This window comes from Pseudomonas fluorescens (assembly GCF_000730425.1).
GTDB lineage: Bacteria > Pseudomonadota > Gammaproteobacteria > Pseudomonadales > Pseudomonadaceae > Aquipseudomonas > Aquipseudomonas fluorescens_X.
On the sequence record NZ_CP008896.1, the window covers coordinates 5,726,674 to 5,954,430 of the forward strand.

A 227,757-nucleotide genomic window follows, 5' to 3' on the forward strand; every position below is an offset into this window, starting at 1 on the left:
TTGCCTCGACTCAAGGCGAAGACGGCGAGCAGGTTGTGTCGCTGGCCGAGTACCTGGCGCGCGCCAAGGAAGGCCAGGACAAGATCTACTATCTGACTGGCGAAACCTACGCCCAGGTCAAGAACAGCCCGCATCTGGAAGTCTTTCGCAAGAAAGGCATCGAAGTGCTGCTGCTCACCGACCGGATTGACGAGTGGCTGATGAGCTATCTCAGCGAGTTCGACGGCAAATCCTTCGTTGATGTGGCTCGTGGGGACTTGGACCTGGGTAACCTGGACTCCGAAGAAGAGAAGAAAGAGGCCGAAGAAGTCGCCAAGGCCAAGGAAGGCCTGGTTGAGCGCATCAAGGCTGCTCTGGGCGATGCTGTCAGTGAAGTGCGGGTTTCCCACCGTCTGACCGACTCCCCGGCGATCCTGGCCATCGGCGAGCAGGACCTGGGCATGCAGATGCGCCAGATCCTCGAGGCCAGCGGTCAGAAGGTGCCGGATTCCAAGCCGATCTTCGAGTTCAACCCGGCTCACCCGCTGATCGAGAAGCTCGATGGCGAGCAGAGCGAAGAGCGCTTTGGCGACCTGTCGCACATCCTCTTCGACCAGGCCGCCCTTGCCGCAGGGGACAGCCTGAAAGACCCGGCTGCCTACGTGCGCCGACTGAACAAGTTGTTGGTTGAACTGTCGGTTTAACAACGTTGCAAGAAAACCCCGCTTCGGCGGGGTTTTTCGTTTTGGCTCCACTGTAGGAGCGAGCTCGCTCCTACAAGGAACCGCGTTAATCCATCTCTACTGGAGTAAATGATGAGCCAAGTCACCGTGCGTTCCGTGGTCTATCAGATTGATGGTCAGTCTTATGAAAGCCGCCTGGCCTTCGATGCCAGTCACAAGGGCCCTCTGCCGGGACTGCTGATGGCGCCGAACTGGATGGGCGTCAGTGCAGGCGCCGAAGAGATCGCCAAGGCCGTGGCTGGCAAGGGCTATGTGGTGTTGATTGCCGACGTGTACGGGCAAAAGGTGCGCCCGTCCAATGGCGATGAAGCCGGGGCGGCGATGATGCCGCTGAAGAACGACCGTGGGCTACTGAACAAGCGCATGCAGGCAGCCTTTGAACAACTGCAAGGCCAGGCCGATGCGGCTGTCGACATTTCGAAGCTGGCGACCTTTGGTTTCTGCTTTGGTGGTTGCTGTTCACTGGAGCTGGCACGTACCGGTGCGCCGCTGAAGGCTGCAGTGTCGTTCCATGGCACCCTCGACACACCAAACCCGGCGGACGCGAAGAGCATCAAGGGTTCGGTATTGGTGCTGCATGGCGCTTCTGACCCGTTTGTGCCCAAGGAACAGTTGCCTGCCTTTGAAGACGAGATGAACGCGGCCGGGGTGGATTGGCAATTGCTGAGCTACGGTGGCGCGGTGCATTCGTTCACTGATCCCCATGCCAATATGCCGGGCAAGATGATGTACGACGCCAGGACCGCTGGGCGGGCGTTCCAGGCCATGCATAACTTGTTGGATGAAGTGTTCAAGGGCTGATTTTTCCAGCGTCTGTCAGGGCCCCATCGCGGGCAAGCCCGCTCCCGACACCGTAAATGTGGGAGCGGGCTTGCCTGCGATAGCTATCTCAAAGGCAACTCAATTCTCCCGCTTTCCCCCGGCACCGTCGGCCAGTCCCCGGCGGCCCAGCGCTGGCGAGCCTGTTCGATCAATGCTGGATCACTGGCGACAAAGTTCCAGTTGATCCGCCGTGGCCCATCCAGCGGCGCGCCACCGAAAATCACCAGGTGGCATTCGGTCTCGGCAAACAGCGCCATGCTCTGGCCCGCCGGCAATACCACCAGGCTATGGGGCTCCACAGGCTCGCCGTCCAACTGCGCGTCGCCGCCCAGCACGTAGACCGCCCGCTCCACATGCTCATCAGGAATCAGCAGGGTGGTGGCGGTTTGCATATGGACCTCGGCATACAACGTCGGCGAGAGCACCGGCACCGGCGACTCCAGGCAAAAGCCACTGCCGGCAATCAGGCGGATCTTCACGCCGAGGTTGTCACTGACCGGCAAGCTCGCAGCAGGGTGATGGCTGTAGTGCGCCGGACCTTGCTCCTGTGCCTTGGGCGAGGCCAGCCATACCTGCAGGCCATGCAGGTTGAAACCCTTGGCCTTGAGCGCGTCGGGCGTGCGTTCGACGTGGGCAATCGCGCTGCCGGCGGTCATCCAACTGACGTCTCCGGCCTGTACCACCTGATCGGAGCCGAGGCTGTCCTTATGCAGGAGTTCGCCTTCAAACAGGTAGGTCAGTGTCGACAAGCCAATATGCGGATGCTGGCGGACATTCATGCCGCTGCCGGGGGCATAACGGGTCTGGAGCATATGGTCGAAAAACACGAAGGGCCCGACGCTACGGCACTCGCGCGAGGGCAGTGGGCGCAGGATCGGCTGGCCTTCGACATCTTCGGTGCGTGGGTGAATCACGGTCATGGTGGTCATGGAGCATCCCTGTCTGAGCGGGTTCGTAGGGCTTGAGCATAACCCGCCAGGCAGGGGATCGGGGTTATTGGCTGAAGGCACCTTCCGAAAGGCGTGTCTCGATGCTGATCTCGGCGGTGGTCATCAGCTTGTGTACGGGGCACTTGTCGGCCACACGATGCAGTTCATCACGCTGGGCATCCGTGAGCACGCCCTTGAGGGTCAGCTTGACGTTGAGCTTGTATTTGCCCTTTTGTTCCTCGGTGCTGTCGTGAGCCACTTCCACGGTCACGCCGGTCAGGGGGATGTCCTTTTTCTGTGCGTACAACTTGACGGTCAGTGCCTTGCACGAGGCCAGCGCGGCGTCGAAGTAATCGTGAGGGGAAGGCGCCGAGTCATCGCCACCCAGGCTCTTGGGCAGGTCGGTAAACAGCTCATGGTTATTGATGTTGACGCTATGGCGAAAGTTTTCGGTGTTCAGCGTATTGACGATAACGGGCATGGCAAGCCTCACAAGGTGGCGGGATGAAGGTCATGCAGTTATAGAGCATGCTGGCACCGCAGTGTTCCCGTTTTTTATCAGATGAACCCCGATGGGCCGTCGCAGGTCTACCTGACTTATCCCCTGTTGAGGTTTTATCGTGCCCTGGACCCGCCTGAGTCTTACCCTGTTGCTCGCCGCCAGCAGCTTTGCCGTACAGGCCCGTGACTACACCTACAGCGACGCGCACCTGCATTATGTCGACTTCTTCCAGGAGACGGCGGGCATGGACAAGTTGCTCAAGGCCATGGCCGACAATCGCGTCGAACATGTGATGATTTCTGGCGTCCCGGTGGCGAAAAAATGGCACGAAGATGAACCCAAGCGCCCGCGCTACTACGCCGGTGATGACGCCGATGCCTATTGGTACAGCGCCACTGATGTGATCGTCGCGGCAGCGGTCAACAAACTGACCCCCGAGCAGCGCCAGCATTTCCATCCGTTCCTCAGCGGCTTCAACCCCAACGACAAGAATTCAGAGGCCCATATCCAGCGCATGCTCGACCTCAATCCGGGCCTGTGGCAGGGCATCGGTGAAGTGTTCACTCGCCACGATGACCTGACGGCGCTGACCTCCGGTGACACGCCGCGGGCCAATAACGAGGCCATGACGCGGATCTATCACCTGGCTGCCGAGAATGACCTGCCGGTGCTGGTGCATTCCAATATCACCTCCAAGCGCGAGCGCAACCCCCTGTATCTGGCTGAGATCGAAGAACCGCTGCGCAATCATCCTCACACCCGCTTTATCTGGGCCCACGCCGGCACCAGCTTGGAAATCCACCGGCACCAGACGCAGCTGGACTTTTTGTTGCCGACCCTGAGTCGCATGCTGGAAGCGTATCCCAACCTGTATATCGACCTGTCCTGGAGCGTGCTCACCCCCTACTTGCTGGACGAGGCGGGAAAGCCCCGGCCCGAATGGCTGAAGCTGGTGGAGCGCTTTCCCGAGCGCTTTATGCTGGGGTCTGATGTCGTAGGGCGGTTCAATAAGATCGGTAAGGAAATGCGCAGCTTCAATCCCTTCCTCGATGCGTTGCCTGAAGATGTTGCGCGAAAAGTCGCACGTGACAATTTCCTCGCGATCTTGCCCAAGACGCGCTGATTGGGTTTGTCATCGTCCCGTCACACCGGTGTCATAAGCTCCCGCCATCTCACTCAAGGAGCCCACTATGCACCTCACCCGTTTAAGCGCCCTGGCGGCATTGATGATGATCAGCGGCTTTGCCTGCGCCGAAGTCCGTATCGAAGGCCCGGTAGAGTTCGGCGTGTTTGAAGGCCCGAAAGCCGAGCTGCAGTCGGGCGAGCGTGTGTTGCGGCGCAGCAACGAACAGATCCAGACCACCACCGTGGTGCCGGCCAAGCTGGGGACCAAGTTCGGCCTGCGTTACCAGTTGCTGGGCAAGGTCGCCGAAGATACGCCGTTGACCTTGCTCTACTTCACCCCAGGCATCCGGACGGCTGATGGCCAGCGGCATGACAAACTTGAAGTGACCCAGAAACTGGTGCCCGGTGCACCTCAGGACGTGATGGCCTACGAGTTCACCGAAAGCTACGAAGTGGTACCGGGCGAATGGCGATTCATGGTGTTTCAGGGGGATCGCCTGCTGACGCAGAAGAGCTTTACTGTGCGCTGAATCGCTACAGTCATGGGGTCGGTAGATAAAGGCGTTTTGATATCGCGTTTTCGTCTTACGCAAAAAGTCGAAGACGCCGATACCTTTCAAGAGCAACCCGCTGCAGGTGGATGCAGCGCTCTTGAAAGGAATCTGAGCAATGAGTATCCGAAGTCTCAATATCGCTCCCCGTGCAGGCCTGGGTTTTGGATTGTTGGCGTTGATGGTGTTTGTGCTGGGCGGGTTCGCCTTGATGCAAATGGCCAATATGCGCGAGCAGTCGGACCAGGTGGAAACCAACTGGCTGCCCAGCGTGATGGCCGTCGGCGAAATGAATCAGGACCTGCTGCGGGTACGGGCCTTGACCTTGCGTCTGTTGGTCAACCGCGATCCACAGGCGGTGGCGCAGAATGAACAGAAAATCCTTGATATCAAAAAGCAGTTGCACAACGCGCAGTCGCTGTACGACGCCCTGATTGTCTTGCCCCAGGAGCGGGTGCTGTTCGACCGTTTCAAGGTCGAGGAGCAGCAATACCTGCAACGCCAGGAGCAGGTCATGGCGTTCTCCCGGCAGAACCAGGTGGAAGAGGCGATCAAGGTGGTCAATGGTGAGATGAATCACCTGGCCGATGCCTTGGCCGGCACCCTGGGCGAGTTGGTCACCCTCAACAAGGTCAGCGCCAACCAGGCGGCCATGCTTGCCCAGCAAGTGTTCAGTCAATCCCGGATCTGGGTGATCGGCATGATCGGCGTGACCGCGCTGATCACCATCGGCCTGGCGGTGCTGTTGACCCGCAGCATCGTGCTGCCGCTGGCGCAGTCGGTGAGGGTCGCCCAGGGGGTGGCCAGTGGCGACTTGACCGGTGAGATTGCCGTCAGCGGCAAGGACGAGCCAGCACGCCTGCAGCAGGCGCTCAAGAGCATGCAGGAAAACCTGCGTGAAACAATCCGGCGCATTTCCGACTCATCCAACCAGCTGGCTTCCGCTTCCGAGGAGCTCAGTTGTGTCACCGAAGACGCCACCCGTGGCCTGCACCAGCAAAGCCAGGAAATCGAACAGGCCGCCACGGCAGTCAATCAGATGACTGTTGCGGTGGAGGAAGTGGCCAGTAATGCCGTGGCCACTTCCCAGGCTTCGCGCGAATCCGATCGAATTGCCCAACAAGGGCGCGAGCAGGTGCATCAGACGGTACTGTCGATTGAGTCACTGGCCGACGACGTGACCGCCAATGCCACCCAGGTCGAGGACCTGGCGCAGAAGGTGTACGGCATCAGCAAGGTATTGGATGTGATCCGTGCGATTGCCGAGCAGACCAATCTATTGGCGCTGAATGCCGCAATCGAGGCGGCGCGGGCCGGCGAGGCCGGGCGGGGTTTTGCGGTGGTCGCCGATGAGGTGCGGGCACTGGCCCACCGTACCCAGCAATCGACCCGGGAGATCGAGCAGATGATCGGCGGGATTCAGCAGGGTACCGATCAGGCGGTCAGTTCCATGCAACAGAGCAACGGCCGGGCGCGTGCGACCCTGGACATTGCCAAGTCAGCGGGCACCGCGCTGGAGGAGATTGCTTCGGCGTTCACCCTGATCAACGAGCGCAACCTGGTGATCGCCAGCGCTTCGGAACAGCAGGCGGCGGTGGCGCGGGAGGTGGATCGCAACTTGATGAATATTCGCGACCTGGCGATGCAGACATCGGCGGGAGCCAATCAGACCAGCGCCGCGAGCCAGGAGCTGTCGCGGTTGGCGGTGGATCTGAACACCATGGTGGCGCGGTTTTCGGTGTAGGGCTTTAAACCGGGTTGAGCCCATCGCAGGCAAGCCAGCTCCCACATTGATCGTATTCCAACGCGGTCAAATGTGGGAGCTGGCTTGCCTGCGATGAAGGCGACACGGTCTAGCGTTAACCCCGCCCAATAAAAAACGCCCCGAACCAGTCGGGGCGTTTTCACATGCACAACCTGCGGGGTATTACTTACCCTGCCAGCGTTTCAGCACCAAGGTGGCGTTGGTGCCACCAAAGCCAAAGCTGTTGCTCATGACCGTGTTGATGGTGGCATCTTCACGGGTCTTGGTCAGGATCGGCATATCAGCAACAGCAGGGTCCAGCTCTTCGATGTTGGCCGAACCCGCCATGAAGTTGCCTTCCATCATCAGCAGGCAGTAGATCGCCTCGTGAACGCCTGCGGCGCCCAGGGAGTGACCCGACAAGCTCTTGGTAGAGCTGATGGCCGGGGCCTTGTCGCCGAATACCGCGCGTACGCCTTCCATTTCCTTGGAATCGCCCACCGGAGTGGAGGTGCCGTGGGTGTTCAGGTAGTCGATTGGCGTATCAACGGTGGCCATGGCCATCTGCATGCAGCGGATGGCACCTTCGCCGCTTGGCGCGACCATGTCGTAGCCGTCGGACGTCGCGCCGTAGCCGACGATTTCCGCGTAGATCTTCGCACCACGGGCCAGGGCGTGCTCCAGTTCCTCGACTACTACCATGCCGCCACCGCCGGCGATGACGAAACCGTCACGCTTGGCGTCGTAGGCACGAGAGGCTTTTTCCGGGGTTTCGTTGTACTGGGTGGACAGTGCGCCCATGGCGTCGAACAGGAACGATTGGCTCCAATGTTCTTCTTCACCGCCACCGGCGAAGACGATGTCTTGCTTGCCCAACTGAATCTGCTCGACCGCAGTACCAATGCAGTGGGCACTGGTGGCGCAGGCAGAGGAGATCGAGTAGTTCACGCCCTTGATCTGGAACGGAGTGGCCAGGCACGCGGAAACGGTGCTGCCCATGGTCCGCGTGACGCGGTACGGGCCAACGCGCTTGACGCCTTTCTCGCGCAGGATGTCCAGCGCTTCCATCTGGTTCAAGGTCGACGCGCCGCCGGAACCGGCGATCAGGCCGGTGCGCACGTTGGACACCTGGTCTTCGCTCAGGCCTGAGTCGGCGATTGCGTCTTTCATGGCCAGGTAGGCATAAGCAGCTGCGTGGCCAACGAAGCGATAGATCTTGCGATCGATCAGTTCTTCGAGGGGGAGGTCGATGGAGCCGGAAACCTGGCTACGCAGACCCATTTCGGCATATTCCGGGTTGAAGCGGATGCCAGGGCGACTTGCACGCAGGTTAGCGGAGACGGTCTCTTTGTCATTGCCCAGGCACGAAACGATGCCCAGACCAGTGATAACGACGCGGCGCATGCGGATAACCCTTAAAAGTTGTCAGTGGAAGTGAACACGCCGACGCGAAGGCCTTCGGCGGTGTAGATCTCGCGACCGTCGACGCTCACCGAACCATCGGCGATGGCCAGGTTCAGCTTGCCCTTGAGGACGCGCTTGATCTGAATGTTGTAGGTGACTTTCTTGGCGGTCGGCAGGACCTGGCCAAAGAACTTCACTTCGCCCGAACCCAGGGCGCGACCGCGGCCAGGCAAGCCTTGCCAACCGAGGAAGAAACCGACCAGTTGCCACATGGCATCAAGGCCCAGGCAGCCCGGCATGACCGGGTCACCTTCGAAATGGCAGGCGAAGAACCAGAGGTCCGGGGTGATATCCAGCTCGGCGACCAATTCACCTTTGCCGTACTTGCCACCCTCTTCGCTGATATGGGTGATGCGATCCACCATCAGCATGTTCGGGGCGGGCAGTTGCGCGTTACCTGGGCCGAACAGCTCACCGCGACTGCAGCGCAGCAGGTCTTCCCGGGTAAAGGCGTTTTGTTTGGTCATGCGAGCTCCTCAATAATCCCATGCGGCAGGGCCGGGCAAATCTTCCCGACCGACTGAAGCGTGCTTGCCTCATGTCGGCAGCCTACAGGTAGACTATTGCGTTGTAGTGAAAGTCACAGCATCAAGGACATGAATGTACACTTGTGCACTGAAATTTTAAACCGGACTCTTTTACAGGCCCGCTCGGGTGCCTAAGACTGCCGCACTTTCGTCTTTCACGCCAGTCGCAGTTGGCTGATGGTGCCCATCTAATGCACCCAGCGCTGTAGGATTTTTTGCAAATCCGTGCGTTTGAACGGCTTGGCCAGGTAATCGTTCATTCCAGCGGTCAGGCATGCCTCGCGATCGCCCTGTAGTGCATTGGCCGTCAGGGCAATGATCGGCAGGTCAGCGCAGCCAGGCAGTTGGCGGATCTGGCGGGTGGCTTCATAGCCGTCGATCACCGGCAGCCGGCAATCCATCAGGATCGCCGTGAAAATCAGGCTTTCGGCACTGCGAATCGCTTCGGCGCCATCGGTGGCAATGCTCACCTCAAACCCCAGGCTGCGCAGCATGGCTTCGACCACGGTGCGGTTGACCGGGTTGTCCTCCACCAGCAACACATTGCGGCCTTCACCGGCACTGGCTTTGTGCTGGGTGGGGGCGGCGATCTGCGGCAGGCTCTGTTGGTAGATCGCCAGGGGGATTTCCAGGGTGAATACCGACCCCAGCCCTTCCTCGCTCTGGGCGCGCAAAGTGCCGCCCATGCGTTCGGCCAGGGTGCGGGCAATCGGCAGGCCCAGGCCGGTGCCGCCGTAACGCCTGGAGATCGAGCTGTCAGCCTGCTGAAAGGCATCGAACATCAGTTCCAGGCGTTCGGCCGTGATGCCAATCCCGGTGTCGCGTACGGTGCAGGTGAACCAGAGCAATTCATGGTCCAGGGCTTGCCAGTTGGGCTCGACGCTGACCGTACCCTGCTCGGTGAATTTCAGCGCATTGCCGATCAGGTTCACCAGGATCTGGCGGATCCGCGTCGGGTCTCCCTGGACACGCAACGCGTCCATTCCCGGCGGGATCGGCAACTCCAGGACCAGCCCGCGTTGTATGGCGCTGTGCTGGAAGGCCTGGGCGCAGCTGTTGATCAGGTCCACCAGGTTGAACGGAATATGTTCAAGCTCCAGGGCCGAGCGTTCGATACGCGAGAAGTCGAGGATATCGTTGATGACTTTGAGCAGGTGTTCGGTGGATTCCGAGGCCAGTGCGGCGTATTCGGTCTGCTCATCGGTCATGGACGTGGTTTCGAGCAGTTGCAGCATGCCCAGTACACCATTCATCGGTGTGCGCAGTTCGTGGCTCATCATCGCCAGGAAGTCAGACTTGGCGCTGTTGGCGCGCTCGGCCTCTTCCCGCGTCTGGATCAATTGGGCCATTGCCTGCTGCTGTTCGCGGCTGGCGTGGTGCAAGCCTTCGGCAAGGTTGTTGATATGCCGTGACAGGTCGCCCAGTTCGGAGTCGTCGACAATCGGCAGTGGGGTCTTGTAGTCACCCTGCTGGATTGCCTTGACCGCATGGCCCATGGCGCTGATCGGTTGCGACAGGCTGGCGGCCAGGCGCCGCGCCAGCAGGAAGGTAAAGAGCAAGGCAAACAGCGCGAGAATCGCGGCCTTGAACAGGATCTCCTGTTGGCGCTGGCTGAAGGCGTCATTGGACATGCCGACGATCACCCGCCCCAGATAGTCGGCCCGGGGTGCCTTGGGCTGGGCAGTACTGTCCTGGAAAAAGTCGTTGCCCAACTGGATATGCTGCAGGCGTATCGGTGCCTGGAAGATCTTTACCGACAGCGAGCGGTCATGCTTTTCCGACGGCTGCTCGACATACACCAGAATATTTTCCGCGCTGTCCTGGATTTCCAGGAAGCGTACATGGGGCGTGGCCAGGGTCGCCCGCAGCAGGCTGTCGAGCACGTCGTTGTTGCCGGAGATCACCCCGTACTCGGTGGCCGGGGCCAGTTGGTTGGCGATCAGTTGACCGGTGTGGTCCAGTTCCTGGCGCAGATCCTGGATCCGCACGAAGGTAAAGAAGCTGATCAGCAGCAACGTCAGTAACAGGGCCGGGCCCAGGGTGATGATCTGGGTGCGGGTGTTGATGTCCCAGCGGCGACGCAAGGTCATGGGTGTTTCTCCCCTTCGGCCAATCGGGTCGCGACAGCGGTCTCGTCCACCTGTTCGATCCCCAGCGAGCGCGCCACTTGCGGGTTGCCCACGACTTTGAAGTATTCCGGGTACAACGTGCGCGGCCAACTGGCCGGCGGGCGATCGAGCAGGCGGCCAAGCACATCCAGCCAGTCGGCCTGGTCACTGTAGGTACTTGCCAGGCTGCCGGCCCGTACGAAGCCGGCGTTGGGCCCGATCAGCGGCAATTGCCTGGCGTAGCTGCTCAACAGCAGGTTTTTCACGGTCTTGGGGTTGTACAGCTGGGGGTCATCCAACCCCAGCAACACGTCGCTGTTTTTAAACAAGCTGAGCAATGGGCGACTGTCGTTAATGTTGCTCCAGTGCTGGGCGACGATTTCCAGGCCCAGGGCCGCGGCATGCTCGCGCAGTTCCGGTAGCAGGAATTCGCTGGCGCTGGCGTACAGCACGCCAATGCGCTGGGCCTGGGGCAGGATATTGGCGATCAGGCGCAGTTGCCGGTCCAGCGGAGGGTCGCTCCACAGCAGGCTGATCCTGCCGGGCACATGGTTGCCCAGGCGTTCGCGGGCTTGCAGGCGGCTGATGCGCAGCACCAGCGTGGCCGGGCCCTGGGGCTCTTGCAGGCGCCAGTCGAGACTGGGCAGGTCCAGCAGGATCAGACGGGTACTGCTCGGCAGTTGGCCGGGCACGGGCATGGCTTCCAGCGCCTTGAAGGTGACGCTATCGGCGGGACGTTGCTCGCGCAGGGCCTGGACGAAGGCCTGCACGCCCGGGCCATCCTCGGCGGCAGTTAGCAGGATTTCGGCGCTCCAGGCGGGCAGGGGCAGTGCCAGGCTGGCGAGCAGCAGGCAACCGCGCCAGAACCTGGCACTGAAGAGGGCGGTCATCCTTGACTGGGCAGGGTTCATGTCAGAACTCTAACTCCGCACTGAAGTAGAGCACATGGCGCTGGTCGTAGTTATTGTCGATCTGGGTGGTGGGCTGGCTGTCGAGGCGTTGTTGCAGCATGCCGGCCAACTCCAGATTGGCCTTGCCCAGGGCGATGCGCTTGGCGACTCGCATGTCGACCCGTTCAAAGCGATATTGGTTGAGTGCATCGTTGCCATAGTAGAACAGCGCGCTGGACCAGCCTTGCCCCCATTCGCGCATCCAGCCGGCCGAGCCGCTGTTGCGCGCGGTCTGTTGCCGGTCCAGCTCGTTGCTGGCGTCGGCATCCACATAAGCATAGGTCAGGCGCAGGCGGTCGGCGTTGTTCAGGTGCCAGTCCAACTGGGTCTCGGTACCGGTAAACCGCGAACTGTTGCTGTTGCTGGCGATGTACTGGTTGTTGCGCAATGGCTCGCTGATCATGCCGGTGATTTCGTCATAGAACAGCTTGATGTCGAGGTTTAGCCCGATATCGGCGAAAAAGCCGTTGTAGCCCAGTTCCCTGGAGCGCATCAGCTCCTTGTCGAGATCACCTGGGCCGCGGGTCTTGACGAAATACTGGCCGGAGTTCTGCCCGTAGGTGGGGGAACTGAGGTTGGTGACCCGGTAACTCCAGTTCACATTGTTCTCGAACATGTCCGGCGAGCGGATGGCTTCGGAATACACCGCCCGCAGCCCGTGACGCGGATTGATCAGATAGTTGACCGCAACCCTGGGTGTGAGCGAATTGCCACTCAGGTCGGTGTTTTCGTACATCGCCCCGCCCTGCAGCAGCCAGTGTTCGCTGGCGCGCCATTCCAGATGGCCGAACAGGCGCCAGGTGGTGTCATCCAGCCGGCCATTGAAGTAGGTGTCGGAGTCGGCGCGGTCGTAGCGGTAATTCATACCGCTGACCAGGCGCAGGCTGTCGGACAGGCTCAGGGTGTCCTGCACTTCCAGGTCGTAGCGGCTTTCCTTGGTGCTTTGGTCGATGTTGCCGCAGACACTCTCTTTGCCGCCGCTGTTCCATTGTTTCAGGACTTCTTCAGCCAGTGCCTGTTCTGCGGCGGAGCCTTGTGGAGGGCTGCCGTTTTCATAGTCCTGCATGTGCCGCGCCAACTTTTCAGCGTAGTTGGGGTTCATTTGCCACAGTTGGGTCAATTGCGGGCTGAACGAGACCTTGGCGTCACAGGCTTTCCAGATCTGCCGACGATCCCATTGCTGAGCCGAACCCTGGATATACAGGCTGTGGTCGGGATTGAAATCGAAGTTCCAGCGCAGGGAGGCGGCGTAGTCCTTGGCGGTGACGTCTGAATCGGTTCCACCATCGGTAATCCCGGCAAATACCGGCTTGTAGGTATAAGGCCGCTGGTTGGTGCCTTCCTTGGCGTTCAGCTGCCAGTCGATGCTCTGCTGCTGGTTGAGCGTCTGGCTGACCGCCAGGCTGAAGCGGCTCAGGCGCCGGCTATCGCGGTAATCGGCGCCCACCCGGTCGCTGTCAAAACCATCATCCTGTTGCCCGGACAGCGACAGTCGCAGGTTGCCGGTATCCCAGCCCAGGCCATGGCTGGCATACCAATCGTTGATGCCGCGCTCGCCCCGGGTCATTTTCATCCGCGTGCCCTGGCTGTTGGCCGGCGAGCGGGTAAGGATATTGACCACTGCCATCAGCGCGTTGGCGCCGTAGCTGACCGTATTGGGGCCACGGAACACTTCGATCCGCTCGATATCCTCCATGGCTACCGGAATATCGCTCCAATCCACGGTGGCCAGGCCTGCGCGGTACACCGAGCGACCGTCGATCAGCACCTGCATGCGCCGCGCTTCGCTGGCGTTGGTGCCGTGATAGTTGACGGCGGCCTGGTTGCCTGAGGTGTAGCCCACCATCATCCCCGGTACCAGGCGCAGTAACTCGGCGATATCCCGCGCACCGCTGGCCTTGATCAATTCGCTGTCGATCACCGTCATGCTGCCAGGCACGGCGGCGGCCGACTGCTTGAGACGGGTCGCTGTGAGGACCTGAGGCAGCGGCTGGTTGTCGAGGAACAGATCGTCGGCCAGCAACGGCGTACTGACCAACAGCGCCAGAAACAGAGATGAACGAGGAGGAGGGCCCAAATACACGGCACGGCCTTGATAATTACGGATAGCCGCCCATGTTAACTGAGGCTGGGGCTTTTGCCAGTCGGCACCCTCGCAATTACTGTGGTCTATTCGGCCATTTTCCGACAATCGCGGGAAATGACAGAAGGGCTGGCCGCCGTCAGGCCGGCCCGTATAATGCCGCCATCGCCACTGGTATGGATTAACGGATTGCATATGACTGAACAGCGCCCAATTGCGGTCCTGGGAGGCGGAAGTTTTGGTACCGCCGTGGCTAATCTGCTGGCTGAAAACGGTCATCAGGTGCGTCAGTGGATGCGCGATCCCGAACAGGCCGAGGCCATCCGGGTCAACCGCGAAAATCCTCGCTACCTCAAGGGCATCAAGGTTCATGCGGCGGTCGCGCCGGTCACGGACCTGCAGGCCACCCTGGATGACTGCGACCTGTGCTTTGTCGCGTTGCCTTCCAGCGCCCTGCGTTCGGTGCTGGCGCCCCATGCCGAGCGGTTGGCGGGCAAGATGCTGGTCAGCCTGACCAAAGGCATCGAGGCCCAGACCTTCAAGCTGATGAGCGAAATTCTCGAAGAAATCGCGCCCCAAGCCCGGATCGGCGTGCTTTCCGGGCCGAACCTGGCGCGGGAAGTGGCCGAGCACGCCTTGACCGCGACCGTGGTTGCCAGTGAAGACGAGTCCTTGTGCGAGCACGTGCAAGCGGTACTGCATGGCCGGACCTTTCGCGTCTACGCCAGTGCCGACCGCTTTGGCGTGGAACTGGGCGGCGCGCTGAAAAACGTCTACGCCATCATCGCTGGCATGGCGGTGGCCCTGGGCATGGGGGAAAACACCAAGAGCATGTTGATCACCCGCGCGCTGGCGGAAATGACCCGCTTTGCTGTCAACCAGGGGGCCAACCCCATGACGTTCCTCGGCCTGGCCGGGGTGGGCGACCTGATCGTCACCTGTTCGTCACCGAAAAGCCGCAACTACCAGGTGGGCTTTGCCCTGGGCCAGGGTCTGAGCCTGGAGGAGGCCGTGACGCGCCTGGGTGAAGTGGCCGAAGGGGTCAATACCCTTAAAGTGCTGAAGGCCAAGGCCCAGGAAACCGGGGTCTATATGCCGTTGGTCGCCGGCCTGCATGCGATCCTGTTTGAAGGGCGCACCTTGAACCAGGTCATCGAGTTGCTGATGCGTGCCGAGCCCAAGACCGATGTCGATTTTATTTCCACCAGTGGTTTCAACTGAGGAACGCGCGATGAACGATCCGAAAACAGCACCCAAGTATGAATCCATTGTCCTGCGCATCCTGTGGATGCTGGTGTTTGCCCTGGTATGGCAAGTGGCGCAGTTCATCCTCGGGGCGTTGGTGGTGGTGCAGTTGATCTACCGCCTGATCTACGGTGCACCGAACCTGGGCCTGATGAACTTTGGCGACAGCCTCAGCCAGTTCCTCGCGCAGATTGGCCGTTTTGGCAGTTTCCACAGCGAGCAGAAGCCCTGGCCCTTCGCCGATTGGCCCACCCCGCGCGCGCCGGAGGGCGAGGCCGCCCACAGCGTGCCGCCAGCCCCGCACCCGGTGCGCGATGAAGAGCCCAAGCTATGAAGCTGTGGGTGTTGCGCCACGGTGAAGCCGAGTCCCATGCGCCCAGTGATGCCCAGCGCAACCTGACCGAGCGCGGCCGCGAAGAAGTGCTGCACAGCGCCGCACACCTGATCGGCCAGCCTATCAGCGCGATCATCGCCAGCCCTTACGTGCGGGCGCAACAGACGGCACAGTTGGTGAGCGAGGCATTGGGGTTCGTGCCAGAGGTCCGCACCGTGCCGTGGCTGACGCCGGACGGCAACCCCCTGCACGTGCTGGAAAAACTCGACACCGATGACAATGTGCTGCTGGTCAGCCATCAACCCCTGGTGGGTAACCTGATCAGTTTTCTGCAGCACGGGCACCAGCGCCAGCCGCAACCCATGCACACCGCCAGCCTGGCAGAGCTGGAAGGGGACTTTCCGCTGGCGGGTCTGATGAGCCTCAATAGCATCAAAAATCCCTGATTTTTCAGGCACAACACAATCAACGGTGGGAGCGGGCTTGCTCGCGAATACGGTGTATCAGTCAATGAATATATTGGCTGACACTGCGCATTCGCGAGCAAGCCCGCTCCCACACTTATTCGTGTTGTGTCAGCAAGGAACTTGCAGTGCTCCTTTGTGCATGGAATAGTCAACCAAGCAAGTGCTTGGTTGGCTACCGTCGAAACACACAGGAGCGCCCCCATGTCTGTCGCTTTTCGTTTGCCGCTGCAGGTCTTCTTTGAACGTGAGGCGCGCCACCCGCGCCAGCACTTCCTGGTCCAGCCCATGGGCGGCGGCGAGGTGCAGACCCTTACCTGGGGCGAGGTCGGTCACCAGGCCCGCTGCGCTGCCCGATGGCTGCGCGCGCGGGAGCTGCCCCAGGGCTCGCACATTGCCCTGATCTCGAAAAACTGCGCGCACTGGATCATCGCCGACCTGGCGATCTGGATGGCCGGGCATGTTTCGGTCCCGCTGTATCCCAACCTCACCGCCGACACCGTGGCCCATGTGCTGGAGCACTCCGAGGCAGCGCTGGTGTTTATCGGCAAACTCGACGACTGGCCGGCCATGGCCCCGGGCATCAAGGCTGGGCTATCGACGATCAGCCTGCCGCTATGCCCCGAGGGCGAGTTCGATTTCACCTGGGCCGATCTGCAAGCCTGCCCGTCGATCCAGGATGACCCCGCGCCGGCGCTCACGGACTTGGCCACCATCATCTACACCTCAGGTACCACCGGCTTGCCCAAAGGTGTGATGCACACCTTCGGCGGCCTGGGGTTTGCGGCGACCCGTGGCACCGAGCTGTTCGGCTTGGGCGAGGGCGATCGCCTGCTGTCCTACCTGCCACTGTGCCATGTGGCCGAGCGCATGTTTGTCGAGCTGGCCTCGATCTACACCGGGCAAACGGTGTTTTTTGCTGAAAGCCTCGATACCTTCCTCACCGACCTGCAGCGCGCCCGGCCCACGGCCTTGTTCGGCGTGCCGCGGATCTGGACCAAGTTCCAGATGGGGGTGTACGGCAAAATCCCGGAAAAACGCCTCGAGCTGTTGCTGCGCCTGCCATTCATCGGCAAGCGTGTTGGCCGCAAGGTCCTCGCGGGGCTCGGGCTGGACGCGGTGCGGGTGGCCCTGTCTGGTGCTGCGCCGGTGCCCGAGGCGCTACTGCGCTGGTACCTGCGCCTGGGCCTGGATGTGCTGGAGGTGTATGGCATGACTGAAAGTTGTGGCTACTCCCATGTCTGTCGTCCCGGCCAGCAGAAAATCGGCTGGATTGGCCTGCCATGTCCAGACGTGGAGGTGCGCATCGATCCGGCTGGCGAAGTCCAGGTGCGCAGCGGCGCGACCATGCTCGGTTACTTCAAGGACCCGCAGAAGACCGCCGAGACCCTCACCGAAGACGGCTTCCTGCGTACCGGTGACAAGGGCGAGCAGGATGCCGAAGGCCGCTTGCGCCTGACCGGGCGCCTCAAGGAAATCTTCAAGACCAGCAAGGGCAAGTACGTCGCCCCGGCGCCCATCGAAAACCGCCTGGCGGTACACGGGCGCATCGAACAGGTATGCGTGGTCGGCGATGGCCTCAGCGCGCCGATGGGCTTGTGCGTGCTGTCTGCGGTGGGCTTGCAGGAGGCTGCGGGCGAGGCCCGGCAATCATTGCACGGCAGCCTGGAACGCCTGCTGGAAGAGGTCAACCAGGTGCTGGATAAACATGAGCGCTTGCGCCAACTGGTGGTAGTGAAAGACAGTTGGGCCGTGGAAAACGGCTTTCTGACACCGACCCTGAAGATCAAGCGCAATGTCATCGAGTCAACCTACGGCCCACAGCTCCAGGCCTGGAGCGCGCGCTCCGAGGTGGTGTTGTGGCAGGATTGAGCATTCAATAAAACCAAGAAGGACACTGCAATGAGCCTGTGGCGCACCGTTCCCGACATCGAGCAAATCAATGCCAGACAGAAAAACACCATTGGTGAAGTGCTGGATATTCGCTTTGAGGGCTTCGACGACGAGTCCCTGACCGCCAGCATGGTGGTCGACCATCGCACCCATCAACCTTATGGGCTGCTGCACGGCGGCGCCTCAGTGGTACTGGCTGAGACGGTGGGCTCCGTGGCCAGCTACTTGTGCATCGACCCCAGCAAGTTCTATTGCGTGGGCCTGGAAATCAACGCCAACCACTTGCGCGGTGTGCGTTCCGGGCGGGTGACGGCGGTGGCCCGGGCAATCCATATCGGGCGCACCACCCATGTCTGGGACATCCGCCTGACCAGCGACGAGGGCAAGGCCAGTTGTGTATCGCGCCTGACCATGGCCGTGGTGCCCTTGGGCGAAAACCCGCCGGCGCGATAGGCGTGGCGTGAGTGTCATCATTCCTGGCAGTTACAGTCATTGCTGTAACGGCCGGGCATGGGGACAATCCCTTCCTGTTTTGAATGATGAGCTGGCTATGTCGCAACATGTGTTTTTCACTCATGCCAATGGCTTCCCTTCGGCGACCTACGGCAAGTTATTCGATGCCCTGGCGCCGGAGTACACGGTGGCGCATCTGTCGCAGCACGGCCACGACCCACGGTTTCCGGTGGATGACAATTGGCAGAACCTGGTGGATGAACTGATCCACCACCTGGAGCAGCAGCCGCAGCCCGTGTGGGGCGTCGGCCACTCACTGGGCGGGGTGTTGCATTTACACGCGGCCCTGCGTTGCCCGCAGTTGTATCGCGGGGTGGTGATGCTCGACTCGCCGGTGCTGACCCTTGCCGACCGCTGGGTGATCCGTGCGGCCAAGCGCTTTGGCCTGATCGACCGCCTGACCCCCGCCGGCCGCACCCTGGGCCGGCGCGAAGAATTTTCCGACCTGGACGCCGCCCGCCAGTACTTTTCCGGCAAGACGCTGTTTCGCGGGTTTGACCCGGAATGTCTGGAGGCGTACCTGCAACATGGTTTGCAGCAGGTCGGTGATCGCCTGCGCCTGCGGTTCGATCCGGCCACTGAAATCAGCATCTACCGGGGCGTGCCGCACACCAGCCCCGGCCAGACCCGCCAATTGAAAGTGCCACTGGCGGTGGTGCGCGGTCGGCAGAGCCGGGTAGTGATGCGCCATCATGCCAGTGGCGTCGCGCGCCTGCCCATGGGCGAGATGCTGACCATGCCCGGCGGCCACATGTTTCCCCTTGAGCGCCCGCAGGACACGGCGGCCCTGATCAAGAACCTGTTTACCCGCTGGGAAGCCCGTGAGCGCAGTTGCGCATGACCATGCCTGTCGAAGAAGTGCGTCTGAGCTTGCCGCATATCGAGCTGGCGGCCCACCTGTTCGGGCCGGAAGACGGCCTGCCGGTGATTGCCCTGCATGGCTGGCTGGATAACGCCAACAGCTTCGCGCGCCTGGCACCCAAGCTGCAGGGCTTGCGCATTGTTGCCCTGGACATGGCCGGTCACGGCCACTCGGCCCACCGCCCGGCTGGCGCAGGTTATGCGGTATGGGACTACGTGTTTGATGTGTTGCAAGTGGCCGAACAACTTGGCTGGAAACGTTTTGCATTACTTGGCCATTCCCTTGGTGCGATTGTCTCCACCGTGCTGGCCGGGGCCTTGCCGGAGCGTGTGACGCACCTGGGGTTGATCGACGGCGTGATCCCGCCGACCGCCACCGGCGAGAATGCCGCCGAGCGCCTGGGCATGGCCTTGCAGGCGCAAATCAGCCTGCAAGACAAGCGCAAGCCGGTGTACGGCACCCTCGACCGAGCGGTGGAAGCGCGGATGAAAGGCGTGGTGGCGGTCAGTCGTGAAGCGGCGCAGCTCCTGGCCCAGCGCGGCTTGATGCCGGTGCCGGGTGGCTACACCTGGCGCAGCGACAGTCGGCTGACCCTGGCTTCGCCGATGCGCCTGACGGAAGAGCAGGCCATGGCTTTCGTGCGCCGAGTGGCATGCCCTACACAGTTGGTGGTCGCGCAAGAGGGCATGTTGGCCAAGCATCCCGAGCTGCTTTCGCAGCTTCCTTTCACTGTAACCACCCTTGCAGGTGGCCATCATTTGCACCTGAATGACGAGTCGGGAGCGGCTCTTGTTGCAGACTGTTTCAATCGGTTCTTCACCGCGCCTTGACTTGGCGGGGGCAACTGTCGAGGCTGGGCGGATTGAAAGGGAGTCAACCATGAACAATCCGAATACCGCGAAGGCATCCACCGGCCAAGGCGCACCGATCCGATGAGCAGTGCCAAGGGAGTTATCCGTGTGCTTGGGCTGTGCTGCATCAGCCCGTTGGTTTTTGCTGCTGATCTGCCGGGAAGCCAGGACCTGCCCAGCGTGGCCCGTCAGGTGGATGCGCAGATTGTCGACTACCGTCCCGCCGAAGAAAAAGAACGCATCTACCCCATGGGCGCGATCCGCAAGATCAGCGGCCAGTTGCGCTACGAAGGCCAGGCCACGGCGCGTGGCCAAGTGACCGCCATCACCTATGAACTGCCCGCCGAGCACACTTCCAGCGCAGCCTTCAAGGCTACCCGCGAGGCGTTGCAAGAGCAGGGCGCGCAGTTGCTGTTCTGGTGCCAGGCCCGTGATTGCGGCGAAAGCAGTCTCTGGGCCAACGAAGTACTGGGCAACGCCAAGCTGGTCGGCGCCGATGGTCAGCAGGAGTTCCTGTTGTTGCGCCTGGCCGCTCCCCAGGACAACTCCCTGGTGGCGCTGTACGGCATCACCCGTGGCAATCGCCGGGCTTACCTGCATGTCGAGCAAATGGACGCCAGCGCACCACTGGGGCAATTGCTGCCGACTTCGGCCACGCTGCTGCGCGAATTGAAAAGCACCGGCGACCTGGATTTCCCCTTGTTGGGCGCTGAGCCTGACACAACGTGGTTGACCCTGATTTCCCGTGGGTTGAACCTCGATACCACCTTGCGGGTCAGTTTGAGCGGACCCAACGCTGAAGCCTGGCGCCAGGGCCTGATCGACAAGGGCGTGCGTGCGGCGCGTTTGGAAACCGTCACTGGCGAGGCCAAGGGCCTGCACCTGCAAGTGATCCGCTGATCGTTTCTGGGCGAACGGACCCGCGCCGTTCGCCTACGCTCTCCCTCAACAAGACTTCTTTTCGAGAAACCACATGCTTAACAATGATCGCCTGCTGGTGCAGATCCTGCTCCTGGTGCTGTTTGGTGCCAGTTTCTGGGTGATGGCGCCATTCTGGTCGGCGCTGTTCTGGGGCGCGGTGCTGGCGTTTGCCAGTTGGCCACTGATGCGCCTGTTGACCCGCGCCCTGGGTGGCCGCGAGTCCCTGGCGGCGGGAATCCTGACCTTGGGCTGGATGTTACTGGTGGCGGTGCCGCTGGTGTGGCTGGGCTTCAACCTGGCCGACCATGTGCGCGACGCCGTGACGCTGATCAAGGATATCCAGGTCGATGGCCTGCCCGAAGCGCCGGACTGGCTGGGTTCCATCCCGTTCGTGGGGGAGCGGCTGGTAGGCATGTGGGACAGTATCGACCAGCAGGGCGCGGCCTTGATGGTCACGCTAAAACCTTACCTGGGGCAGGTCGGCAACTGGTTGCTGGCCCGTAGTGCACAGATCGGCGGCGGCATCCTGGAACTGACCCTGAGCCTGGTGTTTGTGTTCTTTTTTTACCGCGACGGGCCGCGCCTGGCGATGTTCGTCCACCGCTTGCTGGAGCGCTTGATCGGTGAGCGTGCCGGGTACTACATCGACCTGGTGGCCGGTACCGTACAGCGGGTGGTCAACGGTGTGATTGGCACCGCCGCGGCCCAGGCACTGTTGGCACTGATTGGCTTCTTGATCGCCGGCGTGCCCGGGGCGCTGGTGCTGGGGATCGTTACCTTCCTGCTGAGCCTGATCCCCATGGGGCCGCCGCTGGTCTGGATCCCGGCCACAGCCTGGCTGGTCTGGAAGGGCGATTACACCTACGCGGTGTTTCTTGGTGTCTGGGGCACATTCATCATCAGCGGTGTGGACAACGTACTTAAACCCTACCTGATCAGCCGCGGCGGCAACCTGCCGCTGGTGATCGTGTTGCTGGGGGTGTTTGGCGGGTTGATTGCGTTTGGCTTTATCGGCTTGTTTATCGGGCCGACGTTGCTGGCAGTGGCGTATAGCCTGTTAACCGATTGGAGTGCGAGCCAGGCGCAGGTTCGCCGCGAAGACAGGACAGGCTAATTCGTTGTTGTAGGAGCCGGCTTTGAGCTTGCGGTGAACTTGAAGTCGCTATCGCCGGCAAGCCGGCTCCTACAAGGGGCTAATCCCTGGGCAGCCACATTTTCGCCGTTAACCCAGCACCTGCTGATTCCTCCAGATGTAATTGGCCGCCCAACCGCTTCACCGCCTCCTTGGCAATGGTCATTCCCAACCCCACGCCACCAGAGTTGCGGTTGCGCGAGCCTTCAAGGCGAAAAAACGGCTCGAACACCGCCTCACGCTGTTCGGCTGCAATCCCCGGCCCATGGCCGATCACCCGGATCACTAATGCCTGGGTGCTGTCCCGCAGTTCAAGGCGCGCCGTGCCGGCGTAGCGCAGGGCGTTGTCGATCAAGTTGTTCAGGCACGAACGCAAGGCCATGGGCTGCACTTGCAACGGAGCACTTTGGCCCAGGCACTCAGCAATTCGCGGATCGGTACATCATCGTCGACGATCAGTGCGCGGGTGTTCCAGCGCTTGTCCTCGGAGGCGAGTTCATGGGGCAGGGCGAAAGGGGGAGGTATGGTGCGATCATCTGCCTGGTTGGCCGCCAGGCCCTGGGGCGGCGGCGGGGTCATTGCGTTGAGCATAGGCACTGTGTGGGCGCGCAGGAGACGTTACGCCCGGAGCATGTTGCAGGCGTGTCGCAAATGTATCGGCTTTGAAATATTAGCCCGTTCTCCCCGTTAAATAAGCGCTTGCCGAGGATTTACCGATCATCGGATCCCGCAAAGCTGCTGCTTGCGCTACAATCCGCGCCGATTTCGACTTGCCTGAGAGCCCATTCCAATGTCCGTCTGCCAGACTCCTATCATCGTCGCCCTGGATTACCCCACCCGTGACGCCGCACTGAAGCTGGCTGACCAGTTGGACCCCAAGCTCTGCCGGGTCAAGGTCGGCAAGGAATTGTTCACCAGCTGTGCCGCAGAAATCGTCGGCACCCTGCGTGACAAAGGCTTCGAGGTGTTCCTCGACCTGAAATTCCATGACATCCCCAATACCACGGCGATGGCGGTCAAGGCTGCAGCCGAGATGGGCGTATGGATGGTCAATGTCCACTGTTCCGGCGGCCTGCGCATGATGGCTGCGTGCCGTGAGGTGTTGGAGCAACGCAGCGGTCCCAAGCCGTTGCTGATCGGTGTGACCGTGCTGACCAGCATGGAGCGCGAAGACCTGGCCGGCATTGGCCTGGATATCGAGCCCCAGGAGCAGGTGCTGCGTCTGGCGGCCCTGGCGCAGAAGGCTGGTCTCGATGGCCTGGTCTGCTCGGCGCTGGAAGCCCAGGCATTGAAGACCGCCCATCCGGCGCTGCAATTGGTGACTCCGGGGATTCGTCCGGCAGGCAGCGCCCAGGACGACCAGCGCCGTATCCTCACGCCGCGCCAGGCGCTGGATGCGGGTTCTGATTACCTGGTGATTGGTCGCCCGATCAGCCAGGCGGCCGATCCGGCCAAGGCCTTGGCGGCGGTAGTCGCCGAAATCGCCTGATGCCCTTGCGCTAACCCTGTAGGCGCTGGCTTGCCGGCGATAGCATCACCTCGCGATGCCTGTAGAACCGAGGTGTCTGTATCGCAGGCAAGCCAGCTCCTACATTGGTTTGTGCTGTGTCAGTTGACCTTCAGCACCAACTTGCCGAAGTTCTCGCCGTTGAACAGCTTCATCAGCGTCTCCGGGAACGTTTCCAGGCCTTCGACAATATCTTCCTTGCTCTTGAGCTTGCCCTGGGCCATCCAGCCGGCCATTTCCTGCCCGGCGGCGGCAAAATTCGCCGCATGATCCATCACCACAAACCCTTCCATGCGCGCCCGATTGACCAGCAGTGACAAGTAGTTGGCCGGGCCCTTCACGGCTTCCTTGTTGTTGTACTGACTGATAGCCCCGCAAATCACCACCCGCGCCTTCAACGCCAGGCGGCTAAGTACGGCGTCGAGGATGTCGCCGCCCACGTTATCGAAATAGACGTCCACGCCGGTCGGGCATTCGCGCTTGAGAGCGGCCGGCACGTCTTCGTTCTTGTAGTCAATGGCCGCATCGAACCCCAGCTCGTCTACCAGAAACTTGCACTTGTCGGCGCCGCCGGCAATTCCTACCACGCGGCAACCCTTGATCTTGGCAATCTGCCCGGCAATGCTGCCCACCGCACCGGCGGCGCCGGAAATCACCACGGTATCGCCGGCCTTGGGCGCGCCGGTGTCGAGCAGCGCGAAGTAGGCGGTCATGCCGGTCATGCCCAGCGCAGACAGATAACGCGGTAGCGGCGCCAGTTTCGGGTCGACCTTGTAGAACCCGCGCGGCTCGCCGAGGAAGTAGTCCTGCACGCCCAGGGCACCATTGACGTAATCGCCTACGGCGAATTTCGGGTTGCTTGAGGCGATGACTTGGCCTACGCCCAATGCACGCATGACTTCACCGATACCCACCGGCGGGATGTAGGACTTGCCTTCATTCATCCAGCCACGCATGGCCGGGTCGAGGGACAGGTATTCGTTGCGCACCAGCACCTGGCCGTCCGCCAGGTTGCCCACTGGTACTTGCTGATAGGTAAAGGTGTCCCGCGTGGCCGCACCGACCGGGCGTTTGGCAAGCAGGAATTGGCGGTTGGAATGGGCACTCATGGCAAGGACTCTGGGTAAATGAGCCTCAAGTGATAGACCCTCCAGGCGACTGGGGCAAGCTTGGCCGATCACTGCGAATGCCCGTCGATAGGTTGGCTTGATAGTGGGCATGGCAGCCTTATCACTGCCACGCATGGGTGTCCAACCGGCCCTCTGATAGTGCTGACGCGCGACGCCGGGCCCTGGCTATGCTGGGCCCACGGGCATTCATCCAAGGATATAAGCATGAGCATGACGTTTTCCGGCCAGGTCGCCCTGGTCACCGGTGCCGCCAACGGTATTGGCCGCGCTACGGCACTGGCATTCGCCGGTGAAGGCTTGAAGGTAGTGGTCGCCGACCTCGATGTGACGGGCGGTGAGGGCACGGTCGCGTTGATCCGCGAGGCAGGCGGCGAAGCTGTGTTCGTGGGCTGTAACGTGACCCTGGAGGCGGACGTACAACAACTGATGCAGCAGGTGTTGAAGCACTATGGTCGCCTGGACTATGCGTTCAACAATGCTGGCATCGAGATTGAACAGGGCAAGCTGGCCGACGGTACCCTGGATGAGTTCGACGCCATCATGGGTGTCAACGTCAAGGGCGTGTGGTTGTGCATGAAGTATCAGTTGCCGTTGCTGTTGGCCCAGGGCGGTGGGGCGATCGTCAATACGGCGTCGGTAGCCGGGCTGGGAGCCGCGCCGAAGATGAGTATTTATGCAGCGTCCAAGCATGCGGTGATTGGCCTGACCAAATCGGCGGCCATCGAGTACGCGAAAAAGAAAATCCGCGTCAACGCGGTGTGCCCGGCGGTGATCGATACGGACATGTTCCGCCGGGCCTATGAAGCGGACCCGCGCAAGGCTGAGTTTGCCGCTGCCATGCATCCGGTCGGGCGCATTGGCACGGTCGCGGAAATCGCCAGCGCGGTGCTGTATTTGTGCAGCGATGGTGCAGCATTCACCACTGGTCATGCATTGGCCGTGGATGGTGGTGCGACGGCTATCTAGGACCTGCTGCCGTCATTGCTGAGAAAGTGATTTCAAGCGCTGTGGGGCATTTCCGTAGGTGGCAAGATGCCCTGGATCATTGTGTTTCAATAGGTAAATAATTCAATAAAATCAATTATTTAATAAATTTATGATCGAGGTGATCCTGGCCTTCTGTGCTTAACTGTTTTGAGTTAAATGCCAAACAGTTGAAGGGGGTGGCTCATGGATTTAGGGATCAATCGACAAGCCCTTGTACCGGTGGTTCAGCAAATTGTCAGCGCGATTGCCGCATGGATTCGGGAGAGTGGGGTCAGCCCGGGAACGCGCTTGCCTTCCATTCGGCAACTGGCCCATGACAACCTGCTCAGTCAATCGAGTGTGGTCGAGGCCCTGGAGCGCATGGTGGCCGAAGGGCTGTTAGCCTCAAGGGCGGGCTCGGGTTTTGTGATCGCTGTCCAGCCTGTGGCCGGCAGCCTATTGGCTGAGTGCCAGTGGTACGAAGGCGCGGAGCGCAAATGGGGAGACTTTACCGACAACCAGTTGGGAGAGTTGAAGCTGGGGTGCGGTTGGCTGCCTGATACCTGGCGTGAAAGTGATGACATCAGCTACGCAATCCGCGAAATCAGCCGCACGGATACCGCTGGGGTCTTCAACTACAGCACGCCCTTGGGGTTGCCGGCGCTGCGTGAGCAATTGCACAAGCGCCTCATGCAGATCCAGGTGGCCAGCAGTGCCGAGCGGATCCTCACCACCCACGGGGCCAGCCATGCCCAGGATCTGCTGATCCGGAGCTTGCTCAAGGCCGGCGATACGGTGGTGGTTGAAACCCCTGGCTACGGCAACCTTTATCGTCAGTTGACCTTCCACGGCGTCACGTTGCTGGAGGTCCCGAGGACCCGCAGCGGCCCGGATATTCAAGCGCTGGAAACGCTGCTGGCCAGCCACCGGCCCAAGTGCCTGTTCATCAACAGCCTCTACCACAACCCGACGGGTAGCAGTCTCTCGCGGGAGGTGGCCGAACGGCTGTTGCATTTGGCTCGCACCCGAGACTTCCTGATTGTCGAGGAGGATGTCTACGGCGACCTGCAACACGCCTCTTGTGTCCGTCTGGCGGCGTTGGCCCATGATGACCGGGTGATCTATATCTCGAGCTTTTCCAAGACTCTGAGCAGTGCCCTGCGGGTGGGCTATCTCACCGCCAGCACGGCACTCGTCAGCCAGGTGCTCAAGCTCAAGATCTTGACCGGGATGGGGACCTCACGCTTTGCCGAAGCGATGGTGGCCTGCCTGCTGGCCAACGGCACCTACCGTAAATGGGTACAACGTCTGCGCCGACGGTTGGGTACGGAGATGGCGAAGACCTTGCAGGTGCTGGAGGACGAGGAGTGGGAGGTGTTTACGGTACCTGCAGGTGGCATGTTTGTTTGGGCGCGCCCGCGGACAGGGGATGGTTCAAGGCTGCACGCAAGAGCCCGACAGCTTGGGGTCTTGCTGTCTTCAGGGGAGCTGTTCAGCCCGACTGGCGAGCACGCCGACTGGCTACGGATCAATGTGGCGTATGCCTGCGATTATCGGGCCCTGGCGTTGTTCAAGGCCATGGGGCCTGCAGGATCGACCTCCACCATTCTGAAAACGACGGGTGTGTAGCTTTTTGCCATTATTGTGGCGCCAACGTCTTGTGTCACGGGGCCTGGGGTTGCGAATCTCGTTGCATGGGAACCCGGCTTGCTGGCATTCGCCACGCCACGAGGACTTTGCGCAATGATTTGGGCCGTGCAACGACGATTTGCCAACCTTGGGCTGGCCAGGAAGCTGGCGTTGGGGTTTGCCTTGGTATTGCTGTTGACCGCCTTGGTAGCGGCGATTGGCGTGTGGTCCCTGCAAACCGTTGGCCAGCGTTTTGCGGGGCTCAAGGGCACGTCCTCGCTCAATGAGGGGCTGCTGAACGTGCGCTTGATCGAGCAGGCGTATGCATTGCGCACCGATGCCAAATCGGTAGAGGCCCTGCATGAACGGGTGGATAGCCTGGTGGCCGAAGCCCTGGCGCTCAATATGACCGAGGTCGAGCAGGCGCTGAATGCCTATCGCAAGGCGTTTGATGAGTTTGTCGAGCTCACCCAGGCCAAGGACCTGGCGCTGGAAATGGCCAGTTGGTCGGTGTCCAGTGTCGCCAATAACCTTGATGTATTGCAGGCCGGCCTGGCCGACGACGGGGTTTATGGCCTCAAGGAAAGCCAGGGTAAGGAGGGGGCTGAATTTGTCGAGCAGGCCGGGCAGGTGGGGCAGGTCTCCCGGCTGATGTTGCAGGCCATGAACGAAGCGCGGGTACGCCTCGACCAGAGCCGCAAGGGCGATGAGGACAGTACCGGGCAAGGCCGCATCGAACAGGCTGACCAGGCACTGGCCCAGGCCGAACAACTGAAGACCCAGGTCAAGGATCCAGGCTATCAGACCGTGCTCAATGAAGTGGTCGGGCATATCGGCGCCTTCAGCGACAAGCTCACCGAATACACCGGCCTGCTGGCCCAGGAGAAGATTGTCTACCAGCAGTTGCATGAGCGGGCGGCGCAGGTGGTGTCGCAGGTTAACCAGGCCTATGCCGCGCAGGACCGGTCGATGCAGGTGCAGTTGGCCAAGAGCAGCCTGTTGATCATTGTTTCCTCGGCCCTGGCCTTGTTGGTCGGGGTGATTGCCGCGTGGCTGATTACCCGCTTGATCGTCATGCCGTTGCGCAGTGTGATTGCAGTGGCCCGGCAGATAGCCGCCGGCGATCTGCGTGGGCGGATGGACGTGAGTCGACAGGACGAAATGGGCCAATTGATGCAGGCGATGCAGCAGATGGGCAGCGGGCTGGGTAGCATGGTCAGCGGACTGCAGGCGGGGATAGAGCAATTGGCCAGCTCGGCCCAGTCGTTATCCAGCGTGACCGAGCAGACCAATATCGAAGTCAGCAGGCAGAAAGAAGAAACCGAGCAGGTCGCCACCGCCATGAATCAGATGGCGGCTACGGTGCATGACGTGGCGCGCAATGCCGAACAAGCAGCACACGCGGCGCAGACTGCCGATAGTAAGGTCGACAGCGGCCAGCAGGTGGTGCGCCAGAGCTTGCAGCGTATCGAACTGCTGGCCAGTTCGGCGACATCCGCCAGTACCAGCATCGAGAGCCTGAGCGCCGAAATCCAGAACATCGGCAGTGTGTTGGAAGTGATCAAAAGCGTTGCCGAGCAGACCAATCTGTTAGCGCTCAACGCGGCCATCGAAGCCGCACGGGCCGGCGAGCAAGGGCGCGGCTTTGCCGTGGTGGCCGATGAAGTGCGCGCCCTGGCCAGGCGCACCCAGCGATCGACGGAGGAAATCGAGCGCTTGGTCAGCACCCTGCATAGTGCTGCGCACTCTTCAGTGCGGGATATCCAGCACAGTGGTGAGTTAGTGAAGCTGGCGGTCAGTGATGCCCTGGAAACCGAAAGTGCCTTGGGCAGCATCGCTGAGGCTGTCTCGCTGATCCAGCAGATGAACCAACAGATTGCGGCGGCGGCCGAGGAGCAGAGCTCAGTGGCCGAGGAGATCAACCGTAGCGTCACCGGCATTCGTGCGAGCGCCGATCAATCGGCGCTCAGCATGCAGGGTAACGCCGCGTCGAGTATCGAGTTGGCGCAACTGGGCGCGCAGCTCAAGGGGATGGTGGGGCATTTTCGCCTGTGACCAACAGGTAGCGCCTACAGCCCGCCTGACGTGGCAGTGTTGGCAGATACATCGTCATCGCCCGCGAGCCGGCGATGACGGATTGGTATGAGGCGGTCAATCGTAAATGACTTTCTTTTTCCATTCGGCATCGGCGTCATCGGCTTTCAAGCCTTCGGTCAGTTCATTGACCTCTTCTGCGGTTTGCTGGCTATTGGTCAGCACCATGGAGTTGGCGCGTGCCAATTGTTTCTCCAGCAGTTGCAAGTGCTGGCTGTAGGTTGCTGGCTCCGGCTGCTTGCGCAGGTACTGAACGCCGCGTTCAAACGCCAGGCGCGCCTGGCCGGGTTGGGACTGCTGTAAAGCGTGCTGGCCCAGGTTGTTGAAGAACTCGATGTGCAGCAACACCAACAGGTGACGGATTTCGCGGATCCAGTGCTTGGCCTCATTGGTGGGCAAAAAGCCGTCCTGAGCCGCGCGGGTGACCTGACCGTGCAGGGCTTCCAACAAAAAGCGCACATCCTTGGCCTTGGCTTCGGTCTGGATCGGCCCCGGGGGATTGTTCACCGGGATCGATTCGCCCTGGCCCACCAGCGCTTCGAGCTCGGCAATACGTGCCTTGATGGTTGCACTGGATTTATTGAGGTGGAGCATGCGTTGGTTGACGTTCAGTTCCAGGCGGGTTAGCAGCAGCTTGAGCTGTGGCGTCATCAGCTGGCCGGGGAACGTCTCGGTGATCTCGCCACAGCGGCGCAGTCGATCATTGAGCTCAATCTGGGCCCGGGCTTTTTCCAGTTTGTTGTTTTCCACCACGTGGTTCATGTAGCCAATGGCGATCAGTATTACAATCCCGGCTATTACCAGCAGGGTGATCATGAGTGGTGTCACCGGTGTGACCTCTTTATGGGATGTGCGTTGAAGTGTAGTGATTGGCGCATGCGGCGGATAGGACTCTTCGACGAGATGAGTCAGTGCTTTCGCCTATATAATAGAGGCGTCACCTGAGTAGATGCACATTGCCATCATTTGCGGGCCGGAACTATAACGTCTTGTCGGGCGCCAGAATATAGGCGCCAAAGCCTGGACGCAGAGAAACCCGCGCAGGGCCTCTAAAGCGCTGCGAAGTCATTGATTTAAATAAATTTATCCTTGGGGGTTGACGACCTTTCAATCCATCCATAGAATGCGCGCCACTTACAGCGTAAAGCACACAGCGAAACGCGGTAGGGAGTGAATGTTGTACGTGTGTCCCCTTCGTCTAGTGGCCTAGGACACCGCCCTTTCACGGCGGTAACAGGGGTTCGAGTCCCCTAGGGGACGCCATTGCGGGAATAGCTCAGTTGGTAGAGCACGACCTTGCCAAGGTCGGGGTCGCGAGTTCGAGTCTCGTTTCCCGCTCCATTTTTAAACAGTGTGGCTTTCGGGCGGCACTGAGTGAAACCAGGACCAAGTCTTCGGATAAGGGTCTGGGCACTGGAATACACACCATGTGTTTCAGTTAGCGTGTCCCCTTCGTCTAGTGGCCTAGGACACCGCCCTTTCACGGCGGTAACAGGGGTTCGAGTCCCCTAGGGGACGCCATTTGCGGGAATAGCTCAGTTGGTAGAGCACGACCTTGCCAAGGTCGGGGTCGCGAGTTCGAGTCTCGTTTCCCGCTCCATATTCAATAAAAACGCCGCTCAGTGATGAGCGGCGTTTTTGTTTGTCTGCGATTTGTGGCTGGCGGGTCGAGACGCTTGTTCAGCCTTTCGGCAATGGTTTGATATCACCCATGCGCTTTCGCCCGGATAAGCCTCTGCCTTATGGGAGGCCGCGTCTCACTGGTGAGTATTCTCATGTAGCTGGTCGGGAGGGGATTATGGCCGGCCGTATGTGTGGCCACTTTGTTGTGGCGGCCTGCGGGCCTATCAAGTCATCACAGCCAATGGGAAGTATCATGAAAAATGTTAGCGAATTGATCGAAAGCCGAATTTCAGCTAATGCGTTCGATGCCAGTCGTGCGCTTTCGGATGAGCAAATCGAAAAGCTGGTTCGTCTAGCCACGTTGGCACCTTCATCATTCAATGCGCAAAACTGGAAAGTAATTGCCGTGCGCACGCCGGAGGCCAAGCAGCGCCTGAAAAAAGTTGCTTATGACCAGCCAAAAATCGCCGATGCCTCTGTCACTTTTATCATTTGCGGGACGTTGGCCCCCCATGAAGGCTTGCCAGAAGCCCTGCTGCCATCTCTTGAGAAAGGCATTATCGAACGCACGGTCTTCGATACCTGGGTTGCAATGGCCAATGGCATGTACGAAGGCAATGAAGTGTTCCAGCGAGATGAGGCCATTCGCTCGGCATCACTGTGTGCAATGACCTTGATGCTGGCTGCACAGGGGCAAGGATTGGCTTCGGGCCCGATGATTGGCTTTGATTCGGCCGGGGTTTCCCGTGAATTCCAACTGACCTCTTCTGAGGTGCCTGTGATGTTGGTGGCTGTCGGATATGCGCTGGCGCAAAACTGGCCACAAAAACCGCGCAAGGCACTCAAGCAGGTGCTGACGCTCGTTTAACAGCTGATACGCTCACGGGTTGTTGACTCCGCCTGTGGGCGTGTGACAAGTGATACGAGGGCCGAAGGGCGCCAATGCTGCAAATACTCCTGACAGAAGTCCAGATAGACGCGCACCAGACGAGAAGGATGGCGGTGTGATTGATAGAGCAAATGCACGGGGGTCTCCGGCATTGGGTAGTTGTCCAGCACTGCCCGCAGGCGGCCTTCTTCAATGGCCTGGACTGCCAGAAAGGGAGGGAGCTCGGTAATGCAGTCGCCATTCAGTGCGCAGTTGCGCAGGTGCAGGTAGTTATTTGTCGTAACGATGGCAGTAGGTTCGAGGGTCTGGTTACCCAGGGTCCACAGGCTGCGCGTATTGGAATCCTTTGACCAGGTTGCACAGGGGAACCTGAGCAGGTCGTCCGGTGTATGAGGCTCACCCAGTCGCTCAAGCAGCGTCGGGCTGGCAACGAGCTTATGTCGGAAGTTAATCATGTGGCGTGCGATCAAAGTGTCTTGTTCGATGGCGCCGACGCGAAGCGCGACATCAATACCTTCGGCAATAAGGTCCGTGCGCTGCTCTGTAAAGTAAACCGCAAGTTCTATTTGCGGATAACGCCGTTGAAAGTCGCACAGCAATTGCCCCCAGGGCTCGAATGCGACCGGAAGTGCCACTCTCAAGCGGCCCCTGAGTGCATCCTGGTCACTGATCAAGGCCGACTTTCCTTGTGCGAAGGCTTCTATGCCGCGGCTCGCATACTCATAGAGCTTTTCTCCGGCCAGGGTCAACTTGGTGCCTCGCATGGAGCGATGCAATAGCTGCACATTCAACTCATGTTCCAGCTCGCGAATACGCCGACTCAAGGTTTGCAGTGGAATGTCCATATGGAGGGCGGCAGCTGACAGGCTTCCCATCTGGGAGACAGCCACGAACATTTGTATCGCGTTGAGATCCATCGTCACCTCTTTTGTAGTTATCTGAGGTCTTGACCATGGCAGTGGGTGATCGTTGCATGGTGCTGGCTGAAAAACATCAACACTTTCAGGCTTTCCACTGTGCCCTGGCTTGGGAAACAAGTGGCTACATAAGGCGTTTTATATGCTGTTGGGCAAAGTCCAGATAAGTTCGCACAAGACTGGACGGGTGCCGGTGCGACGGGTAGAGCAGGTTGATCTCCATTTCCGGGAGTGGATGTTTCTCCAGGAGCGTGACCAATTGATTGTTCCCTATCGCCTCTAGGGCCATGAACGGCGGCAGCTCGGTGACCAGGTCCCCGGCCAATGCCCGGGTGCGTAAATGAGCGTAATCGTTGGTCGCTATTATGGGGTCGGGTTTGAAGGTCTCCTCGCCCAGATGCCACGTGGTGGAAGCCTCCTGGCTCCAGACTCCACAGGGATAGTTGCGTAAGTGCGCGACTTTGTTCGGTACACCTAAACGTGCCAGCAGGGTGGGAGATGCGACCAGAAGGTGGCGGTAGGTCAGCATGCGTCTAGCCACCATTGAATCGTGAGTAATAGGTCCGATCCGCATGACGACATCAATGCCATCCTCGATCAAGTCAATACGCCTGTCGCTCGTATAGACCTGTAGCTGTATGTCCGGATAGTGCCGCTGAAACGCCGACAGCACCTCCCACCACGGTTCGAATGAAGGGGGGAGCGAAAGCCGTAAACGCCCTCTGAGCTGCGTCTGGTCGCTGATCAGGGCGCGCTCGCCATCGACCAGCATTTCAAGTCCTCGGCTGGCATGTTCATACAGGCGTGTACCTGCGTCAGTGAGGCGCGTGCCGTGTACCGAGCGTTCCAGCAGTTGCACTTGCAGCACGCGCTCCAGTTCTCTGATTCGCCGGCTGAGTGTCGCGAGCGGAATTTCCAGGCGCTCGGCGGCGGCCGTGAAACTGCCACATTTGGCAGTGGCGACAAACATCCGTATGGCATTAAGGTCCATGGCGCTACTTCTATTCTCTGAGTGCAGTCTCGACCGTAAAGACGTTGTTTGCTGTGGGCACAGCTAAGGGCTGTGCCAGGAGGGCAGTTAAAAAGGGGGGATTTTCAAACGGGGTGTGATGGTCAAGTCATACCCCGGTATCGCGCTTGGGTGTTATGTACTAATCAACCTTCGCCCTGTACGGGATCAGTGTTGAATGTATACAAGACAATCTTCCAGCCCTGGCTGGTTTTATTGAGGATGAACACTTCGCGGTTCAGGTCAATGACGGGCTTGTCGTTCTCCATCACGGTTGCTCCTTTGTGGTGATGTGTGCGGATGACCGCGGCATCGCCATACAGATTAATTGCGTCGTAGGCGAACACTGTTTTGAATTTGGCTATTTTAAATAATGCATCATAGCCTTCGGTCTTTTGCTGGACGGTCGTGTAAGTACGCTTGTTATTCCACTCTGCAACGCTATCGGCCGCAAACAGACTAACTATTTTCTTGGTATTACCTTCGTTGAGTGCCTGTTCATATTGGCGCACGACGTTATAGGCTTCTTGTTGCACGCTCTTTATTTTGGGATCGCTGGAGAAGGGCGGCGCACCATTGTCTTCTGCTGCTGTCGCACTGGCGGCAGCAAAGAGGCTAAGGACGCCGGTCATGGCCAGTGTAAGGAGCGGTGTACGAATCAGGCTTGTTGTTTTCATGTTTCCCTCTGTTTGTCTCTCGTGCGATCTATGTCGTGAAAAAGTAATGTACGCCTTTGACCTGTTGCGCACGGGCCTGCTCAATACACTACTTGTTGCCGGCGACAGTCAGGATTTGCTGTGTCGCTGGTTGCGGTATCCTGCCTTACTTCTATCTTTTGATGAACTGTCAGGAATGATAGGGAGCCATCTATAAATGAGAGGCTGTTGTTTTCATGATGCCGAGGGTTTTCGGTATTAAGGTTGTTCGTCACGTTGAGGTTGTGTCGTCGTCATAACCTCCCATAGGTGAGAGTCGATATCTCATTTTGAGGGGTTAACACTGGTTGTTGATTGCTGGATATTGATTTCAACGCTGTTAGGCAAGCCACTATTAGCGTCGCCGATGTTCTAGGGGCGATAGAGGGTTGTTCTGCGCCGTGAGTACATGCGGTTTCTCATACAGGGGTGAAGTGATGAACGGTAAAATAGTTCTAGAAGAACATGTAAGTTCCGAACTGAATAACAGTGTGTGGGATTCAGCGGGAGAGACGGCGAGAAACGGTAAGGCTTATATGGACGACGTTGAGTGGCGCTTGCTCGACAGCGATCGTCGAGTAGAAGAGATGGAGCAGAACGGCATAGATATTTCCATCATTTCTCTGACGTCTCCCGGCGCCCAGGGCATTCTCGATACTAAAAAAGCCGTCGACTTTGCCCGACAGACCAATGACTACATTCGCGAACGCTTTGTGGATAAACATCCTTCGCGTTTAAAAGCGTTTGCCACTGTTGCGCTTCAGTCACCTGCTGACGCTGCGGACGAACTAGAGCGGGCAGTCAATGACTTGGGATTTGTCGGGGCATTGATCAACGGCTACACCAATATTGGGAATGCCGACAGCGCCCAGTACTTGGATGAGTCGCCGGTCTGGGAGTTCTGGGAGCGTGTCGCGGCATTGAATGTTCCTGTCTACCTGCACCCGCGAGAGCCATTGCCCAGCCAACGCCGCATTTATGATGGTTATCCGTCTCTCGTTGGTTCAGCCTGGGGGTTTGCCCATGAAACGGCTACCCATGCGATTCGCTTGATGCTCAGTGGGCTTTTCGATAAGTACCCTAATCTCACTATTATTCTGGGGCATTTGGGGGAAGGTTTACCGCTGATGCTGCCACGGTTGCAGCATCGCTTGAACATGCAGCGTGAAGGCGTGGGACTTGGCAGTGCCAAACAGACAGTCGGGCATTACTTGTCTAACAATTTTTATTTGACCACCGCCGGGCACTTTCACACCAAAGGCTTGTTGGACTCTATCAGTGAAGTGGGCGTAGACCGGATGCTGTTTTCCGCAGATTACCCCTATGAAAGCATGAAGACTGCCAGCACTTGGTTTGATAATGCGCTGATCAGCGATAACGACCGGATCAAGATCGGTCGTGAGAATGCGCTCAGATTGTTTGCGCTGTAAGAAATCATAAGTTTTGATACAGGCAGGGATACATCTCGGCCTGGCGGCGGAGGTGTTTTCGTGTTGAACGTATTAGCTTTTAAAAACATTCGTTTCTGGGTATTAGTGATTGGACTGGGGGGCGGCCTGGTGCCGCTGGCCAATGCGGATTCGCCCAGTGGTGACGGCCGTGCGGAAATAAATGGTGCACAACACTCGATCACGTTGCTGATCAATCAGTTTGTTGACGGCTGGAACAGGCATGACGCGAAAAAACTCAGTGAGCTTTTTGCCGAAGATGGCGACTTTATCGGTATTACGGGAAGTAAATGGGATAACCCGCAGAAGATCTATCAAGTACACAGTGAGTTATTCAAAGGGCGCTATGACAAAAGTGTCTATGCCGTCAGCGGCGTGCCGGAAATAAATCTTGTCAGCACGAATGTTGCAATTGTGCACTGGCGCTGGAGCATAAAAGATGTTCGAGATACCAAGGGGCAAGTGATGCCGCCCTATGAGGGGATATTTACTTGGGTCTTGGTAAAAAACAATTCCGGTTGGAAAGTACGCTCGGCGCAAAATAATACGATTACCCAGTCCTAATAACAGCACGGGAGAACTAACATGAGCACTACTCTTGGCACGCCAAATGTAATTATCGTTGGCGGTGGTTCGGCGGGTGCAGTACTTGCCCGTCGGTTGAGTGAAAACAGTCAGCGCCAGGTCGTCCTGCTGGAAGCCGGGCATAGCTACGCCCCTGGCCGCTATCCCGAGATCATCGCCAAAAGCGATATCGTCGGTGCCAACGGCAACCCTGAATTCGAGTGGGGTTACAAGACTCAGCCCGGCTACATCGACCATCCTATTGGTGCAGTGCGCGGCAAGGTGCTGGGTGGCAGTTCGGGAGTCAACGGCGCCGTGGCGCTTCGTGCCCGCGAGGCTGATTTCCAGCGCTGGAACCTGCCAGGCTGGAGCTTCGAGCAAATGCTGCCCTGGTTCAAAAAGCTGGAAACACACAGCGGCGGTGAGAGTGCCTTGCATGGTCATGACGGGCCGCTACCTGTGCATCAACTCAAGCGCTCAGATGTCAGCCCCATGCAACGCGCTTTTATTGACGCGACAGTGGCCAATGGCTTCAACGTTATCGATGACTTTGACGGGCCGCAGGCCGACGGGGTCGGCGCCTACTCGATGAACGTGGTCGACGGCGTGCGCGTCAATACGGGCATGGCCTATCTGACTGATCAGGTTCGCGCGCGCCGCAATCTGCATATCCGTCCGGACAGCCTGGTGGATAAGGTTTTGTTCACTGGCAAGCAGGCCACGGGGGTGCAACTGGCCAACGGCGAAAAACTGTTGGCCGATGAAGTTATCCTGTGTGCCGGTACCTACGGCAGCGCCGCGATCCTGTTGCGCTCAGGCATCGGTCCGGCAACTGATCTGCAGAACCTGCAGATTCCGTTGGTGGCGGATCTACCGGTGGGCCAGCATCTGGTGGATCACCCGTTCTACTACAATGCGTATGCCGCCAAGCCCGATCAGATCGGCGGCCAATCCCCGGCGATAGGCGCCAAGCTCTGGACTGGCAGCAGCACGGCCCGTGCCGGTGAGCTGGATTTGCATATCACCGCTACCCATCTGTTCCCGCATGACTCAAGCCCGACCAAGGTCGGTTTTGTACTTGCTGTGGCGCTCACTCGTCCTCTGTCCACCGGCAAGGTGACGCTGGCCAGCCGCGACCCCTCGGTCGCCCCGAACATCGACCTCAACTTTCTTGCCCAGGAACACGACCGCCAGCGCCTGCTGGAAGGGATTCGCCTGTCACGCAAGATCGGCGCGACTGCGCCACTCAACCGTCTCGTGCATTCAGAACTCAATCCGGGTGCAGGTGCCGATTCCGATGAGGCGCTGCTGGCCAGTGTCCGCGCGAGTCTCGATACCTATCATCACCCCACCTCCACTGCACCCATGGGGCGCGAAGGCGATCCGCAAGCTGTCGTCGATCTGCAAGGCCGGGTCCTGGGCCTGCAAGGCCTGCGGGTGGTGGATGCGTCGATTTTCCCTGATGTGCCCTCTGTCGCGATCAATATCACAGTGATTGCCACTGCCGAAAAAATCGCCCACCACTACCGCTGAGTGAGTTCACAAAATGAGTCCAACCACTGCGTTGAACTGGATTGATGGTCAATGGCTTGATTCCGGTGATTACAAAGAATCCTTCGATCCAGCCACCTCCACTGTCATTGGCCGCTATGCCAATGGCGGGTTGGATGAAGCACAGAAAGGCATTGAAGCGGCGCGCCGGGCGTTTGTTCAAACCCCCTGGAAAGACGACCGTCACCTGCGTGCCCAGGTCCTGTTAGAGCTGGCGGACGCGTTTGAGCGTAACGCGCAAGCGTTGATCGAAATCCTGGCGCTGGAGAATGGCAAGATCAAGCCAGAAGCGCAGTTTGAAGTGAGCATGGTGCCTTCCAAGTTGCGTTACTACGCAGCGCTCGCCAGGGCCGAATACGGGCGGGCTGGTGAGCCCAGGCCGGGCAAGATTTCCCTGGTTATCCGCCAGGCTGTGGGGGTGGCGGGCATCATCGCCCCGTGGAATTCACCGGTGGTGCTGATGATCCGTTCGCTGGCACCGGCCCTGGCGGCAGGCTGCACGGTGGTGATCAAAATGCCTGGGCAGACCGCCCAGACCAACACACTGGTTTCGCAGATCATGTCGCAAGCGGTCTCGCTGCCCCAAGGCGTCATCAACCTGTTCAGTGAGCTTGGACCACAAGGGTCCAAGCATCTGGTGGAGTCGCCCGACGTACCGGTGATCAGCTTTACGGGCAGCACCGGTACCGGTCGGAGTATTTCGGCCGTCGGCGCACAGCACCTCAAGCGCTTTGGCCTGGAGCTGGGTGGGAAGACACCTATGGTGGTTTTTGCCGATGCTGACCTCGATGCGGCCGTGCCGACATTGGAAAAGGCCCTGACGGTTTTCGCAGGACAGTTCTGCATGACCGGTTCGCGCCTGCTGGTACAACGCGAGATTGCGCCGGTCTTGATCGAGCGTCTGGCGGCGCGGCTCAAGGCGGTCCGGGTCGGCCCGGCAGCAGACCCAGCCAGTGAAATGGGACCCCTGATCGACAAGGCCAATGTACAGCGCGTGAACCAGGCGGTCGAAGAGGCCATTGCTGGCGGGGCGCAGGTCATTGTGCGCGGTGGCCCGATCACGACGGGAACGTTGGCCCAGGGGGCGTTTTACCGCCCGACGCTGCTGCAAGTGAACAATGCGGATATGCCCATCGTGCAACATGAAACCTTTGGTCCGGTGCTGACTGTGCAAATCTTCGACACTGAAGCCCAGGCTCTCGAACTGGCCAACAACAGCGAATACGGTCTGGCCGCGAGCATCTGGACCCGGGATATCGACCGCTCCCTGCGGGTGGCGCGCGAGCTTGAGGCCGGGACGGTATGGGTCAATGATTGGGCGGTGGTGTACGACGAGTTCGAAGAGGGAGGATTCAAACAATCGGGCCAAGGGCGTCTCAACGGGATGGCGGCCATGGACGACTTTGTCGAATACAAACACATTGCGCTCAACCCCGGTCCACGCCAGTGACTGTGCGGGGATAGGGGCATGGGAGGCTTGAGACCACTGGCCGCGGTGCTGCTGGGCGCGATGATTGCCGCCTCTGCGCCAGTGGTTGCAGGCCAGGATAAGTGGCAGGTCCAAAGGAGCGTGCCGATGTCACAGAGTCAGTTGTATGACGCCTTGCTTGACGCTCTCTACGCTACGTTTGGCAACCACCCCGGGTTTCGGATAGCACATGCCAGGGGCGTTTTGGTCAACGGTACATTTGTTGCGTCAAAAGCTGCACAAGGCCTGAGCCGGGCGGCTCACTTGCAGGGGAATATAGTACCCATCCTGGTGCGGTTCTCGAACTTCAGTGGTGTGCCGTCAACCCGTGACGGGGATCCCGATGCGAGTCCCCATGGCATGGCCATTCGGTTTGAACTGCCGGGGGGGCTGTCCACGGATATTGTCGCGCACTCTTACGATGGCTTCCCCGTGGCTACCCCTGAAGCCTTTCTGGTGTTTCTGCAGGGCATTGCTGCCAGTGTCGCCACGCCTGCCAACCCGGCACCGCTTCAGGCGTTCCTGGCGGATCATCCCAGAGCGCAGGCCTTTCTGGAGGCTGCCAAACCGGCACCACGCAGCTACAGTTCGAGCGAGTATTTTGGGGTCAATAGCCTGGTGTTTGTCGACGCGCAAGGGGGGCGTCATGTTGGCCGTTATCGCATCGAGCCCCAACTGAAGGAACCGCCGCTCGGCAGTGCGCAATTGGCCGCGATGCCTGACGATTATCTGCAACGGGCAATGGCTGGGCGCTTGGCTGTGGGGCCGGTGAATCTGCGTCTGATGCTACAACTGGCCGAGCCCGGTGATGCGATTGGCGATGGTTCCATCCCCTGGCCGCGCCAAGGGGCGCAGGCCCACGCTGAAGTCGAGCTGGGCATATTGACGTTGCGCGCCCTGGTCCCGTCATCCCAGCAAGCGACAGCCCAACAAACCGTGGCCTTTGATCCGGGAGGCCTGGTCGATGGAATAGAAACCAGCACCGACCCGATGATTGCCGCGCGTCATGAGATCTATCGACGAGCTGCTTTGCGTCGGCGTCAGCCCGGGTCTTGATGCCGACGAGAGACAGCACCCCGCCCTTGAGAAGGGAATGAGTTATGCGTGAGTCAGCAACGTTGACTGGGTATTGAGCTGGGCGGGGTGTTTTATGTGCTGCCGGGCAAAATCCAGAAAAGCCTGCACGATGGGGGAGGTCGTCGGGTGTGAAGGGTAATGCAGGGTGATCTCCAGTTCTGGGAGTGGGTGTTCCTTCAGCAAGGCGACCAACTGATTGTTTTTGATGTGCTCCATTGCCATGAACGGGGGCAGTTCGGTCAGCACGCCACCTGCCAGGGCGCGGCTGCATAAATGGGCGTAGTCGTTGGTGAGTATTGTCGGGTCAGGTTTGAATACTTCCTTTCCCAGGCGCCAACTGGCTGTCGAACCTTGGCTCCAGACGCCACAAGGGAACTTGTGCAGGTCGGTGATCTCGGCAGGCTCGCCCAGACGCTGGAGCAATGCGGGGGCTGCCACCAGCACGTGGTGGTAGGTGAACACCCGTTGATTGGCCAGGGAGTGCTGAGTACACCGGCCTATGCGAATGATCACATCAACGCCATCTTCGGCCAGGCGGTCGGACCTGTCGCTAGCCTGGACCTGCAGCATAATGTCTGGATAACGCTGCTGGAACCTTGAGAGCACTTCCCACCAGGGCTTGAGCGAAGACGGCAGTGAAAGCCGCAGGAGTCCCTTGAGCCTGGCTTGCTCGTTTTGCAAGGCGCGTTCACCACGGGTCAGTATGTCCAGGCCCCGGCTGGCGTGCTGGTACAAGCGCATGCCGGCGTCGGTGAGGTAGGTACCGTGCACCGAACGTTGCAGCAGTTGTACGTTGAGCTCCCGCTCCAGGTCCCGGACCCGGCGGCTGATGGTAGCAAGCGGGATACCCAGGTGTTCGGCAGCAGCAGTCATGCTGCCCGATTGCGCGATGGCCGCGAACATCCGTAGAGCATTCAGATCCATGTTGCAACTTCTATGGTTTTTGAGCCATAGGCGCAAAGACTCAGTGGGGTTGTCAGGGCGATGGCATCTGCCAGGCCCTCGAGCAGTAACCGCTCGTTAATCTCGCTATCGAAGTTGGCGCATACAATCAAAGGGTTCTTGAAGGCCGCTCGCAGCCATCGGCGAAAACCTTCGGGGTAGGCCGGCCCTGTACCTGGCATCCACTCAACCACGTGCAGGTAAGCAATGTGGCGGTGGTTGAGTTCCTCGGCCAGGTACAGGGCCATGGCATGGGGTTCACGATCCTCAATGTCATTGAGGCTGCCCCAGGGCGACAAGCGCACACCGACGCGCTCTGCTCCCAGGGTTGCGATCAGGCTATCCACGATTTCCAGCAGGAACCGGGCTCGGTTCTCCAGCGATCCCCCGTAGTCGTCCTGGCGCAAATTGGTGCCAGTGGCCAGGAATTGTTCAATCAGATAGCCGCTGGCGCCATGTAGCTCAACCAGATCAAACCCGGCGGTCATGGCATTCGCCGCTGCGTCGACAAACGCCTGTTGAGCCAGGCGAATGTCTGCCAGTGTCATCTCTCTGGGGCTTGCAGCCGGCGCCCAGATACCGGCGCCTTGGTCATCGCGGATGAAAACCTTGGATCGGGTCCTGATGCCCGAAGGCGCAAGCGGCGCACGGTTGCTAGGTTGCAGCGAGCAATGGGACACGCGGCCCACATGCCAGAGCTGGGCGACAACCAGGCTGCCAGTTTCATGAAGCGTGTGGGTAACGGCTTTCCAGGCGGCAACCTGCTCCGCCGAATAGAGACCTGTGGCATCGATATGGCCCAAGCCTTCAGGACAGACAGGTGCACCCTGCGCAATCACCAACCCGGCGCCCACGCATTGAACGTAGCAAGGCGGGCTGGGTTGGGGTGAAGACGGGATCAGGGGGGTTAAAATTATGCGGTTCTGCAGGGTCCGGGGACCAATATCCAGGGGGGAAAGTAAACGCGTTGTCACAGAAATCCATCCTCTGGAGCCGGCAGGGAAAACCGGGGCTATATACATAATGATCACTATGTAATAATTCACCGAGGTCAGATGTGTCAATATATTTGTAACGAACGTTAATTCCAGGGGGAAGCATGGCCGAGCGAGGAAGACCACGCGCCTTTGACCGCGCGCAAGTGCTGGACCGGGCAATGGATGTGTTCTGGTTGCGGGGATACGAAGGGGCATCGCTGAGCGCGCTGACCCAGGCCATGGGTCTCAATCCACCCAGCCTGTATGCGGCCTTCAAGAACAAGGAAGGTCTGTTTCGGGCCGCGTTGGATCACTACCTCACGCATCATGGCGCCTATCGCTACAGCGTCCTGGCAGACGCGTCGACGGCTCGCGAAGCGGTGGAGGTCCTGCTTAAGGAGACGGTCACGCGGTTTTATCGCGGCGACCCGGCCCGTGGTTGTCTGGTGGTGTTGGCGGCGTTGTCCGGAACCCCCGAGAGCCAGGTGATCCAGGACGAACTCACTGCCCAGCGCAGAGAAACCCATCGACTGATTGAAGATCGTATCCACCAAGGCCTGCTTGAGGGTGACGTGCCAGCGGATACGAATGTTCAAACGCTGTCGGGTTTCTATACCACCGTCATGTTTGGCTTGAGCGTGCAGGCCAAGGATCAGGTTCCGTATGAGCAAATGATTGCGTTTGTGGACACTGCGATGAGCGTTTGGCCGCCGCAACCTTTGTGACCCCGCAAAACTGTATGGCACAACCTTGTTTTTCTGTTCCTTCCATATATGAGAGTGTGATTGTCATTCTGGGTGGTTAATATCCAATCCTGATTGATAGATAGTGAAGTCACTGGCCCAACGCCGGAACCTTCCAATCAATCGGAGCTTCATCATGACGATCAAATCTGTTCTCGGCCTTTACGAAACCGCCCTCAACACCAACGACATCAAGACCATTCTCGACCTGTATGGCAGCGACCCGGTGTTCATGCCTCAGCACGCACCTGCCCTGGTCGGCCGTGACGCGGTGAAAGCCGGTTACGAGCAGGTTTTTGCCACCCTCAAGTTGAATGTCAAGTTCACCATCCATGAGATCGAAGAAGTCGGCAACTGGGCCTGGGTGCGTACCTCCTCGGCTGGGACCACGCGCATTCTGGCTGCCGGGATTGATGTGACCGAAGGCAACAATGAGTTGTTCGTGTTCCGTAACGAACAAGGTAACTGGAAGATTCACCGCTATCTGTTCGCTACCACTCAACCACGTGCCTGAGGCCATTAGCATGAAAGCTTTTGTCATTGAACAAGCAGGTGGCCCTGAGGCCTTGACGCTCAAAGACATTCCTTCTGTAGAACCCTCCAGCGAGGAGGTGAGGATTCGTGTGCGGGCATTGGGCCTCAACCGTGCGGAAGCCTATCTGCGTGCCGGGAAAATGGGCCCGATCACGGCTCCGCGGGTACCGGGCATCGAGGCTGTGGGGGAAGTGATTCATGATCCTTCGGGCACTCTGCGTACCGGCCAGCGCGTCGCCACCGCCATGGGCGGCATGCAGTTCGCCCGTAATGGGAGCTATGCCGAAGAGGTGACGGTATTGCGCAGCAATGTGATTTCTTTGGAGGGTTCGACACTTTCATGGGAAGAGCTTGCCGCGTTACCTGAAGCCTACCTCACGGTGTGGGGCGCGCTGGACAAGAGCCTGGCGATCCAGCCAGGCCAGACGCTGCTGGTTCGCGGCGCAACGTCTTCAGTCGGCCTGGCGGCGCTGACCTATGCCAAGGCCCGCGGCCTGAAAGTGATTGCCACGACCCGCTCGGCAGACAAGGTCCAGCGCTTGCGCGAGATGGGAGCCGATGACGTGGTGGTCGACAACGGATCGATCGCCGAGCAGGTTCGCCAGCGGGCTCCTCAAGGCGTTGATGCGGTGCTGGAGGTGGTCGGTGCCGCGACGTTGCGCGACAGCCTCAAGACGGTACGCCCGTTTGGTGCCGTCAGCGTTATCGGATTGCTGGGAGGGGCACCGGTGCTGGAGCAACTGCACCTGATGCAGGACCTGCCGGCGGCCGTAAAGCTGAACTTCTTCGGCAGTGGCCTGCTCGGCACGCCGGACATGCCCCTCAAGGACAGCCCGCTTTTGTGGATTGCCAAGGAAGTCGAAGCGGGGCGCATGCCGTCGATCCGCACGAAAACCTTTGAATTCGAGCAGATACCTGATGCCCATCGCCTGATGGAAAGCGACGGTGCCTTGGGCAAGCTGGTCGTAAAACTCTGACACTAAGGAGCACATCATGCGTACTTCATTACTGGCGCTGACCTTGGGCGCCTTGCTTCTCCCCGCTATTGCCATGGCGACTCAACCGGCTGGCGCAAAAGAAGCGGTGAAAGAGGCGGTCACTGCCCAGCTGCAGCAATATCAAACGGCGTTGAATGCTTCGGACCTGGACCAGGTGATGGCGTTGTACGCAGAGGACGCGGTGTTCATGCCGCAAAACAGTTTGCCTGCCGTTGGGCGTGATGCCGTGCGCGAGGCCTATCAACGGGTCTTCGCAGCGATCAAGCTCAACGTACGGTTTACGATTGATGAGATTCAGCCGCTGTCACCTGATTGGGCCTTTGCCCGCACTCGCTCCAACGGTATTGTCAAACCGCTGGCGGCCGCGCAATCGAGCAGCGCTGAAGGGAACCAGGAAGTATTTTTGCTGCACCGTGAAACCGATGGAAAATGGCGTTTTGCGCGCTACATTTTCTCTTCTACCAATGCTCCCAAGTGACAATCGTGTCCTGAATGTGTGGGGGCTGTTTGTAGCGCCGCCTCTAAAAAAAACGCCGCTGTGTCATGAGCGGCGTTTTTGTTTGCCCGGGATTCAAGGCTGGAGGAACGGACTTGCCTGCAAGGTTGGCCCAATCCTCTGATCACAGCTTGGGCAATTGCCCTATACGCCCCATCATCTCGGTCACGATCTGCAGGTCCAGCAGGAACTGTTCGGTTGTCTTGAACTCGTTGTCGGTATGGCCGGTGTACTTGGCTTCAGGCCGTGCCAGGCCAAATTGCACGCCGTTGGGCAGCTCATGCACCGATGTTGCGCCGGCTGAAGTGCCGAACTTGGATTCCATGCCCAGGTTTTCCGTGGCCACGGCCAGCAACGCCTTGACCCATTCGCCTTCGGGGTTGCGGTACATCGGCGCGGCAATCGAGTAATCGAACGTCGGTGCGATATGGGTCTTGGTGCTCCAGGCGTTCAGCTTGTCGGCGATTTCCTTTTTGAGGGTTTGCGGCGCTTTGCCTTTTGGCACCCGCAGGTTGACTGCCAGCTTGAAGGTTTTTTCATCGATGCCCACGAAGGTCAGGGAAGTGGTCAGCGGCCCCATGAACTCATCGGAAAACCCCACGCCCAATTTGCCACCCAGGTAGTCCAGGCCCCAGTTTTCGGCGGCGTAGCGCGCGGCGTCGGTAATCTCGTTGTGCTTGAGCGCCACCTTGCCACCCAGGCTGTTGATAAAGTCCAGCATCCGCGCCACCGGGTTGATGCCGGACTCGGGCTCGGAGGAGTGAGCCGATACCCCGGTAACCGTCAGCTTGACGTCTTTGCCGACAACCTTGGCATCTACCGTGAAATCACCACCATGGGCCTTGGCATAGGCAGCGCCGGCCTGTTGCAGGCTGGCAGCCAGTTCGGCGGGTTTGTCACTGCGCAAGGTTGCCACCGACGCCGAAGGGATCTGGTTGGTCGCCAGGCCGCCGGTCATCGCGACGATTTCGGCGCCGTTGCCTTGTGCCTTGCGCTTGGCAAAGGTTGCCATGACCGTGCCATAACCCTTCTCGGCGATCACTACCGGATAGCCGCCATCCAGTGCCAGGTTGTAGTTTGGTGTCGGGTTGCGTTCAAAGTAATAAGGAATGGCGTCGCCGGTGGTTTCCTCAGTGGTGTCTACCAGCAGCTTGAAATTGCGTGCCAGTGGCAGCTTTTCTTCCTTGATCACTTTCATGGCGTACAGCGTGACCACGATGCCGTTCTTGTCATCCTCGGTGCCGCGGCCGTACATGCGGTCGCCAATCAGCGTGACCTTGAATGGGTCGAGGCGCGTGCCGTCGGCCAGTACCCAGTTTTCCGGGGTCACCGGCACCACGTCGGCGTGGGCGTGGATGCCGACCACTTCATCGCCAGTGCCTTCCAGGGATATTTCATAGACGCGATTGTCGATGTTGCGAAAGCTCAGGTTAAAAGACTGGGCCAGGCTCTTGATCTTGTCGGCGATCTTGATGAATTCAGGGTTGTCGTGCTGGGCTACGCCTTCCACCTGGAAGGTCGGAATGGCCACCAGCTCGCGCAGAGTCTCGGTCGCCGCTGCGCCGTATTTCACCCGGGCGTAGAGGCCCAGCAGGCGGTGAATCTCGTTTTGCTGCTCGGCCGACAGGCTCTTGTTATCGAGAAAGGCACTGATTGCCGGGGCGAGATCGGCGGTTTTGCCCAGCTCACTCTTGGCCAGGCTACCCAGAAAGGTGCGGAAGTCCTTGATCGAGGCGTCATTGAACGTCTTGAGGATGGTCGCGCTCTGTTGTGGGGTGATATTGGCGAAGGCTGGCGTGGTAAAGGCCGACAGGCTGGCGACCATCAGGGTGGCGGCGGCCAGGTGCTTGAGGGAGAAGTCCATTGCTGGGGCATTCCTTTGCAGGTGGTGAGTAGGAAGTTTCTGTCGGTATCATCAGAAATATTTCCACACACTAGCATCACCCACCCGCCGGAGGGGAGCCTCTGGTGGGGGAGATGTCCTATCGCAGTACGAAAACGCCGCCTGCCACTCACAGGCTGGTGTCGTCAGTCGAGGCTATAGCGAACCGACAGCGTGCCCTTTTTCTCGGACAGTCCGAGAATCGTGACTGGACCGATCTGGGCGAGGGTTTGCACGTGAGTGCCGCCGCAGGCGTAGGACGGCAGCTCCCCAAAGCCGACCTCCCGGGTGCCGCCGTCCAATGTCATATGGCGTGGCAGGTCCGCAGCGATCCATTGGTTGACCTGATCCTGCAAGGCATCGGCTTCCATGTTTTGTGCCGATTCTCCACGGATAAAACTGATCTTGCCTTCACCTGGCCAGTGGTGGGCCTTGATCGGCATCCAGCCCAGGGTTTCACCGGCGTTGCCGATCAGATGCCCGGCCGAATGCAGGCGTGTGTGCAGGGCGCGGCGTTCGCCGTCGACCCGCGCTTGCTGGGGGCCAAGTGCGACGGGCTGGTCCACGTAATGCACGATACGCTGCTCTTCCTGCACCACTTTCAACACATTGCTGTGCCCCAGCCACCCGGTATCAAAGGGTTGGCCGCCACCCTGGGGATGGAAAATGGTGGACTGCAGGATTACCGCAAACTGCTGTTCATGAGGCGTGCACTCCAGTACATCAACATCGGCAACCAGGTGGTCATGGGTAAAAAACAGGCGTTGGGTCATCATCTACATCCACATCAGGGTTCTGCGCCGCAGTATAAGTAGTGCTTGAATGGGTGATAATCCGTTCAAATATCAATGGACCTGTGCGTCATGAGCATCAATCTTCCTTTGCCATTGCTGGGTGAAATGGCGATTTTCGTCAAAGTGGTGGAAACCGGCAGCTTTTCTGAGGCCGCGCGCCAGTTGGGGGCTTCGCCATCGGCGGTGAGCCGTAGCATCTCGCGCCTGGAAAAGGCCCTGGCCACTCGGTTATTGCAGCGCACCACGCGCAAGCTGCGCTTGAGCGAAGGGGGCGAGGCCGTGTTCAAGCGCTGTCAGGAAATGGTCAACGCGGCGCGCTCGGTCATGGAAATCAGCGGCCAGTACACCCACGAGGCGGAAGGGCTGGTGCGGGTCAGCGTGCCCAAGGCGGTCGGGCGGTTTGTGGTGCATCCGCATATGCCGCAATTTCTGCGGCGTTATCCCAAGGTCGATGTGCAGTTGATCCTGGAGGATCGACCGGTGGATTTGATTGATGACAATGTCGACCTGAGCATCCGTATCACCGACAGCCCACCGCCGGGCTTGGTGGGGCGCCAGTTACTGCCGATCGAGCATTTGCTGTGTGCCACGCCCCAGTATCTGGCCACCCACGGGATGCCGCTGCACCCCCATGACTTGCTGGAGCACAGTTGCATCTACCTGGGCGAAACCCCCGGGGATGCGCGCTGGAAATTCCGCCAGGCTGGCAAAACAGTGACGGTGGGTGTACATGGGCGCTATGCGGCCAATCACACGGGGGTGCGGTTGGATGCGGTGTTGCAGGACGTGGGGATTGGCAGCTTGCCGTATTTCACTGCGCGCCATGCATTGGAGGAGGGGCGGTTGGTGCAGGTCCTGGCGCAATGGGATTTCATTGCCTCGTACCATGGTGATGCCTGGTTGCTGCATTCCCCCACACGATACCTGCCGCCGAAGTTGCGGGTGTTTATCGATTATCTGGTGGAGTGCATGGCGCGGGAGCCGACATTGCATCGGCGGTAGGCGCGCGAGCGAAAATGTGGGAGCGGGCTTGCCCGCGATAGCGGTGTATCAGTCAACTCATGTATCGACTGGCACTCAGCCATCGCGGGCAAGCCCGCTCCTACACAAGCCCTCTCCACACCTGGATTTTCGGTGCGTTCGGGATCAGTGCTTGGACTGGTCTTGGGGCATAGCCAGCAACTGCTTTTCCTGGTTCCAGTCGAAAGGCTCGTCGTTCTGCTCGGCTTCGAAGCGGCGTTCTTCCAGGGCCTGGTACAGGTCCAGTTCATCGTCGGGCATGAAGTGCAGGCAGTCACCGCCGAAAAACCACAGCAGGTCACGTGGCACCAGATGGGCAATCTGCGGGTAGCGCAGGATGACCTGGCTCATGATGTCCTGGCCCAGGTATTGGCTTTCGATCGGGTCGATGGGCAGCATGGCCCGCAGTTCATCAAAGCGCTCCAGGAACAACGCGTGGCTTTCCTCGGGAACCTGTTCGGCTTCGCCGACGGCAACCAGGATACTGCGCAGGTGGTCGAGCAAGACGAGATGATCGGCAACGACGTTGGACACGGGAGTAAGTCCTCATAAAGCAAAAACGGGCGCGAGAGTATATAGCTCTCGCGCCCGCTTTTATATGACCGCCGGTATTAGCGGACTCTGCCTGGTGCCTGGGCCAACTCCTCTTTGCTGAAGTCATCCACATCGATCACCTTGCGCCGTGCAGCTTCTGCGTCGCGCAGGGTCTGCGCTTCAGCTGGTTGCAGCACGCCGGCTTCCAGTGCCGCTTCGATGGCATGCTCCCCTGCGCGGGGCTTGACCTGGCCACTCTTGAGGGCGCTGTGGAGTTTCTTTTGTAGGGGATGGCTGGCACCCAGCAGGTCGTAGGCATGTTGCAACGCGCCTACCGGGTCTTGCGCCGATTGCGGGCGATAGCAGCCAGCCAGCAGCTCTTCGAGGGTCGGATCCCCCTTGGCCCGGCCAATCACTGCCGCGACCTCGGCGTCCAGTGCGTCGGACGGGCCTGTGTGGCGGCGACCGAACGGGAACACGATGACCCGCATCAGGCAGCCCAGCACTTTGTTGGGGAAGTTGCCGAGCAGTTCATCCAGCGCGCGTTCCGACTGGCCCAGGCTTTCTTCCATGGCCCAGGCAAACAGCGGCTCCAGATGGTCCGGGGAGTCGAGATCGTGGTAGCGCTTGAGCGCCGCCGAGGCCAGGTACATATGGCTGAGCACATCCCCCAACCGCGCCGACAGGCGTTCGCGACGCTTCAACTCGCCCCCCAGCAGCATCATGCTCAGGTCCGCCAGTAGGGCGAATGCGGCAGCCTGGCGGTTGAGCGCGCGGAAATAGCCCTGGCTCAAGCGGTTGCCCGGAGTTTTTTCGAAGTGGCCCAGGCCCAGGTTCAGCACCAGGGTGCTGGCCGCGTTGCTCACGGCAAAGCCGATATGTTGCATCAGTAGCCCATCGAACTCCTTGAGGGCCTGATCGCGGTCTTCACGGCCAGCCAGGGCCATTTCCTTGAGCACGAACGGGTGGCAACGGATTGCCCCCTGGCCGAAGATCATCAGGTTGCGCGAGAGGATATTCGCGCCTTCGACAGTGATGAAGATCGGCGCCCCTTGCCAGCTGCGGCCCAGGTAATTGTTGGGCCCCATGATGATGCCCTTGCCACCGTGCACGTCCATGGCATGGCTGATGCATTCGCGGCCGCGCTCGGTCAGGTGGTACTTGAGGATTGCCGAGAGCACCGAGGGCTTTTCCCCCAGGTCGACGGCATTGGCGGTGAGCATCCGCGCGCTGTCCATCAGCCAGGCATTGCCGCCGATACGGGCCAGGGCTTCCTGGATGCCCTCGAAGGCCGAGAGTGGCACGTTGAACTGCTCGCGCACTTGGGCGTACTGGCCGGTCACCAGGCTGGTGAACTTGGCGGCGCCAGTGCCCACCGCCGGCAGGGAGATCGAACGGCCTACCGACAGGCAGTTCATCAGCATCATCCAGCCCTTGCCGAGCATTTCCTGGCCGCCGATCAGGAAGTCCAGGGGAATGAAAACGTCCTTGCCGGAGTTGGGGCCATTCATGAACGCGGCGCCCAGGGGCAGATGGCGACGGCCGATTTCCACGCCGGGGGTGTCGGTGGGGATCAGCGCCAGGCTGATGCCCAGGTCTTCTTCTTCACCCAGCAGGTGGTCCGGGTCATGGGCCTTGAAGGCCAGGCCGAGCAGGGTCGCGACCGGTCCCAGGGTGATATAGCGTTTTTCCCAGTTCAGGCGCAGGCCAAGGGTTTCCTTGCCTTCCCATTCGCCTTTGCAGATTACCCCGGTGTCGGGCATCGCACCGGCATCGGAACCGGCCAGCGGGCCAGTCAGGGCAAAGCACGGGATGTCATCGCCACGGGCCAGGCGTGGCAGGTAGTGGTTGCGTTGCTCATCGGTGCCGTAGTGCAGCAGCAGTTCTGCCGGGCCCAGGGAGTTGGGGACCATTACCGTGGAGGCAAGGTCGCCGCTGCGGGTTGCCAGTTTCATCGCCACCTGGGAATGGGCGTAGGCCGAAAAGCCCTTGCCACCGAACTCCTTGGGGATGATCAGGGCAAAGAAGCCATGTTGCTTGATATGGTCCCAGGCTGCCGGTGGCAGGTCCATGGCCTGGCCGATTTCCCAGTCGGTGACCATGGCGCACAGCTCTTCGGTGGGGCCGTCGATAAAGGCCTGTTCTTCTTCGGTCAGTTGCGCCTTGGGGTAGGCCAGCAGCTTGTCCCAGTCGGGGCGGCCGCTGAACAGTTCGCCGTCCCACCACACGGTACCGGCGTCAATGGCATCGCGCTCGGTCTCGGACATCGGCGGCAAGACTTTCTGGAACCAGTTGAACAGCGGTGCGGTGAAGTACTGGCGGCGCAGGTCGGGCAGCAGCAGCGGTGCAGCGACCGCCGCCAGCAGGGCCCAGAACACCAGCAGCAGCCAGCCCGGCGCATGGCTGAAGGCGCCCATCGCCAACAGGTAGACGGCGACCACGCCCAGGGCGGGCAGGGGGGCGGTACGACGGTGTGCCAGGTAGGCAATGCCGAGCACCAGAACCAGTATCCACAACAACAGCATATTCAATCCTCCGTGAAACCAGGGGCAGAAGCACCCTCAGAGCTTAGTCGGCATCCGAAAAAGCGGTGCCTGAGGGTGTTACGTGGTGTGGCGGGAAGTGCTCTTCAGTCACAGGCAGCAGGCCCCGACATTTGGCCGAATCGTCGTTATCCCTCGGTCGGGCCTGTGGTTAGACTCCAGGCTCGCCTCGGAGAAAATTCCCATGAATGCGTACTTGAGTCCCAGCCGCTTCATCGATAGTGACCACCCTGCGGTGGTGGAGTTCGCCGAAAAACATCGCGGTTCGAGCCAGGATCCCCGTGACCAGGCAGTCAGTCTCTACTACGCCGTGCGTGAAGCGGTGCGCTACAACCCTTACACCTTCAGTCGCGATCCGCAAACCTTGTGTGGCAGCTACGCCCTGGCGGCGGGCCAGAGCTATTGCGTGCCCAAGGCCACCCTGCTGGCGGCCTGCGCCCGGCATTGCGGCATACCGTCGCGTATTGGCCTGGCGGATGTGCGCAATCATTTATCGACGCCGCGCCTGATCGAGCTGCTCAAGAGTGATGTGTTCGCCATGCACGGCTACACCGAGTTGTATCTGGACGGGCGCTGGGTCAAGGCGACGCCGGCGTTCAACCAGCAACTGTGCGAACTGTTCGATGTCCCCCCCCTGGATTTCGACGGGGTCAATGACAGTGTTTTCCACCCATTCAACCGCCAGGGCCGGCGTTCCATGGAGTATGTGGTGGACCATGGGCAATTTGCCGAGGTGCCCGAAGAATTCTTCTTTGCGCACATAAAGAAATGTTACCCACACCTGTTTGGCGAGCAGTCGCCGCAATTGTTAGGTGATATGCAGAGCGATTTGAGTCAGGGCTGAACCGGCGTATGCTGCTGCGGCATTCATCCACTGGGAGGCGGTCATGCTGAAGATCTGGGGTCGTAAAAATTCGTCAAACGTCAGGAAGGCACTCTGGTGCGCCGAGGAACTCGGCCTGGACTATGAGGCAATTGATGCGGGCGGGGCCTTTGGTGTGGTCGATACGCCGCAGTATCGGGCGTTGAACCCTAATGGCCGGGTGCCGATGATCGAGGACGGCGAGTTTGTGTTGTGGGAGTCCAACACGATCGTGCGTTATCTGTGCGCCAAACAGGCGTCGAACTGGTACCCCACGGATCTGCAGGCGCGAGCCAACGCCGAGAAGTGGATGGACTGGACCACTTCGACCTTTGCCGAACCGTTCAAGATTGTGTTCTGGGGCATTCTGCGGACCCCGGCCGATCGGCAGAACTGGGACAACATCCATGCCGGGCGCAATGCCTGCATCGAGGTGTTGAAAACCGTGGACCAGGCACTGGCCGAGCAGCCCTACCTGTCCGGCAACGAGATCGGCATGGGTGATATTCCCCTGGGCAGCTTTATCTATGCCTGGTTCGAGATGCCTATCGAGCGTCCGTCCATGCCCCATCTGGAGGCGTGGTACCAGCGCTTGCAGCAACGCCCGGCCTATCAGAAAGCGGTGATGACCGCGTTGACTTAATACTGACTATTAATACAGGTGACTGTACTTGTACGGCGCCGGCAAGCACCATGCCTGCCGGCGCTGTGGTTGTATTTCGTATGGCACGCCCTTATCTATTCTTCCTATTCCCTTCCTTGGTGCGTAATCCGATATGAGTTCCGCTCTGTCCATCCGGCAGCTAACCAAAACCTACGGCAACGGTTTCCAGGCCCTGAGTGGTATCGATCTGGATGTCGCCGAAGGTGATTTCTTTGCCTTGCTTGGCCCCAACGGTGCCGGCAAGTCGACCACCATCGGCATTCTGTCGACCCTGGTCAACAAGACCAGTGGCACCGTGAATATCTTTGGCCATGACCTGGATAAATCCCCCGCCGCGCTCAAGCGCAGCATCGGCGTGGTGCCCCAGGAGTTCAACTTCAACCAGTTTGAAAAGACCTTTGATATCGTCGTGACCCAGGCCGGTTACTACGGCATCCCGCCGAAGATCGCCAAGGAGCGTGCCGAGCAGTACCTGACCCAATTGGGGCTGTGGGACAAGCGTGACGTGCCATCGCGCTCCCTGTCCGGCGGCATGAAGCGACGCCTGATGATCGCCCGCGCCCTGGTGCACGAGCCACGCTTGCTGATCCTCGACGAGCCGACGGCGGGGGTCGATATTGAGTTGCGTCGCTCGATGTGGACGTTCCTTACCGAACTGAACCAGAAAGGCATCACCATCATCCTCACCACCCATTACCTGGAGGAGGCTGAACAGTTATGCCGCAACATCGGCATCATCGACCACGGCACCATTGTCGAGAACACCAGCATGCGCAACCTGCTGGGCCAGTTGCATGTGGAGACGTTCGTGCTCGACTTGAAGAACAATCTGTCGGAGCCACCGCAGCTGATTGGCTACCCAACCCGCCTGGTAGACAGCCATACGCTGGAAGTCCAGGTCGATAAAGCCGTAGGCATCACCGCGCTGTTCAGCCAGTTGGCCCTGCAGAACATTGAAGTGTTGAGCCTGCGTAACAAAACCAATCGCCTTGAGGAGCTGTTCGTGTCCCTGGTGGAGAAAAATCTGGCGAAGGTGGCGGTATGAGTTCCGAGTTCCAACCCAACCTGGTAGCGCTCAATACCATCGTCTACCGCGAAGTGAAGCGCTTCATGCGCATCTGGCCGCAAACCTTGCTGCCGCCGGCGATCACCATGGTCCTGTATTTCGTGATCTTCGGGAACCTGATCGGTCGACAGATCGGCGATATGGGTGGCTTCACCTACATGGAGTACATTGTGCCGGGGCTGATCATGATGTCGGTGATCACCAACTCCTACGGCAACGTGGTGTCGAGTTTCTTTGGCAGCAAGTTCCAGCGTTCCATCGAAGAGCTGATGGTTTCGCCGGTGTCGCCGCACACCATCCTGATTGGCTACACCCTGGGCGGCGTACTGCGCGGCTTGATGGTCGGGGCGATTGTGACGGTGCTGTCGATGTTTTTCACCGACCTGCAGGTGCATCACCTGGGGGTGACGATCCTGGTGGTGGTGCTGACAGCGACGATCTTCTCGCTGCTGGGCTTTATCAACGCAGTGTTTGCGCGCAACTTCGATGACATTTCAATCATCCCGACCTTTGTGTTGACGCCGCTGACCTACCTGGGCGGGGTGTTTTATTCGATCACCTTGCTGCCGCCATTCTGGCAAACGGTGTCGATGGCCAACCCGGTGCTGCACATGGTCAACGCCTTCCGCTACGGGATCCTGGGTGTGTCGGATATCAAGATCAGCGTGGCGATCACCTTCATGATCGTGGCGACGGTGGTGTTGTACATCGGGTGCGCACGGTTGCTGGTGAGTGGGCGTGGGATGCGTACCTGAGCAAGGTCTAAAAATGTGAGAGCGGGTTTGTGTGGGAGCGGGCTTGCTCGCCAATGCGTTGGGTCAGCCAATACATGTACTGACTGGCACAGCGCATTCGCGAGCAAGCCCGCTCCCACATTTGGATTTGTGTGCTGCCCTGGCAACGCTCCAGAATCACCTGTAACTGCCCACCCAGAATCGTCACGCAGTACCCCGGCGTCTGGCTGCACTGCGCATCGCGCATCATATTGCGCCCCGGTTCCGAGTTCATCTCGTCCAGGTACTGTTCAGTCCAGGCGCGCGGGGCGTTTTGCCTGCCGTCTTTGTTGGCAGGCAATCTGACCCGCAGTTTTGGCCTGATCGCCGCCACTGATGGCTACGGTGTGGTGCTGATTGTATTGGCGCTTGGCGCTCTGTTTGGCTTGATGAAGCAAGTACCGATCAAGGCTTCATATAGGTAAAATAGATAACAGTTAGAGATATTACCCGTTATATAGATATTCGCTTGGCTTCTATCATGGGCTCAACCTCATACGAGGAAGAGGATTGAGCCATGACGTGCCCCAATAGCATCACCCCCAACTACAAATTGTTCAGCCACCTGGCCGCTCCCAGGGAAGTGATTCGCCAGTTCACCCCCAACTGGTTCGCCGCCACCATGGGGACCGGCGTGCTGGCGTTGGCCCTGGCGCAATTGCCGGTACAACTGCCGGGTGTCTATGCCATCGCCGAAGGGCTGTGGCTGCTGACGATCTTTCTGTTTGTGTTGTTCAGCGGTTTGTACGCGGCGCGTTGGGTGATGTTTTTTCACGAAGCGCGGCGAATTTTCGGGCATTCCACCGCCTCGATGTTCTTTGGCACCATCCCCATGGGCCTGGCGACCATCATCAATGGTCTGCTGTTGTTTGGCCTGCCGCGCTGGGGTGAGGGTGTGGTGCCACTGGCTGAGGCGCTATGGTGGCTGGACGTGGCCATGGCCCTGGCATGCGGGGTGTTGATCCCGTTCATGATGTTTACCCGCCAGGAACACAGCATTGATCAGATGACTGCGGTCTGGCTGCTGCCGGTAGTGGCTGCCGAAGTCGCGGCGGCCAGTGGTGGCCTGTTGGCGCCGCACTTGGCTGACGCCCATTCACAATGGGTAATGTTGGTGACCAGCTACGTGCTCTGGGCGTTTTCCCTACCGATAGCATTCAGCATTCTGACGATCCTGATGCTGCGCATGGCCCTGCATAAACTGCCCCACGCCAATATGGCCGCGTCGAGCTGGCTGGCCCTTGGCCCGATCGGCACGGGGGCTCTGGGCATGTTGTTGCTGGGCCAGGATTCGCCAGCGATTTTCGCCGCCAATGGCTTTGCCGGTATCGGTGAGATTGCTGCAGGCCTGGGGCTCGTTGCCGGCATCACCCTATGGGGGCTGGGCTTGTGGTGGATGTTGATAGCGGTGCTGATCACCCTGCGTTACCTGCGCGCCGGCATTCCGTTCAACCTGGGCTGGTGGGGCTTCACCTTCCCGCTGGGGGTCTATGCCCTGACTACCTTGAAACTGGGCAGCACCTTGCACCTGGCGTTTTTCAGCGTGACCGGCAGCGTACTGGTGGCCGCACTGGCCCTGATGTGGCTGGTGGTCAGCAAGCGCACCGTGCAGGGGGCGTACAAAGGTGAGCTGTTTGTTTCACCGTGCATTGCAGGAGTGGGGAATAAGTAAGCAGGATTAGGTAAAGTCGTGGCCTGAAAAATCAATAAAGCCTTCAGGCCACGCAGGAACACGGACGATGAGTCACCCCTCGCAATTCACCTTGCTGCGCAAACGGCGCTTTCTGCCGTTTTTCATCACCCAATCCTTGGGCGCGTTCAACGACAACATCTTCAAGCAGTCGTTGATCCTCGCCATTCTCTACAAGCTGGCCATCGAGGGCGACCGCTCTATCTGGGTCAATCTGTGCGCCTTGCTGTTTATCCTGCCCTTCTTCCTGTTCTCGGCCCTGGCCGGGCAGTTTGGCGAAAAATTCAACAAGGATGCGTTGATCCGTGCGATCAAGATCGGTGAAATCGTGATCATGGCCATCGGCGCCGTGGGCTTTATGACCAATCACCTGGAATTGATGCTGCTGGCGTTGTTTGCCATGGGCACCCACTCGGCGCTGTTTGGCCCGGTGAAGTACTCGATCATGCCGCAAGCGTTGCACGAAGAAGAGTTGGTCGGCGGCAACGGCCTGGTGGAGATGGGCACGTTCCTGGCGATTCTCGCCGGGACTATCGGCGCCGGGGTCATGATGTCCTCTGCGCACTACGCACCAGTGGTGTCCACGGCGATTGTCGCGATTGCGGTACTGGGCTACCTGGCCAGCCGGGGGATCCCGCGGGCAGCAGCGTCCAGCCCCGAGATGCGCCTGGACTGGAATATCTTCAGCCAATCCTGGGCCACCTTGCGCCTGGGCCTGGGGCAGACGCCCGCTGTGTCGCGTTCGATTGTCGGCAACTCGTGGTTCTGGTTTGTCGGGGCGATCTACCTCACGCAAATCCCCGCCTACGCCAAAGAGTGGCTGTATGGCGATGAGACCGTGGTGACCCTGATCCTCACGGTGTTCTCGGTGGGTATCGCCCTGGGTTCGATGCTCTGCGAAAAACTCTCCGGGCGTAAGGTGGAAATCGGCCTGGTGCCCTTTGGTTCGTTCGGCCTGACGGTATTTGGCCTGTTGCTGTGGTGGCATTCCGACGGCTTCCCGCAGAACGTCCAGGCCAACGACTGGTTGGCGGTGTTGGGTTATGGCCAGGCCTGGTGGGTGTTGTTCGATATCCTTGGGCTGGGAGTATTTGGTGGTTTCTACATCGTGCCACTGTACGCCTTGATCCAGTCGCGTACCGCCGAGAACGAGCGGGCGCGGGTGATTGCCGCGAACAATATACTCAATGCGCTGTTCATGGTGGTCTCGGCGATTTTCACCATCCTGCTTCTCAGCGTGGCCAAGCTATCGATCCCCGAGCTGTTCCTGGTGGTGTCGCTGCTTAATATCGCGGTCAACACCTACATCTTCAGGATTGTTCCCGAGTTCACCATGCGCTTCATGATCTGGCTGCTCGGCCACTCCATGTACCGCGTGCAGCATCGCGACCTGCAATACATCCCGGATGAAGGGGCGGCGTTGCTGGTGTGCAACCATGTGTCGTTTGTCGATGCACTGCTGATGGGTGGCGCGGTGCGTCGGCCGATTCGCTTTGTGATGTATTACAAGATCTACCGCTTGCCAGTGCTCAACTTTATCTTCCGGACAGCGGGCGCGATTCCGATTGCCGGGCGCCATGAGGATTTGGACACCTACGAAAAGGCCTTCCAGCGCATCAGCCAATACCTGAAGGCTGGCGAGCTGGTGTGCATCTTCCCGGAAGGAAAATTGACCGCCGACGGCGAGATGAATGAGTTCAAGAGTGGGGTGACGCGGATTCTTGAGGAGACGCCGGTACCGGTGATTCCCATGGCGTTGCAGGGGTTATGGGGGAGCTTCTTCAGCCGCGATCCGAACAAAGGGATCTTTCACCGGATCTGGTCGCGGGTGACGTTAGTGGCGGGGCCGCCGTTGGCGGTGGAGGCGGCTACGCCGCAGGCGTTGCAGGCGCAGGTGCTGGCACTGCGTGGCAGCACCCGGTAGGCGCCTGGCTTGCCAGCGATGGCGCCCGACAATCCAGCACAGGATTCAAGGGCTTCATCGCCGGCAAACCGGCACCTACGACGGCATCAGGCGCTGACTTTGAGGCCGATCAACCCGGCAATGATCAGGGCCACACTGGCCAACCGAAACAGCGCCATGGACTCCCCAAACAGGATAATCCCGGCAATCACCGTGCCCACTGCGCCGACGCCGGTCCAGATGGCATAGGCGGTACCCAGTGGCAACTCCTTCATGGCCAGCCCCAGCAGGCCAAGGCTGACGGCCATGGCGCCAATCGTCAGGGCGGTGGGCAGCGGCTTGCTGAAGCCGTCGGTGTACTTCAGGCCGATGGCCCAGCCAACTTCAAACAGCCCGGCGAAAAACAGAATGACCCAGGACATAAAGACCTTCCTTTTAGACGTGGGGCCGTCCCCGGATTGAATGCTCGAACGAGTCGTGGGGTCGTCCCCGCGAAGGCTCGTAGAGTGCCGAAAAGCGCGCGCCCGATCAAGTTTCGGCGAGGATCCTGCGATCTTCCTTTTCACTCATCCGGCGGAAATACGTCGACAGCAACGCCCCGGAAATATTGTGCCAGACGCTGAACAGCGCACTGGGTACCGCCGCCAGTGGCGAGAAGTGCGCACTGGCCAGTGCGGCGCCCAGCCCCGAGTTCTGCATGCCTACTTCCAGTGCCAACGACTTGCGTTGGGCCAGCGGCAGCTTGAACACGCGGCCGGTAAAGTAGCCCAGCAAGTAGCCGAAGCTGTTGTGCAGTATCACCACCGCCATGATCAGCAGGCCTGATTCGGCAATCTTCGCCTGGCTCGCCGCGACCACCGCCGCGACGATAATCACGATACTCACCACCGAGACCAATGGCAGCACATCGACGGCATGCCGCACGCGATCACCCAACAAGCGTTGCGCCAATACCCCGAGGACGATGGGTAGCAGCACCACTTGCAGGATCGACCAGAACAGCTCCATGAACGACACCGGCAGCCACGCCGAGGCCAGCAGCCAGATCAGTGCCGGGGTCAGCAACGGGGCGAGGAGGGTGGTAACGGCGGCGATGGCCACCGACAGCGCCAGGTCGCCCCGGGCCAGCCAGGTCATCACGTTGGATGAAGTGCCGCTTGGGCAGCAGCCGACCAGGATCACGCCGACGGCAATTTCCGGTGGCAGCTGGAAGGCCTGGCACAGCAACCAGGCCACGCCGGGCATGATCACGAAGTGCGCGACCACCCCCAGGGCCACACGCCACGGGTGGCGTGCGACCTCGGCGAAATCTTCAAGTTTGAGGGTCAGGCCCATGCCGAACATCACCAGGCCCAGCAGTGGCACGATGGCGCTTTTCAGGCCGATAAACCAACTGGGCTGGAGGAACGCGACCACGGCAAAGATCAGCACCCAGTAGGCGAAGGTATTGCCGACGAAACGGCTCAAGGCGGCGAGTGCGCGCATGGCGGTGTCCTTATTATTAGAAAGGTAACCAGGGTGGAAACCGGATCAAATGTGGGAGCGGGCTTGCTCGCGAAGGCGGAGGGTCAGTCAATTGTTCATCAACTGACCCTCCGCCTTCGCGAGCAAGCCCGCTCCCACATTTTGATCTTCACACGGCTTAGATACCTTGCGGGGTCTCTTCACCGCCCAATGCTTCCACCAACGCCGGCAGGAAGTCGCCAAAGGTCAGCATCATCAGGGTAAAGCTGGCATCCAGTTGGCCCAGGGCTTCGTCGCCGCCGTCCTGTTCGGCCTGGTCTTGCAGCAGGTCTTCGAACTTCAGGCGCTTGACCGTCATCTTGTCGTCGAGCATGAACGACAGCTTGTCCTGCCAGGCCAGGGACAGTTGGGTCACGACTTTGCCGGTGGTCAGGTGCAGTTGGATTTCTTCGCCGGTCAGGTCCTGGCGCTTGCAGCGCACGATGCCGCCGTCTTCGTGGGTGTCGCGCAGTTCGCACTCGTCGAGGACGAAGAAGTCATCAGCCGGTTTCTGGGTGGTGACCCAGTCGGTCATGATCGCGGTGGGTGCGGTTTTCACGGTCAGCGGGCGTACCGGCAGGGTGCCGATCACTTCACGCAGGGTCGACAGTAAATCTTCGGCGCGCTTGGGGCTGGCCGAGTTGACCAGGATCAGGCCCTGTTTCGGCGCGATGGCGGCGAAAGTCGACGAGCGCCGGATAAAGGCGCGGGGCAGGAAGGCCTGGATGATTTCATCCTTGATCTGGTCCCGCTCCTTTTTATAGACCTTGCGCATTTGCTCGGCTTCGATCTCTTCGACCTTTTCCTTCACCGCATCACGCACCACGCTACCCGGCAGGATGCGTTCTTCCTTGCGTGCGGCGATCATCAGGAAATCACCACTGACGTGCACCAGGGGCGCATCTTCACCTTTACCGAAAGGCGCGACGAAGCCGTAAGTGGTCAACTCCTGGCTTGCACAAGGGCGCGCCGGTTTGGTGGCCATTGCAGTTTCCAACGCCTCGGCATCAACAGGCAGATCTTGGGTCAGGCGATAGATAAGCAGGTTCTTGAACCACATGGGGTGAGTCTCTCCTTTATACAAAGTGGGGCATTATTCTCTTGATAACGCCTGAGGCCAACCCTGCCTAAGCCATTGGAAGGGCTGAAAAAAAAGATTTAAGAAAGTGCTTGCCAGACTTGGGGACGCTCCGTAGAATGCGCGCCACACCGAAACGAAGGGTGATTAGCTCAGCTGGGAGAGCATCTGCCTTACAAGCAGAGGGTCGGCGGTTCGATCCCGTCATCACCCACCATTCGCTTCATGTGTTACGCGCAGCGGTAGTTCAGTCGGTTAGAATACCGGCCTGTCACGCCGGGGGTCGCGGGTTCGAGTCCCGTCCGCTGCGCCATATTCGGTAACTTGGAACACTGAACGCCAGGTCACCACAGGAAGCCCGCTCATCGAGCGGGCTTTTTGCTGCCTGGGGTTTGCTAAAACCTTCGGCCAAAAAAACGCCCCCGGTCATTTCCGATGACCGGGGGCGTTTTTTATGGGGTTTTAGAAATCCCAGCGCGTGGTGACCATGAAATTACGCGGTTCACCGTAGGCGGCAGAGTTATAGAAGCCGATATTGGTGTAGTAGGACTTGTCGAAGATGTTATTGACGTTCAGTGTCGCTGACAGGTTCTTGGTGACCTGGTAGCGGGTCATCAGGTCCACCAGCCAGTAGGCCTCCTGGGAGAACTCTTCGTATCCGTTATGAGGCGTGTTGTAGATATCCTGCCAGCCCACGCTCTGCCAGCGCACGCCACCGCCGACGGTCAACTTGTCGAGGTTGCCCTTGAGCTTGTAGGTGGTGTACAGCTTGATCTGGTCTTCAGGCTCGAACGTGGAGATCTTCACGTCTTTGTCATCGCGCACAATCTTGTGGGTATAGCCGGCCTGAAGCTGCCAGCCGGGGGCAATCTCGCCGGACATTTCCACTTCATAGCCCTTGGTCACCGCCTTGCTGCTCTTGTAGGCGTAGTTGGACGGCTGGGGCTTCTGGTTGTTGTACGCGTCATCGGACAGCGCGCGATTGGATTCATGGATTTCAAAGTACGCCGCGCTGGCGTTCACCCGGCCGTCGAGGAAGTCGGCTTTCACGCCCAATTCCCAGTTCTGCCCTTCATCCGGCTCAAGCAGCTTGTTTTCCCGGTCGCGGTTGTAGTTTTCCTGGGGCATGAAGATATCGGTGTAGCTGGCATATACCGAGTAGGTGTCGTTCAAGTCGTAGACCGCGCCAACATATGGTACGAAGCGACCGGACTCGCGATAACTGGGGTTATAGCCGGTGACCTGATAGTTGACCAGGCGCCCGCCCAGCAGCAGCTTGAGGTCATCGGCCAGGTTCAGGCGCGTGGTCACATACGCGCCGGTCTGGCGGATGGTGTCGTCGATCAGCGATTGTGCATTGCCCCAGTCCGGCATCGCGCCGTGGCCATGCCAGTTATTGAAGTCGACCATGTTCGGGTCGAGGTTCCAGTAGCCTTTGCCTTTCCATTGTGAGGCGCTGATCGAGCCGCCCAATACCAGTTCGTGCTCACGCCCGCCGAAGCTGAACGGGCCACTGACATATAGGTCGGCCGAGTCGCTGACGGTTTCCCCGGTGTACTTGCCCGAGGTCAGGTGCGCGCTGCCGTCGGGTTGCGGCTGATCGCCCTGGATCGAACCCATCAGTGCGTGATAACCGTTGATCTTGTGGTCCAGTTGCAGCTTGGTCACCCAGCCATTGCCCAGGTCGTGTTCGAGCATGGCGAACACGGTACGGGTGTATTGCTCCCAACTGCTCCAGTCGGCGGCGTTGTTGAACGAGCGCTTGACCTTGTTGCGATCCCCCTTGGAGTTGATCAGCGGGAAGCTGCCTGACCAGGAGGAGCCCTTGGGCAGCGTGTCCTGGTAGTCACCGCCGACGGTCAGCAGGGTGTCCGGCGACAGGTCGAACTCCATGATGCCGTAGTACGTCGGACTCTTGCGCGAGTAATGGTCCATGAACGAGTGCTTGTCCTGGTAGGCGGCAACCGCCCGGCCACGCACATGGCCGCTCTCGGTCAGCGGGCCGCTGACGTCCAGTTCGCTGCGGTAATTGTCCCAGGAGCCGGCGCCGAGCGTGGCATGCCCCTGGAAGTCGGCGGTGGGTTTCTTGCGCACCAGGTTGATCGTCGCACCCAGTGAGCCGGCGCCGGTGAGCAGGCCGGTGGCCCCCTTGAGCACTTCGACGCGGTCGTAGATCGCCATGTCACTCAAGGTGTTGCCGGCGGAGTAGGCAACGTTGCGCGCCGTCGAAGGGATGCCGTCGTACTGGAAGTTATTGATCGAAAAACCGCGGGCGTAGTAGTTGCTGCGCTCGCTGTCGAAGGCCGACACGGTGATGCCCGGCGTATGGCGCATCACATCGTCGACGTTGTTCAGGCCGAAGTCATCCATGTGCTGGCGCGTAACAACGCTGACGGACTGCGGAGTTTCCTTGGGCGTCAATACCAGGCGCGTCGCGGTGGCGATGCTGCCAGGCGTGTAGGAGCCGCTGTCTTCGGTGACGTTACCCAACTGGTTGCCGCTGACCTGTGTCGGGCCCAACTCCAGGGTGCCGTTGCTGGCAGCAGGCGCGGGTTGCAGGGCATACACCTGATCGCCCTTTATCGCAACGTAGCCGCTGCCTTGCAGCAGCCGGTCGAAACCGTCCTGTATCCCGTAGTTGCCTTGCAGGCCAGGCCCTTTGAGGCCTTCCAGTTCCCGGGACTGGAACACAATGGCCACGCCGGCCTGCTGGGCGAAACGGTTGAGCGAGCTGCCCAGTGGTCCGGCGGGAATGTTGTAAGCCTGGGCGGCGGTGCTGGCCGTATCCGCCTGGGCCGGGTTGATTTGCAATGCGCCAACGGTGGCGGCGAGCAAAGCCAGGGAAAACGGCGCGCTTCTCAGCAGGCCAGAGCGCCCACGCGGGTAGGAAGGGGTGTGCATGGTAAAGGCAATCCTTTATGTGTCGAACTACCTTGCTTGACGGGCAACGGCGCAAAAACCGGAAGCAAATGCGAATAATTATTTATTGGGTGTTGGCGCGGGGGTTACGACGATCAGCCATGGCGTAAAGGTGCGCACGTTTATCGGCAGGGTTTTTGCCAGTAATTGCAAGGCGTGGTCGCTGTCATCCAGCGGGATCACGGCTGATACCCGCAGGCCCTGTAGCGCGGCACGATCAAATTGCAGGCGGCCTGCGCGGTGCCGCGAGATTTCGTCCAGGACCTCGGGCAATGGCCGGTTTTCCACCACCAGTTGATGCCGGCGCCAGGCTTCGTTGATGCTCGCCGGGTCGATGCTGCCGATCAGGCGGACGCTGTCGTTGCTGATCAGGGCCTGGGCGCCGGCGGCCACTTCCAGGGTCTGCCGGGCATCGGCGCTGTGTGCGGCCACGCGGGATTCGAGCAGGGTCAGTACGGTGCTATCGCCCTCGCGCTTGACCACAAACCGCGTGCCCAGTGCGCGCATGCTGCCTTGGGCGGTCTGTACGATGAACGGCCGCGCCTGATCGTGGGCCACGTCCACCAGGATCTCGCCTTGCAACAGTTCGATGCGCCGTTGTGTGGCGTCGAAATGCAGGTTGGCCGCGCTGATGCCGTTCAGGCTCAGTGCCGAACCGTCCGCCAGAGTCAGGGTTTGCCATTGGCCCGGGCCGTTGCGCACGTCAGCCATCCACTGCCGGGGATAAGGGCTAACGAGCAGTGCCGCTGTGGGAATTGCCAGGCTGCAAGCCAGCAGCAGGGCACGCAGTGCATTTGTGTTGCGACGCGTTTTTTTATCGGCGAAGGCCGCATTCAGTGCTGCCCGTGCCGGGGACTTTTTCCCGCGCAGGGCCTGCATCCGTGAAATCACCGCTTCCATGCGTGCGGCGGCCGCGGCGTAGTGCGGGCCTTGTTGTTTCCAGCACTCGAACGCCAGGCGCTGTGCCTCGGTCATCTCGCCGTCATGCAGGCGCAGCATCCACTCGGCAGCTTGTTCTTCGATCTGTTGGCGGGCGTCGGGCATGGGGGCGTCAGGTGTCCATGCTATGGCCGCAATGCATCAGGGCCTGGATCAGGTATTTGCGCACGGTACGTTCCGAGAGTTTGAGCTGACGGGCGATCTGTTGTTGGGTCAGTTCTTCCAGGTAATAGAGCACAAACGCCTGGCGCGAATACTCATGCATGCCTTCGAGGATAAACGCGATCTGTTCCAGGGCCTCAAGGGTGGTGTGGATCTGCTCCGGCGACTGGAATCCCTCCAGCGCGTCTACCGTCAGCGCCAGCTCCTGCAGGTAGGCCTGTTCGATCTGCCTGCGCCGGGCCTGGTCGATGATCAGTCGCCGGGCGGTGGTGCTCAGATAGGCCCTGGGTTCACGGATCGTCGCCACCGACTCACGGGTGTTCAGGATGCGTGCGAAAGTGTCCTGTGCCAGGTCGGCGGCGTTGTGCCGACAGCCCAACTTGCGCCGCAACCAGGTGAGCAGCCAGCCATGGTGCTCGCTGTAGAGCTGGGTTATTTCCCGTTGGAATGGCGGTTCACCCACAGACATAGGCGCGGCTCAGGTGTTATTGAGAATGGTTTCTAATTGTGGGGCCGGGGCCGGGTAAACACAAGAGACCCGCGTTTACACGCTACAAGCGCCGTTTTTCCGGGGTGTAGGTTGCCGACGGAAAGATATTTCAAATAAATTGCATTTAAATCAACACATTGCAGTTTTTTCGTATATGATGCGCCCCGCACCGAACGTAAAGGGTGATTAGCTCAGCTGGGAGAGCATCTGCCTTACAAGCAGAGGGTCGGCGGTTCGATCCCGTCATCACCCACCATTACGTCCAATGCTACGCGCAGCGGTAGTTCAGTCGGTTAGAATACCGGCCTGTCACGCCGGGGGTCGCGGGTTCGAGTCCCGTCCGCTGCGCCATATTCGGAAACCTGGAATACTGAACGCCAGGTCACCACACAAAGCCCGCTCACTGAGCGGGCTTTTTTGTGCCTGGAATTTTGCGACCAGGGACAAATCCTCCCATACACGTTGACCTACACCCACGCGAAGAGGCGCCAGCATGCCGGCGATGGCGTCCGATAAAACACCGTAGGGTGTCAGGTAACCAGCGTCATCGTTAACGAACATCGCGGGCAAGCCCGCGAGGCGTTCGCTTCAAAAGATCAGGGGGTGTTGCGGCTATGCCGATAGTCACTCACCGCCTCGTACACCGCCTTGCGCAGCCGGTTGATCCCCCCAATCGGCCGGTGTTCCTCTATGCCAAACCAGGGGTTGAATGACTGGTTGTCGCAGGCCAGGTTCAAGGCCTGGGTATCGAAGTCCTGCGCCGGAATGCGGATCTTTGCCACGCTCTCGTAGGGCGCGTCGCTTTCCTTCCATTCGATGCTGGTGTCTTCGATGGGCATGTATTTCTGTGGGTTCTGGCGTTGGATCTGCAACACAAAGCAGGCATCGACCCGGTCGGTGGACAGTTGCTGGCTCAAGGCGCTGCGCAAGAAGTTCGGCAAGTCCTGGTTCTGCTTGGGCAAGCTGTATTGCGGGCAGCTTTGCGGGTCTGGGGCGACGCGGAACTTGGCGTTGGCGGTGCCGAACTTGTAGGGCGATACCGAAAAATACGTTGCCTCGGTCGGGCTGGCCGGTGCCGGTGCGAGTGTGGCCAGGGCGATAAACAGATGCCGTACCTGCCAGCTGCGCGGGTCGAGGCTGGGGAAAAACGCCATGGCTTTCTTGCCATCGGCCTGGGCCCCGACGTTCTGCGCGTATTCCGCCACGTCGCTGACGAAGAAATTGGGGTGGCTGAACATCACAAAGTCCTGCTCGGCGCGGGCTTGCTGGTCGGCCAGCAGTTGCTTGCCCGGCACGTCCAGCAACTTGATCGCCATGCCGCGGGCGTCGCGGATGCTATCGAACTGAGGATAAGCGTTGCCGTTGGACAGGCGCATCATCGCCTGCCAGGTCTTGCCCGGCTCGGCGAACACCCCCTGGCGCAGCGCCGGGTCAAGGTCCGGCAGCACACTGACTTCGGCCTTCACGCAACCGTGGGCCTTGGCATGGGCATCACGCAGGTAACGGGTGCCTTCGCGATGCTGGTCGACGATGCGCACTGCCGTCTGAATGATGCCTTGGGTCATGGCGGCTTCCCCCGGTGGAATCTGTTCCTCTGCCGACACCGGGCCGCGGTGATGCCAGGTGAACCACAGGGTCGACAGCAACCAGCCGAGCAGGCCCAGGCCTACCAGCCATAACAGCGTCTTGCCGAGAAACGCGCCGAGGCGCAGCCACAGTCGAGCGAGCATGGAGCGGTCCTTGTGTCGAAATGGGGAAGTCATGGCAGTTGCTGCTCCAGCGGGCCGCCCAGTACTTTCAGGTATTCCAGCAGGGCCCAGCGCTCCTCAGGTTCCAATCCCCGGCCAATGACCCCGTTGCCGCGCTTGCCCGCGCGAAATTCGTGGCCGCTGTTGTGGTTGCCGGTGATGTTCGTATCGAACAGGAACGCGTTTTTAAAGGCCTCGGTGCGATAGCCCAGGTGACGCGGGTCGTAGTCGAAGGTGCCTTTATAGAAGGTGCGGCTGCGCTCGTACTGGGGTGAAAGCAACTGGTAGAGCGTGGGCACCGAGCCGTTGTGCAAGAACGGCGGCGTGGCCCACACCCCAGCCAGCGGCCGGGCCTTGTAGGCGCGCAGTTCGCGCACCCCGATGGGCAGGCCGTAGCCGTCCAGGCGCGGGCGTTCGGCCGGGGTGATGCCGGCGGCGCGGTAGGCGTGCTCTTCGACAAACGCGGTGACATAAGCCAGGCCCTTGGCCACGGACAGGCTGCGCAGGTTCAGCGGTTCAGTCGGCGTGGGATGCAGTTCGACGTTCAACTGTGCCAGCTCGGCCGGGTCCCATTGCAGGGCACTGAGGTCGTAGCGCTGGTCGGCAATGTTGCTGGCAGTGCCAGGGTCTGTGCCGATGTAGTCCACCGGCAGCATTTTCAGCTGCTGCACCGCACGCCCGTTGACCTCGGTTACGCTGGGTACATGGCAGGCTGCGCAGTTTTGCGCGAACAGCACGCGGCCACGGGCGGCCAGGGGCTTGTCGATGGCGCCGAACAGCGCTTCAGGCCAAACCGGCGGCTTGAGCCGTTGCAGGGTTTCTTCGATCAGGTTCAGGTCGCGCACCCGCACGCTGGAAGGGTAGCGTGCATCGCCCTTGAGGGGCTGGCCAGCGCTGTCGAAGAACGCCAGGGTCGCGCCTACGCCCAAGGCCTCACCGATGTTGCGCGCCATGGGTTGCTGGGCCGAGCCGTTCCATTGCACCCAGTCGAAGGTCCACATGTCCCACAGCTGCGGGTAGTCCACCGGCGCGTTGGCGATACGGTAGTTGTCCGGCGAAATGGCGTCGCCAAAGCTGGCGTTGGCAATGCGGCCGAAAGCGTCGGTGCGCCCCGGGCCTTCTTCGGTGGGGTAGAGGCCACGGTGGGTATCGTTCCAGGCCACCTTGAGGAAGTTGTCCAGGGATTTTTTGAAGTCCTGGCGCAACTGATCGTACTGGGCGTCGTATTGGTCCCCCAGCACACTGTGGGCAAAGCGCCGGAACTTCAGCGGGTTGTAGTAGGTGGAAGCGAGGCTGGCCACCAGGGCCTGGCCGAAGCTGCCGCCGCGCAGGGTCGGCACACTGGAGGGCAGTACATGCTGGGCTGAGCCACCGTCGATGCGCAGGGCCTGGCCATTGAAGTGCAACTCGCCGGTGTGGCAGGCGGCACAGGTGATATCGAGAAATTCATCATTGCTGCCGGCATTCTTGTGTCGGGTGAAGCCCACGGGCAGGTTGCCGGGGTTCTGGGCTGTGGCCTGTTGTCGCGGGTCTACGAGGAAACCGAAGCGCGCCAGGTTGGCCGGCTCGGCAAAGCGCTGCTCGGAAAACGGCAGCTCCAGCGCGGTGAACCAGTTGTAGCGCAGGCCCTTGACCTGGGTGCCCTGGGGGGTGAAGTAGTAGGCCTGGCGGTCGGCAGCGCTCCATTGGTCCTGGTAGTGCACCTGCTGTACCGGCACGTAATCCGGCAGCTTCGGGTTGGCCACGTAGTAAAGGATCACGGCCAGCGCGAGTCCCATAAGTGACAGGATCAGGAGTAAAACACGGGAAAAAATGCGCAAGATAACTATCCTTGTCGAGTTGTTGCGTCCTTATGCCACTGAGCGCGGCAGGCGGCAAGTAGCCATGATCCGTCTACGCAGGCGGCTTTTGGTACGCCGGCTGTCCTTCGCCGGGCTTTGGGGCAGATGAAAATGCTTTTAAACACGTGAACTTATCAGAAGTTTCCTGCTCACATGCCGGTAGCCATTGGTCGTGGCCGCCTGATAAGCTCGCGACTTTATTCGAATGCCCTTTTGGCGCATGAACAAGGAAATAGCATGAAACAGCATCGGTTGGCGGCGGCGGTGGCCCTGGTTAGCCTGGTACTTGCGGGTTGTGATTCGCAAACCAGCGTAGAGCTGAAAACCCCGGCGCAGAAAGCTTCCTACGGTATCGGCCTGAACATGGGCAAAAGCCTGGCTCAGGAAGGTATGGATGACCTGGACTCCAAGGCAGTTGCCCAAGGCATCGAAGATGCCGTCGGCAAGAAAGAACAGAAGCTGAAGGACGAAGAACTGGTCGAAGCGTTTTCCGCACTGCAAAAGCGTGCTGAAGAACGCATGACCAAGATGAGCGAAGAGTCGGCAGCTGCCGGCAAGAAATACCTCGAAGACAATGCCAAGAAAGACGGCGTAGTCACCACCGCTTCCGGCCTGCAATACAAGATCGTGAAGAAGGCCGAAGGCGCCCAGCCCAAGCCTACCGACGTCGTGACTGTGCACTACACCGGCAAGCTGACCAACGGCACCACCTTTGACAGCTCCGTGGAACGCGGTAGCCCGATTGACCTGCCGGTCAGCGGCGTGATCCCGGGTTGGGTCGAAGGCCTGCAACTGATGCACGTGGGCGAGAAGGTCGAGTTGTACATCCCGTCCGACCTGGCCTACGGCGCCCAGAGCCCGAGCCCGGCGATTCCAGCCAACTCCGTACTGGTCTTCGACCTGGAGCTGCTGGCAATCAAGGACCCGGCCAAGGCCGACGCTCCTGAGGCACCGGCTGCCAAGTAAGCCGCTGCTGAACACCCAACGCCCCGTTTATACGGGGCGTTGTTGTTTCTGGCGCCCGCAGAGTTTTTTAGGAGCCGGCTTGCCGGCGAAAAACGTCAACGACAACGCGGAGTGTCTGATACCCCGCGTCGTTCTCAGGTTTTCGCCGGCAAGCCGGCTCCTGCAGGAAATCAGAACGAACGCCCGCGACTTAGAGCAGTCTGATGCTATACATCGGCACGGCTAGCCGCAGATATCCCCCAAGTCAATGAAATCTTGGGATTTTTTTATGTGCGCAAAAAACGCCCGATCTGACTCTGGGCCTTGTATTACGTGGCTTTCAGCCGCGAAAATGGCCTCTGTTCACAAGGTTATCCACAAGTTGTGTGGATAACCTTTTCTCTCGCCTGGAACTGGAGTGACGATGAAAGCACCCTGGAATTTCACCCGCTTCCTGCCATTGGCCGCACGCCTGATTGGGCGTGGGCGCCTGCCGACCCTGTTGTTCGCGGTTGCTGCCAAAGGTTCAAGCCAGGGCAACCGCCTGGGCAAGCTCAAGGACGACCTCAAGCTGCTCCAGGCGCTGTGCCTGGCCTACTGGCGCGGCGAGTACCGGGCCATCAGCCCCAAGGCGCTGATATCGGTGGTTGCGGGCCTGATGTACTTCCTCAGCCCGATTGATGCGATTCCGGACTTCTTGCCGATGTTCGGCATGCTCGATGACATTGCGGTACTGGCCTGGGTCATGAAGTCCCTGGATGGCGAGTTGAATGCCTTCCGCGCCTGGCGTGAACGCCAGCGCCCGGAGAAGTTGGTGGTGGTCGAGCGCTTGCCCGCCACGCCACAGCTTCTGGAGCAGGAAAATCCGAAAAAAAACTGAACGTGCGGATTATCCCCATGCGCTCTTTGTGGCTGTTAGGATTACACTCCTAAGGAAAGTACTTACTTCGTAAGTGTTGTGATCCTACGGGGCAGTCATGGATATACAAATCATTTCACGGGATGGCGAGCCCGAATACGCGGTGCTGCCATGGGCTGACTACCAGGCGCTGTTAACAGCCGCCGGCCTGCAGCAACCAGCCACTCCTTCTGTACAGACCCCTCACGCCGCTGCCGAGCAGGATCTACGCCCCCTGGAACACTTGCGCAGCCTGCGCGAAGCCAAGGGCCTGGCTATCGAGGTATTGGCCCGCACGGTAGGCATCAGCCCGTCCTATCTGGGGTTGATTGAAAGGGGTGAGCGCCAGCCGGATGCTGCGATCCGTCGCAGCCTGGCCTGGGAGTTGGGGATTGCGGGTTGGAGGGATGAAATGTGAGTGTGCGCATCAGCCGTCAACATTGGGATGGATTGCTCAACGAACTTGATCAGGCCCGTCGCCAACGACATCTTTTGACCTATCGTGCATTGCTTGAGCGCCTGCAGTTTCCGACGCCGGCGATGCAGACCCTGACCGCTGCCCTGGAACACCTGGCTGCCCTGGATGCCAAGGCGGAGCAACCCTTGCGCAGTTCCCTGGTGATCAGCCAGGGCGCGAGCCGGTTGCCGCGTACCGGTTTTTTTGAATGTGTCGAGCGCCTTGGGCGTTTTTGCGGACCGTCCGATGGCGTCGCAGCGGCGTCCTGGCATGCCTCGGAAGTGGTCCGTGTGTTCGAGTACGAATATCCTGAGTCAGCGGAGGCCTGAGTGTTCTGGAAGCTCAAAGCGTATGCCAGCTATTGGCTGGCACGCAGATTGTTTCATTGGTCGTGGTTTGTGCGTCAGCCTCGGGGCTGGCACTGGCTGGAGGGTCAGTTTGCGCGCATGGCCAACCTGGGTAATGTCGAGGCACAAAGTTTTTATGGGCATATCCTGACCTTTCGTGGCCAAGGGCTTGGCGCGCGGGAAGAAGGCGTGCGCTTGCTGCGCCTGGCGGGGCAGGCGGGGGATGGCAAGGCGGCTTATCAAGTGGGGGTGCTGAGCCTGGCGGGGAGCCTGGGCAAGGCGCCGGACCCTGCAGAAGCCGCGCGCTGGTGGGCCATCGCCGCCAAGGCTGGGCATCCGCTTGCGCAAATACGCCTGGAACAACTGTAGGAGCCGGCTCCTATAGGAGTTCGCGGCTGTCGATTACGTGGATGCTGTAACCGGCAACATCCTTGGCGTGATGCTTGGCCTGGGAGGCCAGTTCCGCCAATTGGCTGGCATCCAGGAGCCCACAGCTCAACGGATGCAGATGCACCACGCCAATGGACAACGACAGCAAGGCAAACTCCTGGCGCAGCCCCTGGCGATTCAGGGCGATAAAACAGCCCGCGTCCAAATGCTCGCTACGGTAGAAGCGCCGGCACTGGGTCTGGAAGTCATCCACCAACTGATTGAGGCGCTTGCGCCAATCCTGGGCGCCCAACACCAGTAAAAAATCATCGCCGCCAATATGTCCGACAAAATCCCGGCTGGGGTCCACCCGGTCGTTCAGGCACTGCGCCAGGCACAGCAACACTTCATCCCCACGGCCATAGCCGTAGATATCGTTGAACGGCTTGAAGCTGTCGATATCCACATAACAAATCACCGATTCACGCTGTTGCTGCAACAGCCGTGTCAGGCATTGCTGGATCGGTACGTTGCCCGGCAGCAGGGTCAGCGGGTTGGCGTAGCGCGCCTGTTGGATTTTCAGTTCGGTAATCAGCTTGAGTACGTCAATCACCCGGCCCAATCCCAGGTAGTTGCCGTTCTGGGTGATGATGAAATCTTCTTCGATACGTTGCCGAGCCCGGCTGGTCAGCAGGCGGCTGACCTGTTGCAGCGACTGGCTCAACTCTACGGCCAGGAAGTCGTCGCTCATCAAGCGACTGATGGGCTTGCGCGCAAACAGGTCGGTGGCGAACGGCTTGAGCAGGGCGTCGGACAGCGAGTGCCGATGCACGATCCCGATAGGCTGGCCGCGTCCATCCAGCACCGCCAGGGAGTTGAGGTTGGCCTGGCTGCGAAAGGCTTCCAGCACTTTGGCGGTCGCGGTGTCCTGGGCCACGGCCGGTTGCTCGTTGAGCAGGGCGCTGAGGTCACTGGCTTCCTCGTTGAGCGAGACGCTGGTGCTGTCGGGCTTGGCCAACATCAATCGCGCTTCGGTCGGCGGATGCTCCTGGGGGCGGCACAGCAGGTAGCCCTGGATCAGGTCCACGCCCATTTCCGTGAGCACCGCCAGTTCTTCCGGTAATTCGATGCCTTCGGCAATCACCTGCGCGCGCGACGCCCTGGCGATCTGCAGGATCGAGCCGACAAACTCGCGCTTGAGCGCATCCTGATGAATGCCGTCGATAAAATGCCGGTCGATCTTCACGTAGTCCGGGCGCAACTCGGACCACAAGCGCAGGCTGGAGTAACCGGCGCCCAAGTCATCCAGTGCAATCGAAAAACCCATGTCACGGTAGTGGTGCAGGGCGGTTTGCAGCAGTTGGAAGTCGTCGGTCGGGGCTTGTTCCGTGAGTTCGATCACAATCTGGCTGGGGGCGATTCCGTGCTCGCGCAGCATATGCAGGGTGCGCCCCGGTTGATGGGTGGTCTCCAGCAGGGATTCTGGCGAGACGTTGAGAAACAGCTTGCCCGGCAGATTCTGCTCACTGAAGCGTTTGCAGGCGCTCTGCCGGCAGGCCATCTCCAGTTCATTCAGGCGCCCGGCCTGGCGTGCCACCGAAAACAACGCGAGAGGCGAGTGCAGTGGGCTGTTGGACGGGCCGCGGCTCAGGGCTTCGTAGCCAAGGATGCGGCGTTCGCAGAGGCTGATGATGGGTTGGAACAGACTGTGCAAACTGCCTTGAGCCAAGATGGAGCCCAAGGCATTCAGCTGTTCGGTCATGGTCATGATGATCTCGGTCGAAAAAAAAGGACCGGTGCCTGGGGCGCCGGTCCTTCATTTCACGACAGAATGATGTCTATTTGATGACGCTCAGTGGGGCGGCAACATTAAATCGCCATCACTTATTGCTTGGCCACCGTCTTACTGATTTTCAGGTAGTCCAGCAGAATCCGCCCGGTTTCGCTCAGGTAGGCATCATCTTCCGGCTTGGTCTTTTCAGGCTCAGTCGGCAGTGCGTCTTCGTCTTCTTTCTTCAGCTCCTTGAGCGGGTCTTCACCCTTGGCCTTGCGGCGGGTGTTTTCCAGGGCAAGTTGCTGGTTCTCGATATCGGTGTGCTGCGCACGGCGGTCCACTTCATTGAGGCTGACGGTTTTCTCAGCCATCAGCTTCTTGGCCAGGGCCAGCTTGTCGCGGATAAACACGAACTCGGGGTCCTTGGCGGAGCGCAGGTCATGTTCAGCCTTGAGTTGGGCCAGGTAGGGCTTGAAGGGGTCCGATGCGGGCTTGATGGCCGGGCGGATGGTGTCCCACGGCATGGCTTCGGGCAGGGCGCTTTCGCCGATTTCCTTGGTGTCGATGATCGACGGGAAATCGATGTCCGGCAGTACGCCCTGGTGCTGGGTGCTCTGCCCGGAAACCCGGTAGAACTTGGCCAGGGTCAGCTTCAGTTCGCCATGGTTGAGCGGCTGGATAGTCTGCACTGTGCCTTTGCCGAAGGTCTGGCCACCGATGATCAGCGCGCGATGGTAGTCCTGCATCGCGCCGGCAAAAATCTCCGAGGCCGAAGCCGAGAGACGGTTGACCAGCAACGCCATCGGGCCTTTGTAGAAGGCGCCCGGGTTTTCGTCTTCCAGTACATCCACACGGCCGTCAGCGTTGCGTACCAACACGGTCGGGCCCTTGTCGATAAACAGGCTGGTCAGCTCGGTGGCTTCCTGCAATGAGCCGCCACCGTTGTTGCGCAGGTCGATGACCACGCCGTCGACTTTCTCTTTGGTCAGCTCGGTGAGGATCTTCTTCACGTCGCGGGTGGTGCTCTTGTAGTCCGGATCGCCGGCACGGAAGGCCTTGAAGTCCAGGTAGAACGCCGGAATCTCAATGACGCCCAGCTTGTAGTCCTTGCCATCCTGCTTGAGGTTGAGGACTTTCTTCTGCACGGCCTGGTCTTCGAGCTTCACTGCTTCGCGGGTGATCGACACGACCTTGCTGGTCTGGTCGTTCGGCGCATTGGTGTGCGGAATCACTTCCAGGCGCACCACGCTGCCTTTGGGCCCACGGATCAGCTTGACCACTTCGTCCAGGCGCCAGCCGACCACGTCGACCATTTCCTTGTCAGCCTGGGCTACGCCAATGATCTTGTCGGCCGGGGCGACCTGCTTGGTCTTGTCCGCCGGGCCTGCTGGCACCAGGCGCACGATCTTGACCTGATCGTTGTCGCTCTGCAGCACGGCACCGATGCCTTCGAGGGACAGACTCATGTTGATATCAAAATTCTCCGCGTTATCTGGTGACAGATAATTGGTGTGCGGATCGTAGGACATCGCGAAGGTGTTGATATAGGCCTGGAAGATGTCTTCGGCGCGGGTCTGCTCCAGGCGGCTCAGCTGATTCTTGTAGCGCTTGGTCAGCAGTTCCTGGATTGCTTTTGGCTCTTTGCCAGCGATCTTCAGGCGCAGCACTTCATCCTTGACGCGCTTGCGCCACAGGTCATCCAGGGCGGCGGTGCTGGTCAGCCAAGGGGCCTCCTTGCGATCCACCAGCAGGGTTTCCTTCTGGGTGAAGTCGAGCTTGTCGACGCCTTTGTTCAGCTCACCCAGGGCGAAGTCCAGACGCGCTTTGACACGGTCCAGGTAACGCTTGTAGATGGTGAAGCCAGGCTGCAGGTCGCCGCTCTTGAGGAAGTCGTCGAACTGAGTCTTCCATTTGTCGAACTCGGCGATATCGCTGGCCAGGAAGTAGCTGCGCGAGGGATCCAGCAGCTTGAGGTAGCTGTCGTAGATGATCACCGAGCGCGCATCGTCCAGCGGCGGCTTGCTGTAATGGTGGCGCTTGAGCAACTCGACGACGTTAAGGCTGGCAATCACCTCGTCGCGATCAGGCTGAAGCTTGTCCCAGCTGTTGGCTGCGAACGTATTGGTCGACAACGGCAAAAGGCCGAGACCAATGAAGAGAGCGAGGGCGGTGCTGGGGAACAGATGCTTCATGCTGATTCGACGCGGGGGCAATTGATAACGCATATTAGGCCGTCTTTGAAGTCGCCGGTTCCATGTGGGCCGGTCGCATAATGCAAAAAGCCCGGCGCTACAGCAACGGGCTCAGTCCAGACTCACTATGGAGGCACTGTGAAAGCATTGCAAGGCGTTGAAGGTCATGTGGAGTGGGTTGAGGTCCCGAGTCCTACGTGCGATGTAGGGCAAGTTCGCATTCAAGTGGCGGCAGCCGGCCTGAATCGGGCGGATTTATTACAGTGTGCGGGGCTCTATCCGCCACCGCCCGGGGCCAGCGACGTGTTGGGCCTGGAGTGTTCCGGGGTGATCAGCGAGGTCGGTGCCGGCTCGTCCTGGCAAGTGGGGGATCGGGTCTGTGCGCTGCTGGCGGGCGGTGGCATGGCGCAGGAAGTGGTGGTGGATGCGCGCCACGTGCTGCCGGTGCCGGAGGGCCTGTCCCTGGCTGAAGCGGCTGCTTTGCCTGAGGTGTACAGCACTGCCTGGCTGAATCTGTTCCAACTGGCGGCACTCAAGCCGGGTGAAAAGGTGCTGTTGCACGCGGGCGCCAGTGGCGTCGGTTCGGCGGCGATCCAGTTGTGCAAGGCGTTTGGCAGCCCATGCTGGGTCAGTGTTGGTTCGGCGGATCGCCTGGACTATTGCGAAGACCTCGGCGCCCAGGGCGGTGTGGTGCGTACCGACGGTATCGAGAGCCTGAGTGATTTCGGCCCGTTCGATGTGATTCTCGACCCGGTAGGCGGCAACTACGCAGCCACCAATCTCAAGCTGCTGGCCCGTGACGGTCGGTGGGTACTGATTGGCTTGATGGGCGGTCGCGCGGCCCAGTTGGACCTGGCGCAGGTGCTGGCCAAGCGCGTGCAACTGCTGGGCTCGACCTTGCGCAGTCGTGATGAGCAGTTCAAGGCTGATCTGCTGAGTGACCTGGGCCAGCAGGTGTGGCCCTTGTTCGGTGAAGGGCGCTTGAGCCCGCAGTTGGCCAAGACCTTTGCGATCAAGGATGCGCAAATGGCGTTTGCGGAACTGGCGACCAACCAGATTTCCGGGAAGTTGGTGTTGGTGATCGACGACAGCCTGGCTTAAATGCCAATCCCGAATTGAACCGGGTCAAAAGTGTGGGAGCGGGCTTGCTCGCGAAAGCGGTGTATCAGTCAACAACTATGTCGACTGATACACCGCTTTCGCGAGCAAGCCCGCTCCCACATTTTGATTGGGTTTCAAGTCAGGAAACGCGCTGTCAGGCCCACTGGTGGATCGGCCAGCCGGCCTGTTCGGCATGGGCCCGCAGCACAGGATCCGGGTTGACCACCTGGGGGTGATCAACCTGGCTCAACAGCGGCAGGTCGTTGCGCGAATCCGAATAGAAGTACGCACCCTCCAGGCTTTCTCCTGCCTGCTCCAGCCACTGCATCAGCCGGGTGATCTTGCCTTCGCGGTAGGTCAGTACACCCACAGTCTTGCCGCTGTACACGCCGTGGGCCACGTCCAGTTCAATCCCCAACACCTCATCGATGCCAATGCGCGCCGCAATCGGCGTGACCAGATGGGTGCCCGACGCCGAGATCACCAGGATCCGGTCACCGTTCTGGCGGTGGCGGGCGATGGTCCGGGTGGCGTCGCTGTAGATCAGCGGTTCGATAACATCTTCCACCCACGGCTCGACCAGGTGCGCGACTTCTTCCGGGGTGCGCCCGATCATCGGTTCCAGGCTGAAGTCCATGAACGCTTCCATCTTCAACTCGCCGCGACTGTAGGCAGCCATCAGTTCGTGGTTCTTGCGCATGAACGATTCGGGGTCCACCCAGCCCAGGCGGCCCATTTGTTCGCTCCACAAGGTGGCGCAATCGCCGTGGATCAGGGTGTCGTCCAGATCAAAAATTACCAAAGCCATCAGTCATGCTTCCTCAATAAACGCTGCATCCTCAGGCTACCTCACACAGCGCACTGGGATCGATGGAAAGTGCCAGGCGTTGCCCGTCTGGGTGCAGATCCTGGGCCGAGCGGTTGAGCACGTCCACCACCAATTCGATGCCCCGGGCTTCGACATGGTAGCGAATCACGTTGCCCAGCAGGCTGTGGCTGCGTACCAGGGCGTCCAGTTCGCCACTGCGGTTCAGCACGATGGCTTCGGGACGGATGGCGATGCGCCCGCTGACCGGGCGTTGCAACAGCTTGCTGGCCTGCTCGGCGTCCAGCAGGTTGTAGTTGCCGATAAAGCCGGCGGCAAAGGCATCCACCGGCGTGGTGTAGAGGGTCTCGGCGTCGCCACTCTGCACGATCTTGCCCTGGTTCATCAGGAAGATGCGGTCGGACATGACCAGGGCTTCTTCCTGGTCGTGGGTCACGAAGATGGTCGTCAGCCCCAGTTCACGCTGGATCTGGCGGATCTGTTCGCGCAGGTGTTTGCGAATCCGCGCATCCAGGGCCGACAGGGGCTCATCGAGCAATAGCAGGCGCGGCCGGGTGACCAGGGAACGGGCGAGGGCCACACGCTGGCACTGGCCACCGGACATCTGGTGCGGATAGCGCCCGGCAAGGTCTTTGAGTTCCACCAGTTGCAGCACTTCCTGTACCCGCTTATGGCGGTCATCGGCATTGACCTTCTGCATGCGCAGGCCGAAGGCAACGTTTTGTTCCACGGTCATATTGGGGAACAGCGCGTAGCTCTGGAACACCATGCCGATATGACGCTTCTGCGGGCTCAGTGGAACGATATCCTGGCCGTCCAGCAGGATCTGCCCGCTGTCCACCGGTGTCAGGCCGGCGATGCAGCGCAGCAGCGTGGACTTACCGCAGCCGGACGGGCCGAGGAGGGTGACGAATTCGCCCTTGGCGATCTGGCAGTTGATATCGCTGAACACCGGGGTGGCGGCGTAGCTTTTTTGCAGGTGCTGGACGCTGACGAAGCTCATTGGCTTTTGTCCTTGTTCAAGAGGTTGGCGGCCCAGGTGAGCAGCAGCACAAAAAGGAAATAGGAAATGACCACGGCGCTGGTGAAGTGGCCGCTGCTGTTGCGCATATTGTTGAGGTACACCTGCAAGGTCTCGTAGCGCGTGCCGACGAGGATATTGGCGAACACAAACTCGCCGAACAGGAACGAGAACGACAACAGCAAGGCGACCATCAGGCCCTTGCGCAGGTTGGGCAGCACCACCAGGATCGCCGCCTGCCAGGTGCTGGCGCCGAGCAGTTGGGCGGCGTCCATCAGGTCACGCAGGTTGATCGCCTGCAGGTTGTTGGTGATCGCGCGGTACATGAAGGGCAGCGCCACGGTGAAGTAGCAGCCGATCAGGATCCACGGCGTGCCGACCATGGCCAGCGGCCCTGAGCCATACAGCTGCAAAAGCCCCACCGACGACACCACCGGCGGCACTGCGAAGGGCAGCAGGATCAGGATATTCATCAGCGCATCAAGCCGGGGGAAGTGGTAGTGCACCACGAACAGCAGCGGCAGGATCAGCACCACCGACAGGATCAGCGCACCGACGCATACCAGCAGCGATTGGCCAAAGGCATGCAGAAAGCGCGGGTCGCTCCACAGCTGCACATACCATTTGAAGGTAAAACCTGCGGGCAGGATGGTGGCCGACCAACTGCTGGCGAGTGAGTACACCAGGGTGCCAATCAGCGGCAGCACCAGGATCGCGAACAGCAGGTACACCACCACGCGATGATAGAGGGCAACGGGGCTGGCTTCAGCGCGAGACATGGTAGCTCCTCTTGAGCAGCAGTTGATGGACCACAGTGACCACGGTCATCAGCGCCACCAGGATCACGGCCAGGGCGCTGGCCATGTTCGGGTCCAGGGAAATATCACCGGAAACCATCGCCGCGATGCGGATCGGCAGCACGTTGAAGTTGCCGGTGGTCAACGCATACACCGTGGCATAGGCCCCCAGGGCGTTGGCCACCAGGATCACGAAAGTACCCAGCAGCGCCGGGGCCAGCACCGGCAGGCCGATATGCCGCCAGTACTGCCAGCCATTGGCGCCCAGGAGCGCTGCGGACTCGCGCCAGTCTTCGCGCAGGGCATCGAAGGCCGGGTACAGCAGCAACACGCCCAGGGGGATTTGGAAATAGGTGTACAGGATGATCAGGCCGGTCTTGGAGTACAGGTTGAAGTCCTGAATGATCCCGGCCTGCTTGAGCATGATGGTGATGCTGCCGTTGAACCCCAGCAGGATGATGAAGGCAAAGGCCAAGGGCACGCCGGAGAAGTTGCTGGTCATGTTGGCGAAGGCCGTGACGAAGTTGCGCAGCGGCGAATCCACCTTGCGCAGCGAATAGCTGCCCAGCACGGCGATGAGGATGCCGAAGACGCTGGAGTAGAAACTCAGCTCCAGGCTGTACTGGATCGCCTGCAGGTAGAACTTCGAGCTGAAGATCTTGCTGAAGTTGGCCAGGCCCCAGCCGAACTCTTCCGATTGCAGGCTGTTGACCATCACCCAGAACAACGGCGCGATCTGGAACACGATAAAAAACAGGGCGAAAGGTATCAGGCACAAGGCGGCCAGCCATTTGCCACGGATCACTGAACTCACTTCAACAGCTCCTGGCAGACAGGTTTGTCGTGGGCGACGCCCAGCAGGGCGCAGACGGTGCCGCAGATATCGGTTTGCTTGGGCCGGGCCTTGGGATCGAAGCTGAAGGCGTCACCAAGGACAAACAGCGGTACTTCGCGCTCTTGCGGCAACAGGCCGTTGTGGGAGCGGTCGTTGTTCATGCCGTGGTCGGCGGTTACCAGCACCTGATAACCGGCGTCGAGCCAACCTTGCAGGTAGTCGGCCAGGATGATGTCGGCGGAACGGGCAGTGTTGCGGTATTGCGGGGTGTCGAGGCCGTGCTTGTGGCCAGCGTCGTCGATGTTCATCGGGTGCACCACTAAAAAGTTCGGCGCATGTTTGAGGCGCAGGCTTTCGGCATCGGTAAACAGGTGGGCGTCCGGGTAATGGTCGCTCCAGTAGAAGTGCCCGTGCTGGATGGCCAGGGTCTTGTCATCGGTGTGCCGGTCACGGGCCGCGATGAAGGGCGAGCGGTTGTACAACTCGCTGACCCAGTGGTAAGCCGCCGCGGCGGTGGTCAGGCCAGCGTCGCGGGCGTAATGGAAAATGCTGCGCTGGTTGGACAGGCGCGAGACGTGGTTGTGCACGATGCCGCTGTCGATTGGCGGTACGCCGGTGAGGATGCATTCGTACAACGGCCGCGAAAGGGCGGGCAATTCGCACTCCAGCTTGTAGAGCGCCGCACGCCCTGCGCCGACGTAGGCCAGCAGATGCCCCATGGCATGCCGGGCGACCTCGTAGTTCAGGCCGTCGAGCACCACAAGGATGACGTTGTGCTTCATAGGGGGTGGGGCTCCGCTCGGTGGATCTGCTTGAACCGGATCAACTGTAGGAGCCGGCTTGCCGGCGATAGCGGTCTACCTGTCAACGGCATGGTTGAATATCAGGCCGCCATCGCCGGCAAGCCGGCTCCTGCATTGGTTGTGTTATTGCATGTTGATGATGACTTCTTCCTGCCACTTCTGCGGCAAGCTCTTGGAGGTCTTCTCCCAGGCATCGGCGTCCTTGATCGGAGTCACACCCTTGTACTGCTCGTTGGGCAGCAGCTTGGCCTGCACTTCGGCGGGCAGGGTCAGGTGCTCGGCACGAATCGGCCGTGCATTGCCCTTGGCCAGGTTGATCTGCCCGGCATCGCTGAAGATGTACTCGCGGGTCAGCTTGGCCGCGTTGGGGTGCTTGGCGTATTTGTTGATGATGGTGGTGTAGCCGGAAATCACCGAGCCATCCGACGGGATCAGCACCACGTAATCATCCGGGTTGGCCATCTTGGCCTTGTAGCTCAGGCCGTTGAAGTCCCAGACCACGCCCACTTCCACTTCGCCCTTTTCCATGGTGGCGATGGTCGGGTTGGCCAGGGAAATACGCCCCTGCTTGGCGATTTCGGCGAACATCAGCAGCGCCGGCTGGATGTTCTTCTCGTCGCCACCGTTGGCCAGGGCTGCGGCCAGCACACCGTTGGCGGCCTGGGCGGCGGTGCTCACATCACCAATCGAGACTTTGTACTTGCCGCTCTTCAGGTCAGACCACTTGGTCGGGACTTCGGAGCCGTGCAGCAGCTTCTTGTTGACGATAAACGCGATGGTGCCGGTATACGCCAGTGCCCAATTGCCGTCCTTGTCCTTGGCCCAGTCTGGGATCTGCTCCCAGGTGCTGGGTTTGTAGGGTTGGGTCACGCCCTGCTTGACCGCAATCGGCCCGAAGGCAGCACCCACGTCACCGATATCGGCACTGGCATTGTCTTTTTCGGCTGCGAACTTGGCGATTTCCTGGGCCGAGCTCATGTCGGTGTCGATGTGCTTGAGGCCGTACTTGGCCGCCAGGTCTTCCCAGGTGCCTCTCCAGTTGGCCCAGTCATTGGGCATGCCGACGCTGTTCACGGCGCCTTCTGCCTTGGCGGCAGCTTCCAGGGTTTTCAAATCGGTGTCAGCGGCCATGGCGGCGGTGCACATGGCAATGGTCGAGCCTAACAGTGATGCCAGGAAAAGCTGTTTCATCCGAAGCTCCTTTGGGCGTTTTCAACGCTGCGTTTTTTTGATGGCGCGGTTGGTTTGGTCTAGGTCAGCAATACACGAGCCAATTTAGGCGCGCTGGATGACAGTTTCATGTCGATGCCGTTTTTCAAGTGCCTGGGCAGGCGCCCGCCGGGTAAGCGTAGACCAAGGCCAGAACCCCGTAATCCCTGGACTTGGCCGGGGTATTGCAGGGTGGGTGAGGCGGCGGCGCAAGGCGCTGTCATCTGTCGGTCATGTGGGATGCCTAGGCTTGCACGCAGTGGCCGCCGCCCATTCCAGGGCATTGGGCGCACCCAAACAGTGCTGGCCTAGTCCAGATAGGTAACGTTGATGCGCGATGAGACAACCAAAGCGGTGACAGCCATTGGCCAGGCGCTGCAAGAGCAGATCAGCCACGGTTTATTGAGCCCCGCGAGCAAGTTGCCCGCTGAGCGCAAACTCAGTGAGTTGTTTGGGACCACCCGCATCACCGTGCGCGAGGCCTTGCTGCAACTGGAAGCCCAGGGCCGGATCTACCGCGAGGAGCGCCGTGGCTGGTTTGTGTCGCCACCCCGGCTGGCCTACAACCTGATGCAGCGCAGCCACTTCCACGCCATGGTCAGCGCCCAGGGGCGGGTGCCTTCCACCGAAGTCATTTCGGCGCGCCTGCAACCCGCCTCGGCCGCCGTGTGCGCGTGGCTGCAACTGCCGGCGCTATCGAGCGTGATCCAGATCTGCCGCGGGCGGCGTATTGATGGGCGGCTGGTGTTGTATGTGGAGCACTACCTCAACCCCCGGTATTTCCCGGGGATCCTGGCATGTGACCTGAACGAGTCGATGACCGAGTTGTACGCCCGCAAGTACGATCTGCACTATGGCCGCGTGCGCTTCGAAATCGTGCCGACCTCATTGCAAGTGGAGGCGGCGGCGGCCCTCAAGGTCTCGGTGGGCAGCCCCGGGCTGCGCATTGCCCGGGTCAATTACGATCAGCATCAGCGCCTGATCGATTGCGACCTGGAGTTCTGGCGCCATGATGCGATTCACGTCGGGGTCGATGTGGCCTGAGCGTCCTGCGGCCCGCTCGCCGCCGTCACCACCTGCACACTCAAGCGCGGCATCGCCAGGTCCATCCCGGCCTCATCCAGGTGGCGCTTGAGCGACAGATTGAACGCCCGTGAGACTTCCCATTGCTTGATCGGCGCGGTCTTGAAGCGCGCGCGCAGAATGGCGTTGCCGGACTCGAAACTCTCCACACCCTGGAACTCCAGGGGCGACCAGATATTGCGGCGTTGCAGGGGATCGGTGCGCATTTTCTGGCCGACATCGCGCATCAGCTTGATCGCGGTGTCGATGTCCATGCTGGCGGGCACCGCCACGCGGAAAATCGCATAGCCGAATTCCCGCGAGTAATTCTTGATGCTCTTGATCTCGCTGAACGGGATGGTATGCACGATACCGTCGATATCGCGCAGGCGCACGGTGCGGATGGTCAGGCCTTCGACGGTGCCAAGGTGGCCGCCGACGTCCACATAGTCATCGATGGCCAGGGAGTCTTCGATGATGATGAACAGGCCGGTGATCAGGTCCGCCACCAGTGACTGTGCGCCAAAACCGATGGCCAGGCCGATCACACCGGCACCGGCCAGCAGGGGCGTGACGTTCATGCCCATGTTCGCCAGGGCGACGATGGCGGCGATGATAAAGATCGTCACGAACAGTACGTTGCGGATCAACGGCATCATCGTCTGCGCCCGCGCATTGGCCAGGCCTTTGCGCGAGCGCGTGAGGGCGTGGTGGATGGCGGTGTCGCTGAGGATCCAGATCAGCCAGGCGAACAGCAGGGTGCCCGCGAGGCCGAACAGCTTGACGCTGATTTCATGCCCGTCGCCTTCGGTAAAGCGGATCAGCGACCAGCCCCAGACCCGCAGCCCCAGTTCGATGAACACCAACCACACCACCAGGTGGGCCAGGGTGTAGACGAAGCTTTTCAGGCGCTCGGAATACAACGCATGGCGCTTGTGCCCGCGCTGGGGCTTGAGGGCGTGGCGGCGCACCAGGCCGTTGATCACCATGCACAGCACCAGCAACACCGTGCACAGCAATGACTGGCGCAAGGCGGTGCTGGTATCGCCGGCGGACACGAAGGTGGCAAACAGCGAAATGCCCACCAACAGCAGCGCGGGCAGGTACCAGAAGGTGCCGATGATCTCGATGGTGTCGCTCAGCGCACGGCGGGTCAGGCGCCGGGACAGTGGCTGGTTGCGGATCAGGTGTGCGATGGGGCGGCGGAAGCGCAGGATAAACACGCCGGTGGACAGCGCGGCCAGGACATTGGCGACGGTCGCCGCGCTGTGCGCCAGGTGGGTGCCCAGGGCTTCGGTCAGGCGTGGATCGCTCAGGGCCTCGCCGAAGGCGGCGAAGCTGCCGATCAGCCACAACGGCCGAAACGCCTGGTGGCGCAGGATATACAGGGCCCGGTGGCGGTGTGGGCCGTCGAGCACGGAAAAGGCAATGACGCAGATCGCTGAAAAGCAGGTGCCGACCACCAGTGCGTAGGCCAGCACCATCGCCAGGGACTTGCCCAGGGACGAGGGTAGGGCGTAGCTCAGGTAGACGGTGATCACCAGGGCAATCAGCCAGGGGCCGAGCTTGCGCAAGGCAAAACGTAACATGTCCCAGGTCTTGGGGTGTTGTGGCAGTTCTTCACTGAGGCCAAAGCGCAGGCGCACGCGGTGGCTGAGCCAGATCAGCGCGGCGGCCAGCAGGCTCCAGAGCATCAGCACCATGGCAAAGCCAAAGATGATCGGCAGCCATTCGCTGGCGGGCAGCATCAGTGCTGCCAGTTCGGTCTTGGCCTGGTCGAACTCCACGGACCAGCGGTTGAGTGGGCTATCGGCACCGGACAGTTGCTGTTCGAGGTTGGCCAGAGTGCCACCGATCAAGCCCAGTACCCCTTGCTCGGCCGCCGGCTGGGCCTTTTTCGTGGCTTCGCGCAACTTTTTCAGGTCGGCCAGCAGCTTGGCGCGTTGCTGGTCGTTTTCCAGATTCTTGATCACTTCGTCCAGGGATTGCCCCAACGGCACGTCGGCCTGTGGTTGGGCCTTGGTGGTACTGCCCAGGATGCCTGGCAGGCCGACCGCCTGGGCTGGGGCGATGGGCAACAGGATCAGCAGGCAAAGCAGCAGGCAGTGGGGCAGGGCAAACAGACGGGCAAGCACGAGGCGGTCAACCTTGGAAACGACAGATCGACCGAGTGTACGAGGGCGCTATGCCCAATGCGAGTGCATTTGTCTATTCGGCCAGTTTGGCAAGGATGCGGTAGACGATGGTGCCGAGAATCAGCAGCATGCCGACCCACATGCCAAACACACCCAGGTTCTTGTCGCGGAAGTTGAAGCCAACGGCCAGCAGGATCATGCCCGTGAGGATGGGAATGAGCATGGCGTGGAAGGCGGACATCGGGATCATGGTGGGGACGGCCTTGTCGTTGGAAGATGATGACCAGTCTAGGCGTGTTTGGCGCAGGGTGCCTTGATGTGTGTCAGATAGAGAGGTCGTGCGGTCGAAATCGCCATCGCGGGCAAGCCCGCTCCCACATTTGGATGCGGTGTCTTGTGGGAGCGGGCTTGCCCGCGATTGGCAGCAGCGCCTCCTCAGGGCAAGTCACGACTCGCATAGAACGCGCTCAACACCTTCACCAGGTGCGCCAGGTCGTGGCTGCCGCACAGCTCGCGGATCGAGTGCATGGCAAATGTCGGCAGGCCGATATCCACGGTGCGCACGCCCAGGTGGCTGGCGGTGATCGGGCCGATGGTCGAGCCACAGCCCATGTCGCTGCGCACCACGAAACTCTGCACGGGCACTTCTTCGGCCATGCACAGGTGGCGGAAGAACCCGGCGGTTTCGCTGTTGGTGGCGTAGCGCTGGTTGCTGTTGACCTTGATCACCGGGCCGGCATTGAGTTTCGGGCCGTGGTTGGCGTCGTGCTTGTCGGCATAGTTGGGGTGGATGCCATGGGCGTTGTCGGCGGATACCAGCAGCGACTTCTGAATCGCGCGTACAAACTCATCACCTTCAGGCAGCAGGCGACGCAGGGTCTGTTCCAGCATCGGCCCGTCGGCACCGCAGGCCGAGCAGGAGCCGACTTCTTCGTGGTCGGTACACACCAGCACGCAGGTTTCGTCGGTCTCGCTGGTGAGCAGGGCCTGCAGGCCGGCGTAGCACGACAGCAGGTTGTCCAGGCGGGCGCCGGCGATAAAGTCGCCATGCAGGCCGATCACCGCCGCGCCTTGGGTATCGTAGAAGCTCAGCTCGTAGTCGAGCACCACATCAGCGTTCAACCCATGTTCGCGGGCCAGTTGGTCGGTGAGTACGGCGCGAAAGTCCACGCGCTCATCACCGGCAAACTGGGCGAGGATCGGCGGCAGCTCGGTCTGGGCATTGATTGCCCAGCCCTGGTTGGCTTCACGGTTCAGGTGGATGGCCAGGTTGGGGATGATGGCGATCGGCAGCTTGAAGTCGATCAACTGGCTTTCGACCTTGCCGTCACGTCGGAACGTCACGCGGCCGGCCAGGGACAGGTCACGGTCGAACCATGGCGCCAGCAGCGCGCCGCCGTAGACTTCCACGCCCAGTTGCCAGAAGCCCTGACGCTGCAGCTCAGGTTGCGGCTTGACCCGCAGGCACGGGCTGTCGGTGTGGGCGCCGACCAGGCGGATGCCGTCGTGCAGGGGCGATTGGCGGCCCATCTTGAACGCGATGATGGAGGAGTCGTTGCGGGTCACGTAGTAGCGACCATTGGCCTCGATGGCCCAGGTCTCGCGCTCGTCGAGGCGCTGGAAACCGGCAGCTTCCAGGCGCTGGGCCAGGGCGGCAGTGGCATGAAAAGGGGTGGGAGAGGCCTTGAGGAAGTCGATCAGGCCTTGATTCAACGCTTCGCGCATAAGTAGCTCCAGACAGCAATGGCGCGAGTTTACCGTCCGATGTGATAAGTGCACAGAACAAATGTGGGAGCGGGCTTGCTCGCGAATGCGGTGGATCAGTTAGCTTATTCAGCGACTGGCACAACGTATTCGCGGGCAAGCCCGCTCCCACATTTTGATTGCGTTTACCTACTAGAACGGCGCAGGGCACTCGAACCGCAATCGCTCACCGCTTTGCGGGTGGGTAAAGCTCAGCATGCTCGCGTGCAGGCACAGGCGTGGCCAGGCGGCCAGGGCCTGTTCGTGGGCATACAAGCCATCACCGAGGAGCGGATGGCCGATGGACAGCATATGTACCCGCAGTTGGTGCGAACGCCCGGTAATCGGCGTCAGTTCGACCCGGCACCAATCCCCGCAACGCTCCAGTACCTTCCAGAACGTCAGGGCGTGTTTGCCGAACTCGTGGTCTACCACGTGCCGGGGCTTGGTCGGCGGGTCATAGCGCAGCGGCAGGTCGATGCTGCCGCTGTCCAGTTGTGGCTGGCCCCAGCACAAGGCGGTGTAGGCTTTTTCGGTTTCGCGGTCGTGAAACTGGCGAGACAGTTCGCGATGAGTGTCGGCATCCCTGGCCAGCAGGATGATCCCCGAGGTTTCCCAGTCCAGTCGATGGACGATACGGGCTTCGGGATAACCGTTTTCCTGCAGGCGGGTGATCAGGCAGTCCTTGTTGTCGTCGGCGCGACCTGGCACCGACAGCAGCAGGGTAGGCTTGTTCACCACCAGGACGGCGTCGTCCTGGTGAAGGATATGGATATTGGACAGCGGCATTAAACAGCCTCGTAACAAACGCCAACGGCGGCTGCGCTACCCGGCTCCCTGTAGGCGCGAGCAAGCTCGCTCCTACAGGGAGCCGGGTAGCGCAGCCGCCGTGGCGACCGCCTGTTCGATCAACGATCAGGCAGGGTGATATTGAGTTCCAGAATCGAGCAGCTGCCGTCGTTTTCCAGAGCGACATGCACGTCATCGTTGCCGATATTGACGTACTTGCGGATCACCTCTACCAGTTCCTTCTGCAAGGCTGGCAGGTAGTCCGGGGTACTGCGTTGGCCGCGTTCGTGCGCCACGATGATCTGTAGACGCTCTTTCGCGACCGACGCGGTGCTTGGCTTTTTGTTGGCGCGAAAGAAGTCGAGAAATTTCATTATTTAGTTGCCTCCAAAGATACGCTCGAAGAATCCCTTCTTCTTTACATCGAGGAAGCGATGTTCCACGGTCTTGCCCAGCAGGCGATCGACAGCATCGCTGTATGCCTGGCCGGCGTCGCTCTGGTCGTCAAGAATCACCGGTACGCCCTGGTTGGAAGCCTTGAGCACGGCCTGGGATTCCGGGATCACGCCCAGCAGGGTCACCGCGAGGATTTCCTTGACGTCTTCAACACCGAGCATTTCGCCATTGCTGACGCGCTCAGGGTTGTAGCGGGTGAGCAGCAGGTGCTCCTTGATCGGGTCCTGATTTTCTTCGGCGCGCTTGGACTTGCTGGCCAACAGGCCGAGCATGCGGTCCGAGTCACGTACCGAGGACACTTCCGGGTTGGTCACGACGATGGCTTCATCGGCGAAATACATCGCCAGGTGAGCACCGGTCTCGATACCCGCCGGGGAATCGCAGACCACGTATTCGAAGGTTTCTTTCAACTCGGCCAGAACTTTGCCCACGCCTTCCTTGGTCAGCGCGTCTTTGTCGCGGGTCTGGCTGGCGGCCAGTACATACAGGTTCTCAAGGCGCTTGTCCTTGATCAGGGCCTGCTGCAGGTTGGCTTCGCCGTTGACCACGTTGACGAAGTCGTACACCACGCGGCGTTCACAGCCCATGATCAGGTCGAGGTTACGCAAGCCGACGTCGAAGTCGACGATGACTGTCTTGTGGCCGCGCAGAGCGAGGCCGGTACCGATAGCGGCGCTGGTGGTGGTCTTACCCACACCACCCTTGCCGGATGTAACCACGAGAATCTTGGCCAAGGTGTTTCACCCCTAAGGAAAAAGGACCTCTCAGTCCCTGAAAAACATCTCTTGAAACTCGCTGCAGGCGGACAGCCTTCGTAGGAAAAAGACGTGCTTCCCGTAGGGGATACACCAACTTTCAGTTATTCCTACGCAAGTCTTGCCGGTTTCGCTGTGCTATCAGAGTCCAGAGATGCTTGGAAAATGCGGCAGTATCCGTTAAAGACGGATGATGTTCAACACATCGCCCGACAGGCTGACTTGTACCCCGGCCCCCCACAGCGGATCACGGCGCAAATCTTCCGAAACCTTGTACTGGCCGGCGATGGATACCAGCTCAGCGCTCAATTGCTGGCAGAAGATCCGGGCCTTGGTATCGCCCTTGACCCCAGCCAGTGCCCGACCGCGCATTGGGCCGTATACATGGATGTTGCCATCGGCGAGAAGTTCCGCGCCGGGACTGACCGGGGCGACTACCACCAGGTCGCCGCCCTGGGCGTAAATCTGCTGCCCACCGCGTACGGGAGAGGTGATGATCCTTGTAGGCTTGATCGTCGGCTCTGGCGGTTTTTCCGGTTTTTTCTTCACTTCACCTTCCACCGGGTCGAGCACACGCTCGCGGGCGCCGGAGGGTGGCAATACTGGCAGTTCAATGGCGATGGCGGCTGCGATGTCTTCGATACGGCTGGCGCGAATGGCCAGGGTGCGCAGACCATGTTGACGGCAAACACGCATCAGCCCAGGCAGGTCGACCGCGCCCTGGCCAGCCGGCAATTTATCCAGGGCCAGCACCAGCGGCGCGTTGTTGAAAAAATTCGGCGCCAGGGCGACTTTGGCGGCGAGCTGGCGATCCAGGGCATCAAGGTCGTTACGGGCCAGCTCCAGCACAGTAATGGCGAGCATGCTGCCTTTGAGCTGGAATACGGGATCTTGGTCTAGCGATTCAGTTTGGCTCATGGTCGGCAAAGCGGCTTGTCACGAAAAGTGTCGAGACTTATAACGAGAACAACCGCTAGCCGCAAGCCGGGTCGAACCGTTGTAGAATGCGCGGCCCTGTCTTTACCGGAATCTGTAATGGATCGCCCGCGTTTTCGAGCTGTATTTTTTCACCCGCGCTTCTGGCTGCTATGGCTGGGGCTCGGCCTGCTGTGGCTGATCACCCAGTTGCCATACCGGGTGCTACTGGGCATTGGCCGTGTATTGGGTGCGTTTATGTACCGCGTGGCCGGTGAACGTCGGCGCATTGCTGCGCGAAACCTGGAGCTGTGCTTCCCGCAAATGCCTGTCCAGGAGCGTAAACATTTGCTCAAGGAAAACTTCGCGTCCACGGGCATCGCCTTCTTTGAAATGGCCATGAGTTGGTGGTGGTCCAAGCCGCGTCTGGCACGCCTGGCCCATGTCGAAGGGCTGGAACACCTCAAGCAGGCGCAACTGGAAGGCAAGGGCGTGATCCTCATGGCCCTGCATTTCACCACCCTGGAGATCGGCGCGGCCTTGCTGGGGCAGAAGCACACCATCGACGGCATGTACCGCCAGCATGGCAATCCGTTGTTCGATTTTATCCAGCGTCGTGGTCGCGAGCGGCACAACCTCGATTCCCTGGCGGTAGAGCGTGAAGACGTACGCGGCATGCTCAAACTGCTGCGCGCCGGCCGGGCGATCTGGTACGCGCCGGACCAGGACTACGGCGCCAAGCAAAGCATTTTTGTGCCGTTGTTCGGCATCCAGGCCGCCACCGTCACGGCGACCAGCAAATTCGCGCGCCTGGGCAAGGCGTTGGTGGTGCCGTTTACCCAGGAGCGCCTGGCCGATGGCAGTGGCTACCGTATGGTGATTCACCCGCCGTTGAGCGACTTCCCCGGTGAATCCGATGAAGCCGACTGCCTGCGCATCAACCAATGGGTCGAAACCGCGGTACGCCAGTGCCCTGAGCAATACCTGTGGGCTCATCGCCGCTTCAAGAGCCGGCCACCAGGCGAACCCAAACTGTACGAAAAGCGCCGCTGAACAAACGGATTATTCCCCGCCCATGGAGTGATGCAATGCGTCCAACTGAACCGGTCACAGGCTTGATTCTTTCTGGCGGCGGGGCGCGTGCGGCCTATCAGGTCGGGGTACTGGCGGCGATTGCCGAACTGTTGCCGCCGGGGGCAGCCAATCCCTTCCCGGTGATTGTCGGTACGTCGGCCGGGGCGATCAACGCGGTGAGCCTGGCCAGTGGCGCCATGGACTTTCGCGCGGCAATCGCGCGCCTCACTGCATTCTGGCAGGGCTTTCGCAGCCACTTGGTGCTGCGCAGCGATTGGCCTGGGGTGATTCACCAGGCCAGCCGCTTTCTGACCCGAAGCCTGCTGGGCCTGGGCTCACCCGTGCCGGTGGCGTTGCTCGACAGCTCGCCGCTGCGGGCGTTGCTGCAAGACAAACTGCACTTTGAAGGCATCAATGAGGCAATCGGCAACAAACACCTGCACGCCGTAGCCGTGACGGCGTTCGGCTATGAGTCAGGGCAGGCGGTGACGTTCTATCAGGGCGGCGGCACCATCGATGCCTGGCTGCGCCACCGGCGCATTGGCGTGCCCACGCAGTTGACGGTGGAGCATCTGCTGGCCAGTTCGGCGATTCCATTGCTGTTTGCGCCGGTCAAACTTGATCAGGAATATTTTGGCGATGGGGCTGTCCGGCAATCGGCGCCTATCAGCCCGGCATTGCACCTGGGGGCCAGTCGGGTGCTGGTAGTGGGGGTCAGCGGTAACCCGCGCTCCATCGACCCATCGGCGCCCCAGCAACGCACCTATACCGGCCAGGAGCCGACCCTGGCGCAGATTGGTGGGCATATGCTCAACAGCACGTTCATTGACAGCCTTGAGAGTGATATCGAGTTGCTGGAGCGCCTCAACCAGTTCAGCCATCTGCAGCCGGCCGACAGTGCCGCGCGCGGGCTTGCCCCCGTAGAGGTACTGGTGATTGCCCCCAGCCAGCCCATCGATGAGATCGCGGCCCGCCATCGTCAGGAACTGCCGGCGGCCTTGCGCTTGTTTTTGCGTGGGCCAGGAGCGACCAAGACCAGCGGGGCCGGGGTGCTCAGTTATCTGTTGTTCGAGGCGGGGTATTGCAGCGAGCTGATCGAGTTGGGCCGGCGCGATGCGCTGGCCAAGCGTGAGGAGTTATCACGCTTCCTAGGAATTGCGCCGATCTAAAATGTGGGAGCGGGCAAGCCCGCTCCCACAGTGGGGCCTTAGAAGTGGTACTTGACCAACAGGCTGGCGGTGTCCTGGTTGGTCTCGAATGCACCGCTGTCCTGGATCCCGTACTTGTTCTTCCAGTAGTCGTATTCAAAACCCACATACAACTGCTTGGCGCCCCAGTTCATGGCCTTGCCCAAGTCATATTTGACCTGCGGGTTGAAGTGCAGGTTGGCGTGGTAAGTGCCACGGGCGTTCTTGTCGTTATCCACCACCCAGTCCATGAAGCCGTCGATCAGCACGTCGGAGTTGCCCACGGGAATGGTGTACGACCATACCGGGGTGATTTGCCATACGCCGTCACCGGGGCGATTGCCTTCGGTCTGACGCTGGTAGAAGTTCAACTGGAAGTAGTCGAAGCCGGGGATATTCAGGTCGAATCCCGGGCCTAGCAGGTAGGACTCATTGTCGCCTTCGCCGAACTCGTAGGTGAACGCCAGCAATACATCTTTGATCGGGCCGAAGGACAAGTCTTTATCGAAGATCTTGCCAAACGACAACCGTGGGCTGAACTCGCCGTAGTAAGTATTGGGGCCGGCGTTGCCGTCTTCCTTGCCGTTGTAAAAGATACGGTCGAGGAAGAAGAAGTTGTCGCCGTACTTCCATGCATCGGCATGTTCAAAGGTGACGGTTTGCTGGACTTGCGGGTTGACCTTGAAGTCCTTGCCCCACAGGTAAGTCAGGCTGTTGTTCTGCCACTGCAGCAGGTCACCCGCCATTGCCTGGCCCCCGGCCAGCAGGGATCCGGCCAACATCAGGCTGTTCACGGTACGTTTCATTCGGTTGCTCCCGAGCTAAGGTTTTGTGGTTTTTCTTCTACGCAGGCGCTCTGGTGTGGCGCCTTTTGGTTCGCTGCAAAAATCGTCTGTTCGGTCAGCTTTGATGCTTTTAGCAAGAGCTGCGCCAAAGTGTTTGAAAAGCCAAAAAATCCCCGCCGACTACATCGGATGCAGTCGGATTCAGAGGACTTTTGCGCACTTTGGCAGCGGACATAGGGCCGGGATAAGTTGGCCTTTAAGTCAGCTTTTACATTCGCTGTTTTTTTTTGAGTCGATTCGAGCGGGCGCGGAGAATACTGGCTCCAGAGCCTGTGCTCAAGTGCGCTGTAAACGAGCGCGGGGGGCGAGAATGGGGCACGGTGTGTGGCCGGCCCCAGGTCTAGGGTGTGCATGCGGATGTTCCCTGTTCGTTGTTATTTTTGTAGTCACGAAGGAATCAATGCGTATGGGCGACTGCGGGGCGTTCTGAACCGCCCAGAATGTTGAACAGCACGTTCAGCGATAACGCGCTGAGCGTGGCCATGGCAATGCCGCTATGGGTAATCGGGCTCATCCACAGGGGCAGTTGCGCGAAGAACTCCGGGCGTACCACCGGGATCAGGCCCATGCCGATGCTGACCGCCACCAGCAACTGGTTGCGACGGTCAGCGATGTCGGCTTCCTGCAGGATCTTGATCCCGGTCGCCGCCACCATGCCGAACATCGCGATCGCCGCGCCGCCCAGCACCGCCGGAGGAATCGAGGCCACCAGGAACGCCGCCTTGGGCAGCAGGCTGAGGACAATCAGGAAGGCCCCGGCCATGATCGTCACCGAGCGGCAGCGCACACCGGTCATCTGCACCAGGCCGATGTTCTGGGCGAAAGAGGAGTGGGTGAAGGTATTGAAGAACCCGGCGAAGAACGACGCACCGGCATCGCACAACAGGCCGCGGCGCAGCATTTTCGGGGTGACTTCCTGGCCGGTGATCTTGCCCAGGGCGAGGAACATGCCAGTGGACTCGACAAAGATAATCACCACCACCAGGCACATCGACAGGATCGGCGCCAGCTCGAACTTGGGCATGCCAAAGTGCAACGGCGTGACCACTTGTACCCACGGCGCCTGTTCCAGGCCGCCGAGGTCGACCATGCCGAGCAATCCGCATAAGGCGTAGCCCAGGGCCATACCGATCAGTACCGAGATATTGACCCAGAAGCCGCGCATGAAACGGTTGATCAACAAGATGGTGGCGAGCACCAGGCCAGCAATGGCCAGGTAGATCGGCGAGCCGAACTGCACGGCAGTGGCGCCGCCGCCAGCCCAGTTCACCGCCACGGGAAACAACGAAAGACCGATGGCCGTGATCACGGTACCGGTCACCAACGGTGGGAAGAAACGCACCACCTTGGACATGAATGGCGCGATGACCATGCCAAAGAATCCGGCGGCGATGGTCGCGCCAAAGATCCCTTGCAGGCCGATCCCCGGCATGCCCGCCATGGCGACCATGCTGCCGACGGCGGCGAAACTGGCGCCCATCATCACCGGCATCCGGATGCCCAGGGGGCCGATTCCGAAGGACTGGACCATGGTGGCGATCCCCGCCACCAGCAGGTCGGCGTTGATCAAAAAGGCGATTTCTTCACGACTCAAGCCCGCGGCTTGTCCGATGATCAACGGCACGGCCACTGCACCGCCATACATCAGCAGTACATGTTGCAGGCCTACCAGGATCAGTTGCAAAAGGGGCAGCCGCACCATGGCGGGTGCGGCAGGAATCTGCGGTTCGGCTAACTCGGACATGCAACACCTCGGATCTTTTTTATTTTTGTGTTGTTTGGCAACCGCTGGGCGGTTGATCGCCAGCAAGCCGGCTCCTACAGGTGAATGCAACCCTTGTAGGAGCCGGCTTGCCGGCGATGGCGGCCGTCAAGCCACCAAAGATTTAATTGGTGCGGGCCCCCTGATTGATCCAACTGCCAATCAAGTCCCGTTCCTGCTGGGTCATCTGGGTAATGTTGCCCAGCGGCATGATCTGGCTGGCAACCGCCTGTGCCTGGATGCGCGCTGCCTGCTGCTGGATCTGCGCCGGGGTATCGAACATCACTCCGGCCGGCGCGGCACTGAACAGCGGGCTGGTGGGTTTGGCCGAATGGCACACCGTGCAGCGTTGTTCAATCACGCTATGGACCTTGCCAAAGTCAGTCGAGGCCTGGGCCGGAGCCGCTTCTGCCGCCGGTGCTGGCGCGGCGGGGGCTGCTGGCTTGAGGCCGCCACCCAAGGCCGTTTCTGGCAATGGCTGGTACTCGATGGCCGCAGGTGCCTTGGCCACGTCCGGTGTGCTAGCCACGGGTTTCGGCCCAGTGACATAAGCCAGGCAGATCATCGCCAGGGCGCCGACCGGCAGGGTCCAGGCGTATTTCTGGCTGTCATGGCGGGTGTTGAAGTAGTGCCGCACCAACACCGCCGCCACTGCGATCCCGGCCAGGATCAACCAGTTGTACTGGCTGCCGTAGGTGCTCGGGAAATGGTTGCTGATCATGATGAACAGCACCGGCAGAGTGAAGTAGTTGTTGTGCCGCGAACGCAACAGGCCCTTGGCCGGCAGTGCGGGATCCGGCGTGCGGTTTTCTGCAATCGCTGCCACCAGCGCACGTTGGGCGGGCATGATGATGCGGAACACGTTACCGACCATGATGGTGCCGATGATCGCACCCACATGCAGGTATGCACCGCGACCGCTGAACACCTTGCTGAAGCCATAGGCGGCGCCGATCAACAGCACGAACAGGATGAAACCGAGCAGGGCAGGGCGTTTACCCAGGGCCGAGTCGCAGAGAAAGGAGTAGATGAACCAGCCGGCGAACAGTGAGCCAATGCCCAGCAATACGCCTTCGGTGCCACTGAGGCTGCTGCCGGGGGCCAGCAGGTACAGCGTCGGGTTGAGGTAGAACACCACGCAGAGCAGCGCGACGCCCGACATCCAGGTGAAATAGGCTTCCCATTTGAACCAGTGCAGGTTGTCCGGCATGGTCGGCGGGGCCAGTTTGTATTTTTCCAGGTGGTAGATACCGCCACCGTGGATCGCCCATAAATCGCCAGCCAGGCCGTTTTTGGGGTTGACGCGGTTAAGGTTGTTTTCCAGCCATACGAAATAGAAAGACGCACCGATCCAGGCCACGCCAGTGATCATATGAACCCAGCGCACGCTAAGGTTCAGCCATTCCAACAGATGTGCTTCCACAGTCTTTACCTCTCGCCCGTCACCCTTGTTGTCGGGTGATCGGACCTTCTCTTATTGGTGGGGGGCGAGGATCAACCGCTCATCCTCTTTGAAAAAATGCTCATCGCAGTTATTGCCTGTGCCACTGCGATCAACCACCAGGAAGTCATCCCGCTTTTCGATCGTCAGCACCGGGTGGTGCCAGACGCCGCGATGGTAATTAATGCCCTGCCTGCCGTTGGTGACGAAGGCGCGGACCAAGCCTGATACAGGTGCATCGCCAACGGGCGCGACCACGATCAGAAAGGGGTTGCCGAGCAGCGGAATAAAGGCCTGGCTGCCCAGCGGGTGTCTTTCCAGCATGCACACGGTCAGCGGCATGTCCTGCGCATCGGCGCGGAAGATGCTGATGATGGCGTGGTCCTCTGGCGTGGCGGTCTCGACCGTCGCCAGTTTATGAAAGCGCATGGTCGAGCCGTTGTTGATCATGAAGTGATCGCTGCCTTCGGTTTCGATAACGTCTCCGAAAGGGGCAAAGGCTTCTTTGGTCAAGGGTTCGATCATCAGTGTGCGCATGGCTGTCTTCTTATCCGGATTCTGTGTTGTTTGTTCTGGCGCCTTCGCGAGCAAGCCCGCTCCCACATTTGGAATGCATTCCCCTGTGGGAGCGGGCTTGCTCGCGAATGGCATCACCGCTTACTTCGAAACCTTGCCGAAAACCCGCAGGCGGCTTACACCACCATCCGGGAATACGTTGAGGCGGATGTGGGTGATCGGGCCCAGTGCCTTGATCTGCTCGGCAAAGGTGTGTTCGGCGTGCATTTCCAGCTTCTGCGCCGGCAGCAGCTCGCGCCAGAACAGCGATTGGGTCTCGATCTGGCTGTCGGTACCGCCTTTGACGAACGCGCCCTGGATCGAGCAAGTGTCCGGGTAGTTGCCCTTGAAGTGCAGGGTGTCGACCACCACTTTCTCGATCTCGCCGGCATGCCCCAGTGCGACGATCACCCAGTCATTGCCAGGTGTGCGGCGGCGGGCGGTTTCCCAGCCGTCGCCCATGTTGATGCCACGGCCCGGGTTGAGGATGTTGCCCATGCGCCCGAAGTGTTCGTCGGAGCACGCCAGGGCACGCCCGCCATTGAGGGAGGAGGCCAGGTCCACTTGCTCGTTGTCGCCTACCGCCGACCAGTCGCGGAACGGAATGCCATACACGCGCAGGCGAGCCACGCCACCATCCGGGAAGATGTTGAAGCGCAGGTGGCTGAATGCCTGGTCGTTGTTGATTTCGTGGAAATGATGGCTGTTGCCCTGCAACTCTACGGCAGACAACACTTCGACCCACTGGGTGTTGTCATTGGGCTCGCCCGACGCCAGGAAGCAACCTTCAAGGGACGCCGATGGCGGGAAGTTGCCGGTGAAGAATGAAGTGTCGATGTCCACGCCTTTGATCGAGCCCGGTACGCCCAGGCGGATCACCGCGCTGTCGAAGCCTTCGAAGCGCTTGCGGCGTGACTCCCAGCCGTCCATCCACTTGCCGTTATCATCGAAAACGCCCTCCTTCCATACGGCCGGGGTCGGCTGGAACAGTCGGTTGGCGTCGGCGAACCAGTCATCGGTCACAGAGATGATCTTGGTGCCCAGGCGGGCGTCGGCCAGGTTGACGAACTTCTCGAAAGGTACGGGTTGCGCTTTCATTCTTCTTGTCTGCCTTAGATAGAGTGGCTGGGGATGGTGGTTTAGAGGGTCAATAAACGGAACAACGCGATCTTGTTGATCTCTGCCAGCGCGCACTTGAACTCGGTTTCGACCGGGTTGTGGATGCGCGTTTCAAACGCGGCGAGGATCTGATGCCGGTTGCTGCCTTTTACCGCCATGATGAAGGGAAACTTGAACTTGGCCTTGTAGGCGTTGTTCAGCTCGGTGAAGCGTGAAAACTCGTCGCTCGAGCATTGGTGGATACCGGCGCCAGCCTGTTCATTCGTGCTGGCTTCGGTCAGTTGGCCCTGGACGGCCGCACGGCCTGCCAGGTCCGGGTGAGCGTTGATCAGGGCCAGTTGCCTGGTGTGATCGGCGCTCAATAGGATATCGCTCATGCGCTGGTGCAGGGTCTCGATCTCATCGATCGAGGCGTCCTGGCCCAGGTCGAAGGCCTTTTCGGCCACCCATGGCGAGTGTTCATAGATATCGGCGAAGGCAGCGACGAACTCGTCGCGGCTGAGGGCCGAGGGTTTCAGGGTTTGGAAAGCAGTCATTTGGCGGCTCCCTGCAAAGGGTGTACGTCATGCCAGTGGCGGGCAATGTCGACGCGGCGGGTGAACCACACCTGGTCATGGCCCTTGGCGTATTCGATAAAGCGCTTGAGTGCGGCCAGGCGCGCCGGGCGGCCGATCAGGCGGCAATGCAGGCCGATGGACAGCATTTTTGGCGCCTCGGCCCCTTCGGCATACAGCACATCGAAGGCGTCCTTGAGGTATTCGAAGAAGTCGTCGCCCTTGTTGAAGCCCTGGACCTGGGTGAAGCGCATGTCGTTGGTGTCCAGGGTGTAGGGGATCACCAGGTGCGGCTTGCCGGTCGGGTTGTTCGGTTCCCAGTAGGGCAGGTCGTCGTCGTAGGTGTCGCAGTCATACAGGAAGCCGCCTTCCTCCATCACCAGCCGCCGCGTATTCGGGCCGGTGCGTCCGGTGTACCAGCCCAGTGGGCGCTCGCCGGTCAGTTCAGTGAGGATACGGATGGCTTCGAGCATATGCTCGCGCTCCTGGGCCTCGTCCATGTATTGGTAGTCGATCCAGCGGTAGCCGTGGCTGCAGATCTCGTGGCCGGCGGCGACCATGGCGCGGATGACATCGGGATGACGCTGGGCGGCCATGGCCACGGCGAAGATGGTCAGCGGAATGTCGAATGCCTTGAACAGCTTGAGGATGCGCCACACACCGGCACGGCTGCCGTATTCATATAGCGACTCCATGCTCATATTGCGTGCGCCTTGCAGCGGTTGGGCCGAGACCATTTCCGAGAGGAAGGCTTCCGACTCTTTGTCACCGTGCAGGATATTGCGTTCACCACCTTCTTCGTAATTGAGTACGAACGACAAGGCGATACGCGCATTGCCCGGCCAGTGTGGGTGCACAGGGTTACTGCCGTAACCGATCAGGTCGCGTGGGTAGTCAGCGCTCACTGCAGTCTTCCTTCTTATTCGTGATCGATGGTGTGGCGGTCGTGGCGTCACAGCGATGGGCTGATTGTATACAACTTGTCGGTCACTTTGTAAGCCTGTATTTCTGCATTTTTTCCAAGCGGTAGCAGCGGCCTATCTTTGCAAGAAACCTGCCTGGTCGGTCAACTAAAATCTCAAAAGCCTACGGCACTGCTCTCCTGTGGGAGCTGGCTTGCCAGCGCTAGCGATCTTCCTGCAACGGTATTGCTCGCTGATACACCGCCATCGACGGCAAGCCGGTTCCTATAGGGGGGGGAGGGATGTTTGTTGAATTTATTGTGTACAATTTTTTTGAAAAGTGTCTTAATCAGCCATCGCCGGCTTTTTCAGTGCCCCATAAAAGTGCGGCCTCTTATTAATCGATGACACGGGAGCTCCGATCCATGGGACGACTGACCACACACGTACTGGACGCCGCGCACGGCTGTCCAGGTAGCGCCATCAAGGTTGAACTGTACCGCGTCGAAGGCGCGCAACTGGAGCTGGTCGCCAGCGCCCTGACCAACAGCGATGGCCGTTGCGACGCGCCGCTGCTGCAAGGTGATGACTACCGCAGTGGGGTCTACCAGTTGCAGTTCAGTGCCGGGGATTACTACCGCGCCCGTGGTGTGCAACTGCCCCAGCCAGCGTTTCTTGATGTGGTGGTGCTGCGCTTTGGCATCAGCGCCGAACAGGATCACTACCATGTACCCCTGCTGATTTCGCCTTACAGCTATTCGACCTATCGCGGTAGCTGAGTCGTCACCTCGCTTCACACCCCCAAATGCTCTTCGTTGGTTTCGCCCGCTCACACTGCGGGCTTTTTTTTGCCTGGGGAAAAGTAGGGGCGAGCAAGCTCGCTCCTACAGTGGGCACCAGGGCCCGGATCCCTTAGCCCCTGAGCAGCGACGCCGCCCCGGCGCTGCCAAACAACCCGGCACTGAAGCGGTTGAACCAGCTCTGGCCCTTGCCGGTGCGCAAATAGCGCGCCGCGCCGTGGGCTCCCAGGCCGTAGGCCAGCTTGCACAGCAGGTCCAGCACGGTCCAGGTGGCAATCATGATCAACAGCTGCGGCAGAAATGGCTGTTGGCTGCTGAGAAACTGCGGCAGGAACGCGGCGAAAAACAGAATGTCCTTGGGGTTGCTGGCACCCAGCACAAAGGCCCGGCCAAACAGCGCACGAAAGCGCGGCACGGGCGCTGCGTCCGGCACCACGGCGCCCTGGGACGGCAGGCGTGACTGCTGCCAGCTCTGCCAGGCCAGGTAGAACAGATACAGTGCGCCGACGATCTTCAAGGCGCTGAACAACTGCTCCGACGCCAGCAACAGCGCCCCCAGGCCCAGGGCCGAGGCGCTCAGCAGGCAGATCGAGGCAAACACCCCGCCCAGAAAGGCCGGGTACGACCGGCGCAGGCCGTAGTTCAGGCTGTTGCTGATCATCAGCAGTGACAGCGGCCCCGGGATCAGAATCACGATCAAAGCAGCGCCGCTGAACAGCAGCCAGGTTTCCACGCTCATTACATTCCTCCATACATGCAAAAGCCCCACCCGGAGGTGAGGCGGTTTTCGCCGGTTTCCGAGTTACAGGAAGACAAACTTGGCGATGAAAATCGCGCACAGCACCCACAGGCTGATGGATATCTGCTTGTACTTGCCCGTGCCGGCCTTGAGGGCTACATACGTGATAAAGCCCAGGGCGATGCCGTCGGCGACCGAGAAGGTCAGGGGCATCATGATTGCGGTGACAATCGCCGGAATGCTGTCCGTGGCGTCGTCCCACTCGATATGGGCCATGCCGCTCATCATCAGCATTGCCACATAAATCAACGCGCCGGCGGTGGCGTACGCAGGAATCATGCCCGCCAGTGGAGCGAAAAACATCGCCGCCACAAACAGCACGCCCACGGTCACGGCTGTCAGTCCGGTGCGCCCGCCGGCAGCCACGCCTGCGGCGCTTTCCACGTAACTGGTGACGGGCGGCACACCGACCACCGCGCCAAACACGCTGGAGGCGCTATCGGCTTTCAAGGCTCGCGAGAGGTTTTCGATCTTACCATCGGCCTTCACCAGGCCGGCGCGCTGGGCGACGCCCATCAGGGTGCCGGCGGTGTCGAACATATGCACAAACAAGAAGGCAAACACCACGCTGATCATGCTGACGTTGAACACACCCATCACGTCCATCGCCATCCAGGTTGGTGCCAGGCTCGGCGGGGCGGCAACGATGCCCTGGTAATGCACCAGGCCCAGGCCCCAGCCGGCCAGGGTGACGGCGATGATGCTGATCAGGATCGCGCCGAATACCCGGTGGTAGCTGAGGATCGCGATCAGCAGGAAGCAAATGGCCGCCAGCAGTGGACCTGGCTCATGCAGGGAACCGAGCTTGATCAGGGTGGCGGGGCTGGCAACGATAATGCCGGCGGTTTTCAGACCGATCACCCCCAGGAACAGACCCACCCCGGCGCCCATGGCATGGCGCAGGCTTACCGGAATGCTGTTGAGCAGCCATTCGCGGATGCGCGACAGCGTCAGGATCATGAACAGCACGCCGGAGATAAACACCGCACCCAGCGCGGTCTCCCAGGTGTAGCCCATGGTACCGACCACGGTGTAGGTAAAAAATGCATTCAAGCCCATGCCTGGCGCCAGGCCGACTGGCCAGTTGGCGTACAGGCCCATCAACAGGCAACCGAGGGCGGCAGCGATGCAGGTGGCGACAAAGGCGGCACCGTGGTCGATGCCGGCATCGGCCATGATGTTGGGGTTGACGAAGATGATGTAGGCCATGGTGATAAACGTGGTGAGGCCGGCGATCAATTCGGTCTTCACTGTGGTGCCATGCAAGCTGAGTTTGAACAGGCGCTCCAGCCAGCCCTGCTTTGTGGTTGAAAGATGGGGCGGACTGAGGTCCAGGGTCGGGGCGTCGGATTTATGGCTTTCCACAGCAAGTACTCCTCAAGAGTTTTATTGTTATTTCCAGCGCCGGACACATGAGTGGGCAGCGGCGCTTTGAGGTACCAGCGGGCTTTGTTGACCATTAGGTCAGGAACTCGCACGAAGCGAATTATGCTTTTGTATACAAATAAAGCAAATAATGTTTGCGATTATGTGTGCAAAAAAGATGAAAGGCCAGTTTCAAGGCAACGACAGGGCCTTGTTCACCACCAGCCAGCCATTGACCGCCTCTTCGCCGGCCTCGGCGAAGGCGCGTTGCAGCAGTTTGACTTGCTTGACGCTCCGGGCGGTGCGCTACAGCGAAGCCAAGCACGATGCCGTGGCGGCATTGCTGGATGAGTTCGGTGTGGCCCTGATCGAAGACGAGCCGTACCGCGAACTGACCTTCGATGGTGGCCGTGCGCGGCCGATTGCCAGCCGGCTGCGCAAGGCCAGTTGGATCTATACCGATCCGGCACTTCCAGGACTTGGCCGACTGGCAAGTGCCCCAGGGTGGATTATTCTTCTGGCTGACCTTGAAACAACCTCTGGACACCCGCACCTTATTGGCTCCAGCGCTGGCGCAGGACGTGGTGTTCATGCCCGGTGAGCGATTTTTTTCCGCGCCGGACCAGCACCACGGGCACCTGGGGCTCAATGTCAGCCACATCGACCCGGCGCGCCTGGGCGAAGGTCTCAAACGTCTCGCGGCGGTGATCCGTCAAGCACAGCGCGCGCAAGCGGCATAAGGGGAGCTTCATGTACAAGGTTTATGGCGATTACCGTTCGGGCAACTGCTACAAGGTCAAGTTGATGCTCAACCTGCTTGGCATCGCGTATGAGTGGGTCAATGTCGACATCTTGAACGGCGACACACAGACCGCCGAGTTCCTGGCGAAGAACCCCAACGGCAAGATCCCGGTACTGGAACTCGAAGACGGCACCTGTCTGTGGGAATCCAACGCGATCCTCAATTTCCTCGCCGACGGCAGCGAGTTCCTGCCCAGCGAACCACGCCTGCGCACCCAGGTGCTGCAGTGGCAGTTTTTCGAGCAGTACAGCCATGAGCCGTACATTGCGGTGGCGCGGTTTATCCAGTTTTACCTGGGGCTGCCGGAAGATCGGCTGGAGGAGTACAAGACTACCCATAAAGGCGGCTACAAGGCCTTGAGGGTCATGGAAAAACAGCTGCAAGCCACGCCCTACCTGGTGGGCGACCAGTATTCGATCGCCGATATTGCGCTGTATGCCTACACCCATGTGGCCCATGAGGGTGGTTTTGACCTGAGCCCCTATCCGGCCGTGCAGGCCTGGCTTGCACGGGTGGCCAGCCATCCTCGGCACGTACCGATGCTCGACTGATAGGCGCGACCTAAATGTGGGAGCGGGCTTGCTCGCGAAAGCGTAGGGTCAGTTGATGAATAATTGACTGACACACCGCCTTCGCGAGCAAGCCCGCTCCCACATTTTGACCGCGTTGTCTGTCAGATCGCGGCGAAGCGCTTGTCCAGGTAATCGATGATCACCTTGGAATCGTACATCCAGGTGGTCTGACCGTTTTCTTCGATACGCAGGCACGGCACCTTGATCTTGCCGCCTTGGGTAAGCAACGTCTGGCGGTCCTGTTCGTTGTTCTTCGCGTCCTTGAGGGCCACCGGCACGTTCAGGCGGTGCAGGGTGCGGCGGGTCTTCACACAGAACGGGCAGGCGTGGAACTGATACAGGGTCAAGTCCTTGGCCGCTTCATTGACCTGCGCCTGTTGTTCGGCGGGGCGCTGTTTTTTACGCGGACGGGTAAGGAAGTCGCCCGCGATGATGACGTGGCCGAGGCCCACTCGAAGTGCTTTGACGAACATGGCTGAAACCTCTTGCCCATGACAGAAGGGGCCGCAGCTTACCTGATTTCTACAGGCGAAAAAAAACCGGCGATGAATGCCGGTTTTTTCTGACGCTGCCTGTTACTTGATCAGGCTGAGAAACTCGCTGCGGGTGGCCGCGTTTTCGCGGAACTCACCCAGCATCACCGATGTGATCATCGACGAATTCTGCTTTTCCACACCGCGCATCATCATGCACATGTGCTTGGCCTCGATCACCACGGCAACGCCCAGGGCGCCGGTCACCTGCTGGACCGCTTCGGCGATCTGGCGGCTGAGGTTTTCCTGGATCTGCAGGCGACGGGCATACATGTCGACGATCCGTGCGACCTTCGACAGGCCCAGGACCTTGCCGCTAGGGATATAGGCGACATGCGCCTTGCCGATGAACGGCAGCAGGTGGTGTTCGCACAGCGAGTACAACTCGATGTCCTTGACCAGCACCATTTCGCTGTTGTCGGAGCTGAAGAGGGCGCTGTTGGTGACCTCTTCCAGTGTCTGCTCATAGCCGCGGCAAAGGTACTGCATGGCCTTGGCGGCACGCTTTGGCGTGTCGAGCAGGCCCTCGCGGGAGACGTCCTCGCCGATTTGGCCGAGGATCGCTGTGTAATTTTGTTCCAAAGTCACAGGGCGGTATTCCGTATGGGTTTCAGAGCGGTACGGTTTCTGCCTGTACCAATTTTGTACCATTCAGGCTTTGTTCAAGCTTCCCGAGCGCGTTCCAGTCTTCGCTGGAGTTTATCCATCGGGCTTAAGTGGACAGCAGCATTTGCACGCTGTGACCAAGCTGATTCGCTATGAACCCGAGGTTCATGCCTGCCATTAGGCACATAGTAGCGTAGGTGTGCCGACAGTTGTATTGCCGACGGCTTCGGATCTTCAATTCTACCAGAGCCGCCTGGAAGTGTTTGTCGGTCATGTTGGCCTGCTGGATGTACTCAACGTTCCTGGTCGGCGGGAACACATACGGCGATTGCTTATGCTGCCGGCGGCTCTGTTTGGCTCGCAACGCCGCTACCTCACCAGGTCGCATGCCCGTGTAAAACGCAAACTTAAAGTAGGCTGCGTACATCCGTATTGAACTGGTCAGCGCCTGGTACAGGTGCCCAGTAACCCGACCTGCTTCCTCGACTGCTGGGTTGCGCGTGAGCAACTCATCCTTCACGGCCGTCTCAAGCAATGTGGTAAGCCGCTGAATTGCCGATTGTCTGACTGTTGGCGACTTCCATTCTGTTTCGCTCACGATCTTTCTGAGCATCGGCGACGTGATTTGATCCATGGGGATCAGTCATCCACTCGCACAAAAATTGCTTCTTGCCTTACTACACGTGCCAGACGAGTGTCCACTTATCTGCTTTTTTGTAATGAAAGGTTTCTGAAAGTTTGGGATGAAAACCTGCCATCACATCTCTCGTCCCTCATCGAGAGGTTCTGTCGAAAAGCAGCCAATTCCAATTACAAGAGAGCGGTTTATGAGTAAACAATCAGATGACGAGATTGAAAAATCGACAATGCGTAAGTTGGGATTTCGTCTGATTCCCTTTCTGGTGCTCTGTTATTTCATTGCCTACGTTGATCGAGTGAACATCGGCTTTGCAGCCCTTACCATGAATCAGGAGATTGGCTTGACAGCCAGTGCTTTCGGGTTCGGCGCAACACTATTCTTTGTTGCGTATGTCTTATTCGAAATGCCCAGCAACATGGCCATGGAGCGTTTTGGTGCCCGTCGCTGGATCGCGCGAATCATGATTACATGGGGCATCGTTGGTTTCTGTTCTGCATTTGCAGTCGGGCCAATCTCTTACTCTGTATCCCGTTTCCTCTTGGGTGCGGCAGAAGCCGGATTCTTTCCAGGGGTAATTCTTTATCTCTCACAATGCATCCCTAAAGCATACATGGCTCGCATTATCGCGATCTTCATGGTTGCCATTCCATTGTCTAATTTCATCGGCTCGCCATTGTCGGCACTGTTACTGAAATTGGATGGTTTGGCGGACTATAGTGGCTGGCAGTGGCTGCTGATGCTTGAAGCAATCCCTGCGATCATTCTGGGTTTGCTGGCCTTGAAGGTATTACCCAACCGGCCTAGTGAAGCGAAGTGGCTGACTCAACAGGAACAGGATTGGCTGAGCGGGCAGTTGACCCAAGAACAGGCTGCACGGGAAAACGCTACGCAAAAACATCCTCATAGCGTAAGCGGTGTGCTCAAGGCCGTGTTCACCAACAAGTACATCTGGGTGCTGTCGTTGATTTACATGGGCAGTTCGGCCACCAGCAATACCCTTTCGTTGTGGATGCCGCAGATCCTGAAGTCCTTTCATCTTTCGGACATGCAAACCGGCCTGTTGAATATGATTCCATTCGGCTTCGCCGCAGCCTTCATGATTTTCTGGGGGATGCGTGCTGACAAAAGTGGAGAGCGGATCAAGGCCACCGCCATTCCACTGGTCATTACGGCAGTGAGTTTCGCCGCCACGTTATTCACGGACTCACTGACCATTACGTTGGTACTACTGACATTTGTATTGATGGGTAACTACGCAATAAAAGGGCCGTTCTGGGCACTGTGCTCCGAAACCCTGCCGCCAGCGACCTTGGCCACAGGGATTGCCGCGATCAATACCCTTGCCCATTTGGGCACTGGCGCCATGAGCTCTGTTATCGGCGTGTTGCGTGATCAGACGGGTAGCTTCCCAATGGCGCTGATGCCACTCTGTGCGCTAACTGCTACCGGTTCGCTGCTGGTGTTTTTAATTGGCAAAAAGAATCGTCGTGCTGCACAAATCGCCGCTATTAGCAGTTAATCAACTTGTCTGAATAGGCCCGCTATTGGCGGGCCTTTTCGTTTCGTCGCAGCCCACTTGATCGCTGCAAGCATGGGTTACTCGTCACGCCCTTCGAGCATCGTGCGCTTGAGCATCACATACACCGCGCCGGCACCGCCATGGCGTGGTTGGCAGGAAGTGAAACCGAGCACTTGGGCATGCTGGCGCAACCAGGTGTTGACGTGGCTCTTGATCATCGGGCGCTTCCCGTCCAGGCGCACGGCCTTTCCGTGGGTCACGCGTACGCAGCGAATTTCGAACCGGGTGGCTTCGGCAAGGAAGGCCCAGAGGGTTTCCCGGGCCTTTTCCACGGTCATGCCATGCAGGTCGAGGCTGCCTTCGAAGGGGATCTGTCCGGCCTTGAGCTTGCGCACCTGGCTTTCCTGAACCCCATCACGGGACCACATCAACTCATCTTCGGGGCCGACGTCAATCACGAACTGGTCCGATAGGCCGTCCACCGTGGTGGCGTCAGTGCGCACCGTGGCCGCCTGGCGCAACTTGGCGATCTGCGCTCGGTCGCTCTTGGGTTTGCCGGTGTCGGCACGGTCGTGCTTGATCGGCTTGACGCCACGCAGCTCGTTCTTGAACAGGGAAAAATCGTCGTCTTGCATGTCAGCCTCCGCGAAGGGCGGGCAGTTTACCCAAATCGAGGCGGTTGATGCGGGACAAAACGCTATCAGTGTGCCCTCAATCGTGTTTTTTCATCAGGTGCGAGGCGATGTTCAGCGACAGTGGCTGGCGCATGCGGCGTCGGCAGCGACGCCACAACCAGACGCCCAGCCAGAGGACCAACAGCCCGCTTGCCAACAGCACGGCCGCACCGCCTGGGCTGGCATTGAGTTCGCCCAGCGCGCTCAAGTGACCGAACAGGCCGGCAGCGCCGGCCAATGAAAGCAGCAAGCCACACAACGCCAGCAACGCGGCGAATGCCACGCCCAGGCGCAGACGCCAGTTGCTCGGGCCCTTGGGGCGCAAGCGACGAGCGTCAAAACCATCGGATATTTTCATTCCGACCTTTCCTCCAGGGTATCGGCCCTTCGACCGGAAGATAAACAACTTGTTCCGGGCGGGGAGGCAATTGCGGTAAATGACAGGCTTTAGCGGATGAGCGGGGCCGTCGAAATGGCCGCGCCGCTCATCGACAGGGCGATCAGATCAGATCTTGGGTCAGGGCGAGAGTGGCGAAGTTGTCGGCCATGATGGCCATTTCAGTCTGCTGTACATGTTCGGCGCTGAGGATGCCGCCTTTGTAAGGCAGGTCGCGGGTGGCGCAGGCGTCTTCCACCAGGGTGCAGCGAAAGCCCAGGTTCTTCGCCGCACGCACGGTGGTGCTGACGCTGGAGTGGCTCATGAAGCCGCAGACGATCAAGTCCAGGGAGCCCAGGTCCTGCAGGGTTTTTTCCAGGGGAGTGCCATGGAAGGCGCTGGGCAGCAGCTTGCCGATGATGGTTTCGCCGTCCTGCGGCTCCAGGCCGGGGATGAACTCGCCGCGCTCGCCTTGAGGGTCGAACAGGCCACCGACGGTGCCCAGGTGGCGGACATGCACGATCGGGCGCCCGGCCTTGCGCGCGGCAGCGCTCAGTAGCTTGATGTTTTCCACGGCGGCGTCCATGCCCGACAGGGCGAGCGGGCCGCTCAAGTATTCTTTCTGGGCATCGATGATCACAAGGGTCGCGTGGCTCAAATTGGCCGGTGCGTAACCGCGACCGCTGAGTTGAAACATCGTCTTTGGAACGGACATTCTGGGGCTCCTGTGAGTGGGGCTTTTGCGACATTGTCCTCTGGCTGAGCGGTTCTGTGAATCGCTACTAACGTAAGGTGCGCCGTTGTTGGCCTACAGCCCTGTCAAGAGGGGCTGCTGTGTAACAGAAAAACCTTGAATCAGGTTGGATCTGACGTTTCGCAAAGGTTTTTCATACATCGTCCGTACAGCTTAAGGCTGTTAGAATTGCCAGTCGTTTTTTCCTGGAGCTTGCCCCCGTGATCACTTCCCGCCTGCGCACCTTGCGCGACCATATCCGTTGGGCTGTCAGCCGTTTCCATGGGGAAGACCTGTTTTTTGGCCATGGTACCGACAATGCCTGGGATGAAGCCCGGCAATTGGTATTGGGTGCGCTGCACCTGCCTTGGGAAATTGCCGACAGCTATCTGGACTGCAACCTCGAAGAAGAAGAAATTTCCCACGTGCAGCGCCTGCTGCATCGACGCATTCACGAACGCGTACCCACCGCCTACCTGTTGAACGAAGCCTGGTTCTGCGGCATGTCTTTTATCGTCGATGAGCGCGTGCTGATCCCGCGCTCACCGATTGGCGAACTGATCGAAAACCGTTTCGAACCCTGGCTCGCCCAACCGCCCGCCCGCATCCTCGACCTGTGTACCGGCTCCGGTTGTATCGGCATTGCCTGCGCCTATGAGTTCCAGGAGGCCGAAGTGGTGCTGGGGGACTTGTCCTACGAAGCGCTAGAGGTGGCTAACCAGAACATCGAGCGCCATGGCGTCGACGAGCGGGTGTACACCGTGCAGGGTGACGGCTTCGACGGTTTGCCCGGCCAGCGCTTTGACCTGATTGTGTCCAACCCGCCGTATGTCGATGCCGAAGACTTTGCCGACATGCCCGACGAGTACCAGCACGAACCCGAGTTGGGCCTGGCCTGCGGCGATGATGGTTTGAACCTGGTACGCCGGATGCTGGCCGAGGCGGCTGATCATCTGACCGAAAAGGGGCTGCTGATTGTCGAGGTGGGGAACAGCCAGGTACACGTTGAAGCGTTGTACCCGCAAGTGGATTTTGCCTGGCTGGAGTTCAGGAACGGTGGCCATGGTGTGTTCATGCTGACGGCGGAGCAGTGCCGGATGCATCAGGCGGTGTTTGCCGCCTGCGTCTGATCGATATCCCCTGTAGGAGCCCGGCTTGCCGGCGATGGTGATCTTACTGGTGCCATCGCCGGCAAGCCGGGCTCTTACAAAGGTAGGCGCATGGGTTTAGCGATGTGTCGCAATCCAGATCAATAACCCCGCCTGGAACACGGTAAACGCCACCAGGCAGGTGATGGTGAAGCGCAAACCGCTGTCTTCGCGCTTGAACTTGATAACCTTTTCTTCTTCGTGGCGCAGTTTCACTTCCTGTTCCGCCAGATTCTGCTCGGCCTGCTGCAGCATCTGCGCCGCTTCCAGGATCTCCACGAACTGCACCTTCTCGGTATTCCAGCTGTCCAGCACTTCGCTGACCTTGCTCGGCTGCACATGCCCCTTCAGATGCTGGACATCGGCATAGGCCACATCAAACCCCTGAATACGCAAAAAATGGTCGCGCCGCAGGCGCGTGGCTTCGTTCAGTGCGTCTTTGTTCGCCAGATCGATGCCGTCGACGCGATAGTGCGACCACTTCTTTTTCGCCCACGCGGCGCCTTGCGCCACCAGAAAACGGCCAAGGCCACGGTTCGCCGGTTCGATTTCCAGGCTGTTACCTGGGCCGAAATGCACGCGGTGAGTGGCGTGGTCGACCCACACATCCAGGTGATTCTGTTCACGCCGTACCCGTTGGGCGGGCAATTGGATGACCATGCGCAGCAGGCTGTGGTCCTTGTTGTTGCGTTCGGCGTAGCCAAACTGCACAAAGCGTAAGGGGCGGGCGCCAGTGGCGCGGTCAGTGGCCAAGGGCGCCAGGCGCAGCATCTTGAAGTGTTCGGCCTCAACCTCCGCCCACGGCAGCGCAGCCGCAGTCGCCGCTTCGGTGTCGGCGGTGGTTTCGGCGGGAGGTTGGGGTACTGCTTCGGTGTTCGTCATTCGGCGCGATCCTGTCCAAGCCCAGCAAGTCGACAGGCTTTTTGCTGTCGACCCTGTGCTTATCGGCCGTTTTCTCCAGGACTGGAGGGGCAATAACCGCTTATCGGGGGCGAAGTCCGTCGATAAAGCCCACCAGGCGCCTGCCCAGCGCATCGGCGAGGGGCAATTGCGGGTCGTTGTAGGAGCTCAACTGCTGTTTCACGTCGTTGGGCACGATCCGCATGACGTGGTTCATGCCAGGAATCACCGCCAGTTCGGCGTCGGGTTTGGCCTGCTTGAGCTTTTCGGCATCAGCCACTCCCACTTGCAGGTCGGTGGTGCCCTGGACAATCAGGGCCGGCATCGTCAGGCGGGCGAAAGCCGCCGCAGGATCAGCACGAAACAGGCTGATCAGGTAAGGCTGCACGCTGGGGCGAAAAATCCCCTGCAACGGGCCGGGCACATCGGCATCCACCTGGCCGGCCTTGAGCCGATCAAGAATCTGGTTACTGCGCAGCAGCAGGGCTGGTGGCATGTGATCCGCCAGTTGCTGGCGAATCACCTGGTCCACCGGGCGGGCACTGCCGGACAGGGAAATCACCCCGGCGGGCCCGAGTTCAGGGGCGGCGAGGGCTGCCACCAAGGCGCCTTCACTGTGGCCCAGCACCACCAAGGGCCCGAATCGTGGGTCGGCCTTGAGCAGTTTGCCCCAGGCCACCGCGTCTGCTACATAGGCGTCCAGCGTCAGGTTGCGCTCGTCGGGCGTGGCCTTGAGGCTGGCGGCCACGCCGCGTTTGTCGTAGCGCACGCTGGCAATATTATGGCGGGCCAGGACCCAGGCCAGGCGCTTGAGGCTGTCGTTGCGTGCCCCTTCGGCGCTGTTGCCGTTGCGGTCGGTGGGGCCGGAGCCCGCAATGATCAGCACCACGGGCACGGGTTTGGCAGATTGGGGCAGCAGTAGCGAGCCAAACAACTCGCCGCTGCCGGTGTCCAGGCTGATGGGGCGTTGCAACACCACAGGGGCGGCGGCGTGGGCAGCGGTACAGATCAGGGTGAGGGTGAACAGTAAAACTCGCAGCATCATCGCGCCATCATCAGGAAGGTGCCGGTTGGACCAACGTCTACCGGGAAGGTTTCGAGGATGAACTACTGAGTGAGCCTGCGTATACTGGCGTGCTTAGTTATCACGGTTGAGTTGATTCAACTGATTTCACGGAGCGCTGTGCATGTCCGGCAATACCTACGGCAAGCTGTTCACTGTCACCACCGCAGGCGAAAGCCATGGTCCGGCGTTGGTCGCCATTGTCGACGGCTGCCCGCCCGGCCTTGAGCTGTCCCTGGACGATCTGCAGCGTGACCTCGACCGCCGCAAGCCCGGCACCAGCCGCCACACCACCCAGCGCCAGGAGCCCGACGAAGTCGAAATCCTCTCCGGCGTGTTCGAAGGCCGCACCACCGGGTGCGCCATCGGCCTGTTGATCCGCAACACCGACCAGAAGTCCAAGGACTACTCGGCGATCAAGGACCTGTTCCGCCCGGCTCACGCCGACTACACCTATCACCATAAATACGGCGAGCGCGACTACCGTGGCGGTGGCCGCAGTTCGGCGCGGGAAACCGCGATGCGCGTGGCCGCCGGTGCCATTGCCAAGAAGTACCTGGCCACCCAGGGCATTGTCATTCGTGGCTACATGAGCCAGTTGGGCCCTATCGAAATCCCGTTCAAGACCTGGGACAGCGTGCAAGACAACGCCTTCTTCAGCGCCGACCCGGACAAGGTGCCGGAGCTGGAAGCCTATATGGACCAGTTGCGCCGTGACCAGGATTCGGTGGGTGCGAAAATCACCGTGGTCGCCGAAGGGGTGATGCCGGGCCTGGGCGAGCCGATTTTCGACCGCCTGGATGCCGAACTGGCCCACGCGCTGATGAGCATCAATGCGGTCAAGGGCGTGGAAATCGGTGCCGGTTTCGCCTGTGTTGCCCAGCGCGGCACCGAGCATCGCGATGAACTGACCCCCGAAGGCTTTGTCAGCAACAACGCTGGCGGCATTCTTGGCGGTATCTCGTCCGGCCAGCCGATCGTAGCGCACCTGGCGCTCAAGCCGACGTCGAGCATCACCACGCCGGGGCGTTCCATCGACGTACATGGCAACCCGGTGGAGGTGATCACCAAAGGCCGCCATGACCCTTGCGTCGGTATCCGCGCCACGCCGATTGCCGAGGCAATGATGGCCATTGTGCTGATGGACCACCTGCTGCGTCACCGTGGGCAGAATGCCGATGTACGCGTCAGTACCCCGGTGTTGGGCCAGCTGTGACGGTCTGACCGTGACAGCACTCCCGTACTGGCGACTTTCCAGCTTCTACCTGTTTTATTTCGCCCTGCTGGGGGCGACGGCGCCGTTCCTGGCGCTGTACTTCCATCATCTGGGGTTCTCCAGCGCGCGCATTGGCGAGTTGGTAGCGATCCCGATGCTGATGCGTTGCGTAGCACCGAATATCTGGGGCTGGCTGGGGGATTACACCGGGCGGCGCCTGGCCATCGTGCGGTTTGGCGCGGTGTGCACGTTGCTCAGTTTTTCGCTGATCTTTGTCAGCCAGAGCTACGCCTGGCTGGCGTTGGTGATGGCCCTGCATGCGTTCTTCTGGCATGCGGTACTGCCGCAGTTCGAGGTCATCACCCTGGCGCACCTGCAAGGCCAGACCTCACGCTACAGCCAGGTCCGCCTGTGGGGCTCTGTCGGATTTATTCTCGCCGTCGTCGCCCTGGGACGGCTGTTCGAGGCCCTGAGCCTGGATATCTACCCGGTGGCGATCGTGTTGATCATGGCCGGCATCATCGGTGCCAGCGTGTGGGTGCCTAACGCCCAGCCGGCCTCTACCGGTGATCGCGGAGCCGGCGATGGCTTCCTGCGGCAGTTGCGCAGCCCTGGCGTGCTGGCGTTTTATGCGTGTGTCGCCTTGATGCAAATGAGCCATGGCCCGTACTACACCTTCCTCACCCTGCACCTGGAAAACCTCGGCTACAGCCGTGGCGTGATCGGCCTGTTGTGGGCCCTGGGCGTGGTGGCGGAAGTGTTGATGTTCATGGCCATGAGCCGGATTCTCACGCGTTTCTCGGTGCGCCGGGTGCTGGTGGCCAGCTTCCTGTTGGCTGCGTTGCGCTGGTTGTTGCTGGGATCGTTCGCCGAATTCCTGTGGGTGCTGCTGCTCGCCCAAGTGCTGCATGCCGCGACCTTTGGCAGCTTTCATGCGGCGGCCATCCAGTTTGTGCAGCGCAGCTTCGGCGCGCGCCAGCAAGGCCAGGGCCAGGCCCTTTATGCGGCGCTGGCCGGCACCGGCGGCGCCCTGGGTGCCTTGTATTCCGGGTACAGCTGGAACCTGTTGGGGCCGACCCTAACATTCAGTATCGCCAGCCTCGCGGCCCTGGCCGCCGCGTTGATCATAGCCCTGCGCTTGCCCGAGGAACAGTTGTGAGCCTGGCCCATCATCTGCAGACTTTTACCGCCCGAGGACCTTTTTCATGAGCATTCTTTGCGTTTATCACGTTGCCACCCCGGACACTCCAAACAAGGTTCTGACCCACGCTGACGATATTGCCGCGACCCTGGCCGAGCAGGGCGTGGGCTTCGAGCGCTGGCCGGCCAACACCCGCATCGAGGCCGGTGCCAGCGCGGCCGAGGTGATGGCGGCGTACCAAACGCAGATCGACAGTTGGATGACAGCACAGGGCTATACGCAGGTGGAGGTGCTGAGTGTGAACGGCGAGCATCCGCAAAAGAGCGCCCTTGCTGCAAGTTTGCGCGATGAATATCGCCAGGATGCCGCCGAAATCCGCTTGTTCGCCGCAGGGCGGGGCTTGCTTGGCTTGCACATCGACGATTACGTCTACACGGTGCTCTGCGAAAAACACGACCTGCTGCGCATCCCGGCGGGCATGTCGCGCTGGTTTGACCTGGGAGAAGAGCCGCGTGTGGTTGCCATCAGCCTGTTCAAGACGGCGTCCGGAGCCGTGGCGCAAGTGACCGGCAGTGACATCGCCCAAGGTTTCCCCGGGTTGGATGATTGACGTTAGTTCACTATCTACAAACTTATTCAATACGCTCAAGTTGGATAAGTTTGTGGGAATGGGCTTTATAGTTTGTAAGTTACAGCTATTTGTCCGTGGGTCGATGTGTTAATCCCAGGCTTTATGTAACTCTCCCGTCGTTGTGCATTTCGTCTGTCAATAGGAGGAGTCCGAATATTGGCAGTGCAAATCAATAAGAGACGCAGAGGTATGCATGAGCAGCCCAGAGGAGCCGAGCCCATCCGTGGATCCTACCCCAGACCAAGCCTGTGAGCAGGCGTCCGTCGATAGAGCCGACGGCGTACAACTGGCGTTGCCGGATAAACCGCTGACAGCCAAGGAGTTGGAAGTACTGCGCTGGGCCACGGAAGGCAAGACCGTATGGGAAATCAGCCGGATCCGTTGTGTCTCACAGGCCACGGTGAAGTTTCATCTGCGCAATATCTACTGCAAGTTGCACGTCAGTAACCGGGTCCAGGCGGTAAGCGAGGCGATCAAGCGTGGCCTGTGCGGGTAAAAAAAGGGCCGTGAAGCACAATGGCTTCACGGCCCCGGGAAACAAACCGGTACTCAGGCCGAGTGGTAGGTCGGCAGGGCGAAACGGTGCTGGCTCTGCAGCATCGAAATCTGCGGCAGCTCACTGGCCTGCTCGGCCAGGTCACGACGAATAGCGCTGATGACCCAGGTCAGTTGGTCAGCCGTGTGCAGTTGCTGGTACGAGATCGAACGCTTGATCTGCTTGCCCTCGGTGTTGCGCAGGGTCAGCAGGATGCCACCATCCGGACGCGGTTGGGTGGTGACGTCGTAGTTGGAGAATACAGAAGCGAATTTGTCTTGGATCAGGCTCATGTCTATCGGCTCCATTGGCTCGTGTTGTGCGGCATGGAGAGATAGGTGCAGTGATTGTGCCAGTATCGTGATTTATAGAAATATCTTATAAATCAATATCTTATAAAAAATAGAAGTTTTCGATTTCGTGCAATATGCATGAATGGCCATCGTGCATCCTGCATTTTGCGTTATAGCTCGGTGACGAACGGTGCTGGGCTCCATTCCTTCGTGGGATACAAAACATTGCAAATCCTGCGTGTACAGCCAAGGAATGGCTGGCGTATTTTCCTGCAAGTCATTTAGGAGCGGTCCTACACCGCATGCAGGCCCGCAGACCCTACGAATAATAAGAAAAAGGACTTCTGTGCATGAGCAATCCGAACAGCGAGATGATTACCCTCGGCATGATGCTGCGTAAGGTGCCGGCCATTGTCAGGGCCCTGCCACGATTGGTGCGTGGTATCCGCGTCGCCAATATCACTGACCCTGACCAGCCGTGCGGGTTGGGCTGGACCTTCGAGCAGGCCACCCAGCGCAATCCCGAGGGCGCCGCGCTGCTGTATGGCGACCGGGTGCTCAGTTACCACCAGGCCAATCAACACGCTAACCGCATTGCCCATCACTTGCAGGCCCAAGGCATTGGCAAGGGCGATGTCGTCGCGCTGTTTATTGAAAACCGTCCCGAACTGCTCCTGACCGTGCTGGCGGTGGCCAAGGTCGGCGGTATCTGCGCCATGCTCAACACCGCGCAAACCCAGGCGGTGCTGGTGCATAGCCTGACCCTGGTCAACCCGGTGGCGATTGTCGTCGGTGCCGAACTGGTCGACGCCTACGATGCGGTGCGCGGGCAGGTGGCGCTGGATCCACTGCGTACCTGGTACGTCCCAGAGCAACAGGCGGCGCCGGTGCCCGCGGGCTATCTCGACCTGATGGCCGCCAGCGCGGACTGCTCGCCGGATAACCCGGCCAGCAGCCAACAGATCTACTTCAACGATCCGTGTTTCTATATCTACACCTCCGGCACCACCGGCTTGCCCAAGGCCGGTATCTTCAAGCATGGGCGCTGGATGAAATCCTCGGCCAGCTTCGGCACCATCGCCCTGGACATGGGCCCTGAGGACGTCGTCTATTGCACCCTCCCGCTGTATCACGCCACGGGGCTGTGTGTGTGCTGGGGCTCGGCGATTGCCGGCGCGTCGGGGTTTGCCATCCGCCGCAAGTTCAGCGCCAGCCAGTTCTGGGACGATGTGCGCACATTCAACGCGACCACCCTGGGCTATGTCGGTGAGTTGTGCCGCTACCTGATCGACCAGCCGCCCAGCGAGCGCGACCGTGATAACCGGGTGGTGAAGATGATCGGCAACGGCTTGCGCCCCGGGGTGTGGGGGCCGTTCAAGGAGCGCTTTGGTGTCGAGCATATCTGTGAGCTGTACGCGGCCAGCGATGGCAATATCGGCTTCACCAATGTGCTGAATTTCGACAACACCATCGGCTTTTCCCTGATGCACTGGGCGCTGGTGGACTACGCCCACGACACTTGCGAGCCGATCCGTGGCAGCAATGGCTTTATGCGTGAGGTGCAGAAAGGCGGGCAGGGCCTGCTGCTGGCCAGGATCGACGACAAGGCGCCGTTCGATGGCTACACCGACCCGGAAAAGAACCGTAAGGTGGTGTTGAGCGATGTCTTTGAAAAGGGCGATCGCTATTTCAACACCGGCGATCTGTTGCGCAGCATCGGCTTTGGGCATGCGCAATTCGTCGACCGCCTGGGCGACACCTATCGCTGGAAGGGCGAAAACGTCTCCACCACCGAGGTAGAAAACATTTTCATGCAGCACCCACAGATCGCTGAGGCAGTGGTCTATGGCGTGGAGATCGCCAACACCAACGGCCGCGCCGGGATGGCGGCGATTACCCCGTCCGAATCCCTGGCTGCCCTGGATATGCAGGCGTTGTTGCAGTTTGCCCAGAGCCAGATGCCGGCCTATGCGGTGCCGTTGTTCCTGCGGATCAAGGTGAAGATGGAAACCACCGGCACCTTCAAGTACCAGAAGGTACGGCTCAAGGAGGAAGCGTTCGACCTGGCCCGGGTCGGTGATGATCCACTGTATGCCTGGTTGCCGGGCACTGATGCCTATGTGCCCGTGACCGCGCAGGTGCTGGCGGATATCCAGGGTGGAAAATATCGCTACTAAGGCACACTGATAGAGCCTGACTATCGCGGCTTTTGGCAGAAAAGGAGTGACAGGCGTAGCGCTGCTCGGGAAACTGACGGCCTTACGCCACACCCCACAGGGAGCCGCAGATGTCAGATCAAGTCAAAAAAATGACCGAAGAAGAAGCCGCCGAATTCGCCGAGCAGGTTTTCGACGTGGCCCGCCGAGGCGATACCGCGCTGCTGGCTGCGCTGCTGGCCAAGGGGTTGCCGGTCAATCTGCGTAATCACAATGGGGACACCTTATTGATGCTGTCTGCCTATCACGGGCACGCCGAGGCGGTGAAAGTGCTGCTGGAGTTCCAGGCCGACCCGCAGATCGCCAACGAGAAGCACCAACTACCGATTGCCGGCGCAGCGTTCAAAGGCAACCTTGAGGTGGTCAGGGCCTTGATCGAAGGTGGTGCCCCGGTCGAAGCTGCATCCACCGATGGCCGCACGGCATTGATGATGGCGGCGATGTTCAACCGCACCGAAATGGTGGAATACCTGATCAGCGTGGGAGCCAACCCCAAGGCGACGGACGCCCAGGGTGTGACTGCCCTGGCGGCGGCCCAGACCATGGGGGCCGCAGACACCGCAGCCCAACTGCAGCAGTTGGCCTGACGCGCGCCCGTAGGAGCCGGCTTGCCGGCGATGGCGATCTCACTGACGCCATCGCCGGCAAGGGGGATTTGTCGCGTTTATCAACCAGTGTTATCGTCGCGCCCCCAAAACCGGCCCCAGCACAGGATGTACCCATGAAAACCGCGCTCATCGAACTCATCGGCAAAATCAGCACCGGACTGATGAGCGACGCCGAGGTAGCGCAGATCGCCGACGAGGCCACCCAGGCCTACGCCGATACCGACGGGTTCCTGGCGGCCAACCCCGATATCAACTACGACGATACCTTCCCCATCCCCCTGGGCGAGTGGATTGTGGTCGGTAGCCTGCCGGAAACGGTGTTGTTCCAGGCCGATACCTACCAGGACCTGTTCGCCCAGATCGTTGCCTCCTTCGGTCCCGACGTTGCGTTCAATCTCAAGCCCAAGCAACTGGCCAAGACCGAAGCGCTGACGGCGCTCAATCGTATCCAGATCCAACTCGGTGCCATGAACCCGGAAAACGGCGGCTATACCCTGATGAACTTCAGTCAGTTGCTCGATGATGAGATCCAGGCAGTGCTGGTGTATGGCAATGACGTGCCACGGGTGATGGAGTTGTGTGCCGCAGTCGGGATCAAGGGCGAGCCGTCCCTGGAAGCCCTGCGTATCGCATTACACGTCTGAAATAAAACGGAACCCTCGCCAGGGCTGGCTATCCTAAGCAGGCAAGCCCTCACTTAGGAGCGACACCATGGGTTCCACATTTAATGGTCTGATCGGGTTGATCATCCTGGCGCTGGATATCTGGGCGATCATCAACGTGTTCAAAAGCGGCGCCAGCACCGGGGCCAAAGTGTTGTGGATCCTGTTGATCCTGCTGTTGCCGGTATTGGGCCTGATTATCTGGGCCATTGCCGGGCCACGGGGCAATGTGCGGATCTGATCCTCGCCTTTTGCAGGAGCCGGCTTGCCGGCGATAGCGGTTTATCCTGGCACGCCGCTATCACCGGCAAGCCGGCTCCTACAGATTTGTGTGTCGAGATATTCGCTGCACAAAATTTTCACACTTCATCCAAGACAATTCTCCCGCTTTATTTTCCTGCCACGGTCCGTCTGTGCTGTCAGGAGCCCTGCGCGATGAGTAATCAATAGCGTTGCTGACGTTGATCGGGCACCATCTGCCCACCGCGTAATACCCTGGACCCTGTGCCTTTATTGGTCGGGGCAGGACGCCGCTGCATTATTTCGCAACTTAAACTTCCAATGGGTCCTCAAACAACATGGCAAACCCGGACGCCCTGAAACAGCAGCGAGCTTCTAATCGCCTGCTGCAACCCACCGTCAAATCCCACCTGGCCTACACGCTGCTCTGCGCCCTGGTCATGATGGTGATGCTTTCCCTGCTGCGCCTGGGATTGTTGATCTACAACCGCGACATGATGCTCGACACCCCGGCCTCGACCTTCCTTGAAGCGTTCGGCAATGGCCTGCGCATGGACTTGCGCCTGGTGGTGTACCTGAGCATCCCGCTGATCCTGGCCCTGTTCAGTGTGCGTGCCATGGCCGCCCGCGGGTTCTTCCGGCTGTGGCTGACCGTGGTCTCCAGCATCGCGCTGTTCCTTGGCCTGATGGAGATGGACTTCTACCGCGAGTTCCACCAGCGCCTCAACGGCCTGGTCTTCCAATACGTCAAGGAAGATCCGAAAACCGTGATGAGCATGCTCTGGTACGGTTTCCCGGTGGTGCGCTACCTGCTGGGATGGGCCGTGGGTACGTTTATCCTGAGCATCGCCTTCAAGGGCGCCGACCGTGCGACGCGCCCCCGTGGGCCGTTCAGCGGCGGTGCTGTCGGTACCCGTCAGGTTGCGCCGTGGTACAGCCGCATCGCGGTGTTCGTGGTCTGCCTGCTGATTGCCGTGGTCGCCGCGCGCGGTACCCTGCGCCAGGGCCCGCCACTGCGTTGGGGCGACGTGTACACCACCGACTCGAACTTCGCCAACCACCTGGGCCTCAACGGTACGCTGTCGCTGATCGGTGCGGCCAAGGCGCGTTTCTCCGAGCATCGCGAGAACGTCTGGAAAGCCACCCTGGAGCAGCCGCTGGCCACCCAGACCGTGCGCGACATGCTGGTGATGCCTGACGAAAAACTGGTCGATGCCGACACCGCCGCCGTGCGCCGAGATTTCACACCGCCCGCCGAGAAGACCCTGCCGATCAAGAACGTCGTGGTGATCCTCATGGAAAGCTTTGCCGGTCACTCGGTGGGCGCCCTGGGCAATGGCGGCAAGATCACGCCGTACTTTGACGAGTTGACCAAGGAAGGCCTGCTGTTCGACCGCTTCTTCTCCAATGGCACCCATACCCACCAGGGTATGTTCGCCACCATGGCCTGCTTCCCGAACCTGCCAGGCTTCGAATACCTGATGCAGACCCCGGAAGGCAGCCACAAGCTGTCGGGCTTGCCGCAACTGCTCAGTGCCCGTGACTTCGACGACGTGTATGTCTACAACGGCGACTTCGCCTGGGACAACCAGTCGGGCTTCTTCAGCAACCAGGGCATGACCAACTTCATTGGTCGCAATGACTTCGTCGACCCGGTGTTCTCCGATCCGACCTGGGGCGTCTCCGACCAGGACATGTTCAACCGTGGCCTGCAAGAGCTGAAGGCACGCGAAGGCGGCAAGCCGTTCTACGCACTGCTGCAGACCCTGTCCAACCACACGCCGTATGCCTTGCCGACACCGTTGCCGGTCGAGCCGGTCACTGACCGTGGTCGCCTCAACGACCATTTGACGGCGATGCGCTACTCCGACTGGGCCCTCGGCCAGTTCTTCGAGAAGGCCCGCAAGGAGCCGTACTTCAAGGACACGCTGTTTGTGGTTGTCGGCGACCATGGTTTTGGTAACGAGCAACAGATCACCGAAATGGACCTGGGCCGTTTCAACGTGCCGCTGCTGCTGATTGCACCGGGCGTGCAGGACAAGTTCGGGGTGCGTGACCACACCGTGGGGACGCAGATCGATATCGTGCCGACCATCATGGGCCGCCTGGGCGGTGAAACCCGCCACCAGTGCTGGGGTCGCGACTTGCTCAACCTGCCGGAAGGCGACAAGGGTTTTGGTGTGATCAAGCCATCGGGCAGCGATCAGACCGTGGCCTTGCTTACCGCTGACCGCGTGTTGGTACTGCCCAAGGAAATGCCACCCAAACTGTGGCAATACGAACTGGGCGCCAACCCTAGCGGCAAGGTGATCCCTGAGTCGGCGGATGAGGCCGAGCTCAAGCGCAAACTTGAGTCGTTCCTGCAAACCGCAACCAAGAGCCTGTTGGATAACACCGCAGGCGTCGTAGACGGCAAGCCGGACTAAACCCGGCGCCGATAAAAAAGAGGCCTTCTTGAAGGCCTCTTTTTTTTGCATCTTGTTTATCGCTGTGGAGTTATATCTTACCCAGCAACAACAGGATCAACAGCACCACCAGCACTGTACCGAGAATGCCCGATGGCCCATAACCCCAGTTACGCGAGTGCGGGAATACCGGCAGGCCGCCGACCAGCAAGAGGATCAGAATAATGATAAGTATGAGACTCATAGTTTGTTTTCCTTATTAGCCTTCTGAAAAGATCGGGTTGTTAATTGTCAGGGCCGTACATTTAAAACGGCCACCTTAATTAATCCGACTCGTGTACTTTGCAGAAAATTCCCTGTTTTTTAATCCTATTTGGTTGCTGGCTTATTTCCTTTTTAATTGTTGCACTGTTTCGCACTTAGTTTAAACAAGATTGAACTTACCCCACGCTCCGGTATCCGACCGGGCTTTTGGTTTGCTCCGGGCATTCAGCAACTTGATGGTGCATGGGGCCGCGAATAACCTTCGCTACACTGCGACGTACTTCTTCCCTGAACCACAAGGCTACTTTCTATGCAAAATCGCATGATGATCACTGGCGCCGGATCCGGCCTGGGTCGCGAAATCGCTCTGCGCTGGGCTCGTGAAGGCTGGCAGTTGGCCTTGTCGGACATCAGTGAGCCGGGTTTGCAGGAAACCCTGGCGCTGGTGCGCCAGGCCGGTGGCGATGGATTTATCCAGCGTTGCGATGTGCGTGACTACAGCCAGCTCACTGCCTTTGCCCAGGCCTGCGAAGTCAAGCTGGGAGGCATCGATGTGATCGTCAATAACGCCGGGGTCGCCTCGGGTGGGTTCTTCAGCGAGCTGTCCCTGGAGGATTGGGACTGGCAGATCGCAATCAACCTGATGGGCGTGGTCAAGGGGTGCAAGGCCTTCCTGCCGCTGCTGGAAAGGAGCAAGGGCCGGATCATCAACATCGCCTCCATGGCGGCCCTGATGCAAGGCCCGGCCATGAGCAACTACAACGTGGCCAAGGCCGGTGTGGTGGCGCTTTCGGAAAGCCTGCTGGTGGAACTCAAGCAACAGGAGGTCGGGGTGCATGTGGTGTGCCCGTCGTTCTTCCAGACCAACCTGCTGGACTCGTTCCGCGGCCCGACCCCGGCAATGAAGGCCCAGGTCGGCAAACTGCTGGAAAGCTCGCCGATCACTGCGTCAGACATCGCCGATTACATCTACCAGCGTGTGGCCGCAGGTGAGTTCATGATCCTGCCCCATGAACAAGGGCGGATGGCCTGGGCCCTGAAGCAGAAAAATCCACAACTGTTGTATGACGAGATGACCAGTATGTCGGAGAAAATGCGCGCCAAGGCTCAGTCGGTCAAAGGCTGAGTGGGATAAACGTTATGTTTGATTATGGAGGGGCTTTTGGGTGATTTGATATTCGTCTGTCAGTAAAGTCAGCTGTGGTTTGTAGGGCAGATCTGTTTATCTGGCAGGTCATTGATGAGCCGAAGGGGAGGGGGCATGGTCGAGGTCCGGTAACTTTCCAAAGGACAAACGCCATGCTGGTACTTAGCCGCGCGGTAGGCGAAATCATATCCATCGGTGATCACATCACCCTGCGCATCCTGGAGGTCAACAACCTCCAGGTGAAACTTGGCGTGGAAGCGCCGGCAGGGGTCAAGGTGCACCGGGCGGAGGTCTACGAAAAGATCCGCCACCTGCAGGAGCACCCCGCGCCTATCCCCTAGTCGAACAGGTGCTTGGGCACATCGTGCTTGAGCAGCAGTTGGCACTGTTCACTCTCAGGGTCGAAAACGATCAGTGCCTGGCCCTTGGTCAGCGCCTGGCGCACACGCAGTACCCGGGTTTCCAGGGGCGTGTCGTCGCCGTTATCGGTGCCGTCGCGGGTGACGAAGTCTTCGATCAGACGGGTCAGGGTGTCGACTTCAAGTGCATCGTGGGGAATCAGCATACAAGCCTCAATGGGTGGGTCCCGGCGATGCTACTGCGCCGGGCCCCTTGTTGCCAGTCTCAGGTTTTCTGCCCGACCAGGCTGTCTACCGAGGGGACACGGGTATCGCTCTCCATTTGCGTCTCGTGCTCCAGTTGATGGCTGAAGCGGTCCAGGGAGCCCTGGGCTGGCTGTGCATCGCTGGCAAACACCGGTGGGCTGAGGATGTAGGCGCCCAGCAGGCGACTCAAGGCCGCCAGGCTGTCGAGATGGGTGCGCTCGTAGCCGTGGGTCGCGTCGCAACCAAACGCCAGCAGCGCGGTGCGGATATCGTGGCCGGCCGTGACAGCCGAGTGGGCATCGCTGAAGTAATAGCGAAACAGATCGCGGCGTACCGGCAACTCATGGTCGCAGGCCAGGCGCAGCAGGTGACGGGACAAGTGATAGTCGTAGGGGCCACCGGAATCCTGCATGGCTACGCTGACGGCATGCTCGCTGGAATGCTGGCCGGGGGCGACCGGGGCAATGTCGATACCGACGAATTCGCTGACATCCCAGGGTAACGCGGCAGCTGCGCCACTGCCGGTTTCTTCGGTGATGGTGAACAGTGGGTGGCAGTCGATCAGCAACGGTTCACCCCTGTCGACGATGGCCTTGAGCGCTGCCAGCAAGGCGGCAACCCCGGCTTTGTCATCCAGGTGACGGGCGCTGATATGGCCACTGTCGGTGAACTCCGGCAGTGGGTCGAAGGCCACGAAGTCACCGACGCTGACTCCCAGGGCGTCGCAATCGGCGCGGGTGGCGCAGTAGGCGTCCAGGCGCAGTTCGATATGGTCCCAACTGATGGGCATCTCATCGACGGCGGTATTGAATGCATGCCCGGAAGCCATCAGCGGCAGGACGCTGCCGCGGATCACGCCATTGTCGGTGAACAGACTGACGCGGCTGCCTTCGGCAAAGCGGCTGGACCAGCAGCCGACGGGCGCCAGCGTCAGGCGGCCATTGTCCTTGATCGCCCGCACGGCCGCGCCGATGGTGTCCAGGTGTGCGCAAACTGCGCGGTCCGGGCTGCTTTTCTGGCCCTTGAGGGTGGCGCGGATGGTCCCGCGCCGGGTCATTTCAAAAGGGATGCCCAGTTCTTCCAGGCGCTCGGCGACGTAGCGCACGATGGTGTCGGTAAACCCGGTGGGGCTGGGGATGGCGAGCATCTCCAACAGCACTTTCTGCAGGTAGTTGAGATCCGGTTCGGGGAGGGTTCGGGTCATGGAAACTCCTGATGAGTTGGGGGCATCGATGGTTTCGATGAGGGTGCCTGCACGGGCCCCATCGTCGGTAACGGCTCCTACAGTTGATTGCGTACCCATGTAGGAGCCGGCTTGCCGGCGGTGGGGCCCGTGCGGGCATGCCTTTACTCAAGCCGTGGGCTGGCTATGGGGAAACAACAAATCCACGAATTTCTGCGCAGTCGGTTGCGGTTCATGATTGGCCAATCCTGCGCGTTCATTGGCCTCGATAAAGACGTACTGCGGCTGGTCGGCGGCCGGCACCATCAGGTCCAGGCCCACCATGGGGATATCGAGGGCGCGGGCCGCACGCACGGCAGCGTCCACCAGGGTCGGGTGCAGGATCGCCGTGACATCTTCCAGGCATCCCCCGGTGTGCAGGTTGGCGGTACGGCGCACCGCCAGTATTTCCCCGCAAGGCAGGATGCTGTCGTAGCCGTAACCCGCCGCTTTCAAGGTGCGCAGGGTTTCGTCATCCACCGGGATCTTGCTCTCGCCGCCGGTGGCTGCCTGGCGGCGCCGGCTCTGGGCTTCGATCAACGCCCGGATCGAGTGCTTGCCATCCCCCTTCACCTGGGCCGGGTGACGGATCGCGGCCGCCACGACTTCAAAGCCGATCACCAGGATGCGCAAGTCCAGGCCTTCATGGAAACTCTCCAGCAACACCCGTGAGTCGAACTGGCGCGCCGCGTCGATGGCGCTTTGCACTTCCTCGATCGTCTGCAAGTCCACGGCCACGCCCTGGCCCTGTTCACCGTCCAGCGGCTTGACCACGATGCGCTGGTGTTCGTCGAGAAACGCCAGGTTATCGTCGACGCTGGCGGCCCGTTGCTGCGACGGCAAGTTCAAACCGGCGGCGCTCAAGACCTTGTGGGTCAGGCTTTTGTCCTGGCACAAGGTCATGCTGACCGCGCTGGTCAGGTCGCTCAACGACTCGCGGCAGCGCACCCGGCGCCCGCCATGAATGAGGGTGAACAGCCCGGCAGCGGCATCGTCCACCTGCACATCGATACCCCGACGATGAGCTTCCTCGACGATGATCCGTGCATAGGGGTTGAACCCTGCCTGCGGCCCAGGCCCGAGAAACAGTGGCTGGTTGATGCCGTTCTTGCGCTTGATGGCAAAGGTGGTGAGGGCGCGAAAGCCGAGCTTGGCATAGAGGCTTTTTGCCTGGCAATTGTCGTGCAATACCGACAGGTCCAGGTAACTCAGGCCACGGCTCATAAAGTGTTCGATCAGGTGGCGCACCAGCACTTCACCGACTCCCGGCCGTGAGCATTGCGGGTCCACGGCCAGGGACCAGAGGCTGCTGCCGTTTTCCGGATCATGGAACGCTTTCTGGTGATTGAGGCCCATGACGCTGCCGATCACCGTGCGGCTGTCTTCATCCTCGGCCAGCCAGTACACCGGGCCGCCGTGATGGCGTGGGGTCAACAGGCTGGGATCCACCGGTGGCATGCCGCGCCCCTGGTACAGGCGGTTGACGGCCAGCCAGTCGGTTGGGTTCTGTACCCGGCGAATACGAAAGCCGCGAAACACCCGGGTTGCCGGCCGGTAGTCGGTGAACCACAGGCGCAAGGCGTCGGAGGGGTCGAGAAACAATTGTTGCGGATCGATCCCGAGGATCTGCTGGGGCGCTGCCACATACAGAGCGACATCTCGCTCCCCCGATTGCTCGTTGAGCAGCTCCAGGGCAAGGCTTGCAGGTTCAGGGAAGGTGTGGCCGATCAACAGGCGACCCCATCCGCAATGCACCGCGATGGGCTGCGCGCTGGGTTCGCTGCCGTCTTCGGCGAAGCGTGCCTGCAGGCGCTCGTAGGACGGCGCCTGGCCGCGTAGCAGGCGTTGGCTGTAGGCCGTGGCATGAGGTTTCATCAATCAGATTCCTTGTTCGCTGAGCCACAGGTTCAAGGCTGCCAATTGCCACAGCTTGGAGCCGCGCAGCGGCGTCAGTTGCCCTTGGGGATCGGTGAGCAGGCGGTCGAGCATCGCTGGGTTGAACAGGCCACGATCCTGGCTCGGGTCGAGCAGCAGATCACGCACCCAGTTCAGGGTATCGCCCCGCAGGTGCTTGAGGCCGGGCACCGGGAAGTAGCCTTTCTTGCGGTCGATAACCTCGCTGGGAATGACCCGGCGTGCGGCTTCCTTGAGCACTTGCTTGCCACCGTCCGGCAGCTTGAATTTGCCGGGCACCCGGGCCGACAACTCCACCAGGCGGTAGTCGAGAAACGGCGTGCGTGCCTCCAGGCCCCAGGCCATGGTCATGTTATCCACCCGCTTGACCGGGTCGTCCACCAGCATCACCGTGCTGTCCAGGCGCAGGGCTTTATCCACGGCGGCCTCGGCGCCGGGTTGGGCGAAATGTTCGCGTACAAAGTCACCGGCGGCGTCATGGGCTGTCAGCCATTGCGGTGCGACGGTCGCGGCATAGTCGTCGTAGCTGCGATCGAAGAATGCTTCGCGATAGGCGGCGTAAGGGTCGCTCGCACCGTCCACCTGCGGGTACCAGTGATAGCCGGCGAACAATTCATCGGCGCCCTGGCCGCTCTGCACCACCTTGCAATGCTTGGCCACCTCCCGGGACAAGAGGTAGAAGGCGATGCAGTCATGACTGACCATCGGCTCACTCATGGCGCGCAACGCGGCCGGCAATTGCTCGATGATCTCGCTTTCGGCGATGCGCAATTGGTGATGCCGGGTGCCGTAGTGCCTGGCGATCAGATCCGAATACTGGAACTCGTCGCCACGCTCGCCGCTGGCATCTTCAAAGCCGATGGAGAAGGTCGACAGGTCCTGCACGCCGACTTCACGCAGCAGGCCTACAAGCAGGCTTGAATCCACGCCGCCAGAGAGCAGCACACCTACATCCACGGCAGCGCGTTGACGAATGGCCACAGCTTCGCGGGTGCTGTCGAGCACGCGGTCGGTCCAGTCTTCCAGAGTCAGGTGCTTTTCATCGTCATGGGGGCCGTAGGGCAGGGTCCACCAGGTTTTCTGTTCGGTGTTGCCGCTGGCGTCGACCCGCATCCAGCTGGCGGGTGGCAGTTTCTCGATACCTGCCAGCAGGGTGCGCGGCGCGGGTACCACGGCGTGGAAATTGAGGTAGTGATTGAGCGCGACCGGATCGAGGAGCGGGTTGATATCACCGCCTTTGAGCAGCGCCGGCAGCGTCGAGGCAAAACGCAGGCGCTGGCCGTTGCGCGACAGGTACAAGGGCTTCACGCCCAGGCGGTCACGGGCGATAAACAAGCGCTGGCTGTCGCGCTCCCAGATGGCAAAGGCAAACATGCCGTTGAGCTTGGGCAGCAAGGCTTCGCCCCAAGCGTGATAGCCCTTGAGCAGCACTTCGGTGTCGCCACCGGAATAGAACGCGTACCCCAGGCTTTCGAGTTCGGTGCGCAACTCGGGGAAATTGTAGATCGCACCGTTGAACGCCAGGGACAGGCCCAGTTGGGCGTCGACCATCGGTTGGGCCGAGCCGTCCGACAGGTCCATGATTTTCAGGCGCCGATGACCCAGGGCAATCGGTCCTTGGGCGTGGAAACCCCAGGCGTCGGGGCCGCGAGGGGCCAGGTGATGGGTGATGCGTTCAATGGCTGCCAGGTCGGCAGGTTGGGTATCGAAACGTAATTCTCCAGCTAATCCGCACATAAATTCCTTACCGGTTTTTCCGTTGGGGAGGGGTAAAAAGTGCCGCGCCAAAACAGCGGGTACCCAGAGACTGACCTAGTGGATTACCTGGAGTTTTAGATCAATCCGTTATAAGGCAAAAGGCCGCGGCCGCTCTCTGCCCGGTTCCCGCCGGCCCTGGGCTGCGTGGCAATGGGGGTAAATAGGTCAAGACTGCCTGCAAAATCCTGTTGGGTCCGGGGGCTGGCCGTCCTGCTTTTCGAACCTTTTGCCAGCACCGTAGCGCTTATGTTGAGCGTCATTGTTCGATGCAATAAGGAGCATTGCCCATGACGCAAAAACGTGAGGTGACTCAAGTCGCCGACCCCTTGACGCAAGATCTGTTGTTGGGAGCGCTATTGGATATTACTGGTGATCTGGACAAGGCCCAGGTGCTCCAGGAAAACCTGCCGGCCTGGCTGGTGCAGGCAAAGCCTGAACTGTTGCGGGCGATTGAAGAGGCTCATGCCGAAAGCCGGCAGCCGCGTGAGCGGGCTGCGCGATTGTTAAAGCGCGTGGTGCCTCTGGAGCGGTTTTGTGCCGAGCGCTTGAGCCGGTTTCTGGCTGACAAGGGTTTCAGTTCGCTGGACATCGAATACGACCAATTGGAGGTGCCCAGGCGCGCACTCTCTGGCGTGGGGCCTGATTTGGGTGGCGCGCTGATCGAGGCCGTTCACCTTGAGAAACACAGCCTGTTGCAGGCAGCTATGCAAAATTTCCCCGCAGCCCTCGCTGAGCCCAACGGAATGCCACGGGACGCGCATATCGTTGTCGGGGCAAAGCGCAGGAGACTGCCGACCCTCAAGGCTCATGAGTTCGCGGGCTACTGTCGTGAGTTGGATCTGGGCGAGGCGTATCAAGCGCATCTGCGTGAGGTCTTCAACCTGCCGGCGCCGGAGATGTCGGTGGGCACCCTTGAGAGAGGGTACAACCCGGCGTTGAGCGATGTCGGCCGGTCCATGTGCCTGGACATGAAGCTCAACCTGCACATCGCCCATGGCAAAGGTGACATCAGTGAGTCGACGTACACACTGCTGCTTGAGGCGGTCAGGCTCGACCGCCCGGCGACAGAGGCTCGACACATGATGTTCCACCACAAGCCGCTGGTGTGGCACGGCCTGAACATTGGCGGCGCCTGTTTGTGGACGGTACTGGTGCTATGTGGCGACTCGCCGGCCGGGGGCTTGAGTGGCCCGCTGGTGGTGTACATGCCTGGGGAGCCGGTGCGCGTTGTGTACGAATACCCATCGCTGGAGGACTTCACGACCTATCTGACCCTGAAGCTGCAAGTCGGGAGCTATCGCAAGGCGTTCACCCGCTATCTGGATGAGTCCGAGCGTTTCAATTTCTTCACCCGCTTTGACCAGGACAGAACTTTGGCGCTCATGCAGCCGTTGCCAGTGACGGGCAACTTCTCTGCGTTTTTCTTCAACGCCTGCGTGGGGAAAACCCAACTGGATGCGCGAGTCCTGGCTGTGCCGGTGGTGCAGGTCGATGAAGAGGCGCGCCGGCAGCGTTTGCAGAACTACCTTGATGTGGGCTTGACCTTGCTGAATGTCGCCGGGATGGTGGTGCCGCTCTTGGGGCAACTGATGATGGGCGTGGCTGTCGGCCAGTTGCTGGGTGAGGTCTACGAGGGATTTGAGGATTGGAGGCATCATCAAAACAGCGAGGCGCTTGAGCACCTGATCAATGTGGCGGAAAACATCGCCGCCATGGCGTTGTTTGCCGCCGGCGTCAAGGCTGTGGGGGTGATCAAGCGCACCCTGTTACCGGCGTCCGAGTTTTTTGATGGGCTGGAGGCGGTCCGGTTACCCGATAATCGCACGCGCCTTTGGCGCGGTAGCCTGCGTGCGTATCGGCACTCGCTCGACCTGCGGGGCACTATTGCCAGCCCCAGGGGCCTTTACCAGGTCAACGGGCAGTCTTACGTCAAGGTGGATGGAGGGCTTTATGCAATTGCCTTTGATGGGCGCGCGGGATACTGGCGAGCGCAGCATCCGCAACGTGCAGACGCTTATCGCCCGCCCATGATCCACAACAATCAAGGAGGCTGGCAGTTTACCTTCGAGCGACCTTGGCAATGGCACGACGCGACCTACCTGCTGCAACGCCTGGACCCCAGTTTGCGGGGTTTGCCTGCGGGCCACCTGCAGGAAATTGCCGACATTACGCAGATGAGTGTGCCCCGCTTGCAGCAATTGGCCCGGCAGAACCTGCCGCTGCCGGAGCGCTTTCGCGACTGTGCGTTGCGCTATGAACGCAAGCAGACGGTGCGTGACTTGCTTTGGCAAATGGAGCACGACGAGGCGCTGGATAGCGCTACAGCGAGGGCCCAGATGCTGGCGTTGCCGTTGCTGGACGGATGGCCGCAAGGGCGCTTCTTCGAGGTATTGGACAATGAAGGCAACCTGCTTGAGCGTTACCCCGACACGGCACCTTTCGATTATGAAGACCTGAGTATCCACATCACCGAACAGGAACTCAGTGAGGGCAGTGTGATACCCAAGGTGCTGCAGGCCTTGGATCATGAAGACAAACGGCCTCTGGTGGGCAGCGTGGCAGATCTCCGTGAGGAGCAGGAGGTGTTGACCCGCAGGTTGATCGCATCGCTCAAGGAAAACCAGCATCGGGTCTACGAAGCGCTCTATCAGTCTGGGGACGTGATCGACCAGAGTGATCATGGGCTGCTCAAGGGACATTATCCCCAGTTACCGATCCGTGTGGCATGGGAGGTCATGACCCAGGCCACGGCGGCAGAACGCTGGCAATTGCGCAGCCGCGGCCGGGTGCCGCTGCGGGTGGCTCAACGGGCGCAGGAGAGGGTGGAGAGCCTGCATGAGGATCACGTCTTGATGGGCTTGTACTTGCCCGAGTTGGCCAGCGACGCGACCCTGCGTGTGGTATGCGGGTTGCTACCGTTCGTGGAGGGGTGGCCTGAGAACCTGATGTTGCAGATACGCAATCAGACCCTTGATGGCCCGCTACTGGCCCAGGTGGGGAATGAGTCGGCGACGCTTCGACGTATGGTGGTCAAGCAGAGCGCAGGATTCAGGGTCAGTGAGGACGGTGCCACGGGGCTGGGAGCGCTGACGCAAGGGCGCGAAGGTCTGTATCACGCCATTCTTGACGCCATGCCCGCCCGTGAGCGTGCCGCGCTGGGGTTGACTGGCGCCGATCAGGCTGGTCAGTTGCGCTATCGCATCGCGAGCAAGGCACAGGGTCAACGCCCTCGTCTGGCCCGTTACATCTGGCCCGACAGGCCGGTACGCCAACCCCGTCTGGCTGCGTGTGCGCAGTCGGTACCGGGTGAGCCGGTTCGCCATCCGGCAGGGTTGGTACGCAAAGTCAGAAAGCTCTTCCCGTTGTTCGATGATTTGCGTGTATCTACGTTCCTTCAGGCCCTGGGGGAGGATCATCTGAGCCGTGCAAAAGCCGTTAGGGGGCTGCAGATCCAATACGAGCAGCTGCATCGTGCACTCAAGGAGTGGCGCAAGGAAGCGGCCTGGACGATCTCGCTCCCCGACGGGCAGGTCAATCATCGACTCAATCGTTTCCAGGCGATGCAGGCTATCGAGCGCAGTTGGCAGTACGCGACGTTGTTGGCAGACGAGCAAAGCCGGAAGGTCCCCAGCCTGGTGCTGGACGGCTTGACGGTGGGGCCGTTGCCGACGTTGCCGGCAGGTGTCAGTTTTGACCATGTGCAGCAGTTGTCGCTCAGGCGCATGGAGCTCAATGACGACGTGGCTTATTTCCTCAAGCACTTCAAGGGGCTGCGCACCCTGGAGTTGAACGATAACCAGCTCACCCGCTTGCCTGAAGTGTTGGTGCAGATGCCCCACCTTCGACATCTGTACCTGGGTGGTAATCGCTTGCAAATGACGGAATACACCCGTGGCAAGCTCGCCAGCCTGAGCAATCTTAGGGTACTGAACCTGAGCGACAACCCGCTGCTGGATCCCCCGCTGGTCAGCCAGCTCTTTGATTTACGCCATCTGGCCTTGCGTGATTGCCGGCTCAAGGAGGTACCCAGGGGCTTGTGGCGGATTCCTCACCTCGAACAGGTTGATCTGCGCGGCAACGATATCGCCGACTTGCCAGGTTGGTTGTACAACGTGCCCCGGCAATTGGCGCAGGTGATCAACCTGCGACACAACCCGCTGGACCTGCGCAGTCGTCGGTTATTGCGCAACTACCGCAATAGCACCGGCGTGGGCATGGGCTTTCTGGAGGACGACCTGGGGCGCCTGAGCGAGCAAAGTGCGCGGGAACTGTGGCTGGCGGATGGCCGGGAGTCGTATTACTCCCAGAGAACCGAGACCTGGAGCATGCTGCGCGATGAACCCGGCGCAGATGGCCTGTTCAAGCTCCTGAGCGAGTTGGGTGGCACGGCAGACACCACGTATATACGCGAGGACATGAACCGACGCGTGTGGCGAGTACTGGAGGCTGCCAGTGGCGATGCCGGTTTGCGTGAGGAGATTTTCGCGCGGGCGGCAACGCCGATCAATTGTGATGACGCGGCGGCGGTCAGCTTTAGCAATCTGGAGGTTCTGGTTGAAATCCATGAGGCGTCAAAGGCGGTGGAGGGTGGCCAGGTAACCGCTGGCACATTGTTGAAGCTGGCCCGTGGCCTGTTTCGCCTGGATCAGTTGGAGCGCCTGGCGCGTCGTCACAGTGATGAACATCCGATGGTCGATCCGCTGGAGGTCAGCCTTGCGTATCGAACCGGCCTGGTCGATAGCTTCCATTTGCCGGGCCAGCCAAGGCATATGCGCTTTTCTCGCCTAGCCGGTGTGACCCAGCAGGCCCTGAGTGACGCCGAAGTGCACGTCAGGGCGGCGGAACTGTCGCCGGATTTGCAGAAGTTCGTGATCGAGCTGCCGTTCTGGCGGCATTACCTCAAGCGCACCTATGGCGGATCGTTCGAGCGCCTGAATGATCCATTCGATACGCGCATGCAGGCCGTCTTCGACCAGAGCCTGACCCTGAACGACACCGCCTATCGCAACCAAATGAACCTGATACTGCATGAGCAGCAGCAGGCCGAACAGCTTGAGTACGCACGCCTGACCCAGGAAGCGTTGAGGCAGGAAGGGTTGAGCCTGGCCTGTGAACTCCCGCTGCTGTGAGTGCGTCGGTTCAGGTGAGACGGCGGGTGGCCTGCCCACGAATCAGGCTGCGCAGGGCGAAACGGTTGGGATGACAGGCTTCGGCCACGTGCCTGGGCAAGGGCAGCGGTTCGTTATCCAGCCAGGCGGCGAGCAACTCGCCGGACAGCGGCGCGGTAATCAGGCCGCGCGAGCCGTGCCCGCTGTTCACATACAGGCCGTCGAGCCACGGGCAGGGTGTGTCGGGGACTTGGCGTGCGTCTTTGCCCAGGGCTTGATAGGCCAGGTTGAAGGCACTGGCGTCGGCCAGTGGGCCGACAATCGGCAAATAGTCGGGGCTGGTGCAACGGAACGCTGCGCGGCCCTCCAATGTCTGCGGTGCCAGGCTGTCTGCTTGCAGGCGCCGGGCCAGGTCCGGCGAAATCTCTTGCAGCAACGCCAGGTTGCTCGCATGTTCGGCGGCGGTTGGCGTCACGTCATCGCTCTTGAAGTCGAAACTGGCGCCCAGGGTGTGTTCGCCCAGGCGGGGCGGGGCGACATAGCCTTCGGCACAAACCACGGTGGCCAGCGCCCCGCTGGCTGCCGTTTGCGGCACGCGGGTGATCTGCCCGCGAATGCGCTTGAGGGGCAGCTCGGCGCAGGTAGCAAAGCGCTTGATTTCGGCGGCGCCGGCCAGGACCACCACCGGGGCACTTCCCAGCAGGCGCTCACCGTCCCAGGCCTGCCATTGGTCATCGACCTTGCGCAGTTCCAGGACGTCGTGATGGGCCAGCACTTCAATGCCGGGATGGCTGGCTTGCCACTGGCACAGGGCGGGCGGGTGAACCCAACCGCCTTCGGGGAAAAACAGCCCGCCGTGCTCCAGGCCGATGCCGGCCTGGGCCTGGGCCTGCGGCCGGTCCAGGCGGTGCAGCAAATCCCCGGCAAAGGCATCGGCCAATTGGGCCTGGCGTTCGGCCTCGCGGGCATTGAACGCCAGTTGCAGAACGCCGCAGTCGTCCCAGTCCACGCCGCGTTGCAGGTGTTCCAGCAAGCGTCGGGTATGCCCGAAACCGCTGACGATCATTTGCGATAACGCTGTGCCGTGCGCCGACAGCTTGAGATACAGTACCCCTTGCGGGTTGCCCGAGGCTTCCTGGGCCAGCCCGGCATGGCGCTCCAGCAGGCAGACCTGCCAGCCCCGCGCCGCCAGGCTGGCAGCGCTGGCGCAGCCGGCCAGGCCGGCACCGATTACCAGGGCGCGCCGCTCATGACTGGGCGTGGCGGGCCGGGCGAACCAGGGCTTGACGGCTACGGGTGGTGGCGTGTCAGTGGGCCAGCCGAGGAATTCGCCACGCAGGATTTCCCATTTGTGGCCAATGCCCGGCGTACGCTTCATTTTGAACCCGGCACCATTGAGCAGGCGACGTACCCAGCCGGTGCTGGTGAAGGTACTGATGGTCGCGCCAGGGGCGGCCAGGCGTGCCAGTTCGGCAAACAGCTCGGCGGTCCACATGTCGGGGTTTTTTGCCGGGGCAAACCCATCGAGAAACCAGGCGTCAACCTGCGCATCCAGGTGTGGCAACTGTTCCAGGGCATCGCCGATCAGCAGGGTCAGGGTGACGCGACCACCGTCCAGTAGCAGGCGTTGAAAGCCTTGGTGGATCGCCACGTACTGCGCCAGCAACGGGGTGGCGAAAGCCTGCAGCTGCGGCCAGAGAGCCAGGGCCCGCTGCAGGTCGGCCGGGCTGAGCGGGTATTTTTCCACGCTGACAAAATGCAGGCGCGCACCCGGCACCGCATGTTGTTCAAACAACTGCCAGGCGCACAGAAAATTCAAGCCGGTGCCGAAGCCGGTTTCACCAATCACCAGGCGCCCACCGTCAGGCAGTGCGGCGAATCTTTCCTGCAGACGGTTCTGCTCGATGAACACATAGCGTGTTTCTTCCAGGCCGCTCTGGTCGGAAAAATACACATCATCGAACACCCGTGAGCGTGGGCGTCCCTGGTCATCCCAGTCGAGTTGGGCGTTCTGCAGTACGGGTTTCATGAGTGGCTCGGCAAAGGCAGGGCGGCCATTCTAGCCGATCGCGAAGCGGCGATGGATCCGCGGTGGCCGTCGGCAGTGAGCGCAGGATTGATCCAAGGCAAGCGGAGCTGGAATATCCCTGCCCCTGATTGTCGCTAATCCGCTAGTCTTGACTGATCTTGGAAGGGAGCCGCCCATGTTTGAATCTGCTGAAATCGGTCACGCCATCGACAAAGAGACCTACGACGCTGAAGTACCGGCCTTGCGCGAAGCCTTGCTTGAAGTGCAGTACGAACTTGCGCAGCAAAAGCGATTCCCGGTGATCGTGCTGATCAATGGCATTGAAGGGGCGGGCAAGGGCGAGACCGTCAAACTGCTCAATGAATGGATGGACCCGCGCCTGATCGAGGTGCGCACCTTCGACCAGCAGACCGACGAAGAATTGGCCCGCCCACCGGCGTGGCGCTACTGGCGGCAGTTGCCCGCCAAAGGGCGTATGGGCGTGTTCTTTGGTAACTGGTACAGCCAGATGCTGCAGGGCCGGGTCCATGGGCAGATCAAGGATGCCAGGCTGGACCAGGCGATTGCCGGTGCCGAACGCCTGGAAAAAATGCTCTGCGACGAAGGCGCCGTGATCTTCAAGTTCTGGTTCCACCTGTCCAAGAAGCAGATGAAGGCGCGTCTGAAGGCCCTGCAGGATGACCCCCTGCACAGTTGGCGTATCAGTCCGTTGGATTGGCAGCAGTCTGCGACCTACGACAAGTTCGTGCATTTTGGCGAGCGGGTGCTGCGTCGCACCAGCCGCGACTATGCACCCTGGCATGTGATCGAAGGGGTCGATGCCCATTATCGCGGGCTGACCGTCGGCAAGATTCTGCTCGAAGGTCTGCAGAATGCGCTGAAGGCGGCCAAGGCCAAGGCCAGCGGCATGAACCCGGCACCGCTGCTGGCGTCGGTTGACCGGCGCAGTTTGCTCGACAGCCTGGACATGTCCCTGAGCCTGGACAAGGGTGACTACGAAGAACAATTGATTACCGAACAAGCACGGCTATCCGGCCTGCTGCGCGACAAACGCATGCGCAAGCATGCCCTGGTGACCGTGTTTGAGGGTAACGATGCGGCAGGCAAGGGCGGGGCTATCCGGCGGGTGGCCGCCGCGCTGGACCCGCGCCAGTACCATATCGTGCCGATTGCCGCGCCGACCGAAGATGAACGGGCCCAGCCTTATCTGTGGCGGTTCTGGCGGCAGATCCCGGCGCGTGGCATGTTCACGATATTTGATCGCTCCTGGTACGGGCGCGTGCTGGTGGAACGCATCGAAGGCTTCTGCACCCCTGCGGACTGGATGCGCGCTTATGGCGAGATCAACGATTTTGAAGAGCAACTGCGCGATGCCGGCGTGATTGTGGTGAAGTTCTGGTTGGCGATCGACAAGCAAACCCAGCTGGAGCGTTTCCAGGCGCGGGAAACGATTCCATTCAAACGCTTCAAGATTACCGAGGACGATTGGCGCAACCGCGACAAGTGGGATGACTACCGGACGGCGGTGGGTGACATGGTCGACCGCACCAGCACCGAGATTTCTTCCTGGACGCTGGTGGAGGCCAACGACAAGCGCTGGGCCCGGGTCAAAGTGTTGCGCACGATCAACCGGGCGCTGGAAGAGGCGTTCGCCAAGTCGGACAGGCACGACAAGAAGGGCAAGAAGAAATAACCCATGCTTTTGCATACGCCGGGTGAATGATTGTCGCCGTGGCCGGGAGGCGGATCTATGCTCGATTCTTCTTCCGATAACCACAACAAGAGGCAAGCCCATGCGTGAAGTAGTGATCGTCGACAGCGTGCGAACCGGCCTGGCCAAGTCCTTTCGCGGCAAGTTCAACCAGACCCGCCCCGATGACATGGCCGCGCATTGTGTCAACGCCTTGTTGAGCCGCAATGGCATCGACCCGGCCAGTGTCGAGGATTGCATCGTCGGCGCCGGCTCCAACGAAGGGGCCCAGGGCTACAACATCGGGCGCAATGTGGCGGTGCTGTCGCGCTTGGGCACCGGCACCGCAGGCATGACCCTCAACCGCTTCTGCTCCTCCGGGCTGCAGGCGATTGCCATTGCGGCCAACCAGATTGCTTCGGGGTGCAGCGATATCATTGTTGCCGGTGGCGTCGAGTCCATCAGCCTGACGATGAAAAGCGTGAATACCGACAACCTGATCAACCCATTGCTCAAGGAACAGGTGCCGGGCATCTACTTCCCCATGGGCCAGACCGCCGAGATTGTCGCTCGCCGCTATCACGTCAGCCGTGAGGCGCAGGACCTATACGCCCTGCAAAGCCAGCAGCGCACCGCCCAGGCCCAGGCCGCCGGGCTGTTCGACGATGAAATCGTGGCCATGGCGGTCAAGTACAAGGTCGAGGACAAAACCAGCGGTGAAGTGCAGATCCTAGATGGCGTGGTCGACCGCGACGACTGCAACCGCCCGGACACCACCCTGGCCAGCCTTTGCGGGCTCAAGCCGGTGTTCGCCGAGGACGGCTCGGTGACGGCGGGCAATTCATCGCAATTGTCCGATGGCGCGTCGATGACCCTGGTGATGAGCCTGGAAAAGGCCCTGGCGCTGGGGCTCAAGCCCAAGGCGTTTTTCCGCGGGTTTACCGTGGCAGGTTGCGAACCGGACGAAATGGGCATCGGCCCGGTGTTCTCGGTCCCCAAACTGCTCAAGGCCCGTGGCCTGCAAGTGGCGGATATCGACCTGTGGGAACTCAACGAGGCATTTGCGTCCCAGTGCCTGTATGCGCGCAATCGCCTGGAGATCGACAATGCCAGATACAACGTCAACGGTGGTTCGATCTCCATTGGCCACCCGTTTGGCATGACCGGGTCGCGCCAGGTCGGGCATCTGGTGCGTGAATTGCAGCGGCGCAATTTGCGCTATGGCATCGTCACCATGTGCGTGGGAGGTGGGATGGGGGCGACCGGCTTGTTCGAAGCCGTGCGCTAAAACCCAATCATGGTAGGCGCTGGCTTGCCAGCTCCTACGGTTGATGTGCGGTGTGGTTGATAAAAAACTTCGCCAAGGTTTACCCACATCCCCCTAGAATGCTGGCTCCACTACCTCTGGCTCTTGGGGCACTCATGCACATCTCTTCCGGCCGCTGGGTCTATGGTTTATCCCTGACCCTGCTGACCGCGCTGCTCTGGGGCATTCTGCCGATCAAGCTCAAACAGGTGTTGCAGGTGATGGACCCGATCACCGTGACCTGGTTTCGCCTGATGGTGTCCGGCAGTTGCCTGTTTGTGTACCTGGCCGCCGTCAAGCGCCTGCCCAGCCCGAAAGTCCTGGGCAAGCGCGGTGGCTGGCTGGTGGCGATGGCGGTATGCGGGCTGGTGGGCAACTACGTGCTGTACCTGGTCGGGCTGAAGATGTTGAGCCCCGGCACCGCGCAATTGGTGGTGCAGATGGGGCCGATTTTCCTGATGATCGCCAGTGTGTTCCTGTTCAAGGAGCGTTTCAGCCTGGGGCAGGGCGTCGGCTTGCTGGTGCTGCTCATCGGCTTTGCGCTGTTCTTCAACCAACGCCTGGCAGAGCTGTTGACGTCCCTGGGTACCTACACCGCCGGGGTGCTGACGATTCTGCTGGCGACCACCATCTGGGTGTTTTATGCCCTGGGTCAGAAGCAATTGCTGACGGTATGGAATTCGCTGCAGGTAATGATGGTGATTTACCTGTGCTGTGCATTTTTGCTGCTGCCCTGGGTGCATCCCATAGAAGTGCTGCAACTGAGCCCGTTGCAAGGCTGGCTGTTGCTGGCCTGCTGTTTCAATACGCTGATTGCCTATGGCGCGTTTGCCGAGGCGCTGGCCCATTGGGAGGCGTCGCGGGTCAGTGCGACCCTGGCGATCACGCCGCTGGTGACGTTCGTCGCAGTGGCGATCGCAGCCTGGTTGTGGCCCGACTATGTGCACGCCGAGCAGATCAACGGCCTGGGTTATGGCGGCGCGGTGTTGGTGGTGCTTGGGTCGGCCTCGGTGGCGTTGGCCCCGTCCTTGATCGCCGGGCTCAAGGCTCGGCGATCAAGGTTGATACAACCCCTGTAGGCGCCGGCAAGCCGGCGCCTACAGGAAGGGGTCAATGGCCCGCTTCGAGCATGTTCTCTGGGCGTACCCACTGGTCGAACTCGGCATCGGTGAGGTAGCCCAGCTCCAACGCCGCTTCGCGCAGTGTCAGCCCTTGGGCATAGGCTTTCTTGGCAATCTCTGCCGACTTGTCATAACCGATATGCGGGTTCAGCGCCGTCACCAGCATCAGGCCCCGTTCCAGGTGTTGGGCCATTTGCTCGGCATCCGGCTCAAGGCCGGCGATGCAATGTTCCTGGAAGTTGCGGCAGCCGTCGGCGAGCAGGCGGATCGACTCCAGCAGGTTGTGGATAATCACCGGCTTGTACACGTTCAACTGCAAATGCCCTTGGCTGGCGGCAATGCCGATGGTCACGTCGTTGCCCAATACCTGGCAGGCCAGCATCGACAGCGCTTCGCACTGGGTCGGGTTGACCTTGCCGGGCATGATCGAACTGCCCGGCTCATTGGCCGGCAGGCGTACTTCGGCCAACCCTGCACGGGGCCCCGAGCCCAGCAGGCGCAGGTCGTTGGCGATTTTCATCAGGGCCACGGCCAGGGTTTTCAGGGCGCCGGACAGGGTGGTCAGCGGTTCATGGCCTGACAGCGCAGCGAATTTGTTGGGTGCGGTGACGAACGGCAACCCGGACAGCGCGGCGATTTCTGCGGCAATCGCCTCACCAAAGCCATGGGGCGAGTTCAGGCCGGTGCCGACCGCCGTGCCGCCTTGCGCCAGTTCGTAGACGGCAGGCAGGGCACTGCGAATAGCGCGCTCGGCATAGTCCAGTTGCGCGATAAACGCCGAGACTTCCTGGCCAAAGGTGATGGGCGTGGCGTCCATCATGTGCGTTCGACCGGTCTTGACCAGCTTTATATGGCGCGCTGACAACTCCGCCAGGCCACCAGAGAGCTCACGCAGCGCCGGCAGCAACTGCTCGTGCACTGCCTGCACGGTGGCAATGTTCATGGCGGTGGGGAAGCAGTCGTTGGAACTCTGGGAACGGTTGACGTGATCGTTGGGGTGCACCGGACTTTTGCCACCACGGGGCTTGCCTGACAGCTCGTTGGCACGACCGGCGATCACTTCGTTGGCGTTCATGTTGCTCTGGGTGCCACTGCCGGTCTGCCAGACCACCAGCGGGAACTGGTCGTCGTGCTGGCCATCAAGGACCTCATCGGCGGCCTGTTCGATCAGGCGGGCGATGTCTGCGGGCAGGTCGCCATTGCGGTCGTTGACCCGCGCCGCCGCTTTCTTGATCAGGGCCAGGGCGTGCAGGACCGCCAATGGCATGCGTTGCTCGCCGATGGCGAAATTGACCAGAGAGCGCTGGGTCTGTGCACCCCAGTAGGCGTCATCCGGGACTTGTACTTCGCCCAGGCTGTCGGTTTCGATACGGCTCATCGCGGTGACTCTCCTTGTAGTCGGTTTGCGCAGTTTAGGCCCTGGAGCCACGTTTGGGTTCCATAAAAGCCTTTTCATCGGTCCGGCCCCCGCAAAACCAGGCCCTACAAGGCGTGGGGTTGAGTGCCGGCGATTTTTAGGCGCAGAATGGTCGCCCTTGGGGTCTTACCTCGCCTGCTAGAAAAGGAAACTCGATGACTCGTCTTCGTGCCATCTGTACCGCGGTTGCTCTGGTATGTGCCAGCGGCCAGGTTCTTGCCGATACCGCCAGCCACAACGCCAGTGCCGAAGCCTTCCTGACCCTGGTTCACGCAGACAAGCTGGGCACCCCGGTGTACATGCAAGTGCAGCAAATGTTCGCCCAGCGATTCGAACAGACCAAGGCGCCTGCCGCCAAGCAAACCGTGCTGGACACCTACCAGGCCAAGGCCAACGCCGCCCTGGACCAGGCCATTGGCTGGAACAAGCTCAAGCCGGACATGGTCAAGCTGTACACCAGCAACTTCAGCGAATCCGAGCTCAAGGACCTGGTTGCGTTCTACCAGTCGCCCCTGGGCAAGAAAGTCCTGGAAAAAATGCCGCAACTGACCCAGCAATCGGCCCAACTGACCCAGGCCAAGCTGGAAAGCGCAGTACCGGTCGTCAACAAGCTGTTGGAAGACATGACCAACGAGCTGACCCCCAAAGCCGCACCCGCCAAGAAGAAGTAAGCAATGACCATGCAGCAGCGTATCGAATCGGCACTTGCCGCCCTGAGCCCGGAACACCTGAGTGTGCTGGACGAAAGCCATATGCACAGCCGTGGATTGCAGACGCACTTCAAGGCCGTGCTGGTCAGCCAGCAGTTCGACGGGCTCAACCGCGTCAAGCGCCACCAGAAGGTCTACGCCACGTTGGGTGACCTGATGGGCGAGTTCCATGCGCTGGCACTGCATACCTACACGCCTGAAGAATGGGCGAAAATCGACGCAGCCCCGGCCTCGCCGACCTGCGCCGGCGGCAGCAAACACTGATACTTGCTGTTGCATAGGAGCCGGCTTGCCGGCGATAGCGACGGCTCAGCCACTGATGGTGGCGCCAGGTTGATCGCCATCGCCGGCAAGCCGGCTCCTACAATTTAGGGTGTTGTTTTGCTAGAATCCGCAACGCGCCGCTTAGCCGGCGCGTTTTTTTTTGCATCCGGTTCACCCTTTACGAGGGTAGCCACCTGGAGAGAACACCCATGACACAACCCATCGTCGTGGCGGCACTGTATAAGTTCGTCACCCTCGAAGATTACGTCGCCCTGCGCGAGCCCCTGTTGCAGGCCATGGTCGACAACGGTATCAAGGGCACCTTGCTGATCGCCGAAGAGGGCATCAACGGCACCGTTTCCGGCAGCCGCAAAGGCATTGATGGCCTGATGGCCTGGTTGAAGAACGACCCACGCATGGTCGATATCGACCACAAAGAGTCGTACTGCGACGAGCAGCCGTTCTACCGCACCAAGGTCAAGTTGAAAAAAGAGATCGTGACCCTGGGCGTCGAAGGCGTCGACCCCAACAAGAAAGTCGGTACCTACGTTGATCCACAAGACTGGAACGCCCTGATCAGCGATCCAGAAGTGCTGTTGATCGATACGCGTAACGACTATGAAGTGTCCATCGGCACCTTTGAGGGCGCGATCGATCCGAAGACCACGAGTTTTCGCGAATTTCCTGACTATATCAAAGCCAACTTCGACCCGGCCAAGCACAAGAAGGTCGCCATGTTCTGCACCGGCGGCATCCGTTGTGAAAAAGCGTCGAGCTATATGCTCAGCGAAGGGTTCGATGAGGTGTACCACCTCAAGGGCGGCATCCTCAAATACCTCGAAGAGGTGCCTCAGGCAGAGACCAAGTGGCAGGGCGACTGCTTTGTTTTCGACAATCGCGTGACCGTGCGTCACGACTTGAGCGAAGGTGACTACGATCAATGCCATGCCTGCCGTACACCGGTCAGCGTAGAGGACCGCGCATCCGAGCATTACGTGGCCGGCATCAGTTGCCCGCATTGCTGGGATAAGCTGTCGGATAAGACCCGTCGCAGTGCGATTGACCGCCAGAAGCAGATCGAACTGGCCAAGGCCCGCAATATGCCGCACCCGATTGGCTACAACTACAAGCAATCATCCACCGAGGCTTGAACCATGTCCGCGCGCCTGCTCTATGTAATGGACCCGATGTGCTCCTGGTGCTGGGGGTTTGCCCCGGTGGCCAAGGCCTTGGTTGAGCAGGCCCAGGCGGGGGGCGTGGAACTGCACCTGGTGGTCGGCGGCCTGCGCACCGGCAGTGGTGCGGCGCTGGAACCAGCCACCCGACGCTATATCCTGGAGCATTGGCAGGCGGTGACTGAAGCCACCGGCCAGCCGTTTCGCCTGGAGGGCGCCTTGCCTGATGGCTTTGTGTATGACACGGAGCCGGCATGCCGGGCCCTGGTCACCGCGCGGGGCCTGGCGCCGGATTGCGCCTGGACCTTGCTCGGGTTGATCCAGCACGCATTTTATGTCGAGGGCCGCGATGTGACCCGCGCCAGTGTGCTGGTGGAACTGGCCGAGACCGCCGGGGTGCCGCGCATTGAGTTTGCCGCGGCCTTTGACCGCGCTGAACAACATGCTGCCACGGCCGCCGATTTTACCTGGGTCCAGGACCTGGGCATTGCCGGGTTCCCCACGTTGCTGGCTGAGCGCAATGGTCAGTTGGCGTTGTTGACCAACGGCTACCAGCCGCTGTCCGAGCTGGCACCTTTGCTCGGTCGCTGGTTGGAGCGAGCTGGCTGTGCATGATCAACCCCCTGCACGTGTTGATCGACTGACCTGGGCAGAAATCCGTCGCCTGGCCCTGCGCCACAAGAAAGCCCTGTGGATTGCCAATGGTGTCGCTGTTCTGGCGACCCTGTGCAGCGTACCGATTCCCTTGCTCCTGCCCTTGCTGGTAGACGAAGTGCTGCTGGGCAATGGTGATGCTGCGTTGAAGGTGATGAACCATGCGTTGCCGGCGGCCTGGCAGCAGGCCGCCGGTTATATCGGTCTGATGCTGCTGATTACTCTGGTACTGCGCTGCGCAGCCCTGGTGTTCAACGTGGTCCAGGCGCGCTTGTTTGCGGGGCTGGCCAAGGACATTGTCTATCGCATTCGCGTGCGGCTGATCGAACGGCTCAAGCGTATTTCCCTGAGCGAGTACGAAAGCCTGGGCGGCGGCACCGTGACTACGCACCTGGTCACTGACCTGGACACGGTGGACAAGTTTGTCGGTGAAACCTTGAGTCGGTTCCTGGTGGCCACGCTGACCCTGGTCGGTACTTCCGGGATACTGATGTGGATGCACTGGAAACTGGCGCTGTTGATCCTGCTGTTCAACCCGCTGGTGATCTATGCCACGGTGCAGCTGGGCAAGCGGGTCAAGCACCTGAAGAAGCTGGAAAATGACAGCACCTCACGGTTTACCCAGGCCCTGACGGAAACCCTGGATGCCATCCAGGAAGTGCGCGCTGGCAATCGCCAGGGCTTTTTTCTCGGGCGTCTGGGGCAGCGTGCCCAGCAAGTGCGCGACTTTGCCATCAACTCCCAATGGAAAAGCGATGCTTCCAGTCGTGCCAGCGGCCTGCTGTTCCAGTTTGGTATCGATATCTTTCGCGCGGCAGCGATGCTCACGGTGCTGTTTTCCGACCTGTCCATCGGCCAGATGCTCGCGGTGTTCAGCTACCTGTGGTTCATGATCGGCCCGGTGGAACAGTTGCTGAACCTGCAATACGCCTACTACGCCGCCGGTGGAGCGCTGACGCGCATCAATGAACTGCTGGCCCGCGCCGACGAGCCGCAATATACCGGGGGCGAAGATCCGTTTACCGGGCGCGAAACAGTGGGTATCGAGGTGCGGGGCCTGGACTTTGGCTACGGCGAAGACCTGGTGCTCAACCAACTGAACCTGGCCATTGCTCCCGGCGAGAAAGTGGCGATTGTCGGCGCCAGCGGCGGCGGTAAAAGTACCTTGGTGCAACTGTTGTTGGGGCTCTACACCCCGCGGGCGGGGACGATCCGCTTCGGTGGCGCGACCCAGCAGGCGATTGGCCTGGAAACCATCCGCGAGAATGTCGCGGTGGTGCTGCAGCATCCGGCGCTGTTCAACGACACTGTGCGCGCCAACCTGACCATGGGTCGTGAGCGCAGTGATCAAGCCTGCTGGCAGGCTCTTGAAATTGCCCAGCTGGATGCTACGGTCAAAGGGTTGCCTGAGGGCCTGGACAGTATTGTCGGGCGCTCGGGGGTGCGTTTGTCCGGTGGCCAGCGCCAACGTCTGGCGATTGCCCGGATGGTGTTGGCCGAGCCAAAGGTGGTGATTCTCGACGAGGCCACTTCGGCCCTGGATGCGGCCACCGAATACAACCTGCACCAGGCGCTGGCACGGTTTCTCAGTGGGCGTACTACACTGATCATTGCTCACCGTTTGTCGGCGGTGAAGCAGGCTGATAGGGTGTTGGTGTTTGACGGCGGGCACATCGCCGAAGATGGCGACCACCAGCAACTGATAGCCGATGGCGGCTTGTACGCCAAGCTTTATGGACACTTGCAACAAGTTCGCTGAATCGATCCCGGCGCTTGGCCCTGAAGGGGTCGCGTTTGGCTTCGGCTGTGCTGTCAGGAGCAGTTTTTACTCGCCTGTGCTGATGCAAGGGATCTCATGAAGCAGAAGCGAACTCTCGGAACACCCCGGTTGCTCGGTATTGTCTGGCCCTTTATTGCTGTCGTGCTATTGCAGGCACTGCTGGGCTGCGTCAGTCTTTACGTGCTTTCGGCCGTGCGTGGCTATGTGGCGGGCGAGAGCCTGTGGTCCAAGGGCCAGAAAGACGCCATCTACTACCTGACCCTGTACGCCGACAACCGCGACCAGGCGACCTTTCTCAAATACCAGAACGCCATTGCCGTGCCTCAGGGCGGGCATGAGTTGCGGGTTGCCCTGGATCGCCCCAGCCCTGATCTGGAGGCCGCGCGCCTGGGGATCCTCAAGGGTGGCAACCACCCTGACGATGTGTCGAGCCTGATTTGGCTGTACCTGAACTTTCGCCATTTCAGCTACCTGGAAAAGGCCATCGAATTGTGGACCGTGGGCGACGGTTACCTGGTGCAACTCGATGATCTGGCGCAGGAGATGCACCGGGCAATCATCGCCAATCAGGTCAGCAGCGCCGACATCCATGCCTGGAAAGAACGCATCATCGCCATCAACGATGGCGTAACACCGGCGGCCAAGGCCTTCAGTGATGCCCTGGGTGAAGGCTCAAGGATGATTCTGCGCCTGCTGGTGACCACTAACCTGGCCACCGCCCTGGGCCTGATCGCCCTGGCATTGTTGCGCACGCGCAAGCTACTGGCCCAGCGCCATGCGTTTGCCGATGCCTTGCAGTTGGAGAAGGAGAGGGCGCAGATCACCCTGGAATCCATCGGTGACGGGGTGATCACCACCGATGTCGACGGGGCTATTGCCTACATGAACCCAGCGGCGGAATCCCTGACCCACTGGAACGCCGCCCAGGCCCAGGGCCTGCCGTTGGCCGCGTTGTTCAATCTGCTGGATGAGCATGCCCAGGCCGATGGGTTTACTTTGATCGAGCACATTCTGGGCGGCCAACTCAGCGGTGGCAGCGAGCACTCCAAGCTGATCCAGCGCCTGGATGGCAGCACCGTCTCTGTGACCCTGGTGGGCGCACCGATCCGCAGTGCCGGCAAGGTCAGCGGTGCAGTGCTGGTACTGCACGACATGACCCAGGAGCGCCAATACATTGCCAATCTGTCCTGGCAGGCAACCCATGATGCCTTGACCGGGCTGGCCAACCGGCGTGAATTCGAGTATCGCCTGGAGCAGGTGCTGCATGGCGTCGGGCGCCAGCAATCGGGGCGCCATGCCTTGATGTTCCTTGACCTGGACCAGTTCAAGCTGGTCAACGACACCTGTGGCCATGCGGCGGGCGATGAGTTGTTGCGGCATATCTGCGCCCTGCTGCAATCGGACTTGCGCGAAGGCGATACCCTGGCCCGCCTGGGGGGGGATGAGTTCGGCATTCTGCTGGAAAACTGCCCGGCGCCGGTGGCCGAAAAAATCGCCGAGAGCTTGCGACATACCGTGCAAAACCTGCACTTCGTCTGGAAAGGCCGACCGTTTGTCACCACGGTCAGTATTGGCCTGGTGCATATCTCGCACACCCCGACCACCCTGGAAACTTCATTGCGTGCCGCAGATATGGCCTGCTACATGGCCAAGGAGAAAGGTCGCAACCGGGTGCAGGTCTATCACGCCGATGACACTGAACTGTCCTTGCGCTTTGGCGAAATGGCCTGGATCCAACGCCTGCACATGGCTCTGGAAGAGGACCGTTTTTGCCTGTATGCCCAGGAAATTGCCCCCCTGGGCCACACGGAGGTGGGTGCCGGGCATATCGAAATTCTGCTGCGCCTGCACGATGAGGCAGGGCGGATCATCTTGCCTGACAGCTTTATCCCGGCCGCCGAACGCTATGGCTTGATGACCTCACTGGACCGCTGGGTGGTGGAGAACGTGTTCAAGCTGATCGCCCGTTGCATGGTCGAGCGGCCTGGCCGGCCCATGGCCATGTGTGCGATCAACCTCTCGGGCATCACCATCGGCGATGACGATTTCCTGCGCTTCCTGCGGGAGAAGTTCAACGCCTATGGCATTCCACCGGGCATGATCTGTTTTGAAATCACTGAAACCAGCGCCATTTCCAATTTGGGCAGCGCGATTCGTTTTATCAATGAGCTCAAGGCCTTGGGGTGTTGCTTTTCCCTGGACGACTTTTGTGCCGGAATGTCCTCATTCGCCTACCTTAAACATTTACCTGTAGACTTCCTGAAGATCGATGGAAGTTTCGTAAAGGATATGCTGGACGACCCGATTAACCGTGCCATGGTCGAAGTGATCAATCACATCGGCCATGTCATGGGTAAACGCACCATTGCCGAGTTTGTCGAAACGCCACACATCGAGCAGGCATTGCTTGAGATCGGCGTGGACTACGCTCAGGGCTACCTGATTGAGCGCCCGCAATTGTTTACCTTCGATAGTTTGCAGTGTCGACCTGCGCGCCCACAGCCTCTGTTATTCAGGGCGCCCGGCACGTTCCGCTGAAACAACTGCTGGTCTGTACACATCACAAATCAAAAGGAGCCCGACAGTGATCGACACATTCAGCAGAACCGGCCCGCTTATGGAAGCCTCAAGTTACCCCGCCTGGGCTCAGCAATTGATCCAGGACTGTAGCGAGAGCAAGCGCCGGGTTGTCGAACACGAACTGTACCAGCGCATGCGCGATAACAAGCTCAGTGCCAAAACCATGCGCCATTACCTGATTGGTGGCTGGCCGGTGGTTGAACAGTTCGCGTTGTACATGGCACAAAACCTGACCAAGACCAAGTTTGCCCGTCATCCTGGCGAGGATATGGCGCGACGTTGGTTGATGCGCAATATTCGCGTGGAACTCAACCATGCCGATTATTGGGTGCATTGGGCACGTGCCCATGGCGTGAGCCTGGAAGAACTGCAGGCGCAGAACGTACCGCCAGAGCTGCATGCACTGAGCCATTGGTGCTGGCACACCAGCTCGGCCGATTCGTTGATCGTTGCCATTGCCGCCACCAACTACGCCATCGAGGGGGCCACTGGGGAGTGGTCTGCGCTGGTGTGCTCGACGGGCGTCTATGCCGCAGCTTTCCCGGAGGACGATCGCAAGCGCGCCATGAAGTGGCTGAAGATGCATGCCCAGTACGACGACGCGCACCCGTGGGAAGCGTTGGAGATCATCTGCACCCTGGCGGGGATGAACCCGAGCAAGGCGTTGCAAGTGGAGTTGCGTCAGGCCGTGTGCAAGAGCTACGACTACATGTACCTGTTCCTGGAGCGCTGCATGCAGTTGGAGAAAGCCCCGGTGGCCCGTGAGCGCCAGGTGCTGGCGGCCAGCGAAGCCTGACCCAGGCAGGGTGGGGTAGTGTTTACCCCGCCATCGCCAGGCGGTTGCGGCCTTCGCGCTTGGCTACATACAACGCATTGTCGGCCCGGCGCAGCAGGCTCTCGGCCGACTCGCCCGCCAGCAGGGTTGCGCAACCCAGGCTTACCGTCAATTCGATACGGGTGGTGTCCGCCCGATATTCCTGTGTCTGCGCCGCCTGGCGCAGGCGTTCGCCGACCATCGCTGCGGCATCGCGAGCGGTGTTGGAGAGCAGGATCAGAAATTCTTCTCCGCCAAACCGAAATACCATGTCCACATTGCGCAACTGGCCCTTGATCGAGGCTGCGACGGCCTTGAGCACTTTGTCGCCCGTGGTATGGCCGTGGCTGTCGTTGATGCGCTTGAAGTGATCGATGTCGAGCATCAGTAAGGACAACGGATGCAGGTGCCGCTTTGCCATCTCGATCTCTCGGCCCAGGGTCTGGTCCATGGCGATCCGGTTACCGGTTTCGGTCAAAGGGTCGCGCAGGGCACTACGGGTCGCGGCGCGATACAGCAAGGTATTGCGCATGGGATAGAGCAGGCTGGCCAGCAGCGACTCCAGTTTGCCCTGCTCCTCTTCACTGAAGCGCTGGTTGCGGCGAAATACTAGCTCGCCCAGGTGCTCGCCCTGGTGACTAAGGCTGTAACTCACGGAATGGTGGCCGCGTTGGCCATATTCCAGGCGAAGGTCGCTGGCTTCATGGCGGTATTGCAGGGCATCCAGGGGCACCAGGCGCTGCACTTCGCGAAAGAACAGACCCAGGATCCGCTCTGCTTCCAGGCTGGTCTGCAATTGCAGGTTCAGTTGCTGGCGCAGTTGCGCGAGGCTGATGGGGCGCCGTGCGATAAGGGAAGGCTGACCAAAGCCCAGGCGTTGCAATTTGGCACTGTCAAAGTCAATTGCGTTGGTCTGGGTCGGTGTTTTCATAAGCGGGTAGGCCTCTAAGCACTGAATGCTGTCTTACAGGCTCAATGGGAGCGGCCGCTGGCGGGCGTCTTACTGTTCCTTCAGTTCCGTAAAACGTAGGTAACAGTCTAGTCCGCTTTGCCGGGGGTTATAACCCCTGATCCCATGCCGCACGTCTTGGCGTCGCGTTGCCTGCTTCAAGCAAATTGGAGCGAAAACCGTGCCATCTCGTGCGATGTTTTTTATTGCTTATAAAACAAAGGGATGGGATTTTTTTGCGAAGGAACGGTGCTGGGAATTTGGCGCCGGCCATGTGGGAGCAGGCCGGCTCCCACCTTGGGATGGTGTCGTACTCGGGGGTTATTGCGCGTCGAACGCCTGCCCATTGATCCCTGAGCTATCCGGCCCCATCAGGTACAGGTAAACCGGCATGATCTCTTCAGGCAGCGGGTTGTTGGCCGGGTTTTCTCCAGGGTAGGCCTGGGCACGCATGCTGGTGCGGGTGGCGCCGGGGTTGATGCTGTTGGCGCGCACGGCCGCAACGGTGTCGAGTTCGTCGGCCAGGGTCTGCATCAGGCCTTCGGTGGCGAATTTAGACACCCCATAAGCGCCCCAATAAGCACGACCTTTACGCCCGACGCTGCTGGAGGTGAACACCACCGAAGCGTCCTGGGACAGCTTGAGCAACGGCAACAAGGTGGCGGTCAGCATAAACATGGCGTTGACGTTGATATGCATGACGCGCATGAAGTTTTCGCCCGATAGCTGTTCTATCGGGGTGCGCGGGCCAATGATCGAGGCGTTGTGCAGCAGTCCGTCGAGGTGGCCGAATTCTTTTTCGATCATCGCCGCCAGCTCATCGTATTGATGGGGCAGGGCGGTTTCCAGATTGAACGGGATCACCACCGGTTGCGGGTGGCCGGCGGCTTCGATTTCATCATAGATCTGGGCCAGGTTGGCTTCGGTCTTGCCCAGCAACAGCACGGTGGCGCCGTGGGCGGCATAGGTCCTGGCCGCCGCTGCGCCAATCCCGCGACCGGCGCCGGTGACCAGGATGACCCGATCCTTGAGCAGTTCTGGGCGTGCGGAGTAATCAAACATAACTGACCTCAACAAAAATCATTGCAGGAGCCGGTTCGCCGGCGATGGCGGCCTTGAGAGCGATATCGCCGGCAAGCCGGCTCCTATAGGGAAGGGGTTAGCAACTGCAGAGCGCGCTATCGAGCACCTTGCGCAGTTCCAGTGGGTGATCGACCACGACGTCGGCGCCCCAGTTGCGGGCATTGTCGTCGGGGTGGATGTAGCCATAGGTGACGGCGGCGGTGCGGGTGCCGGCGTCGCGCCCCGACTCGATGTCCCGCAGGTCGTCGCCCACAAACAGTACGCTGGCCGGGTCCAGGTCGAGCATTTTGCAGGCCAGGATCAGCGGCTCCGGGTCGGGCTTGCTGTTCTTCACATGGTCCGGGCAGATCAGCAGCGCCGAGCGTTCGGCCAGGCCAAGTTGCTCCATGATCGGTTCGGCAAAGCGCAGTGGCTTGTTGGTGACCACGCCCCAGATCAGCTTGGACCGTTCAATGTCCTCCAGCAGCTCGGCCATGCCATCAAACAGCTTGCTATGGATCGCACAGCCCTTGAGGTAGCGTTCGAGGAATTCCAGGCGCAACGCTTCAAAGCCCGGGGACTCAGGGTTCATGGCAAATGTCACGGCGACCATGGCCCGGGCGCCGCCGGAGACTTCATCGCGGATATGCTGGTCGTTGATGGGCGCAAGCCCGCGCTCGGTGCGCATGGCCTGGCAGATGGCGATAAAGTCCGGCGCGGTATCGAGCAGCGTACCGTCCATGTCGAAAAGAACCGCTTTCAACTTCACAGGCTTATTCCTCTCGCAGGGTCTGGATCATGTAGTTGACGTCTACGTCGCTGGCCAGCTTGTAGTGCTTGGTCAGTGGGTTGTAGGTCAGGCCGATGATGTCCTTGACGGTCAGCCCGGCCTGGCGGCTCCAGGCGCCCAGTTCGGAAGGACGGATGAATTTCTTGAAGTCATGGGTGCCACGCGGCAGCAGCTTCATGATGTATTCGGCACCGATGATCGCGAACAGGTAGGCCTTGGGGTTGCGGTTGATGGTGGAGAAGAACACCTGGCCCCCAGGCTTGACCATGCGGAAACAGGCACGGATCACCGAAGACGGGTCGGGCACGTGCTCCAGCATCTCCAGGCAGGTCACTACGTCGAACTGCTCGGGCATTTCCTCGGCCAGGGCTTCAGCGGTGATCTGCCGGTATTCGACATTCACGCCCGATTCCAACTGATGCAGTTGGGCCACGGCCAGGGGCGCTTCGCCCATGTCGATGCCTGTCACTGTAGCGCCACGCTGGGCCATGGCTTCGCTGAGAATGCCGCCACCGCAGCCCACGTCGAGGACTTTCTTGCCGGCCAGATTGACACGCTCATCGATCCAGTTGACCCGCAGCGGGTTGATATCGTGCAGCGGCTTGAACTCGCTTTCGCGGTCCCACCAGCGGTGGGCCAGGGCTTCGAATTTGGCGATTTCGGCGTGGTCGACGTTACTCATGGGTAGTCCTCTAAATCCGATAAAACGGTTTGCCAGGTCCGGAATGCTGATCCAGGGCTGGCGTTATTCGTGGTGTCCGCTGATGCGCCGGCCCCAGGCACTGGCCGTTGCGCTCAGTTGCTGTTCATCCATGCGGGTCAGTTGCCGGTCGTCGAGCAGTTGCTTGCCGCCGACCCAAAGGTGTTTCACACAATCGCGTCCGGTGGCATAGATAAGCTGCGAGACCGGATCGTAGATCGGCTGCTGGGCCAGCCCCGAAAGGTCGAAGGCGACTATATCGGCGGCCTTGCCCACTTCCAGCGAACCGATTTGCGTTTCCAGGCCCAGGGCCCGCGCGCCGTTAAGGGTAGCCATGCGCAGCGCGCGATGGGCATCCAGGGCGCTGGCCGAGCCGGCGACGGCCTTGGCCAGCAGCGCAGCGGTGCGGGTTTCGCCCAGCAGGTCCAGGTCATTGTTGCTTGCCGCGCCGTCGGTGCCTACTGCCACATTGACGCCGGCCTGCCACAGGCGTTCCACCGGGCAGAAGCCACTGGCCAGTTTCAGGTTGGATTCCGGGCAATGGACCACGCTGCTGTTGCTTTCTACCAGCAAGGCCAGGTCTTCTTCGCTGACTTGGGTCATGTGAACGGCCTGCAAGCGCGGGCCCAGCAAGCCCAGGCGCGCAAGGCGGGCCAGGGGGCGCTCGCCATATTGCTCGACAGACTGCTGCACTTCAAAGGCGGTTTCGTGGACATGCATATGAATGGCGGCGTCCAGTTCCTCGGCGATCACCCGGACTTTCTCCAGGTTCTCATCGCTGACGGTATAGGGCGCATGGGGGCCAAAGGCAATTTTGATTCGAGGGTGATGCTTGAGGTCGCCAAACAACTCCACGCCCTGGCGAATCGCCTCGTCGGCGGTGGCAGCGCCGGGGATCGGGAAGTCGAGGATCGCAATTGCGATCTGCGCACGCATGCCACTGTTGTGTACGCGTTCGCTGGCGACCTTGGGGAAGAAGTACATGTCCGAAAAGCAACTGATGCCACCCTTGATCTGCTCGGCAATCGCCAGGTCGGTGCCGTCGCGCACGAAGTTCTCATCGACCCACTTGGCTTCGGCCGGCCAGATATGCTGTTGCAGCCAGGTCATCAGTGGCAGGTCGTCGGCCAGGCCGCGAAACAGGGTCATCGCCGCATGGCCGTGGGCATTCACCAGGCCTGGGCTGAGCAGCATCCCAGGCAACTCGCGCACTTCGCGGGCTGCCAGCTTCAGCGCTTGCGCGCGCGGCCCGATAAACGCGATGCGTCCGTCGCGGATACCCAGGCCGTGCGCCTTGAGCGCCACGCCCGCAGGTTCGACCGGTACCAGCCAGCTTGGCAGTAGCAGTAAGTCGAGCGGGGCGGCGGGTGGCGTCATAGCGGGCATCGTCCGGGGCGGTTATATAAAGAGGGCGAAGTATACCCGAGCGCCTTGGCCGGCGGATCGCTATAATCGGCGGCTTTTGTTGATAAGTACGGGGTGAGGGATGCGCGATCGACTGTTGGCGGCGGAGAAGGTGAAGGCCATCGATTGGCGTGATGGCGCACTGCACCTGCTCGATCAGCGTGCGCTGCCGTCCCGGGAGAGCTGGGTGACCTGCGCGACGGTCGGCGAGGTGGCCGCAGCCATTCGCACGATGGTGGTGCGTGGTGCGCCGGCCATCGGTATCAGTGCAGCCTATGGCCTGGTGCTGGCCGCCCGCGCGCGGATCGCCGAGGGCGGTGACTGGCAGGCTGCATGGGAGGAAGATTACGCGTTGCTGGCCGATTCCCGTCCCACCGCATCGAACCTGTTCTGGGCCCTCAAGCGCATGCGCGATCGTCTCGACCGCCTCAAAAAGCACGCCGACCCACTGGCGATGCTGGAGGTCGAAGCCATTGCGATCCATGAAAGCGACCGTGAAGCCAACCTGACCATGGCGCAATTGGGTGTCGAGTTGATCCGCAAGCACCAGGGCAATGCCCAGGCCATCCTGACCCACGGTAATGCCGGGGCCTTGGCCTGCGGTGGCGTGGGCACTGCCCTTGGGGTGATCCGTGGGGCGTTTCTGGAAGGCATGGTCGAGCAGGTCTACGCCAACGAAACCCGCCCCTGGCTGCAAGGCTCGCGGCTGACTGCCTGGGAGCTGGCGGGCGAGGGCATTCCGGTCACCGTGAATGCCGACTCGGCTGGCGCCCATATCCTCAAGACCAAGGGCGTGACCTGGGTGATTGTCGGTGCCGATTGCATCGCCGCCAATGGCGATGTGATCAGCAAGATCGGTACTTACCAGTTGGCAGTGTGCGCCATGCACCATGGCGTGCGCTTTATGGTGGTGGCTCCCAGCTCCACCCTGGACCTGATGATGGCCACTGGCGATGACGTCGCCCTGGAAGAGCGGGATGCCGGCGAGCTGCTGGAAGTCGCCGGGCAGCGATTTGCCGCTGATGTAACAGCCTTCAATCCGGTGTTTGACGTGACGCCAGCGGACCTGATCGACGTGATCGTTACTGAAAAAGGCATTGTCGAGCGGCCAGATACCGCCAAGATAGCCAAGTTGATGTGCCGCAAGCGCTTGCATTGAGGGCTTTGGTGTCTGGCAGATTGCAATCGCAGGCAAGCCCGTTCCCACATTATGAGTGCCTTCATAAAACAACGGTGGGAGCAGGCTTGCCCGCGATTGGCCCGAAAAGCCAACAAAACCCTTGGATATATAGGCAAATCCACGCTGTGATCCGGCTCTGAGCCCCTCTCGTCGCCCTCAAGCCTGTCATCCGTCAACTTACTACGCTCCATGCGCATCTGGGGGATAGGTGCGTGGCGGCGATTGTGATACCATTCGGCGGTTTCCAAGGTCACCCCAAGGGGCGACCTTTAATGCGCAGATCCGTGTCATAACTCGTTGATTTGTCGTAAGTCGTTGCCAGGCATCATGTCGGCGGCGGCGAGCTTCGTTCGTCCCATATGGATGTGACGAGGTTTCACCCGAAAAAGGAATCAGGCTTCTCATGGGCGAACTGGCCAAAGAAATCCTCCCGGTCAATATCGAAGACGAGCTGAAACAGTCCTACCTCGACTACGCAATGAGCGTAATTGTCGGGCGGGCACTGCCTGATGCGCGCGATGGCTTGAAGCCCGTGCACCGGCGTGTGCTGTTCGCGATGAGCGAGCTGGGTAACGACTGGAACAAGCCGTACAAGAAATCTGCCCGTGTTGTCGGTGACGTGATCGGTAAGTATCACCCTCACGGCGACACTGCGGTGTATGACACCATCGTTCGGATGGCCCAGCCGTTTTCCCTGCGCTACCTGCTGGTAGACGGCCAGGGCAACTTCGGTTCGGTGGACGGCGACAACGCCGCGGCCATGCGATACACCGAAGTGCGCATGACCAAGCTGGCGCACGAGTTGCTGGCCGACCTGCACAAAGAAACCGTGGACTGGGTGCCGAACTACGACGGCACCGAAATGATCCCGGCTGTCATGCCAACCAAGATTCCAAACCTGCTGGTCAACGGCTCCAGCGGTATCGCCGTGGGCATGGCCACCAACATCCCGCCACACAACCTCGGTGAAGTCATCGACGGTTGCCTGGCCCTCATCGACAACCCTGAGCTGACCGTCGATGAGCTGATGCAATACATCCCCGGCCCCGACTTCCCGACTGCCGCGATCATCAACGGCCGTGCAGGCATCATCGAGGCCTATCGCACGGGGCGTGGCCGTATCTACATGCGGGCCCGCTCGATGATCGAAGACATCGACAAGGTCGGTGGCCGCCAGCAGATCGTCATCACCGAACTCCCTTACCAGTTGAACAAGGCGCGTCTGATCGAGAAGATCGCCGAGCTGGTTAAAGAGAAGAAGCTCGAAGGCATCACCGAACTGCGCGACGAGTCTGACAAAGACGGTATGCGCGTGGTGATCGAGCTGCGTCGGGGCGAAGTGCCTGAGGTGATCCTCAACAACCTCTACGCCCAGACCCAGCTGCAAAGCGTGTTTGGTATCAACGTCGTGGCCCTGATCGACGGTCGCCCGCGCATCCTGAACCTCAAGGATCTGCTGGAAGCCTTCGTCCGTCACCGTCGCGAAGTGGTTACCCGCCGTACCGTCTTCGAGCTGCGCAAGGCCCGTGAACGTGGGCATATCCTGGAAGGCCAGGCGGTTGCGCTGTCGAACATCGACCCGGTTATCGCCCTGATCAAGGCTTCGCCGACTCCGTCGGAAGCCAAGGAAGCACTGATCAAGATGCCGTGGGAGTCCAGCGCTGTAGTGGCGATGGTTGAGCGTGCCGGTGCCGACTCATGCCGTCCGGAGACCCTGGACCCGCAATACGGCCTGCGCGACGGCAAGTATTTCCTGTCGCCGGAACAGGCCCAGGCCATCCTGGAGCTGCGCCTGCACCGCCTGACCGGCCTGGAGCACGAGAAGCTGCTGGCCGAGTACCAGGAGATCCTCAACCAGATCGGCGAGCTGATCCGCATCCTCAACAGTGCCGTGCGCCTGATGGAAGTGATCCGCGAAGAACTGGAAGTGATCCGTGCCGAATACGGCGACGTGCGGCGCACTGAAATTCTCGATGCACGCCTCGACCTGACCCTGGGTGACATGATCCCGGAAGAAGAGCGTGTCGTGACCATTTCCCATGGTGGCTATGCCAAGACCCAGCCTTTGGCTGCGTACCAGGCCCAGCGTCGCGGTGGCAAAGGCAAGTCGGCGACCGGCGTCAAGGATGAGGACTACATTGCCCACCTGCTGGTAGCCAACAGCCACACCACGCTGTTGCTGTTCTCCAGCAAGGGCAAGGTGTACTGGCTCAAGACCTACGAAATCCCGGAAGCCTCCCGCGCTGCCCGTGGTCGTCCGCTGGTCAACCTGTTGCCGCTGGACACCGATGAATACATCACCACCATGCTGCCGGTCGAGGAATACACCGAAGGTCACTTCATCTTCATGGCCACTGCCAAAGGCACGGTGAAGAAGACCCCGCTGGAATCCTTCAGTCGCCAGCGTAGCGTGGGCCTGATCGCCCTGGAGCTGGACGAAGGCGATGTGCTGATCTCTGCAGCCATTACCGATGGCGAGCGTGAAGTGATGCTGTTCTCCGACGGCGGCAAGGTGACGCGCTTCAAGGAGTCCGACGTACGTGCCATGGGCCGTACCGCCCGTGGTGTGCGCGGCATGCGCCTGCCGGAAGGGCAGAAGCTGATTTCCATGCTGATCCCGGAAGAAGGCAGCCAGATCCTCACGGCCTCGGCCCGTGGTTATGGCAAGCGTACCGCTATCAGCGAGTTCCCCGAGTACAAGCGTGGCGGCCAGGGCGTTATCGCCATGGTCAGCAACGATCGCAACGGCCGTCTGGTCGGTGCGGTCCAGGTGCTGGATGGCGAGGAAATCATGCTGATTTCCGACCAGGGCACCTTGGTGCGTACCCGTGTTGATGAAGTGTCGAGCCTGGGTCGCAACACCCAGGGCGTGACCTTGATCAAACTGGCCAGCGACGAGACCCTGGTGGGTCTGGAGCGTGTCCAGGAGCCATCGGAAGTCGAAGGCGAGGAGCTGGAAGGTGAGGCGTTCGATGGCGAGGTGATCGCAGCAGGCGATGACAGCGTCGACGAGCCAATCCTCGATGCTGCCGCAGACGAAGAAGAACCGCAGGAATAAGCGGACAACCAAGGGGGCGGATGAAGATTCGCCCCCTTGTTATTTGTCCCCTTTGAAAGTTTGCAATACTGCGCATTCCCCTGTGGGAGCGGGCTTGCTCGCGAAAGCGGCGTATCAGTCAGCGCATAGGCGGGCTGACACACCGCTTTCGCGAGCAAGCCCGCTCCCGCAGGGGATATGTGTCGAACACGAATTATGTGACCACCAGATCAGAGCGAGATTGGATGTGAGCAAGAGAGCCTATAACTTCTGTGCTGGTCCCGCGGCACTTCCTGAAGCAGTCCTGCAGCGTGCGCAGGGTGAACTCCTCGACTGGCATGGCAAAGGCCTCTCAGTCATGGAAATGAGCCACCGCAGCGATGAGTTCGTGTCCATTGCCACCAAGGCTGAGCAGGACCTGCGTGACCTGCTGGACATCCCGTCGGACTACAAGGTGCTGTTCCTGCAAGGTGGCGCCAGCCAGCAGTTCGCCCAGATCCCGCTGAACCTGCTGCCGGAAGACGGCACGGCCGACTATATCGATACCGGCATTTGGGGGCAGAAGGCCATTGAAGAGGCCTCGCGCTACGGCAATATCAACGTGGCCGGTACTGCCAAGTCCTACGATTATTTCGCTATTCCAGGTCAAAACGAGTGGAAGTTGTCCAAGGACGCGTCCTATGTTCACTACGTGCAGAACGAAACCATCGGCGGCCTGGAATTCGACTGGGTACCTGAAGTCGGTGATGTCCCGTTGGTGTGCGACATGTCCTCGGACATTCTTTCGCGCCCGATGGATGTGTCCCGCTACGGCATGATCTACGCCGGTGCACAGAAGAATATTGGCCCGAGCGGCATCCTGGTCAACATCATCCGGGAAGACCTGCTCGGTCGTGCCCGCTCGCTGTGCCCGACCATGCTCAACTACAAGGTCGCGGCCGACAACGGCTCGATGTACAACACCCCGCCGGCCTTTGCCTGGTACCTGTCGGGCCTGGTGTTCGAGTGGCTGAAAGAGCAAGGCGGCGTGGCTGCCATGGGCAAGCTCAACGAAGAGAAGAAGCGCACCCTGTACGACTTCATCGACGCCAGCGGCCTGTACAGCAACCCGATCAGCCTGAGCGCCCGCTCGTGGATGAACGTGCCGTTCCGCCTGGCTGACGACCGCCTGGACAAGCCATTCCTGGCGGGTGCCGATGCGCGTGGCCTGTTGAACCTCAAGGGCCATCGCTCGGTAGGTGGTATGCGCGCTTCGATCTACAACGCTGTCGACCTCAATGCCATCAAGGCGTTGGTGGCCTACATGGCAGAGTTCGAGAAGGAGCACGGCTAATGTCTGAGCAAGAACTCAAGGCCCTGCGTGTACGCATTGATGCCCTGGACACCAAGGTCCTGGAACTGATCAGTGAGCGGGCGCGGTGTGCCCAGGAAGTGGCGCGGGTCAAGATGGCCTCCCTGGCCGAAGGCGAAGTGCCGGTATTCTACCGCCCGGAGCGCGAAGCCCAAGTGCTCAAGCGCGTGATGGAGCGTAACCAGGGGCCGCTGGGCAATGAAGAAATGGCGCGGTTGTTTCGCGAGATCATGTCGTCGTGCCTGGCCCTTGAGCAGCCATTGAAGGTGGCTTACCTGGGCCCTGAGGGTACTTTCACCCAGGCGGCGGCGATGAAGCATTTCGGTCACGCGGTGATCAGCAAGCCCATGGCGGCCATTGACGAAGTGTTCCGCGAAGTGGCGGCCGGTGCGGTGAATTTTGGCGTGGTGCCGGTGGAAAACTCCACCGAAGGCGCGGTCAACCACACCCTCGACAGCTTCCTTGAACACGACATGGTGATCTGTGGTGAAGTCGAGTTGCGTATCCACCACCACTTGCTGGTGGGTGAAAACACCAAGACCGACAGTATCAGCCGCATTTACTCCCACGCCCAGTCGCTGGCCCAGTGCCGCAAGTGGCTGGATGCCCATTACCCGAATGTCGAGCGCGTGGCGGTGTCCAGTAACGCCGAGGCGGCCAAGCGGGTCAAGGGCGAGTGGAACTCGGCGGCGATTGCCGGAGATATGGCGGCGGGCCTGTACGGCCTGACGCGCCTGGCGGAAAAAATCGAGGATCGACCGGACAACTCCACGCGCTTCTTGATGATCGGCAGCCAGGAAGTACCGCCGACGGGCGACGACAAGACCTCGATCATCGTCTCCATGAGTAACAAGCCTGGCGCGCTGCATGAGCTGCTGGTGCCGTTCCATGACAATGGGATTGACCTGACGCGCATTGAGACACGTCCTTCGCGCAGCGGTAAATGGACCTATGTGTTCTTTATCGACTTCGTCGGCCACCACCGTGATCCGCTGGTCAAGGGTGTGCTGGAGAAAATCAGTCAGGAAGCCGTGGCACTCAAGGTGCTGGGTTCCTACCCGAAAGCGGTTTTGTGAGGCTTTGACATGAGTGGCAACTTCCTCGCCCTGGCGCAGCCGGGCGTACAACAACTGTCGCCTTACGTTCCAGGCAAACCTGTGGACGAGTTGGCGCGCGAGTTGAACCTGGATCCAGCGAAGATCGTCAAGCTGGCCAGCAATGAAAATCCCCTGGGCCCAAGCCCCAGGGTGCTGGCAGCGATCCGCGAAGAGTTGGCGGAGCTGACCCGCTACCCCGACGGCAACGGCTTTGCCCTCAAGTCCCTATTGGCTGAGAGCTGCCGGGTCGAGTTGAGCCAGGTGACCCTGGGCAATGGTTCCAACGATATCTTGGAGCTGGTGGCGCGTGCCTACCTGGCGCCTGGCCTGAATGCGGTGTTCAGCGAGCACGCATTTGCCGTGTATCCGATTGTCACCCAGGCCGTTGGTGCCGAGGCGCGGGTGATTGCGGCCAGGGACTGGGGGCATGACCTGCCGGCCATGCTGGCGGCCATCGATGCCCAGACCCGGGTGGTGTTTATCGCCAACCCGAACAACCCGACGGGTACCTGGTTCGGTGCCGCTGCGCTGAACGAGTTCCTGCAGGATGTGCCCGAGCATGTGCTGGTGGTGCTGGATGAGGCCTACATCGAATACGCCGAAGGCAGCGACTTGCCCGACGGCCTGGACTTCCTCGCGGCCTACCCGAACCTGCTGGTATCGCGCACCTTCTCCAAGGCCTATGGTCTGGCTTCGTTGCGGGTTGGCTACGGGTTATCCACAGCGGTCGTCGCCGATGTGTTGAACCGGGTGCGCCAGCCGTTCAACGTCAACAGCCTGGCGCTGGCGGCGGCCTGTGCGGCGTTCAAGGACGCCGAGTATCTGGAAGAAGGGCGGCGGATCAACGAAAGCGGCATGCAGCAACTGCAGCAAGGCTTCCGTGAGCTGGGCTTGGGGTGGATTCCCTCCAAGGGCAATTTTATTTGCGTGGATCTCGGTCAAGTGGCCGCCCCGGTGTTCCAGGGCCTGCTGCGCGAAGGCGTGATTGTGCGTCCGGTGGCCAACTACGGTATGCCGAACCACTTGCGTATCACCATCGGTTTGCCGGCTGAAAATAGCCGCTTCCTTGAGGCGCTGGCCAAGGTCCTGGCCCGTGGTTGATGTGATTGCGAAGCAAGCTGTTGTACCTGTGATCGGTCGTCTGGTGGTGGTCGGCCTAGGATTGATTGGCGGCTCCTTTGCCAAAGGCCTGCGCGAAAGTGGTCTGTGTGGCGAAGTGGTTGGTGTGGATCTGGACCCGCAATCGCGCCAGTTGGCGGTTGAGCTCGGTGTGGTGGATCGCTGCGAGGCGGACTTGGCCGTTGCATGCCAGGGCGCCGATGTCATCCAGTTGGCGGTGCCGATCCTCGCCATGGAAAAACTGCTGGTGCTATTGGCCGGTATGGACCTGGGTAAGGCGATCCTCACGGATGTCGGCAGTGCCAAGGGCAATGTGGTGCGCGCGGCGCAGCTGGCGTTTGGCGGCATGCCGGCGCGCTTCGTGCCAGGGCATCCGATTGCCGGCTCCGAGCAGAGCGGGGTCGAGGCCTCCAATTCGCAGCTGTTTCGTCGGCACAAGGTGATCCTGACGCCGCTGGCCGAAACCGCCCCGGCAGCGCTGGCCGTGGTGGACCGGTTGTGGCGCGAGCTGGGGGCGGATGTCGAGCATATGCAGGTAGAGCGTCATGACGAAGTCTTGGCGGCGACCAGCCATCTGCCGCATCTGCTGGCCTTTGGCTTGGTCGACTCCCTGGCCAAGCGCAACGAGAACCTGGAGATTTTTCGTTACGCCGCCGGTGGCTTTCGTGATTTCACGCGGATTGCCGGTAGCGATCCGGTGATGTGGCACGACATATTTCTCGCCAATCGCGAGGCCGTACTGCGTACCCTGGATACCTTTCGCAGTGACCTGGATGCCCTGCGCGACGCCGTCGATGCGGGGGATGGTCATCAACTGCTGGGCGTCTTCACCCGTGCACGGGTAGCACGCGAGCATTTCAGCAAAATCCTGGCGCGTCGGGCCTATATGGACGCCGCCGCCAACGCTGACGATGTGGTGTTTGTCGCCAATCCGGGTGGGCGGTTGAGCGGCAAGATCCGGGTGCCGGGGGATAAATCCATTTCCCATCGCTCGATCATGCTCGGGTCGCTGGCGGACGGTATTACCGAAGTCGAAGGATTTCTTGAAGGTGAGGATGCCCTGGCTACCCTGCAGGCGTTCCGTGACATGGGCGTGGTGATCGAAGGCCCGCATCATGGGCGAGTGACCATTCATGGTGTTGGCCTGCATGGCTTGAGGCCGGCGCCGGGCCCGATCTATCTCGGCAATTCGGGCACCTCCATGCGCCTGTTGGCGGGTTTGTTGGCGGCGCAGCGTTTTGACAGTGTCTTGACCGGTGATGCTTCGCTGTCCAAGCGACCGATGAATCGCGTGGCTGAGCCGTTGCGGGCGATGGGGGCGGTGATCGAGACCGGGCCGCAAGGGCGGCCACCGCTGATCATTCGTGGCGGGCAGGCACTCAAGGGCATGAACTACACGCTGCCGATGGCCAGTGCCCAGGTCAAGTCCAGCCTGTTGCTGGCTGGGCTGTATGCCGAGGGCCGTACAGCGGTGACCGAGCCTGCGCCCACCCGTGACCATACCGAGCGAATGCTGCGCGGTTTTGGCTGCCCGGTGGATGTCGTTGGGGCGACGGCTACGGTCGAGTCGGGTCATACATTGCTAGCAACGTGTATCGAGGTGCCGGGGGATATCTCCTCCTCGGCATTTTTCCTGGTGGCCGCTTCGATCGCTGAAGGTTCTGAATTGTTGCTGGAGCACGTGGGCATCAATCCGACCCGCACCGGCGTGATCGATATCCTGCGCCTGATGGGGGCTGATATCGCTCTGGAAAACCCGCGCGAAGTGGGCGGCGAGCCGGTTGCAGACCTGCGTGTGCGTGCGGCACCGCTCAAGGGGATCGAGATTCCCGAGGCCCTGGTGCCCCTGGCGATCGATGAGTTCCCGGCGCTGTTTGTTGCCGCAGCCTGCGCCGAAGGGCGCACGGTGTTGCGTGGTGCTGAAGAGTTGCGGGTCAAGGAGTCCGACCGCATCCAGGTCATGGCCGACGGTCTGTTGGCGCTGGGTGTTAAGTGTGTGCCAACCCCTGATGGGATTATCATTGATGGCGGAGGCATGGCCGGGGGGGAGGTGCATGCCCACGGCGATCATCGGATCGCCATGGCATTCAGCGTAGCGTCCCTGCGTGCCACCGCACCGATTCGTATCCATGACTGTGCCAACGTAGCTACATCTTTTCCGAATTTTCTTACACTGTCTGCCCAGGTTGGCATTCGTGTAGCCCAAGAGGCTCAATTGTGAATATCAAAGCACCGGTGATTACCATCGACGGGCCAAGCGGCTCTGGCAAGGGCACTGTCGCGGGCCTGCTGGCCAAGCGTCTGGGTTGGTGTCTGCTGGACTCCGGGGCGCTGTATCGCCTGCTGGCTTTTGCTGCGCGCAACCATGGCGTAGACCTGACTAATGAGGAGTCGTTGGTGCTGCTGGCGGCGCACCTTGACGTGCAGTTTGTCGGGGCGACCGAGGGGCACTCACTGCGCATCATCCTCGAGGGGGATGATGTAACCGATGACCTGCGCAACGAACAGGTTGGCTCCTGGGCCTCCCAGGTCGCGGCGTTGCCTGCGGTGCGTGACGCGTTGCTCCAGCGCCAGCGGGCTTTCCAGGAGCCGCCGGGCCTGGTGGCTGATGGTCGCGACATGGGCACCGTGGTGTTCCCTGAGGCGCCTCTGAAAATTTTCCTGACGGCCAGTGCCGAGGAGCGGGCGCGCCGCCGTTACTTGCAGTTGAAGGGCAAGGTGGATGGTGTTAGTCTGTCGAGTCTGCTAGATGAGATTCGTGCGCGCGATGAGCGCGACACCCAGCGTGCGGTAGCCCCGCTCAAACCGGCGGCTGACGCCATACAGCTGGATTCCACGGAATTGTCCATCGAGCAGGTGCTGGAACGCATCTTGAGTGAAATCGCCCTTCGCGATATCACCGGATGACTCAGAGGAAGTGCAGGGGACCAGTCCTAGACCTGCACTTCTTCTCTTATATGAACGTAACCCACACCGTCTGGGGTGTGGCAGATGGGCGTATTCTTCGCCCTTATCAACAGGAATTAAAATGAGCGAAAGCTTTGCGGAACTCTTTGAAGAAAGCCTAAAAACCCTGAACCTTCAGGCTGGCTCCATCATCACCGGTGTTATCGTTGATATCGATTACCAAGCTCGCTGGGTAACCGTTCACGCTGGTCTGAAGTCTGAAGCACTCATCCCGCTTGAGCAGTTCTACAACGACGCTGGCGACCTGACTATCAATGTCGGTGACGAAGTTCACGTTGCTCTGGACTCGGTTGAAGACGGCTTCGGTGAAACCAAGCTCTCCCGTGAAAAAGCCAAGCGCGCTGAATGCTGGATTGTTCTGGAAGCAGCCTTCGCAGCTGAAGAAGTGGTCAAGGGCGTTATCAACGGTAAGGTTAAAGGCGGCTTCACTGTCGACGTTAACGGCATCCGTGCGTTCCTGCCAGGTTCTTTGGTCGACGTTCGTCCAGTGCGCGACACCACGCACCTGGAAGGCAAAGAGCTCGAGTTCAAGGTCATCAAGCTCGACCAGAAGCGCAACAACGTTGTCGTTTCCCGTCGCAGCGTCCTGGAAGCAGAGAACTCCGCCGAGCGTGAAGCTCTGCTGGAATCCCTGCAGGAAGGCCAACAAGTCAAAGGTATCGTCAAGAACCTCACCGATTACGGCGCATTCGTCGATCTGGGTGGCGTCGATGGCCTGCTGCACATTACCGACATGGCTTGGAAGCGTATCAAGCATCCTTCCGAAATCGTCAACGTTGGCGACGAGATCGATGTCAAGGTTCTGAAATACGATCGCGAGCGCAATCGTGTTTCCCTGGGCCTGAAGCAACTGGGTGAAGATCCATGGGTTGCTATCAAAGCCCGTTACCCAGAAAGCACCCGCGTAACCGCGCGTGTTACCAACCTGACCGACTACGGCTGCTTCGCAGAGCTGGAAGAAGGCGTGGAAGGCCTGGTACACGTTTCCGAAATGGACTGGACCAACAAGAACATCCACCCTTCGAAAGTCGTACAAGTCGGCGACGAAGTGGAAGTCATGGTTCTGGACATCGACGAAGAGCGTCGTCGTATCTCCCTGGGCATCAAGCAGTGCAAATCTAACCCGTGGGAAGATTTCTCTGGCCAGTTCAACAAGGGCGATAAAATCTCCGGCACCATCAAGTCGATCACCGATTTCGGTATCTTCATTGGTCTGGACGGCGGCATCGACGGTCTGGTTCACCTGTCCGACATCTCCTGGAACGAAGTTGGCGAAGAAGCTGTTCGTCGTTTCAAGAAGGGCGACGAGCTGGACACCGTTATCCTGTCGGTTGACCCAGAGCGCGAGCGCATTTCCCTGGGTATCAAGCAACTGGAAAGCGATCCGTTCTCCGAGTACGTTCAAGAGAACGACAAGGGTGCAATCGTTAAAGGCATCGTGAAGGAAGTTGACGCTAAAGGCGCCATCATCACTTTGGGTGACGATATCGAAGCGACTCTGAAAGCCTCCGAAATCAGCCGTGATCGCGTTGAAGACGCTCGTAACGTTCTGAAAGAAGGCCAGGAAGTAGAAGCCAAGATCATCAGCGTTGATCGCAAGAGCCGCGTAATCCAACTCTCCATCAAGTCCAAGGACGAGATCGAAGAGAAAGAAGCAATCCAGAGCCTGCGCGACAAGCCAGCTACCTCTGACATTGCTTCGGGTCCGACCACTTTGGGCGACCTGTTGCGTGCACAAATGGAAAAACAGAACTAAGTTCTGTCGGACCATAGAAAAAGGGCGACTTCGGTCGCCCTTTTTTGTGTGTGGAATTTGGTTTTGGCCTTTGGGTGCGATCAGGGCGGGGCAGGGCGCCTTGAGGTTGCGTGCAGGCGGTGGGTTGATGATTCCGGCGATCCCCCCCCCTGTGCTTTGTGGGTGAGGAGGCTCCTGTGTCCTCACGGGTCGAGCTGCTGTTATCGCGGATCCTGCAAGGGTTGCCATCATTTGCGCAAGATAAGTCAAGCCACGGGCTGTTCAAATTCATCTGGTCATGCTAAAACCTTCGGAGCGATTTTCCTAGCTGCTTGAAAAAGAAGGGAAAAATATGACGAAGTCGGAGTTGATCGAACGAATTGTCACCCATCAAGGGCTGCTCTCATCCAAGGATGTGGAGTTGGCCATCAAGACCATGCTTGAGCAAATGTCCCAGTGCCTGGCCACTGGTGATCGGATCGAGATCCGCGGCTTTGGCAGCTTCTCGCTGCACTACCGCGCTCCGCGCGTGGGTCGTAACCCGAAAACCGGCCAATCCGTCAGTCTCGACGGCAAATTCGTGCCCCATTTCAAGCCGGGCAAGGAATTGCGGGATCGAGTGAACGAAGACGAAGAAGAAAGCGTCTGAGTTTTTTTGGGGATAGGAGAAGTTTATGCGCGGTGTTAAGCGCGTCGCCCTGGTACTGATTGTGCTGGTCGTCAGTTTGGCGGTCTTGGCGTTCGTACTGGAAAACCAGCAAGGCGTCGCCTTGGCGTTTTTGGGCTGGTCTACGCCACCGTTGCCGGTTTCGGTGTTTGTGACGTTGGCGTTGATTGTTGGGATGCTTGTGGGGCCGCTCTTGAGTTTGCTGGTCCGCCGCAAGAAACGTCAAAAGTCTGCGTTGCAGGGTTAGTCTTATAAGGTTGACCGTTTGTCACCTGGGTTGCGGGTCTGGGTCAAGCTTTTGATGTTGTCTCCTCTGGTTGTGAAGTGTTAAGCCTTTCTCTGCCTTCAGGAAGTAGTGACTTTAGGGCGCCTCTGAATCATTTTTCCTGAAATTTTTTCAACAAGTAGGAATTACCTTACAGGCGTGTCAAGTCTTGCAATGTTGCGGCGAGATGGCAAAATGCAACCTGTTCTCGATACCAGTCGTTTTGTGTGTCCAAGGCCTGGCAGCGACGCTGGGCTTCTTGGTCGCCCCCTATAAATACAAAAAAACACAAGATCGTCTGCATAACGAGCCCGCAGTTTCTCCTTGAAGGCAGGTTTTTGTTGTGAGTAGTAGCTTCCGCGCGCCCCCGATTCCTTCGTCCGATGAGATTGATCTCGTTGCGCTTTTTCAGGCTATCTGGAAGCAGAAAAAGTTAGTTATGGCCGCTACCGCAAGCGCCGGCCTGATTGCTGCGATCTATGCGTTCCTCACGCCTCCTCAATACGAAGTCAGCAGTGTCTTGCGCCCCGCCGCAATTAACGAGCTGGATGCTTTGAATCGCTCCGAGATTTATACACTTCCTCCTGGTGATGCTCTGGTCAGAGTGGGCGCATCACTGGAGTCCTACGACACCCGCTTGGGTTTTTTCCGTTCAAACCAGAAGCTGTTCAAAGCCTTTGAGCAACCTGGTAGGACCTTGGAGCAAAGTTTCGAGGAGTTCAACCGTAACTCTATTGAACTCATTCTGCCCGACCCCAAGAAGGCCAACTCTCTCAGTGCCTATATCAAACTTGAGATGAGCTATCCAAAAGGCGTTGATGGTGTTGCCATTCTCAACGGTTTTATCGATTACGCGATTGCCACTGAGCGTGAGCAGATTGCAGCAGATCTGGACGTTATCGTAAAAAACCGACTGAACGAGCTCAAAGGCAAAATTGATGCTGCTCGTTCCAGCTATGAGGTTGATAAAGAAGCGAAAATTGCGGGCCTGCGGGAAACGGATACCTTGCGACGGGCGCAGTTGCAGGATGAACTCAAGGCGTTGCGAGCACAATTGAAGACTGGGCGCACCGACCGAGTGGCGCAGTTGAACGAAGCTATTGGAATCGCCAGGTCCTTGGGCATCAGAAAACCTAGCACGCCTTCCGCTCTGGGTGAGTCAGACCGTAATAGCTCATCAAGTGTGATGCGTACCGAAATAAACAATCAGCAAATCCCTCTGTACTTCATGGGGGTCGAAGCGCTTGAAGCTGAGCGCACTGCATTGATGCAACGTAAGTCCGATGACTTTACCGAGGGGCGTATCGCGCAGATCGCCAAAGAGCTTCAATTGCTCCAGTCAAACCGTGAGATTGAAGTGCTGAATCGTCGTGAAAATGAAGATCTTTTCCTGGCCGGTGTTCAACCGGTGCGCGCCGAAGTGGCTCGCTTGCGTAACTTAAGCATTGATATGAGCCGGCTGAAGCTGGTAACTATCGATAAGCAGGCGTTGGAACCTTTGCGCCCGGTCAAGCCTCAAAAGGCCTTGATTATCCTGCTTGGCCTGGTTTTGGGTGGCTTTGTCGGGGCCTTTATTGCGGTGATTCGTCATCTCGTCAAAAATCGCCAGTCTCAGCCACAATCGGTAGCACTGCCCATGCAGTCGAGCTCACCGACCATGGTGGGTAGTGATGCAGGTGTGAACAAGCCGCAATAGATGCCTGCACGATCCGCACTGTGTTCCTCAGGCAGTGCGGGATTTGATTTCATTGGGAAACTAGCTCGCAGCTTGTTGTCTATAGTGCGCCGAGTAAGTGTTTCTTGGCTCCAGGTCCCGCGTGATAGTTGGAGTCGGCCGGTGTGACTGGCATTTGTGGGGTGATCTTCCTGCTCGGCGGGCTATTTCATGTAAAAAAACGACAGCGACCTGCGGCGGATGGCTCATAATCACACTGCCGGCATCGAGTATTGTCTGCGTCGCGCAGGAGGCAGTTGCAGGTAGAGCCTCTACCCCGAAAAATTGAGTTTTATATTGGTGGCTCCGAATTGCCGGCCGCAGGCATTGAAATTATGGCTCAATACCAAGAAGCTACGCGTTATTTTTCACCCGTCAACCCATGTGTTGGCCTGGTGTTATGCAGATATTTAAGGAAGTTTTAAAGATATGACGGACATCAAACGCAAAGGCATCATCCTCGCTGGCGGCTCCGGGACGCGTTTGCACCCGCTGACCCTAGGTGTATCCAAGCAAATGTTGCCTATTTTCGACAAGCCGATGATTTTTTATCCGTTGTCGGTGTTGATGCTGGCTGGCATGCGCGAAATCTTGATCATCTCTACTCCTGAAGATCTGCCTTGCTTTAAAAAGCTTCTGGGAGACGGCAGTCAATACGGTATCCAACTCAGCTATGCCGAGCAGCCTAGCCCGGACGGTTTGGCCCAGGCCTTTCTGATTGGCGAGGAATTTATTGGTGACGATCCTTGCTGTCTGATCCTTGGCGACAATATTTTTTACGGCCAGCACTTTTCCGATAACTTGCGTTCTGCGATGTCTCAGACATCCGGTGCGACGGTCTTTGGTTATCACGTATCAGATCCTGAGCGTTTTGGCGTTGTTGAGTTCGATGCCACTGGTCGTGCTTTGAGCATCGAAGAAAAACCAGCGAAGCCGAAGTCCAACTACGCAGTGACAGGCTTGTACTTCTACGACAATCGAGTGGTGGACATTGCCAAGAGCATCAAGCCGTCGCCGCGTGGCGAGCTTGAAATCACTGATGTCAACCGCGCCTATCTGGATGACAAGTCGTTAACCGTCGAGATGCTGGGCCGTGGTTTTGCCTGGCTGGATACTGGTACTCACGAGTCGCTCCTGGAGGCGAGTCATTTCGTCCACACCATTGAGCACCGCCAGGGGCTGAAAGTCGCCTGTCTGGAAGAGATTGCGTTCCACAAAGGCTGGATTACCCCAGAGCAGCTTGGTACCCAGGCAGAGAAGCTGAAGAAGACCGGCTATGGCCAGTACTTACAAAAACTTCTAGAAGAGGCTTCCAAGGCATGAAGCTGATTCAGACTGCTATTCCTGACGTTGTAATCATTGAACCAAAGGTTTTTGGCGATGATCGCGGCTGGTTTATGGAAAGCTTTAACGAAGAGCGGTTTCATGCAGCTCTGAAAGAGCTAGGGTTACCCGTGCCGCGAGCGTTCGTTCAGGATAATCACTCCTGCTCGGCAAAGGGGGTGCTGAGGGGCTTGCACTTCCAACGTGCGCCGCATGCACAGGGCAAGTTGGTGCGTGTGGTAGGGGGGGCTGCATTTGATGTGGCGGTGGATATTCGGCCTGAGTCCAGCACGTACCTGCAATGGATCGGCGTAGAGCTAAATACCCAAAACAACTTGATGCTGTGGATTCCCGAGGGTTTTGCTCACGGTTTTGTTGCTTTGGAAGATGACACGCATTTCTTGTACAAAACCACAGATTATTACGATAAGGACTCTGAAGGGGCGCTGCACTGGAGTGACGCAAGGCTTGGGATCAATTGGCCTGCGATCGGTGGCTTTAATGTCAGCGATAAAGATGACAAGGCTCCGACATCCGATAGCCTCTCGGAGAAGCAAGCATGAGTTTAATCAAGTTTTTGGATATCACCTCCAAAGGTGATGAGCGGGGCCAGTTGGTTGCGCTGGAATATGAAAATGATATTCCGTTTGAAATTAAGCGCGTTTATTACCTCACTGGCACGAAGCAAGGTGTTCCGCGTGGGTTTCATGCCCATAAAGAACTATTGCAGGTTGCTGTCTGTGTTTCTGGGCGCTGCCTAATGAAACTTGATGATGGGGTGAACAAGGAGGAAGTTTGGCTGGACGCACCTGACAAGGCTATTATTATTGATCGCATGATTTGGCACGAGATGCATGACTTCAGCCCGGATTGCGTACTGCTGGTATTGGCTAGTGATATTTATGATGAGCGTGATTATTTAAGAGAATATCCGGTATTCAAAAGTTTGATTAATAATTCCTAGTCTATAGATAGTGTTCAGGTTTTCTGGTGAAAACGACCAGCTAATTAATGTGATAGTTGCAGTCAAACCAATCTCTGGCGCCGTAAAAGTAAAGAGTACTTTATAAATGATAAAATTTCTTGATTTGAAGTCTGTAAATGATCTCTGCCGTGATGAGTTGGTAGCAGCGTGCACGCGTGTTGTTGATTCCGGCTGGTATATCGGTGGGAAAGAACTACAGGTATTCGAACAGGAGTTTGCTCAATACTGTGGCGTTGAACACTGCATTGGTGTCGCTAATGGGCTGGATGCGTTGGTATTGGTCATTCGTGCCTGGAAAGAGTTGGGCCTTCTTGAGAAGGGTGATGAGGTTCTCGTTCCCTCCAATACCTACATCGCCAGTATTCTCGCTATTTCAGAGAATGGATTGATCCCCGTATTGGTCGAGCCTGATCCGAAGACCTTCAATATTTGCCCGGCGAACGCAAAGGCAGCGATTACGCCAAAAACCAAGATGATTTTGCCTGTTCATCTCTATGGCCGACTGGCGGATATGCCGAAAATCATGGAGCTTGCTCGTGCCCATGACTTACTAGTTCTTGAGGATTCGGCGCAATCCCATGGGGCAACTCTCGATGGGAAGAAGGCAGGTAGTTGGGGGCATGCATCTGGATTCAGTTTCTACCCAGGGAAAAATCTAGGTGCGCTGGGTGATGCAGGCGCAGTTACGACCAATGATGAAGCCTTGGCCAAGACGGTTCGAGCGCTGGGCAACTACGGCTCTCATGAAAAATATAAAAATATTTATCGCGGTATTAACAGTCGACTGGATGAAATGCAGGCAGCATGCTTGTCGGTGAAATTGAAGTACTTAGACGCACAAACTGCACGCCGTCGTGAAATTGCTGAGTTGTATGGGCAGTCGATCAGTAACCCGGCTATTACGTTACCAGTGGATGCGGCGTTCAACGCGTCGACTGACGATAGCCATGTATGGCACGTATACACGGTGCTGTGTGCCCACAGGGATGATCTTCAAGCCCATCTCGGTGCGCAGGGTATACAGACTCTCATCCATTACCCAATTCCGCCTCACTTTCAACAGGCATATTCTGAACTGAAGGATCAGAAACTTCCTATATCGACACAGATACATGAGCGGATTCTCAGTTTGCCAATAGGGCCAACACTGTCCGTCGAAGAGGCTCGCGTTGTTATCGACGCCTGCAATAGCTTTCGACCGGAAACTGTATGAATCTTGTTAAGACCAGCTTGTTAAATGGTATAGCAGTTGCCATTAAAATGATTACTTTGTTGGGTCTTAATAAAGTGTTGGCTGTTTATGTAGGGCCAGCTGGATATGCCGCAATAGGGCAGTTTCAGAACGCGTTGCAGGTGATCACGATATTTACTGGTGGCGCGATTACCAATGGCGTAGTCAAATACACTGCGGAGTATCATGAGCAGCCTGAACAGCAGGTAAAATTATGGAAGACAGCAGGGTTTGTAGCCATTTGTGGCAGTTTGGTCGCCGCATTGCTTGTTGCTTCTTTTAGTAAAGAACTTGCTTCGCTATTCCTGAAGGATGCTGCCCTGAGCGGTGTTTTTCTTTGGTTTGCCGGCGTCGTTGTTTTTTTCTCATTGAATATATTGCTGTTGGCAATACTGAATGGCCGAAAGGAAATCGTACTGTATATTGTGGCCAATATCGCTGGCAGTTTGTTGTCGTTTAGTGTGACGTTTTACTTGGCAACCAGTTTTGGTCTGTATGGGGCGTTGGTAGCACTGGTAGTTTATCAATCTATCAGTTTTATCGTGACACTGTTGTTATGCTTGCGAACGAATTGGTTTAAATTGTCCTTCCTGTTTGGTCGCCCTGATAAGAAAATTACAAAAAAATTGTTCGCTTTTTTCTTGATGGCGGTCGTATCTGCTGCATGTGTGCCGTTGGCCCAGATGCTGGTCAGGAATCATATAGGAACAGTTTACGGCTGGGAGATGGCGGGCTATTGGGAAGCTATGTGGCGTTTGAGTGCGGCATATCTTTTATTAGTCACGACAACGTTGAGCGTCTATTACCTACCTAAGCTTTCTGAACTGAAAACGGCAGCCGAAGTAAAGGCGGAAATTATACAGGGATATAAGCTTATTTTTCCTGTTGCGCTGTTGGCAGCCGCTATAATGTACGTGCTTCGGGACTTTGTCGTAGAGGTACTCTTCACTTCAGACTTCTACCCGGTCCGAATATTTTTTGCCGGACAAGTAGTGGGCGACTGCCTCAAGATATTCAGCTGGATAATGGCTTATGTCATGCTCAGTCGAGCCATGGTCAAGGTCTTTATCACGACTGAAATTATATTCTGCATTTCCTTGTATTTGTTGACCATGGCGTTCACGCAATGGTGGGGGGTCGAAGCGGCAACTTGGGCTTATGCGGCAAATTACGCGGTTTATAGTCTGGTTATGTATGTTTTTGTCTACCTAAGGCTTGATGACTATTTTCATAAGAAGCTGGAACATCACGCTTGAAAAAACTATTTAAGGACTTTGAAGTTGCAATTCGTGAGACGGCTGACTTGAATCAGGCGTTCACGCTGGCGAGTGCCTATGGCAACCTTCTCTGGTTTGCGGATGTAGGGATTCACGATGCGCCGCTTATAGAGGCGGACCTCATTGAGCGCGGCCTCTTGATAGCAGGCACGAACTTCGTGGCGGCGCCCCATGAGTGTGCAGGGGTTTTGCATGTCGTGAGTGAACCCCTCATGACCGGCGGGCATACGAGGTTAATGGAAAAACTTGCCTCCATGCATGCCGAACCTGTCGATCTGCTGATCTCGCGTCATGCAACGCCAGATGCCAAGGCCCAGGTTTGCAGATTTTTTGATAAAACCAGAGTCGTTAATGCTACGTGTCCTATTGATGCGCTGAGGGAGATGGTTGGTCTATTGCAGACCTATGAAAAGGCCGTACTGCATATCCATCCTGACGATATCCTGGTCGTCATTGCGTGCGGAGTAGCAAAACGTATTTCCGGGCTTGAAGTGTTTTTTGTCAATCATGCCGACCACGTGTTCTCCTATGGTAGTTCGGTTGCGGACTATTACTTTGAGCTCAGCGGTCACGGTCGTCGTTTTGATTTGACAAAGCATATTCAGGGGCGCAAGAGCTTCCTGGGTATCCCGGTGAGTATCCCGCGTGGGGAGATGGCCAATGATTTCAAACCGGCGACGCAGGCTCCGCTGCTTTTCATTTCTGCAGGTTCAGATATAAAGTACAAACCCCGTAAAGGCTTCAGTATTTTCAAATTGGTAGCACGTATTCTTGAGGACTATCCCGCCTCGACATTCATGGTTATCGGCAGTGACATTAAAAAAGCGTTCTGGTGGTGGCCGCTAAAACTTCGATATCGCTCCCGGTTGAGTATCAGGGCACACCTTGATTTTCAGGAGTACAGTGAATTGGTCAGTAAGGCGGACTTTTACGTCGATAGCCACCCATTGCCAGGCGGAACTGCGTTCGCAGAGCAGTTCGTCAAAGGGCGGCGGTGTGTTGGGCTGATCTCCCCGGTCCAGGGCTACTCACCGGCGGATCGGCTTAAGCGAGATAATATCAATGCTGTTATGGCATCTATAGCAGACTATAGATACGACGAAAAAACCTTTTTGATTATTGAGAAGGTTAATGCCTATGACTCGGTAAAGGAACGGTATCTGAAGTGTCTGTACGAGGGACAGGTTTGCGCTAATCCGCTGGATTCGGTCGGTAATTGGGCAGGTGACACAGCCTTTTTTGAGGAAAAAAAAGGTTCCTTAAAAGCGGATATCGCCTTGGATACTTTTTTACTACTGTCCAGGCTTGAACGGGATCTGGCCCGCCGCTTGTTTGCTGCGCTGTCTATGGGGAAAAAAGTAAAGCTGTTGGCGAAGATGATCTTGGCAAGGAAATTTCGATGAATGCAATTTTCGTTGATCGAGTGTGGTTTTTTAATGACTAGTCGGATTATAAGTTGGCTTTTTTTCTTCTATTGCCTGTCGACAGTGCTATTGCCAGTATTTGTGCTGAATAAGTTGTTTTTCATCCCGATTTTTTTGATGGCGTTTTATGTTTTATTGACCCGGCCACTCAGTACGGTTGCACCAGTTATTGTATTTTTGATTTTTTTGTATGGTTTCCTTCTTGGGTTAATAGGTAATACAGACGCTGATTTTTCCCGGCAAATGCTGTTGGGGGCGGTCTCGCTCTTTCTGATTTACTCCATCGTTGAGTTTAGGGTGGATATGGGCGAAATTGTCAAATCTGTAGGCGCTATCTTCGCGCTTTTTATGTGTGTGTTTTCTTTTGTATTGATGGCCGAACCTGGATCATTTCTTGGGATGGCCCTGCTCGATTTTTATAATGCCAATGAACTTGGATACTACGGTCTGCGTAGTTTTGGTGGCCTGGAAATGTTTATGCTTCATCACCGTTCTTCGCCATTTTTATTACTTCCGCTGTCGCTGTTCTTTATTGACTTTCTGCAAGTAAAACGCTTTTGGTCACTCTTCTTCGTGATTGTTATTTTAATGGCTGTTGTCTGGTCTGCTTCTAGGGGGCTGATCGTTATGGCCGCTGTTTCCATGTTGGTGCTGTATTTTTACAATAAAAATTGGTCTGCGCGGCTGCTGATGTTATGTATTCTAGTGCCAGTAATTGTTCTGGGTATGGGGTACCTGTTGACAGAAACCAGTATATTTAGCTCTGATGAGCAGTCAAATAATATAAAAATTGGCCATGTTATATCGTTTTTAAAAGTGGCGGATTGGAAAATGCTGGTGTTCGGTAATGGCCTGGGGTCATATTATTATACCGAAGGTTATGGTGAGCTGGCTGCTCAAACTGAAATTACCTGGATGGACTCGATTAGGTATGTTGGACTTCCATTGTCGCTGCTATTGTTTAGCGTATTGCTTTTTCCTAATCGAAGGTACATAGCGAGTGTGCAAGGTTCTTCCAGTCGCCTGATAATAGTTATGTACCTGCTGATGTCATTAAGTAATCCCGTTCTTTTTAATTCTTTCGGGTTTCTAGTGATACTGTGGTATTGGTCTGTTGTGATAAAAAATCAAGAACCTTTGGCGCTGCATGCCGAGGTCAGGAGGTAAGTTGAATACTGTTGCAGCAATAGTCGTCGGTTATAACCCCGATATTGAGGTGCTTGATGAGTTGCTGACCTCCCTGGCAGCTCAGGTTGAGTTTCTGGTGTTGGTCGATAACGGTGGGAGCGAATCATTTCTGGCTCAGGAGCCTGAAGTGCGCGCACGAGTCAACTATGTTTCGCTCGATGGCAACAAAGGATTGGGGGCAGCGTTGAATACCGGCTTCGCAATGGCGATTGAAGCGGGTATGCAATATGTCGTGACGTTCGACCAAGACAGTCACGCTGAACCTGATCTGATTGCGCGGTTGTATCAGGCGATGATGAACGCCAAGGCAAAGGATGCCGGTTGCATTGCTGTCAGTCCGGCGTTTTTTGATCGCCGTGATGGAAAGAAAATCAACTTTCCTTTTTACAGTTCAAGTGACGGTGCGATCAAGCCGGTTTTCAGTTCTGATGATGAGCATGGCTTGGTGAAGGCGGATGCGCTTATTACCTCGGGTATGTTCATCAGCACTCGGGCTTGGATCGAAGGTATTCGCTATGACGAAGGAATGTTCGTCGATTTCACGGATACGGAGTGGTGCTTTCGGGTCCGTGACAAGGGTTATACCTTGTATGGCTGCCTGAATGTGGAAATGGGGCACGCGTTGTCTGATGCCCCCCCCGTTAAACTTTTTGGCTTGAGCTTTTTTAGATATTCCCCCGTGCGTCGTTATTTTTTCTTTCGTAATACCGTCGCTGTTTGCCGTATGCGCCATACGCCGACGTGTTGGAAAAAGCGTTTACTGTCTGCGTTGATTCTGCGTTTTTTCGTCAACCTGTTGATTGACGACAATAAGCTGGACTCACTGAAAATGATGATTCGCGGTGCAAGCCATGGCTGGCAAAAGAAGTTGGGCGGGGTGCGTTGAATGATGCTTTTAGGACGTAACCTTGCAGGGATTGTTTGTGGGTCAAGTACTAAGGGTGGATTCTGATGCAGCCACGTATTCTGGTTCTGCTCGCTGCCTACAACGGCATGCGTTGGATGGCCGAACAGGTTGATTCGATCTTGGGGCAAGTTGGCGTATCCGTCTCGATTCTGATCAGCGTGGACAGCTCCAGCGATGGGACCGAAGAATGGGTCGATCAACTGTGTCAGAGAGACTCAAGAGTCAAATGCCTGGCCCACGGTGAAAAATTTGGTGGCGCAGCGCGAAATTTTTTCCGCCTGATCAATGAAGCGCCTACAGAAAACTTTGATTATTTTTCATTCGCCGATCAGGACGATATCTGGCTGCCGGATAAACTTGCCAGCGCCACGCAGCACATGAGCGACACCGGTGCTGACGGCTACTCAGGTAATGTAACGGCATTCTGGCCTGACGGTCGCGAATCGATCATTGTCAAATCACAGGCTCAGGTTGCGTATGATCATCTGTTTGAGGCGGCCGGGCCTGGGTGCACTTACGTCTTTTGCCGGCGGTTGTTTGCTGAACTTCAACAGCATATCAACAGTCGTTTTGCGCAAGTTCAGGGTGTGACACTGCATGATTGGTATTGTTACGCCTACAGCCGCTCACACGGGTTCAAGTGGGTGATTGATGCCCGGCCTTATATGCGCTATCGCCAGCATGGTGGTAACCAGGTCGGTGTGAATAGCGGCTCAAAGGCGTTCAAGAAACGGTTGTCCCAAGTGTTCGATGGTTGGTGGCTGAATCAGGCTGCACTGATCGCGGGCATGGTGGGTATGGCTGACGAACCGTTTGTCAGGCGCTGGATCGGGCTCGGACGCCTGGACCTGCTGCGCTTGGCGGCTAGTGCCACTAGGTGCCGCAGACGCCCGCGGGATAAGTTGGTATTCGCTGGTTTGTGTCTGGTGTTGGCTGTCTTGAGGCAAAAGAAATGAAAACCCGGTTATTGGTCACCGGCAGCAGCGGTTTTGTTGGCCGTCATCTGATTCAACAATTGCAGGGGAGCACTGATTTTCAGGTGCGTGCCCTTGTTCGTCGTATGCCAGATGTTTCGGCGTCGGATGTCGAATACACCGTACTTCCTGATTTCTCGACCGTGTCACCAGAGCTCCTGGCCTTGCAGGGCGTCGACGTTGTTGTTCATCTCGCCTCGCGTGTTCATGTCATGAACGACACTGAAGCAGATCCTCTTGCGGCGTTTCGACGGGTGAATGTCGGGCACACCCTTGCGTTGGCCCGTAGCGCCGCGTCTGCGGGAGCCCGGCGGTTTGTGTTCGTCAGCTCGGTAAAGGTCAACGGTGAGCAAACAGCCCCGGGCCGACCTTTTCGTGAAACAGACCCACCGGCGCCCGTCGATCCCTACGGTGTATCCAAGATGGAGGCGGAGGAGGCGCTGAAGGCGCTGGCGCTTGAGACCGGGCTTGAGGTGGTGATAGTCCGACCGGTACTTGTGTATGGGCCGGGAGTCAAAGCCAACTTTGAAAGCATGATGAAATGGCTTGTGAAGCGGGTTCCACTGCCATTTGGTGCCATACGCAATCAAAGAAGCCTGGTTGCGCTGGACAATCTCGTGAGCCTGATCCTGACCTGTACGACTCACCCGGCTGCGTCCAATGAAACCTTTTTGGCGAGTGACGGGGAGGACGTCTCGACGACTGAACTGCTACGCAAACTTGCAAAAACCCTGGGCGCCCCAGCCAGGTTGATACCGGTTCCACAGTGGGTGCTGGTCTGGGGGGCGACTGTGTTAGGCAAAAAAGCGCTGTCCCAACGTCTTTGCGGCTCGCTGCAAGTCGATATCACCAAGGCGCGCCAGGTGTTGGGTTGGCAGCCGCCACTGACACTCGAGCAAGGTCTTGATGTGACTGCTAAACACTATTTCAGCGAGCGAACTGAATGAAGTACTGGTACATCTTTCCCATTGTCGCCTTGGTTTCCCTGGCGTTGACGGCGCTCTTGCGTCAATACGCGTTGCGCCGCAGCATCATTGATATTCCCAATGCCCGCAGTTCACACACGGTCCCCACCCCACGCGGCGGGGGAGTGGCGATTGTACTGACATTTGCACTTGCACTCGTGTGGCTGGCCTGTGTCCAGTTGATAACGGTTGCTGAGAGTGCTGCTCTGCTAGGCGCTGGCTTGCTGATCGCTATCATCGGTTTTATGGACGATCATGGACATATCGCCGCTCGTTGGCGGCTGTTGGGGCATTTTACCGCCGCGATCTGGACGTTGTCCTGGATGCACGGACTACCGGCAATTACAGCTTTTGGCGTTGTGTTCGATCTTGGTTGGGTGGGTCATGTCCTGGCCGTGTTTTACCTGGTCTGGATGCTGAACCTCTACAACTTCATGGACGGTATTGATGGTCTTGCCAGTCTGCAGGCTATCTGTGCTTGTCTCGGTCTGACACTGATTTACTTTTTGAGCGGGCAGTTATCGATGATGTGGGCACCCTTGTTGTTGAGTGTGTCCGTGGCTGGCTTCTTGTATTGGAATTTCCCGCCGGCCCGTATTTTCATGGGCGATGCAGGCAGTGGGTTTCTGGGGATTATTCTGGGAGGTCTTTCTATTCAGGCTGCCTGGGCCGGCAGTGAGTTTTTCTTCGCCTGGTTGATCATGCTGGGGGTCTTTATCGTGGATGCGACCTTTACCCTCATTCGGCGGCTTGCCCGGGGCGATAAGGTCTATGAAGCCCATCGCAGCCATGCTTACCAATTTGCCAGCCGCCAATATGGCCGCCATCTGCCCGTCACGCTAGCGGTTGCTGTCATCAATGTGGTGTGGCTGTTGCCGCTGGCGTTGGCGGTGGCGATTTTTGGGTTGGACGCAGGGCTAGGTACTGTTATTGCCTATCTTCCCCTCGTGCTGCTGGCTGTCAAATACAGGGCTGGGCAGAGAGAGTAGCGCCGCAGGTGTGGACGCGGGAAAGTGAATCAATGCGGTATTTACAGTGGTTATCTCGGGAGTTCGGTTAGATGGGTGGCAGGGCAATGATCCAAGGACACAATGAGGAAGTGAAAAAGACCGACTCATTTGTATCCCATTTGAGCTACCGACCGGATATCGATGGGTTGCGTGCATTCGCAATCATTTCAGTTGTTTTGTATCACGCCTTTCCTGCCTATATGCGTGGGGGGTTTATTGGTGTTGATATTTTTTTCGTTATCTCCGGTTATTTGATTTCAAGCATTATTTTCAAAGGCCTTGAGGCGGGTAATTTTAGTTTTCTCGATTTTTACAAGCGCCGGGTCAACCGCATTTTTCCTGCGCTGATCATCGTTCTGCTGGTCTGCTACGCAGTAGGTTGGTTTGCGCTGATGGCGGCGGAGTTCAAGTTCCTCGGAAAGCATGTCCTGGGTGGGATCGGGTTTATCCAAAACCTGGTCCTGTATAAGGAGTCAGGCTATTTCGATACATCTTCAGAACTGAAAATCCTGCTTCATCTCTGGTCATTAGGCGTCGAAGAGCAGTTTTACATTCTGTTTCCCTTGGCGGCCTGGGTGCTTTGGCGGCGACGAGTTCTGGTTCTACCGCTCCTGATCGGTATGGCGGCGATTTCCTTCGGCGCTGGCCTTTATAAATTGTCGGTGAACCCTTCTGCAGCTTTCTATATGCCGCAATATAGGTTCTGGGAAATCCTGTCGGGTAGCCTGCTCGCCTACTTTTCCGTGTTCGGCAAGTCAGTGCCGGGAGCAGCGAAAGGTTCATTGCGCGCCGGCAACCTTCTCTCCGTGCTCGGGCTGGTTTTTTTGTTCGCCTCGGTTGTCCTGATTGATAAATACAAGGCGTTTCCCGGCTTTTGGGCGTTGATACCGGTCAGCGGTGCCGTGATGATGATCCTTGCAGGTCCACAAGCGTGGCTGAACAGCCGGCTCCTTGCCAGTAAGCCCTTGGTATGGATTGGCCTGATCAGTTACCCCCTTTACCTGTGGCATTGGCCTGTCATTACCTTCATTCGGATCATAAGGGGGGATGAGTTAAATCTGCTTTCCGGCGTATTTGCAGTAGGTGTTAGTGTTTTGCTGGCTTATGTAACTTACAAGTTAATTGAGTTACCGCTACGAAAGATCAGCCCGAAGTTTCCCAAGGCCCCGATACTACTTGCTGTCGGTGGTGTACTTGCGGTGCTCGGTGGCGTTACCTTTGTAAAAAATGGTTTTGCTGACCGTTTAGGGCTGCCTTCCTCGCTCAAGGAGCGGGATAGTTATGCGCAATACTATGAGAATTCCTTGCCGGCCTGGACATACTCCAGTACACACGGGCTGTTTGAAAAATACAGGTTTGAGTGCGACTTTTTTGATGTTGAGAGTTATCGGGCAGGCAACGCAACGATGACGCCACGTCCACAGATTGATGCAAGCTGCTACACCCCTATAAGCAATACCAAGGTGATGATCTGGGGAGATTCGCATGCCCAACAGTTTTCCTACGGTCTGATGGAAGTGTTGCCCCGTGACATCTCTTTTCTTCAGGTGGCAAGTTCGGGGTGCGAGGCAAACTTGCCTGGGCGCGCTACTGGCGGACGCAAATACTGCGATCGCTCAAACGAGTTTGCACTGGAAGTGATGCGCAAGGAAAAGCCGGATGTGTTGGTTATCGCGCAGCTTGAAGGGCATGACTCGGTCAATAACCTCAAAGAGCTTGCACATGTTGCAACAGAGTCCGGCGTCAAAAAAGTCATAGTCGTTGGGCCAGTGCCCCGTTTTGATCAAAACCTTTATCAATTGGTCACCAGGAAGTACTGGTCCCAAACTCCACGGCGAATATCCGGCAATCTTCTGCCTGTACCACTTGAGACTGACAAGGTGTTGACGCAGCGATACGCGGAGGGGGCTGGCGGCTTCGAATATCTTTCTGCGATCAATGTGTTTTGTGATCAGGACGGTTGTCTCACCTACTTGGGAGATGACCGGAAAACCGGCTTGGTAACGTTCGACTATGGTCATTTGACATCCATGGCGTCGGTGTTCTTCGCCGAAAAAGCCTTAGGGCCGTTGATTCTCAAAAAACTGATTGAAACGGGATACAACTCTCGCCCGTCCAACTAGGCAGACCGTTTGGGCAGTCGGGAGCTTCCGGCTGCCAAGGTTGAGATGGGCAAGCAGGCAGAAGCTTTGGTTGTCATTTTTTTGCTTGGCTACTTTAGCCTGTATGATTTGTTGGCGAGAGTATCTGATGAGGCTTGAAAGCCACGGCACCGTGCTTGTCTTTACCCATCAGAGCAGTGGCTGGACGCCACCAGTCGAGCGTTTTTTCAATTGTATGCAGTAAGGGGCAGTCGGGAACAACATGGATAAATTACGGGCATATTTGCTAAGCCTTCCTCGCAGACGCAAACGGATCCTCCAGGTCATCGCCGACATCGTGCTGGTCTGGCTTGCCCTCTGGATGGCGTTTGTGGTTCGTCTGGGGATCGATGAGTTGGTCAATCCCGTCGTGTTGCATTCGTGGTTGTTCATCAGCGCGCCCATTGTTTCGATCCCGCTGTTTATCCGTTTTGGCATGTATCGCGCCGTGATGCGGTACTTCGGTAACGACGCGCTTATAGCGATCATCAAGGCGGTCAGTCTGTCGGCGTTGATTCTGGGGGTTGTCGTTTATTGGTACAGCAACCACGAAAATGTGGTGCCGCGCTCTATCGTGTTCAACTACTGGTGGCTCAGCCTGATCATGATTGGGGGGTTGCGCCTGGCCATGCGTCAGTACTTTCTGGGTGATTGGTTTGCAGCAGCCCAACATGTGCCGTTTACCAGTCGCGATGATGGGCTGACCAAGGTTGCGATTTACGGCGCAGGTGCTGCCGGCAATCAACTGGTTGCCGCGCTTCGCATGGGGCGGGTCATGCGGCCGGTGGCGTTTATCGATGATGACAGCAGCATTTCCGATCGTGTCATCTCGGGCCTTCAGGTGTTCAAGCCCAAGCACATTCAACAGATGATCGATACCACGGGAGCCCAGGAAATCCTATTGGCCATTCCGTCGTCCAATCGCGCACGGCGTCGTGAAATTCTCGGTCTTTTGGAAGGATTTCCGCTGCACGTACGCAGCGTGCCGGGTTTCATGGATCTTGCCAGTGGTCGGGTGAAGGTCGATGACATTCAGGAAGTAGACATTGCCGACTTGCTCGGGCGCGATGCCGTGCCTGCCCAGGGCGACCTGCTGGAGCATTGCATCAAGGGGCAGAGCGTCCTGGTAACGGGGGCAGGAGGATCTATTGGTTCAGAGCTTTGCCGGCAGATCCTGGCGTTGCGTCCTACTACCTTGTTGCTGTTCGAGCACAGTGAATTCAACCTTTACAGCATCCTGTCCGAGCTTGAGCAGCGCATCACCCGAGAATCGCTGCCTGTTCGCTTGCTACCGATCCTTGGCTCGGTACGCAATCAGGCAAAATTGCTCGACATGATGAAGACCTGGCATGTCGATACGGTCTACCACGCGGCGGCCTACAAACATGTGCCGATGGTTGAGCACAACATTGCCGAGGGCGTCCTGAACAATGTCATTGGCACATTGAATACTGCTCAGGCGGCACTTCAGGCGGGGGTCTCCAACTTTGTGCTGATCTCCACGGACAAAGCTGTGCGCCCAACCAATGTCATGGGTAGTACCAAGCGTTTGGCCGAGTTGACGTTACAGGCGTTGAGCCGTGAGTTGGCACCGGTATTGTTTGGCGATAAGGCCAACATTTCCCGCGTCAACAAGACTCGTTTCACCATGGTTCGCTTTGGCAATGTACTGGGCTCGTCCGGCTCGGTTATTCCGTTGTTTCACAAGCAGATCAAATCAGGCGGGCCGCTCACGGTCACTCATCCCAAGATCACCCGCTACTTCATGACTATTCCTGAGGCGGCCCAGTTGGTGATCCAGGCGGGCTCTATGGGGCAGGGCGGGGACGTATTTGTGCTTGATATGGGCGAGCCGGTGAGAATCGTCGAGCTGGCAGAGAAGATGATTCATCTGTCCGGCCTGAGTGTTCGCTCGGATAAAAACCCCCATGGCGATATAGCCATCGAGTTCACTGGGCTGCGTCCCGGTGAAAAGCTCTACGAGGAGCTGCTGATTGGCGACAACGTCGTGGCCACCCAGCATCCGATGATCATGAGTGCCAACGAGGATCATCTGGATTGGGAGCTACTCAAAGGGAAGCTGACAGAGCTTCTCGCAGCGGTGGATGCGGACGACTACAGCAGGGTCCGTCAACTGCTACGCGACACGGTCAGTGGGTATGCTCCGGATGGCGAGATCGTGGACTGGATCTACCAGCAGCGTCGCCTGGAGCCTTGAGGTGCGGCTTGGCTCATCAGTGAAGCCTATGAAAAGGTTTGCTGATGAGCCAGCGCCAGCGGGGCTTACGAAAATTCCTTGATCCATTCCGCGATGGCTTTCTCTGGATAGCCACGGTGGAAATGTCGACGCCATGGATAGGCGTGGTTCCCCGAACCATCCTTCAATTTGATCTTCTCCGTTCCGCAAATAAACTTTGCGGGCGAGCCGGCAACCACGGCATCTGGATTGACGTCCTTGTTCACGGAGCTGTGGGCACCGACCAATGCACCTTTTTTAACGGTAACACCGGGCAATATGACCGACATGGTGGCGATGACAGCGAAATCTTCGATCGTTACACCCGCCATCACTTCACTTGGCGGGTGAGGGTCGTTGGTCAGTACCACGTAAGGGAAGATCCAGACGTAGTTACCTACGGTCGAATGTTGCCCAATGTGCACATTGCTATGGCATTTCACATAGTCGCCAATTTCGCAGTGGCCCTGGATATCGCCCAATGTACCAATCTGGAAGCCGTCCCCGGCTGTTGTCAGTTCTCTTATAGTGACTCGATGGCCGGTAACCAGTTTTTCACCAAAAGTCGAGCCTTCATAGAATACGCTGTGCGAGCGGATGACGGCGCCGTTACCAATGATCAGCGGGCGTCCATTTGCAAGTTTTGTCGGCAAGCCTATTTCACAGTATGCACCGATCTCGGTGTTATCACCGATAACGACATTTTTATGAATAATGCTGTAAGGGCCAATACTGACATTGCTCCCGATCTTTGCGTCGTTATCTATAATTGCGCTTGCATGTATCATTGAAATCTCCCTTCCGACAACGCACTTGAAACTAAAAAGTGCCTCGTTTGCGAACTAGTATTTGTAAAAACCCTGGCCAGTTTTTCTACCGAGGTGATTGGCTCTAACCATTTTTCTCAGCAGGGCATGGGCGCGATATTTTGGATCGCCTGTTTCATTGTGCAGTGTTTCCATAATCGAGAGATTTACATCATTGCCGATCAGGTCAGCGAGTGCCAACGGGCCTATTGGGTGGTTGGCGCCATAGCGCATCGCCTTATCAATTTCTTCGGCAGTGGCGACGCCCTCTGCAAGAATACCAATGGCCTCGTTGATCATAGGAATCAACATCCGATTTACGATAAAACCTGGGGCTTCGTTAACAATTACAGGCTCTTTGCCCAAGCCCTTGGAGAAATTGACCGCCCAATCCAGCGTAGCACTTGAAGTGGCCAATCCCGCGATGACTTCAGTCAGTTTCATGACCGGCGCCGGATTGAAAAAATGCAGACCTACGACGTTTTGAGGGAAGGCGCACAGCGAGGCAAGGCCAGTGATGGAGAGCGAGGAGGTATTTGAAGCCAAGACCATCTCAGGTGAGGATATGGTCGAAAGTTCTTTGAATATTGCCTGTTTGGCATCCATGTTTTCTGCAATAGCTTCAATGATTAGCTTTGAGTCAGACAGGGAAGAGTAATGCTCAACAGTCACTATTTTTTCGCGGTATTGGCGGGCGAGTGATTCTTCGAGACGGCCTTTTTTAACTTGACGGCTCCACTGGTTTTCCAGCTCGACTAGAGCGTCATTAACCGAAGCAAGGCTGCGCCCTTTCCAGAATACGGTCGAGATTTGATTCGACTGCGCGAGGATCTGTACTATTCCTTTACCCATAGTGCCTGTTCCAATTACCGCTACAGAGTACAGGTCTGTCGACATTCGCATTTCGTCCTGGCTCGCTTCTTTTCGTAAAATTCCATGATATCCAATTCACTTGGCAAGATGAAGCAATCAGTGCGTGCTCCGACACAGGGCGTTTAGATGGGTGTTGATATTTTCCCAGGGGCGTTGAATTTGCTCCCTCCCATTGCCCAGCGGGTGTTTGTCCGGAGCCGGGGCGGTTGAGGCCGTAAGCGAATTTTTCGACTGCCATATGTTGTAACTCACCCATTTTTGACTATCCCCCCACATCACCTAAGTTTGAAAAGCAGCTTCGGAAAGCTGCTTTTCTCACTGATGTCATGGAGCGTCTCCAATGCGTAGATCCGTTTTTTCCTCCCTGGTTTTTGTCGTTCTCACGAGCTTGTCCGTCACAGCCATCGCCGCCCCATCGTCCAAACCCGAGGCGCCAGTGCCGCTCGCTGCTCAGTTGAATACGAGCGAACAACCAAGCTCCAAGGTCAATCTCAACACTGCAGACGCTGAAACCCTGCGCCGTGACCTGTTTGGCATTGGCGCCGCCAAGGCCAGGGCAATCATTGCCTACCGTGAGTCCAACGGATCGTTCACGGCGGTGGACGAGTTGCTGGAAGTGAAGGGGATTGGCAAGTCGCTGCTGGAGAAGAATCGCGACAGGCTGGAGATTAAGTAATCAAGGCAGGAGGCCGGTCATTGACCGGCCTTTTTTACGTCTGCGGTGTCTGTATTGATCCCGGTTTTCAGGCTTTCCCGGACGATGTCGAGAATGCGTGTCGCCAGCTCCGGGTTTTCGACACTTCGCGCCAATACCAAGGCGCCCACCAGTGTCGACATCATCACCAGGCTCTGTTCGTCAGCATTGGGACTGCCCAATACGGCTTCGATTTGATTGAGCCGGGCGCCGAGGACTGTATCGGTGGTGGGGCTCTGTTGCCCGCGCTGACCCAGTTCCGAGGACATGGTGGGCAACGGGCAACCTTGGTCGGGGGAGGTGTGGTGCCATTGCGACAAGTAACTGTCGATGAAGGCTTCCAGCGGTCGCTCCTGGCTGAAGAGCATCGCACAATGCGCATCCAGCTCGGCGGAGGCCGCTTGCAGGGCCTTTTCCACCAGTTCGTCCTTGGATTTGAAGTGGGCGTAGAACCCACCGTGGGTCAGGTTCAAGGCTTTCATCAGGGGCTGTAGGCCGGTGGCGCCGATGCCGTCGCGGCGAAATCGGACAGACGCCTCTTTAATGATGCGCTGGTAGGTTTGAGCTTTGTGATTTTGCGAGTAGCGCATGAGAGGCCCCTCTGAAACATCACGCCATATTAACCAAGGTTTGGCGGCGTTTCTCGGCTCGATTACAAATTTGCGCTAATGTAAACCGACGCGCATCGCGTGCTGCCGGTAAAGGTCAGCACGGGGCGTTTGCTTCAGCGATCCTGCGCATCCTTGGCGTCGGCCTGGGCATTGCGCTCGGCGACACGTTTGCGTTGTTCGTCGGTCAGTTCCACTTTGTTGGCGCTGTCACGCAGCAGCATCAAGCCACCAACGATCGAACCGATGGCGACCACCATGATCAACCAGGCATACCAGGGCATAGGGCTCTCCTTGAGGCCGATTGCCATGGGGAAGATTCCCCACAGCATTATCAGCTTTGAGTGACGGCGTTCGTCAGTCGTTCCATTGTAGGCCCGTTCCGCCGCGTTGGTTTAGCGCCCGGTCAACATTGCATCCGCCGGCGCATCGGCGCGGTCTTGCGCGGTCAGGTGGAAGTAGATGAAACCTGCGGCCATGAACCCGAGGAAGATCAGGCCGATCAGGGCGTTGAACCAGGCCATGGCCACCAGGCACACCAGCGCCAGGATCAGGGCGATGGCCGGCACGATCGGGTAGCCCGGTGCGCGGAAGGTGCGTTCCAGCAATGGTTCGCTCTTACGCAGCTTGAACAGGCTGAGCATGCTCATGATGTACATGACGATGGCGCCGAATACCGCCATGGTGATCATCGCGGCGGTAAGGGTCAGGCCGCCGAGGTTGATCAGGCCGTCGCTGTAGATAGCGGCAATGCCCACCACGCCGCCGGCGAGGATCGCCCGGTGGGGTGTCTGGAAGCGTGACAGCTTGGCCAGGGAGGAGGGCAGATAGCCTGCGCGGGCCAGGGCGAAGAACTGCCGCGAGTAGCCGAGGATGATGCCGTGGAAGCTGGCGACCAGGCCGAACAGGCCGATCCACACCAGCATATGCAGCCAGCCGGAGCTTTCGCCCACCACGGCTTTCATCGCCTGGGGCAAGGGGTCGTTAATGTTCGACAGGGTGCGCCAGTCGCCTACGCCGCCGGCAAAGAACATCACGCCTATGGCCAGGAACACCAGGGTCAGGATGCCGCTGATATAGGCCTTGGGAATCGTGCGCTTGGGATCCTTCGCCTCTTCGGCGGCCATGGCGGCGCCTTCGATGGCGAGGAAGAACCAGATGGCGAAGGGGATTGCGGCAAAGACCCCGGCAATCGCCGGCGCGCCAAAGGTATCGGAGCCCGCCCAGCCATTGAGGGCGAAGTTGCTGAAGCTGAAGGCCGGTGCAACCACGCCCATGAATACCAGCAGTTCGGCCATGGCCAGCACGCACACCACCAACTCGAAGGTCGCGGCCAGCTTCACCCCGAGAATATTCAAGCCCATGAACACGAAGTAGGCCCCGACCGCCGCGTGTTTCGGGTCGAGCGCCGGGAATTGCACATTCAGGTACGCGCCAATGGCCAAAGCGATGGCGGGGGGCGCAAAGACGAATTCGATCAAAGTGGCCAGCCCGGCAATCAAGCCGCCTTTCTCGCCGAACGCCCGGCGGCTGTAGGCAAACGGCCCGCCTGCATGGGGAATCGCGGTGGTCAGTTCGGTGAAACTGAAGATGAAACAGGTATACATGGCGGCGACCATCAACGATGTCACCAGAAAGCCCAGTGTCCCGGCCACGCCCCAGCCATAGCTCCAGCCAAAGTACTCGCCGGAGATCACCAGCCCGACGGCGATGCCCCACAGGTGCAAGGTGCCCAAGGTGGGTTTGAGTTGCGTGTTCATTGTGCTGCTCCCTGAACAGTTTTGAATGTTTCAGGGCATTGCAGCGGCCATGCCAGCTTGGAAAAGGGTGTCGTAAAGGGCTGGAACTGTCGTCCGGGAGACAGTTTGCTGTTTGAGACCGTTATTTCGTGCACCAGGGGAGGGCGGTGGTGGCTACGCTGATGCTATCGCGAGCAAGCCCGCTGCCACATTTGGCCACATTCCAAAGGGTGTCTCTGGTCACTTGTGGGAGCCGGGCTTGCCCGTGACAGCGGCCTCAGCAGCCCCGAAAACCTCAAGTTCAACCCACTCTTTACGCCATCTTTACGCCCCCTCCACCCCCTCGCCATCGCTCCTTTACGCCCCTCCTGCGGACAATACCTCCACACGCGGCAGTCGCCGTATGACGGAGAAACTTCCATGAGTGTTCTGGACGGGGTGTCACTGCTATTGGCCGTGGCGCTGTTCATTTATCTGCTGGTTGCGCTGTTGCGCGCGGACCGGGGCTAGGAGCGGCTATGCACAGTTATGACTATTGGCTGATCATCGCCTTCTTCGCCGTGGTGCTGGTTCCGGCGCCGTTTCTGGGGCGCTTCTACTACAAGGTGATGGAAGGGCAGCGCACCTGGCTGACGCCGGTGTTCGGGCCGGTCGAGCGCGTCTGTTATCGCGTGGCCGGGGTTGATGCGCAGCAAGAGCAAAGTTGGCAGAAGTACACCCTGGCCCTGCTGGCCTTCAACCTTGCAGGTTTTTTGCTGTTGTTCGCGATCCTGTTGTTCCAGAACTATTTGCCACTCAACCCTGGGCAATTGCCCGGGCAGGAGTGGACACAGGCGTTCAACACCGCGGTCAGCTTTATGACCAACACCAACTGGCAGTCCTACAGCGGTGAGGCGACCCTCAGCTACCTCAGCCAGATGGCCGGCCTGACCGTGCAGAACTTTGTCAGTGCGGCCACGGGGCTTGCCGTCCTTGTCGCCCTTTGCCGTGGGATCGGTCGCAAGTCCGCCAGCACCCTGGGCAATTTCTGGGTGGATATGACCCGCGCCACGCTCTATGGCCTGCTGCCGTTGTGCCTGGTGCTGGCGTTGTTCCTGGTGTGGCAGGGCGTGCCACAAACCTTCGCTCACTACGTTGATGCGCTGACCCTGCAAGGCGTCGACCAAGTGATCCCGCTCGGGCCGGCCGCCAGCCAGATTGCGATCAAGCAGCTGGGGACCAACGGTGGCGGCTTCTTCGGCGTCAACTCGGCGCACCCATTTGAAGACCCGACGGCCTGGGCCAACTTGTTTGAAGTGGCGGCGATCATCATGATTCCGGTGGCGCTGGTGTTCACCTTTGGCCATTACGTCAAGGACCTGCGCCAGAGCCGCGCAATCCTCGGCTGCATGCTGGCGCTGTTCCTGATCGGTGGCTCGGTGTCGCTGTGGTCCGAGTACCAACCCAACCCGGCCCTGAACAATCCGGCCGTCGAGCAGGCCGCGCCGCTAGAAGGCAAGGAGGTGCGCTTCGGTACCACCGGCACAGTCTTGTGGTCGGTGACCACCACGGCGGCGTCCAACGGTTCGGTCAACGGCATGCAGGACAGCCTCAACCCCCTGAGCGGGATGGTGGCGCTGGTCAACATGATGGTCGGCGAAGTGATCTTCGGCGGCGTCGGCGCCGGTATGTACGGCATGCTGCTCAATGTGCTGATCGCCGTGTTCCTCGCCGGCTTGATGATTGGGCGTACCCCGGAATACCTCGGCAAGAAACTCCAGGCCCGGGAAGTGCAGTTGCTGGTGGTCACCCTGCTGGTGATGCCCGTGGGGGTACTGGTGCTGGGCGCGATTGCCGCCAGCGTACCGGCCACCGCCGCAACCATCAGCAACCCCGGCCCCCACGGCTTCAGCCAATTGCTCTACGCCTACACCTCGGCCAGTGCCAACAACGGTTCGGCGTTCGCCGGCCTGGGTGCCAACACGCCGTTTCACAACCTGATGCTGGGGTTGGGCATGTTGATCGGCCGCTTTGGCTACATCCTCCCGGTACTGGCCCTGGCTGGCAGCCTGGCGATGAAGAAGAGCGCGCCGATTGGCCAGAACAGTTTCCCGACCCACGGTCCGCTGTTTGTGACGTTGTTGACCGTGACCATTTTGCTGGTGGGCGGCCTGACGTTCCTGCCGACGCTGGCATTGGGCCCTATCGCTGAACACCTGAGCATGGGCTTCTAAGGGGTATGAACATGAATATGCCTGTAAACAATACCGCTGCGGCCAAGGCTCAGGAGTCGGCCAAGACTGCGATCTCGGCGCTGTGGCGCCCGGCCCTGGTCCAGGCGTTCGTCAAGCTGGACCCGCGCCAGTTGAAGCGTTCGCCGGTGATGCTGGTGGTCGAGCTGACCGCGATCCTCACCACGGTGCTGTGCCTGGTGCCGGACAGCAGCGTGCCGACCTTTGTCGCGGTGCAGATTGCCCTGTGGCTGTGGTTCACCGTGCTGTTCGCCAACTTCGCCGAAGCCCTGGCCGAGGGCCGTGGCAAGGCTCGCGCCGACAGCCTCAAGGCCGGTAGTGAGGGCCTGAGTGCGCGGCGCCAGGAAGCCGATGGCCGCTTCAAGGTGGTGCCCGCCACCAGCCTGCGCAAAGGCGATGTGGTGCGGGTCGCGGCCGGGGAAATGATCCCCGGCGACGGTGAAGTCATCGAAGGCATCGCGGCGGTCAACGAAGCGGCGATCACCGGTGAGTCCGCGCCGGTCATCCGCGAATCCGGCGGCGACCGCTCGGCCGTCACCGGCAATACCCGGCTGGTCTCGGACTGGCTGCTGATTCGCATCACCGCCAACCCGGGCGAATCGACCCTGGACCGTATGATCGCCCTGGTCGAAGGCGCCAAGCGCCAGAAAACCCCCAACGAGGTGGCGCTGGATATCCTGCTGATCGGCCTGACCCTGATCTTCCTGTTGGTGGTCGTGACCTTGCAGCCGTTCGCCCATTTCGCCAATGGCAGCCTGCCCCTGGTGTTCCTGGTGGCGCTGCTGGTCACGTTGATTCCGACCACCATCGGTGGCCTGTTATCGGCCATCGGCATCGCCGGCATGGATCGCCTGGTGCGCCTCAATGTGATCGCCAAGTCCGGGCGCGCCGTGGAAGCGGCGGGGGACGTGCATGTGCTGTTGCTGGACAAGACCGGCACCATCACTTTTGGTAACCGGCGCTGCGCTGGCATCTATGCCGCGCCCGGCGTCAACGGCAAGGAGTTGGCCGAAGGCGCGCTGCTGGCCTCGCTGGCAGACGATACGGCGGAGGGCAAATCCATCGTCGAATACCTGCGTGCCCTGCACCCGTACACCGAGCCCTCTGTGCAAGAGCTGACGGGCGTGCCGTTCAGCGCCGAAACGCGCTTGTCCGGTGTGGACTATCAAGGCCGTGTCTACCGTAAAGGCGCTGTCGATTCGCTGCTGGCGTTTATCGGGCTGCAACGCCAGGACCTGTTGCCGGCGCTGTCCCGGGAGATCGACAAGATTGCCCAGAGCGGCGGCACCCCGTTGCTGGTGTGCGCCGATGGCAAATTGCTGGGGGCGATTCACCTCAAGGACGTAGTCAAGCCCGGCATCCGCGAGCGTTTTGCCGAGCTGCGCAAGCTGGGAATCCGCACGGTGATGGTGACCGGCGACAACCCGCTGACCGCCGCTGCCATTGCTGCCGAAGCAGGCGTGGACGATGTGCTGGCGGAAGCCACGCCGGAGAAGAAACTGGCGCGTATCCGCCATGAGCAGAATGACGGGCGCCTGGTGGCGATGTGTGGCGACGGCGCCAACGACGCGCCGGCCCTGGCCCAGGCGGATGTGGGCATGGCGATGAATGATGGGACCCAGGCGGCCCGCGAGGCGGCGAACATGGTCGACCTCGACAGTGACCCGACCAAGCTGCTGGACGTGGTGCAGATCGGCAAGGAATTGCTGGTGACCCGTGGCGCGCTGACCACCTTTTCCATCGCCAACGACGTGGCCAAGTACTTCGCGATCCTGCCGGCGCTGTTCGCTTCGATCTACCCACAACTGGGCGTGCTCAACGTGATGCACCTGAGCAGCCCGCAGAGCGCGATTCTGTCGGCGATTGTGTTCAACGCGCTGATCATCGTGGTGCTGATCCCTCTGGCTTTGCGCGGTGTGCGGGTGCAGGCGGCGAGTGCTGCGGCGCTGCTGCGGCGCAACCTGCTGATCTATGGCGTGGGCGGGCTTTTGGTGCCGTTCGCGGGGATCAAGGCGATCGACATGCTGCTGACCGCACTGCACCTGGTCTGACCCAACCCCGTAGGGGCCGGCTTGCCGGCGATCCCCTTGATGCGGTGTAACTGACCCACCGCTATCGCCGGCAAGCCGGCTCCTACAGGTCACGAATCAATTGAGGAAGATGAAATGTCCAGCATGATCCGTCCGGCCTTGAGCCTGTTGGTATTGATGACCCTGATCACTGGCGTGGCTTACCCGCTGGTAGTGACCGGCGTCGCCCAGGTTGCCTTTCCAGGCCAGGCCAATGGCAGCCTGGTGCGTGATGCCCAAGGCAAGGTGCGTGGCTCCAGCCTGATTGCCCAGGAATTTTCCGGCGACCGTTGGTTCCACTCGCGACCTTCAGCAGGCGCGTATGCCACTGTCTCCAGCAGTGCCAGCAACCTGGGCCCGAGTAACCCGGCGCTGGCGGCGCGGGTATTTGACGAGGCCGCGAAAATCCAGGGCCCCGACCAGGGACCGGTGCCCCTGGCCCTGTTGACGACCTCCGGCAGCGGTCTTGATCCACACTTGCCACCGCAGGCGATTGCCTATCAACTGGCGCGGGTGGCGGCGGCACGTCAGCTACCGGTGTCGACCCTGGAGCGCTTGATGGGCGAACATATCGAACAGCCGCTGGTGGGGCCACCGGTGGTGAATGTACTGGCGCTGAACATGGCGCTGGAAAAGTTGTAAACCGTTGCTCCGCCATCGCGGGCAAGCCCGCCCCTACAGGGGAATGTCTTCCACATGTGGGAGCGGGCTTGCCCGCGATGGCGGCTGCATGTACCCAACATCACTCACTGAAAGAAGACTGTGCCCATGAGCGACTCTGGCCGCGCCGACGCCCTCCTAGCCGATCTACCCAAGCGCGGCCGTGGCCGGCTCAAAGTATTCCTCGGTGCCGCCCCTGGCGTAGGCAAGACCTACGCCATGCTCCAGGCGGCCCACAGCCAATTGCGCCTGGGCGTCCGGGTGATTGCCGGGGTAGTCGAGACCCATGGCCGCGCCGAGACCGAAGCCTTGCTCAGTGGCTTGCCCCAGCAGCCACTGCAGCGCTCTGAATATCGTGGGGTCATGCTTGAAGAGATGGACCTCGATGGCTTGCTCGCCAGCCAGCCCAAGCTGGTGCTGGTGGACGAACTGGCCCATAGCAACGCCCCGGGCAGCCGCCACGAAAAGCGCTGGCAGGACATTCAGGAGTTGCTCGCCGCCGGCATCAACGTGTTTACCACGGTCAACGTCCAGCACCTGGAAAGCCTTAACGACCAGGTGCGCGGTATCACTGGGGTACAGGTGCGCGAAACGTTGCCGGACTGGGTGTTGCAGGAAGCCGATGAGTTGCTGCTGATCGACCTGCCGTCGCGCGAGCTGCTGGAGCGCCTGCGCGATGGCAAGGTCTACGTGCCGGAACAGGCACGCGCGGCCATTGATGCGTTCTTCACCCAGACCAACCTCATGGCCCTGCGCGAGTTGGCGATGCAGACTGCTGCCGCGCATGTCGATGACGATCTGGCCCAGGGCTACCGGCAACTGGGCCAGGCCGCGCCGACGGTGCGCGGGCGGTTGTTGGTGGGGGTGGATGGCGATGCCGAGGCCGAGCGCCTGGTGCGTCACGCCAGCCGGGTGGCCCAGCGCCGGCATTTGCCCTGGAGCCTGGTGCATGTGGATAACGGCCGGGTGCGCGACGAGCAGTCTCGCCTGCGCCTGCAAAACGCCCAGCAACTGGCTGAGCGCCTGGGTGGCGAAGTGGTGTTGCTGCGTGCCGGTGAAGTGGCCAAGACGCTGATCCAGCACGCCGCCGAACGCCGTGCCAGCCTGGTGCTGGTGGGGCAGTCACGCCCGCGCTGGCGGCGCCGACTGTTCGGCGGCGGCTTGGCGGCGCGCTTGTTGCGCAATGCCCGGGGCTTGGAAATCAACGTGCTCGACAGCGATGGAACACCCGCCGCGCCGCGCTTGCCCGATGTACGTGGCCTGGTGTGGTTCGACTATGCCCTGGCGCTGCTGGCAACCGTGCTGGCCAGTGCGTTGGCGTGGGGCGTGTCGAGTCTGCTGCCGCTGCCCAATATCTCCCTGGTGTTCCTCGCAGCGGTGCTGCTGGTGGCGGTTCGCAGCAGCCTGGGCCCGGCATTGGCCTGTGCGGCGCTGTCGTTCATGGCCTATGACTTTTTGTTTATTCCGCCGAATTTCTCGTTCGCCATTCAGCGTGAAGAAGATGTGCTGACGCTGCTGTTTTTCCTGCTGATGGCGGCGCTGACCGGCAACCTGGCCGCTCGCCAGCGTCGGCAACTGCAGGCCCTGCGCGACACCCAGGAAGAAACCAGTGAGCTGCTCGACCTGTCGCGTAAACTCACCGCCGCTACCGATCGCCAGGCGGTGATCAGCGCTGCGGCCCATCATCTGCAGGGTTGGAGCGACTTGCAGTTGTGCCTGGTCAATCGCGACGGGCCCGGTGACTGGAAGGTCGAGACCGGCGGGCCGATCACCTTTACCGAGGCCGAGCGCGCCGCCGCCGACTGGGCCTGGCAGCACGACCAGCCGGCGGGGATGGGCACTGGCACCTTGCCGTTTGGGCGTTGGTGGTGGTGGCCGTTGTCCGCTGAAAATGGCCCGCTGGGCCTGCTCGGCGTCAGCCCCAAGGCCGGCCTGGAACTCAGTGGCCAACGCCGGCGCCTGCTCACAGCCTTGAGCCAGCCGTTGGCCCAGGCGCTGGCCCGTGCCCAATTGGCGCAGAACCTGGAGGCCGCCCGTTTGCACGGCGAGACCGAACAACTGCGCAGCGCCTTGCTGGCCTCGGTGTCCCATGACTTGCGCACGCCGCTGACTTCCATGCGCGGCAGTATCGACAGCCTGCTGGCCCTGGGCGAAGCCATTCCCCTGGAAGATCGCCGGGAACTGCTGGAAGGGACTCGTGATGAAGCCGAGCGCCTGGACCGCTACATCCAGAACCTGCTGGACATGACCCGCCTGGGCCATGGCGCCTTGAAGCTGGCGCGCGACTGGGTGTCGCCCGGCGATATTGTCGGCAGCGCCCTCGGCCGGCTGCGTGCGGTACTGGCGCCGTTGCAGGTGAGTACCGAGGTGCCGCCCGAGTTGCCGCTGCTTTATGTGCATGCCGCCTTGATCGAGCAGGCACTGGTCAATGTGCTGGAAAACGCCGCACGCTTCTCACCGCCCCATGGCCGCTTGCAACTGCGCGCCGGCGTGGCGCAGCAGACGGTGTTTTTTGCGGTCAGCGACGAAGGCCCGGGGATTCCCGAGGAGGAGCGGGCGAAGATTTTCGATATGTTCTACACCGCCGCACGCGGCGACCGTGGAGGGCAGGGCACCGGGCTCGGCCTGGCCATCTGCCAGGGTATGGTTGGCGCCCATGGCGGGCATATCAGCGTAGCCGAGGGCATCGATGGGCGGGGCACTTGCATCACTTTGTTCCTGCCCTTGCAGACCCAGCCGAGCCTGGAAAGTGAAGCGTGATATCAGGTGCGCTACTCTTGATTTCTTTCAGCCATTTTGACGGAACACCATGAGCCAGACTGCGACGATTTTGGTCATTGATGACGAGCCGCAGATCCGCAAGTTCTTGCGCATCAGCCTGGCGTCCCAGGGCTATAAAGTGCTCGAAGCCGGGACCGGCGCCGAAGGGCTGGCCCAGGCAGCATTGAACAAGCCGGACCTGCTGGTGCTGGACCTGGGCCTGCCGGACATGGACGGCCAACAGGTGTTGCGCGACCTGCGCGAATGGTCGACGGCGCCGGTGCTGGTGTTGTCGGTGCGTGCCAGCGAAGGGCAGAAGGTCCAGGCCCTGGATGGTGGCGCCAACGATTATGTGACCAAGCCATTTGGCATCCAGGAATTTCTGGCCCGGGTGCGCGCGCTGCTACGCCAGGCGCCCGCTGGAGAAACCCAGCAGGCCGCCCTGCAGTTTGGCCCGCTGACGGTCGACCTGGCGTATCGGCGGGTGCTGCTGGACGGTGTCGAGGTGGCCCTGACCCGCAAGGAATACGCGGTACTGGCGCAACTGGCGCGCCATCCTGGCCGGGTGATTACCCAACAGCAATTGCTCAAGGATATCTGGGGGCCGACCCATACCGAAGACAGTCACTACCTGCGCATTGTGGTGGGGCACTTGCGCCAGAAACTGGCGGATGAGCCGACCCAGCCGCGATTTATCGTGACCGAGGCGGGGGTGGGGTATCGGTTGCTGGGGGCTGAGGGCTGAGGGCTGAGCAAGTGTGCTGGCTGTACCGGCCTCATCGCTGGCAAGCCAACTCCTACGTTATTTGATTGATGAGTGGCCAAAATGCTGTGCCCGCCAGCGTCCCCCGTGGGAGCGGGCTTGCCCGCGATAGCGCCATGAGCCCGGACAGGCCCGGACGCAAATCTCAGCTCTGTTCACTCTCATACCGATCCAACGTATCACTGGCAATCTCGCGTCCCAGCGCGATCAGTTCCGGCGCTTTGTAGAACTCGAAGAACCGGCACACGCGCTTGGGCACGTTGATCAGCACATCCGGCGGATAACCCGCGATCTTGTACTGCGCCAAGGATGTCTGCATCACCTCGAAACTCTGGTTGATCAAATCCAGCAGCGATGCCGGCCCCACGTTGTCGATGATGAACGAACCAGTGGCCGACTTGGGCGCGCCGGCCGTCTCCGGGGCTGCGGCCGGTTGCTGGGCTTGCGGCTCGGCGCCTTCAAGCCAGGGGTTGATATCGGCGGCCTGGGCTTGTAGCGCTTCCTGTTCCAGCAGCAATAATTGTTCGGCCTGCTTGCGCCGAAACGGCAGGTGCGAGCCCAGTGATCGAACCAGGTTGTCGAAGCGACTCTTGAACGCCGGCGGACGCTGGATCACCGGCAGCTTGTAATGCTTCTGGTTGGTGGAGTTGAGGTTGACCGCAATGATCAGGTCGCAATGGCTCGACACCACCGGCACGATAGGCAGTGGGTTGAGCAGGCCGCCGTCCACCAGCATGCGATTGCCTTGCATCACCGGAGTGAACAGGCTGGGAATCGCCGCTGAGGCACGCATGGCCTGGTGCAGGCAGCCTTCCTGGAACCAGATTTCCTGTTGGTTGGTCAGGTCGGTGGCCACAGCGGTGTAGGGGATGCGCAGGTTTTCGATATTGATTTCGCCGACGATCTTGCGGATCTGCCCAAAGACCTTTTCGCCGCGTATCGCCCCCAGGCGAAAACTCACATCCACCAGGCGCAGCACATCCAGGTAGTCCAGGCTTTCGATCCAGTTCCGGTAGTCCTGCAACTTACCTGCGGCATAAATCCCGCCCACCACCGCGCCCATGGAGCAGCCGGCGATACAGGCGATTTCATAACCGCGTTTTTCGATCTCTTCGATCACCCCGATATGGGCATAACCCCTTGCTCCGCCGGAGCCCAGGACCAATGCAACACGTTTTTTCATGACCGGATCCTTCGCAAAACAGCTGTCCACAATGCACCTATCGAGGGGGCTGCTTCAATCCTAGCTGACAAGAGCGATAAATTTCGTAAGCCGAGCTATTTGCTCGGGTATGCTTTGGCTACCGGCACTGGGCATTTCAGGCTGCGTGATAAGGCACTTTTTTCTGTAGGCAACGTCTACATCCGACGACTGTTTTCTTTTCTTGAGGTGTCATTGATGAAAGCCTGGATATGTTTGCCTGTGATTGTGTTGGCCCTGGCCGGTTGTGCCGGCAAAACGGCCTATCGCGATAGCTGCGCCAGCCAGTTGGACGCCGCGTGGCAAGAACTGGACCTGGCCAAGGCTGAAGGCTTTGCCGGCACCGTCAGTTATTCCAAGGCTTTGTCGTTGTTGACCGGCGCCAAGACCCAGCAGCAGTTCGAGGCATTTGAAGGGTGTGCCAGTAAAGCGGAAAAAGCTCGTTTCTACATTCGTGAGTCGCGCGCCGGGCGTTGATCCGAGTCAGCGCAACACGCCGGGGTAGTGGTTAAGGTGGTTCCAGGCACCTGTTCTGCACAGGTGTATGGACGTTGTCTAACAGGGGAAGCAGCATGTCGGCGTTGGTGGATCAGTTAGTCGCCCAGGTCATTGGCCTGGAAGTCGGATTGTTGAGTTGCCAGGCACGCCTGGCGGCGGTTACCGATGACGAAGCGCTGCATGATCTGCGCACCACCGTGCGGCGTCTGCGCAGCCTGTTGCGTCCTTTGCGCGGACTGCCCGGTGTCGAGCAACTGGAAGCGGCCGCCAGCGCCGTTGGCCAATTGACCACGCCGCTGCGCGATCGCGAGGTGCTGGCAGCCTACCTGCACCAGCACGGCTATCACGACGCGGCGGCCCGGCGCCTGCGCCTGCAGCCGCAGACCTATCGACAGGTGGCGCAAAGCCCGGAGTTGGCGCGACTGCTGCTGATCCTCGAAGCCTTTCCACGATTTATCCGCGCATCCCAGCAGCAAAAACTGCTCAAGGGCCTGCACATACGCATCGAAAAGCGCCTGGCCAAGCAATGGCAGGCACTTGAGAGGGCATTGCACGATCCCGATCACGACCGCCATCGCCTGCGGTTACTGATCAAGCGCGTGCGCTACGCGGCCGAGGCCTACCCGCAATTGGGCCAGGTGCCAGCCAAGGCCATGTCCCGTCTCAAGTCCGCCCAGGGTGCGTTGGGGGACTGGCATGACTGCTGGCAATGGCTCGCGCAAGCCGAGCATCAGGCGGACTTGCAGCCCTGTGTTGCGGTCTGGCACCGAGCCATGGCCCAGGCCGAAGGCAAGGCGGACCGGGTGCTGGATAAGCTGGCAGCGGACTGTTTCTGATCGGGCGGCTTATCTGTCCGGGTATTTGGCCGGAATAAGTGCTGTGCCGGGCTGGCGCGCTGGTTAAGATCCCAGCATCGATTTTCTTGATGTGAGGTCGCCATGCGCTTTAGTGATTTGCTCGACGCTGCCCGTAGTCACCCGTTGGATGTGTCTATTCCGGCTGAATGGGCCCAGGGCCGCGCCACATTCGGCGGCCTGGTCGCCGCCTTGCAATACGAAGCGTTGCGTGCCCAGGTTCCGGCAGATCGCCCGTTGCGCTCGTTGGCCGTAACCTTTGTGGGGCCGGTGGCGCCCGACGTATCTGCCAGCTATCAGGTGGAAGTGCTGCGCGAAGGCAAGGCGGTCAGCCAGTTGCTGGGGCGGGTGGTGCAGGGCGGGGAAGTGATGACCCTGGCCCAGGCCAGCTTCGGCGCTTCACGCCCTTCGCAGATTGACGTGCCGGCCTTGCCCGCGCCGGCCTTCAAGCATTGGGATGAGTGCCAGGAGCTGCCCTATATCAAAGGTGTGACCCCTGAGTTCATGCGCCACCTGGCGATGCGCTGGAGTGTTGGCGGCTTGCCGTTCACGGGCAATAAATCCCGGGAGATGGGCGGCTGGGTGCGCCTGCGTGGAGACGTGAAGGAGGAGCCCTTGACCGAGGCGCATCTCCTTGCGCTGGTGGACGCCTGGCCGCCGGCCCTGCTGCCGCACCTCAAGAGGCCGGCTCCGGGCAGCACCCTGACCTGGACCATCGAGTTCATTCAGCCGCTGGCGCAGCTGACGACCCTGGATTGGTGCCAGTACCACGTCGAGATCGAGCATGCCCGCGACGGCTACGGCCATGCTGCTGCAATGTTGTGGGGGCCTGATGGCCAGTTGATTGCTATCAGCCGCCAGACCGTGGTGGTCTTCGCCTGAGCCGTCCTCAGTGGCGGTGGCGCTGACGCCAGGCCTGCCACCAGCCGCCACTGAGGACAAAGCGCGGAAAGGTCACGAATTGCTCGACCACCAGGCGCTGCACTGCATCTTTGCGATCACTGAACGGCTCGCTGGCCTGGGTCTCCAGGCTGTGGCCATGGCGCTGCAGCGCCAGGCCGGCAAGCACGCCGACCACGCCGATGGCAAAACTGGCCAGGCTCAGGCTGAACACCCCAGACACAATCAGCAGAAACCCGACGATAAACAGCGGTACGGCTATCAGGTGCAGCACCAGGTTGGTCGGGTGCTGATGGTTCTGCGGGTAGGCGCGCCATTGCCAGGCGGGGAGATTGGGATGACGTTTGCCCATGATGATAAATCCTCTGTCCGTTGAAACGTGATGCACAGAGTTTAGGTTGGGCGGGCAGGGCCGGCGAATTGGGGTTGGCTATGGGGGTTATAGCGATTTGATGGGTTCGCCAACGGCAAGCGTTGGCTGATTTGTGGGTGGACCAACGTCACAACTTCAGTTGGCCGATGGCCTTGTTCAGCTCACCGGCCAGGGTGGCCAGTTCATTGCTGGTGGTCGCGGAATCCACGGTCTGTTGTACGGTGTTTTCCGTGACATCACGAATGCTCACCACCGCTCGGTTCATCTCTTCGGCCACATGGCTCTGTTGTTCGGCGGCGACCGCAATTTGCGTGTTGCTCTCGCGCATCTGCGCCACGGCGCTGGTGATTTCCACGAGTGACGCGCCGGCTTCCTGGGCTTGCTGTACACAGTCGTCAGCCTTGAAGGAGCTTTCCTGCATAAAGTCCACGGCGTCCCGGGTGCCTGCCTGCAGGGCAGAGACCATGCGGGTGATTTCATCGGTAGAACTTTGCACGCGCTTGGCCAGGTTGCGTACCTCGTCGGCGACGACCGCAAAACCGCGCCCCATCTCCCCGGCGCGGGCGGCTTCGATGGCGGCGTTGAGGGCCAGCAGGTTGGTTTGTTCGGCGATGCTATGGATCACCCCGACCACGCCATTGATCTTCTGGCTGTCCTCGGCCAGCTTCTGGATCATCTCGGCGGTTTGCTGCACACCGGTAGACAACCCGGCAATCGAACGCTGGACTCGGGTCACCACTTCCTGACCGCTGCCGGCCAGGGTGTCGGCGGTCTGGGACAGGTCCCGCGTGGCGCCGGCGTGCTGGGCAATGTGATACACGGTGGCGGTCATTTCATTGATCGCAGTGGCAGCCTGGTCGGTCTCGCTTTGCTGGCCGAGCATGCCGTGCTGCACCTCGTTCATGCTGCTGGCCAGGCGTGCGGCACCGTCGTCCAACAGTTTGGCAGTGCGGGCCACGGTGCTGACCACTCGCTGGTAGCCGGCCTGCATGGCGTTGAACGCACTGGCCATCTGCCCGACTTCGTCCTTGCACGCCAGGGGCACGCGGGCCGACAGGTCGCCGGTTTTCTCCACATGCAGCATGACGTCTTTCAAGGTATTGAGTTGGGCGAGCAAAAAGCGGATCAGCAACTGCGAGGCGCAGAGCATCGCGAGCATCAGGATCAGCACCGCCACCGCGTAGTGGGTGAAGCGTTCGGTAAACACCTGGCTCAGGCTGGGCGCATAAGCCAGTACGGCAACGTGCTGGCCGTCGGCGCGGGAGACGACTTGGGCGCCCATCAACGGGTTTTCGCCGAACAGCGGCATAGGGTTGAACTCGACCCAGCCATCGGCTTCGCTGAGGGCGGACAAATCCTGGCCTGGCAGCTCGGGAGCCTGGCCCCGGGCAAAGGCCAGCCAGTGCTCGCCCTTGGGCAGCGCCTGCCCGACTGGCCAGGCGCTGAGCAAGCGTCCCTGGGCTTGTGCCGAGGTTTGGGAGGCATGGCTGCGGGCCTGTTGCTCAAGGTGCACGGCATACAGCACCAGCAGCAGCGTGGTGATGAAAGCGACCGCATTCACGGCCCAGAATTTGTACTTCAGCGAGATATTGCTAAGCCAGGCACCCATGGAAGGTTTTCTCTGATAGCGGAAACAGTATTGGCAAGGTGCCATTATTGTGCCGCTATCCGGAAAATGGGTGTTGATATGGGTCAATGCGCCGCGTCAATCCAACGCAGGCAGACCGAAAAACGCGCGGGCGCATGCGGTGCTGTGCTGGGCCAGGTCTTGCAGGCTTTCTTCGCGGTGCAGGGCCACTTCGCGCAGGACTTCCGGCAGGTAGGCCGGCTCATTGCGCCCGTTCTTGGGTTTGGGGCGCAGGGTGCGCGGCAGCAGGTAGGGCGCGTCGCTTTCCAGCATCAGGCGGCCCCGGGGGATTTCCCTGACAAGCGGGTGTAGGTGCGTCCCACGGCGTTCGTCACAGATCCAGCCGGTGATACCGATATGCAGGTCCAGGTCGAGGTAACTGAACAGCGCGCGTTGTTCGCCGGTGAAGCAGTGCACCACGGCGGCGGGCAGTTGATCACGGTAGTCGCGCAAGATTTCCAGCAGCCGCTGGTTGGCATCCCGTTCATGGAGAAATACCGGCAACTGCAATTCAACGGCCAATGCCAGGTGGGCTTCAAGGACCTTTTCCTGCTGGGGCCTTGGTGAGAAGTCACGGTTGAAGTCCAGCCCGCATTCACCCACCGCGCGTACCCGGTCCTGGCGGAGCAGGTCATGCAGTTGCCGGGCGCTGTCGACGTTCCAATCGCTGGCGCTGTGGGGATGAATGCCCGCAGTGGAGAACAATCGTCGGGCGCTTTCATCCCAGCGTTGGCACAGTTCCAGGGCCTGTTCGCTGCCTTGCACACTGGTGCCGGTGACGATCAGTTGGCCCACGCCGGCGGCATAGGCGCGCTCGAGCACGGCCTGGTGTTTGTCGTCGAAACTGGGGTTGGTCAGGTTGACGCCAATATCAATGAGTTGCATGGTGCTATCTCCGCCTGCGGCCGGAAAGTCTATCAGAGCTGTAGATTTATAAGAAAAACCAAGAACTACAACGAGTTATCGCTGTCTTTGAACGTCGCAAGTAACACCGTGGTTGGCCGAGGGCCTGCTGCTGTGACACCCTTGCGTGCAAAGTCTGCGCCTCTGGCGCTCTGTTTCTGTCCCCCAATGCGACGTTTTTCGCGGTGCTTGGGGCCTTGTTCTTTCCGGAGAGCGGATGATCCGACCCTCGGCATTGCTTATGGTGTGCCTGACGCTGCTGCTGCCCACGGCGGCAGTTGCGCGTCTGGACGGGCCGCTGGAAGTGACCAAGCCGGGCAAAGTCCGCGACCTGGCAGAAATCCGCAGCAGCCGCACTTTGCGAGTGCTGGTCAACCAGAGTCGCAATAGCTCCGGTGAGGTCCAGGGGCAGTCCATTGGCGTCGAATACCATCGCCTGCGCGCCTTCGAACACTACCTCAATGGCCGTGCCCGCGATGGCCAGGAAATCAACCTCAAGATCATTCCCAAGGCCAAGGATCAGTTGCTGGGGGCGCTGGCCCGTGGCGAAGGCGACCTGGTGGCGCCCGGTGAGCTGCTGGATGTGACGGCTGCCCACAAGATCAGCAGCAGCGAGCCGATTGCCAGCGATGTGCCGCTATGGCTGGTCGGCCTCAAGGGTGAGCGGCGGTTTACCCGGTTGGAGCAACTGTCCGGGCGCACATTGGCCCTGACCACGGGCAGTGCTGCGGGGGAAGCGGTCAACCAGATCAACCAGAAGCTGGCGTTGCGCAAGCTGCCGCCGGTCAAGGTGGAGTGGGTGGACCCCAGCCTGGCAGTGGAAGATGTGCTGGAGATGGTCCAGGCCGGGATCTTCCACCTGACCATTGTCGAGCGGCCGATTGCCGAGCGCTGGTCGAAGATCCTGCCCAAGTTGCGTTTTGACAAACAAGTGGCGATCAGCGAACCGGGGGAAGAGTACTGGTTCGTGCGCCAGGATGCCTCGATGCTGCGGGCCAGCATCGACCGCTTCCTGAAAACCTACAAAACCCCGTCAGACCAGGACGTAGCTTTCCAGCGTATCTACCGTCGGCTCTATCAGGTGCGTTACCCCCTGGCCAGGGCTGATCGCCAGCGCCTGGAAAAACTGCGTCCGGTGTTGCAGAAGCATGCCCGGGAGCAAGGCATGGACTGGTTGAACCTGGCGGCCCTGGCCTTCAAGGAATCGTCCCTCAACCCTGCTGCGAAAAGTGGCAGCGGGCCGACGGGCCTGATGCAAATCACCCCATCCGCTGCCCAGCGGGTAGGCGTCAACAATATCCAGACCCTGGACAGCAATGTGCAGGCGGGGGCGCGCTACCTGGCCTTGATTCGCCGCAAGTTCTTCGCCAGCCCCAAGCTTAACGAGCGTGAGCGCATGGCATTCGTCCTGGCCGCATACAACATGGGCCCGGAGCGGGTGCAGGGCATGCGTGCCGAGGCGCGACGCCGGGGCTTGAACCCCAATCAGTGGTTTTTCCAGGTGGAGCGCATTGCCATGGAGCAGGTCGGAATGGGCGGCGTCAGCTATGTTAATAGCGTGAACAAGTACTACTTGGCCTTTGATCGGGAGCGGGATTCTCTGGAACCGGTGACGGCCAAAGTCGTCTCACGAAAATAATCTAATTTATCGATATTGATTAGCGTTTTTTTCGGCTTTTAACATTCTATAAACTGATTAATATAGCGACCAACCCACCCTGTCATCGAAAAGGATTATTAACATGAGCCCAATGATCAAAAACGTTCTGTCCACCCGCGCCGGCTATGGCCTGACTGTTCTGCGAATTTTCGTCGGTATCATTTTTGCCGCCCACGGCTCGCAAAAGCTTTTCGGCTGGTTCGGCGGTGGTGGCCTGGCGGGGACGGCTCAATGGATGGAGAGCATCGGCCTGGCCCCGGGTACCCTGATGGCACTGTTGTCGGGCGGCACTGAGTTCTTCGCCGGCCTGGCGCTGATCATCGGTTTGCTGGCACGCCCTGCAGCGTTGGGGTTGACCATTGTCTCGCTGGTGGCGATTTTCTCGGTGCATATCAGCAACGGCTTGTTCATGGCCAACAACGGCTATGAGTTTGCCCTGGCACTGCTGGGTGGCTCAGTGGCGGTGCTGTTCGAAGGTGCCGGCAAACTGTCCGCAGACCGTGCCATCGCCGATTGATCGCGTTGCACCGGTGTTAAAGGCCCGCCCCGTGCGGGCCTTTTTCGTTGTACGGGATTCTTGACACTGCCCCACCGGCTTCTCTAGGATGCTGCATGCGCCGATTTAAACAGCTAATTGCGGGGCGCCACAGGGACTCGCTGCAGTCCCGACAGAAGCCTGCTCCAGGTTTCGAAATACCGCTAAAGCGCTGGTTCGGTGTTGCCTCTCACCTGCCCGCAGACTTTTGAGGCAGAGACACGACACGATGAATGCACTACGACCTCTTGTACGCCTGGCTCCGATCACTGCGGGCCTGACTCAACGCAACCCGAAAATCCTCCTTGGCGGCAAGCACCAGCCGACGCTGCTGCGTTATCTGGATGGCTGGCCTCGGCGCACGGGTCGTCCTTCGGCCTTCCTGATCCAGTTTGTCGAAGACGGTGAGTCCTTGGCACGATTTGCCACGAACAGCTTTGATCTAGCGGTAATCCAGGCGCCCAATGCCGAGGATGCCGGCGAGTTCATCAAACACCTGACCCGTGTGGCGCGCCAGGGCCTGATTACCCGTCGTTAAGCCAAGGCTCAATAGAATGCCGCCGCCGGCGGATGTTGGTGCCGTCGTCGGCCAATAAATATCCACAGACCCAGCAGGCTCACGAGTAATGGCATGCTGACAATCGTGAGCAGGCTCACGCTGCGTTCTATCTTGCGTACGTTCCGGTAGGCCTCTTTTTTCAGGGTGTGCAACTCCATGCGTAAACGCAGGCGTTCCTTGTTGAGTGCTTGTAAGATTTTATTCGAGGCACTGGCTTCGCTCGGCAACGATGATAGCGTGTTGAGCAACTGCCATTCCTTTTCTGCCTGCTCCAGGCGTTGTTCCAATAAAACCGCTTTTTTTGCATAGGCTTGCGCGGCATCTTTGCGCAACGTATCCAGCAACCCTGACGGTTGCCGTTCGTGGGTACTCGGGCTGATGGCACTCAGGGGGGGCGGTGCCGCCAGGTTATCCAGGGTATTCAAGACAAACCTGGCATTGTCCGAGCGTGGCATTTTTTGCCTGTCGGCATTGCGTGTGGCCAGCCACACGCGATCACTGAGCAGGTCAGTGTCAGCAACCACTACCACATGAATGTTGGTGGCCTTTTGAAGGGGGGCTTTCTGGCCGTTGATGCCGTCGGGGAACGCAGAATACGCAGACCCTTCCAGGCGGGCTGCGATCACCTGGGAGCTACCGTGCGTAGTGGCTTCCTGAAGCATGGCGTCAAAGGTGGCCGGTTGCGCAAAACGTTGCCCATCAAAGGTGCTGGCTTGCGCAGAGCTCCGCAGCAGAGGGATAAAGCTCGTACGGCTGTTTTTCAGGGGGATAAGTGTGCCCGGATTCAGCAGCGTCACGCTGTCGATGTTCCAACTGCTGATATCGTTCTGCGCCATTGCTGCTTTGGTCAGGGTAAGGGCCCCGGGATGGCGTACGGGCAGTTGGTTGTTGGTCAAGACCACAGGGGTTGCAAAAAGGCTGTCTGTCAGGACTTTATTGGCCGGCATTTGCAGGCCCCAGGCCGCCAGGAGGTTTTTCTGGTTGGAGGTGCCTGCGGCTGAGTTCGGTTCGTTCAAGGGGTCGATAAACATCATCAGCTTGCCCCCTCCGAGGACAAACTGATCAATGGCAAAAAAGGTTCGCTCTGGCAGTAGGGCGGGTTGCACGACCATCAAGGTTTTGACGTGCTCGGGGATGCTCGGGATATCGCTGCCCAGGCTCATCAGGTTGAACTGGCTGCGGATTTCCTTGAGCAACTGCCACGGCGGTGCGATTTCCTGATTGCGATCATCCCGGCTGCCCTCCATGGGTAATCCGGAGATCAGTCCGATGGTGGGCTGCTCCTGGCGGGCGACGTTATGGATCAGGCGGCTGATCTCATACTCCAGAAACCGTGCGCGTGTGGGGTCGAAGCGTTGGATCTTCTGAGGCTCCTGGTTGGCACGTGTGCCTATCAGCCCAAACAGCCCGTGTCTGCTATCCAGCCCCAATACCTCGGCCTTGTACTCATCCTCGGAAAAGGGCCGGGGGTCAATCAGGTGCAGGGTAATGTTGCCCTTGGCCGCGCTTTCATAGGCCTTGAGCAGCATTGCGATGTACTCGCCATGACGGTTCAAGGCTTCGCTCTTGCGGGGCTGACTCGAGTTGAAAAAATACAGGTCCATGGGCACCTCAAGTGTCGCGAGCAGGGCCTCGGTCGAGGGTGACAGGGTATGGATCTTGTCGTCGGATAGGTCCAGCCGGTAGTTGGGCACTTTCAGGACCCATACCAGGTTGAAGGCGAGAAAAAGCAGGGCGATGACGATCAACGTCACGCCAAGGTTCATAAGGTTCCTCATGGGGTTTGCGTTCTCAGCCTTTTCTGAAATTTAAAGTGAGGGTGGTGGCGGTGAGGAAAGCGACGATCATGCTGATGAAGTAAGAGGTGTCACGCAGCGTCAACAGGCCGTCGTCGATGGCGCTGAAACGTAGCCTTGGATTGAGCGAGATTAAACTGTCGATGATCCAAATGGGTGCCTGGTGATCCAGCATATCCAGCACCGACGATAAAGTACTGGCTATCAATAACAACGTTAAAGTCATGCCATAAATGATCAGGCCGTTGCAGGCCAGTACGCAGATGAAACAGGCAAGCGAAAGATAAGCGCCTGCCAATAGCCAACTGCCGATAAACTGCGCGAAGATGGTTGAGTTGTCTGCCGAAGCCAGGTAGTTAATGGTGACTATCAACGGAAAGTTTAATGAAAGGGGCAGGGCGCAAAGTGTCCATGCAGCCAGGAATTTTCCCAGCGTTAGTTCAAGGGCTGATACCGGAAGTGAATTGGAAAATGCCTGGGCCCGATCTTTGTGCTCATCCAGCCACAGCAGTGTTGAAATGAATGGAATAAAAAAAATATACAGCCAGGGGTGGAACTGAAAAAAAGCATATAAGTTGCCTGGGTTTTTTTCTAAGAAGTTTCCTACATGAAATCCCAGTGCGGCGTTGGTAATCAAAAATGTCGATATGGCGAAATAAGTGGCCGGGCTTGATAAGTAACTGCTGAGTTGCCGTTTGAATATTGCAGGTAGACGTTTCAATTGGGCGCCTCTTGGCTCATATGGTGGATTACATCGCTCAAGCGTCCCGGCTCAAGGCTCAAGGTATTGATCGTCCAGCGACGATTGGCGATCAGGGCGTTGACATGCGGATAAATGGTTTGTCCTGGCATCGCAAGTACCGTCACGCTGCCCTCGGCGTGCCGGTCCTCTTCGATGCCAGCCACCCCCGGGAGCACAGCCAGCGCGAGCAGGTCCAGGGGCGTATCGGTCGCGAGGGTGATTGCCTGATAATGGCGCGAACTGCGTTGCAGCTCGGTGGTGGGTGCATCGGCGAGCAAGCGGCCCTCCGCCAGGACCAGCGCCCGCTGACAGACAGAGGCGAATTCTTCGGGATTGCGCGAGGCAATCATTACCGTCATCTCGTCGGTCAGCGACTGGATCAACCTCCCGACCTTGTGTTTTTGCAGGATGTCCAGGCCTTCGGTGGGCTCATCGAGCAGCAGCAACCTGGGGTCATGCATAATGGCTTGGGCCAGTGCGACTTTGCGCTGATGCCCCGCAGGCAGGGCGGCGATGGGGGAATCGAGTACGCGCCAAAGCTCCAGGCGGGTGACGGCTCGATCAACCATCCTACGTTTTTCCAGGCCCCTGAAACCGCGAATTTCAGCGATGAACCCCAGAAAACTCTTAACCCTCATGCTGCCATGGCTGAGTGCAGATTCAGGCTGGTAGCCTATTATTCTCTTGGTTTTCAGCGGGTGCGTGGATATATCCAGATCGTATATTTTTATATTTCCGGAAGTCGCCGGGATCGCACCTGAGAGTAATTGGAGTAACGTACTTTTGCCCGCAGCATCATGTCCGAATATTCCCAGGCATTCCCGGTGCCGGGCGCTGAATGTCAAGTTTTCGAGGACTGTCGATCGTCCTGTTTTTTTTGTTAGGTTGGTGATTTCGATCATTATGCTTTTCTGCTTGGTTGTTTGTCCGGGCACGCCGGGTAAACGGCGGCTTCAATTAACCTGGGGCGTCAGGTAGTTAGTTGCCAGAGGCTTAAGGTGAAAAGTATTGATCTGTGGATTTGTTAAAAAATGGTACGTTTAATGAGTGCGCTTGGAAACGCTGAAACACTGGAATAAGGTAAGTCCTACATGTGGCCCAATTACTCGCTGAAACAATTGCGTAGCGTTTGATGTTGCGTTGATTTTATTTGCTGGATGACGTGTATATGAAGTACTACCGTAATGGAGTCCGATACTCATGATGCTTCTACGTACTCTTGTTCTTGAACACTCTGGTCATGATTCCCCGGTTAGGGAAGGTCTGAAGTAAGCAGCCGTTTTTAACGGCCTCGCTGTCTGAGGTTCAAAAAACACCGACTTAATCGAAAATCAGACCTTTCCTCCTGTCAGTTCACTGTTTTTTGCGGAATAGCACCTTTTCAGGGCTCATTGTCCACATCACAGGCGCACCTCGCCTGCATTCAACAGTCGTTTTCGCATCATCCACAGGTTCGATAAGGCAAACAGTGTGGTCTGCTGCGCGGTGTTTTTCACCAAGCCTCGGAAGCGGACTTTCGTATAACCAAACTGGCGCTTGATCACCCTGAATGGATGCTCAACCTTGGCCCGGACTTGAGCTTTCGCGTATTCGATTTTGCGGCGCATGCGACCGATCAGGCTCTTTTTTGCATGCTTCTTATAGCTGCTGGGGCGCGCTGCGATCGACCAGATCATCTGGCGATGTTGATGCTCCGCACGCTTCTCCACGCCGGTGTAACCGGCATCGCCAGAGACGTAAGTTTCCTCGCCATGCAGCAACTGATCGACCTGAGTCACGTCCGCCACATTCGCCGCCGTGCCCACCACGCTATGTACCAGACCGGATTCAACATCGACACCGATGTGCGATTTCATCCCGAAATAGTACTGATTTCCTTTCTTTGTCTGGTGCATTTCGGGGTCGCGTTTACCGTCCTTGTTCTTGGTCGAACTGGGCGCATGAATGATCGTCGCATCGACCACAGTTCCCTGACGCAGCAGCAAACCTCGGTCGCCCAAATAGCCGTTGATGACCTGCAAAATCCCACCGGCCAGCTCATGTTTTTCCAACAGCCGGCGGAAGTTGAGGATCGTGGTTTCATCCGGAATCCGATCCAAATGCAGCCCGGCAAACTGGCGCAGAATCGTGGTTTCGTAGAGGGACTCTTCCATCGCCGGATCGCTGTAGCCGAACCAGTTTTGCATCAGATGAACCCGCAGCATGGCCATCAACGGATACGCCGGACGACCGCCTTCACCCTTCGGATAATGCGGCTCGATCAACGCAATCAGGCCTTTCCAGGGCACGACCTGATCCATCTCAATCAGGAAACGCTCACGGCGGGTCTGCTTACGTTTGCCTGCGTACTCGGCATCAGCGAAAGACATTTGCTTCATCGGGGCTCAACCGTTCAGTTCGTGGGACAGCCGTATCTCACCAGATTTGGAAGTCTTTTTCAGAGTTTCCTTAACGGTGCATTGCTTTGTTGTTTTGCGGTACCGCAGATCGCTTCGAACTTTCTTGTCTATAGCTTGGATGAAGAGGTCGAGCCCGGAAGCTCCAGGGTCTACATCGCCGCATTGCGTAAAAAGGCCGAGCGGTACTTTCTTGGAGGTATCGAGTCCAAGGAGAGCCTGCAACAGGCGATGAGCGTCCTCAAGCAGATCATCACCATGGCCACGGCTTCCGGTGTCAAGGATGGCAATACCTCAGAGTCGCAGGTGGCTTATCATTTCGTTGATCTGAAGGGCAGTAAGCTACCGGCGGCCAGGCCAGAGGATCATCACTCGCTGATGATCAAGAAGGCATTGGTGATGAAGGTGATCACTCTGGGAACTTCTGTCATTGGCCTACCCGCGATTGAGAGCGCCGAGTTGATCGTGCCGTCTATTCGCTTCTCGTCAAAAATGCTGCCTCCGCCAGGTACGGCAGGTCGCAGTGAGGCTGCGATCCAGGAGCGGGACGAAGAGCCGACGGCAGGCCTGTCAGCAGCAACGCCTGCCGATCCATTGCCTGCACCACCGAAGATGCCGGAGCCACACGTACCTGCTCCGCAAGTGCAACAGCCTGTTGCGCCGCCCGAAGTCGTTTCGCCTGCCGTGGTGGCGGATCAGTCATCCCTGCTTGAGGTGGACACTACGCTGACCAATCTTGCTCGTGTGGCGCAAGAGTTGACGGCGCAGAAGCGCGTGGTGTTACAGCAGCAGGAGGAGCTTGAGCAGCAGAGAAGCCAGTTGCTACGGGAAAAAGGCGCATTGGAGCAGGCCAATCAACAGTTGACCGTGCTGGAGGCGGCTTTGCAGCATCGAACCGAAGCGTTGAATGATCGTGAAGAGCAACTGACCCGGGATGCGCAGTTACAGCAGGCAGAACAACGCCGCCTGGAGGGCTGGGCCCGGCAGTTGGAAGACGAGTCCTTCAGGCTGCAGACGCTGGACAGGGCGTCCCAGCAGCAGGCCGAGCAATTGGCGACAGGTCTGGGGCAACTGTCGGGCTTCAGGGGCGACCTGAGGGCGTTGCTTTACCGCCTGGATGGAGCCTTGTTTCCTGTGGAAAAGGCTGAGCAGGAGCCAAGTAAAGAACCAGAGGCCGATTGACCGGGGGAATCAGTCCTGGCTACTTTCCAGCGTTCATTTATCATCGAGCCTGACCGGTTGGCCGTCAGGCGGCCAGTGCATCCATGGCTGATGCAGGGGGGTGAACCAATGGATATTTCGTGGGGATGTGACGCTTTTGAGTACCAAGCTGATTACCAAAGAAGGTCATGAGGCGCTGAAGAAGGAGCTTGATTACCTGTGGCGAGAAAAGCGTCCTGATACCACGCGCAAGGTGACCTGGGCAGCTTCGCTGGGAGATCGCAGCGAAAACGCCGACTACCAGTACAACAAGAAGCTGCTGCGCGAAATCGATCGCCGGGTGCGTTACTTGCGCAAACGCCTGGAAGATATGCGGGTTGTGGAATACATGCCCGAGCAGGAGGGCAAGGTGTTCTTCGGGGCCTGGGTGGATATCGAGAACGAGCAGGGGCAAACCAAGCGTTTTCGGATCGTGGGCTATGACGAGATATATGAACGCATGGACTACATCTCCATCGACTCACCCATGGCCAGGGCCCTGCTGCGCAAAGAGGTAGACGATGAGGCCATTGTGCAGACGCCAGGCGGCGAAATGTGCTGGTGGATTACCGGGATCGAGTACATCAAGTAGGAGCCGGCTTGCCGGCGATGGCGCCTTGAAGAACACAGCGATGCAGCGATCCGGCTCCCAAAGGGGAGCCGGTTTTTTTGTTTCAACCTTCGCGCAATACCGCAAGCGGGCTGGCGTTCAGCGCGCGGCGTGTGCCGAATACCCCAGCACCGCCGATCAAAACTGCGCCAATCACCGGTAGCACCAGCAGCCAGGGATGCGGCTGCCAGACCAGGTCAAATGCGTAGCGATACAGCACCAGGGTCACTAACTCTGTACCCAGCGCCGCCAACAGTCCGCTGACCGCACCCAGCAGCCCGAACTCGATACGCCGGGCCTTGACCAGCAATTTGCGTTCTGCCCCCAGGGCGCGTAGCAAGGCGCCCTGGCGAATGCGTTCGTCCAGGGTGGCCTGCAGGCCGGAGAACAGTACCGCCATGCCCGCCGCGAGGACAAACAGCAGCACATACTCCACGGCCAGTGTGACCTGGGCCAGGATGCTGCGCAGTTGGGCCAGCAGCGCTTCGACCTGCAGGATGGTCACTGCCGGGAAAGCCCGGGACAGGTCGACGATCTGCTGGTCATGGCCGGCGGCCAGGTAGAAGCTGGTCAGGTACGTGGCCGGCAGGTCCTTCAGGGTGCCCGGTTGGAAGATCATGAAAAAGTTGGGCTGGAAGTTGTCCCAGTTGATCTCCCGCAGGCTCGTGACCCGGGCCTCACGGTTCTCCCCGCCAACGGTGAAGACCAGGTGGTCGTTGAGCTTGAGCTTGAGGCTTTCGGCGACTTTGGCCTCTACCGAGACACCAGGAATCTCATCGCCCGGCTGATCCGCCCACCAGGTACCCGATGTCAGGGTATTGCCAGGGGGCAGGCTGGCCGCCCAGGTCAGGCTCAAGTCACGTTGTATTGCACGATCGCCACTGGAGTCCTTGCTGACAATCTCCTGCACCGGTTCGCCGTTGATGCTGATCAGACGCCCTGGCACCACGGGATACAAGGGCGCGGCCTGCGCCTGTAGCTCCAGCAGGCGGGCGCCAAAGGCGTCCTTGTCGGCCGGCAGGATATTGAGGGCGAAATAATTGGGCGCGTCCTTGGGCAACTGGTTTTGCCAGGTGTCCAGCAACTCGCCACGCAGCAAGGCGATCAACCCCATCGAGAGCAGGATCAGGCCAAACGCCAGGGACTGGCCTGCCGCCGCCAACGGGTGGCGCAATAGCTGGCCCAAGCCAAGGCGCCAGGGCAGGGCGGCGCGTGCCAGCAGGCGGCGTAGGCTTTGCAGCAGCAACAAGAGCAGGCCACCGAGGATCAACGCGGCGATCACCCCGCCCCCCAGCAGGGCGAAGGTCAGCACCAGGTCCAGGCTCAGGCGCCACATGATCAGGCCCAGGGCAAACAACGCGGCGCCATACACCATCCAGGTGCTGGAAGGGATCGGTAACAAGTCGCGCCGTAATACCCGCAACGGCGGGACTCGGCCCAGGGCCGCCAGGGGAGGGAGAGCAAAACCGGCCAGGGCTACCAGCCCGGTACCGATGCCGGCGATGGCGGGCAGCAGTCCACCCGGTGGCACGTCTGTCGGCAGCAGATCGTGCAACAGATAAAACAGACCCAATTGTGCGAGCCAGCCCAGTGCCGCACCGGCGAGGCTGGCCAGCAAGCCGAGGACGGTCAGTTGTAGGCTGAACAGCAGCATGGTTTCCCGGCGCGACAGACCCAGGCAGCGCAACAGCGCGCTGGCGTCGAAGCGGCGGCTGGCAAAGCGGTTTGCCGACAGCGCCACGGCTACTCCGGACAGCAGCACGGCGACCAGGCTGGCCATGTTCAGGTAGCGCTCGGCCTTGCCCAGGGCTCCACCGATCTGCTGGTTGCCGTCCCGTGCATCCTGCAGGCGCTGGTTGGCGGCCAGCCCTGGCGCCAGTTGGTCGCGGTAGGTTTGCAGGGCAGTACTGGCTTGCGGCGCACGCCACAGCTCGCGGTAGCTCACCCGGCTGCCCGGCTGGACTACGCCCGTGGCCTCAAGGTCGGCCAGGTTGATCATCACCCGTGGGGTGAGGCTATAGAAGTTGCCGGCTCGATCCGGCTCATAGGTGAGGACACGGGCCAGACGCAGGGTTTTCATGCCGACGTCGATACTGTCGCCGACTTTCAGGTCCAGGGCGGTCAGCAGGCGTGCCTCGACCCAGGCCTCACCGGCTTTCGGCCCGCCCCCCGAGGTTTGCTCGGCGAACGGCTGCGCAGCACTTTTCAGTTGGCCGCGTAGGGGATACTGCTCGTTGACCGCCTTGATACTCGATAGCTGGATACCGTTGTCTGTGGCGATGACGCTGGAGAACTCCACCACCCTGGCGTGCGCCAGGCCCAGTTGCGTGCCGCTGGTTATCTGCTCGGGGCGGGCAGGGGAGCTGCCCTCCAGCACCAGGTCGGCGCCGAGGAACTCGGTGGCGCGCAACAGCATCGCACCGTTGAGCCGTGCTCCGAAATAGCCGATGGCGGTGCTGGCGGCCACCGCCACAAGCAGGGCGAAGAACAACACGCGTAATTCACCGGCGCGGGCATCGCGCAGCAATTGGCGCAGGGCAAGGCTGAACAGGCGCAACAGCGGCAGGCGTGCCATCAAGGCTCCAGGGGCTCGACCATCAGGCCGGCTTCAAGACGGATCAGGCGTCGGCAGCGATGTGCCAGGCGCTCGTCATGGGTCACCAGCACCAGCGTGGTGCCGTTCTCTTTATTGAGCTCGAACAGCAGGTCGCTGATGCGCTCGCCGGTATGGCTGTCGAGGTTGCCGGTGGGTTCATCGGCAAACAGCACATCCGGTTCGGCCGCGAACGCGCGGGCAATCGCCACGCGTTGCTGCTCGCCACCCGAGAGCTGGCGGGGAGAATGGGTCAGGCGCTGGCCCAGGCCGACCCGTTCGAGCAAGTGCCGGGCGCGTTCGCGGGCATCCTTGCGCCCGTCCAGTTCCAGGGGCAGCATGACGTTTTCCAGGGCATTGAGGCTGTCGAGCAATTGGAACGACTGGAACACAAAGCCGACGTGTTCGGCACGGATACGTGCCCGTTGGTCCTCGTCGAGGACACTCAGAGCCTGGCCGGCGAGGGTGACCTCACCGCTGCTGGGTAGGTCGAGTCCAGCCAGCAGGCCAAGGAGCGTGGATTTTCCGGAACCGGAACTGCCGACGATAGCCAGGCTATCGCCCTTGTTCAGTTCCAGGCTCAGTTCGTGCAGGATGGTCAGTTCACCTTCCGCGCTGGGAACCACTTTGCTAAGGTTCTGCGCGGTGAGAATGCATGCGCCCATGGAGAATCCGATGCGAATATGGTTTTTGAGTGCTGGCCTGGCCCTGATGTGCATGGCCCAGAACGCAGCGGCGGGTACTGTCCTGATCGTTGGCGATAGTATCAGTGCCGGTTTCGGCCTGGATACCCGCAAGGGGTGGGTGGCACTGCTGGAGCAGCGGCTCAAGCAGGAGGGTTTCGATGACAAAGTGGTCAACGCCTCCATCAGCGGCGACACCAGTGCCGGAGGCCTCGCGCGGCTGCCAGCGGCGCTTGCAGAGCACAAGCCCGACGTGGTGGTTATCGAGTTGGGCGGTAACGACGGCTTGCGTGGCCAGCCCCCGGCGCAATTGCAACAAAATCTTGCGTCGATGATTGACCAGTCCAAGGCTGGTGGCGCCAAGGTGCTGCTGCTGGGGATGCAGTTGCCGCCCAATTATGGCCCGCGATACACCACGGCATTTGCCGAAGTCTATGGTGTGCTGGCCAAGGAAAAAAACGTTCCCCTGGTGCCGTTTTTCCTTGAGGGGGTGGGTGGCCATCCGGACATGATGCAGGCTGATCAACTGCACCCGGCAGTCGGCGCCCAGGCCAAGTTGCTGGAAAATGTCTGGCCGACGCTAAAACCGCTGTTATGACGCTTTTCTAGCAGCGGTCTTTCGGCTAAGGTGGCGCCCCCGATTTGGAGCCCCCGATGTCGTCGCGTCCTGCCTGGTCCCTGTTTGCCTACCAACTGATCGAGCCCGACGAGCAGTTGGATCTGTTCGCCTGCCAGGAAGTGAAGGTGCATCTGGTGACACGCCAGTTGGAGCTGGGCGGTACCATCGACCGCACGCTCTGCGGCACATTGCTGCCTGCCCAGCCACGCTGGTCCTCCGTGGATCGCTCGATTTTCCAGGATCAGCGCCTGTGCCCCTTGTGCCGGGCGATTCTCGAATCGCAAAAGCGCGGCACGCCGCCTATCTGGCCTGAGCTGCGCTTCGAGCTTTAAGGGCAGGTACACGCTACAATCGCCATTTTACCCCCGTCGATCTGCGAAGGATTATCCGGATGTTGTCGCGCCTGCCTGTCGTCACCCGTTGCCTGTCTCTCGCTGCATTGTGTGCAGCCGGCCCTGTTGCTGCCCTGCAACTACCCCTGCCACCGCCGGGTGAAGACATTGTCGGCCAGGTCCAGGTGATCAAGGCCAAGTATGAAGACACGTTTGCCGACCTGGGGGCTACTTATGACCTGGGCTATTCGGAGATGGTCGCGGCCAATCCGGGCGTCGACGCCTGGCTGCCAGGGGCTGGAGCCGAGATTGTGTTGCCGACCCGTTTCATCCTGCCGCCCGGCCCCCGGGAAGGCATTGTGATCAACCTGGCCGAGTACCGCCTGTACTACTACCCCAAGGGCCAGAGCGTGGTGTACACCTTTCCGCTCGGGATCGGTCGCGAAGGCTGGGGCTCGCCGATTGCCCATACCAGCATCATTGCCAAGACACCCAACCCGACATGGACCCCGCCCGCGTCGATCAAGGCCGAGCACGCGGCGGACGGCGACCCGCTGCCCAACGTGGTGCCGGCAGGTCCCGACAACCCCCTGGGGCCGTTCAAGTTCACCCTGGGGACGCCGGGCTACCTGATTCACGGTTCCAACAAGAAGTTCGGCATTGGTACCCGTACCAGCCATGGCTGCTTCCGCATGTTCAACAACAACGTGCTGCAGATGGCCGCAATGGTCCCGGTAGGGACACCGGTGCGCATCATCAATGATGCCTACAAGTTTGGTATCAGCGGTGGCAAGGTCTATCTGGAGGCCCATGCGCCATTGAATGACGATGGCACGCCGTCGGTGGTCGACAAGCACACCGCCGTCATCAACGCGATGCTCAAGCGTGAAGACCTGGCCAATAACCTGCGGGTCAATTGGGATGAAGTACGTGATGTCGTGGCGGCCGAAGATGGCTTGCCGGCGCAAATCGGTGAGCCGGGCGCCGCGCCGATGGTCACCAGCATGCCAGTCGACCTGCAGCAGTAACACCTGTCGTCAATCGAAGCCCGTCATGGATTGTTCCTGGCGGGTTTTTTATTGTCCGGGATCCAAAGCCGGATTACGGGCAATAAAAAGCCGATCCAAAAATGGATCGGCTTGATAACAACCCCGAAGGATTATTACTTGCGGCTAGCTTTTTCAAGCATGCGCAGAGCGCGCTCGTTAGCTTCGTCAGCAGTCTGTTGTGCTTTTTGAGCAGCAGCCAGAGCTTCATCAGCTTTACGGTAGGCTTCGTCTGCACGAGCCTGGGAGCGAGCTGCTGCGTCTTCAGTTGCAGTCAGACGAGCTTCGGTTTCTTTGGAGACGCTGCTGCAACCGGTAGCCAGAACTGCGGCCAGAGCCAGAGCAGAGAATTTCAGAACGTTGTTCATCGTGTTCCCCTTCAAGGACTTTCTATTTAATGGCTACTTTCTCAGAGTGAGCTAATAGCCGGCGTACATACTACCCATTACTTGTAGTAAGTAAACTGACGTAGCGCAAGAAGCAAAAAAAATTCTTGTGCCGAATCTATTTTGGCTAACCTTTAGCGAGTTTGTATAAAAAATATCCAGTTTTTGCTGCTCAGTCAAAAATTGGATCCAGGCTGAAAGCACCGCCTGGCAAGTGTTAAACGTTGTAAGTCGATGTCAATTTATATATCTGCGTGAATACTATTGTTCAGATTGTCCAGGTGCTGATGGGCATCTTTCGCGCATATACAGGTGACTTTAAAAGCGGTGGTTCGTCTTAAGCTTCAATTGCCGGCAATGTTCAGGCTATCGACCACCAGTTGCTCGATCAGCCCTTTCTATGTCCGCCAGCCCGGTGGATGACGAGTGTCCCTTGAGCAATGGCAGGATTGGTGCCTACTATTCCTGCGTGCGGGGTGTGAGTGCTTCAGGGCTTTTCTCGTTGTCGAAACCGGCACGGGTGGCGTAGATGTTCCTTCGCCGGAAAAACATCGGTAAGGTACGGGTCAGAAACCAAGACCCGCGAGGAGTAGTGATGAGCGAGGCGTTGTCCATCCACCATGACCAGGCTGGTCATCAGTTCGAGACCAATGTGGACGGTCATCGTGCCTATCTGACCTACATGGACCTGGGGAAGCAGACCCTGGATATTTACCGCACGTTTGTGCCCAATGCCCTGCGTGGGCGCGGCATTGCCGCTGCGCTGACCGAAGAGGCGCTGCAATACGCCGAGAGCATGGGCTACACGGTGATCCCGTCCTGCTCCTACGTGGAGCGCTACATGGAGCGCCACCAGCGCCATGCTGCGAAGCTGTGAAAGCCAACGTGCAGGCATAAAAAAACGCCGGGCTTAGCCCGGCGTTTTTGTGTGCGTCAGGTACGTTGGCGCTTGGGCAGAACGTCCTTGAGCTTGGCGTGCATGCTGCGCAGGGTGGTTTCGGTGGCGGACCAGTCGATGCAGGCATCGGTGATCGACACGCCGTATTGCAGGTCGGCCAGATCCTTGGGAATCGCCTGGCATCCCCAGTTCAGGTGACTCTCGACCATCAGGCCGATAATCGACTGATTGCCTTCCAGGATCTGGTTGGCCACGTTTTCCATCACCAGCGGTTGCAGGGCCGGATCCTTGTTGGAGTTGGCGTGGCTGCAATCGACCATGATGTTGGGCTTGATCTTCGCCTTGGCCAGGGCCTGTTCGCACAGGGCTACGCTGACCGAGTCATAGTTGGGCTTGCCATTGCCGCCACGCAGTACCACGTGGCCATAGGCGTTGCCCTTGGTGGTGACGATGGATACGCCACCTTCCTGGTTGATCCCCAGGAAACGGTGTGGGCTGGAAACCGACTGCAAGGCATTGATCGCTACGGTCAGGCCGCCATCGGTACCGTTCTTGAAACCCACGGCAGAGGACAGGCCGGACGCCATTTCCCGGTGGGTTTGCGACTCGGTGGTACGCGCGCCAATCGCCGACCAACTGATCAGGTCCTGCAGGTACTGCGGGGAAATCGGGTCCAGGGCTTCGGTGGCCGTTGGCAGGCCCATTTCAGCCAGGTCCAGCAGCAGCTGGCGACCGATATGCAAGCCGTCCTGGATCTTGAACGAGTCGTCCAGGTACGGATCGTTGATCAGGCCTTTCCAGCCGACGGTGGTCCGTGGCTTCTCGAAATACACGCGCATCACCAGGTACAAGGTGTCGGACACTTCCGCCGCCAGCACCTTGAGGCGCTCGGCGTACTCGTGGGCGGCCTTGAGGTCGTGGATCGAGCATGGGCCGATCACCACGAACAGGCGGTGGTCAGTGCCGTCGAGGATGTCACGAATGACTTCGCGGCCCTTGGTGACAGTCTGCAGTGCAGCGTTGCTCAAAGGGATTTCGCGCTTGAGCTGATCGGGCGTGATCAGGGTCTCGTTGGATTCGACGTTTAGGTCGTTGATCGGTAAATCAGCCATCGTGTTACTCGTCAGGGTCACGGGTGCCGGCCGCCAGCGAACCCCGTGCGGCGGAGCACAGCATGATTTAAATGCAGCGGGGAGCCGAACCTTAGCGCGTACACGGCTGCTCGACAATGGGCAATTGCGCGCGGTGTCATACGGCCTGATAGTGTGTTGCCTGGTTAAAGGTCGTGGTGCTGATCGAGTGAAAGCGTTTGAATTGACGGATTTGGATATTGACCAGCAGTTGCTGGCGCTACCTGGCGCTTCGCTGCTGGTGTTTACCAGCGTTGGATGTTCCAGTTGCCGTTGGGCGCGTCAGCAGATGTCGGGTTGGAACCTGCCGGTTGCGCGCATCTGCTGGGTCGACGCCGGGCACAATGGTGGCGCGGTGCAGCGCTATGGGATCTTTCATTTGCCGGCTTTATTTGTAGTGTGCGAGGGTCAACTTCATGGCGCACTCCAGATGGGCCTGAACGCCAGCGACCTCAGCGACGCTATAAATGAGGCGCTCAAACAAGAACCAGAGGAGTTGCCATGACGAGTGCAGTTGAACCTGGGCCGCGTATTGGGATTATCGGCACCGGCGCCATTGGTGGTTTTTACGGGTTGATGCTGGCACGCGCCGGTTTCGACGTGCATTTCTTGCTGCGCAGTGAATACGCGGCGGTCAGTGAGCGTGGCTTGCAACTCAATAGTGCGGTGCATGGTGCCTTGAGCCTGCACCCGGTACAGGCCTATGCCAATGCGGCCGACATGCCGTCTTGCGACTGGCTGTTGGTGGGTACCAAGACGACCGGCAACGTTGAACTGGCGCCGACCATCGCCCAGGTGGCGGCGCCTGATGCCAAGGTCGTGCTGCTGCAAAACGGACTCGGTGTCGAGGACGGCCTGCGCGAACATCTGCCTGAGTCCCTGCATTTGCTCGGGGGGCTTTGTTACATCTGCGTACACCGCTCCGGGCCGGGGATTGTCGAGCACCAGGCCATGGGCCGGGTCAGCCTTGGCTATCACAGTGGTAGCGCGACCCATGATGCTGCACGCCGCCAGGCGATTGTCGAAGAGGGCGCCGGGCTGTTTCGCCACGCCGGGATCGACTCCCAGGCCATGCCTGACCTGGACCAGGCGCGCTGGCATAAGCTGGTGTGGAATGTGCCGTATAACGGTCTGTCGGTGCTGCTCGGTGCGAATACCTCTGCGTTGATGGCCGACGAATCCAGCCGGGAGTTGATCCAGGGCTTGATGGCCGAAGTGGTGCAGGGCGCCCGGGCGTGTGGTCATCAGATCGCGCCGGGTTACGCCGAGCAGATGTTCAGCATGACCGAGCGTTTGACGGACTACTGGCCAAGCATGTATCACGATCACGTGCACCAGCGCCCGCTGGAGTTGGCTGCGATCTACGCTCGCCCGTTGGCCGCTGCCCGGGCCGCCGGTTGCGAATTGCCGCGGATGCAGGCGCTGTATCAGGCCCTGGGCTTTATCGATCGACGTAACGGCTGAGGAGCAGACATGGCCAAAGGCATGAGCGACAAACTGGTTCTGGCGATTTCCTCGCGGGCACTGTTCGACCTGGGCGAAAGCCATAAGGTTTATCTGGCCCAGGGCGTCGAGGCCTATCGCAAGTATCAGATCGATCACGAGGAAGAAATCCTTGAGCCGGGGGATGCCTTCCCCCTGGTCAAGAAACTCCTGACCCTCAATGCCAGCCTTGGCCGCGCGCGGGTCGAAGTGGTGCTGGTGTCTCGCAACAGTGCCGACACCGGTTTGCGCGTGTTCAATTCGATCCAGCACTACGGCCTGGATATTTCCCGCGCCGCCTTCGTCGGTGGGCGTAATCCCCACCCTTATCTGGCGGCGTTTGGCAGTCACTTGTTCCTTTCGACCCATGCCGAAGATGTACGCAGCGCGCTGGATGCCGGTTTTGCGGCGGCGACCATTTTGTCTGGCGGTGCCCGCCGGGCCTCCAGTGCCGAATTGCGGATTGCCTTCGACGGTGACGCGGTGCTGTTTTCCGACGAGTCCGAGCGTGTCTACCAAAGCGGCGGCCTGGAAGCGTTCCAGGCCAGCGAGCGGCAAGCGGCCCGCGAACCTTTGCGTGGTGGGCCATTCAAGGGGTTCCTGGCGGCCCTCAATCTGCTGCAGCGCGAGTTTCCCGACGAGTCATGCCCGATCCGCACGGCGCTGGTGACGGCCCGTTCGGCCCCGTCCCACGAACGGGTGATCCGCACATTGCGCGAGTGGGACATCCGCCTGGATGAATCGCTGTTTCTTGGCGGCCTGGAAAAATCAGCATTCCTTGAGGCGTTCGCTGCCGACGTGTTTTTTGACGACCAGGCTGGCCATTGCGAGAAAGCCAGGGAGGTCGTGGCCACCGGGCATGTCCCCCATGGCGTGAGCAATGAGCCCAAAGTCCAGGTCGAGAGCTAAGTTCATCGCAGTCGCGGAGGCGCTGCTAAGCTGAAACAGTCCCCGCCATCCTGGCAGTCCAGGAGGTTCTATGATTCGGTCGATGTTGTATGCCTCAGACCTGGGTGTGTATGCGCCTTACGTGATGCAACATGCGCTGGCGATGGCGCGCACGTTCAAGGCAGACCTGTATGTGATTCATGTGGTGGAGCCGATCGGGTTGTTCGCTGAGTCGGTGCTGCAGACCTATCTGGACGAGCAAGCCTTGAGCGAATGGCAGAGCCAGGGGCTGAACACCGTAATGGCGAACATCGAACAGCGGGTGCTGGACAGTTTTCGTGAAGAGTTGCAGGACGGCGAGCAGGACTTGCAGGCGATTCGTTCGGTGCGGGTGATCCAGGGGGATCCCGCCCAAGTGATTCTCGACCAGGCGCAGAAACTCTCGGTGGATTTGTTGATCGTAGGGAGTCATAGCCAGGGCGCAGGGATCTCGACCCCGTTGGGGCGTACGGCGGCGCGGGTGCTGCAGCTATCTCAGGTACCGGTCTATCTGGTGCCTTTGCTGCAACGTCGGCGCAGTGATGATGTGTGATGGGGCGTAAACGATAAAAAGTTCTAGATTTATAAATCCAACCTTTAATATAGTTATATACCGTCGCTGATATCCGTGGCGTCTATCTGCTTTGAGGGACACATATGAAGCTTCAACAACTGCGCTACATCTGGGAAGTGGCGCACCACGACCTCAACGTTTCCGCCACGGCTCAAAGCCTCTACACCTCGCAACCGGGTATCAGTAAACAGATCCGCCTGCTGGAAGACGAATTGGGCGTCGAAGTGTTCGCCCGCAGTGGCAAGCACCTGACCCGCGTCACGCCAGCCGGTGAGCGTATCATCACCACCGCTGGCGAAATCCTGCGCAAGGTTGAAAGCATCAAGCAGATCGCCCAGGAATTCTCCAACGAGAAAAAAGGCACCCTGTCGATTGCCACTACCCACACCCAGGCCCGGTACGCGTTGCCGCCGGTGATCAGTTCGTTCATCAAGCAGTACCCGGACGTGGCCTTGCACATGCACCAGGGCTCGCCGATGCAGATCGCCGAAATGGCGGCTGACGGCACCGTCGACTTCGCTATCGCCACCGAAGCCCTGGAGCTGTTCGGTGACCTGGTGATGATGCCGTGCTATCGCTGGAACCGCTGCGTCGTGGTGCCCCAGGGGCACCCACTGGCCAAGTTGCCGAAGCTGACCCTTGAAGCGCTGGCCGAATATCCGATTGTTACCTACGTGTTCGGCTTCACCGGCCGCTCCAAGCTTGACGAAGCCTTCAGCCATCGCGGCCTCACGCCCAAAGTGGTGTTCACTGCGGCTGACGCCGACGTGATCAAGACCTACGTGCGCCTGGGCCTGGGCGTTGGCATCGTGGCCAAGATGGCTGTCGATACCAAACTCGACAGCGACCTGGTCGTGCTGGATGCCAGCGAATTGTTCGAGTCCAGCGTGACCAAGATCGGCTTCCGCCGTGGCACGTTCCTGCGTGGCTTCATGTGCGATTTCATCGAGAAGTTTGCCCCGCACCTGACCCGTGAAGTCATGGCCAAGGCGATCCAGTGCCATAACAAGCAAGAGCTGGAAGAGCTGTTCGACGGCGTTGAACTGCCGGTTCACTGACCGGCCTAGCGGGCCTCGGTCACCACGAATTGTTGCCGGGCGCCCGCCACCAGAATCTGCACCTCATCTCCCTCAAACTTGCCCAGCAGGCTTTTGCCCAGCGGCGAGCGAGGGGTGATGACGGTCACCAACTGCCCCACCACATAGACTTTCAGGCCTGCCGCGTCTGGCGCGAGGAACAGCCATTGCTGACGGTCGTTGTCATCTTCCAGGCCAAGCAGGGTGCCCACTTCGATACCCCGTTGCTCGTCGTAGGGCCGCAGGTTGAGGTTCTGGCACAGCACCAGTGACTGTTTGATTTCCTCGACGCGCCTGGCTTGTCCTGCGGCGAGGTAAGAGGCTTCCAGGCCCAGGGTGTCGTACTTGTTCTCGGCGATGTTTTCTTCATGGGTCGCGGTTTCGTAGGCGGTTTGCGCGGCGCGCTGTGCCACATCCAGGTCGGCGGCGAGTTTTTCCAGGATCAACTGGAGGACGGCGTGTTTATTCATGGGGCTTGCGGCTCAATCACAAAATTGCAGGACGTTGGCCCGGCTCTTGTCGTTGGGGGCGTTCTGGTCCTGCTGGAGCCAGAACTGGCATTTGGGGTTGGACAGGTTGCGCGGGTTGTCCCTCGCCTGGTCCAGCGCCTGTTGTTGTGCCTGCTTGTGCAGGTTTTGCTGGTATTGCTCAAACATCTGGTTCGGTGGCTCAGGCATGGCGGCAGGCGGCTTGCCCAGCTGTTGCACGGCCTGGGTGACGGTGGCCACGGGTTGTTCGAGCAGGTAGCGCGAGGCCAGCCAGCCCGTCAGCGCGATGGCGACAACGCCCAGCCAAAGGCCCAGGGCCACGGCAATACTGAGTTTGAACATCGACAGCGGGCGATCGGACATGGCGGCCTCCTGGCGGGCGCTTGCGGTGAGCTGGGGATTGTCGCATAGCCGGTGTGCAGAATAATCGCGATCAACCCTTCTGCATGGCCGCA

209 protein-coding genes, 8 tRNA genes and 8 pseudogenes (1 of these 225 only partly in view) are annotated in these 227,757 nt (G+C 59.5%); 130 read left to right on the forward strand and 95 right to left on the reverse strand.

Annotation, left to right across the window (positions count from 1 at the left end):
* On the forward strand, window positions 1–683 hold the end of the coding sequence (htpG, locus tag HZ99_RS25735) for a molecular chaperone HtpG (protein WP_038448196.1). It extends 1,222 nt beyond the left edge of the window; 683 of the gene's 1,905 nt are visible here — the last part of the coding sequence; its start codon lies off the left edge, out of view; it ends in the stop codon at window positions 681–683.
* Window positions 684–794: 111 nt separating this feature from the next.
* The gene (locus HZ99_RS25740; protein WP_038447098.1) at window positions 795–1,523 is read left to right on the forward strand and encodes a dienelactone hydrolase family protein; all 729 of its coding nucleotides are present in this window, start codon (window positions 795–797) and stop codon (window positions 1,521–1,523) included.
* A gap of 83 nt (window positions 1,524–1,606) precedes the next feature.
* Here the strand turns inward: HZ99_RS25740 and HZ99_RS25745 are convergent, their stop codons facing one another.
* Window positions 1,607–2,473 carry a pirin family protein gene (locus HZ99_RS25745; protein WP_038447100.1) on the reverse strand — a complete coding sequence of 289 codons (867 nt, stop codon included), beginning with the start codon at window positions 2,471–2,473 and terminating at the stop codon, window positions 1,607–1,609.
* A gap of 64 nt (window positions 2,474–2,537) precedes the next feature.
* A complete protein-coding gene (locus tag HZ99_RS25750) occupies window positions 2,538–2,954 on the reverse strand; it encodes an OsmC family protein (protein ID WP_038447102.1) in 417 nt (138 codons plus the stop codon).
* A gap of 139 nt (window positions 2,955–3,093) precedes the next feature.
* On the opposite strand from HZ99_RS25750, the gene HZ99_RS25755 reads away from it, so the two are divergent.
* The 4 genes and pseudogenes from HZ99_RS25755 to HZ99_RS29685 all read left to right on the forward strand — a co-directional run bounded on the left by HZ99_RS25755 (window position 3,094) and on the right by HZ99_RS29685 (window position 6,395).
* Window positions 3,094–4,098 carry an amidohydrolase family protein gene (locus HZ99_RS25755; protein WP_038447104.1) on the forward strand — a complete coding sequence of 335 codons (1,005 nt, stop codon included), beginning with the start codon at window positions 3,094–3,096 and terminating at the stop codon, window positions 4,096–4,098.
* Window positions 4,099–4,165: 67 nt separating this feature from the next.
* Window positions 4,166–4,630, forward strand: coding sequence for a DUF3859 domain-containing protein (locus tag HZ99_RS25760; protein ID WP_038447106.1), 465 nt, complete (start codon window positions 4,166–4,168; stop codon window positions 4,628–4,630).
* Between the two features lie 139 nt (window positions 4,631–4,769).
* Window positions 4,770–5,540 (forward strand): annotated as a pseudogene (locus HZ99_RS29680) (MCP four helix bundle domain-containing protein); the annotation flags it as partial.
* Window positions 5,532–6,395 (forward strand): methyl-accepting chemotaxis protein, encoded by an 864-nt coding sequence (locus tag HZ99_RS29685; RefSeq protein ID WP_404942441.1) that lies wholly within the window; start codon window positions 5,532–5,534, stop codon window positions 6,393–6,395. The pseudogene HZ99_RS29680 and the gene HZ99_RS29685, both read left to right, overlap by 9 nt.
* Window positions 6,396–6,578: 183 nt before the next feature.
* Here HZ99_RS29685 and fabB read toward each other — a convergent pair whose 3' ends face one another.
* The 5 genes from fabB to HZ99_RS25790 all read right to left on the reverse strand — a co-directional run bounded on the left by fabB (window position 6,579) and on the right by HZ99_RS25790 (window position 13,527).
* The gene (fabB, locus tag HZ99_RS25770) at window positions 6,579–7,799 is read right to left on the reverse strand and encodes a beta-ketoacyl-ACP synthase I (RefSeq protein WP_038447110.1); all 1,221 of its coding nucleotides are present in this window, start codon (window positions 7,797–7,799) and stop codon (window positions 6,579–6,581) included.
* Between the two features lie 11 nt (window positions 7,800–7,810).
* Window positions 7,811–8,326, reverse strand: a complete 516-nt coding sequence (gene fabA / locus HZ99_RS25775; protein ID WP_010211704.1) for a 3-hydroxyacyl-[acyl-carrier-protein] dehydratase FabA — start codon at window positions 8,324–8,326, stop codon at window positions 7,811–7,813.
* A 248-nt stretch (window positions 8,327–8,574) separates the two neighbouring features.
* The gene (locus tag HZ99_RS25780; RefSeq protein ID WP_038447113.1) at window positions 8,575–10,476 is read right to left on the reverse strand and encodes an ATP-binding protein; all 1,902 of its coding nucleotides are present in this window, start codon (window positions 10,474–10,476) and stop codon (window positions 8,575–8,577) included.
* Window positions 10,473–11,405 (reverse strand): ABC transporter substrate-binding protein, encoded by a 933-nt coding sequence (locus HZ99_RS25785; protein WP_038447115.1) that lies wholly within the window; start codon window positions 11,403–11,405, stop codon window positions 10,473–10,475. Before HZ99_RS25785 ends, HZ99_RS25780 begins: the two co-directional genes overlap by 4 nt.
* 1 nt (window position 11,406) lies before the next feature.
* The gene (locus HZ99_RS25790) at window positions 11,407–13,527 is read right to left on the reverse strand and encodes a TonB-dependent receptor plug domain-containing protein (RefSeq protein ID WP_038447117.1); all 2,121 of its coding nucleotides are present in this window, start codon (window positions 13,525–13,527) and stop codon (window positions 11,407–11,409) included.
* 195 nt (window positions 13,528–13,722) lie between these two features.
* Here HZ99_RS25790 and HZ99_RS25795 point away from each other — a divergent pair, with 195 nt between their 5' ends.
* The 9 genes from HZ99_RS25795 (at window position 13,723) to HZ99_RS25835 (ending at window position 21,724) form a co-directional block, all read left to right on the forward strand.
* On the forward strand, window positions 13,723–14,748 hold the full coding sequence (locus HZ99_RS25795; RefSeq protein WP_038447119.1) for an NAD(P)H-dependent glycerol-3-phosphate dehydrogenase: 1,026 nt from the start codon (window positions 13,723–13,725) through the stop codon (window positions 14,746–14,748).
* 10 nt (window positions 14,749–14,758) lie between these two features.
* Entirely contained in the window at window positions 14,759–15,106 is a 348-nt protein-coding gene (locus tag HZ99_RS25800; RefSeq protein ID WP_038447121.1) for a DUF4389 domain-containing protein, read from the forward strand.
* A complete protein-coding gene (gene sixA, locus HZ99_RS25805) occupies window positions 15,103–15,552 on the forward strand; it encodes a phosphohistidine phosphatase SixA (protein WP_038447123.1) in 450 nt (149 codons plus the stop codon). The genes HZ99_RS25800 and sixA overlap by 4 nt, the downstream gene beginning before the upstream one ends.
* A 222-nt stretch (window positions 15,553–15,774) precedes the next feature.
* Window positions 15,775–17,442 (forward strand): AMP-binding protein, encoded by a 1,668-nt coding sequence (locus HZ99_RS25810; RefSeq protein ID WP_038447125.1) that lies wholly within the window; start codon window positions 15,775–15,777, stop codon window positions 17,440–17,442.
* 30 nt (window positions 17,443–17,472) lie between these two features.
* Window positions 17,473–17,916 carry a hotdog fold thioesterase gene (locus HZ99_RS25815; RefSeq protein ID WP_038447128.1) on the forward strand — a complete coding sequence of 148 codons (444 nt, stop codon included), beginning with the start codon at window positions 17,473–17,475 and terminating at the stop codon, window positions 17,914–17,916.
* Between the two features lie 97 nt (window positions 17,917–18,013).
* Window positions 18,014–18,817, forward strand: coding sequence for an alpha/beta fold hydrolase (locus tag HZ99_RS25820; RefSeq protein ID WP_038447130.1), 804 nt, complete (start codon window positions 18,014–18,016; stop codon window positions 18,815–18,817).
* A complete protein-coding gene (locus HZ99_RS25825; RefSeq protein WP_038447132.1) occupies window positions 18,814–19,668 on the forward strand; it encodes an alpha/beta hydrolase in 855 nt (284 codons plus the stop codon). The genes HZ99_RS25820 and HZ99_RS25825 overlap by 4 nt, the downstream gene beginning before the upstream one ends.
* 102 nt (window positions 19,669–19,770) lie before the next feature.
* The gene (locus tag HZ99_RS25830) at window positions 19,771–20,589 is read left to right on the forward strand and encodes a DUF4892 domain-containing protein (protein WP_038447134.1); all 819 of its coding nucleotides are present in this window, start codon (window positions 19,771–19,773) and stop codon (window positions 20,587–20,589) included.
* A gap of 73 nt (window positions 20,590–20,662) precedes the next feature.
* Window positions 20,663–21,724 (forward strand): AI-2E family transporter, encoded by a 1,062-nt coding sequence (locus HZ99_RS25835; RefSeq protein WP_038447136.1) that lies wholly within the window; start codon window positions 20,663–20,665, stop codon window positions 21,722–21,724.
* Window positions 21,725–21,803: 79 nt separating this feature from the next.
* On the opposite strand, the pseudogene HZ99_RS25840 reads toward HZ99_RS25835, so the two are convergent.
* Together HZ99_RS25840 and HZ99_RS29330 are read right to left on the reverse strand one after the other, a co-directional pair.
* Window positions 21,804–22,154 (reverse strand): annotated as a pseudogene (locus HZ99_RS25840) (sensor histidine kinase); the annotation flags it as partial.
* Between the two features lie 8 nt (window positions 22,155–22,162).
* Window positions 22,163–22,333, reverse strand: a pseudogene (locus HZ99_RS29330) (DNA-binding response regulator); the annotation flags it as partial.
* 199 nt (window positions 22,334–22,532) lie between these two features.
* On the opposite strand from HZ99_RS29330, the gene pyrF reads away from it, so the two are divergent.
* Window positions 22,533–23,231, forward strand: coding sequence for an orotidine-5'-phosphate decarboxylase (gene pyrF, locus HZ99_RS25850; RefSeq protein ID WP_038447139.1), 699 nt, complete (start codon window positions 22,533–22,535; stop codon window positions 23,229–23,231).
* Between the two features lie 119 nt (window positions 23,232–23,350).
* On the opposite strand, the gene HZ99_RS25855 is transcribed toward pyrF, so the two are convergent.
* Entirely contained in the window at window positions 23,351–24,358 is a 1,008-nt protein-coding gene (locus tag HZ99_RS25855) for an NADP-dependent oxidoreductase (RefSeq protein WP_038447141.1), read from the reverse strand.
* Window positions 24,359–24,583: 225 nt separating this feature from the next.
* Between HZ99_RS25855 and HZ99_RS25860 the strand changes: the two genes are divergently transcribed.
* The 4 genes and pseudogenes from HZ99_RS25860 to HZ99_RS29695 all read left to right on the forward strand — a co-directional run bounded on the left by HZ99_RS25860 (window position 24,584) and on the right by HZ99_RS29695 (window position 29,029).
* Entirely contained in the window at window positions 24,584–25,345 is a 762-nt protein-coding gene (locus tag HZ99_RS25860; RefSeq protein WP_038447142.1) for an SDR family oxidoreductase, read from the forward strand.
* A 204-nt stretch (window positions 25,346–25,549) separates the two neighbouring features.
* Entirely contained in the window at window positions 25,550–26,974 is a 1,425-nt protein-coding gene (locus tag HZ99_RS25865) for a PLP-dependent aminotransferase family protein (RefSeq protein WP_038447144.1), read from the forward strand.
* Between the two features lie 969 nt (window positions 26,975–27,943).
* Window positions 27,944–28,159: pseudogene (locus tag HZ99_RS29690) on the forward strand (HAMP domain-containing protein); the annotation flags it as partial.
* Between the two features lie 27 nt (window positions 28,160–28,186).
* Window positions 28,187–29,029, forward strand: a complete 843-nt coding sequence (locus HZ99_RS29695) for a methyl-accepting chemotaxis protein (protein WP_404942442.1) — start codon at window positions 28,187–28,189, stop codon at window positions 29,027–29,029.
* Window positions 29,030–29,125: 96 nt separating this feature from the next.
* Here the strand turns inward: HZ99_RS29695 and HZ99_RS25875 are convergent, their stop codons facing one another.
* Window positions 29,126–29,896 carry a hypothetical protein gene (locus tag HZ99_RS25875; protein ID WP_038447148.1) on the reverse strand — a complete coding sequence of 257 codons (771 nt, stop codon included), beginning with the start codon at window positions 29,894–29,896 and terminating at the stop codon, window positions 29,126–29,128.
* A 359-nt stretch (window positions 29,897–30,255) separates the two neighbouring features.
* On the opposite strand from HZ99_RS25875, the gene HZ99_RS25880 reads away from it, so the two are divergent.
* The 5 genes from HZ99_RS25880 (at window position 30,256) to HZ99_RS25900 (ending at window position 31,559) form a co-directional block, all read left to right on the forward strand.
* Window positions 30,256–30,331: transfer RNA gene (locus HZ99_RS25880), tRNA-Glu, on the forward strand.
* Window positions 30,332–30,333: 2 nt separating this feature from the next.
* Window positions 30,334–30,409 (forward strand) — tRNA-Gly (locus HZ99_RS25885).
* Window positions 30,410–30,513: 104 nt separating this feature from the next.
* Window positions 30,514–30,589 (forward strand) — tRNA-Glu (locus HZ99_RS25890).
* 3 nt (window positions 30,590–30,592) lie between these two features.
* A tRNA-Gly gene (locus HZ99_RS25895) sits at window positions 30,593–30,668 on the forward strand.
* 276 nt (window positions 30,669–30,944) lie between these two features.
* Window positions 30,945–31,559, forward strand: coding sequence for a nitroreductase family protein (locus HZ99_RS25900; protein ID WP_038447157.1), 615 nt, complete (start codon window positions 30,945–30,947; stop codon window positions 31,557–31,559).
* Here HZ99_RS25900 and HZ99_RS25905 read toward each other — a convergent pair.
* From HZ99_RS25905 to HZ99_RS25915, 3 genes are all read right to left on the reverse strand, one after another.
* Entirely contained in the window at window positions 31,556–32,497 is a 942-nt protein-coding gene (locus HZ99_RS25905) for a LysR family transcriptional regulator (RefSeq protein WP_080727754.1), read from the reverse strand. The genes HZ99_RS25900 and HZ99_RS25905 overlap by 4 nt on opposite strands.
* Before the next feature lie 124 nt (window positions 32,498–32,621).
* The gene (locus HZ99_RS25910; protein ID WP_038447159.1) at window positions 32,622–33,488 is read right to left on the reverse strand and encodes a LysR family transcriptional regulator; all 867 of its coding nucleotides are present in this window, start codon (window positions 33,486–33,488) and stop codon (window positions 32,622–32,624) included.
* A 164-nt stretch (window positions 33,489–33,652) separates the two neighbouring features.
* Window positions 33,653–34,183 carry a YybH family protein gene (locus HZ99_RS25915; protein WP_038447161.1) on the reverse strand — a complete coding sequence of 177 codons (531 nt, stop codon included), beginning with the start codon at window positions 34,181–34,183 and terminating at the stop codon, window positions 33,653–33,655.
* 455 nt (window positions 34,184–34,638) lie between these two features.
* On the opposite strand from HZ99_RS25915, the gene HZ99_RS25920 reads away from it, so the two are divergent.
* From HZ99_RS25920 to HZ99_RS25940, 5 genes are all read left to right on the forward strand, one after another.
* Window positions 34,639–35,631: an amidohydrolase family protein gene (locus HZ99_RS25920; protein ID WP_038447163.1), complete on the forward strand. Its 993-nt coding sequence runs from the start codon at window positions 34,639–34,641 to the stop codon at window positions 35,629–35,631.
* Between the two features lie 60 nt (window positions 35,632–35,691).
* The gene (locus HZ99_RS25925) at window positions 35,692–36,213 is read left to right on the forward strand and encodes an SgcJ/EcaC family oxidoreductase (RefSeq protein ID WP_038447165.1); all 522 of its coding nucleotides are present in this window, start codon (window positions 35,692–35,694) and stop codon (window positions 36,211–36,213) included.
* Window positions 36,214–36,234: 21 nt separating this feature from the next.
* Window positions 36,235–37,746: a GMC family oxidoreductase gene (locus HZ99_RS25930; RefSeq protein WP_038447167.1), complete on the forward strand. Its 1,512-nt coding sequence runs from the start codon at window positions 36,235–36,237 to the stop codon at window positions 37,744–37,746.
* Window positions 37,747–37,759: 13 nt separating this feature from the next.
* Window positions 37,760–39,214, forward strand: coding sequence for an aldehyde dehydrogenase family protein (locus HZ99_RS25935; RefSeq protein ID WP_038447170.1), 1,455 nt, complete (start codon window positions 37,760–37,762; stop codon window positions 39,212–39,214).
* A gap of 126 nt (window positions 39,215–39,340) precedes the next feature.
* On the forward strand, window positions 39,341–40,288 hold the full coding sequence (locus tag HZ99_RS25940; RefSeq protein ID WP_038448200.1) for a catalase family peroxidase: 948 nt from the start codon (window positions 39,341–39,343) through the stop codon (window positions 40,286–40,288).
* A 42-nt stretch (window positions 40,289–40,330) separates the two neighbouring features.
* On the opposite strand, the gene HZ99_RS25945 is transcribed toward HZ99_RS25940, so the two are convergent.
* Both HZ99_RS25945 and HZ99_RS25950 read right to left on the reverse strand, forming a co-directional pair.
* Window positions 40,331–41,233 (reverse strand): LysR family transcriptional regulator, encoded by a 903-nt coding sequence (locus HZ99_RS25945; RefSeq protein WP_038447172.1) that lies wholly within the window; start codon window positions 41,231–41,233, stop codon window positions 40,331–40,333.
* A complete protein-coding gene (locus HZ99_RS25950) occupies window positions 41,224–42,315 on the reverse strand; it encodes an alkene reductase (RefSeq protein ID WP_158484066.1) in 1,092 nt (363 codons plus the stop codon). Before HZ99_RS25950 ends, HZ99_RS25945 begins: the two co-directional genes overlap by 10 nt.
* A 35-nt stretch (window positions 42,316–42,350) precedes the next feature.
* Here HZ99_RS25950 and HZ99_RS25955 point away from each other — a divergent pair, with 35 nt between their 5' ends.
* The 4 genes from HZ99_RS25955 (at window position 42,351) to HZ99_RS25970 (ending at window position 44,981) form a co-directional block, all read left to right on the forward strand.
* Complete coding sequence (locus HZ99_RS25955) at window positions 42,351–42,953, forward strand: TetR/AcrR family transcriptional regulator (protein WP_038447174.1); 603 nt, start codon at window positions 42,351–42,353, stop codon at window positions 42,951–42,953.
* A 154-nt stretch (window positions 42,954–43,107) separates the two neighbouring features.
* Complete coding sequence (locus tag HZ99_RS25960; RefSeq protein WP_038447176.1) at window positions 43,108–43,485, forward strand: YybH family protein; 378 nt, start codon at window positions 43,108–43,110, stop codon at window positions 43,483–43,485.
* A 10-nt stretch (window positions 43,486–43,495) separates the two neighbouring features.
* Window positions 43,496–44,482, forward strand: a complete 987-nt coding sequence (locus HZ99_RS25965) for a zinc-binding alcohol dehydrogenase family protein (protein WP_038447178.1) — start codon at window positions 43,496–43,498, stop codon at window positions 44,480–44,482.
* A gap of 16 nt (window positions 44,483–44,498) precedes the next feature.
* A complete protein-coding gene (locus HZ99_RS25970; protein WP_038447180.1) occupies window positions 44,499–44,981 on the forward strand; it encodes a YybH family protein in 483 nt (160 codons plus the stop codon).
* A 142-nt stretch (window positions 44,982–45,123) separates the two neighbouring features.
* Here HZ99_RS25970 and HZ99_RS25975 read toward each other — a convergent pair whose 3' ends face one another.
* Both HZ99_RS25975 and HZ99_RS25980 read right to left on the reverse strand, forming a co-directional pair.
* A complete protein-coding gene (locus tag HZ99_RS25975) occupies window positions 45,124–46,863 on the reverse strand; it encodes a dipeptidase (RefSeq protein WP_038447182.1) in 1,740 nt (579 codons plus the stop codon).
* Between the two features lie 164 nt (window positions 46,864–47,027).
* Complete coding sequence (locus HZ99_RS25980) at window positions 47,028–47,654, reverse strand: serine-tRNA(Ala) deacylase AlaX (RefSeq protein ID WP_038447184.1); 627 nt, start codon at window positions 47,652–47,654, stop codon at window positions 47,028–47,030.
* A gap of 90 nt (window positions 47,655–47,744) precedes the next feature.
* Here HZ99_RS25980 and HZ99_RS25985 point away from each other — a divergent pair, with 90 nt between their 5' ends.
* Window positions 47,745–48,677 carry a LysR family transcriptional regulator gene (locus tag HZ99_RS25985; protein ID WP_038447186.1) on the forward strand — a complete coding sequence of 311 codons (933 nt, stop codon included), beginning with the start codon at window positions 47,745–47,747 and terminating at the stop codon, window positions 48,675–48,677.
* 144 nt (window positions 48,678–48,821) lie between these two features.
* Here HZ99_RS25985 and HZ99_RS25990 read toward each other — a convergent pair whose 3' ends face one another.
* The gene (locus HZ99_RS25990) at window positions 48,822–49,229 is read right to left on the reverse strand and encodes a PA2817 family protein (RefSeq protein ID WP_038447188.1); all 408 of its coding nucleotides are present in this window, start codon (window positions 49,227–49,229) and stop codon (window positions 48,822–48,824) included.
* Window positions 49,230–49,306: 77 nt separating this feature from the next.
* A complete protein-coding gene (locus tag HZ99_RS25995; RefSeq protein ID WP_038447190.1) occupies window positions 49,307–51,754 on the reverse strand; it encodes an acyl-CoA dehydrogenase in 2,448 nt (815 codons plus the stop codon).
* Between the two features lie 202 nt (window positions 51,755–51,956).
* Here HZ99_RS25995 and HZ99_RS26000 point away from each other — a divergent pair, with 202 nt between their 5' ends.
* From HZ99_RS26000 to HZ99_RS26015, 4 genes are all read left to right on the forward strand, one after another.
* Window positions 51,957–52,616 carry a transglutaminase-like domain-containing protein gene (locus tag HZ99_RS26000; protein WP_038447192.1) on the forward strand — a complete coding sequence of 220 codons (660 nt, stop codon included), beginning with the start codon at window positions 51,957–51,959 and terminating at the stop codon, window positions 52,614–52,616.
* Between the two features lie 43 nt (window positions 52,617–52,659).
* On the forward strand, window positions 52,660–53,277 hold the full coding sequence (locus tag HZ99_RS26005) for a glutathione S-transferase family protein (RefSeq protein WP_038447194.1): 618 nt from the start codon (window positions 52,660–52,662) through the stop codon (window positions 53,275–53,277).
* 133 nt (window positions 53,278–53,410) lie between these two features.
* Window positions 53,411–54,343: an ABC transporter ATP-binding protein gene (locus tag HZ99_RS26010; RefSeq protein WP_038447196.1), complete on the forward strand. Its 933-nt coding sequence runs from the start codon at window positions 53,411–53,413 to the stop codon at window positions 54,341–54,343.
* Window positions 54,340–55,119, forward strand: a complete 780-nt coding sequence (locus HZ99_RS26015; protein WP_029292774.1) for an ABC transporter permease — start codon at window positions 54,340–54,342, stop codon at window positions 55,117–55,119. Before HZ99_RS26010 ends, HZ99_RS26015 begins: the two co-directional genes overlap by 4 nt.
* Window positions 55,120–55,264: 145 nt before the next feature.
* Here HZ99_RS26015 and HZ99_RS29335 read toward each other — a convergent pair.
* Window positions 55,265–55,405: pseudogene (locus tag HZ99_RS29335) on the reverse strand (TetR family transcriptional regulator); the annotation flags it as partial.
* 1 nt (window position 55,406) lies between these two features.
* Between HZ99_RS29335 and HZ99_RS29340 the strand changes: the two are divergent.
* The 3 genes and pseudogenes from HZ99_RS29340 to HZ99_RS26025 all read left to right on the forward strand — a co-directional run.
* A pseudogene (locus HZ99_RS29340) lies at window positions 55,407–55,562 on the forward strand (MFS transporter); the annotation flags it as partial.
* Window positions 55,563–55,654: 92 nt separating this feature from the next.
* Window positions 55,655–56,809 (forward strand): TDT family transporter, encoded by a 1,155-nt coding sequence (locus tag HZ99_RS26020; protein ID WP_038447199.1) that lies wholly within the window; start codon window positions 55,655–55,657, stop codon window positions 56,807–56,809.
* Window positions 56,810–56,876: 67 nt separating this feature from the next.
* Entirely contained in the window at window positions 56,877–58,751 is a 1,875-nt protein-coding gene (locus tag HZ99_RS26025) for an MFS transporter (protein ID WP_038447201.1), read from the forward strand.
* A gap of 86 nt (window positions 58,752–58,837) precedes the next feature.
* Here HZ99_RS26025 and sugE read toward each other — a convergent pair whose 3' ends face one another.
* From sugE to rdgC, 3 genes are all read right to left on the reverse strand, one after another.
* Entirely contained in the window at window positions 58,838–59,152 is a 315-nt protein-coding gene (sugE, locus tag HZ99_RS26030; RefSeq protein WP_038447203.1) for a quaternary ammonium compound efflux SMR transporter SugE, read from the reverse strand.
* A gap of 106 nt (window positions 59,153–59,258) precedes the next feature.
* Window positions 59,259–60,215 (reverse strand): bile acid:sodium symporter family protein, encoded by a 957-nt coding sequence (locus tag HZ99_RS26035; protein ID WP_038447205.1) that lies wholly within the window; start codon window positions 60,213–60,215, stop codon window positions 59,259–59,261.
* A 157-nt stretch (window positions 60,216–60,372) separates the two neighbouring features.
* Window positions 60,373–61,293, reverse strand: coding sequence for a recombination-associated protein RdgC (gene rdgC / locus HZ99_RS26040; protein WP_038447207.1), 921 nt, complete (start codon window positions 61,291–61,293; stop codon window positions 60,373–60,375).
* Between the two features lie 159 nt (window positions 61,294–61,452).
* On the opposite strand from rdgC, the gene HZ99_RS26045 reads away from it, so the two are divergent.
* A tRNA-Val gene (locus HZ99_RS26045) sits at window positions 61,453–61,528 on the forward strand.
* A 19-nt stretch (window positions 61,529–61,547) separates the two neighbouring features.
* Window positions 61,548–61,624, forward strand: a tRNA-Asp gene (locus HZ99_RS26050).
* Window positions 61,625–61,773: 149 nt separating this feature from the next.
* Here HZ99_RS26050 and HZ99_RS26055 read toward each other — a convergent pair.
* From HZ99_RS26055 to HZ99_RS26065, 3 genes are all read right to left on the reverse strand, one after another.
* The gene (locus HZ99_RS26055) at window positions 61,774–64,212 is read right to left on the reverse strand and encodes a TonB-dependent siderophore receptor (RefSeq protein WP_038447209.1); all 2,439 of its coding nucleotides are present in this window, start codon (window positions 64,210–64,212) and stop codon (window positions 61,774–61,776) included.
* A 78-nt stretch (window positions 64,213–64,290) separates the two neighbouring features.
* A complete protein-coding gene (locus HZ99_RS26060; protein ID WP_038447210.1) occupies window positions 64,291–65,274 on the reverse strand; it encodes a FecR family protein in 984 nt (327 codons plus the stop codon).
* A 7-nt stretch (window positions 65,275–65,281) separates the two neighbouring features.
* Window positions 65,282–65,800 carry a sigma-70 family RNA polymerase sigma factor gene (locus HZ99_RS26065; RefSeq protein ID WP_038447212.1) on the reverse strand — a complete coding sequence of 173 codons (519 nt, stop codon included), beginning with the start codon at window positions 65,798–65,800 and terminating at the stop codon, window positions 65,282–65,284.
* A gap of 201 nt (window positions 65,801–66,001) precedes the next feature.
* Between HZ99_RS26065 and HZ99_RS26070 the strand changes: the two genes are divergently transcribed.
* Window positions 66,002–66,077, forward strand: a tRNA-Val gene (locus tag HZ99_RS26070).
* Window positions 66,078–66,095: 18 nt separating this feature from the next.
* A tRNA-Asp gene (locus HZ99_RS26075) sits at window positions 66,096–66,172 on the forward strand.
* A gap of 245 nt (window positions 66,173–66,417) precedes the next feature.
* Here the strand turns inward: HZ99_RS26075 and HZ99_RS26080 are convergent.
* Together HZ99_RS26080 and HZ99_RS26085 are read right to left on the reverse strand one after the other, a co-directional pair.
* Window positions 66,418–67,551, reverse strand: a complete 1,134-nt coding sequence (locus HZ99_RS26080) for a catalase family protein (protein ID WP_038447214.1) — start codon at window positions 67,549–67,551, stop codon at window positions 66,418–66,420.
* Between the two features lie 29 nt (window positions 67,552–67,580).
* The gene (locus HZ99_RS26085) at window positions 67,581–69,389 is read right to left on the reverse strand and encodes a di-heme-cytochrome C peroxidase (RefSeq protein WP_038447216.1); all 1,809 of its coding nucleotides are present in this window, start codon (window positions 69,387–69,389) and stop codon (window positions 67,581–67,583) included.
* 258 nt (window positions 69,390–69,647) lie between these two features.
* On the opposite strand from HZ99_RS26085, the gene HZ99_RS26090 reads away from it, so the two are divergent.
* The 5 genes from HZ99_RS26090 to HZ99_RS26110 all read left to right on the forward strand — a co-directional run bounded on the left by HZ99_RS26090 (window position 69,648) and on the right by HZ99_RS26110 (window position 72,426).
* Window positions 69,648–70,376 (forward strand): FKBP-type peptidyl-prolyl cis-trans isomerase, encoded by a 729-nt coding sequence (locus tag HZ99_RS26090; RefSeq protein WP_038447218.1) that lies wholly within the window; start codon window positions 69,648–69,650, stop codon window positions 70,374–70,376.
* 403 nt (window positions 70,377–70,779) lie between these two features.
* A complete protein-coding gene (locus HZ99_RS26095; RefSeq protein ID WP_038447220.1) occupies window positions 70,780–71,235 on the forward strand; it encodes a YkvA family protein in 456 nt (151 codons plus the stop codon).
* 97 nt (window positions 71,236–71,332) lie between these two features.
* Entirely contained in the window at window positions 71,333–71,671 is a 339-nt protein-coding gene (locus HZ99_RS26100) for a helix-turn-helix domain-containing protein (protein WP_038447222.1), read from the forward strand.
* On the forward strand, window positions 71,668–72,039 hold the full coding sequence (locus HZ99_RS26105) for a hypothetical protein (RefSeq protein ID WP_029292807.1): 372 nt from the start codon (window positions 71,668–71,670) through the stop codon (window positions 72,037–72,039). The genes HZ99_RS26100 and HZ99_RS26105 overlap by 4 nt, the downstream gene beginning before the upstream one ends.
* Window positions 72,040–72,426: a sel1 repeat family protein gene (locus HZ99_RS26110; protein ID WP_038447224.1), complete on the forward strand. Its 387-nt coding sequence runs from the start codon at window positions 72,040–72,042 to the stop codon at window positions 72,424–72,426.
* 10 nt (window positions 72,427–72,436) lie between these two features.
* On the opposite strand, the gene HZ99_RS26115 is transcribed toward HZ99_RS26110, so the two are convergent.
* Window positions 72,437–74,194, reverse strand: a complete 1,758-nt coding sequence (locus tag HZ99_RS26115; protein WP_038447226.1) for a bifunctional diguanylate cyclase/phosphodiesterase — start codon at window positions 74,192–74,194, stop codon at window positions 72,437–72,439.
* A gap of 116 nt (window positions 74,195–74,310) precedes the next feature.
* Window positions 74,311–76,392: a carboxy terminal-processing peptidase gene (locus HZ99_RS26120; RefSeq protein WP_181883204.1), complete on the reverse strand. Its 2,082-nt coding sequence runs from the start codon at window positions 76,390–76,392 to the stop codon at window positions 74,311–74,313.
* 138 nt (window positions 76,393–76,530) lie between these two features.
* On the opposite strand from HZ99_RS26120, the gene HZ99_RS26125 reads away from it, so the two are divergent.
* Window positions 76,531–77,493 (forward strand): zinc-binding dehydrogenase, encoded by a 963-nt coding sequence (locus tag HZ99_RS26125; RefSeq protein ID WP_038447230.1) that lies wholly within the window; start codon window positions 76,531–76,533, stop codon window positions 77,491–77,493.
* 154 nt (window positions 77,494–77,647) lie between these two features.
* Here the strand turns inward: HZ99_RS26125 and HZ99_RS26130 are convergent, their stop codons facing one another.
* The 6 genes from HZ99_RS26130 to HZ99_RS26155 form a co-directional block, all read right to left on the reverse strand.
* Window positions 77,648–78,301, reverse strand: a complete 654-nt coding sequence (locus HZ99_RS26130; protein WP_038447232.1) for an HAD family hydrolase — start codon at window positions 78,299–78,301, stop codon at window positions 77,648–77,650.
* Between the two features lie 31 nt (window positions 78,302–78,332).
* Window positions 78,333–79,322, reverse strand: coding sequence for an ABC transporter ATP-binding protein (locus HZ99_RS26135; protein ID WP_038447234.1), 990 nt, complete (start codon window positions 79,320–79,322; stop codon window positions 78,333–78,335).
* A complete protein-coding gene (locus HZ99_RS26140; protein ID WP_029292823.1) occupies window positions 79,319–80,119 on the reverse strand; it encodes an ABC transporter permease in 801 nt (266 codons plus the stop codon). Before HZ99_RS26140 ends, HZ99_RS26135 begins: the two co-directional genes overlap by 4 nt.
* The gene (locus tag HZ99_RS26145) at window positions 80,106–80,951 is read right to left on the reverse strand and encodes an ABC transporter permease (RefSeq protein WP_038447236.1); all 846 of its coding nucleotides are present in this window, start codon (window positions 80,949–80,951) and stop codon (window positions 80,106–80,108) included. The genes HZ99_RS26140 and HZ99_RS26145 overlap by 14 nt, the downstream gene beginning before the upstream one ends.
* Window positions 80,948–81,754, reverse strand: a complete 807-nt coding sequence (locus HZ99_RS26150) for an alkaline phosphatase family protein (RefSeq protein WP_038447238.1) — start codon at window positions 81,752–81,754, stop codon at window positions 80,948–80,950. Before HZ99_RS26150 ends, HZ99_RS26145 begins: the two co-directional genes overlap by 4 nt.
* 144 nt (window positions 81,755–81,898) lie before the next feature.
* Window positions 81,899–82,966, reverse strand: a complete 1,068-nt coding sequence (locus HZ99_RS26155; protein WP_038447240.1) for an ABC transporter substrate-binding protein — start codon at window positions 82,964–82,966, stop codon at window positions 81,899–81,901.
* 348 nt (window positions 82,967–83,314) lie between these two features.
* Between HZ99_RS26155 and HZ99_RS26160 the strand changes: the two genes are divergently transcribed.
* Window positions 83,315–84,028 (forward strand): UTRA domain-containing protein, encoded by a 714-nt coding sequence (locus tag HZ99_RS26160; protein WP_038447242.1) that lies wholly within the window; start codon window positions 83,315–83,317, stop codon window positions 84,026–84,028.
* Here HZ99_RS26160 and HZ99_RS26165 read toward each other — a convergent pair.
* From HZ99_RS26165 to minC, 7 genes are all read right to left on the reverse strand, one after another.
* The gene (locus tag HZ99_RS26165) at window positions 84,004–86,181 is read right to left on the reverse strand and encodes a mechanosensitive ion channel family protein (protein ID WP_038447245.1); all 2,178 of its coding nucleotides are present in this window, start codon (window positions 86,179–86,181) and stop codon (window positions 84,004–84,006) included. The genes HZ99_RS26160 and HZ99_RS26165 overlap by 25 nt on opposite strands.
* A 73-nt stretch (window positions 86,182–86,254) precedes the next feature.
* Window positions 86,255–86,431: a hypothetical protein gene (locus HZ99_RS29070; protein WP_166647837.1), complete on the reverse strand. Its 177-nt coding sequence runs from the start codon at window positions 86,429–86,431 to the stop codon at window positions 86,255–86,257.
* A gap of 185 nt (window positions 86,432–86,616) precedes the next feature.
* Window positions 86,617–87,906, reverse strand: coding sequence for a M18 family aminopeptidase (locus tag HZ99_RS26170; protein WP_038447247.1), 1,290 nt, complete (start codon window positions 87,904–87,906; stop codon window positions 86,617–86,619).
* Between the two features lie 171 nt (window positions 87,907–88,077).
* Entirely contained in the window at window positions 88,078–88,713 is a 636-nt protein-coding gene (locus HZ99_RS26175) for an RluA family pseudouridine synthase (protein ID WP_038447249.1), read from the reverse strand.
* 119 nt (window positions 88,714–88,832) lie between these two features.
* A complete protein-coding gene (gene minE / locus HZ99_RS26180; protein ID WP_003175252.1) occupies window positions 88,833–89,087 on the reverse strand; it encodes a cell division topological specificity factor MinE in 255 nt (84 codons plus the stop codon).
* A gap of 3 nt (window positions 89,088–89,090) precedes the next feature.
* Window positions 89,091–89,903 (reverse strand): septum site-determining protein MinD, encoded by an 813-nt coding sequence (minD, locus tag HZ99_RS26185; protein WP_038447251.1) that lies wholly within the window; start codon window positions 89,901–89,903, stop codon window positions 89,091–89,093.
* 201 nt (window positions 89,904–90,104) lie between these two features.
* The gene (gene minC / locus HZ99_RS26190; RefSeq protein WP_038447253.1) at window positions 90,105–90,842 is read right to left on the reverse strand and encodes a septum site-determining protein MinC; all 738 of its coding nucleotides are present in this window, start codon (window positions 90,840–90,842) and stop codon (window positions 90,105–90,107) included.
* Window positions 90,843–90,959: 117 nt separating this feature from the next.
* Between minC and HZ99_RS26195 the strand changes: the two genes are divergently transcribed.
* Together HZ99_RS26195 and HZ99_RS26200 are read left to right on the forward strand one after the other, a co-directional pair.
* Complete coding sequence (locus tag HZ99_RS26195; RefSeq protein ID WP_038447255.1) at window positions 90,960–91,892, forward strand: lipid A biosynthesis lauroyl acyltransferase; 933 nt, start codon at window positions 90,960–90,962, stop codon at window positions 91,890–91,892.
* A 35-nt stretch (window positions 91,893–91,927) separates the two neighbouring features.
* Window positions 91,928–93,082 (forward strand): patatin-like phospholipase family protein, encoded by a 1,155-nt coding sequence (locus HZ99_RS26200; protein ID WP_038447257.1) that lies wholly within the window; start codon window positions 91,928–91,930, stop codon window positions 93,080–93,082.
* A 38-nt stretch (window positions 93,083–93,120) separates the two neighbouring features.
* Here the strand turns inward: HZ99_RS26200 and HZ99_RS26205 are convergent, their stop codons facing one another.
* The 8 genes from HZ99_RS26205 to puuE all read right to left on the reverse strand — a co-directional run bounded on the left by HZ99_RS26205 (window position 93,121) and on the right by puuE (window position 100,281).
* Window positions 93,121–93,906: an outer membrane protein OmpK gene (locus HZ99_RS26205; protein WP_038447259.1), complete on the reverse strand. Its 786-nt coding sequence runs from the start codon at window positions 93,904–93,906 to the stop codon at window positions 93,121–93,123.
* On the reverse strand, window positions 93,903–94,298 hold the full coding sequence (locus HZ99_RS28850) for a hypothetical protein (RefSeq protein WP_144243190.1): 396 nt from the start codon (window positions 94,296–94,298) through the stop codon (window positions 93,903–93,905). Before HZ99_RS28850 ends, HZ99_RS26205 begins: the two co-directional genes overlap by 4 nt.
* Before the next feature lie 44 nt (window positions 94,299–94,342).
* Window positions 94,343–95,689: a nucleobase:cation symporter-2 family protein gene (locus HZ99_RS26210; protein ID WP_038447261.1), complete on the reverse strand. Its 1,347-nt coding sequence runs from the start codon at window positions 95,687–95,689 to the stop codon at window positions 94,343–94,345.
* A gap of 142 nt (window positions 95,690–95,831) precedes the next feature.
* Window positions 95,832–97,130: a urate hydroxylase PuuD gene (locus HZ99_RS26215; RefSeq protein ID WP_038447263.1), complete on the reverse strand. Its 1,299-nt coding sequence runs from the start codon at window positions 97,128–97,130 to the stop codon at window positions 95,832–95,834.
* A 51-nt stretch (window positions 97,131–97,181) separates the two neighbouring features.
* Window positions 97,182–97,685 (reverse strand): ureidoglycolate lyase, encoded by a 504-nt coding sequence (locus tag HZ99_RS26220; RefSeq protein WP_038447265.1) that lies wholly within the window; start codon window positions 97,683–97,685, stop codon window positions 97,182–97,184.
* 120 nt (window positions 97,686–97,805) lie between these two features.
* The gene (gene alc, locus HZ99_RS26225) at window positions 97,806–98,801 is read right to left on the reverse strand and encodes an allantoicase (RefSeq protein WP_038447267.1); all 996 of its coding nucleotides are present in this window, start codon (window positions 98,799–98,801) and stop codon (window positions 97,806–97,808) included.
* A 41-nt stretch (window positions 98,802–98,842) separates the two neighbouring features.
* Window positions 98,843–99,358 (reverse strand): 2-oxo-4-hydroxy-4-carboxy-5-ureidoimidazoline decarboxylase, encoded by a 516-nt coding sequence (gene uraD, locus HZ99_RS26230; RefSeq protein WP_038447269.1) that lies wholly within the window; start codon window positions 99,356–99,358, stop codon window positions 98,843–98,845.
* Window positions 99,355–100,281, reverse strand: a complete 927-nt coding sequence (puuE, locus tag HZ99_RS26235) for an allantoinase PuuE (protein ID WP_038447271.1) — start codon at window positions 100,279–100,281, stop codon at window positions 99,355–99,357. The genes uraD and puuE overlap by 4 nt, the downstream gene beginning before the upstream one ends.
* A 422-nt stretch (window positions 100,282–100,703) precedes the next feature.
* On the opposite strand from puuE, the gene uraH reads away from it, so the two are divergent.
* Window positions 100,704–101,057, forward strand: a complete 354-nt coding sequence (gene uraH / locus HZ99_RS26240; protein WP_038447273.1) for a hydroxyisourate hydrolase — start codon at window positions 100,704–100,706, stop codon at window positions 101,055–101,057.
* 133 nt (window positions 101,058–101,190) lie between these two features.
* Here the strand turns inward: uraH and HZ99_RS26245 are convergent, their stop codons facing one another.
* The 3 genes and pseudogenes from HZ99_RS26245 to HZ99_RS29345 all read right to left on the reverse strand — a co-directional run.
* Complete coding sequence (locus HZ99_RS26245; RefSeq protein ID WP_032863245.1) at window positions 101,191–101,817, reverse strand: LysE family translocator; 627 nt, start codon at window positions 101,815–101,817, stop codon at window positions 101,191–101,193.
* A 63-nt stretch (window positions 101,818–101,880) separates the two neighbouring features.
* Window positions 101,881–103,212 carry an NCS2 family permease gene (locus tag HZ99_RS26250; protein ID WP_235205612.1) on the reverse strand — a complete coding sequence of 444 codons (1,332 nt, stop codon included), beginning with the start codon at window positions 103,210–103,212 and terminating at the stop codon, window positions 101,881–101,883.
* A 222-nt stretch (window positions 103,213–103,434) separates the two neighbouring features.
* A pseudogene (locus HZ99_RS29345) lies at window positions 103,435–103,530 on the reverse strand (MarR family transcriptional regulator); the annotation flags it as partial.
* Between the two features lie 10 nt (window positions 103,531–103,540).
* On the opposite strand from HZ99_RS29345, the pseudogene HZ99_RS26255 reads away from it, so the two are divergent.
* Together HZ99_RS26255 and HZ99_RS26260 are read left to right on the forward strand one after the other, a co-directional pair.
* Window positions 103,541–103,982 (forward strand): annotated as a pseudogene (locus HZ99_RS26255) (hypothetical protein); the annotation flags it as partial.
* Between the two features lie 10 nt (window positions 103,983–103,992).
* A complete protein-coding gene (locus HZ99_RS26260) occupies window positions 103,993–104,595 on the forward strand; it encodes a glutathione S-transferase family protein (RefSeq protein WP_038447277.1) in 603 nt (200 codons plus the stop codon).
* A gap of 122 nt (window positions 104,596–104,717) precedes the next feature.
* On the opposite strand, the gene HZ99_RS26265 is transcribed toward HZ99_RS26260, so the two are convergent.
* From HZ99_RS26265 to HZ99_RS29350, 3 genes are all read right to left on the reverse strand, one after another.
* Window positions 104,718–105,089, reverse strand: coding sequence for a glutathione S-transferase N-terminal domain-containing protein (locus tag HZ99_RS26265; protein ID WP_038447279.1), 372 nt, complete (start codon window positions 105,087–105,089; stop codon window positions 104,718–104,720).
* Between the two features lie 102 nt (window positions 105,090–105,191).
* Complete coding sequence (folE, locus tag HZ99_RS26270; protein ID WP_038447281.1) at window positions 105,192–105,737, reverse strand: GTP cyclohydrolase I FolE; 546 nt, start codon at window positions 105,735–105,737, stop codon at window positions 105,192–105,194.
* A gap of 124 nt (window positions 105,738–105,861) precedes the next feature.
* Complete coding sequence (locus HZ99_RS29350) at window positions 105,862–106,389, reverse strand: hypothetical protein (RefSeq protein ID WP_051903252.1); 528 nt, start codon at window positions 106,387–106,389, stop codon at window positions 105,862–105,864.
* A 193-nt stretch (window positions 106,390–106,582) separates the two neighbouring features.
* On the opposite strand from HZ99_RS29350, the gene HZ99_RS26280 reads away from it, so the two are divergent.
* Entirely contained in the window at window positions 106,583–107,914 is a 1,332-nt protein-coding gene (locus tag HZ99_RS26280; protein WP_200876625.1) for an MFS transporter, read from the forward strand.
* A 77-nt stretch (window positions 107,915–107,991) separates the two neighbouring features.
* Here the strand turns inward: HZ99_RS26280 and HZ99_RS26285 are convergent, their stop codons facing one another.
* From HZ99_RS26285 to HZ99_RS26295, 3 genes are all read right to left on the reverse strand, one after another.
* Window positions 107,992–108,549, reverse strand: a complete 558-nt coding sequence (locus tag HZ99_RS26285; protein ID WP_038447283.1) for a Smr/MutS family protein — start codon at window positions 108,547–108,549, stop codon at window positions 107,992–107,994.
* Window positions 108,550–108,625: 76 nt separating this feature from the next.
* A complete protein-coding gene (locus tag HZ99_RS26290) occupies window positions 108,626–108,946 on the reverse strand; it encodes a hypothetical protein (RefSeq protein WP_038447285.1) in 321 nt (106 codons plus the stop codon).
* Window positions 108,947–109,088: 142 nt separating this feature from the next.
* The gene (locus HZ99_RS26295) at window positions 109,089–109,679 is read right to left on the reverse strand and encodes a cysteine hydrolase family protein (protein WP_038447288.1); all 591 of its coding nucleotides are present in this window, start codon (window positions 109,677–109,679) and stop codon (window positions 109,089–109,091) included.
* Between the two features lie 239 nt (window positions 109,680–109,918).
* On the opposite strand from HZ99_RS26295, the gene prmB reads away from it, so the two are divergent.
* On the forward strand, window positions 109,919–110,827 hold the full coding sequence (gene prmB, locus HZ99_RS26300; protein WP_038447289.1) for a 50S ribosomal protein L3 N(5)-glutamine methyltransferase: 909 nt from the start codon (window positions 109,919–109,921) through the stop codon (window positions 110,825–110,827).
* A 96-nt stretch (window positions 110,828–110,923) separates the two neighbouring features.
* Here prmB and HZ99_RS26305 read toward each other — a convergent pair whose 3' ends face one another.
* Window positions 110,924–111,727: a hypothetical protein gene (locus tag HZ99_RS26305; protein WP_038447291.1), complete on the reverse strand. Its 804-nt coding sequence runs from the start codon at window positions 111,725–111,727 to the stop codon at window positions 110,924–110,926.
* Between the two features lie 100 nt (window positions 111,728–111,827).
* Complete coding sequence (locus HZ99_RS26310; protein WP_038447293.1) at window positions 111,828–112,790, reverse strand: alpha/beta hydrolase; 963 nt, start codon at window positions 112,788–112,790, stop codon at window positions 111,828–111,830.
* 142 nt (window positions 112,791–112,932) lie between these two features.
* Between HZ99_RS26310 and aroC the strand changes: the two genes are divergently transcribed.
* The 4 genes from aroC to HZ99_RS26330 all read left to right on the forward strand — a co-directional run bounded on the left by aroC (window position 112,933) and on the right by HZ99_RS26330 (window position 116,292).
* Window positions 112,933–114,024, forward strand: coding sequence for a chorismate synthase (gene aroC / locus HZ99_RS26315; protein WP_038447295.1), 1,092 nt, complete (start codon window positions 112,933–112,935; stop codon window positions 114,022–114,024).
* Window positions 113,987–115,183, forward strand: coding sequence for an MFS transporter (locus HZ99_RS26320; RefSeq protein WP_051903254.1), 1,197 nt, complete (start codon window positions 113,987–113,989; stop codon window positions 115,181–115,183). The genes aroC and HZ99_RS26320 overlap by 38 nt, the downstream gene beginning before the upstream one ends.
* A gap of 46 nt (window positions 115,184–115,229) precedes the next feature.
* Window positions 115,230–115,775 (forward strand): 1,2-dihydroxy-3-keto-5-methylthiopentene dioxygenase, encoded by a 546-nt coding sequence (locus tag HZ99_RS26325; RefSeq protein ID WP_038447297.1) that lies wholly within the window; start codon window positions 115,230–115,232, stop codon window positions 115,773–115,775.
* A 214-nt stretch (window positions 115,776–115,989) separates the two neighbouring features.
* Window positions 115,990–116,292 (forward strand): response regulator transcription factor, encoded by a 303-nt coding sequence (locus HZ99_RS26330; RefSeq protein ID WP_038447299.1) that lies wholly within the window; start codon window positions 115,990–115,992, stop codon window positions 116,290–116,292.
* Window positions 116,293–116,345: 53 nt separating this feature from the next.
* On the opposite strand, the gene HZ99_RS26335 is transcribed toward HZ99_RS26330, so the two are convergent.
* Window positions 116,346–116,624, reverse strand: coding sequence for a DUF3509 domain-containing protein (locus HZ99_RS26335; protein ID WP_038447301.1), 279 nt, complete (start codon window positions 116,622–116,624; stop codon window positions 116,346–116,348).
* Between the two features lie 350 nt (window positions 116,625–116,974).
* On the opposite strand from HZ99_RS26335, the gene HZ99_RS26340 reads away from it, so the two are divergent.
* The 5 genes from HZ99_RS26340 (at window position 116,975) to HZ99_RS26360 (ending at window position 122,776) form a co-directional block, all read left to right on the forward strand.
* The gene (locus HZ99_RS26340; RefSeq protein ID WP_038447303.1) at window positions 116,975–118,801 is read left to right on the forward strand and encodes a long-chain-acyl-CoA synthetase; all 1,827 of its coding nucleotides are present in this window, start codon (window positions 116,975–116,977) and stop codon (window positions 118,799–118,801) included.
* A gap of 110 nt (window positions 118,802–118,911) precedes the next feature.
* Window positions 118,912–119,427, forward strand: coding sequence for an ankyrin repeat domain-containing protein (locus HZ99_RS26345; protein WP_038447305.1), 516 nt, complete (start codon window positions 118,912–118,914; stop codon window positions 119,425–119,427).
* 134 nt (window positions 119,428–119,561) lie between these two features.
* The gene (locus HZ99_RS26350) at window positions 119,562–120,092 is read left to right on the forward strand and encodes a hypothetical protein (RefSeq protein WP_038447307.1); all 531 of its coding nucleotides are present in this window, start codon (window positions 119,562–119,564) and stop codon (window positions 120,090–120,092) included.
* Between the two features lie 67 nt (window positions 120,093–120,159).
* Window positions 120,160–120,351, forward strand: coding sequence for a PLDc N-terminal domain-containing protein (locus HZ99_RS26355; RefSeq protein WP_003172956.1), 192 nt, complete (start codon window positions 120,160–120,162; stop codon window positions 120,349–120,351).
* Window positions 120,352–120,688: 337 nt separating this feature from the next.
* Window positions 120,689–122,776: an LTA synthase family protein gene (locus HZ99_RS26360; RefSeq protein WP_038447310.1), complete on the forward strand. Its 2,088-nt coding sequence runs from the start codon at window positions 120,689–120,691 to the stop codon at window positions 122,774–122,776.
* 70 nt (window positions 122,777–122,846) lie between these two features.
* Here the strand turns inward: HZ99_RS26360 and HZ99_RS28200 are convergent, their stop codons facing one another.
* The gene (locus tag HZ99_RS28200; protein ID WP_003216767.1) at window positions 122,847–122,999 is read right to left on the reverse strand and encodes a DUF3309 family protein; all 153 of its coding nucleotides are present in this window, start codon (window positions 122,997–122,999) and stop codon (window positions 122,847–122,849) included.
* A 330-nt stretch (window positions 123,000–123,329) separates the two neighbouring features.
* Here HZ99_RS28200 and HZ99_RS26370 point away from each other — a divergent pair, with 330 nt between their 5' ends.
* The gene (locus tag HZ99_RS26370; protein WP_038447314.1) at window positions 123,330–124,145 is read left to right on the forward strand and encodes an SDR family oxidoreductase; all 816 of its coding nucleotides are present in this window, start codon (window positions 123,330–123,332) and stop codon (window positions 124,143–124,145) included.
* Window positions 124,146–124,318: 173 nt separating this feature from the next.
* Window positions 124,319–124,507, forward strand: coding sequence for a carbon storage regulator CsrA (gene csrA / locus HZ99_RS26375; RefSeq protein WP_038447316.1), 189 nt, complete (start codon window positions 124,319–124,321; stop codon window positions 124,505–124,507).
* On the opposite strand, the gene HZ99_RS26380 is transcribed toward csrA, so the two are convergent.
* The 4 genes from HZ99_RS26380 to HZ99_RS26395 form a co-directional block, all read right to left on the reverse strand.
* Window positions 124,504–124,731 (reverse strand): YheU family protein, encoded by a 228-nt coding sequence (locus tag HZ99_RS26380; protein ID WP_038447318.1) that lies wholly within the window; start codon window positions 124,729–124,731, stop codon window positions 124,504–124,506. The two genes, csrA and HZ99_RS26380, sit on opposite strands and share 4 nt — an antisense overlap.
* A gap of 59 nt (window positions 124,732–124,790) precedes the next feature.
* Window positions 124,791–125,975, reverse strand: a complete 1,185-nt coding sequence (locus tag HZ99_RS26385; protein ID WP_038447320.1) for an osmoprotectant NAGGN system M42 family peptidase — start codon at window positions 125,973–125,975, stop codon at window positions 124,791–124,793.
* Between the two features lie 147 nt (window positions 125,976–126,122).
* On the reverse strand, window positions 126,123–127,868 hold the full coding sequence (ngg, locus tag HZ99_RS26390) for an N-acetylglutaminylglutamine synthetase (protein ID WP_038447322.1): 1,746 nt from the start codon (window positions 127,866–127,868) through the stop codon (window positions 126,123–126,125).
* Between the two features lie 3 nt (window positions 127,869–127,871).
* Window positions 127,872–129,644: an N-acetylglutaminylglutamine amidotransferase gene (locus HZ99_RS26395; RefSeq protein ID WP_038447326.1), complete on the reverse strand. Its 1,773-nt coding sequence runs from the start codon at window positions 129,642–129,644 to the stop codon at window positions 127,872–127,874.
* A 308-nt stretch (window positions 129,645–129,952) separates the two neighbouring features.
* On the opposite strand from HZ99_RS26395, the gene HZ99_RS26405 reads away from it, so the two are divergent.
* On the forward strand, window positions 129,953–134,794 hold the full coding sequence (locus HZ99_RS26405) for an NEL-type E3 ubiquitin ligase domain-containing protein (RefSeq protein ID WP_038447332.1): 4,842 nt from the start codon (window positions 129,953–129,955) through the stop codon (window positions 134,792–134,794).
* A gap of 10 nt (window positions 134,795–134,804) precedes the next feature.
* On the opposite strand, the gene mnmC is transcribed toward HZ99_RS26405, so the two are convergent.
* Window positions 134,805–136,802, reverse strand: coding sequence for a bifunctional tRNA (5-methylaminomethyl-2-thiouridine)(34)-methyltransferase MnmD/FAD-dependent 5-carboxymethylaminomethyl-2-thiouridine(34) oxidoreductase MnmC (gene mnmC, locus HZ99_RS26410; RefSeq protein WP_038447336.1), 1,998 nt, complete (start codon window positions 136,800–136,802; stop codon window positions 134,805–134,807).
* A 175-nt stretch (window positions 136,803–136,977) separates the two neighbouring features.
* Between mnmC and pap the strand changes: the two genes are divergently transcribed.
* The 3 genes from pap (at window position 136,978) to HZ99_RS26425 (ending at window position 140,877) form a co-directional block, all read left to right on the forward strand.
* Entirely contained in the window at window positions 136,978–138,495 is a 1,518-nt protein-coding gene (pap, locus tag HZ99_RS26415; RefSeq protein WP_038447339.1) for a polyphosphate:AMP phosphotransferase, read from the forward strand.
* Between the two features lie 100 nt (window positions 138,496–138,595).
* Window positions 138,596–139,780: a thiolase family protein gene (locus tag HZ99_RS26420; RefSeq protein ID WP_038447342.1), complete on the forward strand. Its 1,185-nt coding sequence runs from the start codon at window positions 138,596–138,598 to the stop codon at window positions 139,778–139,780.
* Between the two features lie 134 nt (window positions 139,781–139,914).
* Window positions 139,915–140,877 carry a DMT family transporter gene (locus tag HZ99_RS26425; protein ID WP_038447344.1) on the forward strand — a complete coding sequence of 321 codons (963 nt, stop codon included), beginning with the start codon at window positions 139,915–139,917 and terminating at the stop codon, window positions 140,875–140,877.
* 31 nt (window positions 140,878–140,908) lie between these two features.
* On the opposite strand, the gene HZ99_RS26430 is transcribed toward HZ99_RS26425, so the two are convergent.
* A complete protein-coding gene (locus HZ99_RS26430) occupies window positions 140,909–142,297 on the reverse strand; it encodes a class II fumarate hydratase (RefSeq protein ID WP_038447348.1) in 1,389 nt (462 codons plus the stop codon).
* A gap of 194 nt (window positions 142,298–142,491) precedes the next feature.
* Between HZ99_RS26430 and HZ99_RS26435 the strand changes: the two genes are divergently transcribed.
* The 7 genes from HZ99_RS26435 (at window position 142,492) to HZ99_RS26465 (ending at window position 150,295) form a co-directional block, all read left to right on the forward strand.
* The gene (locus HZ99_RS26435) at window positions 142,492–143,007 is read left to right on the forward strand and encodes a DUF2059 domain-containing protein (protein WP_038447350.1); all 516 of its coding nucleotides are present in this window, start codon (window positions 142,492–142,494) and stop codon (window positions 143,005–143,007) included.
* Between the two features lie 3 nt (window positions 143,008–143,010).
* Entirely contained in the window at window positions 143,011–143,310 is a 300-nt protein-coding gene (locus HZ99_RS26440; protein ID WP_038447352.1) for a BolA family protein, read from the forward strand.
* 209 nt (window positions 143,311–143,519) lie between these two features.
* Entirely contained in the window at window positions 143,520–144,461 is a 942-nt protein-coding gene (locus HZ99_RS26445; protein ID WP_038447354.1) for a rhodanese-related sulfurtransferase, read from the forward strand.
* A gap of 36 nt (window positions 144,462–144,497) precedes the next feature.
* Entirely contained in the window at window positions 144,498–145,100 is a 603-nt protein-coding gene (locus HZ99_RS26450) for a DsbA family protein (RefSeq protein ID WP_181883248.1), read from the forward strand.
* Complete coding sequence (locus HZ99_RS26455; protein ID WP_038447357.1) at window positions 145,093–146,898, forward strand: ABC transporter ATP-binding protein; 1,806 nt, start codon at window positions 145,093–145,095, stop codon at window positions 146,896–146,898. Before HZ99_RS26450 ends, HZ99_RS26455 begins: the two co-directional genes overlap by 8 nt.
* A gap of 96 nt (window positions 146,899–146,994) precedes the next feature.
* Window positions 146,995–149,457: an EAL domain-containing protein gene (locus HZ99_RS26460; protein ID WP_038447359.1), complete on the forward strand. Its 2,463-nt coding sequence runs from the start codon at window positions 146,995–146,997 to the stop codon at window positions 149,455–149,457.
* A 79-nt stretch (window positions 149,458–149,536) separates the two neighbouring features.
* Complete coding sequence (locus tag HZ99_RS26465; RefSeq protein WP_404942443.1) at window positions 149,537–150,295, forward strand: TenA family transcriptional regulator; 759 nt, start codon at window positions 149,537–149,539, stop codon at window positions 150,293–150,295.
* 22 nt (window positions 150,296–150,317) lie between these two features.
* Here the strand turns inward: HZ99_RS26465 and HZ99_RS26470 are convergent, their stop codons facing one another.
* The 5 genes from HZ99_RS26470 to HZ99_RS26490 form a co-directional block, all read right to left on the reverse strand.
* The gene (locus HZ99_RS26470; RefSeq protein WP_038447364.1) at window positions 150,318–151,244 is read right to left on the reverse strand and encodes a GGDEF domain-containing protein; all 927 of its coding nucleotides are present in this window, start codon (window positions 151,242–151,244) and stop codon (window positions 150,318–150,320) included.
* 339 nt (window positions 151,245–151,583) lie between these two features.
* Complete coding sequence (locus tag HZ99_RS26475) at window positions 151,584–152,324, reverse strand: YciK family oxidoreductase (RefSeq protein WP_038447366.1); 741 nt, start codon at window positions 152,322–152,324, stop codon at window positions 151,584–151,586.
* A gap of 97 nt (window positions 152,325–152,421) precedes the next feature.
* Window positions 152,422–153,093 carry an N-acetylmuramic acid 6-phosphate phosphatase MupP gene (gene mupP, locus HZ99_RS26480; protein ID WP_038447368.1) on the reverse strand — a complete coding sequence of 224 codons (672 nt, stop codon included), beginning with the start codon at window positions 153,091–153,093 and terminating at the stop codon, window positions 152,422–152,424.
* Window positions 153,094–153,097: 4 nt separating this feature from the next.
* Window positions 153,098–153,796, reverse strand: a complete 699-nt coding sequence (gene ubiG, locus HZ99_RS26485; RefSeq protein WP_038447370.1) for a bifunctional 2-polyprenyl-6-hydroxyphenol methylase/3-demethylubiquinol 3-O-methyltransferase UbiG — start codon at window positions 153,794–153,796, stop codon at window positions 153,098–153,100.
* Between the two features lie 63 nt (window positions 153,797–153,859).
* Window positions 153,860–155,191 (reverse strand): TRZ/ATZ family hydrolase, encoded by a 1,332-nt coding sequence (locus HZ99_RS26490; protein ID WP_038447372.1) that lies wholly within the window; start codon window positions 155,189–155,191, stop codon window positions 153,860–153,862.
* Between the two features lie 109 nt (window positions 155,192–155,300).
* Between HZ99_RS26490 and mtnA the strand changes: the two genes are divergently transcribed.
* The 24 genes from mtnA (at window position 155,301) to HZ99_RS26610 (ending at window position 185,993) form a co-directional block, all read left to right on the forward strand.
* A complete protein-coding gene (gene mtnA / locus HZ99_RS26495; protein WP_038447374.1) occupies window positions 155,301–156,377 on the forward strand; it encodes an S-methyl-5-thioribose-1-phosphate isomerase in 1,077 nt (358 codons plus the stop codon).
* A 424-nt stretch (window positions 156,378–156,801) separates the two neighbouring features.
* Window positions 156,802–159,456, forward strand: a complete 2,655-nt coding sequence (gene gyrA, locus HZ99_RS26500) for a DNA gyrase subunit A (RefSeq protein WP_038447376.1) — start codon at window positions 156,802–156,804, stop codon at window positions 159,454–159,456.
* 226 nt (window positions 159,457–159,682) lie between these two features.
* Window positions 159,683–160,768: a 3-phosphoserine/phosphohydroxythreonine transaminase gene (gene serC / locus HZ99_RS26505; RefSeq protein ID WP_038448205.1), complete on the forward strand. Its 1,086-nt coding sequence runs from the start codon at window positions 159,683–159,685 to the stop codon at window positions 160,766–160,768.
* A complete protein-coding gene (pheA, locus tag HZ99_RS26510) occupies window positions 160,768–161,862 on the forward strand; it encodes a prephenate dehydratase (protein WP_029298704.1) in 1,095 nt (364 codons plus the stop codon). Before serC ends, pheA begins: the two co-directional genes overlap by 1 nt.
* A gap of 9 nt (window positions 161,863–161,871) precedes the next feature.
* Window positions 161,872–162,984 carry a histidinol-phosphate transaminase gene (gene hisC / locus HZ99_RS26515; protein WP_038447378.1) on the forward strand — a complete coding sequence of 371 codons (1,113 nt, stop codon included), beginning with the start codon at window positions 161,872–161,874 and terminating at the stop codon, window positions 162,982–162,984.
* A 28-nt stretch (window positions 162,985–163,012) separates the two neighbouring features.
* A complete protein-coding gene (locus HZ99_RS26520; RefSeq protein WP_038448206.1) occupies window positions 163,013–165,223 on the forward strand; it encodes a bifunctional prephenate dehydrogenase/3-phosphoshikimate 1-carboxyvinyltransferase in 2,211 nt (736 codons plus the stop codon).
* The gene (gene cmk / locus HZ99_RS26525) at window positions 165,220–165,909 is read left to right on the forward strand and encodes a (d)CMP kinase (RefSeq protein WP_038447380.1); all 690 of its coding nucleotides are present in this window, start codon (window positions 165,220–165,222) and stop codon (window positions 165,907–165,909) included. The genes HZ99_RS26520 and cmk overlap by 4 nt, the downstream gene beginning before the upstream one ends.
* Window positions 165,910–166,030: 121 nt before the next feature.
* Window positions 166,031–167,725, forward strand: a complete 1,695-nt coding sequence (gene rpsA / locus HZ99_RS26530) for a 30S ribosomal protein S1 (RefSeq protein ID WP_029298694.1) — start codon at window positions 166,031–166,033, stop codon at window positions 167,723–167,725.
* A 331-nt stretch (window positions 167,726–168,056) separates the two neighbouring features.
* Entirely contained in the window at window positions 168,057–168,353 is a 297-nt protein-coding gene (ihfB, locus tag HZ99_RS26535) for an integration host factor subunit beta (protein ID WP_008437689.1), read from the forward strand.
* A gap of 25 nt (window positions 168,354–168,378) precedes the next feature.
* On the forward strand, window positions 168,379–168,618 hold the full coding sequence (locus HZ99_RS26540) for a lipopolysaccharide assembly protein LapA domain-containing protein (protein WP_038447383.1): 240 nt from the start codon (window positions 168,379–168,381) through the stop codon (window positions 168,616–168,618).
* A gap of 361 nt (window positions 168,619–168,979) precedes the next feature.
* Window positions 168,980–170,332, forward strand: coding sequence for a Wzz/FepE/Etk N-terminal domain-containing protein (locus tag HZ99_RS26545; RefSeq protein WP_038447385.1), 1,353 nt, complete (start codon window positions 168,980–168,982; stop codon window positions 170,330–170,332).
* A 447-nt stretch (window positions 170,333–170,779) separates the two neighbouring features.
* On the forward strand, window positions 170,780–171,673 hold the full coding sequence (gene rfbA, locus HZ99_RS26550; protein WP_038447387.1) for a glucose-1-phosphate thymidylyltransferase RfbA: 894 nt from the start codon (window positions 170,780–170,782) through the stop codon (window positions 171,671–171,673).
* Window positions 171,670–172,236, forward strand: a complete 567-nt coding sequence (rfbC, locus tag HZ99_RS26555) for a dTDP-4-dehydrorhamnose 3,5-epimerase (RefSeq protein ID WP_038447389.1) — start codon at window positions 171,670–171,672, stop codon at window positions 172,234–172,236. The genes rfbA and rfbC overlap by 4 nt, the downstream gene beginning before the upstream one ends.
* Window positions 172,233–172,637, forward strand: coding sequence for a sugar 3,4-ketoisomerase (locus HZ99_RS26560; RefSeq protein WP_038447391.1), 405 nt, complete (start codon window positions 172,233–172,235; stop codon window positions 172,635–172,637). Before rfbC ends, HZ99_RS26560 begins: the two co-directional genes overlap by 4 nt.
* Window positions 172,638–172,743: 106 nt before the next feature.
* Window positions 172,744–173,871, forward strand: a complete 1,128-nt coding sequence (locus HZ99_RS26565; RefSeq protein ID WP_038447393.1) for a DegT/DnrJ/EryC1/StrS family aminotransferase — start codon at window positions 172,744–172,746, stop codon at window positions 173,869–173,871.
* The gene (locus HZ99_RS26570; protein WP_038447395.1) at window positions 173,868–175,145 is read left to right on the forward strand and encodes an O-antigen translocase; all 1,278 of its coding nucleotides are present in this window, start codon (window positions 173,868–173,870) and stop codon (window positions 175,143–175,145) included. Before HZ99_RS26565 ends, HZ99_RS26570 begins: the two co-directional genes overlap by 4 nt.
* Entirely contained in the window at window positions 175,142–176,569 is a 1,428-nt protein-coding gene (locus HZ99_RS26575; protein WP_051903256.1) for a hypothetical protein, read from the forward strand. Before HZ99_RS26570 ends, HZ99_RS26575 begins: the two co-directional genes overlap by 4 nt.
* Window positions 176,570–177,757, forward strand: coding sequence for a hypothetical protein (locus tag HZ99_RS26580; RefSeq protein ID WP_038447397.1), 1,188 nt, complete (start codon window positions 176,570–176,572; stop codon window positions 177,755–177,757).
* A gap of 1 nt (window position 177,758) precedes the next feature.
* Complete coding sequence (locus HZ99_RS26585) at window positions 177,759–178,664, forward strand: glycosyltransferase family 2 protein (protein ID WP_038447398.1); 906 nt, start codon at window positions 177,759–177,761, stop codon at window positions 178,662–178,664.
* 65 nt (window positions 178,665–178,729) lie between these two features.
* A complete protein-coding gene (locus HZ99_RS26590) occupies window positions 178,730–179,641 on the forward strand; it encodes a glycosyltransferase (protein ID WP_038447400.1) in 912 nt (303 codons plus the stop codon).
* Window positions 179,638–180,606, forward strand: coding sequence for a UDP-glucose 4-epimerase family protein (locus tag HZ99_RS26595; protein WP_038447402.1), 969 nt, complete (start codon window positions 179,638–179,640; stop codon window positions 180,604–180,606). The genes HZ99_RS26590 and HZ99_RS26595 overlap by 4 nt, the downstream gene beginning before the upstream one ends.
* The gene (locus tag HZ99_RS26600; protein ID WP_038447404.1) at window positions 180,603–181,613 is read left to right on the forward strand and encodes an MraY family glycosyltransferase; all 1,011 of its coding nucleotides are present in this window, start codon (window positions 180,603–180,605) and stop codon (window positions 181,611–181,613) included. The genes HZ99_RS26595 and HZ99_RS26600 overlap by 4 nt, the downstream gene beginning before the upstream one ends.
* A 110-nt stretch (window positions 181,614–181,723) precedes the next feature.
* Window positions 181,724–183,757, forward strand: coding sequence for an acyltransferase family protein (locus tag HZ99_RS26605; RefSeq protein WP_200876626.1), 2,034 nt, complete (start codon window positions 181,724–181,726; stop codon window positions 183,755–183,757).
* 241 nt (window positions 183,758–183,998) lie between these two features.
* Window positions 183,999–185,993 carry a polysaccharide biosynthesis protein gene (locus tag HZ99_RS26610; RefSeq protein WP_038447406.1) on the forward strand — a complete coding sequence of 665 codons (1,995 nt, stop codon included), beginning with the start codon at window positions 183,999–184,001 and terminating at the stop codon, window positions 185,991–185,993.
* 65 nt (window positions 185,994–186,058) lie between these two features.
* Here HZ99_RS26610 and HZ99_RS26615 read toward each other — a convergent pair whose 3' ends face one another.
* Window positions 186,059–186,799, reverse strand: a complete 741-nt coding sequence (locus HZ99_RS26615; RefSeq protein ID WP_038447408.1) for an acyltransferase — start codon at window positions 186,797–186,799, stop codon at window positions 186,059–186,061.
* A 54-nt stretch (window positions 186,800–186,853) separates the two neighbouring features.
* A complete protein-coding gene (locus tag HZ99_RS26620; RefSeq protein WP_038447410.1) occupies window positions 186,854–187,714 on the reverse strand; it encodes a 3-hydroxyacyl-CoA dehydrogenase family protein in 861 nt (286 codons plus the stop codon).
* Between the two features lie 316 nt (window positions 187,715–188,030).
* Between HZ99_RS26620 and HZ99_RS26625 the strand changes: the two genes are divergently transcribed.
* Window positions 188,031–188,366, forward strand: coding sequence for a ComEA family DNA-binding protein (locus HZ99_RS26625; protein WP_038447412.1), 336 nt, complete (start codon window positions 188,031–188,033; stop codon window positions 188,364–188,366).
* 17 nt (window positions 188,367–188,383) lie between these two features.
* Here HZ99_RS26625 and HZ99_RS26630 read toward each other — a convergent pair whose 3' ends face one another.
* The 3 genes from HZ99_RS26630 to eat all read right to left on the reverse strand — a co-directional run bounded on the left by HZ99_RS26630 (window position 188,384) and on the right by eat (window position 190,752).
* Window positions 188,384–188,974, reverse strand: coding sequence for a TetR/AcrR family transcriptional regulator (locus tag HZ99_RS26630; protein WP_038447414.1), 591 nt, complete (start codon window positions 188,972–188,974; stop codon window positions 188,384–188,386).
* Between the two features lie 134 nt (window positions 188,975–189,108).
* Window positions 189,109–189,276: a DUF2897 family protein gene (locus tag HZ99_RS28205; RefSeq protein ID WP_080727760.1), complete on the reverse strand. Its 168-nt coding sequence runs from the start codon at window positions 189,274–189,276 to the stop codon at window positions 189,109–189,111.
* A 111-nt stretch (window positions 189,277–189,387) separates the two neighbouring features.
* On the reverse strand, window positions 189,388–190,752 hold the full coding sequence (gene eat, locus HZ99_RS26635) for an ethanolamine permease (RefSeq protein ID WP_038447416.1): 1,365 nt from the start codon (window positions 190,750–190,752) through the stop codon (window positions 189,388–189,390).
* 399 nt (window positions 190,753–191,151) lie between these two features.
* Between eat and kdpF the strand changes: the two genes are divergently transcribed.
* The 6 genes from kdpF to HZ99_RS26665 all read left to right on the forward strand — a co-directional run bounded on the left by kdpF (window position 191,152) and on the right by HZ99_RS26665 (window position 199,196).
* Window positions 191,152–191,241, forward strand: a complete 90-nt coding sequence (kdpF, locus tag HZ99_RS26640; protein ID WP_032863112.1) for a K(+)-transporting ATPase subunit F — start codon at window positions 191,152–191,154, stop codon at window positions 191,239–191,241.
* Window positions 191,242–191,249: 8 nt separating this feature from the next.
* Window positions 191,250–192,944: a potassium-transporting ATPase subunit KdpA gene (kdpA, locus tag HZ99_RS26645; protein WP_038447418.1), complete on the forward strand. Its 1,695-nt coding sequence runs from the start codon at window positions 191,250–191,252 to the stop codon at window positions 192,942–192,944.
* Window positions 192,945–192,949: 5 nt separating this feature from the next.
* Window positions 192,950–195,013, forward strand: a complete 2,064-nt coding sequence (gene kdpB, locus HZ99_RS26650) for a potassium-transporting ATPase subunit KdpB (RefSeq protein WP_038447420.1) — start codon at window positions 192,950–192,952, stop codon at window positions 195,011–195,013.
* Between the two features lie 114 nt (window positions 195,014–195,127).
* Window positions 195,128–195,673 carry a potassium-transporting ATPase subunit KdpC gene (kdpC, locus tag HZ99_RS26655; protein WP_038447422.1) on the forward strand — a complete coding sequence of 182 codons (546 nt, stop codon included), beginning with the start codon at window positions 195,128–195,130 and terminating at the stop codon, window positions 195,671–195,673.
* Between the two features lie 126 nt (window positions 195,674–195,799).
* The gene (locus HZ99_RS26660) at window positions 195,800–198,451 is read left to right on the forward strand and encodes a sensor histidine kinase (RefSeq protein WP_038447424.1); all 2,652 of its coding nucleotides are present in this window, start codon (window positions 195,800–195,802) and stop codon (window positions 198,449–198,451) included.
* A 49-nt stretch (window positions 198,452–198,500) separates the two neighbouring features.
* Window positions 198,501–199,196, forward strand: coding sequence for a response regulator (locus tag HZ99_RS26665; RefSeq protein ID WP_038447426.1), 696 nt, complete (start codon window positions 198,501–198,503; stop codon window positions 199,194–199,196).
* A 163-nt stretch (window positions 199,197–199,359) separates the two neighbouring features.
* Here the strand turns inward: HZ99_RS26665 and HZ99_RS26670 are convergent, their stop codons facing one another.
* A complete protein-coding gene (locus HZ99_RS26670) occupies window positions 199,360–200,397 on the reverse strand; it encodes a patatin-like phospholipase family protein (protein ID WP_038447429.1) in 1,038 nt (345 codons plus the stop codon).
* A 216-nt stretch (window positions 200,398–200,613) separates the two neighbouring features.
* On the opposite strand from HZ99_RS26670, the gene HZ99_RS26675 reads away from it, so the two are divergent.
* From HZ99_RS26675 to HZ99_RS26685, 3 genes are all read left to right on the forward strand, one after another.
* Window positions 200,614–200,892 (forward strand): hypothetical protein, encoded by a 279-nt coding sequence (locus HZ99_RS26675; protein WP_038447432.1) that lies wholly within the window; start codon window positions 200,614–200,616, stop codon window positions 200,890–200,892.
* A gap of 95 nt (window positions 200,893–200,987) precedes the next feature.
* Complete coding sequence (locus HZ99_RS26680) at window positions 200,988–201,749, forward strand: CHAD domain-containing protein (RefSeq protein WP_038447435.1); 762 nt, start codon at window positions 200,988–200,990, stop codon at window positions 201,747–201,749.
* A 102-nt stretch (window positions 201,750–201,851) separates the two neighbouring features.
* Window positions 201,852–202,649 carry an acyl-CoA thioesterase gene (locus HZ99_RS26685; protein WP_038447436.1) on the forward strand — a complete coding sequence of 266 codons (798 nt, stop codon included), beginning with the start codon at window positions 201,852–201,854 and terminating at the stop codon, window positions 202,647–202,649.
* Between the two features lie 7 nt (window positions 202,650–202,656).
* Here the strand turns inward: HZ99_RS26685 and HZ99_RS26690 are convergent, their stop codons facing one another.
* From HZ99_RS26690 to HZ99_RS26700, 3 genes are all read right to left on the reverse strand, one after another.
* On the reverse strand, window positions 202,657–203,019 hold the full coding sequence (locus HZ99_RS26690; RefSeq protein ID WP_038447441.1) for an Mpo1-like protein: 363 nt from the start codon (window positions 203,017–203,019) through the stop codon (window positions 202,657–202,659).
* Window positions 203,020–203,167: 148 nt separating this feature from the next.
* A complete protein-coding gene (locus tag HZ99_RS26695) occupies window positions 203,168–204,649 on the reverse strand; it encodes a methyl-accepting chemotaxis protein (RefSeq protein WP_038447444.1) in 1,482 nt (493 codons plus the stop codon).
* Between the two features lie 96 nt (window positions 204,650–204,745).
* Window positions 204,746–205,552: a TatD family hydrolase gene (locus tag HZ99_RS26700; protein WP_038447446.1), complete on the reverse strand. Its 807-nt coding sequence runs from the start codon at window positions 205,550–205,552 to the stop codon at window positions 204,746–204,748.
* 235 nt (window positions 205,553–205,787) lie between these two features.
* Between HZ99_RS26700 and HZ99_RS26705 the strand changes: the two genes are divergently transcribed.
* The 3 genes from HZ99_RS26705 to HZ99_RS26715 all read left to right on the forward strand — a co-directional run bounded on the left by HZ99_RS26705 (window position 205,788) and on the right by HZ99_RS26715 (window position 208,303).
* Window positions 205,788–207,209, forward strand: a complete 1,422-nt coding sequence (locus HZ99_RS26705; RefSeq protein ID WP_038447449.1) for a transglycosylase SLT domain-containing protein — start codon at window positions 205,788–205,790, stop codon at window positions 207,207–207,209.
* 103 nt (window positions 207,210–207,312) lie between these two features.
* Window positions 207,313–207,747: a DoxX family protein gene (locus tag HZ99_RS26710; protein ID WP_038447452.1), complete on the forward strand. Its 435-nt coding sequence runs from the start codon at window positions 207,313–207,315 to the stop codon at window positions 207,745–207,747.
* A gap of 247 nt (window positions 207,748–207,994) precedes the next feature.
* Entirely contained in the window at window positions 207,995–208,303 is a 309-nt protein-coding gene (locus tag HZ99_RS26715; RefSeq protein ID WP_038447455.1) for a hypothetical protein, read from the forward strand.
* Between the two features lie 8 nt (window positions 208,304–208,311).
* On the opposite strand, the gene HZ99_RS26720 is transcribed toward HZ99_RS26715, so the two are convergent.
* From HZ99_RS26720 to HZ99_RS26735, 4 genes are all read right to left on the reverse strand, one after another.
* A complete protein-coding gene (locus HZ99_RS26720) occupies window positions 208,312–210,090 on the reverse strand; it encodes a Gldg family protein (RefSeq protein WP_235205544.1) in 1,779 nt (592 codons plus the stop codon).
* A gap of 25 nt (window positions 210,091–210,115) precedes the next feature.
* A complete protein-coding gene (locus tag HZ99_RS26725; protein ID WP_038447459.1) occupies window positions 210,116–210,841 on the reverse strand; it encodes an ABC transporter permease in 726 nt (241 codons plus the stop codon).
* A complete protein-coding gene (locus tag HZ99_RS26730) occupies window positions 210,838–211,764 on the reverse strand; it encodes an ABC transporter ATP-binding protein (protein ID WP_080727761.1) in 927 nt (308 codons plus the stop codon). Before HZ99_RS26730 ends, HZ99_RS26725 begins: the two co-directional genes overlap by 4 nt.
* Before the next feature lie 498 nt (window positions 211,765–212,262).
* On the reverse strand, window positions 212,263–213,240 hold the full coding sequence (locus HZ99_RS26735; RefSeq protein WP_033902000.1) for an IS5 family transposase: 978 nt from the start codon (window positions 213,238–213,240) through the stop codon (window positions 212,263–212,265).
* Between the two features lie 21 nt (window positions 213,241–213,261).
* Here HZ99_RS26735 and HZ99_RS26740 point away from each other — a divergent pair, with 21 nt between their 5' ends.
* Window positions 213,262–214,440, forward strand: coding sequence for a hypothetical protein (locus tag HZ99_RS26740; RefSeq protein WP_038447465.1), 1,179 nt, complete (start codon window positions 213,262–213,264; stop codon window positions 214,438–214,440).
* Window positions 214,441–214,576: 136 nt separating this feature from the next.
* Complete coding sequence (gene greB, locus HZ99_RS26745) at window positions 214,577–215,050, forward strand: transcription elongation factor GreB (protein ID WP_038447467.1); 474 nt, start codon at window positions 214,577–214,579, stop codon at window positions 215,048–215,050.
* Window positions 215,051–215,132: 82 nt separating this feature from the next.
* Here greB and HZ99_RS26750 read toward each other — a convergent pair whose 3' ends face one another.
* Both HZ99_RS26750 and HZ99_RS26755 read right to left on the reverse strand, forming a co-directional pair.
* Window positions 215,133–217,643, reverse strand: a complete 2,511-nt coding sequence (locus tag HZ99_RS26750; protein ID WP_038447469.1) for an ABC transporter permease — start codon at window positions 217,641–217,643, stop codon at window positions 215,133–215,135.
* Window positions 217,643–218,326 carry an ABC transporter ATP-binding protein gene (locus HZ99_RS26755; RefSeq protein ID WP_029297972.1) on the reverse strand — a complete coding sequence of 228 codons (684 nt, stop codon included), beginning with the start codon at window positions 218,324–218,326 and terminating at the stop codon, window positions 217,643–217,645. Before HZ99_RS26755 ends, HZ99_RS26750 begins: the two co-directional genes overlap by 1 nt.
* A 10-nt stretch (window positions 218,327–218,336) precedes the next feature.
* Here HZ99_RS26755 and HZ99_RS26760 point away from each other — a divergent pair, with 10 nt between their 5' ends.
* The 3 genes from HZ99_RS26760 to HZ99_RS26770 are packed head-to-tail and all read left to right on the forward strand — an operon-like array spanning window position 218,337 to window position 220,323.
* Window positions 218,337–218,942, forward strand: coding sequence for an arylesterase (locus tag HZ99_RS26760; RefSeq protein WP_038447475.1), 606 nt, complete (start codon window positions 218,337–218,339; stop codon window positions 218,940–218,942).
* Between the two features lie 56 nt (window positions 218,943–218,998).
* Window positions 218,999–219,295: a hypothetical protein gene (locus HZ99_RS26765; RefSeq protein ID WP_029297976.1), complete on the forward strand. Its 297-nt coding sequence runs from the start codon at window positions 218,999–219,001 to the stop codon at window positions 219,293–219,295.
* Between the two features lie 59 nt (window positions 219,296–219,354).
* Window positions 219,355–220,323: a L,D-transpeptidase family protein gene (locus HZ99_RS26770; protein ID WP_038447478.1), complete on the forward strand. Its 969-nt coding sequence runs from the start codon at window positions 219,355–219,357 to the stop codon at window positions 220,321–220,323.
* Window positions 220,324–220,457: 134 nt separating this feature from the next.
* Here the strand turns inward: HZ99_RS26770 and oprI are convergent, their stop codons facing one another.
* Window positions 220,458–220,709 carry an outer membrane lipoprotei OprI gene (gene oprI / locus HZ99_RS26775; RefSeq protein ID WP_003172710.1) on the reverse strand — a complete coding sequence of 84 codons (252 nt, stop codon included), beginning with the start codon at window positions 220,707–220,709 and terminating at the stop codon, window positions 220,458–220,460.
* Window positions 220,710–221,322: 613 nt separating this feature from the next.
* On the opposite strand from oprI, the gene HZ99_RS26780 reads away from it, so the two are divergent.
* Window positions 221,323–221,604 (forward strand): GNAT family N-acetyltransferase, encoded by a 282-nt coding sequence (locus HZ99_RS26780; RefSeq protein WP_029297992.1) that lies wholly within the window; start codon window positions 221,323–221,325, stop codon window positions 221,602–221,604.
* A gap of 56 nt (window positions 221,605–221,660) precedes the next feature.
* Here the strand turns inward: HZ99_RS26780 and HZ99_RS26785 are convergent, their stop codons facing one another.
* Window positions 221,661–222,737, reverse strand: a complete 1,077-nt coding sequence (locus HZ99_RS26785; protein ID WP_038447481.1) for a 3-deoxy-7-phosphoheptulonate synthase — start codon at window positions 222,735–222,737, stop codon at window positions 221,661–221,663.
* Window positions 222,738–222,924: 187 nt separating this feature from the next.
* Here HZ99_RS26785 and HZ99_RS26790 point away from each other — a divergent pair, with 187 nt between their 5' ends.
* From HZ99_RS26790 to cysB, 5 genes are all read left to right on the forward strand, one after another.
* Window positions 222,925–223,260, forward strand: a complete 336-nt coding sequence (locus tag HZ99_RS26790; RefSeq protein WP_051903259.1) for a thioredoxin family protein — start codon at window positions 222,925–222,927, stop codon at window positions 223,258–223,260.
* Complete coding sequence (locus HZ99_RS26795; protein ID WP_038447484.1) at window positions 223,257–224,219, forward strand: putative 2-dehydropantoate 2-reductase; 963 nt, start codon at window positions 223,257–223,259, stop codon at window positions 224,217–224,219. The genes HZ99_RS26790 and HZ99_RS26795 overlap by 4 nt, the downstream gene beginning before the upstream one ends.
* Before the next feature lie 9 nt (window positions 224,220–224,228).
* On the forward strand, window positions 224,229–225,146 hold the full coding sequence (locus tag HZ99_RS26800) for a 5'-nucleotidase (protein WP_038447487.1): 918 nt from the start codon (window positions 224,229–224,231) through the stop codon (window positions 225,144–225,146).
* Between the two features lie 70 nt (window positions 225,147–225,216).
* The gene (locus HZ99_RS26805; RefSeq protein ID WP_029298005.1) at window positions 225,217–225,717 is read left to right on the forward strand and encodes a universal stress protein; all 501 of its coding nucleotides are present in this window, start codon (window positions 225,217–225,219) and stop codon (window positions 225,715–225,717) included.
* A gap of 104 nt (window positions 225,718–225,821) precedes the next feature.
* Complete coding sequence (cysB, locus tag HZ99_RS26810) at window positions 225,822–226,796, forward strand: HTH-type transcriptional regulator CysB (protein WP_010176165.1); 975 nt, start codon at window positions 225,822–225,824, stop codon at window positions 226,794–226,796.
* 5 nt (window positions 226,797–226,801) lie between these two features.
* Here cysB and HZ99_RS26815 read toward each other — a convergent pair whose 3' ends face one another.
* Both HZ99_RS26815 and HZ99_RS26820 read right to left on the reverse strand, forming a co-directional pair.
* A complete protein-coding gene (locus HZ99_RS26815) occupies window positions 226,802–227,284 on the reverse strand; it encodes a GreA/GreB family elongation factor (RefSeq protein WP_038447492.1) in 483 nt (160 codons plus the stop codon).
* A 12-nt stretch (window positions 227,285–227,296) separates the two neighbouring features.
* Complete coding sequence (locus HZ99_RS26820) at window positions 227,297–227,665, reverse strand: hypothetical protein (RefSeq protein ID WP_038447496.1); 369 nt, start codon at window positions 227,663–227,665, stop codon at window positions 227,297–227,299.
* Window positions 227,666–227,757 lie beyond the last annotated feature (92 nt).

Bases quoted from the DNA above. Each gene is read 5' to 3' on its own strand.
- HZ99_RS25740 (WP_038447098.1), top strand. From the start codon at position 795: ATGAGCCAAGTCACCGTGCGTTCCGTGGTCTATCAGATTGATGGTCAG.
- HZ99_RS25745 (WP_038447100.1), bottom strand. From the start codon at position 2,473: ATGACCACCATGACCGTGATTCACCCACGCACCGAAGATGTCGAAGGC.
- HZ99_RS25750 (WP_038447102.1), bottom strand. From the start codon at position 2,954: ATGCCCGTTATCGTCAATACGCTGAACACCGAAAACTTTCGCCATAGC.
- HZ99_RS25760 (WP_038447106.1), top strand. From the start codon at position 4,166: ATGCACCTCACCCGTTTAAGCGCCCTGGCGGCATTGATGATGATCAGC.
- HZ99_RS29685 (WP_404942441.1), top strand. From the start codon at position 5,532: ATGCAGGAAAACCTGCGTGAAACAATCCGGCGCATTTCCGACTCATCC.
- fabB (WP_038447110.1), bottom strand. From the start codon at position 7,799: ATGCGCCGCGTCGTTATCACTGGTCTGGGCATCGTTTCGTGCCTGGGC.
- fabA (WP_010211704.1), bottom strand. From the start codon at position 8,326: ATGACCAAACAAAACGCCTTTACCCGGGAAGACCTGCTGCGCTGCAGT.
- HZ99_RS25780 (WP_038447113.1), bottom strand. From the start codon at position 10,476: ATGACCTTGCGTCGCCGCTGGGACATCAACACCCGCACCCAGATCATC.
- HZ99_RS25785 (WP_038447115.1), bottom strand. From the start codon at position 11,405: ATGAACCCTGCCCAGTCAAGGATGACCGCCCTCTTCAGTGCCAGGTTC.
- HZ99_RS25795 (WP_038447119.1), top strand. From the start codon at position 13,723: ATGACTGAACAGCGCCCAATTGCGGTCCTGGGAGGCGGAAGTTTTGGT.
- HZ99_RS25800 (WP_038447121.1), top strand. From the start codon at position 14,759: ATGAACGATCCGAAAACAGCACCCAAGTATGAATCCATTGTCCTGCGC.
- sixA (WP_038447123.1), top strand. From the start codon at position 15,103: ATGAAGCTGTGGGTGTTGCGCCACGGTGAAGCCGAGTCCCATGCGCCC.
- HZ99_RS25810 (WP_038447125.1), top strand. From the start codon at position 15,775: ATGTCTGTCGCTTTTCGTTTGCCGCTGCAGGTCTTCTTTGAACGTGAG.
- HZ99_RS25815 (WP_038447128.1), top strand. From the start codon at position 17,473: ATGAGCCTGTGGCGCACCGTTCCCGACATCGAGCAAATCAATGCCAGA.
- HZ99_RS25820 (WP_038447130.1), top strand. From the start codon at position 18,014: ATGTCGCAACATGTGTTTTTCACTCATGCCAATGGCTTCCCTTCGGCG.
- HZ99_RS25825 (WP_038447132.1), top strand. From the start codon at position 18,814: ATGACCATGCCTGTCGAAGAAGTGCGTCTGAGCTTGCCGCATATCGAG.
- HZ99_RS25830 (WP_038447134.1), top strand. From the start codon at position 19,771: ATGAGCAGTGCCAAGGGAGTTATCCGTGTGCTTGGGCTGTGCTGCATC.
- HZ99_RS25835 (WP_038447136.1), top strand. From the start codon at position 20,663: ATGCTTAACAATGATCGCCTGCTGGTGCAGATCCTGCTCCTGGTGCTG.
- pyrF (WP_038447139.1), top strand. From the start codon at position 22,533: ATGTCCGTCTGCCAGACTCCTATCATCGTCGCCCTGGATTACCCCACC.
- HZ99_RS25855 (WP_038447141.1), bottom strand. From the start codon at position 24,358: ATGAGTGCCCATTCCAACCGCCAATTCCTGCTTGCCAAACGCCCGGTC.
- HZ99_RS25860 (WP_038447142.1), top strand. From the start codon at position 24,584: ATGAGCATGACGTTTTCCGGCCAGGTCGCCCTGGTCACCGGTGCCGCC.
- HZ99_RS25865 (WP_038447144.1), top strand. From the start codon at position 25,550: ATGGATTTAGGGATCAATCGACAAGCCCTTGTACCGGTGGTTCAGCAA.
- HZ99_RS29695 (WP_404942442.1), top strand. From the start codon at position 28,187: ATGGTCAGCGGACTGCAGGCGGGGATAGAGCAATTGGCCAGCTCGGCC.
- HZ99_RS25900 (WP_038447157.1), top strand. From the start codon at position 30,945: ATGAAAAATGTTAGCGAATTGATCGAAAGCCGAATTTCAGCTAATGCG.
- HZ99_RS25905 (WP_080727754.1), bottom strand. From the start codon at position 32,497: ATGGATCTCAACGCGATACAAATGTTCGTGGCTGTCTCCCAGATGGGA.
- HZ99_RS25910 (WP_038447159.1), bottom strand. From the start codon at position 33,488: ATGGACCTTAATGCCATACGGATGTTTGTCGCCACTGCCAAATGTGGC.
- HZ99_RS25915 (WP_038447161.1), bottom strand. From the start codon at position 34,183: ATGAAAACAACAAGCCTGATTCGTACACCGCTCCTTACACTGGCCATG.
- HZ99_RS25920 (WP_038447163.1), top strand. From the start codon at position 34,639: ATGAACGGTAAAATAGTTCTAGAAGAACATGTAAGTTCCGAACTGAAT.
- HZ99_RS25930 (WP_038447167.1), top strand. From the start codon at position 36,235: ATGAGCACTACTCTTGGCACGCCAAATGTAATTATCGTTGGCGGTGGT.
- HZ99_RS25935 (WP_038447170.1), top strand. From the start codon at position 37,760: ATGAGTCCAACCACTGCGTTGAACTGGATTGATGGTCAATGGCTTGAT.
- HZ99_RS25940 (WP_038448200.1), top strand. From the start codon at position 39,341: ATGTCACAGAGTCAGTTGTATGACGCCTTGCTTGACGCTCTCTACGCT.
- HZ99_RS25945 (WP_038447172.1), bottom strand. From the start codon at position 41,233: ATGGATCTGAATGCTCTACGGATGTTCGCGGCCATCGCGCAATCGGGC.
- HZ99_RS25955 (WP_038447174.1), top strand. From the start codon at position 42,351: ATGGCCGAGCGAGGAAGACCACGCGCCTTTGACCGCGCGCAAGTGCTG.
- HZ99_RS25960 (WP_038447176.1), top strand. From the start codon at position 43,108: ATGACGATCAAATCTGTTCTCGGCCTTTACGAAACCGCCCTCAACACC.
- HZ99_RS25965 (WP_038447178.1), top strand. From the start codon at position 43,496: ATGAAAGCTTTTGTCATTGAACAAGCAGGTGGCCCTGAGGCCTTGACG.
- HZ99_RS25970 (WP_038447180.1), top strand. From the start codon at position 44,499: ATGCGTACTTCATTACTGGCGCTGACCTTGGGCGCCTTGCTTCTCCCC.
- HZ99_RS25975 (WP_038447182.1), bottom strand. From the start codon at position 46,863: ATGGACTTCTCCCTCAAGCACCTGGCCGCCGCCACCCTGATGGTCGCC.
- HZ99_RS25980 (WP_038447184.1), bottom strand. From the start codon at position 47,654: ATGACCCAACGCCTGTTTTTTACCCATGACCACCTGGTTGCCGATGTT.
- HZ99_RS25985 (WP_038447186.1), top strand. From the start codon at position 47,745: ATGAGCATCAATCTTCCTTTGCCATTGCTGGGTGAAATGGCGATTTTC.
- HZ99_RS25995 (WP_038447190.1), bottom strand. From the start codon at position 51,754: ATGCTGTTGTTGTGGATACTGGTTCTGGTGCTCGGCATTGCCTACCTG.
- HZ99_RS26000 (WP_038447192.1), top strand. From the start codon at position 51,957: ATGAATGCGTACTTGAGTCCCAGCCGCTTCATCGATAGTGACCACCCT.
- HZ99_RS26005 (WP_038447194.1), top strand. From the start codon at position 52,660: ATGCTGAAGATCTGGGGTCGTAAAAATTCGTCAAACGTCAGGAAGGCA.
- HZ99_RS26010 (WP_038447196.1), top strand. From the start codon at position 53,411: ATGAGTTCCGCTCTGTCCATCCGGCAGCTAACCAAAACCTACGGCAAC.
- HZ99_RS26015 (WP_029292774.1), top strand. From the start codon at position 54,340: ATGAGTTCCGAGTTCCAACCCAACCTGGTAGCGCTCAATACCATCGTC.
- HZ99_RS26020 (WP_038447199.1), top strand. From the start codon at position 55,655: ATGACGTGCCCCAATAGCATCACCCCCAACTACAAATTGTTCAGCCAC.
- HZ99_RS26025 (WP_038447201.1), top strand. From the start codon at position 56,877: ATGAGTCACCCCTCGCAATTCACCTTGCTGCGCAAACGGCGCTTTCTG.
- sugE (WP_038447203.1), bottom strand. From the start codon at position 59,152: ATGTCCTGGGTCATTCTGTTTTTCGCCGGGCTGTTTGAAGTTGGCTGG.
- HZ99_RS26035 (WP_038447205.1), bottom strand. From the start codon at position 60,215: ATGCGCGCACTCGCCGCCTTGAGCCGTTTCGTCGGCAATACCTTCGCC.
- rdgC (WP_038447207.1), bottom strand. From the start codon at position 61,293: ATGTGGTTCAAGAACCTGCTTATCTATCGCCTGACCCAAGATCTGCCT.
- HZ99_RS26055 (WP_038447209.1), bottom strand. From the start codon at position 64,212: ATGCACACCCCTTCCTACCCGCGTGGGCGCTCTGGCCTGCTGAGAAGC.
- HZ99_RS26060 (WP_038447210.1), bottom strand. From the start codon at position 65,274: ATGCCCGACGCCCGCCAACAGATCGAAGAACAAGCTGCCGAGTGGATG.
- HZ99_RS26065 (WP_038447212.1), bottom strand. From the start codon at position 65,800: ATGTCTGTGGGTGAACCGCCATTCCAACGGGAAATAACCCAGCTCTAC.
- HZ99_RS26080 (WP_038447214.1), bottom strand. From the start codon at position 67,551: ATGCTCGCTCGACTGTGGCTGCGCCTCGGCGCGTTTCTCGGCAAGACG.
- HZ99_RS26090 (WP_038447218.1), top strand. From the start codon at position 69,648: ATGAAACAGCATCGGTTGGCGGCGGCGGTGGCCCTGGTTAGCCTGGTA.
- HZ99_RS26095 (WP_038447220.1), top strand. From the start codon at position 70,780: ATGAAAGCACCCTGGAATTTCACCCGCTTCCTGCCATTGGCCGCACGC.
- HZ99_RS26100 (WP_038447222.1), top strand. From the start codon at position 71,333: ATGGATATACAAATCATTTCACGGGATGGCGAGCCCGAATACGCGGTG.
- HZ99_RS26115 (WP_038447226.1), bottom strand. From the start codon at position 74,194: ATGACCATGACCGAACAGCTGAATGCCTTGGGCTCCATCTTGGCTCAA.
- HZ99_RS26120 (WP_181883204.1), bottom strand. From the start codon at position 76,392: ATGAAGCATCTGTTCCCCAGCACCGCCCTCGCTCTCTTCATTGGTCTC.
- HZ99_RS26130 (WP_038447232.1), bottom strand. From the start codon at position 78,301: ATGGCTTTGGTAATTTTTGATCTGGACGACACCCTGATCCACGGCGAT.
- HZ99_RS26135 (WP_038447234.1), bottom strand. From the start codon at position 79,322: ATGAGCTTCGTCAGCGTCCAGCACCTGCAAAAAAGCTACGCCGCCACC.
- HZ99_RS26140 (WP_029292823.1), bottom strand. From the start codon at position 80,119: ATGTCTCGCGCTGAAGCCAGCCCCGTTGCCCTCTATCATCGCGTGGTG.
- HZ99_RS26150 (WP_038447238.1), bottom strand. From the start codon at position 81,754: ATGAAGCACAACGTCATCCTTGTGGTGCTCGACGGCCTGAACTACGAG.
- HZ99_RS26155 (WP_038447240.1), bottom strand. From the start codon at position 82,966: ATGAAACAGCTTTTCCTGGCATCACTGTTAGGCTCGACCATTGCCATG.
- HZ99_RS26160 (WP_038447242.1), top strand. From the start codon at position 83,315: ATGCGCGATGAGACAACCAAAGCGGTGACAGCCATTGGCCAGGCGCTG.
- HZ99_RS29070 (WP_166647837.1), bottom strand. From the start codon at position 86,431: ATGATCCCGATGTCCGCCTTCCACGCCATGCTCATTCCCATCCTCACG.
- HZ99_RS26170 (WP_038447247.1), bottom strand. From the start codon at position 87,906: ATGCGCGAAGCGTTGAATCAAGGCCTGATCGACTTCCTCAAGGCCTCT.
- HZ99_RS26175 (WP_038447249.1), bottom strand. From the start codon at position 88,713: ATGCCGCTGTCCAATATCCATATCCTTCACCAGGACGACGCCGTCCTG.
- minE (WP_003175252.1), bottom strand. From the start codon at position 89,087: ATGAAATTTCTCGACTTCTTTCGCGCCAACAAAAAGCCAAGCACCGCG.
- minC (WP_038447253.1), bottom strand. From the start codon at position 90,842: ATGAGCCAAACTGAATCGCTAGACCAAGATCCCGTATTCCAGCTCAAA.
- HZ99_RS26195 (WP_038447255.1), top strand. From the start codon at position 90,960: ATGGATCGCCCGCGTTTTCGAGCTGTATTTTTTCACCCGCGCTTCTGG.
- HZ99_RS26200 (WP_038447257.1), top strand. From the start codon at position 91,928: ATGCGTCCAACTGAACCGGTCACAGGCTTGATTCTTTCTGGCGGCGGG.
- HZ99_RS26205 (WP_038447259.1), bottom strand. From the start codon at position 93,906: ATGAAACGTACCGTGAACAGCCTGATGTTGGCCGGATCCCTGCTGGCC.
- HZ99_RS28850 (WP_144243190.1), bottom strand. From the start codon at position 94,298: ATGCACACCCTAGACCTGGGGCCGGCCACACACCGTGCCCCATTCTCG.
- HZ99_RS26210 (WP_038447261.1), bottom strand. From the start codon at position 95,689: ATGTCCGAGTTAGCCGAACCGCAGATTCCTGCCGCACCCGCCATGGTG.
- HZ99_RS26220 (WP_038447265.1), bottom strand. From the start codon at position 97,685: ATGCGCACACTGATGATCGAACCCTTGACCAAAGAAGCCTTTGCCCCT.
- alc (WP_038447267.1), bottom strand. From the start codon at position 98,801: ATGAAAGCGCAACCCGTACCTTTCGAGAAGTTCGTCAACCTGGCCGAC.
- uraD (WP_038447269.1), bottom strand. From the start codon at position 99,358: ATGACTGCTTTCCAAACCCTGAAACCCTCGGCCCTCAGCCGCGACGAG.
- uraH (WP_038447273.1), top strand. From the start codon at position 100,704: ATGGGACGACTGACCACACACGTACTGGACGCCGCGCACGGCTGTCCA.
- HZ99_RS26245 (WP_032863245.1), bottom strand. From the start codon at position 101,817: ATGAGCGTGGAAACCTGGCTGCTGTTCAGCGGCGCTGCTTTGATCGTG.
- HZ99_RS26260 (WP_038447277.1), top strand. From the start codon at position 103,993: ATGTACAAGGTTTATGGCGATTACCGTTCGGGCAACTGCTACAAGGTC.
- HZ99_RS26265 (WP_038447279.1), bottom strand. From the start codon at position 105,089: ATGTTCGTCAAAGCACTTCGAGTGGGCCTCGGCCACGTCATCATCGCG.
- HZ99_RS29350 (WP_051903252.1), bottom strand. From the start codon at position 106,389: ATGGATCAAATCACGTCGCCGATGCTCAGAAAGATCGTGAGCGAAACA.
- HZ99_RS26280 (WP_200876625.1), top strand. From the start codon at position 106,583: ATGAGTAAACAATCAGATGACGAGATTGAAAAATCGACAATGCGTAAG.
- HZ99_RS26285 (WP_038447283.1), bottom strand. From the start codon at position 108,549: ATGCAAGACGACGATTTTTCCCTGTTCAAGAACGAGCTGCGTGGCGTC.
- HZ99_RS26290 (WP_038447285.1), bottom strand. From the start codon at position 108,946: ATGAAAATATCCGATGGTTTTGACGCTCGTCGCTTGCGCCCCAAGGGC.
- HZ99_RS26295 (WP_038447288.1), bottom strand. From the start codon at position 109,679: ATGTCCGTTCCAAAGACGATGTTTCAACTCAGCGGTCGCGGTTACGCA.
- HZ99_RS26305 (WP_038447291.1), bottom strand. From the start codon at position 111,727: ATGACGAACACCGAAGCAGTACCCCAACCTCCCGCCGAAACCACCGCC.
- HZ99_RS26310 (WP_038447293.1), bottom strand. From the start codon at position 112,790: ATGATGCTGCGAGTTTTACTGTTCACCCTCACCCTGATCTGTACCGCT.
- aroC (WP_038447295.1), top strand. From the start codon at position 112,933: ATGTCCGGCAATACCTACGGCAAGCTGTTCACTGTCACCACCGCAGGC.
- HZ99_RS26320 (WP_051903254.1), top strand. From the start codon at position 113,987: ATGTACGCGTCAGTACCCCGGTGTTGGGCCAGCTGTGACGGTCTGACC.
- HZ99_RS26325 (WP_038447297.1), top strand. From the start codon at position 115,230: ATGAGCATTCTTTGCGTTTATCACGTTGCCACCCCGGACACTCCAAAC.
- HZ99_RS26330 (WP_038447299.1), top strand. From the start codon at position 115,990: ATGAGCAGCCCAGAGGAGCCGAGCCCATCCGTGGATCCTACCCCAGAC.
- HZ99_RS26335 (WP_038447301.1), bottom strand. From the start codon at position 116,624: ATGAGCCTGATCCAAGACAAATTCGCTTCTGTATTCTCCAACTACGAC.
- HZ99_RS26340 (WP_038447303.1), top strand. From the start codon at position 116,975: ATGAGCAATCCGAACAGCGAGATGATTACCCTCGGCATGATGCTGCGT.
- HZ99_RS26345 (WP_038447305.1), top strand. From the start codon at position 118,912: ATGTCAGATCAAGTCAAAAAAATGACCGAAGAAGAAGCCGCCGAATTC.
- HZ99_RS26350 (WP_038447307.1), top strand. From the start codon at position 119,562: ATGAAAACCGCGCTCATCGAACTCATCGGCAAAATCAGCACCGGACTG.
- HZ99_RS26355 (WP_003172956.1), top strand. From the start codon at position 120,160: ATGGGTTCCACATTTAATGGTCTGATCGGGTTGATCATCCTGGCGCTG.
- HZ99_RS26360 (WP_038447310.1), top strand. From the start codon at position 120,689: ATGGCAAACCCGGACGCCCTGAAACAGCAGCGAGCTTCTAATCGCCTG.
- HZ99_RS28200 (WP_003216767.1), bottom strand. From the start codon at position 122,999: ATGAGTCTCATACTTATCATTATTCTGATCCTCTTGCTGGTCGGCGGC.
- HZ99_RS26370 (WP_038447314.1), top strand. From the start codon at position 123,330: ATGCAAAATCGCATGATGATCACTGGCGCCGGATCCGGCCTGGGTCGC.
- csrA (WP_038447316.1), top strand. From the start codon at position 124,319: ATGCTGGTACTTAGCCGCGCGGTAGGCGAAATCATATCCATCGGTGAT.
- HZ99_RS26380 (WP_038447318.1), bottom strand. From the start codon at position 124,731: ATGCTGATTCCCCACGATGCACTTGAAGTCGACACCCTGACCCGTCTG.
- HZ99_RS26385 (WP_038447320.1), bottom strand. From the start codon at position 125,975: ATGACCCGAACCCTCCCCGAACCGGATCTCAACTACCTGCAGAAAGTG.
- ngg (WP_038447322.1), bottom strand. From the start codon at position 127,868: ATGAAACCTCATGCCACGGCCTACAGCCAACGCCTGCTACGCGGCCAG.
- HZ99_RS26395 (WP_038447326.1), bottom strand. From the start codon at position 129,644: ATGTGCGGATTAGCTGGAGAATTACGTTTCGATACCCAACCTGCCGAC.
- HZ99_RS26405 (WP_038447332.1), top strand. From the start codon at position 129,953: ATGACGCAAAAACGTGAGGTGACTCAAGTCGCCGACCCCTTGACGCAA.
- mnmC (WP_038447336.1), bottom strand. From the start codon at position 136,802: ATGAAACCCGTACTGCAGAACGCCCAACTCGACTGGGATGACCAGGGA.
- pap (WP_038447339.1), top strand. From the start codon at position 136,978: ATGTTTGAATCTGCTGAAATCGGTCACGCCATCGACAAAGAGACCTAC.
- HZ99_RS26420 (WP_038447342.1), top strand. From the start codon at position 138,596: ATGCGTGAAGTAGTGATCGTCGACAGCGTGCGAACCGGCCTGGCCAAG.
- HZ99_RS26425 (WP_038447344.1), top strand. From the start codon at position 139,915: ATGCACATCTCTTCCGGCCGCTGGGTCTATGGTTTATCCCTGACCCTG.
- HZ99_RS26430 (WP_038447348.1), bottom strand. From the start codon at position 142,297: ATGAGCCGTATCGAAACCGACAGCCTGGGCGAAGTACAAGTCCCGGAT.
- HZ99_RS26435 (WP_038447350.1), top strand. From the start codon at position 142,492: ATGACTCGTCTTCGTGCCATCTGTACCGCGGTTGCTCTGGTATGTGCC.
- HZ99_RS26440 (WP_038447352.1), top strand. From the start codon at position 143,011: ATGACCATGCAGCAGCGTATCGAATCGGCACTTGCCGCCCTGAGCCCG.
- HZ99_RS26445 (WP_038447354.1), top strand. From the start codon at position 143,520: ATGACACAACCCATCGTCGTGGCGGCACTGTATAAGTTCGTCACCCTC.
- HZ99_RS26450 (WP_181883248.1), top strand. From the start codon at position 144,498: ATGTGCTCCTGGTGCTGGGGGTTTGCCCCGGTGGCCAAGGCCTTGGTT.
- HZ99_RS26460 (WP_038447359.1), top strand. From the start codon at position 146,995: ATGAAGCAGAAGCGAACTCTCGGAACACCCCGGTTGCTCGGTATTGTC.
- HZ99_RS26465 (WP_404942443.1), top strand. From the start codon at position 149,537: ATGGAAGCCTCAAGTTACCCCGCCTGGGCTCAGCAATTGATCCAGGAC.
- HZ99_RS26470 (WP_038447364.1), bottom strand. From the start codon at position 151,244: ATGAAAACACCGACCCAGACCAACGCAATTGACTTTGACAGTGCCAAA.
- HZ99_RS26475 (WP_038447366.1), bottom strand. From the start codon at position 152,324: ATGTTTGATTACTCCGCACGCCCAGAACTGCTCAAGGATCGGGTCATC.
- ubiG (WP_038447370.1), bottom strand. From the start codon at position 153,796: ATGAGTAACGTCGACCACGCCGAAATCGCCAAATTCGAAGCCCTGGCC.
- HZ99_RS26490 (WP_038447372.1), bottom strand. From the start codon at position 155,191: ATGACGCCACCCGCCGCCCCGCTCGACTTACTGCTACTGCCAAGCTGG.
- mtnA (WP_038447374.1), top strand. From the start codon at position 155,301: ATGCGCGATCGACTGTTGGCGGCGGAGAAGGTGAAGGCCATCGATTGG.
- gyrA (WP_038447376.1), top strand. From the start codon at position 156,802: ATGGGCGAACTGGCCAAAGAAATCCTCCCGGTCAATATCGAAGACGAG.
- pheA (WP_029298704.1), top strand. From the start codon at position 160,768: ATGTCTGAGCAAGAACTCAAGGCCCTGCGTGTACGCATTGATGCCCTG.
- hisC (WP_038447378.1), top strand. From the start codon at position 161,872: ATGAGTGGCAACTTCCTCGCCCTGGCGCAGCCGGGCGTACAACAACTG.
- rpsA (WP_029298694.1), top strand. From the start codon at position 166,031: ATGAGCGAAAGCTTTGCGGAACTCTTTGAAGAAAGCCTAAAAACCCTG.
- ihfB (WP_008437689.1), top strand. From the start codon at position 168,057: ATGACGAAGTCGGAGTTGATCGAACGAATTGTCACCCATCAAGGGCTG.
- HZ99_RS26540 (WP_038447383.1), top strand. From the start codon at position 168,379: ATGCGCGGTGTTAAGCGCGTCGCCCTGGTACTGATTGTGCTGGTCGTC.
- rfbA (WP_038447387.1), top strand. From the start codon at position 170,780: ATGACGGACATCAAACGCAAAGGCATCATCCTCGCTGGCGGCTCCGGG.
- rfbC (WP_038447389.1), top strand. From the start codon at position 171,670: ATGAAGCTGATTCAGACTGCTATTCCTGACGTTGTAATCATTGAACCA.
- HZ99_RS26560 (WP_038447391.1), top strand. From the start codon at position 172,233: ATGAGTTTAATCAAGTTTTTGGATATCACCTCCAAAGGTGATGAGCGG.
- HZ99_RS26565 (WP_038447393.1), top strand. From the start codon at position 172,744: ATGATAAAATTTCTTGATTTGAAGTCTGTAAATGATCTCTGCCGTGAT.
- HZ99_RS26570 (WP_038447395.1), top strand. From the start codon at position 173,868: ATGAATCTTGTTAAGACCAGCTTGTTAAATGGTATAGCAGTTGCCATT.
- HZ99_RS26580 (WP_038447397.1), top strand. From the start codon at position 176,570: ATGCAATTTTCGTTGATCGAGTGTGGTTTTTTAATGACTAGTCGGATT.
- HZ99_RS26590 (WP_038447400.1), top strand. From the start codon at position 178,730: ATGCAGCCACGTATTCTGGTTCTGCTCGCTGCCTACAACGGCATGCGT.
- HZ99_RS26595 (WP_038447402.1), top strand. From the start codon at position 179,638: ATGAAAACCCGGTTATTGGTCACCGGCAGCAGCGGTTTTGTTGGCCGT.
- HZ99_RS26600 (WP_038447404.1), top strand. From the start codon at position 180,603: ATGAAGTACTGGTACATCTTTCCCATTGTCGCCTTGGTTTCCCTGGCG.
- HZ99_RS26610 (WP_038447406.1), top strand. From the start codon at position 183,999: ATGGATAAATTACGGGCATATTTGCTAAGCCTTCCTCGCAGACGCAAA.
- HZ99_RS26615 (WP_038447408.1), bottom strand. From the start codon at position 186,799: ATGATACATGCAAGCGCAATTATAGATAACGACGCAAAGATCGGGAGC.
- HZ99_RS26620 (WP_038447410.1), bottom strand. From the start codon at position 187,714: ATGTCGACAGACCTGTACTCTGTAGCGGTAATTGGAACAGGCACTATG.
- HZ99_RS26625 (WP_038447412.1), top strand. From the start codon at position 188,031: ATGCGTAGATCCGTTTTTTCCTCCCTGGTTTTTGTCGTTCTCACGAGC.
- HZ99_RS26630 (WP_038447414.1), bottom strand. From the start codon at position 188,974: ATGCGCTACTCGCAAAATCACAAAGCTCAAACCTACCAGCGCATCATT.
- HZ99_RS28205 (WP_080727760.1), bottom strand. From the start codon at position 189,276: ATGCCCTGGTATGCCTGGTTGATCATGGTGGTCGCCATCGGTTCGATC.
- eat (WP_038447416.1), bottom strand. From the start codon at position 190,752: ATGAACACGCAACTCAAACCCACCTTGGGCACCTTGCACCTGTGGGGC.
- kdpF (WP_032863112.1), top strand. From the start codon at position 191,152: ATGAGTGTTCTGGACGGGGTGTCACTGCTATTGGCCGTGGCGCTGTTC.
- kdpA (WP_038447418.1), top strand. From the start codon at position 191,250: ATGCACAGTTATGACTATTGGCTGATCATCGCCTTCTTCGCCGTGGTG.
- kdpB (WP_038447420.1), top strand. From the start codon at position 192,950: ATGAACATGAATATGCCTGTAAACAATACCGCTGCGGCCAAGGCTCAG.
- kdpC (WP_038447422.1), top strand. From the start codon at position 195,128: ATGTCCAGCATGATCCGTCCGGCCTTGAGCCTGTTGGTATTGATGACC.
- HZ99_RS26660 (WP_038447424.1), top strand. From the start codon at position 195,800: ATGAGCGACTCTGGCCGCGCCGACGCCCTCCTAGCCGATCTACCCAAG.
- HZ99_RS26665 (WP_038447426.1), top strand. From the start codon at position 198,501: ATGAGCCAGACTGCGACGATTTTGGTCATTGATGACGAGCCGCAGATC.
- HZ99_RS26670 (WP_038447429.1), bottom strand. From the start codon at position 200,397: ATGAAAAAACGTGTTGCATTGGTCCTGGGCTCCGGCGGAGCAAGGGGT.
- HZ99_RS26675 (WP_038447432.1), top strand. From the start codon at position 200,614: ATGAAAGCCTGGATATGTTTGCCTGTGATTGTGTTGGCCCTGGCCGGT.
- HZ99_RS26680 (WP_038447435.1), top strand. From the start codon at position 200,988: ATGTCGGCGTTGGTGGATCAGTTAGTCGCCCAGGTCATTGGCCTGGAA.
- HZ99_RS26685 (WP_038447436.1), top strand. From the start codon at position 201,852: ATGCGCTTTAGTGATTTGCTCGACGCTGCCCGTAGTCACCCGTTGGAT.
- HZ99_RS26690 (WP_038447441.1), bottom strand. From the start codon at position 203,019: ATGGGCAAACGTCATCCCAATCTCCCCGCCTGGCAATGGCGCGCCTAC.
- HZ99_RS26695 (WP_038447444.1), bottom strand. From the start codon at position 204,649: ATGGGTGCCTGGCTTAGCAATATCTCGCTGAAGTACAAATTCTGGGCC.
- HZ99_RS26700 (WP_038447446.1), bottom strand. From the start codon at position 205,552: ATGCAACTCATTGATATTGGCGTCAACCTGACCAACCCCAGTTTCGAC.
- HZ99_RS26705 (WP_038447449.1), top strand. From the start codon at position 205,788: ATGATCCGACCCTCGGCATTGCTTATGGTGTGCCTGACGCTGCTGCTG.
- HZ99_RS26710 (WP_038447452.1), top strand. From the start codon at position 207,313: ATGAGCCCAATGATCAAAAACGTTCTGTCCACCCGCGCCGGCTATGGC.
- HZ99_RS26715 (WP_038447455.1), top strand. From the start codon at position 207,995: ATGAATGCACTACGACCTCTTGTACGCCTGGCTCCGATCACTGCGGGC.
- HZ99_RS26720 (WP_235205544.1), bottom strand. From the start codon at position 210,090: ATGAACCTTGGCGTGACGTTGATCGTCATCGCCCTGCTTTTTCTCGCC.
- HZ99_RS26730 (WP_080727761.1), bottom strand. From the start codon at position 211,764: ATGATCGAAATCACCAACCTAACAAAAAAAACAGGACGATCGACAGTC.
- HZ99_RS26735 (WP_033902000.1), bottom strand. From the start codon at position 213,240: ATGAAGCAAATGTCTTTCGCTGATGCCGAGTACGCAGGCAAACGTAAG.
- HZ99_RS26750 (WP_038447469.1), bottom strand. From the start codon at position 217,643: ATGGCACGCCTGCCGCTGTTGCGCCTGTTCAGCCTTGCCCTGCGCCAA.
- HZ99_RS26755 (WP_029297972.1), bottom strand. From the start codon at position 218,326: ATGGGCGCATGCATTCTCACCGCGCAGAACCTTAGCAAAGTGGTTCCC.
- HZ99_RS26760 (WP_038447475.1), top strand. From the start codon at position 218,337: ATGCGAATATGGTTTTTGAGTGCTGGCCTGGCCCTGATGTGCATGGCC.
- HZ99_RS26765 (WP_029297976.1), top strand. From the start codon at position 218,999: ATGTCGTCGCGTCCTGCCTGGTCCCTGTTTGCCTACCAACTGATCGAG.
- HZ99_RS26770 (WP_038447478.1), top strand. From the start codon at position 219,355: ATGTTGTCGCGCCTGCCTGTCGTCACCCGTTGCCTGTCTCTCGCTGCA.
- oprI (WP_003172710.1), bottom strand. From the start codon at position 220,709: ATGAACAACGTTCTGAAATTCTCTGCTCTGGCTCTGGCCGCAGTTCTG.
- HZ99_RS26780 (WP_029297992.1), top strand. From the start codon at position 221,323: ATGAGCGAGGCGTTGTCCATCCACCATGACCAGGCTGGTCATCAGTTC.
- HZ99_RS26785 (WP_038447481.1), bottom strand. From the start codon at position 222,737: ATGGCTGATTTACCGATCAACGACCTAAACGTCGAATCCAACGAGACC.
- HZ99_RS26795 (WP_038447484.1), top strand. From the start codon at position 223,257: ATGACGAGTGCAGTTGAACCTGGGCCGCGTATTGGGATTATCGGCACC.
- HZ99_RS26800 (WP_038447487.1), top strand. From the start codon at position 224,229: ATGGCCAAAGGCATGAGCGACAAACTGGTTCTGGCGATTTCCTCGCGG.
- HZ99_RS26805 (WP_029298005.1), top strand. From the start codon at position 225,217: ATGATTCGGTCGATGTTGTATGCCTCAGACCTGGGTGTGTATGCGCCT.
- cysB (WP_010176165.1), top strand. From the start codon at position 225,822: ATGAAGCTTCAACAACTGCGCTACATCTGGGAAGTGGCGCACCACGAC.
- HZ99_RS26815 (WP_038447492.1), bottom strand. From the start codon at position 227,284: ATGAATAAACACGCCGTCCTCCAGTTGATCCTGGAAAAACTCGCCGCC.
- HZ99_RS26820 (WP_038447496.1), bottom strand. From the start codon at position 227,665: ATGTCCGATCGCCCGCTGTCGATGTTCAAACTCAGTATTGCCGTGGCC.